A 228,837-nucleotide genomic window follows, 5' to 3' on the forward strand; every position below is an offset into this window, starting at 1 on the left:
TCGGCTGCTGAAGGATCATCTGCAGGACCGGACGTGCGAAATACTTTTCGAATTCCTTGTCGTTGACGGTGATCTTGCCGGAGCCCGGCTTGACCCAAACGCGTGCAACGGCGTCCTTACGCTTGCCGGTGGCATAAGCGCGGCCCTGTGCGTCCAGCTTCTGGACGTGAACCGGAGCGGCAGCTTCGGTCTTGGCAACAGTGCCGAGTTCTTCGAGCGAGTTGAGCTGCTCAGCCATGATTATGCATTCCCTTTGTTCTTGCGGTTCAGCGCTGCGACGTCGAGGACTTCCGGCTGCTGAGCTTCATGCTGATGGTTCGGACCTGCATAAACGCGCAGGTTCTTCATCTGGCGACGGCCGAGCGGACCGCGTGGGATCATACGCTCAATAGCCTTCTCGACAACGCGTTCCGGGAAACGGCCTTCGAGAATCTGGCGAGCAGTGCGCTCCTTGATGCCGCCCGGATGGCCGGTGTGCCAGTAATAAACCTTGTCAGTGTACTTCTTGCCGGTCAGAACAACCTTGTCGGCATTGATGATGATGACATTGTCGCCATCGTCAACATGCGGGGTGAAGGTTGCTTTGTGCTTGCCACGCAGGCGATTGGCGACGATAGTTGCGAGACGACCAACGACGAGACCTTCGGCGTCGATCAGTACCCACTTCTTCACCACTTCAGCCGGCTTCTGAGAAAAAGTTGCCATTGAAGTCTTCCTTAGACTAATCCCCGACATTGTATCAGGGCTTTTTTTGTTGCTTGTGTTGGAGCTATCCAACCCGAACGGGCGTGCAAAAGTTAAGTTTCGCTCGCTTCCGGCGGGTCGATACACAAACTCTGCCCCGTCGTCAAGCCCCGCCTTTGCGTGATGATTTTAAAATAACAACAAAATCAATGACTTGCATATTTGGTATTATAATACCTTATGTTTTTTAACGTGGTGGGATCGAATAGGTGGCCGTCGCATGCGCCACCAGCTCGCCGGTAACACCATCGGTCAGGCTGATATCGAGAACGGCGAGACGTTTTCCAAGCTTCAGAAGCCGCGCAACAGCTTCTACCGCGCCGGGCGAAGGCTTGCGCAGGAAATTGATGTTGAGATTTGTGGTCACCGCCAGCGCGACAGGCCCGATATGCGCCAGAATAGCGGCATAGGCTGCGACATCCGCCAGCGCAAAAAGTGCAGGACCTGAGACCGTGCCGCCGGGGCGCAAATGTTGCTCATCGGCGTGAAGGCGCATCGTGGCGGAACCTTCATCGATTGCAACAATCTCGAAACTGTCGCCAAGCTGCGGAAACTCGCGCTTCATGAAGGCGCGCAGGTCCTCGATATTCATCACCGGTGCCAAGGTTGTGTGCCGTGCCGTATTGATATTCATCCAATCCTCCCAATCTTTATAGGAATAGAAGCGTGGACCGTCGTGTTGCAAGCGGCATCCGCTCATGCGAACGATATAACAGTGACGCAATGGAAGCCGGTGAGGAAAAACATGCAAAATCCGTCTGACGACCAGATTCGCGATATTCTCCAATCCGTCAAAACAATTGCGCTTCTTGGCGCTTCGCCGAAGCCTGAACGCCCGAGCAATGGCGTGATGGAGTTTCTGCTTTCCAAGGGCTATCACGTTATTCCGGTCAATCCAGGGCAGGTCGGCAAGGAAATCCATGGTCAGCGCGTTGTGGCGCGGCTGGCCGATATTGAAGAGCCCGTGGATATGGTCGATGTGTTTCGTGAAGCTTCCTCACTGCCCGGCATTGTGGACGAAATTCTTTCCATGAAACAGCGTCCTTCGGTTTTATGGGCGCAGCTCGGCGTTGTTCACGAGGAAGCGGGCAAACGTGCCGAAGAGGCCGGGCTGAAAGTCGTCATGGATCGTTGTCCGGCTATCGAATATCCGCGTTTGATCGGATAACCGTTTGAAGTCGAAATAAATTTCTGCGTTTTGGTACGGGTCGAAAAATTCCTCCTTTGCTTTCTTTTGGGCAAAGCCTAACGTCCGCTCTCAAAGAGTGGCATTCGTTATCAGGAGGAATAAATGTCCAAACGCTCACCCGGCATAGAAACACTGGCCGTTCACGCAGGCGCAAAGCCGGATCCGACGACGGGCGCGCGTGCAACGCCGATCTATCAGACGACGTCTTTCGTGTTTGAGGATGCGGATCATGCTGCCGCCCTGTTCGGACTTCAGGCGTTCGGCAATATCTATACGCGCATCACCAATCCGACGACGGCAGTGCTGGAAGAGCGTATCGCAGCGCTTGAAGGCGGCACAGCCGCCGTTGCAACGGCATCGGGGCATGCCGCTCAGCTGCTCGTTTTCCACACGCTGTTGCAGCCCGGCGATAATTTCGTCGCTGCACGCCAGCTTTATGGTGGTTCGATCAACCAGTTCGGTCAGTCGTTCAAATCATTCGGCTGGCAGGTGCGCTGGGCCGATGCCTCCAACCCAACCGATTTTGCCAAGCAGATCGACGGCAAGACGCGCGCGATCTTCATTGAAAGCTTCGCCAATCCGGGCGGCATTGTCGTGGATATCGAAGCCATTGCCGAAATCGCCCATAAGCATGGTCTGCCTTTGATCGTAGACAACACGCTGGCTTCGCCTTACCTCGTGCGCCCGATTGAACATGGTGCGGATATTGTCGTGCATTCGCTGACAAAGTTTATTGGCGGTCACGGCAATTCCATGGGCGGCATTCTCATTGACGGCGGAACCTTCGACTGGGCGAAGTCGGGCAACTATCCGCTTCTGACCGAACCGCGTCCGGATTATGCAGGTCTGGAACTGCACAAGACCTTCGGCAATATCTCTTTTGCCATTGCGGCCCGCGTACTGGGGCTTCGCGACTTTGGCCCGGCAATTTCGCCGTTCAATGCGTTCCAGATCCTGACCGGCGTTGAAACCCTGCCGCTCCGCATGCAGCGCCACTGCGACAATGCACAAAAGGTTGCGACCTGGCTGCATGGCCATGAGAAGGTTTCCTGGGTGAATTATGCCGGTCTGCCGCATGACAAATATCATGCACTTCAGCAGAAATATGCGCCGAAGGGCGCGGGCTCGGTTTTCACCTTCGGTCTCAAGGGTGGCTACGATGCAGGCGTGAAATTCGTAGACAGCCTCGACCTGTTCTCGCTGCTGGCCAATATCGGCGATACCCGCTCGCTGGTTATCCATCCGGCTTCGACCACGCATCGCCAGCTAAGCGACGAGCAGAAGGTGGCAGCTGGTGCGGGACCGGATGTGGTGCGTCTGTCCATCGGTATCGAGGATGCCGACGATATCATCGCCGATATCGAACAGGCTCTGGCCAAGGTCTGACTGGATGAGCCGGTTTCTCGACTTCGACCTGACCGGCATTGAACCGGAAGAGGGCGCGCCCTCGCCGGAGCGCGTTCTTTCCGGCGATCCCAAATTCAGGACATGGAATTTGGAAGAAAATGCCGACGGCACGCTCTTTGCTGGCATCTGGGAAAGCACGCCGGGAAAATGGCGGATCGAATATGACGAATGGGAGTTCTGTCACATTCTGTCTGGCCGCTCGATCGTGAGCGAGGAGGGCGGAGCGAGCCGGGAAGTCAAGGCGGGCGACAGTTTTGTCATTCGCCCCGGCTTCAAAGGCAGTTGGGATGTGCTGGAAACCACCCGCAAGGAATATGTGATCAAGCTCTGACAAAAGAAAAGGCTGCGAAACTCGCAGCCTTTTTGATTCTTGCCTTACCGGGGCTCGTCGCCACGCGGTCTGATATAGGCGCGGGGCCCGCTGTTACCTGACGGTGGCCTTGCTTCGGGGCGTGGTCGCGATGGGCGTTCGGCTTGCGGGGGCCGAGGCCGTTTACCCTGCGGCGGGCGTGGACGGTCCGGTCTGTTATAATCCGGGCGACGGTCGCGATCACGATAACGGTAATCGCGGTAGCGTGAGTCCCGGTAATAGCGCGGGTAATTGCGATAATAACCGCCGCTGTCATAAACGACGCCCGTGCCGATATAGCTGCCCTGTACATAATAAGGGTCGTAATAGCCGCCGCCATAATAGCCTTCGGACACGCACCCGGTGAGGGTCAACCCCGATATGCCAATGCCAACGGCGATCAGAAGTGATTTTAATGACATGGCTGTCGCTCCTTGAAAGGCCGAAAACGGCGTGCATTGCCGCACCGTTTTTCAGCGAACTCTATTCACTTGGTATTATGCCGAAAGGGATTCAAGCGGCAAAATCAATAAAGATTGCAGAGTGATAGCTATATTCTTTTTCGCGGCTCTCTCACACCTTGGGATACCTATTAGCATTGGCCGGAAGCACATGTTCCGATAATTTCTGGCCGGAATAAATAAACAGCCGCCCACAGGGGGCGGCTGTTTAGTGTGAGCCTTGATTGTCTTAAAGCCGATTTTAAGAATTACTTGCCTGCATCTTCAACTTTGCCGGCAATTTCAGTGAACTTTTCACTGATGGTCGAGCCGAGGGTGGTTGCGCCACCGATGATGACAACTGCGATCAGAGCGGCGATCAGGCCGTATTCAATAGCGGTTGCACCGGATTCATTTTTGCGAAAACGCGAGAAAAGCTTGGACATGTGTTGCTCCTGAGACTCTGCTTTTATTAGCTGGTCGTCTTGACCTGGGAGCAAATTACACGGGCAATTCTTTTTGCGCTCTTAAGTTGCATGGTAAATAGAAGATAAGCGTCCTGTATGCTTAATAAATTGCTGAATTAGTGAGCTTAGTGAGCGCCATTAAATTTGTGGTGGAGGCATTGACCGCCGAGAGCCAGACAAACAAAAACCCCGCACTGGGCGGGGTTCGTTTTCGAAAGGTGGCGGATCTTACTTGGGGAGCTGCGCGCCAGCCTGCTTCACGGCATCGGCCATGGTCTGGCACAGCTTTTCTTCGGAAATGTTCTGCGCCTTTGCGCTGCCGGCGATATCCTGCTCCATGCCCATGACGGAAACCTTGCCCTGCTTGCCAGCTTCTTCTGCGGCTTCTGCCTTGGCGGTATCAGCCGGAGGAGGGATCATTCCGAGCATCTTGTTCTGGATTTCAATGGCCGCATCGTCAGTATAGCCCTTGTCTTTGCAATAGGTCAGCACGCCAAGCTGATTGCGAGCCGCGCTGTAGGCCATTTCCATCTGCTCAGGCGTCGCTTGCGCGAAAGCCGCGGTAAGATTTGCTCCGAGAAACAAGCCAGTCAAAGAAATGCGAATGACATTGCGCATCATAATTCCTCTCCATGATTCAAATGCACGGAGAGATAATGCGATTTTACCAATTGGGAAAATTCAAGAAAGATTAATTAGTGAAATGTAATATAATAGAATTAAATTCTTCTAAATTTTAAATCAGCGTCATATTTGCCTTTTAGGCTCATTGCGCTGCTCTGCTTTTGCCGAGATACACTATGTTTCGATGACTGGCATCGGGACAAGCCCGGTTTCCTTGAAGCATCAGGAACATTCGCTCAGCTGGCTAAATTATGGGGGCTGCTCGCTTGTCAAATTCTGTCGTTTTGAGAAAATAGTCGAAACTGTGAGAATTGACGAAATTTGCTCTTGCGCTTGGCGCGCGAATTGCCTAAACGGCTCTCACGCGACTGACAAATCAGTCGGGCGATTAGCTCAGTTGGTAGAGCGCTTCGTTTACACCGAAGATGTCGGGAGTTCGAGTCTCTCATCGCCCACCATTCCCCTTAAAATCAAAGTCTTATATCTTGAATGCGGTCATTGAACCATTCAAGGGGTACATTGAGTCGCCTATTCCAGCTCATCTGCTCAGGTCAAGGATGCTCGCCGGAGCAACTCCGGCGAGCATTGTGATTATCCACGAATGAAAGCAAGCAGATCAGCGTTGATCACATCTGCATTGACCGTAAGCATGCCGTGCGAAAAGCCAGGATAGATAATCAATTTGCTGTTTTGCAGCAGCTTGTCCTGCAGAACAGATGCGCATTTATAAGGAACGACCTGATCATCGTCGCCTTGCAAGACGAGTGTTGGAACCGTTATCGCCTTCAGATCTTCTGTCTGATCCGTTTCTGAAAACGCTTTGATCCCCTCATAATGTGCCTTGGCGCTTCCCATCATGCCCTGTCGCCACCAGTTATTGATAACGCCTTGCAATGGCTTCGCGCCCGGACGATTAAATCCATAAAAAGGACCAGAGGGCACATCTATGAAAAACTGCGCGCGATTGGCGGCGAGTGCCGAACGAAAACCATCGAATACTTCGATTGGTGTTCCATCAGGGTTGTTGGCCGTCTTAACCATCAGAGGAGGGACGGAGCTGACCAGAACCGCCTTGGCGACACGACCCTGCGGTTGACCAAATTTTGCTACATAACGCGCGACCTGTCCGCCGCCTGTGGAGTGACCAATATGAACGGCGTTGCGAAGATCGAGATGTTCCGCAACGGCTGACGCGTCAGCAGCGTAATGATCCATATCATGACCATCGCTGACCTGGCTCGAACGGCCATGTCCCCGCCGGTCGTGCGCGACAACACGAAAGCCTTCCTTGAGGAAGAACAGCATCTGATTGTCCCAGTCGTCCGCACTGAGCGGCCAGCCGTGATGGAAATGGATGGGCTGTGCGTCCTTCGGACCCCAATCCTTGTAATAGATTTCAGTGCCGTCTTGTGTCTGAACAAATGCCATCGCGGTTTCTCCTTGAGAGTACCAATGATTTGGGAGGCTAACCCGCATGGCAAATAGCGCTAGCGCCGGTCGTGACAAGGACCAGTGAGAAAAGGAACGCACCGTCCGGCCGCACATCTTCCAGAACATGGGCGTGAGGCCTGAATACAGCGCGTTGTCGGGGCGTCCGAACAAAGTCGATCGGTCGTTCCTTTGTATCGAAATGGCTAATGAAGCCCGCCGACGCCGAGGTGCTCTTCGACTGCATGTTGATCGTCGGATAGTTCCTTGGATGTCCCTGACCAGGCAATGCGGCCGCGCTCCAGAATGATGACGTGATCAGCAAAATCAAGCGCGCTCTGAATGCGTTGCTCGACAAGCAGGATCGTCATGTCGCCCTTCTGCGCCAAGGCTGAGAATGCAGCCATCAGTTCTTCGCAGATAACCGGTGCGAGGCCTTCGAGCGGTTCATCGAGCAGCAGTACCGTCGGCTTGCCGAGAATACTGCGCGCCGTTGAAAGCATCTGCTGCTCGCCACCGGAAAGCTGCGAACCGAGATTGCGGCGGCGTTCCTTGAGGCGCGGGAACATCGCATAGGCTTCTTCAAGTGCGTCTTTCGGGCGCTTCTTCAAGCCGACAAACAGATTTTCTTCCACCGTGAGGGTTGGGAAGACGTCACGGGTCTGCGGCACATAGCCAAGACCGGCAAGCGCGCGGGCTGCTGACGGCAGCGTCGCGATATTCTGGCCGCCGAGCAGGATTTCGCCGCCATAGCGGCGGGTTTGCCCTGCAATGGTCGCAAAGAGGCTAGTCTTGCCGACGCCATTGCGCCCCAATATGGCCAGTCTTGAGCCGGGTTCCACCTTGAGCGACACATCTTCGATAACCCGCGTCGGGCCGTAGCCAGAAGACAGGTTGCGGATTTCAAGCGAGGCTGCACTCATTGCGCATAGCTCCCCAGATAGGCTTCGCGAACGCGGGTATCCTGCACGACATCCTGCGGCAGTCCGTCGAAAATCACGGTTCCTGCGGCCAGAACGACCACGCGTTTGGCAAAGCGGAAAACCAGATCCATATCATGCTCGATCATGAGAACGGCTAGATCGGCGGGCAGGCGGTCGAGCGCTTCTTCGATGCGGCCTGTATCGCTTTGCGGCACGCCAGCAGCAGGTTCGTCCAGCAGGAGCACCTTCGGGCGCAGCGCCAATGCCAGTGCGATTTCCAGCAATCGTTGCTGGCCATAAGCAATCTGGCTGACACGCAGCTGGCTGAGCGGTAACAGGCCGAGTGTGTCGAGAATATCGCGCACCTCATCCATCACACCCGGCATTTTATGATAGTCACCGAGAATGCGGCCCGTCTTGCCCTCACGTTGCAGAATCGCAAGAGCGACATGCTCCTCTGGCGTCATGTCGAAGAAGAGGCGCGTGACCTGAAACGAACGCACCAGACCGCGCCGCACGCGCTGCATGGCGTTGAGCTTCGAGACATTCTCGCCACCGAGCGTCACTGTGCCGGAGGTGGCCGGAAGGTTACCTGTCACGAGATTGACGAAGGTAGTCTTGCCTGCGCCGTTCGGTCCGATGAGGGCGACGCGGTCGCCCTTGGCCATGCTGAGCGAAACGTCGTTAGTGACCGCCAGACCGCCGAAATTCTTTCGCAGTTTTGAAACTTCAAACACGGTGCTCATGCGTTGCGCGCCTTCCGCTTCTCGAAATAATGGACAGCGGTGCCGTAGAGGCCGCGCGGGGCGAACAGCACCACGAGGATCAGCAATGCGCCAACCATGGTAAGCCAGTGGAACGGATTGGCCGCAGAGACCAGATCTTCAAACCACATGAAGACGACAGTGCCGATCAGCCCGCCGAACAATGTGCCTGTACCGCCCAGAACCAGCATGACCAGCGCTTCCGCCGACATGGTGAAGCTGAGGCTATCCAGTCCCACAACCTGCGTGGAAATGGCGTTCAACGCGCCGCCGATGCCGGCAATAGCGCCGGAAATGACATACATGCGAAGCTGTGCGGAATGAACCGATGCGCCCATGGCATGGATGCGGATCGGATCTTCCTTCACGCCGCGGCACAGCATACCGAAAGGGGAACGCACGACATAACGCAGGAAAATGAAGGAGACGAGCAGCAGGATAACGCCATAAATATAGACGGTGTGCCCATAGAGATCGAATTCGAAGGTGCCGAAAATCGGATCGGGCGAAATGCCGCTCAAGCCGTCGCTGCCGCCTGTCCACTCAGACGCCTTGTTGGCGGCTTCATGGAAAAGATGCACTACGGCAATCGACAGAACGAGCTGCGCCAATCCATGTGCGCGCAAAATGACGACACCGGAAACAAGCCCCGTGACAGCGCCGGCGGCAAGGCCGACCAGCGTCATGAGGAGCGGATCGGTCACGCCGAAATGCGCTGCGGCTATACCTGCACCATAAGCGCCCGCGCCGAACAATGCGGCATGGCCAAGCGTTGCGATGCCGCAATAGCCGGTGACGAGATCGAGCGAGAGCACGAGAAGGGCGATGGCGATGATGCGGGTCAGCAGCGCCAGATTATCGGGAAACAGGAACCAGCCAATGATGCTGGCCACGATGATGGCGATGACGCCGATCAGGCCTGCATAGGATTTGCGGCTTTGGGGGAGAGTTTGCGACATGTCGGTCATTTCTTGGCCAACCTTCCGGCAAGGCCGCGTGGAAACAGGGTAACGATCACGATCACCGCTAGATAGAAGAAGAATTCGCCATATTCAGGCGCAAGATAGCGTCCCGTTGTGTCGATGGCTCCAAGCAGGAGACAGGCGATGAGGGCGCCAGGAATGGAACCAGCGCCGCCGACAGATACGACCACGAGGAACGTCACCATATAGCGCAGCGCGTAATAGGGCTCGACTGGCAGCAGTTCTGCGCCGACGACACCGCCAAATGCAGCGAGACCGATAGCGAGTGCAAAGCTGACTGCGTAGACGATTTCGGTTCGAACGCCGAGAGCTGCGGCCATATTGGCGTTATCGACGGCGGCGCGCAGTTTCACGCCGAAGGCGGTGCGCTCGACGATATACCAGAGGCCGATTGCAACGGCGAGACCGCAGCCAATGGCGAAAACGCGGTGCTTGGCGATAGAGCGGAAGCCGAGATCAATCGAGCCACGCAGCATTTCCGGCAGCGGAATGGTCTTCAGCGTCGGGCCGAAAATATAGTTGGTCAGGCCGATGATGCAGAATGTGATGCCGATGGTCATCAGAACCTGCGTCAGCTCCGGCGCGCCATAAATACGACGATAGAGCAGCCTTTCCACCGGAACCGCGATGATCATCGTGCCGATAACGGCGATGATGATAGCGAAACCGTAATTGAGGCCAAGCTGGTGCGCGGCATAAGAGGCGAAATAGCCGCCGATCATCGCAAAGGCGCCATGCGCCAGATTGACAACGCGCATCAGACCCATGGTGACAGAAAGGCCGATAGAGATGACGAAGAGCACCATGCCATAGGCAAGGGCATCGATGGCAATGCTGAGCACAGTCTGCATTGAGTAATCCTGTTAGATTGATTCTCTGGCCGGAGGCTGAGAAAAAGTCGCTCCCGGAAAGATCCGGGAGCGTAAGCGCCCCATATTCCATGGAATGTGGGGCGGGCTGAACCGTGAAGCAGGTGAATTACTTGGCCTTTAGGCCCGGATCACCCTGCTTTTCGAAGGTCTGGATTTCCTTGTTGTAGTAGCTGCCGTCTTCCGCCTTGGCGACTTCACGCAGATAGATATTCTGCGTCAGGTGACGGCTTTCCGGATCGATGGAAACCGGGCCGCGCGGGCTGACCCATTCCATGCCTTTGACGGCTTCCACTGCCTTTTCCGCATCCTTCTTGCCGCCGGTCGCTTCGATCATCTTGTAGATGACGTGCATGCCATCATAGGCGCCGACAGATGGGAAGGACAGTTCGGCAGGATTGCCGATTGCCTTTTGGGCTTCTTCGACGAACTTCTTGTTTTCAGGAGAGTCGTGCGAAATCGCATAGTGGAAGGTGGTCAATACGCCCAGCGCCGTTTCGCCGAGAGCGGGAAGGTCGGATTCCTGCGTCAGGTCGCCCGGCGCAAAAAGCTGTACGCCGCCATTTTTCAAGCCGTTATCGACATAGGCTTTCATGAAGCCGAGCGTGGTGGGACCAGACGGTAGAAAGGCGAAAACGCCCTGCGCACCGGAATCCTTGATGCGCTGCATGATCGGACTGAAATCATTGGTGGCAAGCGGCATGCGAATGGCTTCGACCACTTCGCCGCCAGCGTCAGTGAATGCGGCCTTGAATGCATTTTCAGCATCAACGCCCGGGCCGTAATCGCTCACCACGGTGATGACCTTCTTCACACCCTTGTCGATTGCCACCTTGGCAATAGGCGTGGAGGTCTGCCAGGTCGTGAACGACGTGCGAACCACATAAGGGCTCTTGGTCACGATTGCAGACGTGGCTGCATTCATCACCACCATCGGCACATTACCCTGCTTCAGGATGGGCGTGACAGCCATCGCGTCGGGCGTGAAATAGAAGCCTGCCAGATACTGCACGCCTTCCTTGACGACGAGTTCCTGCGCTAGCGCCTTCGACTGGGCCGGATCGGCCTGCGGGACGTCGCGGTAGACGACTTCCACCGTATCATCGCCGATCTTGTTACCGTGCTCTGCCATATAGGCATCGATACCGGCCTTGAAATTTTTGCCCTGAATGGCGAATGGTCCCGAAAACGGGCCGATAACGCCAACCTTAACCACATCGGCATAAGCCGCCGATGCGGTGAGCGACAAAACCGCCAATGCGGTGAGTGCTAATTTCTTCATATTCTCCTCCCAGTTGCCCACCATTCCCGCGCCTGACCGTCGCAGCGCCACAGGGAATGACCTTTCTCCAGAGCGCGTTCCGATCTGATGATATCAGCTCGGTGCGTCTCAGCTTTCGCTCTAACGCGCATCTTTTCCGAAAACCGTTTTACGCCTTTCGGGATGCGCAATAGAATGTCGATCTGATTGTTTATGTAAAATGATATTGTTGGTCGAAATCATAACTGATTGGTTATGGGAATGTCCAAATAAGAAATGAATCAACGCCGTTGCGCACAGACTTTCTTGGGAGGATTTAAGTCGGATATATCCTCACGTTCAAGCCTGATGCGCATTGATAAGCACGATGGCGCGTCAATTAAGAACAAAATAGCGCGCCGGATATTAGGTTGCTTATATTTAGAATGGTAATCCTACGTAGTTTTCAGCCAATGCAGTCGATGCCGCATGAGAATGGCTAATATAGTCCAGTTCCGCTTCCTGCACCTTCTGGTCGAAGGCTTCCATGTCGGGGAAGCGATGCAGCATCTTCGTCATGGACCACGAAAAGCGTTCTGCTTTCCAGATGCGCGCCAGCGCCTTGGCCGAATAGGTGTCAATGCCTGCCGCTGATTCATCGAGATAAAACTCGCGCAGGCCTTCAAACAGGTAGTGAACATCGCTCGCCGCCAGATTGAGACCCTTGGCGCCCGTCGGCGGCACAATATGCGCAGCGTCGCCTACGAGGAACAGCTTTCCGAAACGCATCGGTTCGGCAACAAAGGAACGGAGCGGCGCTATGGACTTCTCGAACGACGGGCCGGTCACCAGGGCTTCCGCGTGATTTTCGGGGAGGCGACGGCGCAGCTCGTCATAGAAACGGTCGTCGCTCCAGTCCTCGATCTTTTCGTCCAAGGAGCACTGGAGATAGTAGCGACTGCGGGTTTCCGACCGCATCGAACACAGGGCAAAGCCGCGTTCGTGATTGGCATAGATCAGTTCATGATCGACCGGCGGGATATCCGCCAGAATGCCAAGCCATCCGAACGGGTAGACTTTCTCGAAAGAGGTGATGGCCTTTTCCGGCACCGATTTGCGGCTGACGCCGTGATAACCGTCACATCCGGCAATGAAATCGCAGTCGATGCGGTGCGTGACGCCATCCTTCTCATAGGTAACGTAGGGCGAAGCGCCGTCAAAATCATGCGGCGTGACGTTTGACGCTTCATAAATACCGACAGTACCGGATTTGTGCCGTTCATCCATCAGATCGTGCGTCAGTTCCGTCTGGCCATAAACGGTCACGCGTTTGCCGGTCAGGGCATGAAGGTTGATGCGGTGATCTCGCCCGTCGAAGGCGAGCGAGAAACCGTCATGCGGCAGGCCTTCGCGATGCAGGCGTTCAGCAGCGCCTGCTTCTTCCATCAAACGAACGGTGCCTTCTTCCAGCACACCGGCGCGCACGCGACCAAGAATATAGCTTTCGCTGGCGCGGTCGAGAATGACATTGTCGATACCGGCGCGCGTCAGGAGTTGTCCGAGCAGAAGACCTGACGGACCGGAACCAATAATGGCGACTTTGGTGCGCATGATTTCCTCCCAATGCAACGAATGCCCTTTATTCTTTGAAACCACCGCAAACTGGCAATGGATTATTGCAGCAATAAATTGTATAAATCGAACACGATTGTGGAGGCAGAACGATGCGTGTTGAAGTTCCTACCTACGAACTCTATGGGGAGGGAACCGATAAAAAGCCGGATTTCTGGCTGCATTGCGAAACGCTTTACTCGCGATCCAGCCTGCATCAGTTTGAAATCGAGCTGCATCGTCACGAGAATTTCTTTCAATTCCTGTACATTCAGAGCGGCGCGGGCAATACCAGTTTCAATGGCGTGATCCATAGTTTTCGCACGCCGTGCGCTATTCTGGTTCCGCCCGGATTCAATCACGGGTTTTCATTCTCGCGCGATATTACCGGCCATATCATCACGATTCTGCGCCCGCAGATGCCCTTTGTCAGCGACCGTCCAGGCAGCGCCTTTGCTGCTTGGCTGAATGGGCCGCGCCTTGTCGCGATGGAGAACGCTTCAGCGGAAGATTGCGCGCTCGCAGCTTTGACGGTCAACCGGATCCAGACAGAATTCCATTCCAGAAAGCCATATAAAAACAGTATATTGGAATCCATGCTCAAGACGATGATCGTCCTGGTCTCGCGTCCGGCATTGAGCGAGCTACAGGCTAAAGACGGACGTCCGGCTTATGGTGATGTACGCGTTGAAAAATTTCTGGAATTGGTCGACCGGCATTTTCGTGAACATCGCCCGGTGGCTTTTTATGCCGATACGCTCGGCCTGTCGCCAACCCACCTCAACCGGCTGGTGCGAAGGCTGACGGGAGAAACGACACAACATATGATTGCACATAAGCTGATCGATACGGCCAGGCGCGACCTCATCGCGATGCCGTCCTCGGTTCAGCACATCGCTTATTCGCTCGGCTTTTCTGACCCGGCCTATTTCTCGCGCTTTTTCCAGAATTTCACCGGGGAGACACCCCGCAGCTTCCGTTTGCGCGAACGCGCGCGGCTTGCGGAAACAGTTCATGCCGACTGACTTGGACTTTTGAGACAGCTCTCGGTGTTGAGACCTTCGCAGCCTTCATATGCCCATCCGTTCGCGGAGCTGCTTTCTGTAGGACCGCGATACCGGCCATGAACTGTCAATCGACCGCATTTTGACCTGCCATTTATCGATCTTTCTGCGGTCCACGTCGATGACGTGCAGTGTATTCACGAAAGCCGTTCGGTGGATCTGAAGGAAAATCTTGGATGGCAACAGGGTCGACCACATGCCGAGCGAACGCGAATCGAGCAGCATAGACCCGTCTTCCAGCCAGATTTCGCTGTAGTTTCCAGCAGAGCGAACGCCGACGATGATGTCGGGCTGGACGCCGCGCACCACACCGCGATTGCTGAGATAAACCAAAGGTGTGGAGCTTACGGGCACGGTTGTCGGCTCAGCGCGTCGGCCTGTGCCATATTTCGCTTGTCCGATGAGATCAGCGCATTGGAACAGCGCGCTCACTTCGCTGGTCGACCAGATCTTGCTGGCGGCTGTCGTATCAAAGCCGATGATACCGCGCAGCCTGTCGTCATGAAACATCGGCACGCTGAGGACGCTTTTATTGCTCTGCCGTAGAAACTCCACCTGAATGGCCCGCGCGGTTCGGGGCAGGTCGGTGACGTCATGTACGGCGACTGCTTGACCCTTGACCATATATTTGTGCAGCCAGGCGATTAGGGTCGTCGGTGCTTCCTGAAGTTCCGAAACATAGGCTCTGGTCTGGCCGCGACACCACTCATGTGTGTTGCGGAAGCGAAGCAGGTCTGGGCGATATTCGATCAGCCAGGCCCGATCCGCGTGCGAAGCGTTGCCCATCATCGCGAGCTGGTCAGAAATAGCTTCATTGAGCGGATATTTGAGCAGGCCCATGCCGCATCGATAGGCCCAATCCAGCGATACGCTGTTTGCAATATCCGCCTTTGTGTGAATTCGGTAAGAGCCTGCACCGTCAGGCACGTCGGTTTTGAGCATGGCCTGTCCCCCGCCCAACCCGAAACCGTGTGAGATGCTCAAGGGAGCTGCGTTATACTTTGATATGCCCCGGCATCATATTCACCGCCGAAAGGGAATGAGCCTACTGCTTATGAATTAGCAAATGCAGTTTTGCTCCAACGAAGGTGGTAGTCAAATTTGATTTTTGAAATCAGGCACTACGCTGCCATTTATTATGAAATCCGGCAGCCTATTGGAGCGTGAGACGCAGATCAAAGGTCTTTGAGGCTTTGATCTGCGTCTTATCTTTTATTTAGACGAGGTCAGCGGGCAGCACATCCGCCGGGATGTTCTGATAGCTGACAGGGCGCAGGAAGCGGCGGATGGACATGGTTCCGACGCTGGTCGCGCCGAAATTCGTGCTGGCCGGGTAGGGGCCGCCGTGAACCATCGAATCGACAACTTCCACGCCGGTCGGGAAACCATTGGCCAAAACGCGTCCGGCCTTGCGCTCCAGAACTGGCAGAAGCTTGCGGGCGTCTGCGGCATCGTCCTTGTCCATATGCAAGGTCGCCGTCAGCTGGCCTTCAAAGCCCTTGGCCAGATGCACCATGTCATCGACCGACTTGACGCGAACGACAACGCCGAGCGGACCGAATACTTCCTCACCAATGGTGTGGTCGCCGAGGAAAGCTTCACCAGTCGTCTCATACAGATTGGGCGACGCTTCGCGGCCCTTGCTTTCGGTGGTCAGCACCGGCTTGACGGAATTGCGGCTGTCGAAATGCGCCTTGCCGTCCTGATAGGCCTTGGCAATGCCATCGGTCAGCATGACCTGCGGCGCAACCTTTTCCAGAGCGCTGCGGGTTGACTGCACAAAGCTGTCGGCTTCCGAACCGTCGATAACCACGGCAATGCCCGGATTGGTGCAGAACTGACCGGCACCCATCGTCAATGATCCAGCCCAGCCTTCGCCGAGCGACGAGGCGCGTGCCTTCATGGCTTCGGGCAGCAGGAACATCGGATTGACCGAGCCAAGCTCGCCGAAGAAAGGAATCGGTTCCGGGCGCTGTGCGCACAGGTTGAAAAGGGCGCGGCCACCGCCAAGCGAACCGGTAAAGCCGACTGCCTTGATGAGCGGATGCGTGACGAGTGCTTCGCCGACCTTGCGGTCACCGCCCTGAATGAGACTGAACACGCCCTTCGGCATGCCGGTCTTGGCAATGGCGGCCTGAATGGCGTCAGCGACGATTTCGCCGGTGCCGGGATGGGCGGAGTGGCCCTTCACAACCACCGGGCAGCCTGCGGCTAGGGCGGCTGCGGTGTCGCCACCAGCGGTCGAGAAAGCGAGCGGAAAGTTGGAAGCCCCGAAAACGGCAACCGGACCGATAGGACGCTGCATCAGGCGGATTTCCGGACGTGCAGCGGGCTTGCGGTCGGGCAGGGCCTCATCGACGCGACGGTCGAGATAATCGGCCTTGCGAATATGGTTGGCAAAAAGACGCAGCTGGCCGGTGGTGCGTCCGCGCTCGCCTTCAAGGCGGCCAGTCGGAAGGCCGGTTTCCTGCGTGCCGATTTCTGTGATGGCAGCAGCGCGGGCTTCGATTTCGTCGGCAATGGCTTCAAGGAAGAGAGCGCGTTCTTCACGGCTTGTATAACCATAGGTCCAGAAAGCGTCTTCCGCTGCCTCGCAGGCGCGCGCAACCAGAGCGGGCGTACCAACCGCGAATTCATGCGATGGGCCTGTCGCCGGTGTTGAAGCGAACGTCGTCTCCCCCGCAACCCACTCGCCAGCTATCAGGTGTTGTCCATGGGGTGTCCAGCTCATCTCAATTCCTTTCCGCTTGCTATTGTAGCAAGTCAGCCTATCGCGATGCGATCTTCATATTATCCTGATCCGTTTTTCTGCACGCACGAGCGGCTAAAAGGATCAGTGCAGCATGGATACATGGAATGGAGGGAATTGTCGCCTGAGTCCGTGCTTTTACTGGGATTTTGAATCGCAAGATACGGTGAACAGGCAAACAGGCCGATGCACCAGGTGATTCACTGGGCCCGACTGCCTATTCTCTGTTGCTGGAAGGACGATGTGGATAACAGGATGTCTTTGAAAAGGCCGGGAAAACCGGCGTTTTGAAAGAAAGGCGAAAATTCTTTTGCTTTCTTTCGAGCACTTGCTTGACACTTGTTCGCGAACCCCTTAAACGACCGCTCACACCGACGGAAACGCCGGTGGTGACTGAAGCCTACGGGCTGAAAAAATGCGCGGGTGTAGCTCAGTTGGTTAGAGTGCCGGCCTGTCACGCCGGAGGTCGCGGGTTCGAGCCCCGTCACTCGCGCCACTTTCCTTCAACACAATCAAATGTACTGTTGAACTGAAAGTGGCGCTCCACGCCTCTCCATTTATTTCCCTTTTCGTACTTCATATCGTGCAAGCATTTGCGTGCTGTCGCGCCATGGGCCTGTTCTCGCGACCTGTTCCATGGTGTTTTGCACAGCTTGTGTATGAATTACAGAATATCGCAATTCTTCTCCAAACATGCGCTTGACACTTGTTCGCGAACCCCTTAAACGACCGCTCACACCGGCGGAAACGCTGGTGGTGACTGAAGCCTACGGGCTGAAAAAAATGCGCGGGTGTAGCTCAGTTGGTTAGAGTGCCGGCCTGTCACGCCGGAGGTCGCGGGTTCGAGCCCCGTCACTCGCGCCACTTTCCTTCAACACAATCAAATGTACTGTTGAACTGAAAGTGGCGCTCCACGCCATTTTGCAAAACGTCTTTCCAGAGATAGCCAAGAGAAACTGCCAACCTTGCGCAGACAGATTTCATCCGCTGGCCGGTTTGCGTTTATGCGTGCGCAAGCATCTATTATCGGGAGAATTGTTTCCAGGAGAGATAGGCGACCGAAAGAACGATCGCACCGATCACGAGAAGGTCGCCGCCGGCGAGCAGAAAATGCTGCATATGTGACCTCCCTTCGATTCCGGTTCCAAACAATGTCTTTATGATAAAGTCTGCGGTGCCGATCTGAAGGCATGGCTTAGCGCACTGCGACGGTCCCGGACTATTTCCATTCTCCATATTGCTGCCTACGCGAAAGAAATTTTGCGCGTGCTGCGACGTGGCGTTTTGTGGAAAACGCATATGCGATGTCGGGGAGGAGGGAGATCGATTGTCGCAGCACGCTTATATTTATCGCTTGGGCTGCGGCTTGGAACACTGCAAGCAGACGTACTTTATTTATATAGGCGATGATTCTCTTTGCTGTTGTCAGCGAGAATGCATCGTGAGACATTGCCTCACAAAATTATGATCTTACTGTGCCATCATGGGGCTGAACGGGTTCAGCCGGGTTATTCGGGGGTAAGGCCACGCCTTATTAAGCATCTCGACCCGACTATGCCCACCTGAAGGCGCTGGAGGGGTTGCGCTTCAACGCGGGCTGCGCTAACCGTCCCCGCGAAAGCGCTTAGTTCGCACGGCATGCCTTTTGAAGCTGCTTGGGGCGACGAGGTTGCAACAGATGCAATGTGTCGCATGGTCGTGGGCTTCAAAAAGCTTATGACAGGCGGCGCAGCCTCGTATTCAAGCCGGATAAAGGATCATGAACGAGCTTTTAAGTTCCTACTTGCCGATTGTCATCTTTCTCGGCATCGCAATGGTAATCGGTGTAGCCCTTCTGGTTGCGCCGTTCCTCGTCGCATATAGACAGCCAGACCCGGAAAAGCTTTCAGCTTACGAGTGCGGCTTCAATGCCTTCGATGACGCCCGTATGAAATTCGACATTCGTTTCTATCTCGTGTCGATTCTCTTCATCATCTTCGATCTTGAAGTCGCCTTCCTGTTTCCGTGGGCTGTGTCCTTCGGTTCCATTGGCTGGTTCGGCTTTGCGTCGATGATGGTGTTCCTTGGCGTCCTCACCATCGGCTTCATCTATGAATGGAAGAAGGGAGCGCTGGAATGGGATTGACCACAGCCAACACCACACTCGTGGCTCCGCAGCCGAAGGGCATTCTTGACCCGCGTACGGGCAAGCCTGTCGGCTCCGACGATGCTTTCTTCAACGATCTGAACAGCGAACTGTCCGACAAGGGTTTCATCGTCACATCTGCTGACGCTTTGATCACCTGGGCGCGTACCGGTTCGCTGATGTGGATGACCTTCGGTCTCGCATGCTGCGCCGTGGAAATGATGCACATCTCCATGCCGCGCTACGACGCCGAACGCTTCGGTATCGCACCACGTGCGTCTCCGCGTCAGTCCGACGTGATGATCGTTGCAGGCACGCTGACCAACAAGATGGCGCCCGCTCTGCGCAAGGTCTACGACCAGATGCCCGAGCCGCGCTATGTGATCTCGATGGGCTCCTGCGCCAATGGCGGCGGCTACTACCACTATTCCTATTCGGTGGTTCGTGGCTGCGATCGCGTGGTTCCGGTCGATATCTACGTACCGGGCTGCCCGCCCACTGCGGAAGCGCTGCTTTACGGCATTCTCATGCTGCAGAAGAAGATCCGCCGCACGGGTACGATCGAGCGTTAATCCGGTCCCCGGACCGGTTTGCGCCATACAGGTTTTGTTAGGGTTCGACTGACACCGCCGCGTGGGATTTCTCCCAAAAGTCTCCCAAGGCAAGTGCAGTGTGAGTTCTAAATAAGGAAGTTAGGGAAATGAGCGAAGAAGCTCTCGGTGAACTTTCCGGCTACATCAAAGAACGCCTCGGCGATGCAATCGAAGAGGCGAAGCTGGCCTATGGCGAGCTGACGCTTTGCGTGCCGGTGACGAGCCTTATCAGCGTTCTGACCTTCCTGCGTGACGATGTGCAGTGCCAGTTCGTCAATCTGACGGACATTTCCGGCGTTGACTATCCGCAGCGCGCCAATCGCTTTGATGTGGTCTATCAGCTGATGTCTCCGCGTCAGAACCAGCGCATCCGCGTCAAAGTTCAGGCCGATGAAGACACGCTGGTTCCGTCGGCGGTCTCGGTTTTCGTGGGTGCCGAATGGTACGAACGCGAGGCCTACGATATGTATGGCATGCTATTCTCCGGCCATCCGGATCTGCGTCGCCTTCTGACCGACTACGGTTTCGAAGGCCATCCGCTGCGCAAGGATTTCCCGCTGACCGGCTTTGTGGAAGTGCGTTACAGCGACGAGCTGAAGCGCGTGATCTACGAACCTGTCGAACTGCGTCAGGAATTCCGCAATTTCGATTTTCTCTCGCCATGGGAAGGGACGGATTACGTCCTGCCGGGCGATGAGAAGGCAAAGACGAACTGAGCGACGGGAAGCTGAACATGGCTGAGACTCAGGTCCGCAATTTCAATATTAACTTTGGTCCGCAGCATCCTGCCGCGCACGGTGTGCTGCGTCTGGTGCTTGAGCTCGACGGCGAAGTCGTCGACCGCGTCGATCCGCATATCGGTCTGCTGCATCGCGGCACCGAGAAGCTGATGGAAGCCAAGACCTATCTTCAGGCTGTGCCTTATCTCGACCGCCTCGACTATGTGGCGCCGATGAATCAGGAGCACGCCTATGCGCTTGCCGTCGAACGCCTTATGGGCATCGATGTGCCGAAGCGCGGTCAGCTGATCCGTGTTCTCTATTCGGAAATCGGCCGCATTCTGAACCACCTTCTGAACGTGACCACGCAGGCCATGGACGTTGGCGCATTGACGCCGCCGCTCTGGGGCTTCGAAGAGCGCGAAAAGCTGATGGTGTTCTACGAACGCGCCTGTGGCGCACGTATGCACGCTGCTTATTTCCGTCCGGGCGGCGTCCATCAGGACCTGCCGGATCAGCTCGTTGAAGACATCGGCAACTGGATCGATCCGTTCTTCACGACGCTCAACAATCTCGATGACCTCATCACGCCAAACCGCATTTTCAAGCAGCGTAACGTCGATATCGGCGTTGTGAAGCTGGAAGATGCTTGGGCATGGGGCTTCTCGGGCGTCATGGTTCGCGGTTCGGGCGCTGCATGGGATCTGCGCAAGTCGCAGCCTTATGAGTGCTACAACGAGATGGAATTCGATATTCCAATCGGCAAGAACGGCGACTGCTACGACCGCTACCTGATCCGCATGGAAGAAATGCGCCAGTCGGCTCGTATCATGCGCCAGTGCGTTGACCTGCTTCTCGGCAAGGAACGCGTCGGTCCGGTTTCCAATACCGACAACAAGATTGTGCCGCCGAAGCGCGGCGAGATGAAGCGTTCGATGGAAGCGCTCATCCACCACTTCAAGCTTTACACGGAAGGCTACCATGTGCCTGCCGGTGAAGTTTACGCAGCAGTTGAAGCCCCGAAGGGCGAATTTGGCGTCTTCCTCGTTTCGGACGGCTCCAACAAGCCTTATCGCTGCAAGCTGCGCGCTCCGGGCTTTGCCCATCTTCAAGCCATGGATTTCCTGTGCCGCGGCCATATGCTGGCTGACGTGTCGGCAATTCTTGGCTCGCTCGATATCGTGTTTGGTGAGGTTGACCGCTGATGTCCGTTCGCCGTCTCGCAGATGATGCCGTCCAGCCAGCCGCTTTCGCGTTCAACGCGGAAAATCAGGTCTGGGCGCACAAGACGATCGCAAAATTCCCAGAAAGCCGTCAGCAGTCGGCTGTTATTCCGTTGCTCATGCGTGCGCAGGAGCAGGACGGCTGGGTCACGAAAGCTGCCATTGAACACGTAGCAGCCATGCTCGACATGCCGCTGATCCGTGTTCTGGAAGTAGCCACTTTCTATACGCAGTTTCAGCTGAAGCCGGTTGGCACGCGCGCTCACATTCAGGTTTGCGGTACGACCCCGTGCATGCTGCGCGGTTCGGAAGCGCTGATGGATGTTTGCCGTCACAAGATCAACCACGACCCGTTCGAGACCAATGCCGACGGTACGCTGTCGTGGGAAGAAGTCGAATGCCAGGGCGCCTGCGCCAATGCACCGATGGTCATGATCTTCAAGGACGCCTATGAAGATCTGACGCCGGAACGCCTGGCTGAAATCATCGACGCTTTCGAAACTGGCAAGGGCGATACCGTCAAGCCAGGTCCGCAGGAAGACCGCGTGACGTCTGAGCCGATCAACGGCCTGACTTCGCTGACTGAAGATCTGGACTATAAGAAAATCGGTCTCGAAACCCGCAAGGCATCGGATGCCGCGACTGCCAAGGCGAAGGCCGAAGCGGAAGCAAAGGCCAAGGCGGAAGCTGAAGCCAAGGCTGCCGAAGAAGCGAAGACTGTCGCACCATCGAACGCTGCCAAGCCGGTTACCAATGCGCCTGAAACCGATCCGGCTCTGAAGACGCCTTCGGACGTCAAGGTGTCGAAGGCTGCCGAGAAGGCCGCTTCGGTCGATACGAAGCAGTCCTTCAAGCTCGACGATAGCAATCGCCCGGTTGCCATGGAGCGCCCGGAAGCCGTTGACGATCTGAAGCTGATCTCCGGCGTAGGCCCGAAGATTGAAGAAACCCTGCATGAGCTGGGCATCTTCACCTTCAAGCAGGTTGCTGCCTGGAAGAAAGCCGAGCGTGAATGGGTTGACGGTTATCTCAGCTTCCACGGTCGCATCGAGCGTGAAGAATGGGTAAAGCAAGCCAAGGCTTTGGCCAAGGGCGGCGTCGAGGAATACATCAAGGTATTCGGAAAGAAGCCGGTATGATGACTTCGATATTCGCAAACACGAACGGAAACAGGTGAGACATGCTGGCTGATAAAGATCGCATCTTCACCAATATTTACGGCTTCAAGGATCGCTCTCTCAAGGGTGCCATGGCTCGCGGCCATTGGGACAACACCAAGGGCTTCATTGAAAAGGGCCGTGACTGGATCATCGACGAGATGAAAGCGTCGGGCCTGCGTGGCCGTGGCGGCGCTGGCTTCCCGACGGGTCTCAAGTGGTCGTTCATGCCCAAGCAGAGCGATGGTCGCCCGCATTATCTCGTCGTCAATGCTGACGAATCCGAGCCGGGCACCTGTAAGGACCGCGAAATTCTGCGCCACGATCCGCATACGCTGATCGAAGGCTGCGTGATCGCCGGTTGCGCCATGGGTGCACACACCGCCTATATCTATATCCGCGGCGAGTTCATGCGTGAGCGTGAAGCCCTGCAGGCAGCAATCGACGAGTGCTACGACGCCGGTCTGCTTGGCAAGGATAACAAGTGCGGCTGGGATATGGACATTTTTGTCTCCCACGGCGCTGGCGCTTATATCTGCGGTGAAGAAACCGCGCTGCTCGAAAGCCTTGAGGGCAAGAAGGGCCAGCCGCGGCTGAAGCCGCCATTCCCGGCCAATATGGGTCTGTACGGCTGCCCGACCACCGTGAACAACGTGGAATCGATTGCGGTAGCGCCGACGATCCTGCGTCGCGGCGGTGCATGGTTCTCGTCCATCGGTCGTCCGAACAATGTCGGTACCAAGCTGTTCCAGATTTCTGGTCATGTGAACACGCCTAGCGTGGTGGAAGAAGGCCTCGGCATTTCGTTCCGCGAACTGATTGAAAAGCACGCTGGCGGCATTCGCGGTGGCTGGGACAATCTGCTGGCGGTTATTCCCGGCGGCGCATCGTGCCCGGTCATCAAGGGCGAAGACATGATGGACGCCATCATGGATTTCGACGGCATGCGCGACAAGAAATCGTCGTTCGGCACCGGCGGCCTGATTGTCATGGACAAGTCCACTGACATCATCAAGGCGATTGCCCGTCTGTCGGCGTTCTTCAAGCATGAAAGCTGCGGCCAGTGCACGCCGTGCCGTGAAGGAACCGGCTGGATGTGGCGCGTCATGGAACGCATGGTCAAGGGCAACGCGCAGAAGCGTGAAATCGACATGCTGTTCGATGTGACCAAGCAGATTGAAGGTCATACGATTTGTGCGCTTGGCGATGCGGCTGCATGGCCAATTCAGGGTCTGATCCGCAATTTCCGTCCGGAAATTGAAAAGCGCATTGATGATTACACACGCAACGCCGTTCAGAGCCGCAATATCCGTCTGGAAGCAGCGGAATAAGGCTTAAACGAGTTGCGTTGAGCCTGCCCGGGTAGGGAAGGCGGAAAAGTTTGACGTCTAGATTGCGGCACGAGCCGCAGGTTTGGAAAAGCGATGGCAAAGATCAAGGTTGACGGCACAGAGATCGAAGTACCCGATCACTATACGCTCCTTCAGGCTGCCGAAGCCGCAGGCGCTGAAGTGCCGCGTTTTTGTTTCCACGAACGGCTTTCCATCGCTGGAAATTGCCGTATGTGCCTGGTTGAGGTGAAGGGTGGACCGCCGAAGCCGGCGGCATCCTGCGCTATGGGCGTGCGCGATCTGCGTCCCGGCCCGAATGGCGAAGCACCTGAAATCTTCACCAACACGCCGATGGTCAAGAAGGCCCGCGAAGGCGTGATGGAATTTCTGCTCATCAACCACCCGCTGGATTGCCCGATCTGCGATCAGGGTGGCGAGTGCGATCTGCAGGATCAGGCAATGGCTTTTGGCACCGACGGTTCGCGCTATCGCGAGAACAAGCGCGCTGTCGAAAACAAATATATCGGCCCGCTCGTCAAGACGGTGATGACGCGCTGCATTCACTGCACGCGCTGCGTCCGCTTCACGACCGAAGTTGCTGGCATTTCCGAACTCGGCCTCATTGGCCGTGGTGAGGACGCCGAGATCACCACTTATCTCGAGCGCGCCATGACGTCGGAACTGCAGGGCAATGTCATCGATCTTTGCCCGGTTGGCGCTTTGACCTCGCGTCCTTATGCATTCCAGGCCCGTCCGTGGGAACTGAACAAGACTGAAACCATCGATGTGATGGATGCAGTCGGTTCCAACATCCGCGTCGACACCCGTGGCCGTGAAGTGATGCGCGTCATGCCGCGCGTCAACGAAGCGGTGAACGAAGAGTGGATTTCGGACAAGACCCGCTTCATCTGGGACGGCCTGCGCACCCAGCGCCTCGACCGCCCTTATGTTCGCAAGGATGGCCGTCTGGTCGCCGCAAGCTGGCCGGAAGCTTTCTCCGCTATCGCTGCCAAGGTTTCCGCAACTTCTGCCGACAAGATTGGCGCTGTTGCAGGCGATCTGGCTTCGGTTGAAGAAATCTACGCACTGAAGAACCTGATGGGTTCGCTCGGCTCCGCCAATATCGATAGCCGTCAGGATGGCGCAGCCCTCGATCCAGCTCTGGGTCGTGCAAGCTATCTCTTTAACGCGACGATCGAAGGCATTGAAAACGCTGATGCTCTGCTCATCATCGGTTCCAATCCGCGCGTTGAAGCTGCCGTTCTGAACGCACGTATTCGCAAGCGTCAGCGCATGGGCCATTTCCCGGTCGCTCTGATCGGCGAACAGGCTGAACTGCGCTACGAATACGAATATCTCGGCGCCGGTGCAGATACGCTTGGCTCGCTCGCCGCTGGCAAGAACGCTTTCCGCGATGTGCTGGCCAAGGCTGAACGTCCGCTGATCATCATCGGTCAGGGCGCGCTCACCGGCGAGAATGGGGCTGCGGTTCTGTCAACCGCCGCCAAGCTCGCTCAGGATGTCGGCGCGATCAAGGATGAGTGGAACGGCTTCTCCGTTCTGCACACTGCCGCTTCGCGCGTTGGCGCTCTGGATCTCGGCTTTGTGCCGGGTGAGGGCGGTAAGGCGGCTGGCGACATGCTGGGCAATCTGGATGTGGTGTTCCTGCTCGGTGCAGACGAACTCGACATGACCAGAAAGGGTTCGAGCTTCGTCGTTTACATCGGTACGCACGGCGATGCCGGTGCGCATGCCGCCGACGTGATCCTGCCGGGCGCAGCCTATACGGAAAAGTCGGGCACCTGGCTCAACACCGAAGGTCGCGTGCAGCTTGGCAGCCGCGCCGGTTTCGCACCGGGCGAAGCGAAGGAAGACTGGGCAATCCTGCGCGCTCTTTCCGATACGCTGGGCAAGCGTCTGCCGTTTGACTCGCTCGCACAGCTTCGCGCCAAGCTCTATGCGGACTACCCGCACATGCTGGCCATCGACACCATCACGCCTGCTTCCGCCGACGATCTCGTCGCACTGGCAGCTAAGGCTTCCAACCTGGGCGGCGGCGCTGCGTTCGTTTCCCCGGTCAAGGACTTCTACCTGACGAACCCAATTGCGCGCGCTTCCGCCGTCATGGCCGAATGCTCGGCGCTCGCGGCTGGCGGCTTCCAGCAGGCTGCCGAGTAAGCGAGAGAGAGACGGAACAATGGAAGGAATTTTTGCAGCTTACGTCTTACCCGCGCTGATTATGGCGCTGAAGTCGGTCGTTCTGCTCGTCGTATTGCTGATCGTCGTCGCTTACCTGCTTTACGCGGATCGCAAGATCTGGGCAGCAGTACAGCTTCGTCGCGGCCCTAACGTTGTCGGTCCCTGGGGTTTGTTCCAGGCTTTCGCCGACTTGTTGAAGTTCGTCTTCAAGGAACCAATTATTCCGTCGGGCGCAAACAAGGGTGTCTTCCTCCTTGCGCCCTTCGTCTCCGCCGTTCTCGCAATGGCAACCTGGGCGGTTATCCCCGTCAATGAAGGCTGGGCCATCGCCAACATCAATGTCGGCATTCTCTATATCTTCGCCATTTCTTCGCTTGAAGTTTACGGCGTGATCATGGGCGGCTGGGCCTCCAACTCGAAGTACCCGTTCCTCGGCGCGCTTCGTTCGGCGGCGCAGATGGTTTCCTACGAAGTTTCCATCGGCTTCGTGATTGTTACGGTTCTGCTCACGGTTGGCTCGCTCAACCTGACCGATATCGTGCTTTCGCAGAATACCGGCCTCGGCACCATGCTTGGCCTGCCTGCATCGTTCCTCGACTGGAACTGGCTCTGCCTGTTCCCGATGTTCGTGATCTTCTTCATTTCGGCGCTTGCTGAAACGAACCGTCCGCCTTTCGATCTTGTCGAAGCTGAATCCGAACTCGTGGCCGGTCATATGATCGAATATTCGTCCACGCCGTTCCTTCTGTTCTTCCTCGGCGAGTATGTGGCGATCACGCTGATGTGCGCCCTGATGACCACGCTCTTCCTCGGCGGCTGGCTGCCTCCGGTTGACGTATGGTTCCTCAACTGGGTTCCGGGCGTCATCTGGTTCATGCTCAAGCTCTGCTTCTGCTTCTTCATGTTCGCCATGGTGAAGGCTTTCGTACCGCGTTACCGCTATGACCAGCTGATGCGTCTGGGTTGGAAGGTTTTCCTGCCGATCTCGCTCTTCATGGTTGTCGCAACCGCGACCTTCCTCAAAGTCTTCGGTCTGGCGTAAGGAGTAATAACAATGGCTTCAATCGCTCAAGCAGCCAAATCGCTCCTTCTCAAGGAATTCGTCGGCGCGTTCTTTCTTTCCATGCGCCAGTTCTTCGCGCCGAAGGCGACGTTGAACTACCCGCATGAAAAGGGCCCGGTTTCGCCGCGCTTCCGTGGCGAACACGCGCTGCGCCGTTATCCCAACGGTGAAGAACGCTGCATCGCCTGCAAGCTTTGCGAAGCAATCTGCCCGGCGCAGGCCATCACCATTGAGGCCGGTCCGCGCCGCAACGACGGCACCCGCCGCACGGTGCGTTACGACATCGACATGGTGAAGTGCATTTATTGCGGCTTCTGCCAGGAAGCATGTCCGGTGGATGCCATCGTCGAAGGTCCGAACTTCGAGTTCGCGACCGAGACGCGCGAAGAGCTGTACTACGACAAGGACAAGCTCCTCGCCAACGGTGACCGTTGGGAACGCGAAATCGCGCGCAATATCGCGATGGATGCGCCTTATCGCTGATCGGGTTCCCGATCAGTTCGAGTGTCAGATCGGGTTTTCGGTCAGTTCGACGCTCGAACAAGAGTTTATGAATAAAGCGGGCAAAGCAATAGGGCTTTGCTCACGGAAAGGTGTTGGGGGATCCCCATGCTGACAGGTATTGCGGCAGCGTTTTTCTATCTGTTCGCTTTCATCATGATCGCAAGCGCGTTCATGGTGATTGCGGCACGCAACCCCGTGCATTCGGTGCTGTTTCTGATCCTCACATTCTTCAATGCGGCAGCTCTGTTCCTGCTGACAGGGGCTGAGTTCCTCGCCATGATCCTGCTCGTCGTTTATGTCGGCGCTGTGGCGGTTCTCTTCCTCTTCGTCGTCATGATGTTGGATGTGGATTTCTCGGAACTGAAGCGCGGTGCGCTGCAATATGCGCCGGTTGGCGCTCTGGTCGGGTTGATCCTGCTGGGCGAACTGATCTTCGTATTCGCAAGCAACATGTTTGCACCGAAGCTGGGCCAGGGCTCTGTGCCGATCCCGAATATCGCCGAGCGGTCCAACACCGCTGCTCTGGGCGACATTCTCTACACCGACTTCGTCTTCTACTTCCAGGTTGCAGGTCTCGTCCTTCTGGTCGCGATGATCGGCGCCATCGTTCTGACGCTGCGGCACAAGCCGAATGTCAAGCGCCAGTCCATCTCGGCCCAGGTTGCTCGTACGCCAGAAACGGCGATCGAGGTCAAGCAGGTCGAAACGGGCAAAGGCATCTAAGGATAAGCATATGGAAATCGGTATCGCTCATTATCTGACCGTTTCGGCCATCCTGTTCACGCTTGGCGTCTTCGGCATCTTTTTGAACCGCAAGAATGTCATCGTTATCCTGATGTCGATCGAATTGATCCTGCTTTCGGTCAATCTCAACTTCGTGGCGTTCTCCAGCCAGCTCGGCGATATGGTCGGGCAGGTCTTCGCCCTTTTCGTTCTGACTGTTGCGGCTGCTGAAGCGGCCATCGGTCTGGCAATTCTCGTTGTTTTCTTCCGTAATCGCGGTTCCATCGCGGTGGAAGACGTCAATGTTATGAAAGGTTGACGGGCAAATGCTCTACTACGCGATCGTCTTCCTTCCGCTTATCGGCTTTCTTATTGCTGGCTTGTTCGGCAATAAGATCGGCGCAAAAGCGAGTGAATACATCACTTCCGGCCTCATGGTTATCGTCGCGATCTGCTCGTGGATCGTGTTCTTCCAGATTCCGATGGGCCATGGTGAAACTGTGCGCATTCCGGTGCTGCATTGGGTCACGTCCGGTTCGCTGTCTTTCGATTGGGCGCTGCGTGTCGACACGCTGACTGGCGTCATGCTCGTTGTCGTGAACTCGGTTTCGGCTCTCGTGCATATCTATTCGATTGGATATATGCACCACGATCCGCATCGTCCGCGCTTCTTCGCTTATTTGTCGCTGTTCACCTTCGCGATGCTCATGCTGGTTACGTCGGACAATCTGGTCCAGATGTTCTTCGGCTGGGAAGGCGTTGGTCTGGCGTCCTATCTTCTGATCGGTTTCTGGTTCAAGAAGCCTTCGGCCAATGCTGCCGCCATGAAGGCCTTCGTTGTCAACCGCGTTGGTGACTTCGGCTTCCTCCTCGGCATCTTCGGCCTGTTCGCTCTGTTCCAGTCGGTCGACTACAACACGATCTTCGCTGCTGCCGCCAATTATCTGCCGGCAGAAGGCGCTGCGGATGCAGGTCAGGTCGTGCTGAACTTCCTCGGCTATGAGCTGCACAAGGAAACGGCGCTGACTGTTGTCTGCCTGCTTCTGTTCATGGGCGCCATGGGTAAGTCGGCGCAGTTCCTGCTGCACACCTGGCTTCCGGACGCTATGGAAGGCCCGACGCCTGTTTCGGCTCTCATTCACGCTGCAACCATGGTGACCGCGGGCGTGTTCATGGTCGCGCGCATGTCGCCGATCTTTGAACTGTCGCATACGGCTCTTCTGGTCGTCACCATTATCGGCGCCACCACCGCATTCTTCGCGGCAACGGTTGCCCTGGTGCAGAACGATATCAAGCGCGTTATCGCTTATTCGACCTGTTCGCAGCTTGGCTACATGTTCGTGGCTCTCGGCGTCGGCGCTTACGGCGCTGCCGTGTTCCACCTCTTCACGCACGCCTTCTTCAAGGCTCTCCTGTTCCTTTGCGCCGGTTCGGTTATCCATTCCGTGTCGGAAGAGCAGGACATGCGTCGCATGGGCGGTCTGCGTAAGCTGATCCCGGTTACCTACTGGATGATGCTTATCGGTACGGTCGCTATTACGGGTCTCGGTATTCCGGGCACGATCATCGGTACGGCTGGCTTCTTCTCGAAGGATGCGATCATCGAATCGACGTTCGCTTCGCACAGCCCGGCTGCTGGTTACGCCTTCACGCTGCTCGTTGTCTCGGCTCTGTTCACGAGCTTCTATTCCTGGCGTCTGATTTTCATGACCTTCTTCGGCAAGCCGCGCGCTTCGGCGGAAGTCATGCATCACGTCCATGAATCGCCGCCCGTGATGCTGGTTCCGCTGCTCGTACTCGCTGTCGGCGCGATCCTCGCCGGTGTCGTGTTCAAGGAATTCTTCTTCGGCCATGAATATGCCGAGTTCTGGAAGGGTGCGCTGTTCACGTCGCCGACCAACGAGATCCTGGATCATTACCACCACGTTCCGACATGGGTTAAGCTGTCGCCTTTCACGGCTATGGTCATCGGCTTCATCGTCGCCTGGATCTTCTACATCCGGTCGCCCGAAACGCCGAAGGCATTGGCAGAACGCCATCGCGGTCTGTACCAGTTCCTGCTGAACAAGTGGTATTTCGACGAACTCTACGACTTCCTCTTCGTTCGTCCGGCCAAGTGGCTCGGTCGTCTGTTCTGGAAGGGTGGCGACGGCTGGCTCATTGATGGCTTCGGTCCGGATGGTATCTCGGCCCGTGTGCTCGATGTCACCAACCGCGTCGTCAAGATGCAGTCCGGATATCTTTATCATTACGCATTCGCGATGCTGATCGGCGTCGCCGCGCTCGTCACCTGGATGATGCTCGGGAGCTCTTTCTGATGACCGACTGGCCAATTCTCTCAACGGTCACGTTTCTGCCGCTCGTCGGCGCGTTACTGATCCTTCTGATCAAGGACGACAGCGAGGCTTCGCGTCGCAACATCCGCAACGTGGCTTTGCTGACGACGGTGTTCGTCTTTATCCTGTCGCTCGTTGTCTGGGCCGGGTTCGATAATTCGAACCCCGGTTTCCAGATGGTCGAGCAGGCTGGCTGGATGGGTGGTGGCATCAGCTACCACATGGGCGTGGACGGCATTTCCGTCCTGTTCGTGGTGCTGTCCGCTTTCCTGATGCCATTCTGCATTCTTGCAAGCTGGATATCGGTCGAAAAGCGCGTCAAGGAATACATGATCGCGTTCCTCATTCTGGAAACGCTCATGATCGGCGTGTTCTGCGCGCTCGACCTTTTCCTGTTCTACGTGTTCTTCGAAGCAAGCCTTATCCCGATGTTCATCATCATCGGCGTGTGGGGCGGCAAGCGCCGCGTCTATGCAAGCTTGAAGTTCTTCCTTTATACGCTGCTCGGCTCGGTGCTGATGCTCGTCGCCATCATGGCCATGTACTGGCAGGCTGGCACGATGAACATCGTCGAGTTGCAGAAGTTCAGCTTCCCGGCTGGCATGCAAACATGGCTATGGCTCGCATTCTTCGCGTCGTTCGCCGTCAAGATGCCGATGTGGCCGGTCCACACCTGGCTTCCGGATGCGCACGTTGAAGCGCCGACAGCAGGCTCGGTCATTCTGGCCGGTATCCTTCTGAAGCTCGGCGGCTACGGTTTCCTGCGCTTCTCGCTGCCGATGTTCCCGCTGGCTTCCGCCGATTTCGCGCCGCTTATCTTCACGCTGTCGGTGATCGCTATCATCTACACGTCTCTGGTGGCACTGGTTCAGGAAGACATCAAGAAGCTGATCGCTTACTCGTCCGTTGCACACATGGCCTATGTGACCATGGGTATCTTTGCGGCTAACGAGCAGGGCATTCAGGGCGCAATCTTCCAGATGTTGTCGCACGGTATCGTGTCGGGCGCTCTCTTCCTTTGCGTCGGCGTGATCTATGACCGTATGCATACCCGTGAGATAGCGGCGTTCGGCGGTCTGGTGAACAACATGCCGAAATATGCGGTGGCCTTCCTCATCTTCACGATGGCGAATGTGGGTCTGCCGGGTACTTCGGGCTTCATCGGTGAATTCCTGACGCTGTTCGGTGTGTTCCGGGTCAATACCTGGGTGGCGCTGTTCGCAACGACGGGTGTCATTCTCTCGGCGGCCTATGCGCTCTGGCTCTACCGCAAGGTGATCTTCGGCGCACTCGACAAGGAAAGCCTCAAGGCGCTCCTCGATCTGAGCCCGCGTGAGAAGATTATTCTCTATCCGCTCGTGGTACTCACCATCTTCTTCGGCGTGTATCCGGCACCGGTCTTCAATGCGACTGCAAGTGCTGTGACCGCTCTGGTTCAACATTACGACGCTGCAGTTGGCGGAGCCGCCAATGCAATGCTGGCACAGTAAGAAAATAAAGGCGTAAGGTCATGCAGACTGATCTGATAGCTCATCTGACCCTTGCAGCACCGGAGGTTCTCCTGGCTGTAGGCGCCTTGGCACTGCTTATGATCGGCGTGTTCTCTGGCGAGCGTGCAACCACGCTCGTCAACGGACTGTCCGTCGCAGTGCTGATTGCAGCGCTGGCACTGGTTGTTCTATTCCCGGCGAATGGTTCCGCTTTTGGCGGCGCCATCGTCAATGACGGCTTTGGCCGCTTCATGAAGGTGCTGACCCTGATCGGCTCCATCGTCACGCTCGTCATGTCGGTCGGTTTCGCCAAGGCGGAAAAATTCGACAAGTTCGAGTTCCCGGTCCTGATCGTCATCTCCACGCTCGGCATGCTGCTGATGGTGTCGGCATCCAACATGCTGTCGCTTTATCTCGGTCTCGAACTGCAGTCGCTGGCGCTTTACGTGCTGGCAGCGTTCAACCGTGACAGCGTTCGTTCGACGGAAGCCGGGCTGAAGTATTTCGTTCTCGGCTCACTGTCCTCGGGCATGCTGCTTTACGGCATCTCGCTTGTTTACGGTTATACCGGCCATATCGGCTTTACCGAAATCGCCCAGGCTGTTTCGGGCGGCCAGCGTGAGCTTGGTCTGGTGTTCGGTCTGGTCTTCATTCTGGCCGGTCTGGCATTCAAGATTTCCGCCGTTCCGTTCCATATGTGGACGCCGGACGTCTATGAAGGCGCGCCGACCCCGGTAACGGCCTTCTTTGCCGCCGCTCCGAAGATGGCCGCCATGGCGCTCATCATCCGCGTCGTCTCGGAAGCCTTTGCTCCGGTCACCCATGACTGGCAGCAGGTTGTGATCTTCATCGCAATCGCGTCGATGGTTCTGGGTGCCTTCGCCGCTATCGGCCAGCGCAACATCAAGCGTCTGATGGCTTATTCCTCCATCAGCCACATGGGCTATGCCCTTGTCGGTCTCGCTGCCGGTACGGCTGTTGGCGTGAAGGGCGTGGCGATCTACATGGCGATCTATCTTGCCATGACGCTCGGCACCTTTGCCTTCATTCTCGCCATGCGCACCAAGGACGGCAATGTCGAAAACATCGGTGATCTGGCCGGTCTGTCGCGCACCAATCCGGTGCTGGCAACGATCATGACGATCTTCCTGTTTTCGCTCGCCGGCATCCCGCCGATGGCTGGCTTCTTCGGCAAGTGGTACACCTTCCTCGCTGCTGTTCAGGCTGGTCTTTATCCGCTGGCGATCATCGGTATCGTGGCGTCGGTTGTGGGTGCGTTCTACTATCTGCGCATGATCAAGATCATGTGGTTCGATGAGCCGGTCGGCGGTTTCGTGCCGGTCGCGGGCGAGCTGCGTCTCGTTCTCGGCGTCACGGGTGCTTTCGTGCTCTTCTACGTCTTCCTTGCTGGCCCAATCGGCGGATTTGCCGAAGCCGCAGCAAAGACGTTCTTCTAAGTAAACGGCGGCAGGTGATTGAATGCATTTCGCGCTTTCGCCTGTCGCTGAAAATGCTGGCTACCGTCTCGAGGTTTTCGAGACGGTAGGCTCCACCAACGCGGTGGCTCTGGAACGGGCTACGGCAGGTGATCCGGGCAAGCTGTGGCTTGTCTCGAAAAGACAGGAAAGCGGGCGCGGAAGACGCGGGCGCGCCTGGTCTACACCGGAAGGCAATCTGGCCTCCACACTTCTTCTGATCGAATCCTACGAGTTGAAAACGGCGGCAACGCTCGGTTTTGTTGCAGGCCTGTCGCTCGCCGATGCGCTGGAAGCGGCTTTTGCTGCAACGGGACCAGCCGTGCCGCCGAAGATCGGTCTGAAATGGCCCAATGATGTTCTGCTGGACGGCGCAAAGCTGTCGGGCATTTTGCTGGAATCGTCGATTCTTGCGAAGGATCGCTTTGCAGTCGCCATCGGTATCGGCACCAATATAGTGGCTTTCCCCGATGATCTGCCCTATGCCGCGACCTCGCTGAATGCGCTTGGCAGCAAGTGCGATGCCGAGACATTGTTTGCAGCTCTTTCCGACGCATGGTCGGTCAATTACCGTATCTGGGACGAAGGGCGCGGGCTTGATGCCATTCGCAAACGCTGGCTGGAGCGTGCGCATGGTCTTGGCGGAAATGTCACCATGCAGGTTGAAGGCAACATCATCGAAGGCCGCTTCGAAACGATAGATGAAGCATGCCGTTTCGTGATCCGTGACAACGATGGCGGGCGCGTTACGGTCACAGCGGGTGATGTTTATTTTGGAACTGCTGCAACACTGCGGAAATAACAGCTTTCTTTTATCTTGCCGGGGTTGCAACTAAAGCCATTTAGGTCCAGTGGATGCGGCGAAAGCATGTCTCCCCGAAGTGGGATCAAGTTTTGACGCATCGGCCCGAAAATCGGAATCGATTTTTGGAAAGCTCGATGCGCAGATGGAAAGTCTTGGAGCGTTCTTTATGCCTCATTTCGGAGACCTAAAGAACGCTCCAAGCGCAAATTGATCCAGATACACTTTGCAAGCAGGTATAGTTACAAAGGAAATTTCATGGCCCGATCCAATACTCCGGAACTCGTCTTCCTGCCGCTCGGCGGCGTGGGCGAAATCGGCATGAATCTCGCTATGTACGGCTTCGGACCTGCTGATAATCGCGAATGGCTGGTCGTCGACATGGGCGTGAGCTTTGCCGGGCCGGAACAGCCGGGCGCCGACCTTATTCTGCCGGATATCCGCTATCTTGAAGCGGAAAAGAACAATGTGCGCGGTATCATCATTACCCACGCGCATGAAGACCATTTCGGCGCGCTGCTCGATCTGTGGCCACGTCTGAAGGTTCCGGTCTATGCGACGCCGTTTACCGCCGGTCTGCTTGAAGCCAAGCGTCAGGCGGAGTTTAGCGCGCCGGAAATTCCGATCACCATCTACAAGGCTGGTGAGAAGTTCGAGGTTGGCCCGTTCAAGGTTGAAGCGGTCGCCGTCACACACTCCATCCCGGAACCTGTATCGCTCGCGATTACAACTCCACTCGGTACGGTTGTGCATACGGGCGACTGGAAGATGGACCCGGAACCTTCGCTTGGTCCGGTCATCGACGAAGCACGTTTCCGCGCCATTGGTGACGCGGGCGTTTTGGCGCTGATCTGCGATTCCACCAATGCCATGCGCGAGGGTGAATCCCCGTCGGAACGTCAGGTCGGTGAAAGCCTGCGCGAACTGATCGAAAATGCACGTGGTCGTGTCGCGATCACCACCTTTTCTTCCAATGTGGGTCGTATTCGCTCCATCACTGAAGCGGCGCGCGATGCGGGTCGTCAGGTTCTGGTCGTCGGGCGTTCGATGAAGCGCGCGATCTCGGTTGCAACCGAGTTGGGCTATATGGAAGGCCTGCCGGAATATCTGAGCGAAGAGGATTACGGATATATTCCGCGTGAAAACGTGGTGATGATCCTGACCGGCAGTCAGGGCGAGCCCCGTGCAGCGCTTGCCAAACTGGCCCGCGATGAAATGCGCAGTCTGGCGCTGTCGCCGGGCGATACGGTCATTTACTCGTCGCGCGCCATTCCGGGCAATGAAAAGGCCATTCTTGATATCAAGAACCGCTTGATCGACCGTGGCGTCAAGATCATTGGCGACGACGATGCACTGGTGCATGTTTCCGGCCATCCGCGTCGCAGCGAATTGAAGCGCATGTATTCCTGGGTTCGCCCGCAGATTCTCGTTCCGGTGCATGGCGAAGCTGCGCATCTGGTGGCGCAGGGCTCGCTTGGCGCGATGGAAGGGATCGGTCAGGTTGCGCAGATCCGCAATGGCGACGTGCTGCGCCTGGCTCCCGGCAAGGCCGAAATCGTCGATGAAGCGCCGATTGGCCGTATCTACAAGGACGGCAAGCTGATCGGTGACGAAGAAGAGATCGGCATGGTCGAGCGTCGCAAGCTCGCCTATGTCGGCCATGTTGCCGTTTCGATCTTGCTCGACCGTGAGCACAAGTTGCTCGATGAGCCTGATCTTGTGACGTTCGGTCTGCCGGAAGAAGACGGTCAGGGCGAGCTGATGGAAGATATTCTCCTCGATGCGGTCGTTGAGGCAGTCGAGAGCATTCCGCGTGTCCGCCGCAAAGACGTCGAGCTGGTGCGTGAATCCGCGCGTCGCGCCGTGCGTGCTGCGGCAAATCAGACGTGGGGCAAAAAGCCGGTGGTGACCGTATTCGTGAATAGGATACGCTGACCCATCACTCGACAGGAATAGCAGCAAGGGAGGTGCTGATGCTCGAACGTTTGAACCATGTCGCGATTGCCGTTCCGGATATCGAGGCTGCGTCCGCGCTTTATCGTGGCAAACTGGCTGCAAATGTCGGTGCGCCGCAGGCCTTGCCGGAACACGGTGTGACCGTGGTTTTCATCGACGTCGGCAATACGAAGATCGAGCTGCTGGAACCTTTGGGCGAGGGATCGCCCATTGCGGCTTTCCTTGAAAAGAACCCTTCGGGCGGCGTGCATCATCTCTGCTATGAGGTGGAAGACATCATCGCCGCGCGGGATAAGCTCAAGGCGGAAGGTGCACGTATTCTCGGTGATGGAGAACCGAAGACCGGTGCGCACGGCAAACCGGTTCTTTTCCTGCACCCAAAGGACTTCAACGGCACACTGATCGAACTTGAGGAAGTGTAATCATGTCCATCATGTCCGGCATAGCGATCTATTTCATTATCTGGTGGACGGCGCTTTTCGCGCTGCTGCCCGTCGGTCTGCGGACGCAGGCTGAAGAAAACAATGTCACGCTCGGCACTGTGGCCAGCGCTCCGGCAACACCGCGCATCGGCCGTGCATTTCTGCGCACCACAGTTGTCGCTACGCTTATCTTCGCTGTCTATTATTATGTGACGCAGATCAGCGGTTTTGGTCTGGACGACATTCCGCATTTCTTCCCGGATCTGACATAAACGCATTCGCGAAATCCAATGAGAAAATCGAGGCTGCCTATAAATTAGGCAGCCTTTCTTTTATGCAGAGAAAGGGCTGTGTGCAGCCGAGACCTGAATCAAAAACTTACGATCTTAGCGTAACTCACTGAATTATATGGAGCTAAAGGAGTTCCGCGCACTGCGCTATATTCCGTTTGGGGGTGGTGGGGTGCCAAGAATAAAACTACTTTTACTTTGGCAACTTATTGAAAATATCCGCCTGCAAAAGCAGCTCGATAAATCCTACAAATTCAATGGGTTATTGCGCGGCTTTTTTTGAAAGTGGCGGTGAGGGCTGAGGTCCATGCAAATGCAAAAAAAAAGCAAGGCTTTCGCCTTGCTAATAAAATACGCGTTCGATCCGTTTCCATGTTACTGGCGGCTGCGTAGCTCGCGCCTGGATCCATCCTCCCAAGACTTTGACCGCGTGAAAACAACGGTTTTATTCCGTTGTTGCTCTTATGATGAAAAAAATAGCGAACTGCACAGCTTTTGTCACCAAAAATCTTCTTCAACGTCATAATTCTTTCGTGAAATTTTCCAAATGTTGATGATATATCTGTAATATATTGAAATTGAATGTGAATTCGGAAGCGGAGTTTTGCACCCTTGGGCCATTTACCTGCCTCTCATGCCTGTGGATGGTGAAAACCGCTCCGCGCAAAGCTTTTTCAAGCGGGTTTTCAACACAAGCATAACCCGATAAGAAACCTTCAAATATGCTTAATTTTTGCCTGATTCTTGAAGCAAGCAGGCATTCTCTCTGGATCGGTGGTTACGATGCGTTTGTCGCGGTATTTTTTGCCCATTCTGAAGGAAAATCCTAAAGAGGCGGAAATCGTCTCTCATAGGCTTATGCTGCGTTCGGGTATGATCCGCCAGCAGTCGGCAGGCATCTATTCGTGGCTCCCGATTGGCCTGAAGGTGCTGAACAAGGTCTGCGATATCATCCGTGAGGAGCAGAACCGCGCTGGCGCCAACGAAATCCTGATGCCGACGATCCAGTCCGCCGATCTTTGGCGTGAAAGCGGGCGTTATGACGCCTACGGCAAGGAAATGCTACGCATTCAGGACCGTCAGGAGCGCGAAATGCTCTTTGGTCCGACGAATGAAGAAATGGTCACGGATATTTTCCGTTCCTATGTGCGCTCCTACAAGGATCTGCCGCTCAATCTCTATCACATCCAGTGGAAGTTCCGCGACGAAGTCCGTCCGCGTTTCGGCGTGATGCGGTCGCGCGAGTTTCTGATGAAGGACGCCTATTCGTTTGACCTCGATTATGAGGGCGCGAAGATGGCCTATTACCGCATGTTCGTCTCTTACCTGCGCACGTTTGCTCGCGTCGGTCTGCAGGCAATCCCGATGCGTGCCGATACCGGCCCGATTGGCGGTGATCTGTCTCACGAATTCATTATTTTGGCTGAAACCGGCGAAAGCCAGGTCTATTGCGACAAGGCATATCTGGATCTGGCCGTGCCCGGCGCAGATACGGATTTCCGCAACGATGCCCAGCTCATTGATATCGTCAATCGCTGGACGACGCCTTATGCGGCAACCGACGAAATGCATGACGAGGCCGACTGGGCCAAGGTCAAGGCTGACGATCAGGTTTCGGCGCGTGGCATCGAAGTCGGTCACATCTTCCATTTCGGCACGAAATATTCCGAACCGATGGGCGCGAAGGTGCAGGGCCCGGATGGCAAGGAACATCTGGTGTCGATGGGCTCCTACGGCATCGGTCCTTCGCGTCTGGTGGCTGCCGCTATCGAAGCATTCCACGACGATGCGGGCATCATCTGGCCGAAGGCCATTGCACCGTTCGGCGCAGGCATCGTGAACATGAAGCCGGGCGATGAAGGTTGCGACGCTGTGAGCGAGAAGCTCTACGAAGCTCTGACCAATGCCGGTATCGATCCGCTTCTGGACGATACGGACGACCGTCCGGGCGCCAAGTTTGCTACCATGGACCTGATCGGCCTGCCGACGCAGGTCATCGTCGGTCCGCGCGGCGTTGCCGCTGGCGAGGTTGAAGTCAAGGATCGCAAGACCGGCGAACGACAGAACCTGACGGTGGAAGCCGCCATCAACATGCTGACGGCTGAAGCATGAGCGGCGCGGCGGCAGCAAAGTCCGAAGGGCAGGCCAAGGCAGCGGTAAAGCCGCCGAAGTCCGGCCCATTCTCGGCCTTCGAACGGATGATCGCGTGGCGATATCTGCGTGCGCGTCGCCGTGAGACATTCATTTCGGTTATTGCCGGGTTTTCTTTCACTGGCATCATGCTGGGCGTGGCGACACTCATCATCGTTATGGCGGTGATGAACGGTTTCCGCGCCGAGCTTCTGTCCCGTATTCTTGGCATTAACGGCCATCTGATCATGCAGCCGATTGATCGTCCGCTGGATGATTACGCCGATCTGATCAAGCGTATCGACGGCATTTCCGGCATCAAATTCGCTATTCCCGTTGTGGAGGGGCAAGCTCTGGTGCAGGGCACCATCGGCGCCGGCAATGGCGCGTTGGTTCGTGGTCTTCGTGAAGAAGACCTTGAAAAGCTGAAGCTCGTATCGGGCAATATTCGCCAGGGTACGCTGCAGGGCTTCGACCAGAGCGGTGGTGTCGCCATTGGCACGCGCATGGCCGAAAATCTCGGCCTGTCGATTGGGGATACGCTCCGGGTGATTTCGCCCGATGGCGATGTCACGCCATTTGGCGTTAATCCGCGAGTGAAAGCCTATCCGATTGTCGCGATCTTTGAGATCGGCATGTCGGAATACGATAATTCCATCGTGATGATGCCGCTTTCCGAAGCGCAGCTTTTCTTCAATCAGGAAGGAAAGGTGCAGTCGCTGGAAATCTTTGTCGATAATCCCGACAAGGTGGATGCGATGCGCGCACCGGTGGAAGAGGCGGCAGGTCGTCAGTTGACACTTGTTGACTGGCGTCAGCGCAATCAGACCTTCTTCTCGGCGCTGGAAGTCGAGCGCAACGTCATGTTCATGATCCTGACGCTGATCGTGCTTGTCGCCGCGCTTAATATCATTTCCGGTCTCATCATGCTGGTGAAGGACAAGGGGCATGATATTGCCATTCTACGCACCATGGGCGCGACACGCGGTGCGGTGATGCGCATATTCCTGATGACGGGCGCCGCCATCGGCGTGACCGGCACGGTCGCCGGTGTGGTGCTCGGCGTGGTCGTATGCCTGAATGTCGAGCGGCTGCGTGAGTTTTTCTCATGGCTGTCAGGCACCACGCTGTTTAATCCGGAACTCTATTTCCTGAGTCAGTTGCCAGCCAAGATGGACCCGGGCGAGACGATTTCTGTCATCGTCATGGCACTGGTTCTTTCCTTTATCGCCACCATTTTCCCGGCCTGGCGCGCTGCCAAGCTCGATCCGGTCGAAGCATTGAGGTACGAATAATGGCGGCTGAAATTATTCTGCGGCTGGAGAAGGTCAGTCGCGCCTATAAGGAAGTTGACCGGGAGCTGGTCATTCTGAAGGACGCCGATTTCACGCTGCGTCGCGGCGAGATGGTGGCGCTTGTTGCGCCATCCGGTGCAGGCAAGTCCACGCTGTTGCACACGGCGGGCCTTCTGGAACGTCCCGACCATGGCGATGTCTTTCTCGACGGCCGCTCCTGTAGCGCACTCTCCGATGACGACCGCACAGCGGTACGCCGCAACGATATCGGCTTCGTCTATCAGTTCCATCATCTGCTGCCAGAATTTTCCGCGTTGGAAAATGTGATGATGCCGCAGATGATCCGGGGTCTGACCAAGAAGTCCTCGGCGGAACGTGCGCAGCAATTGCTCGAATATATGAAGATCGGCAAGCGTGCTTCGCACCGTCCTGCCGAGCTGTCCGGTGGTGAACAGCAGCGTGTCGCCATTGCGCGCGCTGTTGCCAATGCGCCGCTTGTTCTGCTGGCCGACGAGCCGACGGGCAATCTCGATCCGACGACGTCGTCCTATGTGTTTGGCGCGCTGGAGGCCCTTGTGCGCCAGTCCGGCCTGGCGGCGCTGATCGCCACGCATAATCACGAGCTGGCCCGCCGCATGGACCGCCGTGTGACCTTGCAAGACGGCAAGGTCGTGGATCTGTAAGAGACGGCGACCACGCCCATCTATTTTCCCCAGCATTAAACCATTGAAACCGCAGGCGCGTGATACCGCCTGCGGTTGCGCGTTTATTATTCGTAAACCCTAAAGTAACTGGCGATACGAACAGGGTGTTGACTTTGGAACAAAAATAGAACAAAAATAGAACATACGTGAACACAGAGGAGTTTTCCACATGACCGATCTCGTCCACGACGTTTTGTCATTCGTCTCCGTCAGCCTGTTTATTGCAACCTTCGCCATCTGGGTCAGCGCGATCTGAAGTGACTGGCGCATATCTTCCAAAACCGAAAGCCGGTTATGGGCACTGATATGCGCAACAAAGCCCAGAGCGCGATGACTGAAGTTCGTCCTATCAAACGGGTCGAATGCAACGCGCTTTTGAGGGTTCTCTTGTGTACCCTTTCGATACCGGCGGCCGTCTCTCTGGACATCGCCGGGACATTCCCTGAAACTGAAAGCTCAAGGCGACAGAGTCGCCGGCGACCAGTCGCATTTCAGTAGGCGGTCCCATGAAACGGGTGTATGTCCACCCGCACGGTTCAGTTTGATCGGGGTAGATAGAATGAGTGATGCAGCAGCAGACAATGCAGCCGGTGGAAGCGTTTCCACGCCGCGTTTTGTGCATCTGCGCGTTCACTCGGCCTATTCCTTGCTCGAGGGCGCATTGCCGCTCGGCAAGGTCATCAAACAGGCGATTGCCGACCAGGCGCCGGCCATCGCGGTAACTGACACCAACAATCTGTTTGGTGCACTGGAATTTGCGCAGAAGGCATCGAAGGATGGTGTACAGCCGATCATTGGCTGTCAGGTCGATGTTGCCTTCGGCGATCACAATGACAACGGGCGCAGCGTCAATCGCAGGCTCGCGCTCGATCTGGCCCCTCTCGTCCTGCTTGCGTCGACGGAAGAGGGCTATGCGAATATCGTGCGGCTGGTCAGCCGCTCATTTCTGGATACGCCTGCAGGCGATCCGGTCCATATAGATGCAAGCTGGTTGCCAGCGCTGGCCAAGGACGTCATCGTCCTGTCGGGTGGGCCGCTTGGGCCGATCGGTCGCTCCTTTGCGGCAGACCGTCCAGACAGGGCGCAAGCGCGTCTGGCATTCCTGCACGAGACATTCGGCAATCGACTGTATGTCGAATTGCAGCGTTATGCAGGCTATGACCGCGCTCTGGAAGCCAAAACCGTTGCGCTTGCCTATGAGATGGAATTGCCTCTGGTTGCCACCAATGAGGCGTTCTTCCTCAAGGCGGAGGATTACGAAGCTCACGATGCGCTGCTGGCCATCGCGGAAGGCCAGATCCTTTCCAATGACGACCGCCGCCGCCTGACGCCGGATCATTATCTAAAGAGCCGTGCCGAGATGGCGGCGCTGTTTGCCGACTTGCCTGAGGCGCTGGAAAATACGATCGAGATTGCCGAGCGTTGCAGCTGGTACACACAAACCCGCGCTCCGATCCTGCCGCGCTTTACGGGGGAATCCGACGATCCGGAAGCCGCTGTGGCCGAAGAAGCGGGCGAACTGGCACGGCAGGCCCGCGAGGGCTTGCAGATGCGCATTGAAAGCGTAGGGCTCGCAGAAGGCTATACGGCGGAACAATATGCTGAACGTCTCGAATATGAGATCGGCATCATCACCCGAATGAAGTTCCCCGGCTACTTCCTGATCGTTGCCGACTTCATCAAATGGGCCAAGGCCCATGGCATTCCGGTCGGGCCGGGCCGTGGTTCGGGTGCGGGCTCGCTTGTCGCTTACGCGCTGACGATTACGGACGTCGATCCGCTGCGTTTCTCGCTGCTGTTTGAACGCTTCCTCAATCCCGACCGCGTTTCGATGCCCGACTTCGATATCGACTTCTGTCAGGATCGCCGTGAAGAGGTGATCCGCTACGTGCAGGAGAAGTACGGGCGCGATCAGGTAGCCCAGATCATCACTTTCGGTACGCTTCAGGCGCGCGCTGTGCTGCGCGACGTTGGCCGCGTTCTCGAAATGCCCTATGGCCAGGTGGATCGGCTCTGCAAGCTGGTACCGCAAAACCCGGCCAATCCGGTTTCTCTGGCGCAGGCTATCGAAACCGAGCCGAAGATTACCGAAGAGCGTGAGAAGGAACCGGTCGTCGGGCGGCTTCTCGATATGGCGCTCAAGCTTGAAGGCCTCTATCGCCACGCTTCGACCCACGCCGCCGGTATCGTGATTGGCGACCGTCCGTTGTCGGAATTGGTGCCGATGTATCGCGATCCGCGTTCCGATATGCCGGTCACTCAGTTCAATATGAAATGGGTGGAACAGGCCGGACTGGTCAAGTTCGACTTTCTCGGACTGAAGACGCTGACGGTTCTGGAAACGGCGGTCAAACTCGTCGCGCGCAAGGGGATCGAGATTGATCTGACTCGGCTCCCGTTTGACGACGAGCTGACCTATGAAATGCTGTCGCGCGGTGAGACCGTCGGCGTGTTCCAGGTTGAAAGTGCGGGCATGCGCAAGGCGCTGCTCGGCATGCGCCCGGACCGGATCGAGGACATTATTGCGCTCGTCGCGCTCTATCGCCCGGGTCCGATGGAGAACATCCCGACCTATAATGCGCGCAAGAATGGTGAAGAGGAAATCGCTTCCATTCACCCGAAGATCGACCATCTGATCAAGGAAACGCAAGGCGTTATCGTTTATCAGGAACAGGTGATGCAGATCGCGCAGGTGCTGTCGGGCTATTCGCTTGGTGAAGCTGACCTTTTGCGCCGCGCCATGGGTAAGAAAATCCGCGAGGAAATGGACAAGCAGCGCGTCCGTTTCGTCACCGGCGCTATCGATGGCGGTGTCGACAAGGCGCAGGCGAATATGATCTTCGATCTGCTCGCCAAGTTTGCCGATTACGGCTTCAACAAGTCGCACGCGGCGGCCTACGCCATTGTCTCCTACCAGACCGCCTATATGAAGGCGCATTACCCGGTCGAGTTTCTCGCCGCGTCGATGACCTACGATATGTCGAACACCGACAAGCTCAACGATTTCCGCCGTGAAGCGAATCGGCTGGGGATCGAGGTTGTGCCGCCATCGGTCATGAGCTCGTTCCGTCCGTTTGAAGTCGGTGAGAAGCAGATTTTTTATTCGCTGGCTGCCATCAAGGGCGTTGGTGAAGCCGCTGTCGATCATATCGTGGATGTGCGCGCTCAGAAGCCGTTTGAAAGCCTTGAGGATTTCTGCGAGCGGATCGATCCGAGGATCGTCAATCGCCGCGTGTTGGAAAGCCTGATCAATGCGGGTGCGATGGATTGTTTCAAGCGTGAGCGCCCGGCAATGAGCGCAGGCATGGACCGCATCATGGGCTTTGCCCAGCGCACGCAGGAAAACGCAGCCAGCGGCCAATCCGATATTTTCGGCTTGTCCGGCGCGCCGAAAGAGCAGCTCATCCTGCCGCAGGCAGCGCCGTGGCTGCCGTCGGAAATGCTGCATCGCGAGTTTCAGGCGGTCGGCTTCTATCTGTCGGCGCATCCGTTGGATGAATATCGTACCGTTCTCGATCGCATGCGCGTGCAAAGCTGGGCCGACTTCTCGGCTGCGGTGAAGCGCGGTGCCAATGCCGGGCGTCTGGCAGGCACGGTGACGGCGCGTCAGGAGCGCAAGACCCGCACCGGCAACAAGATGGGCATTGTGCAACTGTCGGATGCCAGCGGCCAGTTTGAAGCCGTGCTGTTTTCGGAAGGGCTCGCGCAATATCGCGATCTTCTGGAAAGCGGTAAATCGGTGGTGATCACGGTGCAGGCTGAAGACCGCCCGGAAGGGATTGGCTTGCGCATCCAGACTGTGCAGTCGCTGGAAGACGAGGCTTGCCGTATGCAAAAGGCCATGCGGCTTTACCTGCGCTCGGCGGAAGCCGTTCGCCATATCGCACCGCATTTCAACACGCGCGGTGATGGACAGGTCAGCCTTATCGTCATCAAGGATAATGGCCAGCGCGAAGTTGAAATCGAATTGCCGCATCGCTATCGCGTCAGTCCGCAGATCGCGAGCGCCATGAAAGCCATTCAGGGCGTCGTCGACGTGGAGCTGGTTTAAAGCAGTTCCAGCAAAGGTGTGAAGCGGTTTGCGCAGGAGAATGCGCTTTAAAAAGCCCGGTTGTGAGACCGGGCTTTTCTTTATACCACGGATGGTACGCCAAGCGCTTTGCGCACTTCTGGTGCAACCCTGGTGCCAAACAGCTCTATCGATTTCATCGTATATTTATGCGGCAGATTGCCGAGCGCCGTCTGGAGCAGAAAGCGGTCGTGCTTGAAGTAGCTGTGCTGGGTCAGGATCTTGTCGATGACCTGCTGCGGACTGCCCACCAGAAGCGAACCACGCGGTTCACGCATGGCATCGAATTGCTCTCGCGTGGTCGGCGGCCAGCCGCGTTCGCGGCCAAGTTTTGCCATGACATGCGAATAAGACGGATAAAACTCATCCGCCGCTTGTTGTGCATTTTCAGCGACATAGCCGTGCGAGTTGATTCCAACTTTGAGCTTCTCCGGCGCATGGCCGGCTTTTGCGCCGGCTTCACGATAGAAATCGGTCAGTTGTGCAAACCGCTCCGGATAACCGCCTATGATGGCGAGCCCCAATGGCAGCCCAAGCAGGGCGGCGCGACCAACCGAAGCTGGCGTGCCGCCGACAGCAAGCCATATGGGGAGTGTCTGCTGCACATCGCGAGGATAGACGCCACGCCCGTCGATGGCCGCACGCGTTGTCCCGGTCCAGCTCACGCGTTCATTGTCGCGAATGGTCAGAAGCAGATCGAGCTTCTCGGCAAAAAGCGTGTCGTAATCGTCGAGATTATACCCGAATAGCGGGAAGGATTCGATGAAGGACCCGCGTCCCGCCATGATTTCCGCGCGCCCGTTCGAAATCAGGTCGAGCGTGGCGAATTGCTGATAAACGCGCACGGGATCGTCGGACGAAAGAACGGTGACCGCACTCGTAAGCCGGATGTTTTTCGTTCGCGAGGCTGCGGCAGCCAGAACAACGGCGGGTGCGGATACGGAATAGTCGGGCCGATGGTGTTCGCCAAGGCCGAAAACATCGAGCCCCACCTGATCGGCCAGCTCGATCTCTTCGATGAGATTGCTGATGCGCTGTTGGGGGGAGATCGGCTTGCCGGTTTCCAGGTCTGGGCCAAGATCGCCAAAGGTGTAGATTCCCAGTTCCATGAGGTCTCCGCCTGTTGTTACTCAATCAATAAAGCCGGATGACATTTGCCACCCGGCTTTGATGCTAAAGCAGTTCTCGATCTACTTCGATAGGATCGAACGCGATCGCGAGGCTATAATCAATAGGCAGCGGTGAAGCGCTTGCCGATATGCTTGCCCTGTTCGGCTTCATCCACAATGGCGACAGCCAGATCGGCGACCGAAATGACGCTCTCGCCCTTGTCGTTGAAAACCGGTTCGTCGCCGCCAAGACGATACTTGCCTGTACGTTCGCCCGGCTGAAGCATGATTGCAGGGGATACGAAGGTCCAGTCGAGACCGCTTTCCGCGCGCAGTTCGTTCAGCGCTTCGCGAGCGCCCAGAGCGCCTTCTTTCCATTCTGCAGGAAACTCGGCAGAATCGACAAGCTGCTGACCATTGATCGACAGGCTGCCCGCGCCGCCGACGGCGATGAGGCGCTTGACGCCTGCCTTTTTTGCGGCTTCGTTGATTGAGCGGCTGCCCTTGATGTGGTTTTCACGAATATTCGTGTCGCCCCAGCCCGGATTGAAAGCGGAAATGATGATGTCCTGTCCGGAAAGCTGCTTGGCCAGCGCGTCCGTGTCGTACACGTCCGTCTTGACTGCGGTCACATTGGCAAGTTTTTCCACCTTTTCCGGGTGGCGAACCAGCGCTGTAACTTGATGACCGCGCGATGCTGCTTCCTTGAGGATTGCAGCGCCAACAAAACCCGTCGCGCCGATGAGTGCGATTTTAGCCATTCCAGTTCCTTCCTTACGCTTTCATAGCGTTGTGTTATAAGGTATGTTTAATAAGCAGGTTATTTCTGGTAACTACATATGTCAGGCTTGAGGGCTTGTGAAGAACGCACTTCTACATGGGCAGGAAACATGGAAGTAACCGTCCAAAAGGCAAGACGATCAGCGTTGGAACAATCCGGATCATGGCAGGAGTTCGCCAGCGCGAGGGCTGATCCAAGGTCTGAACCTTGAAACCGGGAGGCAAGATTGAAGCATCCGGTTTGATCCGACGAAGCGAGTATGTGATAAGAATGACTATGACGATACCGACACGACCAGACGCCAAGACGCCGCTCCTGTCTTCAACACCGGCCTTTGAGGCGGACGGCAAGGGTTCTTGCCCGATCCGTGATGTCCTCGACCGTGTGGGTGACACTTGGAGCATTCTTGTCGTCTTCAGCTTGCAGAGCGGCTCCATGCGTTTCAACGCCTTACGGCGGGAAATTGAAGGAATCTCGCAACGTATGCTGACCGTTACGCTGCGTTCGCTTGAACGCGACGGGCTGGTGTCGCGGCATGTGCGCCCGACGTCACCGCCGGAGGTGGAGTATTCGCTGACCGAACTGGGCCATTCGCTGGCGGGGCCTGTCGACAGTTTGGGACAATGGGCAGTCGCAAACCGGACGGCGCTGCGCAGCGCTCGCTCCCGTTTCGATCGTGAACAGGAATAGTTGGCTGGAACTGAATCCTGTCCGGCACGTTGGCCTTGGGGCGGCGTAACAGGAGGAGAATCCATGCCTGCAAAATCTCAAGCCCAGCAGAAAGCTGCCGGTGCTGCACTTGCGGCCAAGCGCGGCGAGATCAAGGTTGGCGAGCTTTTCGGCGCATCGAAGGAAATGTATGAATCGATGACCGAGAAGGAACTGGAAGAATTTGCCGAGACCAAGCGCAAAGGCCTGCCTGAGCACGTCGAAGACAAAAAGAGCACCTGACTTGTGATCAGGTGCACCGTTCGGTTTGGCAGTCGCCGTTGGGCTTATTCAGCGGCTTTGGTTTGAACCAGCTCGATGGCGGTCAGCTTGCCATTGGTGATGCCGCAACGCAGGTTGACGCCATCCCATTTATAGCCGGTGCTCTTAATGCGCGCTTCGCCCGGCACCGAAATGACGGCTGAGACCTTGCGTGGGTCCTTTGTACTGAATTTCGACGACGTATCATTGGTCGTTGCTGATGAAATATCGTCCTTGGTGAAGCCCAGACGGTCGTATTTTTTGTCTTTCTTCACCAGATCATAGCCGCTGGCCACGCAGTCGGCCACCTGTGGCGAGGCATGCTGGTCCTTGACCAATGTCTGGTAATTACCCGTAAAATCTTTCGAGCGCTTCGGAACGGCGTCTGCGTGGGCAGCGCTCGCGAAGCCGATTGCGCAAATGGTGGAAAGTATAATTTTGGTCAATTGCATGCCCCACATCCTTTTCGGAAACCGTGCAAAATAAGCAACAAGAGCGGTCCCAACGATTCTATCCTAATCAGAACCGTTCTGGAATCGATAATACGGCATCAGAGTAGAAACCGGATTTGGATTTTTTTATGAATTCCGGGCGGTTAGAGTAAAACTCTCGTGACTAGATCCTGAGCCTGGCTCACTGGCATATGCGTGCCGTGCAGCTTTTACCGTGACACCCCTGATCGAGATGCATGTTGGTGCGATGCGCCGCGTCGCCATCGGGGCCGATGACGGTCATGAATAGCTTGCAGCTTGCACCATGTACGGCATGCCAGAAGGCCTTTTCCTTGTCGGCTCCGTTCCAGCCGCTTTCTAGCTCCGTCTTGCTGCCGTCCGAGAATGTGAAGGACATGATGTCGAGTGCATTGCCAAAGGCATGTTCGGAGACGCGGCCCGTCGATGCGCCGTTCACCTTGCGGCATTGATAATCCGAGCCGGTGCCGATCTGCGTAATCTTGACGTCCTTGCCGTAGATATCTTGCGCTGCATTTTTCACGTCGTTGCTCCATTGGGCGAGTGTCACCGCCATGGCGCAGTTTGTCGTGACAGGGTTTGCGAGCTTGAGCGGTTCATCCTTGCCGATTGCCGTCAGTGATAGCGGCGAATGAACGCCGCATTGCGCGCCATCCTCGATGGGCGACAGGAGCTTGCCTTCCACTTCGCCGGAAATGAGCGCAGGGCAGGCCACCTGATAAACGCGCTCATCAGGCGCAGGCTTCGCGGGTTCAGGCTGCTTTGGCTTCGCCTGTTCCGGCGGGGTTGGTTTTTCAGGCGGAACGATGACGGCAGGCTGCGCCTCGTTTTTCGGTGCGGGTTTCTCATCCGGTTTCGGCTCAGGGGCTGGCGTCGGAGTGGGCACTGGCGCTGCCTCCGGGACCGGTTCTGGTCGGGGAGCAGGCGTCGGAACGGGAACAACCACAGGCAATGCCGACTGGGATGTCGGTTTTTCGGGCGCTTTCTGTTCCTGTCGGGGGGCAGGCTGCCTGCTTTGCCGCTTCTTTTGCGGCTTCGCTGACGGACGCTTGCGTTGCTGCTTTGCCTTTTGCGCATCGCGTTTCAGGATTTTTTCGATGAATGTCTGCGCCTGGGCGGGCTGAGGATAAAGGACCGCCGCTCCAGCGGGAGCGAACAAACTGAGGGTGAGAACTGCGGCAATCGAATCTTTGTGGGATAGGAAACGGGGCAGGACCAGCAACACCGATGAACACCTCATCTTTTACAGCCCCGACTGCATAATGCGGTAAACAGAGGCCGCGTTCCTTCACGCTTGATGGCAATATGTTGCAAAAGAGGGCGAAAAACGCTTTAAACGCCCGGTTATCAGGGCTTTGGCAAGCGTTCGAACTTGACAAGATGACATGCACATGACTAAAAGCCCGGCATCGCTGGCGCTTTAACGCGCTGGCGTTTCATTTGACGTGTCCCGTGGATGGAGATCGCTGCTGCGCGCTTCATCCTGTCAGTCCTCGAAAACGGAGGGCAGAGGAGGGCGCGTTTCCTGTCTGCGCCGTATGGCGCACTAACTTTTTGAAGGAAATGCGATGAGCAAGCGCGAATCCGCAAAGTATAAGATTGACCGCCGTCTTGGCGAAAACATCTGGGGCCGTCCTAAGTCCCCGGTTAACCGTCGTGAATATGGCCCGGGCCAGCACGGCCAGCGCCGCAAGGGCAAGCTCTCGGACTTCGGTGTGCAGCTGCGCGCCAAGCAGAAGCTCAAGGGCTTCTACGGCGATATCTCGGAAAAGCAGTTCCGCAAGACCTATGACGAAGCCGCTCGCCGTAAGGGCGACACGGGTGAAAACCTGATCGGTCTTCTCGAATCGCGTCTGGATGCTGTTGTGTACCGCGCAAAGTTCGTTCCGACGATCTTCGCTGCACGCCAGTTCATCAACCACGGTCACGTGAACGTGAACGGCCGTCGCGTCAACATCCAGTCCTTCCGCCTGAAGGCCGGTGACGTTGTTGAAGTTCGTGAAAAGTCGAAGCAGCTGGTTGTTGTTCTCGAAGCTGTTCAGCTCGCAGAACGCGATGTACCTGACTACATCGAAGCAGATCACAACAAGATGGTTGCGACCTACGCCCGCGTTCCGACCCTGACGGATGTGCCTTACGCCGTCCAGATGGAACCGAACCTCGTCGTCGAATTCTATTCGCGTTAATCTGGTCGCCTTCGGGCACCACTTATCGCAAAGAAATGGCCGCCCATGGTTTCCCCATGGGCGGCTTTTCTGTATGTAAAGCGCAGTAAGAGACAGCATCCGAGAAGAACCATGAACGCTTTCGATCTGAACATTGCGCCCGAGAATTCGCCCGGTATCTCGGAAGACACCAGCGGAGACGGTTGCCATGCGCTGTTTCGCGAAGTGCCCACTTCGGTTGAATTCAACAAGCTGCGCAAGCGCCTTCTGCGTCTGACGCGTCAGGCTATCGAAGACTTTGCTATGGTGAAGCCCGGCGAGCGCTGGATGATCTGTCTGTCCGGCGGCAAGGATTCCTACGGCCTGCTGGCGCTGCTTCTCGACCTCAAATGGCGCGGCCTGCTGCCGGTGGAACTGCTGGCCGTCAATCTGGATCAGGGACAGCCGAATTTTCCAAAGCACATCCTGCCCGACTTCCTGAATCGCTATGGTATTGAGCACCGCATCGAATATCAGGACACTTATTCGATCGTGACGGAAAAGCTGCCAGAGACCAGCACCTATTGCTCGCTCTGTTCGCGTCTGCGTCGCGGCAACCTTTATCGCATCGCGCGCGAGGAAGGCTGCTCGGCCATTGTTCTCGGGCATCATCGCGAGGATATCCTCGAAACCTTCTTCATGAACCTGTTCCATGGCGGGCGTCTTGCCGCCATGCCGCCCAAGCTTCTGAACGACGAAGGCGACCTGATGGTTTTCCGCCCGCTGGCCTATGCCGCGGAAGACGACCTTGAGAAGTTTGCAACGGCCATGCAGTTTCCGATCATTCCCTGCGATCTGTGCGGCAGCCAGGAAGGGCTCCAGCGCAACGCCATGAAGGCCATGCTGACGGATATCGAAAAGCGCATGCCGGGCCGTAAGGACACGATGATCCGCGCCATGACCAATGTGCGCCCGAGCCACCTTCTGGACCGTAAGCTGTTCGATTTCGCAGGCCTGATGGCTGGCCCGCATGAGGAGAAGAATGAGGGGAATGACAGTGCGCTTTGATGAAGGCCAGATTGACTGGCTTGCCGATCTTTTGGCAGAGGCTGCCCAACAGGAAATCATGCCGCGTTTCCGCACGCTTGATGCGGACGATATCCGGCAGAAAACGTCACCAGCCGATCTGGTAACGGAAGCCGACGTCAATGCAGAGCGCTTTATCACCGCGAAGCTGAAAGAGCGTTATCCCGATGCGATGATCGTGGGTGAGGAAGCCTGTTCCGACAATCCAGCTTTGCTCGACGGGCTTGGCGATGCCGATTTTGCTTTCACCATCGATCCGGTGGACGGCACGTTCAACTTTGCGTCCGGCGTGCCGCTGTTCGGTGTGATGCTGGCCGTTGTGTCGAAGGGCGAGACTGTGGCGGGTATCATTCATGATCCGGTCGGTAATGATTGGATCATGGCAACAAAGGGTAGCGGCAGCTATATCCGTCATGCCAATGGCAGCACGCGCAAAGTGTGTGTTGCTGAACCCGCCGCTATCAACCAGATGACAGGCTCGATCTCGTGGCAATATACGGCGGAGCCGACACGCTCACGTCTCGCGCGCAATCACACGAAATTTCTGTCGCAGATCGGTTATCGCTGCGCGGCGCATGAATATCGCATTCTCGCGACTGGCGGCGCGCATTTCGCGGTCTATAACAAGCTCATGCCGTGGGATCATCTACCGGGCGCGTTGATCCATCAGGAAGCGGGCGGCCATCTCGCACGCTGGGACGGCAGCGAATATCACCCGTCGCATATCGGTGGCGGCATCTTGGCTGCGCCGAGCAAGGAAAGCTGGCAGGCCATTCAGGCTGCGCTCTGGGAAGAGTAAAAATAAAACCCGCCGGAATGGCGGGTTTTTTATTATCGTTGAAAATCAACCGACCACATGTTCGGCAGGCGGGTTTTGCACCCGAAACAGTTTGCCGCGTTCGGCGATCAGCACGCAGATGAGCGCGACGAAGCCAAGTACGCCATAGCCCATGGCGACAGGTGTGGTGGTGCCATCAAAGGCCTGACCGATGATCGCGCCAAGCGCGGCACCAATGACCGTTTGGGCAAAGCCCAGCACAGACGAGGCCGTGCCTGCCACTTCGCCAAGCGGCTCCATGGCGAGTGCATTGAAATTGGCGGTCACGAGGCTGAACGAGAACATGATGGTCATGTAGATCGCCATCAGCAGCGGGAACGGCACAGGATCGACAAGCACAATCGACAGCACCATCCAGAGCAGGCTGAAACTGGTAAAAACCAGCAGCATCGTCTGGGAAATGCGGCGCATACCGTAACGCCCGACCAGTCGGGAGTTGAGGAATGAAGCGAGTGCCAGCGTCATGGCAACCGCTGCAAAGGCCAGCGGAAACAAAGACCCAAGCTTGTAGATTTCCACGAAGATCTGCTGGGCCGAGTTGATATAGCCGAACAGCGCGCCAAGGATGAACGACGTGCCGAGCATGTAGAACAGCGCGACGCGGTTGGAAAGCACGATGCCGAAACCGCCGATCACGCTACTGACGGTCAGCGGACGGCGCTGGTCGGTCGGAAGCGTTTCCGGCAGCCGGATGAAGGCCCAGATGCCGATAATGATCGCCATGATGGCCATGGAGAGGAAGATGAGGTGCCATTCGCCGAACAGCATGATCAGCTGTCCGGTGGCTGGGGCGACGACCGGCAGGATCATGAAGATCATCATCACCAGTGACATGACCTCCGCCATCTGGCGTCCGGCAAAGCGGTCACGAACCACCGAAACCGCAATGACACGCGTTCCGGCTGCACCGAGCCCCTGAAGCACGCGCAGAATGATGAGCGTGGTGAAATCCGTGACCATGGCCGCGCCGAGCGCTGCCAGTACGTAGATCACCAGTCCGCCGAACAGTGGCGCGCGACGGCCAAAACGGTCGCTGAGCGGTCCGTAGAAGAGCTGCGAGACACCAAAGCCGAGCAGATAGGCGGTGATCACGAATTGCACGTGGTTTTCCGACTGCACACCGAGGCTCGCGCCAATCTGCGGCAGGCCGGGCAGCATGATATCAACTGCCAGCGCATTGATGGCCATAACAGCTGCGATCAGTGCAATGAATTCGCCGCGCCCGTGTATGGAGGTCTTTTGATCTGGCGAGGCGTTCTTTATGTCGATCGGCATGACTGACATTCCTTGGCATAATGACGCGCCGCGGCCTGAAAAGGGCGGTGCGAACGTCGAAATTTCGAAAATGGGGCACCCGGCAGAAGCTGCCGTCGGATAAAAACGAAAAGGCGCCGATGAACGGCGCCTTTATAAAAAGCTAAGACTAAAGCCGTATGACCGGCTATTAATCCTCAAGCAGCCTTGGTGGCAATACCTTTATCGGTAAAAAGTGCTTGTAGCTCGTTGGACTGGAACATTTCGCGCACGATGTCGCAGCCGCCAACGAATTCACCCTTCACATAAAGCTGCGGGATGGTCGGCCAGCTGGAATATTCCTTGATGCCCTGACGAATCTCGTCTGAGGCGAGCACGTTCACGCCCTTATAGTCGACGCCAAGATAGTCGAGGATCTGAACGACCTGACCGGAAAAGCCGCACTGCGGAAAGCCGGGCGTGCCCTTCATGAAAAGCACGACGTCGTTTGTCTTCACTTCATTGTCGATGAAATCGTTAATGCCGGTCATCTCGTTTCCTTTCAGAGCGTGCGCCCAATGTCGTCAGAACATATGGGGCGTCATCACGCGTCAAACAAACTTGCCGGGTCGTTTTCCGGCACAATTGGGAGGTCCCTCCCAATATAATCATTTACATGCTCGTAACCACCCCGTTTGGGCGAAAGCAAGTCAAATACGCGCGAAGCGCCGGATTTAAGGGGGCAACATCTTGCCGCAGCAGACACCGCCCACTCAATAAAGCGCTTGCCTTATTCCGGCACGCTGGTCTGCAGGGCGAGCGCGTGAAGCACGCCGCCCATATTGCCCTTCAACGCGTCATAGACCATCTGATGCTGCTGCACGCGCGACTTGCCGCGGAAACTCTCCGCGATCACTTCGGCTGCATAATGATCCCCGTCTCCGGCAAGGTCGCGGATCGTCACCTTTGCGCCGGGAATCCCTTCGCGTATCAGTTTTTCGATCTCATGAGCGTCCATAGCCATGCAAAAACTCCCGCCGTTTCCAGCTTCTTATCGTTGTTAGTCATCGAATCGTACCGCACCATCGTGGTACGTCAATGAGTATCTGTCTAATGTTTAAATGCCACACAAGCGATCCATACAAGCAAAACGCCCGGACGAGATATTCATCCGGGCGTTGAAGTCGTGTTCGCTTTGCTACGATCAGTTATCGCTGACCGGCTCGCCGCTCATAAAGCCCGGGAACCAGCCTTCAAAAGCCTGCGTCAGTTCTGCGACGCTGACATCAACTGTATCGCCAAAAGTTAGACGGTCGCCGCCGACCTGTCCCAGAATGCGGAACGGAACGCCTGCACCCTCGGCATTGAGCGCGATGAGCTTGGCCATTTCCGACGTAGCGGCAATCACATAACGCGCCTGATCTTCACCGAACAGAACCGCATGCGGCTGGCCGTCACCTGCATTGAGGGTCGCGCCCTTGCCGGACTTGATCGCCATTTCGGAGACAGCAATTGCCAGGCCTCCGTCGGAAAGATCGTGGCAGGCCGTGACCTGACCATTACGGATCGCCGAACGGACGAACTCACCGTTACGCTTTTCCATCGAAAGATCGACGGTCGGGGCAGGGCCGTCTGCACGGTCGAACAGATCGCGCAGATAGATCGACTGGCCGAGATGCGTGCCGTCGCCGCCAAGCAGAACCAGCGTGTCGCCATCCTGCATGCCGCCGATCTTAGCCGTCTGCGACCAATCCGGGATAAGGCCGACACCGGCAATCGTCGGGGTCGGCAGAATGGCCTGACCGTTGGTTTCGTTATAAAGCGAAACATTGCCCGAAACGATCGGGAAATCGAGGGCGCGGCAGGCTTCGCCAATACCTTCGATGGCCTTGACGAGCTGGCCCATGATTTCCGGCTTTTCAGGATTGCCGAAGTTCAGATTGTCGGTCGAAGCCAGCGGCTCTGCGCCGGTCGCCGTGATGTTGCGCCAGCATTCGGCAACAGCCTGCTTACCGCCTTCGAACGGGTCAGCTTCGCAATAGCGCGGTGTCACGTCCGACGAGAAGGCAAGCGCCTTGGTGTCATGGCCTTCAACGCGGATCACACCGGCATCGCCGCCGGGAACCTGCAGCGAATTGCCCTGAATGAGCGTGTCATACTGTTCGTAGACCCAACGGCGCGACGAAAGATCCGGCGAGCCGATGAGCTTGAGAAGTGCTGCCGAATAGTCTTCCACCTGCGGCACATTGCTGGCCGGGAGTGGTGCATGCTTGCCCGGCTCCATCCACGGACGATCATATTCCGGTGCCTGGTCGCCCAGATCCTTGATCGGCAGATTGGCGACTTCCACACCCTGATGAATGATGCGGAAGCGCAGATCGTCGGTGGTCTTGCCGACAATGGCGAAGTCGAGACCCCATTTGCGGAAGATCGCCTGCGCTTCGGCCTCCTTTTCCGGCTTCAGAACCATGAGCATGCGCTCCTGGCTTTCCGAAAGCATCATTTCATAGGCCGTCATGTTCTCTTCGCGAACCGGAACATGGTCGAGAATGAGTTCAATGCCGAGGTCGCCCTTGGCGCCCATTTCGACAGCCGAGCAGGTGAGGCCAGCCGCACCCATGTCCTGAATGGCGATAACCGCGCCAGACGCCATCAGCTCAAGGCAGGCTTCGAGCAGGCATTTTTCGGTGAACGGATCGCCGACCTGAACGGTGGGGCGCTTTTCTTCAATCGATTCGTCGAACTCAGCAGACGCCATGGTCGCGCCGCCGACACCGTCGCGACCTGTTTTTGCGCCCAGATAGACGACTGGCAGGCCGACGCCCTTGGCTTCCGATAGGAAGATGCCGTCATGCTTGGCAAGACCGGCAGCAAATGCATTGACGAGGATATTGCCATTATAGCGTTTGTCGAAGTTCACTTCGCCGCCAACGGTCGGCACGCCGAAGGCATTGCCATAGCCGCCGACGCCGGACACGACGCCCGATACCAGATGACGGGTTTTCGGATGGTCAGGCTCGCCGAAGCGCAGCGCGTTCATAGCCGCAACAGGACGCGCACCCATGGTGAATACGTCGCGCAGAATGCCGCCAACGCCGGTCGCTGCACCCTGATAGGGCTCGATGTAGGACGGGTGGTTGTGGCTTTCCATTTTGAAGACGACGCAATCGCCGTCACCGATGTCCACAACGCCCGCATTTTCGCCGGGACCCTGAATAACGCGCGGACCGGTAGTCGGCAGCGTGCGCAGCCATTTCTTCGAGGACTTGTAGGAGCAATGCTCGTTCCACATGGCCGAGAAGATACCGAGTTCGGTAAAGCTCGGCTCACGTCCGATCAATTCGAGAATACGCTGATACTCGTCCGGCTTGAGGCCGTGGGATTCGATGAGTTCCGGCGTTATTTCGCGATTATTGGAATTGGAGATAGTCATGGGAATGGGCAACCCCGTCGCAGGCTGTGGCACCCGAAAACCTTCCGCCGAAGGCTGGGCATCTAAGGTTTCAAGGGGTCTCTTTAACCTAACTCTGTTGGAAGCGCGACAGGAAAATGCCGCTTTCCCGGCCTGATTCAGCATATGGCCGCATCAAGGCTTCAACAGTCCTGTGACAGGCAGCGTTTACACGCTGCCCTCATAGCCTGCCTGCTCGTTTTCGAGCAGTTGGCGCAATGTGAGGAAACTGCTCTCGACAATGCTTCGGTCGATCGGCGACGAGAAGGCGATGCGCACCCGGTGGTAAATCTGATCGACGCGGCCGGCTTTAAATTCGTCCTCATCGTCGATCAGGATGCCACTTTCATAGGCTGCGGCCTTGAATGTGCCGGATAGCCACGGTTCGGGCAGGCCCATCCAGAGGAAAGGAATGTTGGGGCGGGATACGAAATCGAAGCCGGAGAAAACGCGACGCGCGATTTCCTCACGCGCTTTTGTTTCTATGCGGCTTTTCTCGCGGATGGCGTCGGCTGCGCCGGAAAGCACAAGCTGCGCGCCGGTTTCGGCGAGAAGAAAAGCCACGCCGCCTGTCATCATCTTGTGTGTGACTTTCACACGCTGCGCGCAATGCGGCGGGCAGGAAACCCATCCGCTGCGTATACCAGCGGCCACGGCTTTGGACAGGCTCGACACGACGAATGTGCGCTCTGGTGCGAAACTCGCCAGCAGCGGAATGTCGCTTTCGCACATGCTGCCGTAAATATCGTCTTCGATGAGCCAGACATTATAGCGCCGCGCAATATCGGCTATGGCACGCCGCCGCTCTTCCGTCATGGTAGCAAGCGTCGGGTTGTGCAAGGTCGGCATGAGAAATGCCAGGGTAGGGTGCTGCTGGCGGCAGGCGCGCTCGAATTCCTCCGGGATAAGGCCATATTCGTCATGCGCAGCCTGAATGGTGCGGCGACCTAGAAGCCGCACGGAGCGGCTGATCTGCGCATAGGTCAGGTTTTCGAACAGAATTCGGTCGCCCGGATTGGTGAAAGCCGTGATGATGGCAATGCTTGCAGCCTGGGCGCCATTGGTGATGACGATATTGTCGAGATCCGGCTGCCAGTCGGCCCTGCCGAGCCACTTCTGACCAGCTTCCAGCCAGTGCTGCGGAAACTGACGCGAATAGTTGGCGATCTCCTGCGGAAAATCGCGGTGAATGTCGGCGCTGATCTTGGCGAGCACTTCATGTTGGCCGACCTCTGGTGCAGAAGTGGAATCAAGCCGAATTTTACCCGTCGGTACATCAGCGGGCTTCGTGCCGATTAGTGTCGTTGGAACAAGCCCTAATTCTGATGGCTCTTCGCTCAACACATAGGTGCCGCGCCCAACCTCGCCGGTCACAAGGCCGCGCTCATGGGCAAGCGCATAGGCGCGACCGATTGTACCTATTGTCACCTTCAGGTCGAAGGCCAGATTGCGTTGCGGTGGCAGTTTTACGCCTGCAGGCAGTCCGCCATTGCCAATCGCTTCTTCAATAGCATCCGCCAATTGCAGGTAAAGCGGACCAGTTTTGCTCGATAGGTCGGGAATCCAATTTGTCATGGTGACAACTTATAAATTGTATCGATTGTGGAGTCAATTATAGAGTCATTCCAACGCCGATTGATGTGCTGTTATCCAGATTTGCTGTTAGGGAACTTCGAATCTGGTCCGTTGAACATCCAAAGAGCAGAAGAATGGACCGAACAATGTTTTACTTCAGACCGCAGACCGAGACAATAGATACAATTCTTCCGATGCCCGATGCTGATCATATTGATGATCTGCCGCGCGGGTTGCGCGCCCAACTTGTCGCAGCGTCGGAAGAAGAGACGGGTACAAGCCTGTTGCGTCGACTTCTGAACTGGCTTTCTTATGTAAGCATGGTGCGTCGCAGCCGGTTGTCGCTGTATGAAATGACGGATGAACAATTGCGCGACATCGGCCTCAAGAGAAGCGAGGCGGAACGCGAAGCGCGTAAGGTTCGCTTTCACCTTCGTTAGAAATATCGGCCCTAACGACATGATTTCGTGCATCGCGGGCGCTAGTTAGTAAATCTGCGCCTGCAACAATTGAGACTTGAATAAGTAACATCGTGGCAAGGAATGTAACAAAATAGCGAGGCAGAATTTCGGCTCAACTAGTTGTAATTGTTAAAATCTTAGAGTTTGATAGCATACTAATTATTGAAGCATTTGCATAAAGCTAATGTTATAATAAGGAGGCTGCTGTAATGAACTACATCAGGCCAACTAATGATGTGATTGACACAATTACTATTCTTCCGGAAGTTGATATTGCGAGTGAATTAAGCAAAGGCTTGCGCGCTCGACCGTCTTTAGCGGTGCCGCATCGGATACGTAAGGTTTGGACTGGTCTTGTCGATAGGGTCCGGGCATCTTCGTCAAGACGTCAGACAAGGCGGATGCTGATGGAGCTGGATGATAGGCAGCTTCGGGATATCGGCATCAAGCGGGACGATATTTGAAGCTTGGCATCCCGAAGCTAGAGCTGACTTTGCGAAAGCCAAACGCGAGTTGAATGCATAAATTTCAAGTAGATAAAGCAGACCGGCGTTTTAGACGGTCAATATGCATCGTCTTATGGATAGCGATGTATTCGAATGCCCCCTCCCGTGAGATCGCGGGAGGGGTTCTTGATTTCAGCAGCCTTTCTGGCCGGACGCCCAGCGGTTGACGTCGCTGAGAATACGGTTGCCATGGCTTTCCTGGAGCATAGGACCGAAGGTTTCGACGCGGGCTGGATTGCCTTCTGCCTGCACGACCAGCAGCGGGCGCGCGGCGGGATTATGGCCCGGCACAACCAGAATACGCGGACGACCGCTATAGGAGTTCAATTCCGGCGCAAGTGTATAGCTGCGGAAATCCTTATCCTTGGATTTGAACCAGCAGCTATTGGCGGCCAGCGCGATGCGTTCCATTGTCGGCAGTGCAGCTTTGCTGACATTCTGCGTGACTGGTCCGGATGCCGGGCGCGGGGTGCAGGCCGCAAGAAGCGCAATCGCAGGCAAGGCGATAAGAGCGATGGTCTTTTTCGTCAAGAAACGAACTCCAAAAGGGCGCGCCGCCGGGGAGGGCTGAGAGGCGCGCAGACAAGAATAATCACAGGAATCGGAAGATGCTGCTGGCTCTCAAGCCAGATGCGGCATGAAGGCCTTCAGCCCGTCGCTCATCTCGTTCCAGATGCGTTCAAAGGCTGGGTGCTGCTTTGCCTTCGCAGCATATGCATCGAATTTCGGAAACGCGTCCAGCAAATCCGGCTTGCCCGACAGCTTCTTCAACGGTTCCATGAGAAACCGCACGGGCAGCAGCCAGGCATCGGCCAGTGTCGGTTCCTCGCTGACAGCATAAAACGTATCAGGGAGGCGATCTTCGATCACCGAAAGGCCGGTGTTCAGCTTTTCAAACAGCCGATCAATGGTCGCGCTGTCGCGCTCCGGCTTGCTCTGTAGGATGAACAATTTCATCGCCGGTCCGAGCACTTCCAGCTCGATGACCCGGGCCAGAAGCCGGATCAGCGCGCGCTGGCGCGGCGTGCCGGGCAGAAGCGGCTTTTCAGGAAAATGATCTTCGAGATATTCAGCGATTACAACGGCTTCAAAAAGCGTTTCGCCAGAACTGGTAATCAGCACCGGAACGCGGCGCAGAGGCGTGATCTCACCAAAATCAGCCGGGAAGGGATAGGGCAGAGTGATCGGCTTGAAGGACAGGTCCTTCAGATAGAGAACACTGCGCACGAAAGCCGAGTACGGGGAAAGTGGTCTTGAATAGAGTTGCATTGCGCGGTCCCCCCGATTCGGTTGCCAAGGAATTCTCCCAAGGCAAAACTGCCATGAAAACAGGCTTCAAGCTAGACTGGTTTTCATTGGCTGGAAAGCGGGCTGCGGGAACGTTATTTTACCGAAGATGCAATTCGGTGAAGGAAATGAAAAAGGGCGGTCTCATCAAGAGCCGCCCTTCTTGGGTAAACCTATCAGGCTGCGATGCCCAGAGCGCCTGCAAATAGCGCCCGCCCATCGTCACCGCCATGGGCGCTTTCGATCAGGTTTTCCGGATGCGGCATCATGCCAAGCACGTTGCCGCGCGCATTGACGATACCGGCAATATCATTGACAGAACCGTTCGGGTTGGTGCCTTCCGCATAACGGAACACGACCTGACCTTCGCCTTCGACGCGCTTCAGCGTTTCGGCATCGGCAAAATAATTGCCGTCATGATGCGCGACCGGGCAACGGATGATCTGGTTCTGCTGGTAACCGCGGGTGAAGGCAGTGTTGGCATTGCTGACTTCGAGCTTCACTTCGCGGCAGACGAACTTCAGCGAGGCGTTACGCATCAGCGCGCCTGGCAACAGTCCGGCTTCAACGAGAATCTGGAAACCGTTGCAAACACCCATGACCATCACGCCCTTGTCGGCCTTCTCGCGCACGGCCTGAAGAACCGGCATACGTGCCGCAATCGCGCCGCAGCGCAGATAGTCGCCGTAAGAGAAGCCGCCGGGGATGAGGATCAGGTCGACATCGTCCGGGATACTTGTATCGGTCTGCCAGACCGTGACAGGAGCCTGACCGGTGATCTTGGTGAGCGCTGCGATCATGTCGCGGTCACGATTGAGGCCGGGAAGGAGAATGACAGCGGATTTCATGAGCGTCTGCTTCCTTTGTTTGGCTCAGCCGATGGCGATGGAATAATCTTCGATCACCGTATTGGCGAGGAGCTTGTCGCACATGGCCTTTAGGTCTGCTTCGGCCTTGGCCTTGTCGGCGCCTTCGAGTTCGAGGTCGAACACCTTGCCCTGACGTGCCGAGTTGACGCCAGCGAAGCCGAGGCTGCCGAGTGCGCCGACGATTGCTTTGCCCTGCGGGTCCAGAACGCCGTTTTTCAGTGTAACGGTGACGCGTGCCTTGATCACTCTGTGGTTCCTGTAGCTCTAGATTTAGTTCTCACAGCTTCAGACGGAAAATCTGTAACTGCTGGTCGGGAATGAAACGGCCCGGAAGGTTTTGTTTTGGCGGCTCCCGGGCCGATCAGATTACTTCACAAGCACGGGGCCCGAAGGACGGGGCGAGTCATTCTCGTTCATGATGCCGAGACGGCGTGCCACTTCCTGATAGGCCTCGACCAGTCCGCCCATATCGCGGCGGAAGCGGTCCTTGTCGAGCTTGTCATTGGTGTTGATATCCCAAAGACGAGCCGAGTCCGGGGAGATTTCGTCGGCGACGACGATACGCATCATGTCGCCTTCCCACAGACGGCCGCATTCGATCTTGAAGTCGACAAGCTGAATGCCAACGCCAAGGAACAGGCCGGAGAGGAAGTCGTTGACGCGGATGGCAAGCGCCATGATGTCATCGATTTCCTGCGGGCTGGCCCAGCCGAATGCGGTGATGTGTTCTTCCGTGACCAACGGGTCTTCGAGCGCATCGGCCTTGTAATAAAACTCGATGATCGAGCGCGGCAAAACAGTGCCTTCTTCGATCCCGAGGCGCTTGGACAGCGAACCGGCTGCAACATTGCGGATCACGACTTCCAGCGGAATGATTTCCACTTCCTTGATCAACTGCTCACGCATGTTGAGACGGCGGATGAAGTGGGTTGGAATTCCGATGCGGTTCAGCTGGGTAAAAATATATTCGGAAATGCGGTTGTTGATGACACCCTTTCCGTCCACGACTTCGTGCTTTTTCTTGTTGAACGCGGTTGCATCGTCCTTGAAGAACTGGACCAGCGTTCCTGGCTCGGGGCCTTCGTAAAGAATCTTGGCCTTGCCCTCGTAAATACGGCGGCGACGGTTCATGGCTTTTCTCGGATTTCCATATCTATGGTGATCGGCTCTAAGCCGCTATTCTCGCGGGCTACCTATAGCAAATAAGGGGTTTTAACAATCCTGCTTCGTGCCCGTTCCCCCGTTTTCGGTGTTTCCAGAGCGCCTTTCGATCTGATTGCATAAGATAGGCGCTCAATCCTTGGTTTTGGCGCGCATCCTTTCCGAAAACTGTTTCCCACTTTTCGGGATGCGTTTTAGTGCAAGATTATAGACGAGCTGCAAGAAATTGATTTGCCGCTCTTGTATAATCTTGCGCCCCTTGCCAGCTTTAGGCAAGGGATCGGTAACGATCTCTTCCTACTGGGAATTTTTGGGAGTTTTGTGAATGACGACAGGTATGGATGATCGCCGCGATGCTTTCGAAAAGAAATTCGCACATGATGCTGATTTACGCTTCAAGGCCGAAGCGCGCCGCAACAAGCTTCTCGGATTGTGGGCTGCCGAACGTCTTGGCAAGAAGGATAGCGAGGCTGAAGCCTATGCCCGCGATGTCGTAGCAGCCGATTTTATCGAGGCCGGTGACGATGATGTGTTTCGCAAGATCCGCGCCGATTTCGATGAGGCAGGCCTCACCGAAAGTGATGAAACGATCCGCGGGAAGATGCTGCTATTCCTGGAGGAAGCGCTCCGCCAGATACAGCAGGATTAAGATCATGGGGTGGAAGTGCTGATGACACTTCCACCCCTTCTTTTTGTTTGCCTGCCACGACGAAATGTCATTTATGAAATATCAGATGTGAAATGCCCGTTCTGAAATAAAGGAAATCCCTATGTCGTTGTCTTCGCGTTTGCGTGCCGGTGAAACCGTTCTCTCGGCGTGGTCGTCGCTTCCTGAGCCGCTGACGGTTGAAATCCTTGCCCATACGGCCTTCGACGCTGTCACGCTGGACATGCAACATGGCGGTCATGACGAGGCAAGTGTGCTGCGCAGCGTGGGTCTTGTTCTGAATGCGGGAAAGCCGCCGGTGGTGCGTATTCCCGTCGGTCGCTTCGATATGGCGAGCCGCGCACTGGATTTCGGCGCACAGGCTGTGATTGCTCCGATGATCAATTCGGCCGAAGATGCGCGCAAGTTTGCAGCCTCCATGAAATATCCGCCGGTGGGCGAACGTTCATGGGGCGTTTTCCGCGCCAATGCCGATTATGGCACGCCCGGCTCCAATGATTATCTGACCACGGCAAATCAGGATACGCTGGCTTTCGCGATGATTGAAACACGCGACGCCTATGATGCGCTGGACGCCATTCTCGATGTGCGCGGCATTGACGGCGTATTTGTGGGCCCGGCGGATTTCTCGATTGCCTGGAGCAACGGACGCGAAGCCAATCCGAATTCTGACGCTATCATCGAGCCGATCAGCAATATTGCGCGCAAGGCTGCTGCTGCGGGCAAGATCGCGGGCATCTACTCGCCGTCGCCAGAATTTGCACGACGCTATATCCCGCTTGGTTTCCGCTTTGTGACCGTCAGCAATGAAGGCGGCTATCTGCGCCTTGCCGCGCAGAAGCTGGTGGAAACTGTTCGCGCCTGACTCCGGTCCAGATCGTTGAATAGAGAAAAGGCGGGTTTGAAACCCGCCTTTTTCTCAGTGTTGTTTTGGTGCCTGGAGTTGCGTCATGAACTCCGCAAACACCATCGAGCCTTCCGGCCAAGGGCCGTGGCCTGAATCCGAGTTGATATGACCGGACTCGCCTGCATCGATCAGCATCGCGCCCCAATCCTTCACGACCTCTTCGGCAGCTTCGAAGCTCGAGAAAGGATCATTGCGGCTTACGACCGTGATCGTCGGGAAGGGCAGTCGCTCGCGCGGATAGGGACCAAAGGTCATCAGATGCTTCGGCCGAATGCTCTCATTCGAGACATCCGGCGGCGCGACGAAAAACGCGCCTGCGATCTTGTGCTGGATGAGCGGCATAGCGTGCAAGGCTGCGGCTACACCCAGAGAATGCGCAACCAGCACGATGGGCTTTGTTGCGGCATTCGCAGCCTTGACCACTTCGCCGACCCAGTCGTCGCGCACTGGCTTTGACCATTCGGCCTGCTGAACACGGCGCGCGGTCGAGAGTTTGCTCTCCCAGCGGGTCTGCCAGTGGTCCGGGCCGGAATTGGTATAGCCGGGAATAATGAGGATATCTGCGTCTTTGACTTTCATAGCCCCCATTTAGATCGCCTTCATCAGTTCTTCAAGCTCCTCGACGTGCCGCAAAGCGAATGCGAATGATGAACAGCCTGTTCGCAGATCGCGATCTTGTGAACGATGCAGCAAACAGCGATGTTTAGGGCAACAGAACGCGAAGGAGAGCATAGGCCATGACAATCAGCAGACGTTCGGTGCTTGGCGCTACGGGAGCTGCTGTGATGGCCGGTATATTGCCCGCGCGTGCAGACATGCCGTCGAAGGAGAATGATATGACACAGCAATTGAAGACGCCGGTCACCGAAACGACCCGTCCTGTTGCACCGCTTCCATTTGCGATGACCGCACCGATGCGCGTGGCGCGCATTGGTCTCAAGGCGCGCGACGCGGAAACGCTGGCTGAATATTACCGTGATGTCGTTGGCCTGCGCGAAATGAGCCGCCGTGGCGCATCCATCGTGCTTGGGGCCGGTGATCGCGAACTGATGGAAATCGAACAGTTCTCTGCTGCTCGTCCTGATGATCCGCGCAGCGCCGGTCTTTATCACACCGCATTCTTGCTGCCGACCCGTGGCGATCTGGCGCGCTGGTCGCGCCGGGCTATCGACAAGCAATTGCCGGTTGTCGGCGCCTCGGACCACGATGTCAGCGAAGCCATTTACCTGACTGACCCGGAAGGGAACGGCATCGAGATTTATTCCGACCGCCCGCATGAAAAGTGGCAGTGGAACGGTGACCGCGTGAACATGGGCACGGAAGCGCTCGATGTGCGCGGCTTGCTGGATGTCATCAAGACGGAAGGCGGCGAATGGACCGGCGCGCCGCAAAACACGGTCGTTGGCCACGTGCACCTGCGCGTCGGTAACGCCCATGAGGCCGAAACCTTCTGGCACAATGAACTTGGGCTGGAAACGGTGCAGACCTATGGCGACCGGGCTGTGTTCATGTCCACCGGGCGATACCACCACCATATCGCGGCCAATGCCTGGCAGAGCGCCGGTGCCGGAAAGCGTGATACGGATCGGACAGGCCTTGCCTGGGTCGAGCTGGAGGATACGCGCGGCGGCGACAACAGTTCCTTCGTCGATCCCTGGGGCAATGTGGTCAACACCATCAAGACCAAGGCTTGAAAGTTAAGCTAGTCTAAAAATAAAAAGCCCCATGTTTACAAAAGCATGGGGCTTTTTTTAATGTGAAAAAATGACTTGAAGGGTGATCGTTTCAGATCAGTCGAACACTTGTTGTCCCCCTCATCCTGAGCAGGTGCGAAGCACCGTGTCGAAGGGCGAGGGCAGACGCTTTGCTTGTTTCCCTCTCCTTCGATCCTTCGGAATCTCAGGATGATGCGCCGTTTTCAACGGCTCCTCAGGATGAGGGAAACGGCAGCGCCAGAACCTAAATCTTCCTTAGCCGAAGACGCGCTTGAAAATCGTGTCCACATGCTTGGTGTGATAGCCGAGATCGAACTTCTCGCGGATTTGCTCTTCGGAGAGGGCTGCGCGCACTTCCGCGTCGCCGAGCAGTTCTTCGAGGAAGTCTGCACCCTGTTCCCAGACCTTCATGGCGTTGCGCTGCACCAGACGATAAGCGTCTTCGCGCGACACGCCAGCCTGCGTCAGTGCCAGCAGAACGCGCTGCGAATGCACCAGACCGCGGAACTTATTCATGTTTTTCAGCATGTTGTCCGGATAGATCACCAGCTTTTCGACAACGCCAGCCAGACGGTTGAGCGCGAAGTCGAGCGTGATGGTTGTGTCCGGGCCAATAGCACGCTCGACACTCGAATGCGAAATATCGCGTTCGTGCCAGAGCGCAACGTTTTCCATGGCAGGCGTGACCGACATGCGCACGAGACGGGCGAGGCCGGTCAGGTTTTCTGTCAAAACCGGGTTGCGCTTATGCGGCATGGCCGATGAACCCTTCTGGCCCGGAGAGAAGAACTCTTCGGCTTCCAGAACTTCAGTGCGCTGCATGTGGCGGATTTCGATAGCGACATTTTCGATGGACGAGGCGATGACGCCGAGTGTCGCGAAGAACATCGCATGGCGGTCGCGCGGGATAACCTGCGTGGAAACCGGTTCGGCTTCGAGGCCAAGCTTGGCGCAGACATATTCCTCAACGCGCGGATCGATATTTGCAAAAGTGCCGACCGCGCCGGAAATTGCGCCGGTTGCGATTTCTGCACGGGCTGCGACGAGACGAGTGCGGTTGCGCTGCATTTCTGCATAGAAACGCGCGAAGGTGAGGCCCATCGTGGTCGGTTCGGCGTGAATACCGTGGCTGCGACCGATGCGTACCGTGTCCTTATGTTCGAAAGCGCGGGTCTTCAGCGCGGTCAGAACGCGGTCCATGTCGGCGAGCAGCAAATCGGCAGCGCGCACCAGCTGGACGTTGAGCGTGGTGTCGAGCACATCCGACGAGGTCATGCCCTGATGCACGAAGCGGCTGTCCGGGCCAATGAATTCAGCAAGATGGGTCAGGAAGGCGATGACGTCATGCTTGGTGACAGCTTCGATTTCGTCGATGCGAGCGACGTCAAATTTCGCCACGCTACCCTTTTCCCAGATGGTCTTGGCGGCTTCCTTCGGGATGACGCCCAGTTCGGCCAGCGCTTCGCAAGCATAGGCTTCGATCTCGAACCAGATACGGAATTTCGTCTCTGGGGACCAGATAGCGACCATTTCAGGCCGGGAATAGCGCGGGATCATTGGCAAATCCTGTTTTGGCGGCCCGGTTGCGGGCCGCAGGTCTTGGGAAATTGGGATAGGCGCGGTTTAGCAGAGGTGAGGCCTCTGCTCAACGCCTTAACAGCGCGCAGCTTCGGCGGCAGCGCGGATTGCCTGAATGTTGGCACGGTAGGATTCGACCGAATTGCCTTTGTAGACAGCCGATCCGGCGACGAGAATATTCGCGCCTGCTGCGACAACCAAACCTGCGGTTTCCGGCGTCACGCCACCGTCGACTTCAATGTCGATCGGCCGGTCGCCGACCATGTCACGGACGCGCTTGATCTTGTCGAGCATCGGGTGGATGAACTTCTGGCCACCGAAACCCGGATTGACGGTCATGACGAGGATCAGATCGACATCATCCAGAATATTGGTGATGGCTTCAACTGGAGTCGCCGGGTTGAGCGCGATACCGGCTTTCTTGCCGAGCGCGCGGATCGATTGCAGCGAACGATGCGTATGCGGACCGGCTTCGGCGTGAACCGTGATCAGGTCACAGCCTGCTTCGGCAAAGGGTTCCAGATAAGGATCGCACGGCGCGATCATCAGATGCGCGTCGAAGAATGCCTTGGTGCGCGGGCGGATCGCCTTTACCACCTGCGGGCCAAACGTGATGTTTGGCACGAAATGTCCATCCATGACATCGATGTGGACCCAGTCGGCACCGGCTTCCAGCACGGCATCAACTTCTTCGCCAAGACGGGCGAAGTCGGCAGAAAGAATGGACGGGGCAATGGCGATGGGGCGCATGGCGATAGTCTCCTTGGCAGCGTGGCTTGCCCGTATCATATGAACAGCAAAAATCCTATCCCCAGCGCTTGTGGAACCACATCCACTGGCCCGGATATTCGCGGACCCATTGCTCGACCGTGTCGTTGAGCAATTGCGCCGTGGCGTCAATATCGATCTGGCCCTTGTCGTCGCGGGGTAGTTCCATGCGCTCATAGAGTTCAAGCCGGTAGCGTCCGCCGGGCAGGCGGATGCAGCGCGCCGGATAGACATCGCAATCATACTGGCGGGCAAGCTTTGCCAGCAGCGGATTGGTTTTTACCGGCCGGTTGAAGAATGTCGACGGCACACCGCGTGAAAACTTCTGGTCGACGAGCATTCCGACATTGCCGCCATCACCCAGAATACCCGCCAGCGCCCAGGCAGCACCTGCCTTGGAAGGCACGAGATGGCCCATATTGGTATGGCGGGCTTTCAGAACCTTGTTGGCGATATAGGGATTGTTCGGCGGGCGAAACAGCGCGGTGACATTCAGGCCGAATGTGGCGGCACAGATCGGCAGCAGTTCGAAATTGCCGGTATGCGCCGTGAAGAAGATATGCGGCTTCTTTTCATCGCGCAGGCGTTCGAAAATCGGAATGCCATCGACTTCGATCAGGCCCGGCTTGGCAGCATGGGGATCGAAATCGAAGATCGCGTCGAGGAAAATATACTCTGCCAGAAGGCGCGCCATGGAATCCCACATGTCGCGCGCAATCACTTCGATCTCCGCGTCGCTCTTTTCAGGATAAGCCTTGCGCAGATTGTTGGTTGCGATCTTGTGGCGCGGCGTCAGCGGCCCGACGAGACGGGCCACCTTGGCCGAAAAGCTGATGGCAGCCCTCGCTGGAAACAGGCGCAACAGGCCAAGCAGTACAAAAACGGCCTGAGCCCAGAGCCAGTAATTGAACTGCTTCAGCTTGCGCGACCAGCGAAAGAGCAGGAGCTTCAGTTTGAACATCATGACAGGGACAGGCTTCAGTCGATCTGGAGAATGATCTTGCCGAAGACGTCGCGGCCTTCCATGCGCTTCAGGGCGGTGTCGATATCGTTGAAGCCGACCACCGTGTCGATGACCGGATGCACGATACCACGCGCCATTTTCTGCATGGCATCGGCCATGTTTTCCATGCGGCAGCCGAAGGAACCCAGAATCTTGAGCTGCTGCTGGAACAGCTGCATCAGGTTCATGTTGGTCGAAACGCCCGAGGTTGAACCGCAGGTGACAAGACGCGCGCCGCGCTTCATGCAGAGCATTGAGCCGGCCCATGTGTCTGCGCCGACATGTTCGAAGACGACATCGACGCCCTTCTTCTTGGTCAGCTTGCGCACGACGCCTTCGAAGCGGTCCTCGCGATAGTTGATGACGTGATCTGCGCCGAGAGCCTTGGCCTTCTCGATCTTGTCGTCAGAACCGACTGTGGTGATGACCGTGCAGCCCATCTTCTTGGCAAGCTGGATCGCTGCCGAGCCGATGCCCGAGCCGCCAGCCTGGACGAGAACGGTTTCGCCCGGTTCCAGCTTGGCATTGTCGAACAGCATATGCTCGACCGTGCCAAAGGTCACGGGAGCAACGGCAGCACCGATGGCATCAACGCCGGGAGGTGCTGCCACGAGCAGGCGCGCCGGAAGGTTCACGGCTTCGCAGGCAAAACCGTCGAGATGGAAACCATGCACGCCGCCGACATGTTCGCACAGATTGTCACGGCCTTCGCGGCAGGCGCGGCAAAGGCCGCAGGTACGCGCACCATAGATCGAAACGAGCTGGCCGGGCAGCAGATTGGAAACACCAGGGCCAACAGCATCGACAACGCCTGATGCTTCCGCGCCAATGACCAGCGGCATTTTGCGCTTGGCGAAAGCCATGCCGCGCCAGCCCCATACGTCAATATGGTTCAGCGCGACCGCCTTGATCTTGACCGTTACTTCGCCAAGGCCGGGAGGCGGAGGCGGTGCAATATCGGTGATTTCTAGGCGACGGTCGTCGAGAAGCTGCAAAGCGCGCATGGGCTATTCCTTTCATGGCATGATCCCGGAGAGCTTCCGCCTTCCGGGATCATCAGGAAATTTTAAATTCATATTCCGGACGGATTAATTCGGATTTGCCGCCAAAACAAGGCTCGTATTCTGTCCGCCGAAGCCGAATGAGTTCGAAAGCACTGCAGAAACCTCCGCCTGACGCTTCACATTCGGCACAACGTCCAGCGGAATGGCCGGGTCCGGATTGTCGTAATTGATGGTTGGCGGCAGCGTTCCGGTCTGGATCGTAAGCAGCGAGAACACAGCTTCAATCGCACCGGCTGCGGTCAGCGTATGGCCGATCATCGACTTGTTGGACGAAACCGGGATGGATTCGATGCGATCGCCGAATACGGTCGAAAGCGCCAGATATTCCATCTTGTCGTTTTCCGGTGTCGAAGTGCCGTGTGCGTTGACATAGGAAATCTGGTCTTCGGTCAGGCCTGCATCGGCGAGTGCGGCGCGCACCGTGCCAATGGCAGGCGAAGCATCAGGCTTCGAACGGGTGCGGTGGAAGTCGTCGGCCTTTTCGCCGCAACCGGCCAGAATGCCGAGAACCTTTGCACCGCGGGCAACAGCACTTTCAAGCGATTCCATAACCAGTGCACCAGAACCTTCGGCCATAGCAAAGCCGTCGCGATCCTTGGAGAAAGGCTTCGACGCTTTTTCCGGCTTTTCATTCTGGGTGGACAGTGCGGAAAGCAGCGAGAAGCGGATGAGTGCTTCCGCCGAGACGGAACCGTCGGTGCCTATCGCCAAAACATGGTCGCTTTCGCCACGACGGATGGCTTCGACGCCAAGCTGGATCGCAGTTGCGCCCGAAGCGCAGGCGGTGGAAAGCGTGATCGGCAGGCCGCGCGTTCCGAAGGCTTCCGAGAGACGCTCGGCGATATAACCGAACTGCGTCGTGTTGAAGAGCGCTTCATGGCGCATGCGACGGCAGGCTTCGAGCAGAAGCTGATAGCTGGCCGGGCCTTCGTTCTTCACGCTGGCATCGAGTGCAAAGCGGCTTTTCCAGTCGAGTTCGACCGGCGGGGCAGCCAGAAAGAGCGGTCCGCCGAAATTGGTCGTCGAAAGGCCGGACTGTGCAAGGGCTTCCTCACCGGCAAGACGTGCCAGCTTTTCCGACAGGGCGGAGGCTCCGGTTTCGCTTTCGGGCAGGAAATCCACAGTACCCGCAAAACGAGTGTTCAGATTTTCCAGCGGAAAACGGGTAATGCTGTGAATGCCCGAAACGCCGCCGGTCAGCGCGGCCCAGTTATCTTTTTTGCCCTGTCCGAGCGAGGAAACAACGCCTGCGCCCGTGATGGCAACGATGGGGCGGCCCAGATGGTCTGTATATTTGGTCATCTTATGCTCTCACCAGCTTTGCGGCACCTTCGGCGCGCGTTGCTCCGACAGTGGTGACGACGGCTTCGCTGATTTTGCCATCAGCTGCCTTTTCCGATGCGTTCAATGGCGCAAAAGCCTCGCCCTTCCAGACGGAAATGGCGGCCAGAGCCAGCGCCAGCGGGAACTGTGCTTCGCGCAAATGTCCGGTCAGGCCGGATATGCCGCGATAGGCGGCAGAAAAGCCGTCCAATACGGATTTTTCGGCTTTAGTCGCTTCATGAGCGCCGGATGCGCCGGAAACCACATAGGCCGGGTCCTTGCCGTCATTGGCCGCAAGAACAAGATCACGAACGGTCTTGGCAAGATCGTCGCTTTCGCGGCGGATCTGCGTGGCTGCGATTCCCGCAACTTCCGCATAGGCGCGTGCGCCGCGCTTTGCGGCATGTTCGGCGTTTTCGAGAACGAGGAACACACCGCCGGAGCCGGAGATCATGCCACCGCCAGCCGAACCGTCACGCTCCCAGAGCGGAGCCCAGCCGTCATGCTTGAGCAGTCCGCCCAGCTCGTGACCGAGAATCATGTCGAAATGTTCGGCATTGTAGGAGCCGCCCACCAGAGCATGCGTGCTTTGTCCGGTGCGGATGCGGGCTGCCGCTGTTTCGATGGCCGAAATGCCTGAGCCTTCTTCACCCATGAAGGTGCGCGAAGAACCAGTAACTTTGTGTACGATGGAAATATTGCCAGCGAGCAGGTTGGAAAGTTGGGCCAGAAACAGGGTCGGACGCAGTTCAGTCGAGAGCTTCTCGTTCAGCATCACACCGCGATTATTGCTGGTGCGGCCTTCTTCGAGAATCTGCATGTCGACGGTAATGTCGCGTTCACCACCACCTGCGCCCACAACCATATCCATGGTCGCACACAGCGCTTCATCGTCCTTCATGCCTGCATCCTGCAGTGCGAGACCCGCGGCATAGGTGCCGAGCCGCTGCCAGGTTTCCATCTGGCGCTGGTCGCCGCGCTTTGGAATCTGCAGGCTCCAATCGACTTCGCCGAGTGGATGAACGGTGTAAGGAGCAAAGGCTTCTTTTTCGAGGCGTGGTTCGCTACCCGCTGTCGAAAACGCTTTCCAATGCACTTCGGCACCTTCGCCGAGTGATGAAATAATGCCAATGCCGGTGATGACGACTTTATTGTTCTGCATGGGTCCGGTTCTGCCGTGATGAGGCCAAGGTCTATCCGAGAACTATCTTGCGCTCCAGAAACGGAATCAGGGCGAACATTGCTGTCCACCCTTCAATACCGTCAATTTTTCAGCGAGCTCAGGCCTTCTTGGCCGCAACCAGCTCGTCGATCTTGGCGCAGAGATTCTTCAGGACGAAGTATTCTTCGGTCGGAACCTTGCCTTCGTTTACTTCCTGCGTCCACTGCTCAAGCGGAATCTTGATGCCGAAAGCCTTGTCGATAGCGAAGACGATGTCGAGGAAGTCGAGGCTGTCGATGCCCAGATCGTCGATTGTGTGGCTTTCCGGCGTGATGGTGTCACGATCGATTTCACTGGTTTCGGCGATGATGTCGGCGACTTTGTCAAAAGTAGAGGACAAGTTTCGATTCCTTTATTCCTGATGATGCCGCGAATTATAGGCATCTGATTTTCTCGTCGCATTTCGCGGCCAGCAAAAGTGTTGGGCACATGTGCTGGAAATGCTCTGTATGCGCGTGTCTAGCGTTTTTCCGGTCACGAGGAAAGTCATATTACTTTCAAGATCACCGGGAGTTCGATGCGCATATAAGATGCCAGACGAGCGAAGCGCAACATAAAGGCAATCTCAATTTTTTGAAATCGCTTCATGCGGCGCTGTTGTGACCTCTTTTTCAGCGCTTGACGAAATAGATGACACCGATGAGCGATAGCGCGATCATCGCACAGGCCAGCCCCGTTTCCAGCGGGCCATCCTGCACAATAATGGCAACCAATCCGGATACGATACTCGCCAATGTGCCAAGCACTCCAGGCTGTTGCAATGCATTCACGACGGGGTTGCCAGGCTGAGCTGCTTCGGGTCCGGTGTTGCAGGCCGGTTCGTAGGAGTGCGGGAACGAAATTCCAGCGGAATGAGCCGCGTCAATATCGCTGACAGGCCTCTCGGCAAGCGCCAGCGCACGAGAACGCACGCGTTCCACACGAGCCTGCCAGCCTTTACCGAAGCTTGCGGCGGCGGCCAGTCCCCGGAGCCATGCGGACCGCTCATCGCATAGGCGATCGATAATATCTTGCGGTGGGCGGGCTGACAGCGCCGCGAAGGTTGCGGGCCCGAGAAATCCGTCCTGTAGAATACCAAGTATTTGCTGCAACATCTTTATCGCATGACTTGGACCTGAATTGACCGCGAAGTCCAACATTGCATAGTCAACGCCGGAGGGAAGACTGTCACCGTCTATCTTGTCCCAATACTGCTTTCGGTAAATTTCCGTTGCAGTATCTTTCGCAAGATTTTTCACATCCTGTGCAGTTTCGGAATGACCTGCCCATGCTGCTAGATTACCGATAGTAATACCCATATTGGTTGCGCCGCCAGGATCGGCGGGATTATCGACATATCCGCCTTCTTCCTGAAATATATAGGGCATAACTGCCGCAAAATTGGATCGCATATCTATACCTTTTTCAATTTATATTTGAAAAATATATTAAATACGGTGTCAGTAATACTGAATGCTCTAACATATAGACATGTAAAAAATATCGGAGGAATCGATTGTGATCAAGCGGCAACCCTCTTGCTTAAGAGCTTGCAATGCGGCTTGATGCGGTTTCCTTAAATCATACTTTTACAGGCGGCAGACGTGACATCGGAAGTTTTCGGACATGCGCCAGACGGGCAGGCGGTTCATCGGCTGACCATCTCCAACGGGCCTCTGACGGCCAAGATCATCACCTGGGGCGCGGCAATTCAGGATCTGCGCATGGCGGGTCATGATGCGCCGCTGGTGATCGGCTATCAGAATTTTGATGATTATCCTGCCCATTCGCCGCATCTGGGTGCAATTGCAGGCCGCTCGGCCAATCGCATTCGCGACGCGCATTTTGTGTTGGATGGCAAGACCTATGAGATCGAGGCGAACTATCTGGGCCGCCATAATCTTCATGGCGGCAGCAAGGGGCTTGGCAATCGCGTCTGGAAAGTCACCGGCAGCGGGGCGGATTATGTCACGCTCAGCACGGTGGCCGAAGATGGCGAAATGGGCTTTCCGGGCAATCTGAAAGTCAGCTGCACCTATATGCTCAATGGCAACGGCGCGTTGATCGTGCGGTTGGAAGCTGTGACTGATAAGCCAACGGTCTGCAATCTGCTGCATCACAGCTATTTCAATCTCGACGATGGCGGTGAGGGCGATATTCTGGACCATCAGCTCAAGATTCTAGCCGACGCCTATATGCCGGTTGATGAGGCGCTGATTGCAGATGGGCGCGTTCTGCCGGTCAAGGACACGGTGTTCGACTTCCGCGATTATCGCCCGATCCGCCATGTCGAAAACGGCAAGCAGGTCGAATATGACAGCAATTTCTGCCTGTCGGCTGCGCGTGTGCCGTTGCGTCTTTGCGCTTCCGTCAAGGGCGCGAAGTCGGGTGTTCGCATGGATGTGCTGACAACAGAGCCGGGCGTTCAGTTCTATGCGGGCAATACGATGGCCAATGATTGTATCGGCTTGACCGGCAAGCCCTATGGCAAACATGCGGGCTTCTGTCTGGAACCGCAAATCTGGCCGGGCTCGCTTGAATATCCTTATTTCCCGCAGGCCATTCTGCGCCCGGGCGAAATCTACGCCCAGGAAAGCCGTTTCGCCTTTACGCGGGACTAGAGCGGCATCACCCGGTATAAGCGGCGCGCGCCGTCTCCATGGGCGTGAGCGCGCCGCGTGTTTCGACCACACGGGCTGCAACGGCATGGGCCTTGTGCGCGGCTTCGACCGGCGAAAGTCCATCCATGCGCGCAACAAGATAAGCGCCGTTGAAGCTGTCACCGGCACCTGTGGTATCCACCGCATTAGCGAAAACGGAGGGAACCAGCGTCTGTTCGCCGTTGGCCGCGACCAGGGCCGGTTCCGTGCCGTCCTTGACGACAACTTCCTTCACGCCAAGGCCGATAAGGCGTCCAGCACAGGCCTCGGCATTGGTGTCGCCGAAAAGCGCCTGTTCATCCGGGAAAGTCGGCAGGGCGATATCGGCAAGGCGCATTGCTTCGCTGATGATGTCCTGCGCCGCCTTGCGGTCCGGCCAGAGCTGGTAACGGAAATTGGGATCGAACGCGATCCGCGATCCTGCAGCGCGGCATTGCCGCAGCACGTCGAAGAATGTTTCGCGATGTTCCGGCAGGACGATTGCGATGGAAATCCCTGAAAAATAGATGATGTCGCGCCCGGAAAGGCTCTGTTCAAGCGCAGCCCGGTCGCTGGCAAGGCGGCGCGCAGCGGCATCGCTGCGCCAATAGGTGAAGGAGCGTTCCGCACCGTTCAGCGTGATAGCGTAAAGGCCAGGATGCACTCCGGGGATCACAGGGCTATGCGCAATGCCTATGCCATTGGATGAGAAGAAAACGCGCTGTTTCTGCGAGAAATTGTCTTCGCCGAAAGCGCTCACATAATCGACCGGAAACGATCTGTCGGTCAGCGCACGAACATACCAGGCGGTGTTCAGCGTATCGCCGGCAAAACCCATGCGCCACTGGTCGCCTTCGCCGCCCGAAAGCTCAATCATGCACTCGCCGATAGACGCGAAACCGCTCATCTTTTTCTCCTCAAATCGATTACAGACGCCTATACCAATTTTCTGTGATGTAAAATCGCTTTGTCAGTTGTCTTCCATCATTGTCATACAGGCTTTATCGACTTGCCACATTCGTTGTGTAACGATCCCGCGCCACGCCGCGGCGAGACACGGTTCCAGACCAAGGATTTGAAATGCGTTATGCGATCTACTTCACGCCGCCTTCCAGCGATGCGCTTCTGAAGGTTGCGGCCAACTGGCTGGGACGTAATGCCTTTAGCGGCGAGCCAGTCAAGCTGCCAGCGATTCGCTCGCTTGGCACGGAAGAGATTGCATCGCTGACCGAAGAGCCGCGTCGCTACGGGTTCCACGCCACGATGAAAGCGCCGTTTCGGCTGAATGACAATCAGACTGAAAGCGAACTCCTGTCGGCATTGATGCATTTCGCATCATCGGTTGAACCCGTCGTCATTCCACGTCTGAAGCTTCGCGCTATTGGGCCGTTCTTTGCGCTGGTGCCGCATGAACCGGTCACGGCCTTGAACCAGCTCGCCAATGATGTGGTCGTCGCGCTGGATCGTTTCCGCGCGCCGCTCAATGAAGCTGAAATTGCCAAACGACGCCCTGAGCGTCTGAGCGATGCGCAGCGCCACAATCTGGAACGCTGGGGTTATCCTTACGTTTTTGAAGAGTTCCGTTTCCACATGACCCTGACTGGTCCGGTCGCGGAAGGTGACCGCGCGCGGATCGAGCGCAGGCTGGAAGAATTCTTTGCGCCATTGCTGAACGACCCGGTCGAGGTTGCGAATCTCGCTCTGTTTGTGGAACCTGAAAAGGGCGCGCCCTTCGAGATTCATTCGCTGCATCCGCTGACGGGTGGAGTCACGAAGACGCGGAACCAGCGGGCAGTGGGGAGGCCTTGAGCGATGACCAGTGAAACTATCCTGCGTAACGCGCGTATCGTTCGCGCAGACGATGTCATCGAAGGTTCGATCAAGCTCGTTAACGGACAGATTACCGATATTGCCAGCGGGCCGTCATCGGTTGGCGAAGACATGGAAGGCGACTTCCTGACGCCAGGTCTGATCGAACTGCACACCGACCACCTGGAAGGGCATTATGCCCCGCGCCCCAAAGTGCGCTGGAACCCGATTGCCGCCGTACAGGCGCATGATGCGCAGATTGCCGCTTCTGGTATCACCACCGTCTTCGATGCTTTGCGCATCGGTTTGGATGATGATGCGCAAACCGGCATCGATGATATGCTGAAGCTTTCCACGGCCATTGCAGAAGGCCGTGCGGCGGGGCGGCTGCGCGCTGACCATTTCCTGCATATGCGTTGCGAAGTGTCTGCGCCCGATTGTCTTCCGGCCTTTGAACGTTTCGGCAGCCACCCGCTGGTCAGGCTGGTTTCCTTGATGGACCATGCGCCGGGACAGCGACAATTCACCAATCTGGATGCCTACAAGGCCTACTTCCTGGGCAAGAACAAGCTGTCGGAAGAAGAGTTCCGGATTTATTGCGAGCGCCGCATAGGCCAGTCGCAGATCTATTCCGCCAAGACGCGCAAGGCGATTGCCGATCTGTGCCACGAACGCGGCGTGATCCTCGCAAGCCATGACGATGCAACGCTCGATCACGTTGCAGAAGCACGAGAACAGGGCATTCGCGTGGCCGAGTTCCCGACCACGCACACGGCGGCCAAAGCCTCGAAGGAATCCGGCATGTCGGTGCTGATGGGCGCGCCGAATGTGGTGCGCGGTGGCTCACATTCGGGCAATGTTTCGGCGCGAGAGCTGGTCGAGGCTGGGCATCTCGACATTATCTCATCGGATTATATCCCGGCGAGCATGATGCAGTCGGCATTTTTTCTGGCCGATGTGCTGGCCCATGCTCCAAATGCGGTTTCATTGCCACAGGCTATTCGTCTGGTTTCGAAGAACCCTGCGCAGGCTGTGGGCTTTGATGATCGTGGCGAAATAGCCGAAGGCAAGCGCGCCGATCTGGTGCGTGTTCAGGTGGCCGAACATGTGCCGATCATCAAGACAGTTTGGCGCGAGGGGCGGCGGGTCATCTGATTCCGCCGCACACAGCCGTCGTTTGACGAAAAATTTGGTTATCCGACCGAAACGGTCTCACCGACGGCAAGGCTAAGCTTGCCGTCGTCGGCCACGCTCAGCGCCAGCTCGCGATAGCTGTCGATGCTTCGATGCGAGGTTTCCGGGGAATGTGGGTGCGTTGCCGTAACGACAACCACACAAGCGCCAGCCGATTCGCCTGCAACGATGCCAGCCGGCGCGTCTTCGAACACCAGACAACGGTGTGGATCAAAGCCGAGCTTCTTCGCGCCAAGCTGGAAGCATTCCGGGCTCGGCTTGCCGCGTTCAACATCTTCCGCCGAAACGATGGTCTTCGGCAGCGGCAATCCTGCTGCCTTGATGCGGCGACGGGCCAGTTCGAGCGGAGCAGACGTCACAATCGCCCAGCGGTCTTCAGGCAGCGTGTTCAGGAAATCGCAGACACCGTCGATTGGGACGATGCCATCCAGATCGGCCATTTCTGCTTCCAGCAGGATTGCAGCCTCCTGATCAGGATCGAGGCCGATATCGAGCCGACGAACCGTGTCGACCGCGCGCACACCGTGAATGGTCGGTAAAAATGTGACCGGATCGATCCCGTGACGTTTGGCCCACTCTCCCCAGACGCGCTCGGTTGCCGCAATGGAGCTGAGGATCGTGCCGTCCATGTCGAAGAGGAAGGCATCGAAGGTTTTGCCGAAAGGGGAAAGGGAGGTCACGCCGGATTTCCTTGAATGAATGAGAAAAGAATCGGAGGGAATGCTTCAGGGGCGATCATAATGCGCAAATGCGTCCAAAGTCACAGCCTCTCGACATATAACGGCGCTGGTTGGCGCTGAGCACGATAAAGTCCTATATAGGAGCATCGAGAAACCCAAGCCGCAAAACTTGAACATTTTGCGCAAGTGTGGCTTTTTGCGCCGTTCCGATGCCCGATTGCTTGCAATCGCGCCGATTAGTCCGAAACGCTCCATGAATCGCTTTCTCAGGATTTATGTCTAAATGACTGATGTAACATCGAAAAATCGCAACTACCCGGACTATCGCTTCGCCGTTGCGCCGATGATCGACTGGAGTGACAGACATTGCCGGTATCTTCACCGGCTCTTTTCGAAGCGTGCTTTGCTTTATACGGAAATGGTCGTGGCGGATGCGGCGATCCATGGTCCGCGCGAACGTTTGCTTGGTTTCGACGCTGCGGAACACCCAATCGCCTTGCAGTTGGGCGGGTCTGATCCAGCCAAATTGGCGGAGGCGGCAAAAATCGGGATTGGCTTCGGTTATGACGAGATCAACCTGAATGTCGGCTGTCCGTCAGACCGCGTCCAGTCGGGCACATTCGGGGCTTGCCTGATGCAGACGCCCGAAGTCGTGGCACGCTGCGTCGAGGCGATGAAAAGCGTTGTTACTGTCCCGGTCACGGTCAAGTGCCGGATCGGCGTCGATGATCAGGACCCGGAAGTGGCGCTCGATGCGCTGGCCGATCTGGCGCTTGCCGCCGGAGCCGACGCCTTGTGGGTGCATGCGCGCAAGGCATGGCTGAAAGGTCTGTCGCCGAAGGAAAACCGCGAAATCCCGCCGCTCGATTATGATCGCGCCTATCGGTTGAAGGCGCGTCTCGGTGATGTTTTCGTCGGCATTAATGGCGGTATTACCACGCTTGATGAAGCAAAAACCCATCTGGAACATATGGACGGGGTGATGCTCGGGCGCGCTGCCTATCACAATCCAGCCTTGCTGGCGGACGTGGATGCCCGTCTGTTTGGCGATGAACCCGTTTCGGTTGAAATGGCGGATATTATTGAGGCCATGTGCGAATATACCGACCGGCATATTTCATCGGGCGGCAGGCTTTCGCATGTCAGCCGCCATATGGTGGGTCTGTTCAGCGGCCTGCCGGGCGCTCGCCGCTGGCGTCAGATGCTGTCCACCGACGCGACAAAGCCGGGTGCTACCAGCGACGTGCTGCGTGAAGCCTATGCCACTGTAACCGAAGCTAGCGCCGAAGCAGCTTAATCGATCAGGATCAACTGGTCGCCGCGCACCGTAAAGCCGCCCAGCGTTTGCAGGAAATTCATGCCGAGCAGACTACCGGTCATCAGGCCTTCCTTGGTGACCATGGCGCGAACATCGTGGCGCTCAATGTCGCCGATTTGCAGGTTGGCAATCGTTATGCTCGCCGCAGAAGCCGTGCCATTGGCAGTCATCACCGGCACGTTATAGTTTAGCGACGCCGTATCGAGGCCAGCGCGTTCGGCGTCTTCCTGTGAGAGGACAACTGAAGAAGCGCCTGTATCGACCAGAAAATGCACGCGTGCGCCGTTGACGCGGCCATTCACTTCGAAATGACCGTTGGACGATTTGGCAAGCGTGACGGTCACAGCGCCTTCGGCGTTTCGTCCAGAAATCGGACTGCCGGGAATAAGGCCCGCAGTGATGCGGCTTGCAGCGTCCTGAAGTTCGTAGCGATACTGATAGCCCGCGACGAGGCCGAGAATAATCACTGCCCATACGGCCATATTGCGCGCGAAATCCGAAAGCTTGATGCCGGAGCCGAGCAAACCTGCGGCGAGCACGACGCCCCATATGCCGAGATAGGCTGCGCGAGCGAAGACATCATTGTCGAGCCCCATCGTGATGCCGCTGTCATTGTTGGACATCAGCAACAAGGCGACGATTGCGACGGCGGCAATAATAAGCCAGAAAAAACGCCCCATCAGCCTACTTTCTTTTCAATGAGAATTTCATGACGGTCAGGCAGAAGCGATAGTACCGTAATCCGCTCTTCGGCGGTCATGCGCGACCAGCGTGTAATTTCATCAAGCGTGCGCGCGCAACCAAGGCAAAAGCCGGTTTCAGCGTCCATCGTGCATATCAATATGCAGGGTGATTTGATTGTCGCCGTGTTCATGAGTGAAATGTGGTTGCATTACAGGGTCATGACAAGCCCGATTAACACCGCAAGGGAAGCGATTTGTTGGGCCGCGCCCAAGGTGTCGCCCGTCTGGCCGCCGATTTTCGACATGCAAAGCCGGGCAAAGCCGACGAGCAGCAGCGTCACAAGAACAAGCGCGTTGATGACGGGCAGAACGCCGCCTGAGGGGATCAGTCCGACCGCCATGATCACGAAGCCGAGTGCCGCGCCGCAAACCACGGTTTCCCAGCTTGGCGCGCCAACGCTGTCGGCAAGTCCGCCGGGACGGGCGGATGGCAGGCTATGCCAGAAGGCGAGCATGGCAGAACGGCTTGCGGCTTCGCTGGCGATCAGCGCAAGCAGCGCATAGCCGGGGCCAGCGCGCTCCATAATGGCTGCCAGAAGCGAAGCCTTGATACCGACCCACGTGACGAGCGTGAGCGCTGCAAAGGTGCCGATGCGGGAATCTTTCATGATGTCGAGGCGACGGCTTGGCGTTGCTCCGCCGAAGAAGCCGTCAGCCGTGTCGCCAAGCCCGTCTTCATGCAATGCGCCGGTCATGGCTGCCAGCGCGCCGACTGCGATAAATCCGCAGGCGAGGGCAGGCAGATGCAGGGAGTTGGCGATCATCAGCGCGATGCCTGCGAGCAGGCCCAGCACTGCACCGGCAAGCGGGAAAGCGCGTGCATTGCGCAGCAGCGAATCGGCCGTGTTCTCGAACCAGCTTTGCGGAAGCGGAAGGCGGCTCAGAAAGCCGAGCGACCGGATTGTATCGCCTATGAAACCATTTCGCTGCAAATGACTGCTCCGCAACACTTTATCGCCCACAGGAATGTTTTAGGGCTCGCGATATTTCGCCTCAAGGGCCATCGGCTCGAAGAGGTGATTTGAAAAATTGTGTGAGTGCTTATAGGACGTGCCAAACAGATTTGCATCTCCCATGATCGATTGGACTGAACGATATGAGCGCCAGTGGCCTTCCCTTTGACGATTTTCGTGAACTGATCCGCAATCTGCCTGGTCCCGATCTGGGTGCGGAAAGGGCAGTGCGCGAGCGCGAGGTAACTTTGACCAAGCCTGCCGGTTCGCTGGGACGCCTTGAAGACATCGCCGCCTGGCTTGCCGCCTGGACGGGCAAGCGCACGCCGCAGATCAATCGCCCGCTGGTCGCAGTCTTTGCAGGCAATCACGGCGTCACGGCAAAGAACATCACGCCGTTCCCGTCCAGCGTCACAGCGCAGATGGTTGAGAACTTTGCGGCAGGCGGTGCGGCGATCAACCAGATCTGCATTGCCAATGATCTGGGACTGAAAGTTTTCGATCTGGCGCTGGAACATCCGACAGCCGATATCACCGAAGAACCGGCCATGGATGAGCGCACCTGTGCGGCGACCATGGCTTTCGGTATGGAAGCGATTGCTGGCGGCACCGATCTTCTCTGCATCGGTGAAATGGGTATCGGCAACACGACCATTGCGGCGGCGATTGCACTCGCATTGTTTGGCGGTACGGCGGAAGACTGGGTTGGACCGGGCACGGGCTCGACGGGCGAACTCTTGCAGCGCAAGCTTGCAGCGGTTCGTCAGGCGGTTGCCTTGCATCAGGCGCATCTGAAAGACCCGCTCGAAGTGCTGCGCCGCCTCGGCGGACGTGAGATTGCAGCCATGGCTGGCGCCATTCTTGCCGCTCGCATGGAAAAAATCCCGGTGATCATTGATGGTTTCGTGGCGTCTTCGGCTGCTGCCATACTTTATGCCGCAAATCCGGAAGCAATCGACCATTGCCTATTCGGCCATGTATCTGCTGAGCCGGGCCATCGCCTGCTGCTGGCCAAGCTTGGCAAGGAGCCGCTTCTCGATCTCGGCATGCGTCTGGGCGAAGGAACGGGCGCTGCTCTTGCCGCCAGCATCGTCAGGGCAGCCGCGCAGTGCCACAGCGGTATGGCCACATTTGAACAGGCTGGCGTCGCTTCAGCCAAGCACTGATAAAAAACCAAGCACAAAAAAGCCCGCCAGATGGCGGGCTTTTTCATTCCAAGGTCTGGGAGGTCAGTTATTTTCCTTGTCCAGCACCATGTAGTCGAGCGGTAGTTCAGTCGTGTACTTGATCTGCTCCATCGCGAAGGATGACGACACGTCGCGGATTTCGATCTTGCTGATCAGCCGCTTGTAGAAAGCGTCATAGGCTGCAATATCCGGCACTGCGACGCGCAGCAGATAATCGACATCGCCGCTCATGCGGTAGAATTCGATAACCTCGGGGAATTCCTGCACCACTTCCGAGAAGCGCTTGAGCCATTCATGGCTGTGCGAGCTGGTGCGCACCGATACGAACACCGTCACACGCGCATTGACGCGGATCGGGTCGAGGATCGCCACACGGCGCTTGATGACACCATCTTCTTCAAGCTTCTGGATACGACGCCAGCAAGGCGTTGTGGAAAGGCCAACCTTCTTGGCAACGTCTGCCACTGCCAATGTTGCGTCTTCCTGCAATAAGCGCAGTATTTTTCTGTCGAGCCTGTCCATGCGTTTCCGTTCCCGGTTTTAGAAATCGTTTCCCGAACTTTGCGAGTGTGCGAAACGTCATACCTTATGATGTGCTATCGGCAGAAGTTACAGGAAAAATATTCTTATGAGAACCGATCTTGTAAAATTTATTTATCGTCGTTGATGAGGCTTCGGACTTTTGCCTGAACAATAGGCACAACCTCTTCGTCAAACCATGGATTGCGTTTCAGCCAACCACTGTTGCGCCATGAAGGATGAGGCAGCGGAAGAACGATACGTCCGGCCTTGTTGGGCGTTTCAATAAAGTGTCGCCAGTTCTTCACCGTTTCGGTCAGATTACGTCCGCGATAGTCGGGAAGATGGTAAGCCAGAGCATATTGCCCCACCACCAGAACGAACTCCAGTTGCGGCATCGCCGCAAAGACGCGGTCATGCCATGTCAGGCGGCATTCGCGGCGCGGGGGCAGGTCGCCGCCATGTTTGTCATAACCGGGAAAGCAGAAGCCCATGGGAACGATGGCAAACCGGGCAGGATCGTAGAACTCCTCGCGGGTCGTTCCAAGCCATTGCCGCAGGCGGTCACCCGAAGGATCGTTGAACGGCAGAGACGTATTATGCACGCGGATGCCGGGGGCCTGTCCGCATATGGCGATGCGCGCTGTATTGGAGACAATACAGACGGGATTGGGCTCATGCGGCAGCGGCGGCTGAAACAGCGGCTCATCGCGGCAGATGCGACACGCTTTGATCGACTGACTGAGCGTGTTCAGGTCTTCCATGAAGCTTCGCTCCGGATTTTGGGATGTCGTCATCGGAAGTAATTGATGAAGGCGGCGATACGCTCTTTAATATAGTGAGTGAACGCGCTGAAGCTATTGTGCCCGATCGTCTGAGCGCTCCCTTGGTTCGTTTGCGCGTTCTCGCCCTCGCGCGGATTTTCCTTTCGCCATGAGGAGGGCTTTTCAAAGCGGCCAGCCCAGATGCCACGGCCATTTTTGCGGGCGTCCGCTTCCTCGCGCTCATAATCGCCATAGGCAATCGCCCAACCCTGTTGGACCATCCAGCTATTCAGATCGGTTTCGCCGAGGTAACAACGCGCCAGATCGCGGCCATAGCGGTCAAAACCTTCAATCTCGCACCGAATCGGTGTTCTTCCGATTCTTGCCCGCAAGAAATTGCGAGCCTCCGTGCCGCAATCGTAATGAATACCGTTTCGCTCGCAGGTCTGCGCCATCTCCGGCGCATCGATGCCCTTCAGGCGGATATGCACCTTGTTTATGATCACCGTATCCCCATCTATCACGTAGACGGGGCCGTCGCGCGTTTCGGTCGGACGCTTTTCATCCGGCAGGTATGAAATACCGACCACAATCGCGGAAAAGAACAATAAAGTCAGTATGATGCTACGAATTCCTCCAATTCCGCTTCGGCGGGAGTCGGAGGTATATCGCCTCTGCGGGCGCCTATAGGGGCGTCTGTAATTACGCATGTGATCCGGCTGGTTCCAATCGTCAGTGTCATAGGCGTTCTATTCTATGTGTCCGCCAGACAGAAACAATCACCATCGCTTTGTTCGATGGGGGAACACGTTTCGACGAGCAACAACAGTGAGTTTGTTGTCAAACGGCAACAGTCTTTACCGTTACTTTAGGCTACAAAGAACTACGGTCATTTTTGCCTATTTCCCGCCACAAAGGGACATCATCCGTCAAGGAAAGGCAAAAGCCGTCAAACAATCAGGAGCGAATGGCTCCCGCAGGATTAGGCAGGAATGAGCAAGAGCGCGTTGTTGCAGAGCAAACAGATTGCAAGCAGGGGAAACCTTGCCGACGCTGCTCCGATTCCTTCCAATGGTGGCAAGGCTTTTTTCGGCCAAGATCGGGTCTCAGTCTTGACGAAAAGCGTGGCTATTCTGCCTTCAATGAATTCTTTCTCCACGATTTGTGCCAACTATTGTGAAAGACCGGCGTTGTGATGCGTAGTCGCAGTTTTTCATATCCTGTTATTGCCATGGCTGTTGGTTTGGCCATCGCCTGCAACAGTGCCTTTGCTTTTGATCTGAACGACGATTCTGAAAAGTCGCGCAGCCCGTTCGAACTCTTCAAATTCGGCTTCTCCGCTTACAAGAATGGTCACAAGGACGAAGCGATCAAGGCGCTGCGTTATGCCGCCGAGCGCGGTCATCAGGGTGCAAAGTGGAAACTGGCCCGTATGTATGCCGATGGCGACGGCGTGGCCGAAAATGACTACGAAGCCTACAAGATTTTCGAAAAGATCGTGCGTGAAGGCTCCGAACCCGGTTCAGAGAACGATTCCTATGTCGCTGATGCGCTGGTTGCGCTCGCTGGATATGTGAAGCGCGGTATTCCAGGTACGCCGGTGCGCGCCGATCTGGGGGTCGCCCGCGATCTTTATGTGCAGGCCGCATCGAATTTCGGTGATTCTGCGGCTCAGTTCGAACTGGGCAAGATGCTTCTGTCCGGTGAGGGCGGTGAGCGCAATTCGGTTCAGGCCGCACGCTGGTTCCAGTTGGCTGCCAACAAGGGCAATGTCAGCGCTCAGGCCATGCTTGGAAACATGCTGTTTCAGGCTGGCAAGACCGTGCGCGGGCTGGCCTTCATGACGGCCGCCTCTGAACGTTGCGCAGCCGAGGATTGCACTTGGATACGCGAAATGCAGGAACAGGCTTTCTCGATTGTCGGTGAGGCGGATCGCCGTAACGCTGTGGCTCTCGCGAGCGATATGACCACCAAGGGCTCGTTTTAAGCTTCCAGTGTCTTAAACCGACAGCGTGACCGTTACCGGTACGTGATCCGACGGCTTTTCCCAGGCACGAACGTGCTTTTCAATATCGGTCGATACGAAACGATTGGCCGCTTCTGGCGACAGCATCAGATGATCGATGCGAATGCCATTGTTTTTCTGCCAGGCGCCTGCCTGATAATCCCAGAATGAATAAATACCGTCATCGTCGGTCGCCGCGCGAATAGCGTCGGTGAAACCGAGATTTTCGAGCTTGCGGAAAGCCTGCCGCGATTGCGGCTGGAACAATGCATCGCCAAGCCATGCCTGCGGGTTCTTCGCGTCCTGCGGCTCTGGAATGACGTTATAGTCGCCAGCCAGCACAAGCGGCTCCTCAAGCGCCAGACGATCTTTCGCCCAGGCTTCCAGACGCTGCATCCAGGAAAGCTTATAAGGAAATTTCTCTGTATCGATCGGGTTGCCGTTCGGCAGATAGAGCGACACGACGCGGATAACGCCTTTATCGGTCGAATAGACGCCCTCAATGAAGCGCGCCTGTTCGTCGCTGTTATCGCCGGGCAGGCCACGATTGATCTCGTCGGGTGACTTCTTGGAAAGAAGCGCGACGCCGTTGAAGCCTTTCTGGCCATGGGTCTCGACGTGATAGCCAAGCGCCTCGATTTCAAGCCGAGGGAACAGTTCGTCCACCGACTTGATTTCCTGCAGGCAGGCGATATCGGGCGAAGACTCCTTCAACCAATGCTGAAGGTTCTCGATGCGTGCCTTGACGCCGTTAATATTCCACGTAGCGATCTTCATGGTTCAATGATTAGGCGCTTGGGCCGATGAGGGCAAGCACGGCGCAGGCCTCATCACAGAAATTGCTGCTCGGCGCATTTTTCAATGCCGGATGCATTTGTATTGTCACCATTGCGTTCCTATCTCGGACTTATTGGAGCCAGACAGGAGATAACAATGTTCGACGCCAAGAAACTTCTCGATCAGTTTTTAGGTTCGCAGATACCGGGCATGTCGGGGAGTGTGAAGGATAAAGCCGGACAGGTCGGTGATCTCGCCAAGAAAAATCCGCTTGCCAGCGGCGCTATCGCCGCCGCAGTTCTTGGCACCAAGACAGGCCGCAAACTGGCGGGTAACGTCGCCACCGTTGGCGGCATCGCAGCTATCGCCGGTCTCGGCTATCTGGCCTACAAGAATTACAAGTCCGGCCAGTCGCCGCAAACGGCGGAACAGCCGGTTGCCAAGGAGCAGGAGCTTCTTCCGCCTCCGCCCGCCGATTCGCCATTTCACCCGCAGTCGCCGGCCATGAGCAACAGTTTCGCCCTGACGCTGATCCAGGCCATGATCGCCGCAGCCAAGGCGGACGGCCATATCGACGATGCGGAACGGGCGCGCATCATGGAGAAGCTTCAGATTTCTGGCCTTGATGACGAGGCAGAAGCTTTCTTCCAGAAAGAACTGGCAGATCCGGTCGATCTCGACGCGCTGGTCGCTGCCGCGCAGACGGAAGAGCAGAAGGTTGAGCTTTATACCGCCTCGCGTCTGGCCATTGATCCTGACACCCGGGCGGAGCGCGGTTATCTCGATATGCTGGCCGGGCGTCTCGGCCTGCCGGATGCGTTGGTGGACCATATCGATACGACGGTTGCTTCGGTCAAAGTCTGACAAAACAAAACCGGCTGCCATGAGGCAGCCGGTTTAATTCCTCGTCGCGCATTTCGGTGCGCTTAAATCGCGAAACTCGTGCCGCAGCCGCAAGACGCAGTCGCATTCGGGTTGCGGATCTGGAACGATTGCCCCATCAGATCGTCGACGAAATCGATTTCCGAACCATCCATATAGGGAACCGAAATCGAATCGATCAGAACTTTCGCCCCGAGCTTTTCGATGACGATGTCGTCCTCGGTCTGTTCATCGACCAGATCGTACTTGTAGGAAAAACCGGAGCAGCCGCCACCTTCGACAGAAACGCGCAGCGCGGTCTTGTCCGGTTCGGAATTGAGAATTTTAGCGATCCGCTTTGCGGCGGAATCGGAAACGGTAATGCCTGTCATCGGTCTCGTCCGTTTGCAGTTGCTGGGCCAGAGCGGGATTTTCCCCGATTGCCCGTTATCGCAGACTTGCCTTCATATTCCTCTGATAGCTATGAACGCTACCGATAGAAGTCAATGTCGGCATGAACATAGTGTAATCATATTACAGTGAAGGATGCATCGCAATGTCGCTGGAAGGAATAGGCTTTGGTTATCGTGAGCGCGCGCCCTATGCCTGCGATCCGATCTCAAGCCGAGGGCGGCTGGTGCCGGAACCGGAAAGCCCGACACGCACCCCGTTTCAGCGCGACCGCGACCGCATCATCCATTCCACCGCATTTCGCCGCCTGAAGCACAAGACGCAGGTTTTCATTGCGCATGAAGGCGACCATTACCGCACGCGGCTGACGCACACGATTGAAGTGGCGCAGATTGCGCGCGCGCTGGCCCGCGCACTGCGGCTGGATGAAGATCTCGCCGAAGCTGTCGCACTGGTGCATGATTTTGGTCACACGCCTTTTGGCCATACCGGCGAAGATGCACTCAACGAGCGCATGAAGGATTACGGCGGTTTCGATCACAACGCCCAGTCGCTGCGGATTGTCACCAAGCTTGAGCATCGTTATGCGGATTTCGACGGTCTCAACCTGGCCTGGGAAACGCTGGAAGGGCTGGTGAAGCACAATGGCCCGCTGGTCGGTCCATATGCCGTGCATTCGGATGAGCCGGTGCCGCAGCCCATTCTGGACTTCAACGAGCGCTACGATCTGGAACTGGGACGCTTTGCCAGTCTGGAGGCGCAATGCGCCGCAATTGCAGACGACATCGCCTATAACGCCCACGATATCGATGACGGCCTGCGTGCAGGCCTGCTGACGCTTGAGGCGCTGGATGAAGTGCCCCTGACAAAGCGGCTGCTTGATGTGGTGCGAGGACGCTATCCCAATCTCGATGCCGTGCGCACTGGCCATGAACTGGTTCGCAGGCAGATCACCATCATGGTCGAGGATGTGATTGCCGAAGCCCAGCGCCGTCTGGCCGAGGCGCAGCCACAGAACATTACCGATATCCATAACCAGTCGCAGTCGCTGGTGGCGTTTTCACCAACGATGCGTGACGAGGAAAAGGTGCTGAAGCGGTTTCTGTTCAAGAACCTCTATTTTCATAACAGCGTCGTGGTGCGCCGGCAGGCGGCAGACAAAATTGTGCAGGACCTGTTCGACGCCTGTTTTGCCGACCCAATGATCATGCCGCCCGAGTGGCAATCGGGTTGCGAAACGCTCGATATCCCGTCGCGCGCGCGCCGTGTTGCCGACTATCTGGCGGGTATGACTGACAATTTTGCCGTGCGCGAACACCGACGATTGTTTGACCATACCCCCGATTTAGCTTAATCGGGGCCAACGAAGTGATTGCGAGGTCGAAAGGCCGTCTGCATCACAACTATCTAATAGAACGAGCCGACTCTGGAATACGCAGTCATAATTCCAGATGACAGCCTGACAGGACGGACCATGAATATCTTCGCAGATTTCGACGCACGTATCAAAAAGACGTTGCAAGATATTGATCTGAAACCGAAAGATGGTGGTGAACTCGATCTTTCGCGCGTTGGTGTCGAACCGCCGCGCGACGCGACCCATGGCGATATCGCGACCAATGCGGCCATGGTTCTTTCCAAGGCTGTTGGCCAGAACCCGCGCGAACTTGCGGTGCGTATCGCCGAAGCCTTGAAGAATGACGACGATGTCGAAACGGTCGATGTTGCCGGTCCGGGCTTCATCAATCTGCGTCTGAAGGCAACTTACTGGCAGCGCGAGCTTGCCGCGATGCTCAATGAAGGCACGGATTTCGGTCGCTCCAAGCTGGGCGCGGGCAACAAGGTCAATGTCGAATATGTTTCGGCCAACCCGACCGGCCCGATGCATGTCGGCCACTGCCGCGGCGCCGTTGTCGGCGACGTGCTGGCCAACCTGCTGAAGTTTGCGGGCTATGACGTCGTCAAGGAATATTACATCAACGATGCGGGCTCGCAGATCGATGTGCTCGCAAGCTCTGTGATGCTGCGTTATCGCGAAGCACTGGGCGAAATCATTGGCGAAATTCCGGCTGGTCTCTATCCGGGCGACTATCTCGTGCCGGTGGGGCAGGTGCTTGCCAAGGAATATGGCACAAAGCTTCTGGAAATGCCGGAAGCTGAAGCGATGGCTATCGTCAAGGAAACGACCATCAATGCCATGATGGCGATGATCCGCGCCGATCTGGAAGCGCTGAACGTCCACCACGATGTGTTCTATTCCGAACGTCAGCTGCATGCCGACCATGCCCGTGCGATTCGCAATGCAATCAACGATCTGACGCTGAAGGGCCATGTCTATAAGGGAAAAATTCCTCCGCCCAAGGGCCAAGTGCCGGAAGATTGGGAAGATCGCGAGCAGACCCTGTTCCGCTCGACGGAAGTGGGTGACGATATCGATCGTCCGCTGATGAAGTCTGACGGTACATTCACCTATTTTGCGGCCGACGTTGCCTATTTCAAGGACAAGTACGACCGCGGCTTCAACGAGATGATTTACGTGCTGGGCGCCGATCATGGCGGCTATGTGAAGCGTCTTGAAGCGGTTGCACGCGGTGTTTCCGATGGTAAGGCCAAGCTCACAGTGCTGCTCTGCCAGTTGGTAAAGCTCTTCCGCGACGGTGAACCGGTGCGCATGTCGAAGCGTTCGGGTGAATTCATCACCTTGCGCGATGTAGTGGACGAAGTGGGCCGTGATCCGGTGCGTTTCATGATGCTTTACCGGAAAAACGACGCGCCGCTCGATTTCGATTTCGCGAAAGTAACCGAGCAGTCCAAGGACAATCCGGTGTTCTACGTGCAGTATGCATCGGCGCGTTCGCACTCGGTTTTCCGTCAGGCTGCCGACCAGCTGGGTCTCGCTGATCTGGATCGTGTCGCCATGGCGGCGCAGTTCGACAAGCTGACCGACGAGAGCGAAATTGCACTGGTTCGCAAGCTCGCAGAATATCCGCGTTTGATCGAAGCGGCGGCGATCCATCAGGAGCCGCATCGTCTTGCATTTTACCTGTTTGACCTTGCCAGCGCGTTCCATTCGCAATGGAATAAGGGCACAGAGAACCCGGACTTACGTTTTATTAAGGTTAACGATCCAGACTTGTCATTAGCCAGGCTAGGGCTGGTACAGGTTGTTTCCGATGTTCTGACGTCCGGATTGACGATCATCGGGGCTGACGCTCCGACGGAAATGCGCTAAGATTGATCGACTGACCGGGAGCTCGTTAAGTCAAACGAAGCTCTTGAATGCGGTAGATCAAGTCTAAAAAGAGAAGACCGGGATGAACTGAAGGTGTTGGTTTATCCCGTTCTGGTCTTTAGGCGTAGGAAACTACCGTCAACTTTTGCCCACATTGCCTCGCTAATAAGCAATGTAAAGTGACGTCTTGCGGCGTCCAGGGTTTGAGTTAGGAACACACCATGACGGACAGCAGTGCAAATCCCCGTAATTACGGCGAGCGTCCGCTGCACGAAGACGATCCGCTGATGGAACTGTCGCGAATCGTGGACTTTGGCACGCCTCAAGGTGATCATTCCGCTTGGAACGAGCGCCAATCGCATGACCGGCCCGAGCCTGACTTCGATCCGGCGCTTGACCTTGAACGCGAACTTCTCGGCGATTTCGACGATTACGCGCAGCCGACAAGTCACAGCCAGCCCGTGGAGCCCGAGCCAGAAGTCGCTCAGGACCAGCGCTACAGCGAACAGTATTATCGTGGCGCGGAACCGCTGGTGCATGAAGAAGATCTTGCTTCCGCGCTGGAAGAAGAACTCGATCTGCATCTGGACAATGGAACATCCGTTCCGGCGCCCGAGCTGGGCGACTTCGAAGATGTCGAGCGCACCGAGCCTGTTCAGCAGTTCGATTATGCAGATTATTCGAGCGCTCGCGATTCGTTTGGCGATCCTTATGCGGCAGCGCAAAGCTCGGCCTATGATAATCGCGAATCGCTGGATGATGCGCAGGGAGGTCATGCAGCCGACCATCGCGCATATGATCCGACGATCTATCAGCCGGCTATTGAACCCCACGAAGAATCCTATCTGACGCAGACCGCGCAAAGCCGTGACTGGGATGTACAGGCCGTTGAGCCTGCCACGCCGTCTTATGGCGCTGAGCCTGCACACCAGTCCATGTCGCTTGAGGACGAGCTGGAAAATCTGTTGTTCGGTGACGAGCCGCAGCCAGCAGCCGAAAACGATAGTGCCTATGGCTACCAGCCGGAGCCGGTATCCTATGCTCCGCAGGCTGCTGCATATGAACCCGAACAGGCTGTGTCCTACGCGGCTGCATCGGACCATGCCCATGCGGCAGAGGAAGAGGTTGAGCCTGCATTTGACGATTTCCAGCTGGATGAACTGCATCTGGATGAGCAGGCTTTTGAACAGCCGCATCAGCCGGTAGCAGCCGCACCTGCGGAGGAAGCGGTCGCCCGCACGGAGCCGTCTGGTTATCCCTATTACACCCGTGGCAATTTTGCTTCGGGCATTGTCGCGCAGATGCCGACGGCAGCAGCCCTGCCGGTTGGTGAAGCCGAAACGCCTTACGCTGCCTTCGCCACTCCGGAGCAGGCTTCGAACGAAGTCGCAGCGCAGGACGATGACTTTTCGTTCGACAATGATTTCTCCTTCGATGCAGCAGCACTCTCCGCAACGACTGCAGCGGAAGGCACCGACGACGATCTGTCTGATCTTGATGAACTGAGCCTGAGCGATGACGACTTCGGTTTCGAGCCTTCCGGTGATTACTCCGAATCGGAAGTGCTCAAGGCGACCGACGAAGAATTGCTTGGCGGCGATGATTTCTTCAACGAAGACGATCTTGACCTGCATGATGATAACGGCGCAACCGCAGCCGCGCCTGCCTATGCCCATGCGGTGCTTTCGGATGAGGATTATCGTCCGACGACATCGATGCCGCATTTTGCCAGCGCACAGCAGGCCGCCAGTGCACCCGCACCGGACGTGGAAACGCTGAGCGTTGCCGAAAACAAGGTTGAGCAGACCCATTCCCTCGATCTGCCGGAAGTCAATTACGGTGAAGAGGAAACCGCTGCTGGTCTTGGCGATCTCGAAGCTGAATTTGCCGAGGTCTTCAACACTGTTGGCGTTGATGAGCTGAACACACCTACCGAAGCGCAGAGCGAAGCCGACAAGGCCTTTGAGGATATTTTCCGCGAAAGCGCATCCAGCTATCTGCCGAATGCCGGTGTTGCTGCAGGTGCCACGGCCGCAGGCCTTGGTGCCGCCGTTGCCGCCGCTGCAAGCTCCTATGGCCGCTCGCAGCCGCGCCAGACTGGCGATTATAACGCAGGCGAGCAGGCTGGCAGCGAAGACGACTTCTACAATCATTGGGCAGCCCAGGGCGCTCAGACCGTCGAAGGCGGCGACTATGGCGCGCGTGCGGCCATGCAGCCCGAAGACGATCTCGGCAAAGCATCGGAAGCCTATCGCAATCGCCCGGTTCGCGGTCGTCGCGGCCTGATTCTGGCCAGCGTTGCCGGTGCTGTCGTATTGCTCGGCGGTATCGGATATCACTTCATGGGCGGTGGTTCGCAGGAGCCGGTCGTCATCCATGCCGACAACCAGCCAATCAAGATGCAGCCGGAAAACCCCGGCGGCGCAACGGTGCCGAATCAGGACAAGGCGGTCTATGATCGCGTTGCCGGCACATTGCCGAACAATCCGGAACAAAAGTCGCTGATTAACTCGGGTGAAGAGCCAGTCGATATTTCCGGCACCGACGATAATGAAGCCATGACCGATACGCCGGATTCGTCGGCTGAAAACGGTCAGGCCAATGCTGGTGCTCCAAATGGAAACGCGCAGGAAAATGCGCCTTTGATCCAGCCGCGCGAAGTTGAAACCATGATCGTTCGCCCGGATGGCACGATCATGCAGCCGGAACGCGCTCCGGAACCGGCAGCACAGCAGACGGCCAACAACGGTGCGCAGCCTTCGGCACAGCCATCCGCTCCGGCTGGTGGCGATGAAATCGCGGCAATCGCATCGGGCAGTGCCTTGCCGGAACCTTCCGCAAACGCACCGCAGGCCCAGCAGCCAGCCGCACAGGCGCCTGTCGCTCAGGCACCAGCTGCCGAAGCACCACGCCTCCCGGCGCGTGCTCCGGTTGTCCCGTCGCGTCCAGCTGAACAGCCGGTCAACATCGTTGGCAATGTTCCGCAGCGCACCCAGACGCAAGCGCCCGCTGCTGCCGCTCCGGTCGCCAATCAGCAGGTTGCATCGGCTGCCGGTGGCGCTGCAGGTGCTGGCGGATACTTCATCCAGATCGCATCGCAGCCTTCTGCCGAGCTGGCTCAGAAGTCCTATGCCAACATGGCGCAGAAATACGCCAATGTGATCGGCGGTCGCGGCGTGGATATCAAGCCCGCCGACATTCCGGGTAGAGGTACTTACTATCGTGTCCGAGTTCAGGCTGGTTCGCGTGACGATGCCAACGCACTGTGCGGTCGCTTGAAGTCGGCTGGCGGCAGCTGTCTCGTGACGCGCTAAGCCACGGTAACCAATGAGAACAGGGCGGCATGAGCCGCCCTTTTCATATGCACTATCGAGTGCATGGAATTTTAGTTAGAACAACTATCTAAGTTGCGGAAAAGACGAGGGATATTCGCATGAAACAGTGCAAGGCATGGATTGCCGGTGTGTCGGGTACGAAGCTTACGCCGGATGAGGTTGCCTTTTTCCGCGATGAGAGGCCTTGGGGCTTCATTCTGTTCGCCCGCAATGTCGAAAGTCTTGAACAGGTTGCCGAGTTGACCGCGCATATGCGCGATGTGACGGGACGCGATCAGACGCCGGTTTTCATTGATCAGGAAGGCGGGCGCGTGCAGCGCCTGCGTCCGCCGCTAGTGCCGAATTACCCATCCGCTGGAGAGATTGGCGCGATCTTTGCACGCGACCGTGAGGCGGGCCTGCGCGCCGCATGGCTGCATGCACGTCTGCATGCCTTCGATCTTCTGAAGGTTGGCGTCACCTCCGACTGCCTGCCGGTTCTCGACGTGCCCGTCGAGGGCGCGCATGATGTGATCGGCGCGCGCGCTTATTCCAAAAATCCGCACGCGGTGGCCGAAATGGGCCGCGCCGCTGCCGAGGGCCTGCTGGCTGGCGGCGTCTTGCCAGTGATGAAACACATGCCGGGCCATGGCCGTGCCTTCGCAGATACGCACAAGGAACTGGCCCGTGTGAGCGCGCCGCTTAGCGAATTGCTGGCGCATGATTTCGTGCCGTTCAAGGCGCTGAATGACCTGCCCATGGCGATGACAGCGCATGTCGTGTTTGACGCGCTTGATCCCAAGCGTCCGTCCACTCTGTCGCCAACCGTGATCAACACGATCATTCGCGAGGTGATCGGGTTCGACGGCCTCATCATGAGCGACGACATTTCGATGAAGGCGCTTTCCGGTGAGCTGGGCGATATTGCCGATGGCATCATCGGTGCTGGCTGCGATATTGTTCTTTATTGCGCGGGCGTGATGGAAGAGCTGGTGCAGGTTGCCGCTCGCGTGCCAGTGCTCGAAGGCAAATCGAAGCGTCGCGCTGATCTGGCCGAAGTTTATGCCGGTGATCCAGACCTTTCGGATGAGGACGAACTGCGCGCCGAATTCAATGGCATGTTCGAAGCGATAGCGTAATCGTTAAAACTTGGTAAACTAGAGTTATGCGTTGCCCGGCATGGCCGGGCCGCGTGAGTGACGACTGCGCATCGAGAGGCTAAGCGGCTTGGCGGCATCAGGAACCAACACAGACGGAAAAGACGGTACGCTTGTGCCGATGGATTCGCTGTGGCAAAGCGATGCCGAACGGGCTTTAAGCGAACCATCATTGCTGATTGACGTGCAGGGCTTTGAAGGCCCGCTCGATCTTCTTCTGCACCTGGCGCGCAACCAGCGTGTCGATCTGGCGCGTATTTCCGTTCTGGCGCTGGCCGAGCAATATCTCGAATTTGTCGAGCGAGCCCGGGCAGTCCGGCTTGAGCTTGCCGCTGATTATCTGGTTATGGCGGCGTGGCTCGCTTATCTCAAATCCAAGCTGCTTATTCCCAAGCAGCAGGGTGACGATGGCGAGACCGGCGAGGAGCTTGTCGCATCCCTGCAATTCCGCCTGAAAAGACTGGAAGCGATGCGTGATGCCGCTGCCGCTCTGGTCAACCGCAATCGGCTGGGGCGGGATGTCTTTGCACGCGGTATGCCGGAAGTGGTGATGGTGGACCGCGCCAGCCAGTTCTCCGCGACACTATACGATCTGCTGACGGCCTATGCTTCGCAGCGCCAGCGGCAGGCAGTGTCGCATGTCCAGATTACCAGACGTGCTGTTTGGTCTTTGAAGGAGGCGCGAGTCGCATTGGTGCGTCTGATGGGTGGCGATATCGAAGACTGGTTTTCGCTTGATCGCTTTCTGATCGACTATGCGCTGTCGCCGCAGGAGAGGGCGTCGGCACTGGCCAGCTCCTTTGCCGCCAGTCTGGAACTGGTGCGTGAGGGCAAGCTGGAAGTCCGCCAGAATGCGCCCTTCGAACCAATTTATATGCGGGCCAAGCCCGGTTTAAGCGAATTTGACGAGGACGAGGATGTCTGAGGCGGAACGCCAGCTGGCGGAATTCGAAATGGATGATGAATTTGAGGAAGCACAGCTTCCGGCAAGTGGGCTGGCTGATCTGGCCCGCATTGTCGAAGCGATCATTTTTGCTTCCGCCGAACCGGTGTCGGAGCGGGCGCTTCAGGAGCGCTTGCCGCCAAATGCCGAGCTTGCTCCGATTTTGCAGCATCTCCAGAAGGTCTATGAGTCGCGCGGCGTGCATCTCGTGCAGGTTGGTGCGGCCTGGGCGTTCCGCACCGCGCCGGATCTGGCCTTCCTGATGAGCCGCGAGGCGGTGCAGCAGCGCAAGCTGTCGCGCGCTGCGATGGAAGTGCTGGCGATTATTGCATACCATCAGCCGGTCACCCGCGCCGAACTGGAAGATATTCGTGGCGTCGAAACGTCGAAAGGCACACTGGACGTGCTGATGGAAACGGGCTGGATCAAACTGCGCGGACGTCGCCGCACACCGGGCCGTCCGGTGACATATGGCACGACAGAATCGTTTCTCGACAATTTCGGACTGCCGGAAATCCGCGATCTTCCAGGGCTGGAGGAGTTGCGCGGGGCAGGGCTTCTGTCTGCCCGTATGCCTTCAAGCTTTGCTGTTCCGGTGCCGAATATCGACCCGGATGAACTGACGGATGAGGAAGAGCCGCTCGAGGATATAGATCTCGAAGATCTTGGTTTGCTTGCCCCAAAGGGGTAGGTCAGTGTCTGACTTCCTTATGATCCACAAGCGCTGCACATAAAGAGGACACATGCGACGAATAAAATCGTCACATCTGCCTTCACAGCTATACTTCCGTTTGAAAGATTGCTTGAAAGCGCTTAAATCACTATCGACATTGCAGGAACAGGCTGCGTTTAAGCGGCGATGAGAGGAATAAAATGGGTAGCTTTTCCATCTGGCACTGGCTGATCGTTCTAGCGGTTGTGCTGCTTCTTTTTGGCCGCGGCAAGATTCCCGAGCTGATGGGTGACGTTGCCAAGGGCATCAAGAACTTCAAGCAGGGCATGAACGACGAAGACGGCGCCAAGGATGCCCGGGACGATGGTCGCACGATCGACGCCAAGGCGGACGAAACCGTCAACGACGTCAAGAAAACCACCAAGTCCTGATCTATCGGATCAAGAATGCTGCGTGTCGGAATAGATACGCAGCATATTTGCCATCTGTAAAAGTGCGGTTTTCCGCCGAAAGACGGGACACGCGCGCAGTGCGCGGGGTATAAAATGCTTGATGTCGGTTGGTCTGAAATACTGGTCATTGCGATCGTGATGATCGTTGTTGTCGGCCCCAAAGATTTGCCGAAGATGCTTAGAGCCTTCGGTAAGGCGACCGCACGTATGCGCGCGACAGCCAATGAGTTTCGCAACCAGTTCAACGAAGCCTTGAAAGAGGCTGAGCTGGAAGACGTCAAGAACATCATCGACGAAACGCGCAAGCTCGATCCGCGCTCCAAGCTGACGCAGGTTTTCGATCCGATTCGCAGTGCAGGCGAAGACCTGAAATCGAGCATCAAATCCTCGACCTCCATGTCTCCGGCGACACCGGATACAGTCGCGGAAGTGACTACGCCGGTCGATGCGAGCGGAGCACCCGTTCCTGTGGTGGCGTCTGCGAAGGCAGAAGCTGTCGCGGAAAAGCCTGCAAAGGCACCGCGCGCTCCACGCAAGACGGCTGCAAAAGCAGCGCCAGAAGCCGCTGTGGCAAAAGCTGAACCGGCCGCGCCGAAGGCTGCAAAGGCCAAGGCCGCGACAGCAAAGCCTGCTGCCGCAAAAACGGCTGCTCCGAAAACGGTTGCGGCAAAACCCGCACCGAAGAAAGTTGCTCCGGTTAAAACAGCGGACGCATCCAAGCCAGCTGCCGAAAAGGCGGTTGCTCCTGCCAAAAAGACCACCAAGAAGACAGGAACCAAAGCGTGACCCGTGACGAGGATGAAATCGAGCAGAGCGCAGCGCCTTTGCTTGAACACCTGATCGAACTGCGCCGCCGCCTTATTTGGGCAATCCTGGCATTTTTCGTGGCATTTGCAGTTTGCTTCGCATTCGCAAAGCACCTCTTTAATTTGCTTGTCGTGCCCTACCAATGGGCCATCGACTGGGCAGGCATGGATCGTTCCAAGGCGGAGCTGATCTATACCGCGCCGCAGGAGTTCTTCTTCACGCAGGTGAAGGTGGCGATGTTCGGCGGTATTGTGCTCGCTTTCCCCATCATTGCGGCGCAGATCTACAAGTTTGTTGCGCCGGGGCTCTATAAGCATGAGCGCATGGCTTTCCTGCCATTCCTCATTGCATCGCCGATTTTGTTCCTGCTCGGCGGCGCGCTCGTCTATTTCTTCTTTACCCCGATGGTGATGTGGTTCTTCCTGGCCATGCAGCAGACAGGCGGCGCTGGCGAAGTGCAGATTTCGCTTTTGCCGAAGGTTTCGGAATATCTGAGCCTCATCATGACGCTCATTTTCGCTTTCGGTCTGGTGTTCCAGTTGCCGGTCGTCACAAGCCTCATGGCGCGTGTTGGCCTCGTGACTTCGGCTGGCCTGAAGGACAAGCGTAAATATGCGATTGTGATCGCCTTCATCGTGGCCGCTGTTCTGACGCCGCCCGATCCGGCGAGCCAGATCGGTCTTGCCTTGCCGACGATCCTTCTCTACGAGATTTCCATTATCGTGGCTCGTATGATCGAGAAGAAGCGCGACGAAGCAGAGAACACAAAAGAAGCTGAAAACGACGCTTCTTCCTCCTGATCGTAGTCTACGATTTCCGCTGGCCGCAGTCTTTGCGGCCCGCTTCTGTTCAATTTCACGAAACGGCTTTTCCCATGCTCGACATCAAATGGATTCGCGAAAACCCTGAAGACCTCGACAAGGCGCTTGCAAAGCGCGGGGCAGGGCCGCTCTCGTCCGAATTGATCGCGCTCGACGAAAAGCGCCGCGAAAATGTCGGCAAGGTTCAGGCCGCACAGGAGCGCCGCAATGCCGCTTCGAAGGAAATCGGTAAGGCGATGGCTGAAAAAGATGCCGCCACTGCCGACAAGCTGAAAGCGGAAGTCAGCGAACTCAAGAATTTCCTTGCTGAGGCTGAGGAAGAAGAGCGCCGTCTGGTCAAGGAATTGAACGACGCGTTGTCGACGATCCCGAATGTTCCGCTTGGCGATGTGCCGCTTGGCAAGGACGAGGCCGACAATGTCGAGGTTCGCCGCATCGGCAATCAGCGTAATTTCTCTTTCCAGCCGAAAGAACATTTTGAGCTTGGCGAAGCGCTCGGCCTGATGGATTTCGAACGTGCGGCGAAAATCGCCGGTGCGCGCTTCACTATCCTGAAGGGTGGTCTGGCGCGTCTGGAACGTGCGCTCGGCCAGTTCATGCTTGATCTGCATACGACCCAGCACGGCTATACCGAAACCATGCCGCCGCTGATGGTGCGTGACGAGGCTGTTTACGGCACGGGCCAGCTGCCCAAATTCTCGGAAGACCTGTTCCGTACCACCGATGGCCGCTGGCTGATTCCGACGGCGGAAGTGCCGTTGACCAATCTTGTTGCGGACGAAATCGTTGATGTGAAGACCCTGCCGCAGCGCTACACTGCGTTGACGCCTTGCTTCCGTTCGGAAGCTGGTTCTGCCGGTCGCGATACGCGTGGCATGCTGCGCCAACACCAGTTCCTGAAAGTGGAAATGGTGTCGATCACCGATGCAGAAAGCTCGGTTGCCGAACATGAACGCATGACGGCTTGCGCCGAAGAAGTGCTGAAGCGTCTTGAGCTGCCGTTCCGCACCGTCGTGCTGTGCACCGGCGATATGGGCTTCGGAGCACAGAAGACCTATGACATCGAAGTCTGGCTGCCGGGCCAGAACACCTATCGCGAAATCTCCAGCTGCTCGGTCTGCGGTGATTTCCAGGGTCGCCGCATGAACTCGCGCTATCGTCCGGAAGGCGAAAAGTCGACGCGCTTTGTCCACACCCTCAATGGGTCTGGCGTTGCAGTCGGTCGCGCGCTCATCGCCGTCATGGAAAATTACCAGCAGGAAGATGGCAGCATTCATATTCCTGAAGCACTCCAGCCATACATGGGCGGCCTCACGCGCATTGAAAAAGCTGCGTGATTCAGGGTTTCAATAATTAGGACAGGAGTGAAGACGTGCGAATTTTGCTGACGAACGATGATGGTATCCACGCTGAAGGCCTCGCAGTTCTGGAGCGAATCGCACGACAGCTCTCGGACGATGTTTGGGTTGTTGCGCCGGAAACCGACCAAAGTGGTCTTGCGCATTCGCTGACGCTGTCGGAGCCGCTGCGTCTGCGCCAGATCGACGACACCCATTTCGCGCTGCGCGGCACGCCGACGGATTGCGTTATCATGGGTGTCCGTCATGTGCTGCCGGGCGCGCCTGATCTCATCCTGTCCGGCGTCAATTCGGGTGCGAACATCGCAGACGATGTGACCTATTCCGGCACTGTGGCCGGTGCAATGGAAGGCACGCTGCTCGGTATCCGCTCCATCGCTTTGTCGCAGGAATATGATTACGAAGGCGACCGCCGGATCGTTCCGTGGGAAACGGCTGAAACCCATGCACCGGACCTTATCCGTAAACTGGTCGATGCCGGTTGGCCGGAAGGCGTTTTGCTGAACCTCAATTTCCCGAATTGTGGCGCTGATGAAGTGCAGGGCACCCGCGTGACGGCACAGGGCAAGCTTAGCCATGATGCGCGTCTCGATGAGCGCCGCGACGGTCGCGGCTTCCCGTATTTCTGGCTGCGTTTCGGTCGCGGCAAGGCTCCGGTCGCCGATGACAGTGATCTGGCAGCCATTCGTTCGGATTGCATTTCGGTGACACCGTTGCACCTCGATCTGACCGCGCATAAGGTTCGTGCAGAACTGAGCACCGCGCTTGGTCTTGAAGCTTGAAGCGGGGGGAAGCATGAGGCAGGCAACGTCTGAGCGGCCAAGGCTTTCGGACCGGGAAGGATTTGCATCCTTCGTCTTGCGCATGCGCGCGCGCGGCATTGATGATCCGCGCCTCTTTGCAGCCATTGAAGCCACGCCACGCCAGAGCTTTCTTGCTTCGGCGTGGTCGCATCTTGCCTATAGCACCCGCACGGCTCCGCTCGATTGCGGCGAATATATCGAAGGCATTGACGATCAGGCGCGCGTGCTGGCTGCACTCAAGCTGGAACCGGGCCATCGCGTGCTGGAAATCGGCACGGGGTCGGGCTTTACCGCCGCTGTCATGTCGTCGCTGTCCGGTCGTGTTACGACGGTGGAACGATATCGCAAACTTTGTGACCACGCCTTGCAGCAGTTCGTCTCGCTCAAGCGCGAGAACATCATGGTCAAGCATGCCGACGGTCGTCATGGCATGCCGGGCGGGCCGTTCGACCGAATCATTCTCTGGCTGGCTTGCGAAGAAGTGCCGCGCCATTTTGTGGAGCTGCTCGCAACGCACGGTGTTCTCATTACGCCGATCGGCCCCGGTGACGGCGAACAGATCATGACGCGTATCTCGAAGGTCGGTAGCCGCTTCGAGCAGGAAAACCTCATGGTTGTCCGCTATCAGCCCTTCATTGAAGGCGTTTCTTCGGTTCTTTAGAGCACATCCCGAAAAGTGTGAAACGGTTTTCGGATGAGATGTGCGTTAGAATAGATATTTAGAGCGCCGATCTGATTGAATCAGATCGGCGCTCTAAATCGCCATTTTCTGGTTTTACCTTGCATTGGTTCCCGTCTTCACCGGAGGGGTAGCTGCGCGTCAATGTGCGCTTATGGTGTTTAATTGGTGAATCTTTTTTCAAAGTTGGGCCGTTCTTAACCAGCGAGTAACATTAACGCGCTTTAATCGTCGTACTGAGTTTCGAGTATGGACGAGTTGAACATGCGTTTCCCAATTTTGCAGCATACGTCCGAACGTCTCCTGCGGAATGTCGCAATCGTTCTGATTGCCGGCTTTGGAGCCGGGTGCAGTTCCGATACGATGCGTTTTACCGACGGCATCTTTACCGGTTCGACGTCCAATCAGCGCGTTGCGCAACAGCCCACAGGCGATGTTTATGCGTCCGCCCCAATAGCGCCGGCTCCGCGGGTTTCCAGCGGAACGGTACAGCGTAATTCGCTGCCAGCACCATCTGCCGTTTCTTCCGCCCCGATGGCGGCACCGGTCGCAGCAGCACGTCAGTCGGTTCAGGCTCCTGTCGCAGCAGCCTCGACGCAGATGCAGAATCAGGTTGGTCAGGCCCACACTATGGCAGCCAACCAGGTCAATGGCGCAGAGACCCGCGTGGCAAGCGCGGCAACCACGACCCACAACACCGTCAACGGTGCCAAGGAAAAGGTTCTGGGTCAGCTTCCGGCAACGCCGGGGCAGGGTGCGCCCCGTCCGATGGATAACAACATCGCTGTTGTCCCGGCAGCCCCTTCGGTCAACGGCAAGAAGTCTTCTGCCACGACCGATATGGCTTCGGCAGGCGCGAACACCGCAACACCTCCTGCGCCGAAGGGCGGCTATACGGTTCAGAGCGGCGATTCGCTGTTCTCGATCGCACAGAAGCACAACGTCCCGGTTGAAGATCTGAAGCGGGCTAACGGCCTCTCCAACGGCGCAATCCGCGTCGGTCAGACACTGGTGATCCCCGCCGCAGGCGCTGCTGCTGTAACGCAAGTTGCCGCTGTCACGCCGCAGCCAGCAAGCCCGGCCAAGGCCGCAGCCGCTGCAAACGATGCGGACGCCGGAAGTGTGAAGCCTTATACGCCGCCGCAGGCAAGCAACAAGGTGATTGAAGACGCCGAGAAGGATCAGGCCGCAGCGCCTTCCTCCACCGGCATCTCCCAGATGCGCTGGCCGGTTCGCGGTCGCATTCTGGCCAGCTTCGGTCAGCGTGATGGCACTGCAGTCAGCGACGGCATCGACATCATGGTTCCGGAAGGAACGTCGGTTAAGGCCGCTGAAAACGGCGTCGTCATCTATGCTGGTGATGGCCTGAAGGAATTCGGCCAGACGGTTCTGATCCGCCACGACAACGGGCTGGTCACGGTCTACGGCCATAACAGCCAGATACTGGTGCAGCGCGGCCAGAAGGTTCGCCGTGGCGAGGATATCGCCAAGTCGGGCATGAGCGGCAACGCGAAGTCGCCGAAGCTGCACTTCGAAGTGCGCAAGAACTCCTCGCCGGTCAATCCTTCCAAATATCTGGAAAGCTGATCCGGACAGGACAAGGCAAACAAAAAGGCGGGCTGAAAAGCCCGCCTTTTTGCTTATGCGCGTTTTTTACATGGCCACGCCAAGGCGTCCTGCGAGATCCTGAACATACTGCCACGCCACACGGCCGGAGCGGTTGCCGCGCGTGGTTGACCATTCCAGAGCTTCTGCGTGAAGCTTGGCATTGTCGTAGCTCAGTTTGAAATGGGCCGCATAGCCGTCGACCATGGCGAGATAATCGTCCTGGCTGCATTTGTGGAAACCGAGCCACAGACCGAAACGATCCGACAACGAGACTTTTTCTTCAATGGCTTCCGACGGGTTGATCGCCGTGGAGCGCTCATTGTCAATCATGTCGCGCGGCATGAGATGACGGCGATTCGACGTTGCATAGAAAATCACATTGCCGGGGCGGCCTTCGACGCCGCCTTCAAGCGCTGCCTTCAGCGATTTATATGATGTGTCGTCATGGTCGAAGGAAAGATCGTCGCAAAACAGGATGAAGCGGTAATCCGTATCCTTGATCATGTTCATCAGCGTCGGCAGGCTGTCGATATCCTCGCGGTGGATTTCGATCAGTTTGAGCGGCTTCTGGGAGGCGAGTTCGGCGTTGACGCTGGCCTGTGCGGCCTTCACCAGCGAGGATTTGCCCATGCCGCGAGCGCCCCACAGCAGAACATTGTTTGCCGGATAGCCATTTGCGAAGCGACGGGTATTGTCTACGAGCTGGTCACGCACCAAATCTACGCCACGGATCAGGGAGATATCCACGCGGTTCACCCGCTTCACCGGATCAAGCGTCAGTCGTTCCGGCGCCCAGACAAAACAGTCTGCGGCGTTGAGGTCTGGCGTTTTGGCTTCTGGTGGCGCGATACGTTCGAGCGCGGCGATCAAACGGTCCAGTTTCTGGCTGAGTATGTTTTCGGTCGTCATTTCATGCCCCTAGTGGTCTTATTCCGACATTTGCTTCCCGGTGTTACAATCGGTCCCAGCAAATGTCAGAATCGAAAAGATCACCAGATGCTGTAAGACACGAGTGGATTTTTCCAGTTTGACGTTTGAACAAGCGTTTGTGACAAACGGAATTCAAAGGTCAGATTCAATCCACTCGTCGTCGGCGAACGGCTTAACATGCCACAGCGGAGGCGAAAAGTGTGCGACCTTGGCGCAGGCGGGGTGATCGTCGGTTGCAATTGGCGCGCCAACCATTGTAATGCCCTTAACAAATTGTCTTTGAGACTTCAGAGGAGTTCCTAATGTTCGTAACACCGGCTTTCGCTCAAGCACCTGGCGGCGGCGCTTTTGGCCCAGACATGCTGATGAGCATTCTGCCGTTCATCCTGATCTTCGTCATCATGTACTTCCTCATCATCCGCCCACAGCGGACCCAGATGAAGAAACGTCAGGAAATGCTGACCGCAGTTCGCCGTGGCGATACGGTTGTGACCGGCGGCGGCATCGTCGGCAAGGTGCAGAAAGTCGTCGACGACAATGAAGTCGAAGTCGAAATCGCCGAAGGCGTTCGCATCAAGGTTCTGCGCAGCACGCTGATGGATGTGCGCGTAAAGGGCGAACCTGTCGCCGATAATAAGAACAAATAATCTCTTTTTGAGATGAAACGGGCTCCGGTAAGCTTTCACTAACCGGAGCCCGTGCAATATTCGGTCGGCGCGACCTGTCATAAGCGCGCTTACCTCAAGGCCGGAGAGCGGTGCGCATTCGTACCCCGGCATGCCCTATCCAAGCTGAAACGGAATTGCTGCTCTATGCTCTATTTTTCACGCTGGAAATCGGCCCTGATCTGGTTGGCAGTACTCGTCAGCTTCGTCATCGCTTCCCCAAATTTTTTCTCGCGTGAAACGCTGGCAAATCTGCCCGGTTTCCTGCCGAAGAAACAGGTCGCACTCGGCCTTGATCTTTCCGGCGGCTCCCGGCTTGTTCTGCAAGTTCAAAATGCGGGCAAGAATGATGTGGAACGCTCTGCCGAAATCATGCGGCAGCGTCTGGAAGAGCTGGGTTACGGTCATCCCGTTGTGGAAACCGAAGCGCGCAACCAGATTCGCGTTGAAGTACCGGGCCTTTACGACGCGCAGCTTCTGAAAGACATTCTGAGTATTCGCGGCGATCTTTCGTTCCACGCTGTGGACGATTCCGTTTCGCCGGACGATGCCATTCGCGGCACGCCGCCAGCGGATAGCGAAATCGTCTATTCCTATGACGATCCGCCAGTCGGCTATCTCGTCAAAAAACAACCAGTTCTCACCGGCGCCAATATCACCGACGCGAAGGCCACGCTTTCTTCCGATGATAATGAGCCGGTTATCACCCTGACTCTCGACGATGCAGGCCGCAAAGGTCTGGCTGCCTTGACCGCCAATGCGACGGGCAAGAGCTTTGCCATCGTGGTCGATAATCAGGTCGTGTCTGCGCCGGTCATCAGCGAACCGCTCGACACTGACGAATTACAGATTTCCGGCGCCTTCGATTTGCAGGCTGCCAACAACATGGCCGTTGTTCTGCGCTCCGGCACACTGCCGCAAGCCGTAACCGTGCTTGAAGAGCGCACCATCGCATCGGCGCTTGGCGAGGATTATGCGAGTGCCGCTGTGACGGCTGCACTTCTGGCCGCACTTCTCGTCGGCCTGTTCATGGTGCTGTCCTACGGCATTCTCGGCGTCATCGCGATGGTGGCGCTTGTGGTCAACATCATCATCCTGACTGCGGTCATGTCGCTGATCGGCGCTTCGATCAGTCTTGCGAGCGTTGCAGGTCTTGTGCTGATCATCGGCATGGCTGTTGACGCGAATATTCTGATTTACGAACGCGTGCGCGAAGATCGCCGTAAGGGTTATTCCGTCGTGCAGGCGATGGAATCCGGTTTCTACCGCGCTCTGTCGACCATCGTTGACGCCAATCTCACGACATTGATTGCCGCACTGGTTCTCTTCCTGCTCGGCTCCGGCACGGTGCATGGCTTTGCCCTGACCGTTGCGGTCGGTATCGGCACGACGCTGTTCACCACGCTCACCTTCACGCGTCTGCTCATCGCGCAATGGGTGCGGACGGCGAAGCCGAAGGAAGTGCCGAAGCGTCGCCTCAAGCTTGTGCCAACGGTGACGCATATTCCGTTCATGCGCCTGCAATTCATCACGCTTGGCATTTCGGTACTGGCCTGTGCGATCGTGGTGGCACTGTTTGTGAATATCGGATTCAATTACGGCATCGACTTCCGTGGCGGTTCGATGGTCGAGCTTCAGGCACGCAGCGGTGACGCCAATCTTGAAGACATTCAGGACCGTCTCTCCGAATTGAATATCGACAGCGCCCGTGTTCTGCCTGCCAAATCGCCGCGTTCGGCGCTTGTGATCATCGGCAGTCAGGAAGTGGGCGACGATGCCGAACAAACGGTCGCCGTGAAACTGCGTGGCGAGTTCGAACAGGATTATTCGTTCCAGCGCGTCGAGGTGGTCGGCCCAACCGTTTCCGAACAGCTGTCACGCGCCGGAATTCTGGCCGTTGTCCTGTCGCTGATCGGCATTTTCATCTATGTCTGGGTGCGGTTCCGCTGGCAGCTGGCGCTTGGCGCGGTGCTTTCGACATTGCATGACGTGGTTATTCTTGCGGGCATGTTCATCGTCTTCCGCATGGAATTCAATCTCTGGAGCGTTGCGGCAATCCTGACGATCATCGGCTATTCGCTGAACGACACAGTGGTGATCTATGACCGCGTTCGCGAGAATCTGCGCCGCTACAGCAGCGCGCCGCTGCCTGCGATCATCGATGCCTCGATCAACCAGACCTTGTCCCGTACCTTGCTGACATCATTTGTCACGTTCCTTGCGCATATTCCGCTTTACGCCTTCGGCGGCGCCGATATCCGCATGTTTGCACTGGCGCTGAGTGTGGGCATTATCGTGGCGAGCTATTCGTCGATCTTCATCGCCGCACCGCTGCTGGTTCAGTTCGGACTGAAACCGCGTGGTCCCGAGCAGGATGAGGAAATGGGCGACGAACTGGCGCAGTCGCTGAATCTGGAAAGCTGAGAATGGCCAAGGGAATAGAAATACGCGAGGCGCATTTTCCGGGGCGCGCTCCGATTGATGCTTACGGCGATGGCGGTTTTCGCTTTGCCGAAATGTCGCATCGCGGTTCGATCCTGTGTCTGCCGTCCGGCATTCACGGCTGGAAGCCTGCAACGCCGCCCGTGCTGTCGCGCGCCGATCTGGAGCTTATTCTGGAGCAGGCTTCAGATATCGAGATTCTGCTGGTTGGAACCGGTATGGATCTTCGGCGTATTCCGGAGGATGTGCGCGCCGTATTGCGGGAACACCGCATTTCGTCCGATCCGATGAGCACAGGTGCTGCCGTGCGGACCTATAATGTGCTCCTCGCGGAAGATCGCGCGGTAGCAGCGGCGCTTATTGCAGTAGAATAACGATCATGAACCAGAATGAGGCACATTGCCTGGCCCTTCTTCGTGAGGCTGATCGGGACCGTTACCTGTCGGTGCTCTATGCGCCGGAGGATAAACGCGGCGGTCTGGCCGCACTTTATGCCTTCAATGCGGAAGTGGCGCGCATTCGCGATCTCGTTCACGAGCCGTTGCCGGGCGAAGTGCGTCTGCAATGGTGGCGCGATCTGATCAATGGTGAGGCGAGGGGCAGCGCCGAGGCGCATCCGGTTGCCGCTGCTTTGGTCGAAACGATCAACAAATATGAGCTTCCGCGCACTGCTTTCGACAATTATTGCGAAGCACGCATTTTCGATCTTTATGACGATCCGATGCCGAGCCGTAACGATCTCGAGGGTTATTGCGGTGAGACCGCATCGGCAATCATTCAGTTAGCCGGTTTCATACTGGATCAGGATGCCGCGCAGGCGCATAGCGAAACCGCCGGTCATGCAGGCGTTGCGCAGGCAATAACCGGCCTGCTGCGTCTTCTGCCGACCCATCGCCGTCGCAGCCAGCTTTATGTTCCGGCTGATATGCTGGCTTCGGTTGGTGTGACGCGGGAGGCATTTTTAGGCAGCGACGATCCGTCGGCCTGCGAGCGCGTGGTCAGCGTCATGCTCGCGCTGGCGCGTGAACATCTGGCGATTTTCGATAAGGCGAAGGCGACATTGCCAAAAAGCCTTGCACTGGCCTTTTTGCCGATGGCCATCGTGCCCGCTTATCTGAAAGCGATTGAACGCCTTGGCGGCAAGGCGGCAGAACGGACAGCCGATATCTCGGCTATCCGCAAGCAGTGGCTGATGTTTCGCGCCAATTTCTGACCGTCAGGCCAGTTGTTCCAGCCATTGGCGGAAATCTGCAAGAGCGCGGGCGGAAAGCGCACGTTTTTTCGCGATGGTCTTTTCCTTGCCGCGCAGACGCTTGCCTTCTTCCTTCGGAACCTCGACCGGCGGAAACAGACCGAAATTGACATTCATCGGCTGGAACGAGCGTTTGCCGGGTTCGGCATCGTCAGCGACGATGTGGCCACCGGTAATGTGGCCGAGCAAAGCGCCAAAGGCAGTTGTCGGCGGCGGAGGCACAGCAGCATTGCCCAGTTGCTCAGCGGCGGTGAACCGACCGGCAAGAAGGCCGATGGCCGACGATTCGACATAGCCCTCGCAGCCAGTCACCTGACCGGCAAAGCGCAGCGTCGGACGCGACTTCAGGCGCAATACGCTATCGAGCAGCACAGGCGAATTGAGGTAAGTGTTGCGGTGCAAACCGCCGAGCCGGGCGAATTCGGCATTTTCCAGTCCGGGAATCATCTTGAAGATGCCCGTCTGCGAGCCGTATTTCAGCTTCGTCTGGAAACCGACCATGTTGTAGAGCGTGCCAAGCGCATTGTCCTGACGCAGTTGCACGACTGCATAGGCTTTCACTGTCGGGTTATGCGCATTGGTCAGACCCATCGGCTTCATCGGGCCGTGGCGCAGCGTTTCAGGCCCGCGTTCCGCCATGACTTCGATCGGCAGGCAGCCGTCGAAATAGGGCGTGCCTTCCCATTCCTTGAATTCCGTCTTGTCGCCTTCGACAAGCGCCGCCACGAACGCCTCATACTGCTCCTTGTCCATCGGGCAGTTGATGTAGTCCTTGCCGGTGCCGCCCGGACCGACCTTGTCATAGCGCGACTGGAACCAGCAGACGTCCATATTGATCGAATCGAAATGCACGATGGGTGCAATCGCGTCGAAGAAGGCGAGCGCATCGGCATCCGTTTCCGCAGCAATGGCTTCGGCTAGCGACGGCGCCGTCAGCGGACCGGTGGCAACGATTGTCGTGCCCCATTCTGCTGGCGGCAGGCCAGTAATTTCCTCACGCTGGATGGTGATCAGCGGATGAGCTTCGAGCTTTTTGGTGACGGCTTGCGCAAATCCCTCGCGGTCCACGGCAAGCGCGCCGCCGGCCGGAACCTGATGCGCGTCGGCGCAGGCCATTATGAGTGAACCCGCAAGGCGCATTTCGGCGTGGAGGACACCAACTGCGTTGGTTTCGGCATCGTCGGAGCGGAACGAATTGGAGCAGACGAGTTCTGCCAGCTGCTCGGTCTTGTGCGCATCGGTGCCGCGCACGGGGCGCATTTCATGCAGCACGACAGGAATGCCTGCCTGCGCAATCTGCCAGGCGGCTTCAGAGCCAGCGAGACCGCCGCCAACGACGTGAATGGGGGTGAGATCGGATGTATTTGTCATGGCCTTTCCCATATCGCCTTTGTGGGCGGCCATCAATGGGGCAGCAAGGCCCCCAAAAACAAATGGCATCCGTCGCGGGAGGAGGTGCGACGGATGCCATATGGAAAGACCGGATTGGGAGGAAACCGGTCTCGTTGTCGCTAAGCCTGGGAGGAGGATGGCTTGGCGACAAGCCAGGGCTGGTGGGAGGAGGATCCAGTCCTGGTGGTATTCACAACTCGAAACTTCAATCTGAAATTTTCATCGAAAGGCGTTCAGCGTAATGCAATCGTCGCGAACAGCTTCTCGGTCTTCAGCTTGATGCTTAGCGAGCCTTGCTCTGACGAGCGACGTAAGGAATGTCGGCGCGGGAGATGCCGAGATCATTCAGTTCGCGAGTCGAAAGCTGGTTCAGTTCGCTGACGGTTTCACGGTAACGGCGCCAGTTGTTGTAAGAGCGAAACAGGTTCATGGTCTTAATCCTTCAGTGTGCGATGGTATCGCTTGGGTTCAATTCATCTCTTTTGTTGCCCATGATATAAGCTATTGTTTTTGCAAGTTGCAGAGCCGACTTTGCATAGCTGCTCTGCGGATGCTGCAAGACGGTTTAAATCGATTGGACTGTTCCGGCACAAAATTGCCGCAATGCGATTTGATCGCATGGTTTGCTGGTTGCGAAGTTTCTTATATGTTCTCAACCGGTTGCGGTTGTGACCGTCATCTCAGTTCGTTGACCCGGGAGTCATTTTGTCTTTTTCAATCTCAGTGGAGCGCCTGATTGAGCGCTGGCAGCAGGAAGGGCTGATCGATGCGGTTACCGCTTCGCGCCTGAATGCGGATCTTGAAAAACGAGCCACGGGTTTCAGCCTCGGTGCAGTGCTCGCCACGCTTGGCGGCCTGCTTCTGGGGGCCGCCATCATCATGCTGGTTGCCGCCAATTGGCAGGATATGCCGCGCCTGATGCGGATCGGGCTCGTGCTTGCACTCATCTGGATTGGCTATCTTGGCGGTGCATGGCGACAGGCAAAGGGCGACAAAGTGTTCTCGTCCGCTCTTTATGTTGTCGGTGCTGCATCGTTCGGTGCGGGCATCGCGCTTGTTGGGCAGATGTATCACGTGTCCGGCGATGTTCATTCAGCCGCCGTCTACTGGACCCTCGGTGTGCTTGCATCAGCCTTCCTGCTGCGCGCGCCGGTTCTGGCTGCTTTTGGCGCGGGTGTTGCGTGTTTCTATCTTTCGACATTCGTGTTCGACGGCACATCGGCGGACAACGCCGATCTGGCCTATCACTGGATTGGTCCGCTGTTGCTGCTGGTTGGCGTCGGTGCTGCGCTCTTCACGCGTTCGCGTCATGCAGCTCATCTCTGGGCATTGTTCGCGATTGGCTGGGCCCTGCTGGTTTATGCCAAGAATGAAAGCGATGTGGTCCTGTGCCTGATGATCGCAGTCGGCATCGCGTTCATGCTGGCGGACGCTTTTGCGCATGACACGATGGAACGCCTCACACGCTTCGCGCAGCCGCTGGCTTCCTATGGTCTGATGCTGGCACTGCTATCGCTCGGCATTCTGCAACTCAATCATATGTTCTCGTCTTCGGGCGGCTCTGCCTCCCTCGATCAGGACGTGCTTTATAGTATGCTGATCCTCGGCCTATCGATTGGCGCTATCGCATTGTGCGGTCGCGACAATGGCGGATTGCGCTCCATTGCCTATGCGGCGTTTTCATTTCAGGTGCTTTATCTGGCATTCACGACCGTGGGCACGATGATCGGCACGTCCGGCTTCTTCCTGACGGCAGGTGTTCTTGTGCTGCTTCTGGCGGCCTTCGTTCGCCGGATGGAACGACGGTTCGGTAAAAAACGCGAAGTGGGGAGCCAGTCATGAGCAGGAAGTGGCTTTATATAGGTGCTGCCGTTTCCGCTTTGCTGCAAAGCGGCATTCTTTATGCGGGTATAGAGCAGCGCGCATCCATATTGCGCTCGGGCCATGAAATCGTATTGCAGACCGAGCCTGTCGATCCGCGCGATCTGATGCGCGGCGATTACGTCATCCTCGGCTACGGGATTTCCAGTGTCATGGGCAAGGACCTGCAGGGCAAACCTTCGGGCGAGGCGCGAACCGTCTATGTCGCCGTGAAGCCGGATGCGGAAAAGCTGTGGCATTTCTCGCGAGCGGCGCTCAGCCCGTTCACCGACCTCGCGCCGGATGAGGTGCAGATTCGCGGCCAGTCCACCTATCGGGTCACAGACGATCCGGATCAGACCATCCGCCTCAATTTCGGCATTGAACGCTATTATGTTCCTGAAGGGCAGGGGCGCGATATCGAAATCGGGCAACGTGAAAGCCGGATTTCTGTTGTCGTTGCTGTTGATGATAGTGGCACCGCAGTCATCAAGGCTTTGCGGGACGAGGGGCGGCAACTCTATGAAGAACCGCTCTATTGATCCGGTTTTCCGACGGTTTCGGCAATCTCATACTGCCGCATCAAGCTGAAGTTTTTCTCAGGCTTGGCATGTGCGGAATGATCGCTATATAGAGGGGCAGAGTGCCGGAAGTGTTTCGTCGTGCCAAACCGGAAAATCTATACCGGGAAGGCGGCTTTTTTCCTTTGAACCGGGAAAATTGGATGATATAGAGACGCGCGCTTTCGAGGGCAGTTCAAGATCTGAGACGAATTTGGTGCGTTCTAAAGAATGCGCTTCGGTTCAGAAGCGGATATGGCGAAATTGGTAGACGCACCAGATTTAGGTTCTGGCGGGAGACCGTGGGGGTTCGAGTCCCTCTATCCGCACCAACTGCCTATAAGGCCAAAGAATTTCTCTCCCGCGTCTAGAGGCCCAGCGTCTAGAGCAAGGTGCCGGAAACGGCGGGATAATGACAAGAAGTGAAGGTTTGAACATGCAGGTTACCGAAACGCTCAATGAAGGGCTGAAGCGCGAGATTAAAGTCGTGGTTCCGGCCGGAGATCTCGAAGCCAAGCTCGCTGAGCGGCTCGATACCGCGCGCGGCCGCGCCAAGATCAATGGTTTCCGTCCGGGCAAGGTGCCTGCCGGTCACCTGCGCAAGATGTATGGCCGTTCGTTCATGGCCGAGATTGTCAATGAAATCCTGAGCGATTCGTCGCGTTCGGTTCTCGCAGACCGTAACGAAAAGTCGGCTACCCAGCCTGAAGTCATCATGTCGGAAGACGAAAAAGAGGCCGAAAAGGTTCTCGACGGCAAGGCCGATTTCGTTTTCTCGCTGAACTACGAAGTTCTGCCGGCTATCGACGTCAAGGATTTCTCCAAGATCGCCGTGACCCGTGAAGTCGTCGAAATCTCGGAAGAAGAAGTTGACGAGCAGGTCAAGCGCATCGCTTCCTCGACCCGCACCTTCGAAACAAAGAAGGGCAAGGCCGAAAACGAAGATCGCGTCACGATCGACTATCTCGGCAAGCTCGACGGCGAGCCGTTCGACGGCGGTGCAGACAACGACGCACAGCTCGTTCTCGGTTCGGGCCAGTTCATTCCGGGCTTTGAAGAGCAGCTCGTTGGCGTCAAGGCTGGCGACGAAAAGGTCATCAATGTGACCTTCCCGGCCGAATATGGCGCAGCGCACCTTGCAGGCAAGGAAGCTACCTTCGACATCAAGGTCAAGGAAGTTGCCAAGCCGAACGAACTGGAACTCAACGACGAAACCGCTACAAAGCTCGGCATTGAGTCGCTTGAGCGTCTGCGTCAGGTTGTTCGCGAACAGATCGAAAGCCAGTACGGCCAGATCACCCGTCAGAAGGTAAAGCGTCAGATTCTCGACGCTCTGGATGGCGATTATCAGTTCGAAACCCCGCAGAAGCTGGTTGACGCTGAATTCAACAACATCTGGCAGCAGATCAATTTCGACCTGCAGCAGGCTGGCCGTACCTTCGAAGACGAAGAAACCACGGAAGAAGCTGCTCGCGAAGAATATCGCAAGCTCGCAGAACGCCGCGTGCGTCTCGGCCTCGTTCTCTCCGAAATCGGTGAGAAGGCTGGCGTTGAAGTTTCTGAAGAAGAACTGCAGCGCGCTGTTTACGATCAGGTTCGCCGTTATCCGGGCCAGGAAAAGGAAATCTACGACTTCCTGCGCAAGACGCCGGATGCCGTTGCTAACCTTCGCGCTCCGATCTTCGAAGAAAAGGTCGTTGACCATCTGCTCGCCAACATCAACGTGACCGACAAGAAGGTCTCGAAGGAAGAGCTGACGGCTGAAGACGAAGACGGTTTGGAAGCAAAGCCTGCAAAGAAGGCTGCGCCGAAGAAGAAGGCCGCTCCGAAGAAGAAGGCCGACGAAGACAAGTCCGAAGAGGCTTAATCTTCTCTTGTCTGACGAATTTGGAACTGGCCGCGCATTGCGCGGCCTTTTCCGTTTCAACCCACGGATAAACGGCTGAAAAGCTTGCATCCATGGGGGCTTTGCTCTAGCCAGTAATCAATCCGTTTTTAGCTCAATCAGAATATTTGCGAGCCAGCATGTCCCTTATTGATACGCGCATACCGGAACCGAAACGCTTCATCTCCGGCGCCACTGGCGACTGGGAAGTTGTCATCGGCATGGAAGTCCATGCGCAGGTCACGTCCGAGTCGAAGCTGTTCTCGGGCGCTTCCACTTCGTTCGGCGCCGATCCGAACGCCAATGTGTCTCTGGTGGATGCCGCCATGCCGGGCATGCTGCCGGTCATCAATCTGGAATGCGTCAAGCAGGCTGTCCGCACAGGCATTGGCCTCAATGCCCAGATCAATCTGAAGTCGGTCTTTGATCGCAAGAACTACTTCTATCCCGATCTGCCGCAGGGCTATCAGATTTCGCAGTTCAAGCAGCCGATTGTCGGCGAGGGCAAGATCATGATTTCGGTCGGCCCCGACAATAAGGGCCAGTTCGAAGATGTGGAGATCGGCATCGAGCGTCTGCATCTGGAACAGGACGCGGGCAAGTCGATGCATGATCAGCATCCGACCATGTCCTATGTCGACCTGAACCGTTCTGGCGTGGCGCTGATGGAAATCGTCTCCAAGCCGGATCTGCGCTCGTCGGATGAGGCGCGCGCCTATCTGACAAAGCTGCGCACGATTGTCCGCTATCTCGGCACCTGCGACGGCAATATGGACGAAGGTTCCATGCGTGCCGACGTCAATGTTTCCGTGCGTCGTCCGGGTGGCGAATTCGGCACGCGTTGCGAAATCAAGAACGTCAATTCGATCCGCTTCGTCGGTCAGTCCATCGAATATGAAGCACGCCGCCAGATTGCCATTCTGGAAGATGGCGGTTCCATCGATCAGGAAACGCGCCTGTTCGATCCTGTGAAGGGCGAAACGCGTTCGATGCGCTCCAAGGAAGAAGCGCATGATTACCGCTATTTCCCGGATCCTGATCTGCTGCCGCTCGAATTCGATCAGGCATTTGTGGATGCATTGGCTGCTGACCTACCGGAACTGCCGGATGAGAAGAAGCAGCGTCTGGTCGAAAAGCAGGGCATTTCGATCTACGACGCCTCTATCCTGGTCACGGAAAAGGCGATCGCCGACTATTACGAATCTGTCGCTGCTGGCCGCGATGGCAAGGCTGCGGCCAACTGGGTCATCAATGATCTGCTCGGCGCGCTCAACAAGGCGGGCAAGAGCATCGAGGATTCGCCGGTCAGCCCTGAACAGCTTGGCGCGGTCATCGATCTCATCAAGGACGGCACGATTTCCGGCAAGATCGCCAAGGATCTGTTCGAAATCGTCTGGAACGAAGGCGGAAACCCGAAGACGCTCGTTGAAGAACGCGGCATGAAGCAGGTCACCGATACCGGTGCGATTGAAAAGGCTGTCGATGACATCATCGCCGCCAATCCGGAAAAGGTCGAACAGGCCAAGGCCAAGCCGACGCTGGCTGGCTGGTTCGTCGGTCAGGTCATGAGGGCCACGGGCGGCAAGGCCAACCCGCAGGCCGTGAACGATCTGGTCAAGGCCAAGCTCGGGATTGAAGAGTAATGTGGGTTCGAAGCGCCACCGAGGCTGATCTGAAGGCGGTTCACGAACTGCTCGTATCGACCTGGCACGCGACTTTCGACGACATTCTGGGCCGGGAGATGGTCAACGCCGTCACCGGCCAGTGGCATAGCATTGCCGCGCTGAAAGCCAATCTGCGCAAGCCATATTCGGAATTCATCGTCGCTGATAACGGCGAGGGCGGTATCGATGGTATGGCCTTCGCCAGCCAGTCCGAGGAAGGCAAGGCATCGCTGCACCAGCTCTATGTGCGCCCAGACGTGCAGGTTCAGGGTGTGGGTACGATGCTGCTCGCGGAAATCGAAATGGCTTTCCCCGATGTGCGCGCAATCAAGCTTGAAGTTATCGAGAAGAATGCCAAGGCGGTGAAGTTCTACGAACGCAAGGGCTATGCCACGGTCGGGCGTAACGAGGACTGGGGTGATCCGAATTGCAGGGAACCGGTTCTCGTGATGGAAAAGTCGCTCGACGGCTGGAGCATGTGAAGCGAGTCTTGCTCAATCGAACCGCCGAAAGCTGACGTGTTTTAGCCTCTTCATACTCTTGTGACAGCGGCAACTTGACCCTTGCCTTGACCGGGCGATAGGGCCATAAGCAAGGACAAAGCGACAGTTTCGTCTGTCCGCGATGATGATGGATCTGGAAAAGGCCATGATGAAATTTCTTACGCAAGTCTTCACCTGGTGGAATGGTCAGACGCTCGGTACGCGTTTGCACACATGGCGCAAAGGCGAGCGCGTCGGTGAAGACGAGTTCGGCAACATCTACTATCAGGGTGGCAAGGACTCCGAGGGTCGCACGCGTCGCTGGGTCATTTTCAATGGCTATGCCGAGGCAAGTGCAATTCCTCCAGGCTGGCATGGCTGGATGCATCATCGCGTCGATACGCCGCCGAGCAAGGAAGACTACAAGCCGCGCGACTGGCAGAAGCCGCATTTGCAGAACCTGACCGGTTCGCCGCTTGCTTATCGTCCGAAGGGCTCGATTGCCCTTCCGGGTACGGAACAAGCCGAGCGTCCGCGTGTAACGGGCGAATACGACGCCTGGACACCGGGCAACTGAGATTGAAAAAGTTCAAGATCCGGCGTGATTTTCACGCCGGATTTTCTTATTTCCTGTCCCATTACAGCCTTTTTCACTTAAAAGGTCGGGATAGAGGGGTGGCGAAGGTCTGTTCCGGCCATTGCAACTTGCAGCAGGGCAACGAATCGTCACATTTCGAGCCTAGGAACGATTCCAGTTTATTTGATCAATCTTTGATGCGGGTTTCCGTTTTGACGAAGCATTCCCCCGGCACGGCTGGCAACGGAAGAGACAAAATCAAGAAGGCTGCACATGTGGCCCTGATTTCGCTTTTTGCGGCGGTAGGCAGCTTGCACGCTGCTCAGGCAGAACGTGTTTCCAATCCGGTCGCGGAGTTTTCGGGACTGGACAAGATCACAGGCCGCATCACGACTTTTGACGTCTATATCAACGAGACGGTTCAGTTCGGCGCGCTTCAGGTGACGCCGAAGGTTTGCTATTCCCGCACCGAGAACGAAGCGCCGCGCACCGACAGTTTTGTCGAGGTTGAGGAAATCACGCTGGATCGCAAAATTCGCCGCATCTTCACCGGCTGGATGTTTGCCGACAGCCCGGGCCTCAATGCCGTCGAGCATCCGATCTACGACGTGTGGCTGAAGGATTGCAAGCAGAAGTCCGACGTTCCTGCACCGGCAGTACAGCAGAACTAATCCAGACATTTTCCGGCTAAGTTAGAAACGGGCAATGCTCTCGAGGGCTCGCTCGAGAATTTTTTCGTATTTTTTGCGGGGAACTTCCATTGCGCCGAAGCGCTCAAGGTGCGGCGTGGTGAACTGGGTATCGAGCAGCAGAAAGCCTTGCTTGACGAGATGTTGCACCAGAAAAGCGAGACAGACTTTTGAAGCATCGCGTTTGCGCGTGAACATGCTCTCGCCGAAAAATGCCCTGCCGAGCGTTACGCCGTAAAGACCGCCGACAAGCTTGCCCTCGTGCCATGCCTCGACCGTGTGGCAATGTCCGATTTCAAACAATTTGCCATAGGCCTCGCGGATTGGACCGTTGATCCATGTGCGCGCACGTTCACCTGCGCCACTGGCGCATCCGTCGATGACGCCATTGAAATCGCTGTCGAGCCTGATATCGAAAATGCCCTGCCGGATGGTCTTTTGCAGGCTGCGGGGGATGTGAAATCCATCAAGCGGTATGACGCCGCGTTTTTCAGGGCGTACCCAGAAGACCTCTGGATCATCCGCCTCTTCGGCCATCGGGAAAACCCCGGTGGCGTAAGCGCGCAGGAGCAATTCCGGTTCGATTGTATAGTCGTCCGGTTTTGCTCCTGCTGTCACTTATTTAAGCGCCTTCGCTCTCAGACTGGCTGGCCAGATATTTTTCCAGCCAGTGGATATCATAGGCACCGTTGGCGATGTCCTGATTTCCGATCAGCTCCTGGAACAGGGGTAGGGTCGTCTTGACGCCGTCCACCACGAATTCGTCCAGCGCACGACGCAGACGCATCATGCATTCGACGCGGTTGCGTCCGTGCACGATGAGCTTGCCGATGAGGCTGTCGTAATAAGGCGGAATGCGGTAGCCGGAATAAACGCCGGAATCCACACGGATGCCGAGGCCGCCAGGCGTATGGTAGTGGGTGATGAGACCCGGCGATGGCGTGAAGTTACGCGGGTCCTCCGCATTGATGCGGCATTCAATGGCGTGGCCAGAGAAACGCACGTCCTTCTGCGTCACTGAAAGGCCGAGACCCGCGGCAACGCGAATCTGCTCATGCACGAGATCGATGCCGGTGATGGCTTCCGTGACCGGATGTTCCACCTGCAGACGGGTGTTCATTTCGATGAAATAGAACTCGCCGTTTTCATAGAGGAACTCGATCGTGCCTGCACCGCGATAGCCAAGTTCGGCAACGGCGTTGGCGCAGATCATCCCGATCTTGTCGCGCGCTTCCGAGTTGAGAGCCGGGGAGTTGGCTTCTTCCCAGACCTTCTGGTGACGGCGCTGCAAGGAGCAGTCGCGTTCGCCCAGATGGATCGCGTTGCCCGCACCGTCGCCCATGACCTGAACTTCGATGTGACGCGGTTTTTCGAGATACTTCTCGATGTAAACGGCATCGTCACCGAACGCTGCAGCAGCTTCAGAACGTGCAGTTGCGAGAGCAATCGACAGATCGTCCTCGGTGCGCGCCACTTTCATGCCGCGGCCGCCGCCACCGGCCGAAGCCTTGATGATGACCGGGAAACCGATTTCCTTGGCTACGCGAGCGGCTTCAACATCGTCGGTGATGCCGCCGTCCGAACCGGGAACGACCGGAATACCGAGGCGCTTGGCTGTGCGCTTGGCTTCGATCTTGTCGCCCATGATGCGGATATGCGAGGCGGTGGGGCCGATGAAGGTGATGTTGTGTGCTTCGAGAATTTCCGCGAACTTGGCGTTCTCGGACAGGAAGCCGTAGCCCGGATGGATCGCGTCGGCGCCGGTGATCTCGCAGGCAGCAACGATCTGATGAATGTTCAGATAGCTGTCGCGCGATGGCGGTGGGCCGATACAAACACTTTCATCTGCCAGACGGACATGCATCGCGTCGGCATCTGCCGTGGAGTGAACGGCGACCGTCTTGATGCCCAGTTCCTTACAGGCTCTGAGCACGCGAAGAGCGATTTCGCCACGATTGGCTATGAGGATCTTTTGAAACATGCGCTTGCTGCCAGTTCCCGTTTCGTGAATTGAAGACGCGTCAAACAAGGGTTGAACGACGCTTATTCGATCACGACGAGAGGTTCGTTGAATTCGACCGGCTGGGCGTCTTCGATCAGAATGGCCTTGACCGTACCGGAGCGCGGGGCGGGGATCTGGTTCATGGTCTTCATGGCTTCGATGATGAGGAGGGTCTGGCCTTCCTTCACCTGCGTGCCGACTTCGATGAAGTTACGTGCGCCCGGTGCCGGAGCAAGATAGGCAGTGCCAACCATCGGCGACAGAACGGCGTTCTTGGCCAGTTCAGCCTTGGTCGGCTCGGCTGCTGTCGGAGCGGCGGCCGGTGCTGCAACGGCAACCGGTGCTGCGGCCGGATAAACGGTCGCTGCGGCCTGAACCGTTACATTGCGCGAAACGCGGATGCGCAGATCGCCATGTTCGATTTCGATATCGGTGAGGTCGGTATCGTTGAGGATATCCGCCAGGTCGCGGATGGTTTCTTTGTCGATGACAGTGTTTTTGCTGGACATATCAGGCCCCTTTTACGCTTTGCCCGTTGTGTTCTTGTTCTTTGGCAATTGCCGCAAGCGCGCGTAGGCCGAGCAGATACCCTTCCGCGCCAAAGCCGCAAATGACGCCTTTGGCGACTGCGGATACATAAGAGTGATGCCGGAAAGCCTCACGCGTATGAATGTTCGAAAGATGCACTTCCACAACCGTGACTTTCGCAGAGCGGATCGCGTCATGGATGGCAATTGAAGTGTGGCTGTAGGCCGCCGGATTGATCAGGACATAGGCATCTTTTTCGCCCGCTTCCTGAATCCAGGTAACCAGATCGCCTTCATAGTTGGACTGGCGGAAATCAACTTCCAGATCGAGAGAACCGGCCTCGCGCTTGCAAGCCGCTTCAATGTCGGCGAGCGTCGCAACGCCATAAATTCCCGGTTCACGCTTTCCCAGAAGATTGAGATTGGGACCGTTTAGAACAAAAACCGTCTTTGTCATTTGTGTCCGCGCCAAATCCTTTGCAACCGATATCGTGTTACCACGAAAATTTAGTAACACTTCGCTTTCCATATAGAGAGCTTGGATGCAAGCCGAAACCCTATAATTCAGTGCAGATGTTCTGCCTGACCGGTTTTTCCCGCTATTCTTTGCGAGATGCACCGGCATTACGGCATTTTTTCTTCAAGCGCGGATCATCACCGGCTTTTGATAAGTCTGTGCCCGATACGCCTTCCGCCAAGAAAGCCTATCGGGTACAGGGTGTCATTTTCACATCTTGGCGGCAGTGCGTGCGGCAGCGATTCTCTCGATAAGGCCGTCGGCGCCGATGGCGCCCGGCACCAGCTCGTTGCCGATGATATAGGACGGGGTGCCGGTGATGTTGAGCTGCGTTGCCAGCTGATAGGTGTCCTGGAAAGCGCCGGTGATCGCCGGGTCCTTCATCTTTTCACGCAATGCAGATTCGTCAGCGCCAAGCTTAACGGCATCTGCGATGGCCGATGCTTCGGTGGCGCGCTCCTGCGCTCCCAGCAGTATGCCGTGATATTCAGCATATTTTTCCGGCATCAGTGCTTTGAAGGCCTGTGCAACAATATGCGCCTTCACCGAATCCGGACCGAGGATCGGGAATTCCTTCATGACGAAGCGAACATTCGGATCGTTTTTGAGAATGGCCTGCATGTCGGGCAGCGCGCGTTTGCAATAGCCGCAATTGTAATCGAAGAACTCGTAAACGGTCACATCGCCGTTCGGATTGCCGAAAACCGCGTCATGCTGTTCGTTATAAAGTGCGCTCTGATTGGCAGTCAGAACCTTCTTCACCTGTTCCTGCGCCTCATGTGCCTGCTTGGTTTCCAGCGCGCTCTGCACTTCCAGCATCAGTTCCGGATTCTGGAGAAGATAGTTGCGCACCACATTTTCAATGGCCTGCTGGTTAAGCGGTGCTTCAGCCGTCGTTGCGGCTGTTGCGGCTGTTGCGGCTGCGACTGGTGCAGCCGGATGGCGCGACAGACCTGCCCCATAGCCGAGAGCCAGCGCTGCCAGACCGACAACGCCGCTCGCCAGCGTGATGGAAACTGCATTCTTCATCGTGAAATTCCAATCCGTTTAAAAATACGCCGTGATCAATATAGACCGAAACATGGCGTTATTTGCTTTTCTTCGTATTGATAATGTCCTGCGCACGCAACCAGTCGGGTGTTCCGGATTTCAGCTGCTTTTGCGCGCGGATCGCGAATATTTGGGCATCCTGAAGTTTGCCCGAATAGAAGTTCATGTCGGCGGTCGCGAGGTCTGCGAGACCCATGCTGCCCTGCTGGCCATAGGCTTGGGCGAGATATCCATAGCCGCCGGGAAATTCGGGATCGGAAGCGATGCCCGCCTTGATCTCCTTGATTGCCGTTGGCATGTTTGCCTTTGTGCCGGTCAGCATGAGCGCACGCCCATAGCTCATACGCAGCAGCGGAGACTTGCGCGGATCGAGCGATACAGCGGTCTGGAAGGCCTTGGCGGCTCCAGCGGCATCATTGGCCTTGATGAGAACCTCACCACGCATTTCATAGAAGTAAGGGTTCTTCGGCTGTTCCTTGATCAGCGCATCGAATTTGGGCTGGGCGGAGCGCGCGGCACCGTTCAGATAGGTGGTAATGGCGCTGCCATAACGGGCGGCAAGGCCACCCGGATTGCCCCGGAACATGCGTTGCAGCTCACCCATATTACCGGAATAAGCGGCGATCTTGGCGCGCGCCATGTCATGCCGCAATTGCAGAGCGGGCGAATCCGTCTTGTTGAAGTAAGGGCTCTTTCTGGCCAGTTCTTCCAGATTGGCGATACGTTCGCGCGGAAGCGGATGGCTGATGCGATATTGATCGATCTGGGTGCCCGATAGAGAAAGTGCGGAAGCAAAGCGCTGGAAAGTGTCCAGCATGCCCTTGGTCGACTGTCCGGTTGCGTTCAGATAATTCACTGCCATGCGGTCGGCGGTCATTTCTTCGGTGCGCTGATAGCTGAGCAGGGTGCGCATTGCCGCTTCGGCGCTGCCGAGCGCAATGCCGCCGCCAGCGCCGGCTGCAGAGCCGCTGCCAGCTGCCGCACCAGCAACGCCTGCACCCACGCCGAGTAACATGCCAATCACCGCCATGGTCCGCGCCCGGCTCAACTGTTCACGCAGGCGATCCTGATGCCCGCCCGCCAGATGGCCCGCCTCATGGGCAATCACGCCAATGATTTCATTGGGCGTATCGGCCTGCATGATCGCGCCGGTATTGATGAAAATGCGTCGTCCATCGACGAAGGCGTTGAAGCTCTGCGAATTGACGAGAATGACGCGCACGCCACGGCTGGAAAGACCGGCGGCCTTCAGGATCGGCGCGGCATAATCTGCAACCAGCGCCTCGATTTCCGCGTCGCGCACGATCGGTACGCCGCGCGACTGGGCGGAGGCAGGGACAACGCCCGTGACCGCCACGGCAAGGGCCGAAAGCGCTGCCACGGAACGGCGAACGAATCTTCCAAAGGATAAGGTCCCGGTCGGGAACGGCGCGATCAATGCTGCCATAATGCTCGTCGTCCTCCTCTTAATTTCCGCGAATCTCGCAGTGGTTCGCTCATCGTATCGGCAAAAGGGTTTCGGTTCAGGACCTTATAACCGTCTGGTTGCATTTTAAACGGCATATGGACAAGGCAGCATGATCTTAAAAAGCCGGATATTGGCCGTGCAATCTCTGCTGACTTTCCTATCTGGTCAATTCCGATATTGTTGCCATCAATTCTTCGACCCCAAAACAGCACGAAAGACCGCCAGCGAGCGCGTGTCGTCGGTATCCATCCGGGACATTGCGCCCAATTTCCTAAAAGCGCTGTTGCTTTACCAATCCGGCGTTTATACGGCGGTGATAATATGTTCTGTCCATGCAGCGCTCCGGCGGGGCGCTTGCAGTGTTCTGGAGGTAAAGTTGATCAGTCTTTCTAGTCGCAGTGCGGTTGAGCCATTCCACGCCATGGATGTTCTGGCCGAGGCAAACCGCCGCCGCGCCGCAGGTCATCCGATCATTTCCATGGCGGTGGGCCAGCCTGCAGATCCGGCGCCGCAGATCGTGCGGCAGGCAGCCGAGCAGGCGTTGAAAGACGGGCGCATCGGCTATACCGACGCTCTGGGGCTGATTGAACTGCGTGAAGCGATTGCTGCGCATTACGCCGATCATTACGGCGTTTCCGTTTCGGCGGATCGCATCGCGGTGACGACTGGTTCTTCGGCGGCCTTCAATCTGGCTTTCGTGGTGTATTTCGATCCGGGCGACCGCGTGGCGATCACGCGTCCCGGCTATCCCGCCTATCGCAATATTCTGACGGCGCTTGGACTGGAAGTGGTAGAAATACCGACCGGCAACGGCACGTCGGCGGCTCTGACTGCCGAGGCACTAGCCGCGGCCCACTCCGAAAAGCCATTGAAGGGTGTGCTGTTTGCAAGTCCGGCCAATCCGACCGGCGCAGTGATTGCCAAGCCTGAACTGAAGGCGATCATCGATACAGCCCGTTCACTGGGTATTCGCGTGATTTCGGACGAAATCTATCATCGGCTTTCCTATGAAACTGACGATGTGACGGCGCTCGAAATTGCTGATGATGTAACGATCATCAATTCGTTTTCGAAATATTATTGCATGACCGGCTGGCGCATCGGCTGGATGGTCTTGCCGGAAGGCGATGTGCGCGCCATCGAACGGCTGAGCCAGAGCCTTTATATTTCCGCACCCGAACTCTCGCAGCGTGCCGCCATCGAGGCTTTCCACGCCACAGCCGAGTTGGAGCGCATCAAGGACCGCTATCGTCAGAACCGCGCAATCCTGCTGGAGCGTCTGCCGCGTATGGGTCTGAAACTGGCGGCACCGATGGATGGCGCGTTTTACGCCTATTGCGATGTGTCGCGCTTCACCAATGACAGCATGGAATTTGCCCGCAAAATGATTGCAGAGATCAATATTGCTGCAACGCCGGGCCGAGATTTCGACCCGCTGGATGGCCACCGCACCATGCGTTTCTCCTATGCAGGAAAAGTCGAAGAGATGCAGGAAGCTGTGCGACGTCTGGAAGACTGGCTGCCACAACAGTCAGCCTGAACCCAAAGATGCAAAAAAACCGGCGTTTCCGCCGGTTTTTTATTTCTCATGTCAAGCAGGGCTTAGAAGAAACCCTTCTTCTGCCACCAGCCTCCGCGCTTCGGCTTCTGCTCGTCGGTATCGCTCGAGGTGACGACAGGCTCGGTCTGCTTGGCCGGTTCTTCGATGACAGCCACTTCGGCTTCCGCCTCGACAGCCAAAGCTTCTTCGACTTCGGCAACCTGCTGGGCCGCTGCTTTACGCGTGCGGCGCTTCGGCTTCTCGGCTTCGACTGCTTCCGGCGTTTCTACAGCTTCCGGCGCGGTGTCGTCAGCCTTCTTACGAGACCGAGTGGTCTTGCGGGCTGGCTTGGCAGGTGCTTCCTCAACCTCTGCTGCAACGACTTCTTCTGCGGCTTCCTCAGTCTTTGCAGACTTACGGGCGCGCGGCTTGCGGGCAGTTTTCGCTGGCTTTCCTGCTTCAACCGGGGTTTCGGCAGCTTCCGATGCCACGGCAACAGCTTCCACAACCTCAACGATTTCAGCCTTGGCAGCCACGACTTCGGCAGTGGCAGCTTCAATCGCGGCCTCGACCTTCACCGGTAGAACCGGCGTGTAACCGACGAATTCCGGATCCGGAACCTTGCGACCGCGCACTTCGTCTTCACGACGGTTCTTACGTCCGCCGCGACGGCCACGACGACGCTTCTTGCGGCGATCATCGTCGCTCAATGCAGCATCCGAACGGGCGTCCGAAGCTTCGTCGCCTTCATCTGTATCGTCTTCAGCATCGTCAGAAGCTGTATCGTCCTGAGCGGTCTGTTCGCGGCCATCGCGATCTTTTCCCCCACGACGGCGACGACGACGGCGACGCTTACGATCGCCTTCTTCGCTGCGCTCTTCACGCGCCGGTGCTTCGGCCTTGACGTCTTCTTCTTCCTCGTCTTCCTCGACCGGAATTTCAGGATCTTCGATGTCGTCTTCAAGATAGGCCATCGGCTGGACAGGCGGCTGCGTCACCGGACGGGTGGACGGCGCGCCCTTGTCGATAGCGAAATGCTGGTGACCAACGGTTTCGTCGGCATCGATGCTGATGGCAACGCCGAAACGGCCTTCGAGATCGGCCAGCAACTGGCGCTTGTGGTTCAGCACATAAAGGGCCGAAGCCGCTGGCGTGCGAACATTGATGTCAAAGCCCGAATGGCGCAGCAGATAATCTTCAATGCCGCGAATGATATGCAGCGCCATCGACGAATCTGAGCGGACATGGCCGGTGCCGCCGCAATGCTGGCAGACCTGCATCGTGCTTTCGAGCACGGATGCACGGATGCGCTGGCGCGACATTTCAAGAAGGCCGAAATGCGAGATGCGGCCAACCTGAATGCGAGCGCGGTCGTCCTTCAGGCAGTCCTTCATCTTCTTTTCGACAGCGCGATTGTTGCGCTTTTCTTCCATGTCGATGAAGTCGACGACGATCAGACCGGCAAGGTCGCGCAGACGCAGCTGGCGCGCGACTTCCTCGGCGGCTTCCAGATTGGTCTGAAGCGCGGTGTCTTCGATGGAATGCTCGCGCGTCGAACGGCCGGAGTTGACGTCGATGGCAACCAGCGCTTCGGTCTGGTTGATGATCAGATAACCGCCCGATTTCAGCGTGACCTGCGGTAGCAGCATGCGGTCGAGCTGCGCTTCGACGCCGTTGCGCGTGAAGATCGGCACCTGTTCGCGGTATGGCTGGACCACCTTGGCATGGCTCGGCATGAGCATGCGCATGAAATCCTTGGCCTCGCGATAGCCATTCTCGCCGGAAACGAGGATTTCCGTGATGTCCTTGTTATAAAGGTCGCGGATCGAGCGCTTGATCAGGCTGCCTTCTTCATAGACGAGGGAAGGCGCTGTCGACTGCAAGGTCAGCGTGCGGACATTTTCCCAAAGGCGCATCAGATATTCGTAGTCGCGCTTGACTTCCGCCTTGGTGCGATTGGCGCCAGCGGTACGCAGGATCACGCCCATGCCTTGCGGCACTTCGAGTTCCTTGACGATTTCCTTCAGGCGCTTGCGATCCTGCGGCTGGGTGATCTTGCGGGAAATGCCGCCGCCACGCGCAGTGTTCGGCATCAGAACCGAATAACGACCGGCCAGCGACAGATAGGTGGTGAGAGCTGCGCCCTTGTTACCGCGCTCTTCCTTGACCACCTGCACCAGCAGAATCTGGCGGCGCTTGATCACTTCCTGAATGTTGTACTGACGGCGATGGGTGCGGGTATGCGTCGGCAGTTCTTCCAGCGCATCTTCCGAACCAACCGATTCGACCATGTCTTCTTCATGCTCGATATCGTCTTCATCGCCATTGTCGATGGCTTCGGAAATCACGTCGCCCTTATGCGACAGGGCGCTTGCAGGCGTTCCCGGTACATAGTTTGCGAAACCAGGACCGACGGGCTCTGCTGCGGGCAGGCCGTTATCGGAGGTGCTGGTCTGCGCCTTGTTCTGGTTGTCGCGGCCGCCGCGGCGGCGATTACGGCGCGAGCGGTCGTTCGACCGTTCACCCGAGCGCTCGCCAGACCGTTCGCTCTTGGCGCGCGGCTCGTCTTCATCGTCGTCTTCGGCGCGCTGCGCCTTGGCTTCCGCTTCAAGCAGAGCCAGACGGTCGGCGACCGGAATCTGGTAATAATCGGGATGGATTTCCGAAAAGGCGAGGAAACCGTGACGGTTGCCGCCATATTCCACAAATGCAGCCTGAAGCGAAGGTTCGACGCGCGTGACCCGCGCGAGATAGATATTGCCTTTCAGCTGCTTCTTGTGTTCCGACTCGAAGTCGAATTCTTCAATCTTGTTGCCACGCGTGACGATGACGCGGGTTTCCTCCGGGTGGGAGGCATCGATGAGCATTTTGTTGGACATTATTGTCTTTCCTGCCGGCGCGAAGACGCAATACACGTGCGCCGGACGAAGCCCTGAAGGCTGCCGACCTAACCGTGTTGCATCTGCCGGATGGTTCTGGGTTCGCCGGAAAATAAGCTGCTGCCTTTACGCGCGACGGCCTCATGGCGATCACGGTCTTCAGGCTTGCAATGGTCAGTCTTACTAGACCCATAGCTGTTCCGAACGAAACGACCTCAATATATGACCCGGAGACCGGGCCGATTTCGTTGCTCTTCTCGAGCGTTAAAGTGCCGTGCGTCCATCTGGGCGCACAAGGACACCTTAAATTCTCAAATCCACGCACCGTTCTATCCTGAAGCCAGACCCGGCTTTAAGTTCGATGCGGTGGCGACAGCGCGTAACAATGCGCAATCGACCAATCAAAAGTGGAGGGCGGGGGAGCCACATCTCCACTGAATTCTGTTCCGGCTACCGGGACTGTGAGCGTATAAACCACTGTTCTCGCTCTCTCCGGTCATATTTAAAAACCGGCAAACGATTCTGACAGCTAACCCGTAACCTGCATTAGCTTTTATGGCGTCGGATGCATGATGACAAGTACGAATATCAGTTGACATCCGCATCGCAATTTCGTCGTAACCCGAGTGTAGGTGATATTCGCGGCTCAATTACGGCTGGAAATCCTTCGTTAACCGTAGTTCTGTACGACAGTTTGAAGAGTTGCGTGCAGCGGGTCGGATGGACAATCGCGCATTGAGGCGCACATAGAACGCGCTGGCATCGCTATTTGGTGTCACCAATTCAATTTTAGTCGATCGTGTGGCGAATGCATTTTCGAAACGGTGAAAAAGCAACGACAATCTCTTCCGGCGTGCGGCAATGGCTCGCGCTCGCTGTCTTTTTCTTTGTTGGTCTCTTTCAGATTGGCACCGCTTTAGCTGCCGAGCAGAACGACAAGCCACTGACGGCTCTCACGTTCCGCATGGCTGGCGACGATCTGCGCACCCGCATCGTCGTGATGTTCGACCACGAGCCGACATTGACGACACGTCTCTTCGATAATCCGCATCGTCTGGTGATCGAGCTGCCCGAGACTCGCTTTGGCTTTGATGAAAAGAGCGTCGAAGCAAGAGGCCTTGTTTCCCATGTCCGCTACGGTCTTGCGGGGAAGGGGCGTTCACGTCTCATTCTGACTTTGCGCGGCCCGTTCAAGGTTGAAGACCTGCGCGTTCTGAAAAATGAAAGCGCGTCCGGTTATCGTCTCGTCGCGGATATTGTTGCAAGCTCGGACCGGGAATTCGCGGCGCAGCTGCAAGGGCATTCCGAAATCACCAGTTCTACCGAGCGCAAAACTGCCGCAGCCACGGACACGGGCAAAAGCGAGGCTCGTCCCTTCACGGTCATGATCGATCCGGGTCATGGCGGCATCGACAGTGGAGCCGAGAGCCTGAGCGGCATCAAGGAAAAAGACCTGACGCTGGCCTTCGGTGTCGAGTTGCGTGACCGTCTGGCGCAGGAAAAGGGCGTTCAGGTCCTGATGACACGTGACGACGATACTTATCTTCGTCTTTCCGAGCGCGTTCGCATTGCGCGCCAGCATGAGGCTGATCTGTTCATCTCGATCCATGCGGATACGATCAACCAGAACGATATTCGTGGTGCGACGGTTTATACGATTTCGGACAAGGCGTCTGATGCCGTGGCGCGTGCAATGGCAGAGCGTGAAAACAAATCTGACAATCTTGGCGGTGCTGCGCCCGACGAAATGCCGGAAGTTGCCGATATTCTGCTCGACCTGACGCGCCGCGAGACACACACTTTCTCGCTGAGCTTTGCGGAAAAGGTGATCTCGCACTTGCAGGGGCAGGTGAATCTCATCAACAATCCGCATCGTTTCGCAGGGTTTCAGGTCCTGCGCGCGCCGGATGTGCCGTCAGTGCTGATCGAGATTGGCTATCTGTCCAATGCGGAAGACGAAAAACTGATAAGCAACCCGGAATGGCGTAAAAAACTTGCTGACCGGCTTGCGCTGGCAATTAAGTCGTTCGAAACATTACGGCGGCCAGCTGTTGTAACAAAAGGTTGATCGCAGGTTGTGGGTCTGCACAACGATGCATGCGTGCAACAGTTTGTCGTATTTTTGTACGGGGATCGAGCGTAAAGGCGTTAATTCTGTTAAAACCGACAAACGATCTTGCGTTTGACGCATTTGGTGGTCACTAAGCCCTGATATCATGAGACCTTGAGAGGCTCGTGGGTTGGCGGTTGGCGCTTAGACGCTTATCATGGGACTAATCTGACGGCAGGATTCTGCGAATATGGTAAGGCTTATCGGATATTTCTTCGGAATCGGAACGGTGCTGATGCTTCTGGTGGCAGGCGGCGTTGCCCTTTACGTGGGAAACCTTTCCAAAGATTTGCCCGATTATGAAGTGCTCGCCAAGTACGAGCCCCCCGTGATGACCCGCGTTCATGCATCAGACGGTAGCCTTATGGCCGAGTTTGCGCGTGAACGCCGCATGTATCTGCCAATCCAGGCTGTGCCAAACCGGGTCAAGGCTGCGTTTATCTCCGCTGAAGACAAGACCTTCTACGAACATCACGGTCTCGATTTCGGCGGTCTGGCACGCGCTGTTCTGACCAACGTCAAGAATATTGGCTCGGGTCGTCGTCCGATGGGCGCATCGACCATCACGCAGCAGGTGGCGAAGAACTTCCTCCTGTCTTCGACCCAGACCTATGACCGCAAGATTCGTGAAGCGATTCTGGCCATGCGCATCGAGCAGGCCTATTCCAAGGATCGCATTCTCGAGCTTTACCTGAACGAAATTTTCTTCGGCCTTGGCTCTTACGGTATCGCCAGCGCGGCTCTGACCTATTTTGACAAGTCGGTCGGTGAGCTGAACATCGCGGAGAGCGCTTATCTTGCCGCGTTGCCGAAAGGTCCGAACAATTATCATCCCTTCCGTCAGCCCGCTCGCGCTATGGAGCGCCGAAACTGGGTAATCGATCGTATGGCCGAAAACGGCTACATCACGACGGCGGAAGCGGAAGACGCCAAGAAGCAGCCGCTCGGCGTCACCTCGCGTAGCGATACGCATTACGTCTTTGCCTCGGAATATTTCACCGAGGAAGTGCGTCGCCAGATCATCCAGAAATACGGCGTCGATGCCCTTTATGAAGGCGGCCTGTCCGTCCGCACCACGCTGAACCCGACTTTGCAGGTTGAAGCGCGCAAGTCGCTGCAATCGGCGCTGCTTCGCTATGATGAAGCGCGCGGCTGGCGCGGCCCGCTGAAAAACGTCGAACTCGGCAATGACTGGGGCACGGCGTTTGGCGACATGCAGTCCTATGCGGACGTTCCGGAATGGCAGCTTGCCATCGTGCTCAATGTTTCCGCTGCGGGTGCCGATATCGGCCTTCAGCCGCAAATTGAAGCGTCGGGATCGCGCAGCAAGGAACGCAAGCGCGCCTTTATCTCGGCCGACGACATGAAGTGGGCGATGCGCGTCACCAATATTGGCGGCAAGCGCAGCAGTGCGAAGTCGCCGGAAGGCGTGCTCAACACCGGCGACATCATTTATGTCGCGAAGGAAGGCAACGGCTTCAGGCTTCAGCAGCCGCCGAAGCTTGAAGGCGCACTCGTCGCGATGGACCCGCATACGGGTCGTGTTCTGTCGATGGTCGGCGGCTTCTCTTATGCGGAGTCCGAGTTCAACCGTGCCACGCAGGCCTATCGCCAGCCGGGTTCGTCGTTCAAGCCGTTCGTCTATTCGGCAGCGCTCGACAATGGTTACACACCGGCATCCGTGGTTCTCGACGGTCCGCTGGAAGTGAACCAGGGTGGTTCGCTCGGTGTATGGGCTCCGAAGAACTATTCCGGCAAGTTTGCCGGTCCGTCCACGCTCCGCTACGGTATCGAGCAGTCGCGTAACGTCATGACCGTGCGCCTGGCGCAGGACATGGGCATGAAGCTCGTCGCCGAATATGCCGAACGTTTCGGTGTTTACGACAAGATGCTGCCGGTTCTGTCGATGTCGCTCGGTGCGGGTGAAACCACGGTGCTGCGCATGGTGACGGCCTATTCCGTCATCGCCAATGGCGGCCAGAGCATCACGCCGTCGATGATCGACCGTATTCAGGACCGCTACGGCAAGACCGTGTTCAAGCACGATGGACGCCAGTGCGAAGGCTGCAACGCGCAGGATTGGGCCAATCAGGAAGAACCGACCCTGATCGACAATCGCGACCAGGTTCTGGATCCCATGACCGCCTATCAGATCACATCGATGATGGAAGGTGTTGTTCAGCGCGGTACGGCACAGATTTTGAAGAGCCTCGACCGTCCACTGGCTGGCAAGACCGGTACGTCCAATGACGAAAAGGACGCATGGTTTGTCGGCTTTACGCCTGACCTCGTGGTTGGCGTCTTCATGGGTTACGACACGCCGGCATCGCTCGGACGCGGCGGCACCGGTGGTGGTCTTGCTGCCCCTGTTTTCAAGTCGTTCATGGAACAGGCACTGGTCGGTACGCCCAAGGTGGACTTCCGCGTGCCGGAAGGCATGACGCTGATTGCAATCAACCGTAAGACCGGCATGCGCACCAATGAAGGCGATCCGAACCTCATCATGGAAGCCTTTAAGCCGGGTACCGGTCCGTCGGACAGCTATTCGGTTATCGGTATGGATTCGTTCCGCGAAGGCTCGCCTGTCGCGCCGCAATCGCCGCAGGCGACGCGCGCGATCAGCTCCGGTTCCGGCGGACTTTACTGATTGGAATAAAGGGCTTTTCCCTTTACACGGCAGGGCGTCGTCACTATGGTCCGCGGCGCTTGGACAGACTGTCCGATGCTGGAAATGACAAGCCGGACTTTGTGTTCGGCTTGGTTTCCCACTCAAATACGAATTATTGAAGGAACGATTTGCCCATGCGCGCGGAAATCGAGACGCTGGTTGACGAAATCAAGCAGGCCATAAGCCTGCTGAGGAGGCATCTTTGACTGGGATCAGGCGATAAAACGTCTCGGCTATCTCAACCAGAGAGCCGAAGATCCCACACTTTGGAATGATGCCCAGGAAGCCCAGAAGCTGATGCGTGAGCGCCAGCAGCTGGAAGACAGCATTAACGGCATCAATCAGCTTACCCAGACATTGAACGACAGCATCGAGCTCATCGCCATGGGTGAAGAGGAAGGCGACAAGTCGATCATCGAAGACGCGGAAAAGACTATCCGCGAACTCAAGGTCGAGATCGATCGCCGCCAGATCGACATGCTTCTGTCGGGCGAAGCTGATGCGAACGACACCTATGTCGAAGTGCATGCCGGCGCCGGCGGTACGGAAAGCCAGGACTGGGCGTCCATGCTGCTGCGTATGTATACGCGCTGGGCGGAACGCAACGGCCGCAAGGTCGAGGTGATGGAAGTGCACGATGGCGATGAAGCGGGCATCAAGTCCGCGACCATTCTCGTCAAGGGGCACAACTCATACGGCATGATGAAAACCGAATCAGGCGTTCATCGTCTGGTCCGCATCTCGCCCTATGACTCCAACGCCCGCCGCCACACGTCTTTCGCCAGCATCTGGGTCTACCCCGTGATCGATGACAACATCGATGTGCAGGTGACGGAAGCAGATGTTCGCATCGATACCTATCGTGCATCAGGTGCCGGTGGTCAGCACGTTAACACGACCGACTCCGCTGTGCGTATCACGCATATCGCGACCGGTATTGTGGTGCAGTGTCAGGCGGAACGTTCGCAGCACAAGAACCGTGAAAAAGCATGGTCCATGTTGCGTGCGCGTTTGTACGAGGAAGAGCTGAAGAAGCGCGAAGAAGCGACCGACGCAGCCAATGCCACCAAGACCGATATCGGCTGGGGTCACCAGATTCGTTCTTACGTTCTGCAACCATACCAGTTGGTGAAAGATCTGCGCACCGGCGTGGAAAGCACCAATCCGCAGGAAGTACTGGACGGCGCGGTTACGCCTTTCATGGAAGCAGCACTTGCCCATCGCATTCAGGGCGGTGGCGAGATGATCGACGATATCGACTGATATCGCTTCCAAATCTGCGAATAATGAAAAACCCGGCCTCAGCGCCGGGTTTTTATTTCTGCAGTTACAGCAACGGCTCTATCTGTTTGCCAGCCTTGAGAAAATTGACTGGGTTTACCGGGCGACCATTTTCGCGCACTTCATAATGAAGGTGACTGCCGGTCGAGCGCCCGGTGCTGCCCGCCTGTCCGACGACCGCGCCACGAGCAATTTTCTGGCCGTCATGGACCAGAACCTGTGAGAGATGCGCGAAGCGGGTGGCAAAGCCATTGCCGTGGTCGATCTCGACCATATTGCCATAGCCGCCGAAGCGTCCGGCTTTCGTGATCGTTCCTGCCGCCGTGGCTCTCACCGTTTGGCCGTAGGCCGCACGGAAATCGATGCCCGAATGAAAGGCTGCGCTTCCGAAAAACGGATCGCTGCGATATCCGAACAGGCTCGTTACCGGCATGCCGGGGGCAGGGTTTGCCAGCGGCATCGCCCTGATCTGTTTGCGAACACTGTCGAGCCGCTCGAGCGCGCTGTCGAGATTGCGGATCTGCATGTCGAAATCATTGATGACTGTGCCCGGCGCTGAAATGGGGATCAGCGGACCACCCATAGCGGAACGCGCGCTGTCTGACGTTTCAATGCGCAGACCGGCGGAATTCAACGTATCGACGATAGAGTCTGCTTTTTCAGAAGCTGCATCGGCCAGATTGCGCACCTTGCCGTTCTGTTCGCTTTCGATGCGATGCAGGGTCTGGTTGATGGTAGCGAGCAGCTTGTCAGAAGTTTCGATTGTAGATTCACCCGACATGCCACCTGCCAGACGCAAGCCCAGCGGTCCTGCATCTGCACGACGCTCCGGCTTTACGTTCTTGGGAACAGGGCCGGTGATGATCGGATCGATTCCGGGGAAATCCCGTCCGCCAATCGCTTCATCCGGGATCAGCTGGCTGTGTTCTTCAACGAAGGGTGCGGCCTGTGTCGGCATATCCGGCATTGGCTGCAACTTCGATGCTCGTTCCAGCAAAGGCGCAAGTTTGCCGTCGCGCGCACTCAGTGTCTGTTGGCGCTGCATCAGTTCGGCAAGCTTGTTTTCCATGACCTGCTGATCGAGCATCTGGCGGCTGGTGATACGGTCGACTTCCGTGCGCAGCAAGGAAATGCGGTCTTCATAAAGCTGCTGATTGCGAGCCTGCCGCGCAATGCCCGAACTGATCAGATCGTCGCGCAGCACAAGATAGGCGGTTGAACCGAGATAGGCGGCCGAAAGCGCCAGAAACGCCGCTCCGCCTGCGATGGCCATCCATGGGCGAAAGGTAAAATGGCTGATTTTCTCGCCGCGAGCGATAATGACGACAGGCGGCTCCTTGCGTTCGCCGAAGACCGTCTTTCCCGTTGTTTTCGCCCGCTTATTTGTCATGGCACCCGCATGCCCCTCAGTAGCGCGGTCCGGAACCTGAATTCAGCTGGTGAATGAAGGTAAGGACCGCAGAAGTTTGGCGGAACGTTTCAGAAAACGCACCGATTCCCTAAGTTTGATTACAACTTATTAGGGTTAACAAAGCTTTGCATTTGTGGCTTGCGCCAGCCATGCGGGCCAGAAATGGCCTCAGATCGAAACTGGAGACAAAGTGCGATAGAAGGACGGCGTCAGACCGGCTTCGGCACGCGCCAGATCGTTGAATGGCGGCTTGAGATCGCCTCGGAAATTCGTGCGCACCAGTTCCTGAAAGCGGGCGACAGGGTCGATGCGATTGCGAGCGCAGAAAAAGCGAAACCATTTTGCTCCCACAGCCACATGGGTCTTCTCATCATTGTAGATGACATCCAATATCGCTGCCGTTTTGTGGTCGCCGGTTTCGATCATCTTTTCCAGAAGTGAAGGCGTTAAATCGAGACCGCGCGCTTCCAGTATGAGCGGCACCACGGCAAGCCGTGCCTCCAGATCGTTACGCGTCTGGTGTGCCGACTGCCACAACCCGTCATGGGCGGGCATGTCACCATAATCCGCGCCAAGGTCGTTCAGGCGATTGCGCAACAGGGTGAAATGGCGAGCCTCGTCATCGGCGACCTTCATCCAGCCATCGAAAAAGCTGCGCGGAATGGGTTTGGCCGCAAAGCGCGCCACGATATCGAGCGCCAGATCAATAGCATTCAGCTCAATATGGGCGAGCGCGTGCATGAGCGCGATACGGCCGTGTTCTGAGTGCAACGAGCGCTTCTTCATCATACGCGGCGGCACAAGTTTGGGCTTGGCTGGTCGCCCCGGGCGATCCGGCAAGGGCGGGTCAAGCGGGCTACGCACTGAAAGGGTACGCCCGAACCAGCGTGCAGCTGTCTCGCGCGTGAGGCGTACTTTTTCGTTCAGATCCGCCGAGGCAATGGCACGAATGGCATTGCCTCGCAGTGTTTGTTCGGGTGATTTTGTCTCGCACATCTGAAACAGAAACCGCTTTAAAGCGCACGCGCCGCTTCGAGCACCTCTTCAGCGTGACCGGCAACTTTCACCTTGTTCCAGACACGCGCGATACGACCGGCAGCATCGATCAGAAAGGTCGTGCGTTCGACGCCCATATATTTGCGGCCATACATGCTTTTCTCGACCCATACGCCGTAGGCTTCAAGCGCGGTACGCTCTTCGTCTGCAACGAGATCGACGGTCAGCTCATGCTTTTTGCGAAACTTGGCATGTTTCGCGGCGCTGTCAGGCGACAGGCCGATTACCCGCGCACCGATTTTATCGAATTCAGGCTTCAATTGCGAAAAGGCAATCGCTTCCTTGGTGCAGCCGGACGTGTCATCCTTGGGGTAGAAATAGAGGACAACAGGCTTGCCTTTCAGCGATGACAGGGTGAGTTGGTCGCCGCCCGAAAGTCCATCTGACGGCAAGCTGAAATCCGGTGCCGTTTCGCCAACTTGGGGATGAGCCATATCTGTGCCTTTCTTTTATGGATTAGCATGGAAATCACCTGTTACAGTCCGAGCTATCGCATTCGAGTGACGCTTGTGCAACCATGGAAACCGCATCGTTTTGCAGATTGGCAAAATGTCGGAGAATGGACGCAAGCTTGAACCGCAAGCACCGCATCAGATGGAAAGGGTGAGTAAAATCAATTCCATACGATTGTTTCATGATTCACTTTATGAAACAATCGTCGATTGCAGCACTTGATATCTGGCTGGGTTATTGACAGAGAAACCGAAACGAATCCGCTTCAGCAAGCGGGAAATGGACAGAATCGAGCGTCTGGCCGCTGACGGCACGGATGGTCTCGCAGACAGCCCGTTGCGTCCGCGGCGGTCTTTTATTTCGCGTTGTTCCCATGCTTTCGTTTCGATCTGCATTCTGCTTGTTCTCATCGGCGGTGCTGGTTTTCTCGTTCTTCGCGGCGGCGTGGATAGTGAGCTTTTGCGCAATGAGGCGCAGAAAGCCCTGATCGGCGTTCTGGGCGATGGCGCTACAGCATCGATTGGCAGCGCCGCACTATCGCTTGATCAGGACAGCCATGTTGCCATGGAAGCGCGCGACGTTTCCGTGACTGACCCCAGGCAAGGCGTTGAAATAAAAGGCATTCGATCTGTGCGCCTTGGGCTGTCGCCTCTGCCGCTGCTGACTGGCTCGGTTCGCGTGGCGCAGCTTGAAGTCGAGGGTGTGACCTTTGATATGCCGGAGGCGAAGGGCGACGGTTTCTGGAAATCCCTGCCTTATGATGAGCGCGGCATCGTCGATTTCGACGCGGTGTCCGAACAGATTTTTGCGGCCATGCGCAGGAGTGTGGAGCTTTTGCACCAGCAGGACACGCGCGCCATCGGCATTTTCAACAGCACGATCCGCTTTAAGGCGGGCGATGCGCAACAGTCTATCGATATTCAAAGCGCGCGACTGGTCGAAGATCAGGGAAAGATCGCCATCAAGGGCGACCTGACCTGGCAGGGCGAGAGGATAGCGATCGACGGCAAGATTGATCGCAATGTGGCGGATAACAGCCTTCAAGGCTTCACGCTCAATATCAACGATATTCCGGTGAAACTGGGCTCGCCGCCTGAAGTAACGCCTGTCATGGCGAATAACCGGATCAATCCGGCCCATTTTGAGCTGGACGGGCAGGCCAAAGTCACGCTTTCCGGCACAGCGGCTACAGCCGATCAGCCGGAGCGTCTCGGCGTTGATCTGGGCGTTGATGGCATCGACATGCAGATGGGGCGGGTTGACGATATTCGCGGTCTCGCACTCTTGAGCCTTGAACATAAGGTTGGCAGTCGCAAGATCGAGATCAAGCGATCGCAACTGCAACTGGGCGGTCTGCAGGCGCAGTTCAATGGCGCGTTCGGACCGGAGCCGGAGGATGCGGGTAATCAGGACGGCCCAGCCTATCGTTTCGAGGTGCTGACCAGTTCTGCTACCAGCATGCCAGCGGAATCGACCGATCCGCCGCTGTCCTTTGCGACGCGCATATCCGGTCGTTTTCTGGCGGACCAGTTGCGTGTTCAGTTTGCCAATCTCGATGTGAAGACCGAAAAGGGTCAGCTTTACGGGCAGGGCAGCATGGCGTTCGGCAAGGGCTCGCCTGAAATGATTTTTATGCTGCGCATCCCGACAATGCCAGCGGCCGATGCCAAGCATCTCTGGCCAATTGATGTGGCCGATGGTGCACGCGAATGGGTATTGAAGAACCTCTACGGTGGTACGCTGAAGGACAGCCAGATTGACATTTCGCTCGCTGCCGGGCGTTTCAACGGTCCGGGTCTGCCGCCACCGCTCACAGGCGATGAAATCAAAGGCGATTTCAAAGTATTCGACACGCGTCTGGACGTTGTTGGTGAATTGCCGCCGGTCCGTGAAGCGGATGGTGTGATTACGGTTCGTGGCGCGCATACAACGATCAAACTCCCCAAAGGCGTCGTCTATACAGCGGACAACAGACGAGCGGATGTTTCCAACGGGACACTGATCATTCCGTGGGGCCCGCAGCGCCCGGTCATTTCCGATCTCGATATCACCGTTTCGGGCGATGCATCAGCCATTGCCGAGATAGCTGGTAAAAAACCGATCGACGTGTTGAAAAACGTGCCGTTCCTGCCGGAAGATGTCTCAGGCGATGTCAAGGCGCAGGTTAAGGTGAGCTTCGCCGTGTCGAAAGACCCGCCGCCCGGTACCTTGAAATGGAATGCCGATATTGGCTTCACTAATCTGGATATTGCAAAGCCGGTGGGCGGCTCGAATGTCACCAATGCCACGGGCACGATCAAAGTCGACCAGACAGCCGCCGTTATCACCGCCGATGCAAAACTTGACGGCGTACCCGGCAAGGTGACCATGACCGAGCCGGTTAATCTGTCCGGCCCGGCCAAACGGGATCAGAAGATCAGGCTGGAAATCGACGACAAAACCCGCAATGCGGTGTTTCCGGGGTTGAACACCGTCTTTTCAGGGCCGATGTCGGTTGATCTAGGCATGGCGGACGGCGGAAAACGCCACGTCACTGCCGACCTTGGCAAGACACAGGTGGACCTGTCGTGGCTCGGATGGCGCAAGGGGGCTGGCGTCCCCGCCAAGGCCACCTTCGATTTCGCGCAGAGCCCGGACGACAAGAGCAAGATCGATATCACCAATCTGGTCTTTAATGGTGATGCATTCGGGGTGAAGGGCAATCTGTCGATTGCCAAGGGTGACTTCCAGTCAGCAGATTTCAGCGAATTGCGTCTTAACCGGAATGATGATCTGTCCGTCAAGGCCACAAAGGGCGCCAATGGCTACCGCGTTACTGTGCGCGGATCGCAATTCGATGCGCGCGCCTTGATCAAGCAGGCGTCGGATCTGGGCGGCAAAGGGAGCAGCGGCAAAAGCAAGGGCCCCCGTGTTGTCGTGAGCGCGCAGGTTGATGAAGTCAGCGGCTTTAACGGCGAATCCTTGCGCAATGTCGCCATTTCCTATGAGAGCTCCGGCAATCGCATTGCCGGTGTGTCCGTCAATGCCCAGACCGTATCCGGCCAGTCATTCGTCGCCACCAACAATGATCAGGGCGATGCCCGTTCGATCTCGCTCCAGTCCAACGACGCAGGCGCGGTGCTGCGCTTCTTCGACTTCTACGACAAGATGCGCGGTGGCAAGATCACGGTCGGTCTTGCAGCGCAGGGCGACGGCCCGTTGCGCGGGCAGATCGATGCTCGTAACTTCGCGATCATCAATGAGCCGCGTCTGGCCAAGCTCGTTTCGAGCCCGCCAGCAACCGGCGGTGCGAGCCTCAATCAGGCAGTAAAGCGTGATATCGATGTGTCGCGCGTTGATATCGAGCGGGGCTTCTCGCTGATTGAGAAGGGCGATGGCTATCTCAATCTGTCGAAGGGTGTGGTACGCGGCCCATCGGTCGGGACCACCTTTCAGGGAACGCTTTACGACAAGCAAGGCAATATGGCGATCACAGGCACCTTCATGCCAGCCTATGGCGTCAACCGCCTATTCGGTGAAGTGCCCATCGTGGGCATGCTGCTGGGCAATGGTCGTGACCGGGGCCTGATCGGCATCACATACAAGCTCTCGGGAAGCGCCAAGCAACCGCAGGTGATCGTCAATCCGATCTCCATCATTGCGCCGGGCATCTTCCGCTCGATCTTCGAGTTCTAGATCGAGCCTCATCAATTACGCCCATATAAAAAGCCGGGCATTAAGCCCGGCTTTCTTCATTTCAGTTCATACCGACTGGCTAGATCAAGCCGGGCGGATAAGCACGTGACGCTTCTTGCCGAGCGACAGCTTGATGACGCCCTGTTCGTTCAACGCACCGGCATCGATCATCATGCGCGGATCGGTGACCGGTTCGTCATTGATGCGCACAGCGCCACCTTCAACGTGACGCCGGGCTTCACCATTGGTTGTGCAGAGTTCTGCCAGAACCATCAGCGCCAGAATGCCGATGCCGCTATTGAGCGTAGCCTTGTGGACGCCGACCGTTGGAAGATTTTCGGACAGTTCGCCGTCTTCAAAGGTCTTGCGGGCAGTTTCGGCGGATTCCTCGGCTGCGTCGCGGCCATGCAGTATCGCTGTTATCTCAGTCGCGAGGATCTTCTTCGCTTCGTTGATCTCTGAACCTTCGAGTGCTGCCAGCTTGGCGATCTCATCCATCGGAAGCGTCGTGTAGAGCTTCAGGAAGCGCTCCACGTCGGCATCTTCGGTGTTGCGCCAGTATTGCCAGAAATCATAGGCGCTCAGCATGTCCGCATTGAGCCAGATGGCGCCGCCCAGCGACTTGCCCATCTTCTGGCCAGAAGCGGTGGTCAGCAGCGGGGAGGTTAGGGCGTAGAGCTGCGGCGTTCCCATGCGATGGCCGAGGTCGATACCATTGATGATATTGCCCCACTGGTCGGAACCACCCATCTGCAGACGGATGTCGTGGCGCTTGCTCAGTTCCACGAAGTCGTAAGCCTGCAGGATCATGTAGTTGAATTCGAGGAAGGACAGCGACTGCTCACGGTCGAGGCGTGTCTTCACCGAATCGAAGGACAGCATACGGTTGACCGAGAAGTGGCGGCCGACGTCGCGCAGGAATTCGAGGTAATTGATGTTGCGCAGCCAGTCGGCATTGTTGACCATCAGCGCGTCGGTGGCGCCGTCACCGAAGGTAAGGTAGTTCGCGAAGACGCGCTTGATGCCGGCAATGTTCTCGGCAATCGTATCTTCGGTCATCAGCTTGCGTGCTTCGTCCTTGAAGGACGGATCGCCAACCATGCCCGTGCCGCCGCCCATCAGGGCTACAGGCCTGTGGCCGGTCTGCTGGAACCAATGCAGCATCATGATCTGGATAAGGCCGCCCGCGTGCAGACTTGGTGCCGTCGGGTCGAAGCCGATATAAGCCGTCACGGTTTCCTTGGCCAACAATTCGTCGAGGCCGCTTTCATCAGAGATTTGATGAATGAAGCCACGCTCGGAAAGCGTGCGAAGAAAATCGGATTTGAAACCGGACATTCCTTTTTCCTGACTGATAAGGCGAAGTTGAAACTGGAGTAAGCGGCTGCTTACAACAAAGTGATAAGTTGGCCTTTAGCACCAATCAACCGCCAAAAACAAGGAAACTCCCCAAGGACTGGGGAAACACGTAATTTGCGCAGGTTTCGTCAACAGCTTCGACTGTTCAATGCTGTGCGGTGCCTGAAAACAGATTGAGCACGATTACACCGGCGATGATCAGTCCCATGCCAGCCACGGCGGCAAAGTCGAGCTTTTGGCCGAATACAAGCCAGCCGATCAGCGCGACCAGCGTGACGCCAATCCCCGACCAGACGGCATAGGCAATGCCGACGGGGATTGTCTTCAATGTCAGAGACAGGAAATAAAAGGCAAGCCCATAGGCGATGATCACCACGACAGATGGGCCAAGTCGAGTAAAGCCGTCGGAGGCTTTCAAGCTCAATGTGCCGATAACTTCAGAGCAGATGGCAATGGCGAGAAGGGCATAGACCGGCATGGCGCACCTGCTGAGAAACGAATCGACCTGACGAGAAACACTATGCATAAAAAATCCGGCGGAGCGATCCGCCGGATAAGACCAGGTCAATCTGGTTTGCGACCGACTTGCTTGCCTAGCGCAGACGTTTTGGACGCGCTTCGACCAGTTCACCCATCAAGCGGCGGTCGAGATATTCCGAGCATTCTTCGATTAGCTGGTCGCCATGGCCCGCAAAGAAGTGGTTGGCGCCTTCAATCGTGTTCTGCGTGATGGTGATGCCCTTCTGGGTCTTGAGCTTGTCCACCAGCGCCTGCACGTCCTTGGGCGGTGCAACCTTGTCCTGATCACCATGGATGATGAGACCGGACGAAGGGCAAGGCGCGAGGAACGAGAAGTCATAGGTGTTCGGCTGCGGTGCGACCGAGATGAAGCCTTCGATTTCCGGACGGCGCATTAGAAGCTGCATACCAATCCAGGAACCGAAGGAATAACCGGCAACCCAGCAATTCTTGGAATCCGGATGCAGGGCCTGCACCCAGTCGAGCGCGCTCGCCGCATCAGACAATTCGCCTGCGCCATGATCGAATTCACCCTGGCTACGACCGATGCCGCGGAAGTTGAAGCGCAGTGTCGTAAAACCGCGCTGCTGGAACATGTAGAACAGATCGTAGACGATCTTGTTGTTCATCGTGCCGCCGAACTGCGGATGCGGGTGCAGGATGAGCGCGATGGGCGCATTCTTTTCCTTGGAAGGCTGATAGCGGCCTTCGAGGCGTCCGGCAGGTCCGTTAAAAATGACTTCTGGCATGTGTACTCCGCTTGTAACGGGAAGACCGGACCGGAAGCTGCGAACTTGACGTTGGGGGACGCCGCTTCTAGAACCGATTTGAAATTTTGACAGGCTGAACCTGAAGTTCAGCACGTAGAATGGCTTAATAGGCTTTTCCAGATTGAAAATTCAAGGAAATTGCGCTCGAAGCCCATTCTTGACGTTATTTAGGAGATAGGGACGGTGAACGTGAGCGGCAAGAGGCTGTATCTGGACTATAATGCCAGTGCGCCTTTGCTCGATGAAGCGCGGGATGCGGTTATCGAGGCTTTGGGTGTTACGGGCAATCCGTCCTCTGTGCATCGTGAGGGCCGCGCCGCGCGTGCGCTGGTTGAAGCGGCGCGCCGCAATGTTGCATCGCTGGTCAATGCCAAGCCCGAACATGTCTTCTTCACCTCCGGTGCCACCGAGGCTGCATCGACGCTTTTGACGCCCAATTACATGATGGGCCGTTCGCCAGTCCGTCTTTCGCATCTCTATGTCAGTGCGACCGAACACCCATGCATGACCGCTGGCGGCCAGTTTACGGCGGAGAACATCACCACGTTGCCGGTCGATGAGAACGGCATTCTGCGGCTCGATGTTTTGACGGAAGCGCTTGCCGCCCATGACAAGAGCAAAGGCTTGCCGCTGGTCGCAGTGCAGGCCGCGAATAACGAAACCGGCGTCATTCAACCCGTGGCGGAAATTGCTGCCATCGTGAAGGCCTCTGGTGGCATCTATGTCGTGGATGCTGTTCAGGCAGCGGGGCGCATTCCACTCGATATTTCAGACAATTGCGGCGATTACCTCATCGTTTCGTCCCACAAGATCGGCGGGCCGAAAGGCGTCGGCGCAGTGATCGCCATTTCCGACCTTATGATGCCGCGCGCGCTGGTGCGTGGCGGCGGGCAGGAAAAGGGCCACCGTGCAGGCACAGAGGCTTTGCCGTTGATTGCAGGCTTTGGCGCGGCTGCCGCCGTTGCAAAAAAGCGGCTCGAGGCAGGCGGCTGGTCCTCCGATATGCGCGACAGGCTGGAAGCGGGGATTGCAGATATTGCACCGGGCGCCGTCATTCACGGCAAGTCGGTCAACCGTCTGCCGAATACGACATTCTTCTCGCTCGACGGTCAGAAGGCCGAGACAGTCCAGATCGCCTTCGATCTTGGCGGAATAGCGCTTTCTGCGGGATCGGCTTGTTCGTCGGGCAAGGTCGGTCCTAGCCACGTGCTGGCCGCCATGGGCCATGAGGACGGTCCTGGCGCGATCCGTGTTTCGCTGGAGCCGGATGTCCGTGCGGATTCGGTCGACGCGTTTCTCGCGGCGCTGCGCACAATCGTCGAACGCCACACCAGAAAAGCCTCGATCTAAAAATCGAGGCCGAGTTTCTTCTTTGCGGCCGCGATATAGCCCTCATAGCGGGTTTTGAACTCTTCCCGCCTGGCAATATCGTCGGCAATGTCGGAGGAAGCGCTGGCATCTGAAATATTGAACTTGTCGTGGGCGCTCTGAAAGAACTTCAGCTGTTCGATGGTTTTGCCCTCGTCATTCACCTGCTGCTCGAGGAATTTTATATAGTCCTGCAGATCACTGGTGCTCATCATGGTTTTCCTTCCATGCTGAACTACATATGAGCGAGCCCGCAGACGGCAAGAGCGCACATGATTCCGTTGCTCGGTCGAAAAACCTGAGTTTTTTAAGGAAAATCAACGCTTAAAAGCCGGTATTGGATTTCCCTGCGATATGTTTCATCTATCTGTTTCAATAAGTTGATCATTTTAATCGGCATTTTTAGGGGCAAATTTGAAACCGGCGCTTGAAATTCAGTTTAGAGAGGTTTTAAAGAAGGGCCACGCACACTATATTGAGGCGGTATTGTTCAAGACATATCACCTTGACGTTTGCAACTGTCGGGCCTTGACCCCGACGAGGATGGAGAACGCCAATGCCTGCAGTGCAGGAGACCATTGATCAGGTCCGCGGCCTTGACGTGGATCAGTACAAGTACGGCTTCGAAACGACGATCGAAGCAGAGAAGGCTCCCAAGGGCCTGAACGAAGACATCATTCGCTTCATCTCCGCCAAGAAGAACGAGCCGGAATGGATGCTGGAATGGCGTCTGAAGGCCTATGAACGCTGGCTCACCATGGAAGAGCCAAGCTGGGCACGTGTCGACTATCCGAAGATCGATTTCCAGGACGCCTATTATTACGCGGCCCCGAAGAACCAGAGCGGCCCGAAGTCGCTGGATGAAGTCGATCCGGAACTTCTCAAGACCTACGAAAAGCTTGGCATTCCGCTGCGCGAGCAGGAAATTCTTGCTGGCGTCCGCAAGCAGGGCGATCCGAGCGAGATCGACGGCAATCCTTCCGACAATGTCTATGCATCCGGCCGCGTCGCCGTCGATGCCGTGTTCGACAGCGTGTCGGTTGTGACCACCTTCAAGGAAGAACTGTCCAAGGCGGGCGTGATCTTCTGCTCGATTTCGGAAGCGATCCGCGAACATCCTGAACTGGTCCAGAAATATCTGGCGTCGGTCGTTCCGGTGTCGGACAACTATTATGCCACGCTGAATTCGGCTGTTTTCACGGATGGATCGTTCGTCTATGTTCCGAAGGGCGTTCGCTGCCCGATGGAGCTGTCGACCTATTTCCGTATCAACGAGAAGAACACCGGCCAGTTCGAGCGCACCCTCATCATCGCTGAGGAAGGCGCCTATGTTTCCTATCTGGAAGGTTGCACCGCGCCGCAGCGCGATGAAAATCAGCTGCACGCCGCCGTGGTTGAACTGGTTGCGATGGAAAACGCCGAAATCAAATATTCGACGGTCCAGAACTGGTATCCGGGCGATAGCAGCGGCAAGGGCGGCATCTACAACTTCGTCACCAAGCGTGGCGATTGCCGTGGCGACAATTCCAAGATCTCCTGGACACAGGTTGAGACCGGTTCCGCCATTACCTGGAAATACCCGTCCTGCATTCTGCGCGGCGACAATTCGCGCGGCGAGTTCTACTCGATTGCCGTGTCGAACGGCTATCAGCAGATCGACTCGGGCACCAAGATGATCCATCTCGGCAAGAACACGTCGAGCCGCATCATTTCCAAGGGTATTTCGGCTGGCAAGTCGAACAACACCTATCGCGGACAGGTTTCGGCCCATCGTAAGGCTGAGAATGCCCGCAACTTCACCCAGTGCGACTCGCTTCTGATCGGCAACGATTGCGGCGCGCATACGGTGCCGTATATCGAAGCAAAGAACGCTACGGCGCAGTTCGAGCACGAGGCAACCACCTCCAAGATTTCCGAAGACCAGCTGTTCTACGTGATGCAGCGCGGCATTCCGGAAGAGGAGGCAATCGCTCTCATCGTCAATGGCTTCGTGAAGGAAGTCATTCAGGAACTGCCGATGGAGTTCGCCGTCGAAGCTCAGAAGCTTATCGGCATCTCGCTTGAGGGCAGCGTCGGTTAACCGACGCACTCCTCCCTTCTCGCATCAGATTTTCTGGCCAGCCTTTTCCTGGCATTAGAACAAGGTTTACATTCATGCTTGAGATCAAGAACCTCCATGCAAAGATCGCCGACACGGATACCGAGATCATCCGTGGCCTGAACCTCACCGTGAACAAGGGTGAAGTGGCTGCGATCATGGGTCCGAACGGTTCGGGCAAGTCCACGCTGTCCTACATCCTCGCTGGTCGCGACGATTACGAAGTGACCGAAGGCGACATTCTTTATAACGGTGAGTCGATCCTTGAACTCGACCCGGCAGAACGCGCAGCCAAGGGCATTTTCCTTGCTTTCCAATATCCAATGGAAATACCGGGCGTCGCCACGATGGAATTCCTGAAGGTTGCGATGAACAGCCAGCGCAAGGCGCGCGGCGAGCCGGAACTGAAGATTCCGGAATTCATCAAGCGTGTGAAGGACGTTGCAGGCGGCCTCAACATCGACATGAATATGCTCAAGCGCCCGCTCAATGTCGGCTTCTCGGGCGGCGAAAAAAAGCGCGCTGAAATTCTTCAGATGCAGCTTCTGGAGCCAAGCCTCTGCGTGCTCGACGAAACCGACTCCGGCCTCGACATCGATGCGCTGAAGATCGTTTCGGAAGGCGTCAATGCGCTGCGTTCGCCAGATCGCGCCGTGATCGTCATCACCCACTATCAGCGTCTGCTCGAATACATCGTTCCCGATAGCGTGCACGTGCTTTACAAGGGCCAGGTCATCAAGTCTGGCGACAAGAGCCTCGCATTGCATCTGGAAGAAAACGGTTATGCCGAAGTAATCGGCGAAGCAGCCTGAGGAGGATTGGATTATGAATATCCAGACCACTCAGACCGCAAAGCCGAGGACGCCTGCTGAAAGCGCGCTGATCGACAGCTTTGGCGATCTTATCGGCACTTTGTCCGGTAATGGCGATGTCGTTGTTGCACGCGATACGGCGCTTGAATTGCTCAAGACCAACGGGCTTCCATCCCGTCGCGTTGAAAGCTGGCATTACACGGATTTCCGCACGCTTTTGAAGGGCGTTGCGGCATTCGACAGTTCTGCGGGTACGCAGCCGCTTTCGGCGTTGCTTGTCGGTTCCACCATTCTGGCTGCCAGCAACGGCGTTGCACTTGACGCCAGGGCGCCTGAAGGCGTGTCGGTGACGCCAGTGCGTGAAGCGCTGGCCGACGGCTCGCTGGCTCTTCAGCTCAAGACGCGCGGCACAGACGATACAATCGGCCAGATCAATGCTGCCTATGTCAGCGATGGCTGGATGATTTCGATTGCCGACGGCACCGAGCTGGAAGCGCCTCTCGAAATCCAGAACATCCAGAAGACCGGGCAGGGCCACACGCGCTTTCCGGTTCGCATCGGTTCGGACGTCAAGGCAACGATCATCGAACGCCAGAACGGCGGCGAAGGCGATGCTTTCTCGACGTCGGTGAGCCATGTTTCGGTTGGTGACGGTGCAGAAGTCCTGTGGGTTATCCTGCGCGATTTCGGCCAGGCGACGCAGCTTTCGCAGTTCAATGCGACGATTGGCAAGGGCTCCAAGCTCACGCTCTATATCGTCAATGCGGGCGGCAAGCTGGTTCGTCAGGAGGTGCACGTCAATGTGACGGGTGAAGATTCCGACTTCGAGCTTCGTGGCCTCAATCTTCTGGCCGACGACACCCACACCGACATCACCATGACGGTCGGTCATCTGGTGGAAAACACGCGTTCGACCCAGATTATTCGCAATGTGGTCAAGGACCGCGCGCGCGGCGTTTTCCAGGGCATGATCCGCGTTGCGCAGATCGCCCAGAAGACCGATGCACGTATGGCCTGCAACACGCTCTTGCTTTCGGATGAAGGCGAGTTCGATGCCAAGCCGGAACTCGAAATCTTTGCGGATGACGTGGCCTGCGGTCACGGCGCAACGGTTGCCGAACTTTCCAAGGACTATCTGTTCTATCTGATGGCCCGCGGTGTTCCGGAAAATGAAGCACGTGGGCTGCTGATCAAGGCGTTTATCGCCGAGATCATCGAAGAGCTGGAAGACGAAACGCTGGTTGAAGCACTGGAATCTGTGCTGTCCGACTGGCTCGCCGTTCATGCCTGATTGACAGTGACAGCGCGCTGATATGCGCGCTGTCCTTTCCTGCCGAACGGCGAAAGGTACGATCATGGACCAGAAGAATCCGCTTGTTGCGGCCTATGACGTGGAAGCCATCCGCCGGGATTTTCCGATCCTGTCGCGCGAAGTACACGGCAAACCGCTTGTCTATCTCGACAATGGCGCTTCGGCGCAGAAGCCGCAGAGCGTCATCGACGCAGTGACGCATGCTTATTCCAATGAATATGCCAATGTGCATCGCGGCCTGCATTTTCTTTCGAATGCCGCAACTGATGCCTATGAAAAGTCGCGCGAAAGCGTTCGACGTTTTCTGAATGCCGGCTCGGTAGACGAGATCGTCTTCACCAAGAATGCCACTGAAGCGATCAATACGGTCGCCTATGGCTATGGCATGCCGCATATCGGCGAGGGCGACGAGGTTCTGGTCTCGATCATGGAGCACCACTCCAATATCGTGCCATGGCATTTCATTCGTGAACGTCAGGGCGCGAAACTGGTTTTCGCTCCGGTGGACGATGAAGGCATTTTCCACATCGAGGAATTCGAGAAGCGCCTGACGGATCGCACCAAGCTGGTCGCCATTACGCATATGTCCAATGCGCTTGGCACTGTGACGCCGATCAAGAAGATCGTTGAACTTGCCCATGCACGCGGCATTCCGGTGCTGGTCGATGGCAGTCAGGGCGCAGTGCATCTGCCGGTCGACGTGCAGGATCTGGGCTGTGACTGGTATGTTTTCACTGGCCACAAGGTTTATGGTCCATCCGGCATCGGCGTTCTTTACGGACGCGCCGAAATGCTGGAAAAGATGCGTCCCTTCCAGGGCGGCGGCGAAATGATCGAGGAAGTCACAGAAGATTACGTGACCTATAATCATCCGCCGCACCGGTTTGAAGCTGGCACGCCGCCTATCGTTCAGGCGATCGGTCTCGGCGCAGCACTTGAATATATGGAAAAGATCGGCCGTCACGCCATTCTCGCCCATGAAGAAGATTTGCGCGATTACGCCCACGAACAACTGGGCAAGATCAATTCGCTCCGCATTTTCGGCAACGCGCCGGATAAGGGAGCTATCATTTCGTTTGCGCTGGAAGGCATCCATGCGCATGACGTGTCGATGGTGATCGACAGGGCCGGGGTCGCTGTGCGTGCGGGCACGCATTGCGCGCAACCCCTCTTGAAACGCTTTGGCGTCACCTCTACATGCCGTGCATCCTTTGCCATGTACAATACCCGCGCTGAAGTGGATGCATTGGCAGAAGCCTTGGAAAAGGCGAGAAAGTTTTTCGGATGACCGAGATGGAACAAAAAGTTCAGGATCAGGCTGAAACCAAGCCTGCCGATGAAACGGCGAAAGCCGAAGGTAGCGCCGTGTTCTCCGCCTCTGCCATTCCGCAGGAGGAACTCCTGCGGATGACGGATGACATCATCGCAGCGCTGAAGACGGTGTATGACCCGGAAATCCCCGCGGATATCTACGAACTCGGTCTCGTCTACAAGATCGATATCGAAGACGACCGTACTGTAAAGATCGAAATGACCCTGACGGCCCCCGGCTGCCCAGTTGCTGGCGAGATGCCGGGCTGGGTGGAAAACGCCGTTAGTGCGGTTGAAGGTGTTTCCATGGTCGAGGTTTCAATGACCTTCGATCCGCCGTGGACCGCTGACCGCATGTCCGAAGAAGCGCAGGTCGCTGTCGGCTGGTACTGATTATCTCTGCAAATCCATAAACGAAAAAAGCCCCGTTATGCGGGGCTTTTCTGTTTGCGGTGCGCAGTCGTTCAATGCCCGGTCGTCTTGGCATAATGCAGGGATTGCTTGCCCCGACAGCCACGCAGCAATCCGACAAGACCGCCCAGAGCCGTTGCGGAAGCAAGCACGGCCGGTGCGCCTTTCAACGGAATAGACATGGTGGAGATCAGCAATTTCCAGCTGCGACTTGCCAGCAGTGAAGGCAGTTTGCCGAGTGCTCGTGATGGGTTCCTCTTGTAGGACGACATGAACTCCGTAGTGTTGTGGTCGCGATTGCGCCGGAAGTGATAGGAGAGCGTCAGCCGGCAAAGCGGTACAGTCTCATAGACGATGGCATCTGGTGCCCAACCCGTTCTGGCTCCGAGTGTTTTGGCTTTGGCCCACAGGTGCCAATCCTCGCCGCCGGTCAGGCCGAAATAGGAGTCGAATTTGAGGCTGGTCTCGCGAAAGAAGTCGAGCCTGCCCATCCAGCTGCCTGTTGCCACTTTGATGCCGCCAGCCAGACCATTTTCCCACTTCACGCGTGATTTTTTCTCAGAGCGGCTGGCAAGTCGCTCCAGCCCGGACCAGACGAATTTCTGCCAGCTGTTCAACTTGCCTTCGATCGGCATTGGGCGCACGGGCGAGCCGACAATATCAAGGCTCTCCCGCTGTTGTTCGGCGAACAATTCCACCAGCCAGTCTGGTTCGGGGTTTTCGTCATCATCGATGAAGACCAGAAAGTCATGTTCGCTCTTGGTCGCATAATCCAGCGCGCAGTTGCGGGAGTGCGAGATGCCGATCCGCTGCTCCAGTCGATACTGCACAACATGATCCGGCATACAGGCAGCAAAGTCTGCGATTCGCTCATTCAGTGTTTTGCGGAAATCGTTCTCCACAATAAGAAAATGAAGCGTTGCGTGTTCCGGCACAATCACGCGTTCCAATGACTTTAAAAGTGTGCCGAGCATTGCCGGACGGTTTCTGGTTACCACCGCAATCAAAATGGAATATTTCTGCATGAACTATCTCGTTCTTAAATAAGATCGAGTTCTACATTGATTTTAAAATCATTTGCATCGCTAATAATTGCGATTAATTTTATATTATTATAAATTATGAATATAAACTATAAATGTACTGAGAAAGAAATCGGGAGCTTTGGCACTGCGCGACGGGATGAACGCGGAGCAATAGTCAATAGTGAGGATTTATGGTGGTTGGAGCGGGTAGCGGGAATCGAACCCGCGCGTTCAGCTTGGGAAGCTGACAGGCTACCATTACATCATACCCGCAATCTGCAAGACATTTCAGTATCTTGAAGCCGTTCAGGCTTGACAAGACTGGAGAGTTTCGCACTCTCGCCCCAGAAGCTATGTGCTCTTTTCAAGCCCGTCAATCTGTAAGATTAGGGTGGCGCAGTCTGTCCGGAATAAAGTTGCTTATCAGTCGCAAAGCTGTGATTGGCCGTGATCCGTATTGATCGAAAATGCCATGAAATAGAGAAGATTTAGTCTTACTTGATAAGTGAGGCCCGGCCCGGCAGGTATTGGTGTTCTTCGGAGATAAGATCATCGAAGAAATCTGCGAGTTGACGGACCCGACGGAGGAGCGCAACCCGTTTTGCGCTGTCTGGAGGAAGATTAAGATGCGTTATCATCTTATGGCTGCTGTCGCAGCAGGTGTTTCACTGTTCTCGTTTGCTGCACATGCAGAAGATTTCACAATCGGCACCTTGAAGGCCTATGACCATACAAGCCAGGTTGTGACACTGGATAATGGTCAAAGCTGGGAGCTTTTTCCGAACACACATCCCAATGTCAGGGTTGGACAGAAGGTCATCGTGGACTGGCAGAGCAATCTGAACGGCGATGACCATGCCGATTATGTCGGCCCGATGCCGATGCATTGAAACGGCAAGCAACAAACAAGAACAGCTTTATGACGGAGGCGGCATTTTTGCCGCCTCTTTGTTTTGATCACGCGCTGTTACTGTCATCAACTCTACTGTCAGGATGTGAGAATTAACGGTACTGCATATTGATATCCGTCGATCCATCGCCATTTGCAGAAAACGGCGTCCGGAACCCGATCGTACGTGAGCGCTTCATGACGATCTTCTCTATTTCCGGATTGAGAGTGAAACCGACAGACGGATACTATATGGCGAAGACAACCAAACGTCGCGCATTGTTGATCGTGAACCCCAATGCCCGCAACGGGAAGGGGTTTGGTGGCCAAATGAGAACGGAACTCGAGCGTGGCGGAATGGAGTTGTTCGAGCATCAGCCCCGTGAAGGCGAGACGATTTCCGATATCATCCTGCGTGAGCGGGATCATGATCTGGTCGTCATCGGCGGTGGTGACGGGTCACTCAATGCAGCGGCAGAAGGGCTGATGGAGACAGGGATGCCGCTCGCCATTCTGCCGCTTGGAACAGCCAATGATTTTGCCCGCACTGTAGGTATTCCAGCCGATCCGGTTGAGGCGGCACGTCAGCTCGTGGCTTATGACACCCATCCTATCGATCTGGGCGAGGTGAATGGTCATCTCTATTTCAATGTGGCGAGCATCGGTTTCAGCGCCGAGCTTGCACAGCAACTGAGCGCGGACGCGAAAAAGAAATGGGGTAAGCTCGGCTATGGTCTTGTCGCAGCGCGTATTCTGATGCGCTCAGAGCTGTTTACAGCCTATCTTGAACATGACGGCATGACCGAAAAGATCACGACCTTGCAGGTGTCGGTCGGCAATGGCAAATTTTACGGTGGCGGCATGGCTGTTGAGAAAGACGCTGCTATCGACGATGGCAAGCTGGATTTCTACAGTCTTGAAGTCGATCATTGGTGGCATTTGCTGCGGCTGTTGCCGAGTTTGCGGCGCGGCACGCAGTCGAAATGGCGTGATGTGCGGGCCTTTCCTACCACGGAAGTGATTATCCGCACCAAGAAGCCGCGCGCGGTGAATACGGATGGTGAGCTTTCCACCTGGACACCGGCGCATTTCAAGTTGCATCGGCAGGCAATCAACGCACTTATTCCCCCGCCATCGGCGCGTAGCCGTTGAACTTCAGCCGAAAAAAGGGCCCGCAGCTATGAAGCGCGGGCCTAATCATGACGTTAGGTGACTGGCTCAGAGGTCAAGAGAGCCACTTCTAAAACGGGATACTTCTCTGAATGTTCCCTCTTTAGAAGAAAAAATACCAGATAATCAGCACGAGGATGAATGGTACGCCCAGAAGCCACAGAATGAGTGCTCGAAACATGATGTTCTCCTTGTTGTATGTTTCCAACTCTGTGGGAGGCAGGTTGGTTCCACAATTCAAGGCGGCGACCGGCAGTGCTGTTAATCATCTTGTGCGTGTAGCGACTCAAATTACAGCTTTTCTGAAAGTTTTAATGATCCGTCAATAAATCGGTGACATCACTGGATTTATGTAAAGTGCAGCCAGCGTTTTTGGCTGCCTGTCGAGTAACGGGCGTGTGGCGTATGAGTTCGAAGCGTGGGCTGAAAATTTCGGTCAGCGAGAAGGCGGCGATGTTGCGTGACAAGCGCGGCTCGGTCGCCATGATGACCTTCATGGCTCTGGCCGTTGCATTGGCCGGTTGCGCCACGCCCCCACAGGGCAAACCTAAGCAAAAGCGCTCCAAGGAATATTTCGCCGAGTCCAAATATGGCGTGAAGGCCAGCCCGCGTGTTGCCTATGGCACCGGCAAGCCTCTGCCGCGTGGCGGCGGACGTGATCAGACCGGCCAGCCTTACAAGGTCAAGGGCCGCTGGTACTATCCGAAAGAAGACAAGAATTATACGGCTGTCGGGCGTGCGTCCTGGTATGGCGAGGCTTTCCATGGTCGTCTGACCGCCAATGGCGAAGTCTATGATATGGCCCATCTGACCGCGGCGCATCCGACCATGCCGCTGCCGAGCTATGCCCGTGTGACCAATATGGACACCGGCAGTTCCGTCATTGTGCGCGTCAATGATCGCGGCCCCTACGAATATAACCGCGTGATCGATCTGTCGCAGAAGGCGGCGGAAATGCTCGATTACCAGCATCATGGCACCGCCAATGTGAAGGTGGAATATGTCGGGCGCGCACCGCTGGAAGGCAATGACGACGCCTATCTGATCGCATCCTACCGTCCGTCTGGCGGCGACATGATCGGTCAGCCGGCATCAGGCGTTATGATGGCCATGAACGGCCCGACGCCCACATCGCCGAAATCCCGCATTCCGATGCCAGCCATGGCGCCGCAGAGTGCGCCTATGCCGGGCTATGCGCCTGTTCCGCAGGAATCGCCGTTCTCGGTTAATCCGGCTTATGGTGATGCTTCCGGCCCAGCACCGATTTTACCGCCGAATGTGCCGACGCCGTCGCGCAAGCCGAATTCCAGCTTTGGCATGGCCAATGCCGGTCATATCAGCGGACTGGCAGGTTATGCGTCTGACCGGATCGCCGCGAGCGCTTATACGGAAGAGCGCACCTATGGCAGCATCCTGACACCGAGCGCAATTTCCAGCGCATGGAAGCGCCGCAATGCCGAAGAGCATGGCGAATATGTAGAGCTGGGTCTGTTTGATACGCTTGAATCGGCTGAAAAGATGCAGCGCGCACTTCCGAAAACAGCTAAAATCAGCCGCACCAAGGTGCCGACTGAAAAGGGCGAGTTCTATGAACTGACCGCCGTTGCGGAAAAGGGCGGTAACGATGCCCTGCTGCGCGCCGCCTGGAAGGCTGGAGCAGCGAACGCATTCGTCGTGCGCATGGACTAAGTGTCTGATCTAAAGTCGTAGGCTTGCCGCTTTCCACTTCAGACACAAAGAGCAGCTCAACCGTATCATATTTGAGTGATGCGGTTTGATGGATTGATTTTGGTCGAATTCGTTGCGTAAGCTTGCGTTCACTGCGGTCGTGACAGGATTTCCATGGGGCTTCATTCGAGAATTGCTGGGGTTTTAGCAGCAGGCACGGTGGGAATCGCTACCGTTCTGACGTCTTTTGCCGTTGTCGCTGCACCGGTAGAGAGTTCGCTCGTGATCAAGGCTCCGCAAGCCCTGCTGGTCGACGATCGCAGCGGCACTGTGCTTCTCTCGAAAGGTGCAGAAACGCCGATCCCGCCCGCATCGCTTGCCAAGCTGATGACGGCGGAAGTGGTGTTTGAAGCGCTCGAGAAGGGCCAGACGACACTTGAAACACCCTACACGGTCAGTGAAAATGCCTGGCGCACCGGCGGCGCGCCATCGGGCACTTCGACCATGTTCGCCCGCATCAAGTCCGCGCCGACCGTTGCGGATCTTCTTCAGGGGCTGATTGTTCAGTCGGCTAACGATGGCGCAATCATTCTGGCCGAAGGACTGGCTGGAAGCGAACAGAGCTTCGCGGAGCGCATGAACCAGCGGGCCAAGCAACTCGGTCTTACCAATTCCGTGTTCGTGAATTCGACCGGTTTGCCAGCAAGCGGTCAGTCGGTCACGCTGGATGATCTGGCCAAGCTGGCACGTCATATTCACTCGGCGCACCCGGATTTCTACAAATATTATTCGCAGGAAGCTTTTACCTGGAACAACATCACGCAGCGCAACCGCAATCCGCTGTTGCGGCTGGACGTCGGCGCGGATGGTATGGGCACCGGTTATACGGAAGCATCGGGCTACGCTCTGGTCGCATCGGCGCAGCAGAATGGGCGGCGTCTGTTCCTTGCATTGAGCGGTCTTGCCAGCTTCAAGGAACGCGAAGAGGAAGCCAGAAAGCTTATTCAGTGGGGCATGACTTCGTTTGATGATATACGTCTTTATTCGGCAAACGATATTGTCGGTGAAGCGCAGGTTTTCGGCGGTACGCAAGCCAGCGTTTCGCTGAAAGTCAAAGATGATGTCGAATTGCTGCTGCCAAAAGAGGGTCGCGAGAAGCTGAAAGCGCGGTTCATTTATGAGGGACCGCTGCATGCGCCGATTAAAACGGACAGCAAGGTCGGACTTCTTGAATTCGACCTCAACGGCAATATGGTCCAGCAAGTGCCGCTGTTTGCGGCACAGTCTGTCGAAGAAGGCTCTCTCGCTCAGAGAGCATGGAGCAGCGCGGTCGAGCTTTCGACCGGCTGGCTGCGGAAATATCTTTAGACAGTTTTGAGGATATGCTCAAAATTCTCGACCTGACCGCCAAAGGCCAGTATGAACTTGAATCAAGCCCCAGTGATGTCCTTGTGGCTATTGAATCTTTTCAGAACCTAATGCGGAAGCCAGAGTGTCAGGATTATTCATTACATTCGAAGGCGGCGAAGGTGCAGGCAAGTCGACGCAGATCGCCTTGCTGGCCAAATATTTGCGCGCAAACGGATTTGATCCCGTCATTACGCGTGAGCCCGGCGGTTCGCCGGGTGCCGAGGCTGTGCGGCACGTCATCCTGAGCGGCAATGCCGAAAGCTATGGTCCGGCCATGGAGGCAATGTTGTTTGCAGCTGCCCGCGCCGATCATGTCGATCAGCTGATCCGCCCGGCACTGGCCGAGGGGCGTGTTGTGCTGTGTGATCGTTTCATCGATTCCAGTCGCGCCTATCAGGGTGTGACGGGCAATCTCGATGCGACCTATATGGCGGCGATTGAACGCATAGCAATCGATGGGGCCGTTCCCGATATGACGATCATTCTCGATATTCCGGCTGAAAAAGGGCTTTCCCGTGCCGGGAAACGCCGCGGAAACGAGACTGCGGATCGTTTTGAAAAGGAAGATATTGCCGTGCATGAGGCGCGCCGTCAGGCATTTCTGGCCATTGCGGAAGCGGAGCCTGAGCGCTGCAAGGTTGTTGCGGCCGATCGACCGCAGGAAGAAATCGCCGAGGATATCGGCGCACTGGCCAGTGTACTCCTGAAGAAGAAGGGGCTGTTGTGATCGACGAACTCGACGTCCCCAAGGCGCATGATTCCATTGAAGGCATTCCGGAGCCGTCCGCGAGCGATTACCTGACCGGCCACGGAGAGGTGACGCGCTTTCTGGCGCAGGCCTATCGCGAAGGCCGGATGCATCATGCATTGCTGCTTGAGGGCGAGCAGGGCATTGGCAAGGCGACGCTGGCCTTCCATCTGGCAGGGCACATGCTGAGCCATGGCGATCAGGCCAATGCGCCGGAAGATATCGGCACGCCGGACTTTGCGCGGCCGCTTTGGCGACAGATCGCGGGTGGAATGCACCCGGCGGTGTTGCACATCAACCGCCCATTCGATCAGAAGACCGGTAAATTTCGCACCGGCATCACGGTGGAAGAAATCCGCCGCGTCACGCATTTTCTGACACGCACCGCTTCGGACCATGCATGGCGCATCGTTATCGTCGATCCTGCTGATGACATGAACCGCAATGCGGCTAATGCGCTTTTGAAAACGCTGGAAGAACCGCCAGCGCGCGCGCTGTTCGTGCTGGTGTCGCATTCATCCGGTCGCCTTTTGCCGACCATCCGCTCGCGCTGCCAGAGTATCCAGCTGCGCCCGCTGGACGAAGCGGCAATGAAGGATGCGCTGTCCCATATGGGTGCGCATATCGGACTGGATGCGGCAAGTGTCACGCCGACGCTGCTGGAACGCGCCGAAGGCAGCGTGCGCAAGGCGCTTCTGCTTCTCGCGCATGGCGGCATTGAGATTTCAGACACGGTCGATGGCATACTGGAAAGGCCCGCTTTCGATCTGCCCAAGGCGCAGGCGCTCGCCAGCGTTCTGACGGGGCGTGAGGCGGAAATACAGTATCAACTGTTCCGCGACCATCTGATGGAGCGCATCGCCGCCGAAGCGCACAGGCGCGCCGAGGCCGGACAATTGCGCGAGGCCGATCAGTGGTCGCGATTCTGGAGCGATCTCGGTCGCGAGATCATCGATGCCGAAACCTATAATCTTGATCGGAAGCAGGCTGTTGTGATCTTGCTGGAGAAGACGCATCGCGCTTTTCACACCGGCGCCGGGTCGTAGCTCCAGATCAGCCAAACTTGCTGCACTGCGGCGTGACATGACCGCTCACATGGTTTATGTCACAGCCGACGATTTTCTCTTGTGTGTGTCTGGTGATCGTTCCCGCAAACGGTCAGGCGCGCTTTCAAACATCGAAAGACCGGGTCCATAATGAGCCGCGAAAAATACTATATCACCACCGCGATTGCTTACCCTAACGGCAAGCCGCATATCGGTCACGCTTATGAACTGATTGCGACCGACGCGATGGCGCGTTTTCAGCGCCTGAACGGCAAGGATGTGCATTTCCTGACCGGTACGGACGAGCATGGTATCAAGATGCTGCAAAGCGCGCGCAAGGAAGGCATCACGCCTCGCGAGCTTGCAGACCGCAATACCGAAGCTTTCCGTCGCATGGCCGAGGTGCTGAACAGCTCGAACGACGACTATATCCGTACCTCCGAAGAGCGCCATTACAAGGCCAGCCAGGCCATCTGGCAGGCAATGGCCGCCAATGGCGACATCTATAAGGGCGGCTATGCGGGCTGGTACTCGGTTCGCGACGAAGCCTATTACGGCGAGGAAGAAACCGAAGTCCGTGCGGATAATGTTCGCTACGGTCCACAAGGCACGCCTGTTGAGTGGGTTGAAGAGGAAAGTTATTTCTTCCGTCTCTCGCAATATCAGGACAAGCTGCTCGAGCTTTATGAGAAGAATCCGGGCTTCATCATGCCTGCCGAGCGCCGCAATGAAATTGTGAGCTTCGTGAAGTCCGGTCTGAAGGATCTGTCGATTTCGCGCACCACTTTCGATTGGGGCATTCCGGTGCCGGGCGACGAAAAGCACGTGATGTATGTCTGGGTCGATGCGCTGACAAACTATATCACAGCGCTCGGCTATCCCGATACGACCAGCGACAAGTGGGCCTATTGGCCAGCCGATGCGCATATTATCGGCAAGGATATTTCGCGCTTCCACGCCGTCTATTGGCCTGCATTCCTGATGTCGGCAGGGATTCCGCTGCCGAAGCGTGTGTTTGCGCACGGCTTCCTGTTCAACCGCGGAGAGAAAATGTCGAAGTCGCTCGGCAACGTGATCGATCCGTTCGGTTTGGTCGAGCGTTACGGTCTGGATCAGCTGCGTTACTTCCTGATGCGTGAAGTGCCGTTCGGTCAGGATGGCAGCTACAGCCATGACGCCATCGTCAACCGCACCAATGCCGATCTCGCCAACGACCTTGGCAATCTGGCGCAGCGTTCACTGTCGATGATTGCGAAGAATTGCGAAGGCAAGGTTCCGCAGCCGGGCGAATTCTCGGATGCCGACAAGGCCATTCTCGATCAGGCTGACGCGGCGCTGGAAACGGCGCGTAAAGCTATGGACGATCAGGCGCTGCATCTGGCGCTCGGCGCAATCTTCGCCGTTGTCGCGGAAGCCAACCGTTATTTCGCGGGGCAGGAGCCTTGGGCGCTGCGCAAGACCGATCCGGCGCGCATGGGCACCGTGCTCTATGTGACGGCGGAAGTCATTCGCCGTGTCGGCATCATGGTGCAGCCTTTCATTCCGCAGTCGGCAGAAAAGCTGCTCGACATTCTGGCGGTCCCTGCCGATAAGCGTCAGTTCACTGACGTGGCAGCAAGCCAGCTGGTTGGCGGTGCCGATCTGCCAGCCCCGCAGCCGGTTTTCCCGCGCTATGTGGAAACAGAAGAGCAGAACTGAGTGCGATGATGCTTGTCGATAGCCATTGTCACCTCGACTTTGCCGATTTCGAGCCGGAGCGCGATGCTGTTGTGCAGCGCGCGCTCGACGCCGGGATCAAGCGCATGGTGACGATCTCCACGCGGGTTCGCAAATTCGATACGATCCGCGCCATCGCGGAAGCCTATGAGTCCGTCTATTGCTCGGTCGGTACCCATCCGAACAACGCGCATGAAGAACTGGATATCACGGCTGATGATCTCGTGCGCCTTGCGGAACATCCGAAAGTTGTCGCCATAGGCGAGGCGGGTCTTGATTATCATTACGACTACGCTCCGCCGGAAGCGCAGCGTCAGGGTTTCCTCGTTCACATCGAAGCCGCGCGCCGGACACAGCTGCCGCTTGTCATCCATGCGCGCAGTGCGGACGACGACATGGCCGAAATTCTGGAACAGGAAACGGCCAAGGGTGCTTTCCCTTTCATTCTCCATTGCTTTTCTTCCGGACGAGCACTGGCGGAAAAAGGCATTGAACTGGGCGGCTATGTTTCCTTCTCGGGCATTCTGACTTTCAAGAACTCGCCGGAAATCCGCGAAATAGCGACCATTGTTCCGCGTGACCGCCTGCTGGTGGAAACGGATGCGCCGTTCCTTGCACCGCTGCCGCATCGCGGTAAGCGCAACGAACCGTCTTTCGTGCAGCACACCGCTGCCATGCTGGCCGAGACGATTGGCGTGAGCAATGACGAAGTCGCGCGTATCACGAGCGACAACGTGTTCAGGCTGTTCTCCAAAATGCCTCGGCCGGCAGAGGAAGTTTGAGCGTGGCTTCTCCTCGAAATTGCTTGCGTTTCACGGTTCTGGGCTGCGGTTCGTCGCCCGGCGTACCGCGTATCAATGGCGATTGGGGCAATTGTGATCCGCAGAACCCGAAAAACCGTCGCACCCGCACATCCTTGCTGGTGGAGCGTTTTAATGAGCGCGGCAATCACACCACGGTGGTGATTGATACGGGACCGGATTTCCGCACGCAGATGATCGATGCCAGCGTGCATTCCCTGGATGCGGCGGTCTATACCCATCCGCATGCCGACCATATTCACGGGATTGACGATCTGCGCACCTATGTGGTGGATAATCGTCGCCTGATGGATGTCTATGCCAACCGCTTCACGCGCAACCGGCTGTACGACGCTTTCGGCTATTGTTTCGAGACACCGGCAGGGTCAAGCTATCCGCCAATCCTGAGCATGCATGATATTGCAGCCGAGACACCCTTCACCATCGAGGGTGCAGGCGGCGAAATCCGGTTTGAGCCGTTCCGGCAGATCCACGGCGATATCGAGTCACTCGGCTTCCGCATTGGCAAAGTCGTCTATTGCACGGATGTCAGCGCATTCCCGGATGAGAGCCTGCGTTATGTCCGTCATGCCGATGTGCTGATCCTCGGGGCTTTGCAATATCGCCCGCATCCGAGCCATTTCTCGCTAGAGCAGGCGCTGGAATGGATCGAGCTGTTCGCGCCAAAGCGTGCAATTCTCACGCATATGCATGTGCCGCTCGACTACGAGACGGTGCTGCGTGAAACGCCTGATAATGTTGAGCCCGGTTATGACGGGCTCCGGTTTGAAATTCCTGCCTAAAATTAAAAGCCCGGCATCTCTGCCGGGCTTTTTTTGTTGTTTGCTGTCTCAGCAATCAGGCGCGCGCCGGGAAGGGCATCACATTGCTGCCTTCTGCATTATCTTCTGCGCTGCTCTCAGCAGGCTTTTTGGTCTGCTTGTCTTCGAGAGCCAGACCACCGGCGCGGAGCAGGTCGGAGAAACGACCGCCACGGGCTGCAAGCTCATCGAAGCTGCCGCGTTCGACCAGATGGCCCTTGTCCATGAACAGAACCTGATCCGCTGAGCGGACCGTCGACAGACGGTGCGCGATGATAAAGGTGGTGCGGTTATGACTGAGATCATCCACAGCCTGCTTCACCTTTTCTTCGGTCTCGACGTCGAGCGCGCTAGTCGCTTCGTCGAGCACGAGGATCGGAGAATCCTTCAGGATCGCGCGGGCAATTGCCAGACGCTGGCGTTCGCCACCCGAAAGCTGCGAACCGCGTTCGCCGACGACCGTGTCGTAACCATTGGCCTTGGCAAGAACGAAGTCGTGGGCTGCGGCAGCCTTGGCGGCGGCGTGGACTTCTTCATGCGAGGCATTTTCACGACCGACGCGGATATTTTCCTCGACGGTACGGTTGAAGAGGCCAGCATCCTGAAACACGGTGGCAATCGCATGACGCAGGGAGCGACGGCTGACAGTGCGCGTATCGACACCGTCGATCAGCACGCGACCAGCAGCCGGGTCGAACACACGCTGGAGAATATTGATCAGCGTGGTCTTACCCGCACCGGTCGGACCGACGATGGCGACCGTCTGGCCGGGCTTTACCTCGAACGACACGTCATAAACGCCCTGACCCGAATTCGGGAACTCGAACGTAACATTGTCGAAAACGATGTCGCCCTTGACGTTCTCCAGATCGGCCACATTCTGCGGTTCCTGACGATCGGCGGTTGCGTCTTCCATTTCGAAGAATTCTTCGAGCTTGGCGCGTGCCGTCACCGTCTGGTTGATAAAGGCGCTGATCTGGTCGAGACGGCCAATCATCAGCTGTGCAAAGCCGATAAAGGCAATCACATCACCAACGCGCATTTGACCCTTGGTCACGAAGTAAGCGCCGAGAACCAGCACGACCACCATGGAGAAGGTCGAAGCCATGCGGTTCAGACCGCTGGCAAGCGCCCACCAGTTGAGAACTGGAAACTGTACCTTTTCCAGATTGCGCGCATAGTCGCGCAGCGCCTGTGTTTCAGAGGCAATGCGGTTATAGCTCTGCACGACCGAGACATTGCTGATCGTATCGCTGACATGCTCGAACAGCTTGTGATGGTGCTTTTCGACAGCCATCTGGCCGTCCTTGGTCTTGCGCATGACCAGCTGGCCAATCATGACATAGATCACGCCGAGCACGATCAGGACGAGCGACATGCGCATGTCCATGTTCATGGCGACCGGAATGAGCGTTGCCAGAGCCACAACGGTGGTCAGGTGCTGACGCATGAATTCAAGCCAGAGCGTGAAGAGCGAGTCCGTTGCGCGGATCAGCGTGTGCAGGGCATTGGACGTGCCGCGCTTCTGATGCCAGCCGAGCGGCATGGTGATCAGGCGCTCATAGGAGTCGATCATTACGCCGAGACGGCGGCGATGCGCAAGGCGATCCGCACCACGCGCCACGAAAACGGCTGCGATGATGTTGAAGACGCCAAGTGCGGCCCACATGGACAAAGGCGAGACAATGTCTCCCTTATCCGAGATAGCCTGAATGACCTGACCGAACAGGATTGGTTCGGCCAGCGTAACAAGGGCAACGAGGACACTCGCAACACACATCGATATCGTTGCGGCTTTCTCGACCGCAAGATATTCCATGGCTCGCCAGTATATTTTGAGCAATGACACTTTCGCACTCCCGCTCGTTCTATTTACGGGGCTAAATGGTACGACCCCACTGTTCTATCAATATCTAATGTCGGGAAGAAGTGGCTATTGGGTGTCAGAACCAACCATAAATTAAAAACGTGTGTAACTGAGTGTGAAGATTCAGGCCTTTATCGCCAAATATCGGCTGGAAGCGGCGTGAAAGGCTTCAAATCGCAGTTTTCCGGAATTGCACTAGCAATCGGGGAAACTCACGTCTATTGACAGGATTAACGAGTTGGCGCGCACGGTCGCGCCCCAAAAGATATTGATCGGGTTTCTCCATGGCAGGCGTTGAACAGAAGATTGTGGATACGAGCGAGGCGGGCATGCGTCTCGACCGCTGGTTCAAGGTTCACTTTCCTGGGCTGGGCTTTGGTCATCTGCAAAAACTGCTGCGTTCCGGTCAGGTTCGCGTCGATGGTGGTCGTGCCAAGGCCGATACGCGCCTTCAGGCCAACCAGATGGTTCGTATCCCGCCGCTGGGCGTCGATGAAAAGGCGACAGGTCCGGTTACGGCGCGCACCATCCGCAGCCAGCAGGACGGCGACGTTCTCTCGCAGATGCTGATCTATGAAGACCCGAAGGTGTTCGTCTTTAACAAGCCTGCAGGTCTGGCGGTGCAGGGCGGCTCGGGATTGACGCGTCATGTCGACGGCATGCTGGAAGCCTGGCGCAATAAAAGAGGCGAGAAGCCCCGTCTGGTTCACCGCATCGACCGCGATACGTCTGGAGTTCTGGTCGTTGCCCGTACACGTGGCGCTGCGCAGGCTTTGACCGCCGCATTTCGCGAGCGGGACACGAAAAAGACCTACTGGGCATTGGTGAAGGGCGTTCCACGCAAGCGCGAAGACAAGATTTCGACCTGGCTGGTCAAGGACCAGACGCCGGATGGCGACAAGATGCGCGTTTGCCAGCACGGTGAGCCGGATTCCGATCATGCGGTTTCCTATTACCGCATCATCGAAAAGGTGGGCAACAATCTCACCTGGCTGGAAATGGAGCCTTATACGGGCCGCACGCACCAGCTGCGTGTCCACGCCGCCTATATCGGCCATCCGATCATTGGTGACCCGAAATATTTCGAAGCCGACCAGAACTGGGAGTTCCCCGGCGGCATCCAGAAGCGCCTGCACCTGCATGCGCGTCGCATCCGCATCCCAAACCCATCGGGCGGGATCATCGACGTGACTGCGCCGTTGCCGCCGCATATGGTGCAATCGTGGAACCTGCTTGGCTTCGACGAGGACAGTGCGGAAGACTGACAACATAAAGAAGAAGTGAAATGGCAGGGGAAAATGGGGGGACGGCGCAAGGCCGGGCTTCTTTCGATGGGCTGGCCATTGCTCTGGTCATCTTCATCATGTTCAGCTGGGGGCTCAATCAGGTTGCCGTGAAGATCGGCAATCAGGGTTTCAACCCGATGCTGATGGCATCCGCCCGTTCGGTTCTGGGCGGCATATGCGTGTTTCTCTGGTGCTTCTGGCGGCGCATTCCGCTGTTCAGGAAAGATGGAACCTTGCTGCCCGGCATCCTTGCCGGATTGCTTTTCGGCACTGAGTTTGTGCTGATTTTCATCTCGATGGACCTGACAAATGTCAGCCGCGTGACTCTGATGATGAATGTCATGCCGTTCTGGGTGGCGATCGGCAGTCATTTTCTGCTGGGCGAGCGCATGTCTGTCCGTGCCTTTGTCGGCATGTGTGTGGCCTTTCTGGGCGTGTTTGTCGTCTTCTCCGACCATGTCAGTCGACCCGGGCCTTACGCGTTCTACGGTGACGTACTGGCGCTCGTTTCCGGTATTCTGTGGGGATTGACCACGCTCGTCATCAAGCGCAGCAAGCTTGCTTATGCCGTTCCTGAGAAAATTCTGCTCTACCAGCTTGTCATTGCGACTTTGGTTCCGTTGCCGTTCATCGGCCTTGCCGGTCCGCTCGTTCGCGATCCGAATGTGCTGTCGGTGATTTCGCTGCTGTTTCAGTCCTTCTTCGTGGTCGCGTTCACCTATCCGCTCTGGTTCTGGATGGTGAACCGCTATCCGGCGTCGAAGCTTTCCAACTTTGCCTTTCTCACGCCCGCCTTCGGCGTGTTGTTGAGCGGCATTGTTCTGGGCGAAGCGTTGAGCTGGAAGATATTCGCAGCCTTGATCCTGATCGGCCTTGGCTTGATAATCATCAATCGACCGGCAAAGGTGGCAACAGCACGATGAAACTTGTTCTTTTCGATTGTGACGGCACTCTGGTCGATAGTGGTGATTTTATTCATCGCTGCATGGCGGAAAGCTTTGCCGATGCGGGGCTGACGCCGCCAGAACAAGCCCAGACGCATTCGATCATCGGTCTGTCGCTTCCTTTAGCTATAGCACGATTGCTCGGTCGCGAGCCAGACGAGCAGGTCGATTGGCTGACGCAGCGCTATAAGGAAAATTTCATCCGCTTGCGTCAGGCGCCGGATTTCGCGGAACCGCTCTATGATGGCATTCTGCCGCTTCTGACCGAACTTGGAGAACGGGACGATCTTCTCCTGGGCATTGTCACCGGCAAGTCGCGACGTGGCGTCCATGCGGTGTTCGAACGCCATGGCATCGGCAAGCATTTTCTTGTTATTCGCACCGCAGACGACTGCCCATCCAAGCCACATCCGGCAATGGTGCTTGAATCCTGCGCTGAAATGGGGATAGAACCCGACCGAACCATTGTTATCGGCGATGCGATCTACGATATGCAGATGGCCCGCTCAGCGGGCGCTCTGGCGGCAGGCGTGTCATGGGGCTATCATGACCGACAGGCGCTCGTCGAAGCCGGTGCACAGCACATATTGAGCACGCCGCACGACCTTCATCCGCTGCTGAAAGCAATGGATACGCTTTAAAAATTGGAAAGACCCATGCGTGATACTTTGAGCGATCTTGAAGCCGGAAAGCAGCTTTCCGACGAGAACCCCGTCATTCGGGCCCAGAAGCTGATGCAGGCACAGCTGCCGAAGCGCTTCTATGACCAGGTGGACATCGCCGAAGTGGATGGTGGGTTTGCGGTTCATCTCGATGGTCGCCCGGTGAAGACGCCAGCGCGCAGTCTGCTGCTGCTGCCGACAGCTGCTGCGGCAGAAATCATCGCGGAAGAGTTCCGCGCGCAGGAAAAGGTTATCGATCCGGGTAAAATGCCTGCCACCCGGCTTGTGAACACTGCCATTGACGGCATCGCACAGGATCCGCAGGCCGTGCTTGAAGATGTGTTGCGTTTCGCAGGCACGGATTTGCTGTGCTATCGCGCCGACGCGCCGCAGGAACTCGTTTCCCGCCAGACGGCGCGCTGGGATCCGCTGATCGACTGGGCAGAAACGCTTGGCGCGCGGTTCGCCCTTGCCGAAGGTGTCATGCATGTCGAGCAGCCGCGTGAGGCGATCACGGCATTTGGCATTCATCTGTCGGCGTTCAACGATCCGATTGCGCTCGCCTCGCTTCACACGATGACGACCCTGACCGGTTCGGCCATCATCGCGCTGGCTATCGCCAAGGACGAAGTCTCCGCCGAAGATGGCTGGTCGCTGGCGCATATCGATGAAGACTGGACGACTGAGCAGTGGGGCGAAGACGCCGAAGCTGCGGCGCGGCGTAAGGCGCGCGAAGTCGAAATGATGATCGCGGCGCGCATTCTCAAGGCGCTCTGATCCCATTTCTCAGATAGCTTCTTCAAAGCATTGATTACTAAAAGAAAACCCGGCCATAAAGCCGGGTTTTCTTTCGCGCGTTTTTAAAAACGCGTCGTTCCCCTCGGTAACTCTTGGAGCTGCGGGAGCGCAAGCGCCCCCGCTTGCCCATGGATTAGACCGAGTAGTACATGTCGAATTCGACCGGATGCGGGGTCATTTCGAAACGCATCACTTCGGCCATCTTCAGTTCGATGAACGAGTCGATCTGGTCGTCGGTGAACACGCCGCCGGCCTTCAGGAATTCGCGATCCTTGTCGAGCGACTGGAGCGCTTCACGAAGCGAGCCGCAAACGGTCGGGATCTTCTTGAGTTCCTTTGCAGGCAGGTCGTACAGATCCTTGTCCATGGCCTGGCCAGGATGGATCTTGTTCTTGATGCCGTCGAGGCCAGCCATCAGCAGGGATGCGAAGGCGAGGTACGGGTTGGCAGCCGGATCCGGGAAGCGAACTTCAAGGCGCTTCGACTTCGGCGAGGAGCCGAATGGAATACGGCAGGAAGCCGAACGGTTGCGTGCCGAGTAGGCCAGCAGAACCGGAGCTTCATAGCCCGGAACCAGACGCTTGTACGAGTTGGTCGACGGGTTGGTGAATGCGTTCACAGCCTTGGCGTGCTTGATGACGCCGCCGATGAAGAACAGGCAGTTTTCCGACAGACCGGCATATTCATTGCCAGCAAAGGTCGGCTTGCCGTCTTTCCAGATCGAGAAGTGAACGTGCATGCCCGAGCCGTTATCGCCGAAAATCGGCTTCGGCATGAAGGTTGCGGTCTTGCCATAGGCATTGGCAACCTGATGCACGACATACTTGTAGATCTGCATCTTGTCGGCGTTGCGAACGAGCGAGTCGAACTTGACGCCGAGTTCGTGCTGAGCCGATGCCACTTCGTGGTGATGCTTTTCAACCGTTACGCCCATTTCCGTCAGAACGGTGAGCATTTCGGAACGCATGTCCTGGCAGCTGTCGATCGGCGGAACCGGGAAATAGCCGCCCTTGACGCGCGGACGGTGGCCGAGATTGCCGGTTTCATAGTCCGTATCGTCGTTGGACGGCAGTTCGGTCGAGTCGAGCTTGAAGCCGGTATTGTACGGGTCAGCCTTGTACTTCACGTCGTCGAAGACGAAGAATTCGGCTTCCGGGCCGACATAGACCGTGTCGCCGATACCGAGCGACTTCATGTAGGCTTCCGCCTTCTTTGCGGTCGTGCGCGGATCGCGGCTGTAAGCTTCGCCCGAGATCGGCTCGAGAATGTCGCAAAGAATGACCAGTGTGGACTGCGCAAAGAACGGATCGATATGAGCCGTCGTCGGATCTGGCATCAGAACCATGTCGGATTCGTTGATGGCCTTCCAGCCGGCGATCGACGAGCCGTCGAACATGACACCGTCAACGAACATTTCTTCGTCAACAAGGCCGATATCCATCGTGACGTGCTGGAGCTTGCCCTTCGGGTCGGTGAAGCGAAGGTCCACAAACTTGATGTCGTTGTCTTTGATCTGTTTCAGAATATCGTTGGCGGTCGTCATTTTAATTCCCTGTTTGCACGACGAAGGATAGGTAGGCTTATGTCAATCAGATGGCGTCCACGCCGGATTCACCGGTGCGGATACGAATGACTTCTTCAATGTTGGAGACGAAAATCTTGCCGTCGCCGATGCGGCCCGTCTGGGCTGCCTTGCGGATGGCTTCAATCGCGTTGTCGACGGTTTCATCCGCTACAATGACTTCAACTTTCACCTTGGGAAGAAAGTCGACGACATATTCGGCGCCGCGGTAAAGCTCGGTATGACCTTTCTGTCGTCCAAAGCCCTTGGCTTCGATGACAGTAATACCCTGCAAGCCGACTTCCTGAAGGGCTTCCTTCACTTCATCGAGTTTGAAGGGCTTAATAATGGCTTCGATCTTTTTCATCAGAGAATGGTCTCCGCTTTTCTTCAGAAATGAGCGTTGTGCCCGTTTCACTGTAGGAGAAGCATGAAGCGTGCCAGTTTGGAAAACTTAGGCAAAATTTTCTCTTCTCTTCCATTTCCTTAGCAGAGTGGCACTAAAGGCGGCACCTTTGCAAGGCGGTGCCTATCGCCGGGGTGTGGAAGAGTGATCCCGATAATGAATGTATGATTAAAAAGTAATCAATTTGCGACAAATATAGGCTCTCTTGCACAAAGCCCAGTGGCGCGTGTTTAATCACCGCAAAATCCGTCTTACGAAACAGGTGCGTTATGTTGGAATTGCTTTCGCCCGATGAAATGGCTGCAGCGGACCGCTGGACCATGGATAATGGCGTGCGAGACGGCTTTTCCCTGATGTTGGCGGCTGGACGGGCCGTTGCGGATGTCGCACGGCGCATGTTCACCAACAAGGGACCTGTCGCGGTTTTGTGCGGGTCGGGCAATAATGGCGGTGACGGTTATGTCGCAGCACAATATCTTCTGGAAGCGGGTTTTGAAGTTGTGTGCTTCAGTGTCGCGCCGCCACGAAAGGGCTCTGATGCGCTTCGGGCCTCGCTGTTTCACAAAGGCGAGGTGCGCAGCATCAACGAATTTTCGCCCGCGAGTTTTTCCGGCGTCATCGACGCCATTTACGGTGCGGGACTGACCCGCGGCGTTCACGGTGCGGAAGGCGTGGCCATCGACGCCATCAACGCTTCTGACATTCCGGTTGTCGCCGTCGATTTGCCAAGCGGTGTGTCGGGCGCCAGCGGGCAGACACTGGGCGTGGCCGTCAAGGCGCGTGCGACGGTCACATTCTTTCGCAAGAAGCCCGGCCATTTATTGCAGCCGGGCAGGGCCTTATGCGGTGTTCTTCATGTTGCGGATATTGGAATTCCGGATCGCGTTCTGGACACTATTCACCCGCAGGCGCATGAAAATGCCCCCGGATTGTGGCTTGAAAACCTGCCAGTCCTGAACGTCAACGCGCATAAATACAGCCGTGGCCATGTCGCGGTCTTTTCCGGCGGGATGCACGCCACAGGGGCAGCGCGGCTGTCGGCGCTGGCTGCGGCCAGAAGCGGTGCGGGAGCCGTAACGCTGTTGTCGCCGCCAGACGCCGTGTCCATCAATGCGGCCCATGTCACCAGCATTATGGTGCGTGAAACCCGCAGCGCCAAAGATGTGCGGGATTTCGTCGCTGATCGAAAAGTCGCATCAGTTGTGCTCGGCCCCGGCTATGGAAATGCGGTTCTCGCACGCGAGCATGCGCTCATGCTGGCCGCAGGTTCGGCATCGGCGTTTCCCGCGCTTAAAGGGCTTGTGCTGGATGCGGATGGCATAACTGCATTTGAAAAGAACCCGCGTGAACTGTTCGAGGTCAGAAAAGATGCAAAGACTGCGCTTGTTCTGACGCCTCATGAAGGGGAGTTCCGTCGGCTCTTCCCAGATGTCGCGAGTGAAGATGCGTCAAAGCTGGACAAGACGCGCAAAGCTGCTGCCCTTGCCAATGCGGTGGTGATCTATAAGGGACCGGATACGGTCATCGCCTCACAGGATGGTCGCGCCGCGATCAATGCGAATGGAACACCGCTTCTGGCGACCGCCGGGTCTGGCGATGTTCTGGCAGGCATTGTGGGCGGATTGCTGGCGCAGGGAATGCCGCCCTTTGAAGCTGCCTGCGCTGCTGTCTGGGCGCATGCCGATGCCGGTCGGCGCTTCGGTCACGGATTGATTGCAGAAGACTTGCCCGACCTGCTGCCAGCCGTCTGGTCGGCATTGGCGGTTGCAGCGAGAAGCTAAGGATTATCGGTGACGGGAACCGCCTCTGCCAGTGCCGACATCGATGATGATGTCGCCCGAGACAGAGACATCCGTGTTGCCGACCCGAAAATTCTTCCAGCTGCCTGCTGGCGTTCCATCCGGCTCCGGGGCGGGCGGCGGAGCCGAGACGAGCGGCTTTTGCGGTTCAACGCCCGGAAGACCGGGCGCAGATTTTTCCTGAGCGAAAGCGCCTGATACCAGAACAGTTGAAAAAGCCAGCGTAACAAACTGAAAAACTGTATTTTTCACCGTTCTTTATCCTTTCAGACGGGGTCTGCGACCGCGTCGATCAGCTGTTCAGCCATTTCGAGGGTGAACTCGTCATAATGCGAAATCACGCGGCTCGGTTCGTAATGCTGGACCGGAAGGTCGGTATAGCCGAAATCGACGGCCACCACGGGAATACCTGCAGCTTTGGCTGTGTCGATATCTGTGCGGCTGTCGCCAACCATAAGCGCGCGATCCCGATTGCCACCTGCGCGGGCAATAGTGTCGGTGAGATGGCGTGGATCCGGCTTGCGCCAGGCGAAGGTGTCTGCGCCGCAAATGGCAGCAAAGCGCGCGGCTTCGCCCATCGAGGTCAGCAGCTTGACCGAAAGAGATTCGAACTTGTTCGTGCAGACGGCCAGTTCGAAGCCATGTGCCTGAAACCGGTCAAGCGCTTCCAGCACGCCGGGGAAAAAGGTGGAATGTCCCGGCATATTGTCTGCATAATGCTCGCGAAACTCTTCCACCAGCTGGTCGAGACGCGTTTCATCAATCTGCGTCTGCTGGGCGGCAAAGGCGCGCTCGATCATGGTGCGTCCGCCCTGACCGACAAAGCGGCGCAAAGCTGCGCGATCTGCCGCCTTGAGGCCTGAAATGGACAGGCAATGATTGAGACTGTCGAGAAGGTCCGGCGCGGTATCGACGAGCGTGCCGTCGAGATCGAAAACGATGATGGGCTTGGCACTGGCAACGGACATACTGTCTCTCTCGTATAAAATGATGTCAGGCATTCGTAGCCGATAGCGCTCGGCGGCTCAAGGCCGGGCTCTTCAGTCGCGCAGATGTGAAATTCTGCGTCATATTTAAATAGATGCTTTGTTGTGATGCCTACGCGTGCTAGAGGCGAACCGAATTGGGACGAGAATCCGCCGGGTCAACCCGGAGGATATGCTAGGATTTCTTTCATGGACGAAGCACGCAAGCTGAAGATCGCCGCCGCAGCCGAGGCACTGACGCATGTCAGGGACGGTATGCGTCTCGGCATCGGCACCGGCTCCACGGCAGAAGAATTCGTGCGCTTGCTGGCTGAGAAAGTGCAGGGCGGCTTCAGGATCATCGGCGTGCCGACATCTGAACGCACTGCAAGCCTGTGTCAGGAACTGGGCGTTCCGCTCACTACACTGGAAGAAACTCCGCATCTCGATCTGACGATTGACGGCGCTGATGAAGTCAATGGCGAGCTTTCGCTCATCAAGGGCGGCGGCGGTGCGTTGTTGCGCGAAAAGATCGTGGCCGCGGCTTCCGACGCTATGATCGTCATTGCAGACCAGTCGAAAGTTGTGGAAACGCTGGGTCGTTTTCCGCTTCCCATCGAGGTCAACCGTTTCGGTCTTGGCGCAACGATGCGCGCAATCGAGGCGGCAGCCACGAAATGCGGCCTTGCAGGCCCGCTGAACCTGCGTTTAAAAGATGGTTCGCCTTTTGTAACAGATGGTGGACACTACATCGTCGATGCATCTTTTGGCCGCATTCCGGAGCCAAAGACACTATCTGACGCTCTCTTCGCCATTCCCGGCGTTGTCGAGCACGGACTTTTCATCGGGCTGGCGCGTGCGGCAGTAATTGCCGGAACCGACGGCATTCGAACCCTGAACCGGTCTTGAACTGCCAGTGCTACAACTGGTGTTGAACTGATTGAACGGAGTATTGACCATATGATCCCGGCAACTGGCTTTCGTCGTCTGATTGCACCGCTTTCCGTATTCGCCCTGATGGCCGGCGTTCATGCGGCTTCGGCGCAGGAAATCACTGATGCCCATCTGCAGGCTGCCCGCGAAGCGATCTCCGCGATCCACGCAACAGAACAGTTCGACGAGATTCTGCCGAACGCAGCCCGTGCGCTCAAGGGCGAGCTGATCCAGAAGGACCCGAACCTCGAAGGTCTGATCACCAAGACCGTCGATGAAAAGGCTCTGGCTCTGGCTTCCCGCCGTTCGGACCTCGAAACCGAATCCGCTCGCGCTTATGCAAAGGCATTTTCGGAAGAGGAACTGAAGGCAATCTCGACCTTCTACACCTCGCCAGCTGGCAAGAAGCTGCTGTCGGAAGGCCCGATCGTGACCCGCGAAGTCGTGAAGGCCGCCAATGTCTGGCAGAATGGCGTTGCTCGTGACCTCGCCCGCGACGTTGCAGAAGTTCTGGCCGCTCAGGCTGGTTCCACTGCCGCTCAGCCGGCGGAACAGCCCGCTCAGCAGTAATTTGCAATCAGCATGAAAAAAAATTGAAAGCCCGGCGACTTGGCCGGGCTTTTTCTTTTGCTTACATATCAGCCGAATCTGTTGTTGACGCAGAATCCTGCCGGAAAGGCCTCGGGCATTCCGGCACCGCGATTCATAAGGAGAATTCCCATGGCCAGCTACGACTACGACCTCTTTGTTATCGGCGGCGGTTCCGGCGGTGTGCGTGCAGGCCGTCTTGCAGGCGCCATGGGCAAAAAGGTCGGTCTGGCGGAAGAATATCGCATGGGCGGCACTTGCGTCATTCGCGGCTGCGTGCCGAAAAAGCTGTTTGTCTATGCCTCGCAATTTCCCGAGCATTTCGAGGATGCGGTCGGTTACGGCTGGACCGTGGGCGAGAGCAGCTTCGACTGGAAGAAGCTCATTGCCGCCAAGGACAAGGAAATTGACCGTCTGGAAGGTCTTTATCGGAAGGGGTTGGAGAATTCGAAAGTCGAAATTTTCGCAAGCCGCGCGGTGCTCGTCGATGAGCATACGGTCGAACTGAAGGCCGATGGGCGTCGGGTTACGGCCGAGCATATTCTGGTTGCCACAGGCGGTCGTCCGAACCCGCATGAGGCTCTGCCCGGCCATGAGCTATGCATCAGTTCCAACGAAGCCTTCCATCTGGAAGAATTGCCCAAGGCGATTGTCATCGCGGGCGGCGGCTACATCGCCGTGGAGTTTGCCAATATCTTCCATGGTCTTGGCGTGGAAACCACACTTGTCTATCGCGGCAAGGAAATTCTGAACGGTTTCGACGGCGATGTGCGCCATCTGTTGCATGAAACCATGGCAGCCAAGGGCATTCGCATCATTTGTGAGGCGGTGTTCGAAAACGTTGCGAAGCAGGCAAACGGTCTGTTGTCGATCACGCTGTCGAATGGCGAAACGCTTGAAGCCGGGCAGGCAATGCTGGCGCTTGGCCGCATGCCCAACACCGACGGCCTCGGTCTCGAAGCTGCTGGCGTGAAGCTCGACAAGCTGGGTGCTATCGAAGTGGATGACTATTCGCGCACCAGCACCGCCAATATCTGGGCGGTCGGTGATGTCACCAACCGTGTGCAGCTGACGCCTGTGGCCATTCATGAGGCGATGTGCTTCCTCGAAACGGTGTTCAAGGACAATCCGACCAAGCCGGACCATGAACTGATCGCAACCGCTGTCTTTTCCCAGCCGGAAATTGGCACTGTCGGTCTGACGGAAGAGCAGGCTGCGAAAAAATATCCGGAAGTCGAAATCTATCGCGCGCAGTTCCGTCCGATGAAGAACACGCTTTCAGGCCGCAATGAAAAGATGCTGATGAAAATCGTCGTCGATGCGAAGAGCCGCAGGGTTCTGGGCACCCATATTATGGGGCCGGACGCCGGTGAAATGGCGCAGCTTCTGGGCATCTCGCTGAAGGCTGGAGCGACCAAGGACGACTTCGACCGCACCATGGCAGTGCATCCGACAGCAGCCGAAGAACTGGTCACCATGTACAAGCCAAGTTATCGCGTCGTAAACGGCGAAAAGGTCGATGGCTGATCCTTTCGCCGCAGGTGAATATCATTAACGAATACTACTGGCATAAAACCCGCGCGTGCATTATATCAGCGCGACCCACGCACGCCGGGGTTTAGACATATGCTGGCATCTTCTTCAGGTGTTTGCTGCATGTTCGGGAATTCCGGCTTTCGTGTAAGGAGGATATAATCCGAGGATTATCGAGCGGATAACGCAAAACAGGTGCTCTAATGACGAAGAACTGGACCCCGCATTCCTGGAGAAACAAACCGATCAAGCAAGTGCCGTTTTATCCAGACGCACAGGCTTTGAACGACGTTGAGGCCCGTCTTCGCACCTATCCGCCATTGGTTTTTGCAGGCGAGGCGCGCAAGCTCAAGCAGCAGCTCGCAGCTGTAGCGGAAGGCAAGGCATTCCTGCTTCAGGGCGGCGACTGCGCCGAAAGCTTCGCTGAACATGGCGCGGACAATATCCGCGACTTCTTCCGCGTGTTCCTGCAAATGGCTGTCGTTCTCACCTTTGGTGCTTCCAAGCCGGTGGTGAAGGTTGGTCGTATTGCCGGTCAGTTCGCCAAGCCGCGTTCGTCGGATATGGAAACGAAGGATGGCATCGAGCTGCCGTCCTACCGTGGCGATATCATCAACGGCATCGATTTCGATGAATCCTCGCGCACGCCCGATCCGCAGCGTCAGGACATGGCGTACCGCCAGTCGGCAGCGACGCTCAACCTGCTGCGTGCATTCGCGCAGGGTGGCTATGCCAATCTGGAAAACGTGCACCAGTGGATGCTCGGCTTCGTTGGCAAGAGCCCACAGGCAGAACGTTACACTGCTCTGGCGCAGCGCATCTCCGAAACGATGCACTTCATGCGCGCTATCGGCATCACTTCCGATAGCAACCATTCGCTGCGCGAGACGGATTTCTACACCAGCCATGAAGCACTGCTTCTCGGCTATGAGGAAGCGCTGACCCGCGTCGACTCCACGTCGGGTGATTGGTACGGCACGTCCGGTCACATGATCTGGATCGGTGATCGCACGCGTCAGGCTGACCATGCGCATATCGAATATTGCCGTGGTATCAAGAACCCGCTCGGTCTCAAGTGCGGCCCGTCGTTGCAGCCGGATGATCTCATCCGCCTGATCGACCTGCTCAACCCGGAAAACGAAGCTGGCCGTCTGACGCTCATCGCGCGTTTCGGCTACGATAAGGTGGGCGATCACCTGCCGCAGCTCATCCGCGCTGTCGAAAAGGAAGGCCGCAAGGTTGTCTGGTCCTGCGATCCGATGCATGGCAACACGATCACTGCTGGCGGTTACAAGACGCGTCCGTTCGACCGTATCCTCAAGGAAGTGGAATCCTTCTTCGCGATCCATCGCGCCGAAGGCACGCATCCGGGTGGCATCCATGTCGAAATGACCGGCAAGAACGTCACGGAATGCACGGGCGGCGCCCGCGCCATTTCGGCAGACGATCTTCAGGACCGCTACCACACGCATTGCGATCCGCGCCTCAACGCCGATCAGGCATTGGAACTGGCATTCCTGCTGGCCGAACTCCTCAAGAAGGAGCGTGATGCGGGCGCTGACAAGCAGGTCGCAAGCGCCTGATCAGTTCTTAAATAGCTATCGTTACGCAGGGCGGAGGTTTCGATCTCCGCCCTGTTGCTTTTGAAGCAAAGTTCTCTAAAGCATTCTCGGACAACAGCGCGAAATCGTGACCAGTGTCTTTTGGGGGTATTTATGCAGCGCATTTTTCTGGCTTTCCTAAACTCCATGCGGGCGCTGAAATATCTCGCGGGCAATGAAAAGGCTGTGCAGCAGGAACTTGTACTATTCCTGATCTCTTTGCCGGTTGCATTCTTCCTAGCGCCAACGTGGCTGGCCTTCCTGTTGATGACCGGCTCGATCCTGTTTCTGATGATGGTTGAAATTCTGAATACCGGTATCGAGGCGACATGCGATGCCGTTTCACTCGATTTTCATAAGGAAATCCAGATTGCGAAGGATTGCGGCTCGTTAGCTGTGCTGATTGCTATTATATTTGTCGTCGCAACATGGGGATATGTACTGATATCGGCTTTCTACGCTTAAAAAGAGTATATATTAATTGTAATAATTGGCATTCGAATAGTTTCTTCGTTATTGGTATTTCGTAATTTGTACTGACTGGTAACTTCTCTTGGAAATGAATCCAGGAGAAGGTAATGACCAGAATAATTTATCTGTTCTTGTTGCTGATATTCGTAGTTTCGGCTGGGCTTTATTTTATCGATGCTCACGCGGCCGATGCTGCGCCTTCGAAAACGAATGCGCATCATTGTGATAGTTATGAAAAACTGGCGGATTACATTCGTTGTCTTCCTACAACACCGAACACGGACGGGAAGTGATTTACGACGAACAACAGAGTTTGAGAGTTGCACTCTCCGGGTGACGTGAACAATTTAAGTCGGTTTTGTCAGCAATCGGGACCAATCTTCCAAGGGGAGGCAGTGCCGATCATTGCATCCCTTCCACTCCCACGCTAAATCTCTGACAGAAATAGTGTTGGTGAGAATCTCATTATGCTTCGTATTGCAGTCGCGCAGCTCAATCCCGTCATGGGCGATATCGCCGGAAATCTTGTTAAGGCTCGCGCGGCTCGCGCGCAGGCTGCCGAGATGAAGGCCGATCTCATCCTGTTCACAGAGCTGTTCATTGCCGGTTATCCGCCTGAAGATCTGGTGCTGAAGCCATCCTTCGTTGCATCCTGCGAGAATGCGGTGCGCGAACTCGCCGCCGATACGGCGGATGGCGGGCCGGGGGTTATCATCGGAACCCCTTTGCGGCGCGAAAGCGGTTTGCACAATTCGGTCATGGTGCTGGATGGCGGCGAAGTAATCGCCGAGCGGTTCAAGGTCGATCTGCCGAATTACGGCGAGTTTGACGAAAAGCGCGTTTTCGAGGCTGGCCCGCTGCTCGGCCCGGTCAATTTCCGTGGCGTGCGCATTGGTATTCCGATCTGCGAGGATATCTGGGGTGAACTTGGCGTTTCGGAAACACTTGCCGAAAGTGGTGCTGAATTCCTGCTCGTGCCCAATGGCTCTCCCTATCATCGCGGCAAGCTGGACTTCCGCTATCAGGTGGTTCTGAAGCAGGTGCTGCTGGCAGAATTACCGATGCTCTATGTCAATCAGGTTGGCGGACAGGATGAGCTTGTCTTCGACGGCGCGTCATTCGCTTTCAATCCGGGCAATAATTTCCCGTGCCTGCAAATGCCGCAATTTGCCGAGCAGATCGCCTTGACGATCTGGCGGCGTGACGGTGACACATGGCGTTGTGAAGAGGGCGAGAAGGCCACGCTTCCGGAAGGACTGGAAACGGACTATTCCGCTTGCGTGCTGGGCCTGCGCGACTATGTGAACAAGAATGGTTTCAAGGATGTCGTTCTCGGTCTTTCCGGCGGCATCGACTCGGCAATTTGCGCTGCCATGGGCGTCGATGCATTGGGGCCGGAGCGTGTGCGCTGCATCATGTTGCCATATCGCTATACATCGGATGAATCCCTGAAAGACGCAGCCGATTGCGCCAAGGCGCTTGGTGTGCGTTACAATATCGTGCCAATCGCTGAACCGGTCGAAGGCTTCATGAGCGCGCTTCAGCCGCTCTTTGCTGGAACAAACAGCGGTGTGACCGAAGAAAACCTGCAAAGCCGTGCGCGTGGCACGATCCTGATGGCCGTGTCGAACAAATTCGGCTCCATGGTCGTCACGACCGGCAACAAGTCGGAAATGTCGGTCGGCTATGCTACGCTTTATGGTGACATGAATGGCGGCTTCAATCCGATCAAGGACGTGTACAAGATGCAGGTCTATGCGATGTCGGAATGGCGCAACAGCCATGTTCCGCAAGGTTCGCTCGGACCGGCAGGCGAGGTGATCCCATACAATATCATCTCCAAGGCACCGTCCGCCGAATTGCGTGAGAACCAGACCGATCAGGACAGCTTGCCGCCTTATCCTGTGCTCGACGATATTCTGGAATGTCTAGTCGAAAACGAAATGAGCAATGCTGATATTGTTGCCCGTGGTCATCCGGTTGAGACCGTGCAACGGATCGAACATCTGCTCTATCTGGCTGAATACAAGCGCAGGCAATCTGCGCCCGGTGTAAAGATTACCAGGAAGAATTTTGGACGCGATCGCCGTTATCCCATAACGAACCGCTTCCGCGACCGCTGAACATACTGACTGAAAGCCTTTGAAATGACTGTAACTGTGCGTTTCGCTCCGTCGCCGACGGGCTATATTCATATCGGCAACACGCGCACTGCGCTGTCTAACTGGCTTTTCGCCAAGAAAAACGGCGGCAGATTCATCCTGCGCTATGACGATACGGATGTTGAACGGTCGCGTGTGGAATATGCCGAGGCTATTGCCGTTGATCTGGACTGGCTGGGCGTTAAACCGGACCGCGTCGAATATCAGTCGAAGCGTTTTGATGTTTATGCCCGCGCAGTGGAAAAGCTGAAGGCCGCAGGGCTGCTTTATGCCTGCTATGAAACCGCTGACGAGCTGGAGCGCCGCCGCAAGCTGCGCTTGGCGCGCCGCCTGCCGCCGGTTTACGGTCGCGAGGCGTTGAAAATCACCGATGCGGAAAAGGCAGCTTTCGAAGCCGAAGGCCGCAAGCCGCATTGGCGTTTCCTGCTGCCGAATTTCGAGAGCGATCCGTTTGCAACGCAGCGCACCGAAGTTCATTGGGACGATCTGGTACGAGGTCCTCAGGTAGTCGATCTGGCATCCATGTCGGACCCGGTGCTGGTGCGTGAAGACGGCACCTATCTCTATACGCTGCCTTCGGTCGTGGATGATATCGATCTCGGCGTCAGCCATATTATCCGTGGCGACGACCATGTGACAAACACGGGCGTGCAGATTGCGATCTTCCGTGCACTTGGCGCTGAGCCGCCGGTTTTCGGACACCACAATCTGCTGACGACCACGACAGGCGAAGGGCTTTCAAAGCGCACGGGTGCGCTTTCGGTCGGCTCGCTGCGTGAAAACGGCTACGAGCCGATGGCGGTTGCTTCGCTGGCTATCCTCATCGGCACGTCGGAAAACGTCGCCGCCGCGCCAACCATGGATGCCCTGGCAGAACGTTTCGATCTGGCGTCGATTTCAAAATCGTCGGCCAAATTCGACCCGGCAGAACTGGACACGCTCAATCGCGCATTGCTGCACGAAATGTCTTTTGCAGACGCCAAGCCGCGTCTCACTGCGCTTGGTATTGATAGCGAGAAGGCCGAGCCATTCTGGCTCGCCGTGCGCGGCAATCTGGATCGCTTCGGCGATGTGCAGCATTGGTGGCAGATCGTGACCGGCGATTTGCCGGAAGCGCCGGAACTGTCGGATGAAGATCGCGAATTTGCACGCGCCGCGTTTACGCTTTTGCCGGCAGGCCCATGGGATCAGCAGACGTGGAAGATTTGGACGGATGCAGTCAAGTCGGAAACGGGACGCAAGGGCAAGGGGCTCTTCATGCCGTTGCGTCTGGCGCTGACTGGACAGGCTCACGGGCCAGAACTGGCCGACCTTCTGGTACTGATGGGCCCGGAAAAGGTGCAAAGCCGACAGCCCTGATCGGATCATTTCCGATAGGAAATAAAAAAGCCGGCACAGTGGATACTGTGCCGGCTTTCTTGTTTTGGAAGATGCTTACTTGCGAATCTTTGCCTTGCGGGCAGGCGCTTCGCCTGCGCGCTGCAGCGCTTCCACAACCGACAGAGCGGTCATGTTGACGACACCGCGCGAGGTGACCGAAGGCGTCAGAATATGCGCCGGGCGGGCTGCTCCGAGCAGGATCGGGCCGACATGCAGCGCATCGGTGACGGTCTTGACGACATTGAGCGTGATATTCGCTGCATCGAGGTTCGGGAAAACCAGAAGATTGGCTTCACCCTTGAGGCGCGAATCCGGGAACACGCGGTCGCGCAGCGCCTGAGACAGGGCCGAGTCACCGTGCATTTCACCATCGGATTCGAGGTCTGGAGCCTTTTCCGCGAGAATGGCCGCAGCCTGACGCATCTTTTCCGCGCTGGCACTTTCCTTCGAACCGAAGTTCGAATGCGAAACGAGAGCAGCCTTCGGGACGATACCGAACCGGTCGATTTCCTTGGCGGCGAGAATTGCCATTTCGGCAAGCTCACTCGCATTCGGATCGACATTCACGTAGGTGTCGGTCAGGAACAGCGCACCGCGTTGCGAAATCAGCAGGCTAAGTGCGGAGTAATCGCGGATACCCGGGACAATGCCGATGATCTGGCGCACAACGCGCAGATGGCGCTCGAACCGGCCTTCGAGACCGCAGATCATCGCATCCGCTTCGTCGCGCATCACGGCGAGTGCCGCAATCGCGGTTGAATTGGTGCGCACGATGGTGCGGGCAGCTTCCGGCGTGACGCCCTGACGACCCGTATAAGACAGGTACAGGTCGACATAGTCGCGGTAGCGTGGATCGTCTTCCGGGTTGATCAGTTCAAAATCAACGCCCTGACGGATTTTCAAACCATAGCGGCGCAGGCGTGTTTCGACAACTTGCGGACGGCCGACGAGGATTGGCGCTGCGATACGTTCTTCGATCACCACCTGCGCGGCGCGCAGCACGCGCTCATCTTCACCATCGGCATAGATAACGCGCTTCGGCTTGTCCTGCGAACGGGCCGCAGCGAAAACAGGCTTCATGATGAGGCCCGAGCGGAACACGAAGCGGTTCAGCCTGTCGAGATAGGCTTCCATGTCTTCGATCGGGCGCGTGGCGACACCGGTTTCCATCGCAGCCTTGGCGACAGCCGGAGCAATACGCAGGATCAGGCGCTGATCGAAGGGCGAGGGAATGATGTAATCCGGGCCGAAGGTCGGTGTATCGCCAGAATAGGCCTTGGCGGCCACATCGGAAGGTTCTTCGCGCGCAAGCGATGCAATAGCACGCACGGCGGCAAGCTTCATCTCTTCATTGATCGCGGTTGCGCCGACATCGAGCGCGCCGCGGAAGATGTATGGGAAGCAAAGAACGTTGTTGACCTGGTTTGGATAGTCGGAGCGTCCGGTGCAGATCATGGCGTCGGCGCGCGCAGCGCGTGCTTCCTCTGGCATGATTTCCGGCTTTGGATTGGCAAGCGCCATGATCAGCGGTTTTTCGGCCATCTGATTGAGCAATTCCGGCTTCAAAACGCCCGCGGCTGAAAGGCCGAGGAAAACATCCGCACCGCCAATGACATCGGCCAGCGTGCGTGCGTCGGTCTTCTGCGCATAGATTTCTTTCCACCGGTCCATCAGCGTGTTGCGGCCTTCATAGACCACACCTTCCAGATCGCAGACCCAGATGTTTTCACGCTTGGCGCCGAGATTGACGAGAAGATTGAGGCAGGCGAGAGCCGCCGCACCGGCACCCGAGGTGACGATCTTGGCGTCTGCAATCTGCTTGCCCGCAAGTTCCAGACCGTTCAGCACGGCGGCGGCCACGATGATCGCCGTACCATGCTGGTCGTCATGGAAAACCGGAATATTCATCTTGGCGCGAAGCTGTTCTTCAACTTCGAAACATTCCGGTGCCTTGATGTCTTCCAGATTAATGCCGCCGAAGGTCGGTTCAAGAGCGGAAACCACATCGACAACGCGGTTGATTTCAAGCGCATCGATTTCGATATCAAAAACATCGATATCGGCGAATTTCTTGAACAGGACGGCCTTGCCTTCCATGACCGGCTTCGATGCAAGCGCGCCGATATTGCCGAGGCCGAGAACAGCCGTACCGTTCGAAACGACCGCCACGAGGTTGCCGCGCGCCGTATACTCGGCAGCGGTTGCCGGGTCTTCCTGAATAGCGAGGCAGGGCGCGGCCACGCCCGGCGAATAAGCGAGCGCAAGGTCACGCTGGTTTCCGAGCGGCTTGGTTGCCTGGATTTCCAGCTTTCCGGGCTTCGGATATCGATGGAAAAACAGAGCTGCTTCATCGAAGTCCGAACGCGTCGGCGTGGAAGGAGTTTTCTTGGTCATAGTCGCATCGCTTTCCATTTTTCCGCACCGCCGGGATGATGAGCGGCGCGTGGAGGGTGCAATCACATGCACACCGAGCCTTTAAACACGTGGGTCGGGCGCTTTGGGTTTTAGCTTAAACTCTCACGTCCCATTAGGCCCGTTTTGGAGAATGAGTTTATCTGTAATGTTGTGGCCGCATCAGAAGGCACTTTGATAAGCGCCGCCGTCAATAACGAGATTCTGGCCCGTTATATAGCCTGCATGCTGCGAGCAGAGAAAGGCGCAAGCCTTTCCGAACTCTTCCGGCTGGCCAATCCGTCCGGCCGGGATACGCGCCGCGCGCTTTGCGGCTTCCGCTTCTGCGGTGGTGCCGGTCTTCTGCGCGGAGAAGGCAAAGCCCTTGCGCAGACGGTCCGTATCGAAGGCGCCGGGCAGAATATTGTTGATGGTGACATTGGCCCCCGCAACGGTTCGCGCAACGCCAGCCAGGAAGGCCGTCAGCCCGGCACGAGCGCCGGACGACAGGTCTAGCCCCGGAATGGGCGCATAGACCGAAGTGGAGGTGATGTTGACGATACGACCAAAGCCGCGTTCGACCATGCCGTCGATGACGGCCTTGATCAACTCAAGCGGGGTGACCATGTTCTGTGTCACACCATCGAGAATGGCTTCGCGGTCGAGCAGGCGGAAGTCGCGGAACGGCGGCCCGCCATTATTGTTGACGAGAATATCGGGGTTGGGGCAGGCGGCAAGCAAAGCCTGCTGGCCTTCCGGGGTCGAAACATCAGCAGCCACAGTAACCACATTGACGCCATAGGCTGAGCGGATGGCTTCAGCTGCTTCAAGCAGCGTTTCTTCACTTCGACCGTTCAGCACGATATCGCATCCTGCTTCAGCCAGTGCTTCGGCGCAGGCGCGGCCCAGACCTTTGCTGGAAGCGCATACGATTGCCTTGCGACCTTTCAAGCCCAAATCCACGGCTCGATCCTCTTTGCTTTTTTAAAGGTCATGGAGACATGCCACCAAGCACCAAGTGCAATCAACCGGATTCTGGTTGACGCGGTGATGTGTCCACTTTTCTCATGCTCGAATGGGGCGTTTTTCGGTGTTTTTCACGCTCAATATTCGGTGATCATAGCTTTCAGATGGCTGTCAGCTCGTTCGCCGCTGTCATATGCGCGTTACAGTCCCGTCATGCCTCTGTGACATGAATCAGGTTCTCTGCATGCAGTTTCAGGTTGCCATTGAGAGGGACAACCAAAATGAGCACTGACGCAGCACAGGCGAAGAAATTCCGGACGATTTTCATCTCGGATGTGCATTTGGGTTCCAAGGCCGCACAGGCCGACCTGCTTCTCGATTTCCTGCGTTACCATGATGCGGATACGATGTATCTGGTCGGCGACATCGTCGACGGCTGGCGGTTGCGGCGCAACTGGCACTGGCCGCAGGAACATAACGACGTTGTGCAGAAGCTGCTGCGTAAAAGCCGCAAGGGCACCAACATCATCTATATTGCCGGCAATCACGATGAGTTCCTGCGTAATTTTCAGGGAACACATTTTGGCGGCATCGAAGTCATGAACCGCTCCATTCACGAGACGGCGGATGGCCGCAAGTTTCTTGTGATCCACGGCGATCAGTTCGACGTGGTGGTGCGCAATGCGCGCTTTATCGCTTATCTCGGCGACTGGGCCTACGATACCGCGATCTGGATCAACACATTGATGAACCGTGTGCGGTCCCTGTTCGGTCTGCGCTACTGGTCATTTTCGGCCTGGGCGAAGTTCCGGGTGAAAAAAGCGGTCAATTTCATCGGTGAGTTTGAAACGGTGGTGTCTGAAGAGGCGAAGCGTATCGGTGTTGATGGCGTCATTTGCGGCCATATTCACCACGCCACCATCGAAAAGATGAATGATGTTGAATATATCAACACCGGTGACTGGGTGGAAAGCTGTACAGCAGTGCTGGAGCATTTCGACGGGCGTATGGAACTGGTCAGCTGGACCCAGATGCGCGACGAAAAATCGTCCGGCGGCAAGGCCATTGCTCACGATACTTCCGCTGATGATAACAGAATAGTCCGGCTTCCCCGCGCGGCCCGTAATGCGGCGAAAATTGCCGGATGAACAAGCTCGTCATCGTCACCGACGCCTGGCATCCACAAGTCAACGGTGTTGTTCGGACACTGACCAAATGCCAGGAAATGATGCGTGCACGGGGTTACGAAGTGGTCGTCGTTTCGCCACTCGATTATAAGTCGTTTCCGTGCCCGACCTATCCCGAGATCAGGCTTGCTCTCACAACGCCCGGTGCATTTCGGCGGCGGCTCGTCCGGATGAAGCCGGATTATATCCATATCGCCACCGAAGGCCCGCTGGGCTACATGGCGCGGCAGGCGTGCATGAAAATGGGCTGGAGCTTTACCACCAGTTTTCACACGCGCTTTCCTGAATATGTGGCGGAGCGTTTTCCGGTTCCGTTGAGCTGGAGCTACGCATTTCTGCGGCACTTCCACAATGCCGCTTCGCATACCCTCGTTCCAACACAGTCTATTCTGGATGATCTGAAAGAGCGCGGCTTTACTGGTCTCAATCTGTGGACACGTGGCGTGGACCGGGGTGTCTTCCACGCTCGCGCCAATGTGAACCGCGATCTGCCGGGGCCAGTCTTCATCTGCGTTGGGCGCGTAGCGACGGAAAAGAATCTTCCAGCGTTTCTCAGTCTCGATCTTCCCGGCACCAAATTGATCGTCGGTGATGGCCCGGCGCTTGATGATCTGAAATCACGCTTCCCGGGTGCGGTATTTGTCGGCAAGCGAGAAGGCGAGGCACTTGCGGAAACCTATGCTTCGGCAGACGTCTTCGTTTTCCCCAGCCGGACAGACACTTTCGGTCTCGTACTACTAGAAGCAATTGCGTCAGGCTTGCCTGTCGCGGCATTTCCCGTACCGGGATCAAAAGACGTCATCGGCGCGACGGGTGCAGGTGTTCTTTCCGAGGATTTGCGCGCGGCCTGCATGGCCGCGCTGGAGCTTGAACCCTTCGATCCCGAGCAGGTTCTAAAGCCTTTTACGTGGGAAACCTGTGCCGACATTTTTGAAGAGGCTTTGACCTCGATTGCTGGTGATCGCCCTTCGCGAACCTATCAGGAGGCCGCTCAGCCCCAGACTGTCGCTTCCGGCGGATAAACAAGCGCACCATCATAGCGAAGGCCCGGATCGCGATCATGCGCAAGGAGCAGCGGTCCGTCCAGATCCACAACCGTTGCCTTCTGGGCGAGCAGCACGGCAGGCGCCATGCCGAGCGATGTGCCCACCATGCAGCCGACCATGATTTTCAGGCCGAGACCCATGGCCTTTTCGCGCATGACCAGCCCTTCGGTCAGTCCGCCAGCCTTGTCGAGCTTGATGTTCACGGCGTCGTAGCGCTTGGCGAGTTCTTCCAGACCTTCTGACGTATGAACGCTTTCATCGGCGCAGATCATGACTGGACGCTCGATCTGGCTCAGGATTGCATCCTTGCCAGCGGGTAGGGGTTGCTCGATCAGGATCACGCCCGCATCGGCAGCAGCTCGCATGTTTTCGGCAATATTGGCGTCGGTCCAACCTTCATTCGCATCGATGATGATGCGGCTGTTCGGTGCCGCAGCGGCAACGGCGCGAATGCGCTCAATGTCGTTGTCGCCGCCCATCTTCACCTTGATCAGCGGATAATGTGCAACCTTGACTGTCGATTCCGCCATTTCCTCGGGCGTGCCCAGCGAAACGGTAATCGCGGTTTCCAGCGGCTTGAACTCACCGCCCAGCGTATCGGCAACGCGTTTGCCAGTGATCTTGGCTTCCAGATCCCACAAGGCGCAGTCAACGGCGTTGCGAGCAGCGCCGGCAGGCATCAGCTTCTGGATGTCCTGGCGCGTTACGCCGCTTTCGATTTGTGCCCGGACGGCTTCGATCGCGGCAGTGACGCTTTCAATGCTCTCACCATAGCGCGCATAAGGAACGCATTCGCCGCGCCCCAGATGCTCACCGTTGCCGATTGCACACACAACAACAGCAGCTTCGGTCTTTGACCCGCGAGAAATTGTGAATTTTCCAGCGATAGGGTAGCGTTCAACGAGGATGTTCAAGGTATTCTGCATGGAGAGCCTTCCGAATCTCAATCCCGAAAAGTTGATGGGCTTTTGGGATGAGATAGTGCGTGAGAGCGCGAAATTGGGGTATTCGTCTGATTCATCGGGCGGATGCTCCAATACGCTGTATTTCGGTCGTGTTACGACTCGTATATGAGGTTTGCCATGTTGACCGACACTGCTGACAAAGCAAGAGCTGCTGCGAATGTCGCGCCAAAGATCGATGTGACGGATCAGGATGGCGTGCGCCTTGTTCGCCTGAGTGGTCGCTGGGTTTCGCAAAGCGTCCATCTCGTCGATGACAAAATGCGTAGCCTCGAAAAAGTCGCGAATGGTCAATCCATACAAATCGATGCTTCCGGTATCTCCGGCCTCGACACGGCAGGCGCTTGGCTTGTCGAGCGGTTGAGGCAGCGTCTGGTCACCAATAAGGCTGATGTGAAGCTTGAAGGTGTCCGTGAAGCCTGGTCTCCACTGATGGATGAGGTTGGCGGAGCGGTAGAGCGGGCACTGGATGTTCCTCGTGTCAAGAAGCCGTTCTTTCTGATAGCGTTTCTGGCCGCTTTGGGGGGCGGTGTCGTATCGATTTTCGACGACTTCAAAATGTCGATGCATATTCTGGGCGCGACTATTCGTGGCGCGCAGCTCAAATATGGTCGCGGAAGCGGCATTCCGATTGCAGCCATCGTAACGCAGATGGACCGCATGGGCGTCGGCGCCATTCCCATTATCATCCTGATGTCGACCATCGTCGGCGCGATCATCGCGCAGCAGGGCGCGTTTCAGCTTCGTTACTTCGGTGCTGAAATTTTCGTCGTCGATCTGGTTGGCATTCTGGTCTTGCGTGAATTGGGTGTGCTTTTGACCGCGATCATGATCGCCGGTCGTTCCGGCAGCGCGATAACGGCGGAAATCGGCTCCATGAAAATGCGCGAGGAGACCGATGCGCTGACTGTTATCGGGCTCAATCCCGTTGGTGTTCTGGTTTTTCCGCGCCTTGTTGCGCTTGTGATCGTGTTGCCGCTGCTGACCATTATATCCAATCTGGCCGCATTGGTCGGCGCAGGCGGAGTCGCATGGTTCTATTCCAATATCTCGCCAGAGGCCTTTATCAGCCGTCTGCATGATGCGGTGGCGCTGAACACCTATTTTGCCGGTTTGATCAAAGCGCCATTCATGGCGATGATTATTGGTATTCTTGCTTCGGTCGAAGGTATGAAGGTCGGCGGAAGTGCGGAATCACTTGGACGCCGGGTCACCGCATCGGTGGTGAAGGCTATTTTCGTGGTCATTGTCGTGGATGGCATGTTCGCGATGTTCTACGCCGCGATTAATTTCTAGAGATTTATATGACCGTTGTTTTGTTTGGGTTCTTTGAGACACAGTTACACAGAAAACTGAACCTGCGGTCGCTTTCGGCTGTTCAGTTGGAAGCTTGGCTCGGTTAAAGAATAGATATGGAGAACGGTATCGACGTAGAGTCGCAGCCACAGCAGGATGAAAGCCATCGCACGACGAAACCGATCATATCGGTACGCGACGTGACGGTTTCGTTTGGCCGTTCGCCGGTGCTGGATAAGCTTTCGCTCGATATCTACAAGGGTGAGGTTCTGGGTTTCATTGGTCCTTCAGGGGCCGGCAAGTCCGTGCTGATGCGCACCATTCTGGGGCTGAACAAGAAGCAGTCTGGCGAAATCGAAATTCTCGGTCGCAACATTGATCGCCTCAATGAGATGGAGAAGATGGCCATCGACATGCGGATGGGCGTTCTCTTCCAGCATGGTGCACTGTTTTCCGCGCTCAATGTGCTTGAGAATATTCAGGTGCCGATGCGCGAATATCTCGATCTGTCGCCAAAGCTGATGGATGAGCTGGCCCGACTGAAGATCGATCTGGTGGGACTGAAGCCGGATACGGCAGAGAAATTTCCGTCGGAGCTTTCCGGCGGCATGATCAAGCGCGCCGCTTTGGCGCGCGCGCTGGCGCTCGATCCGGACATCGTCTTTCTCGACGAGCCGACATCAGGGCTTGATCCTATCGGTGCTGCGGAGTTCGACGAACTGATCGCGAACCTGCGCGATACGATGGGCCTGACCGTCTATATGGTCACGCACGATCTCGACAGTCTATTCGCTATCTGCGACCGGATAGCTGTTCTGGGCAACAAGAAAGTGCTGGTCAGTGGCACAATCGAAGACATGCTGCATGTAGACGATCCTTGGGTTAAATCCTATTTTCGGGGCAAGCGTGCGCGCCAGATTGATCCTTCGGCGCCAACTAGACGGCGGCCCGGCAGCCGCTTGCAGACGGGATAAAATATGGAAACAAAAGCCAATTACGTTCTGGTCGGGGTTTTCACGCTGCTTGTCAGCCTGCTGGCTTTCGGATTCGTGTACTGGATCGCTCGTTTCGGTGAGGCTCGCGATTCCATTCCTATGGATGTGCGCATTCCAGGCTCTGTGACGGGCTTGTCTGTCGGCAGCCAGGTGCTCTTCAACGGTATCAAGGTTGGTGATGTTCGTGGTTTGCATCTCGATGAGAGCAACCCGGAAATGGTGATCGTGCAGACCCGCGTAAACGGCAGTACGCCCATCACGCGTTCGACTGCTGCAACGCTTGGTTTTCAGGGCCTGACCGGTCAAGCCTATATTGAACTCAAAGGCGGACGTCTGGATGAACCGAACCTGCTGACGGAAGCAGCCAAGGAAGATACCGTCGCACGTATCGATGCCGACCCTTCTGCGGTCAACAATCTCCTTGCTACGGCGCAGGACATTTTTGGACGCGCCAACACCGTTCTCGGCGAGCTGGAAGGTTTCGTCAAAGAGGCCCGTGGTCCTCTGACCGACACGATCAACAACACCAAGACATTCACCGATGCATTGGCCAAGAATGCCGATGTCATCGACGAACTCGGCTCCAATGCCGGTAATATCAGGCAGATCGTCGAAGACGCGAAGGAAACGATGGCGCGTCTCAATGCTGCTTCGGTTCGTGTTGACGGTATTCTGGCCAAGACCGACAAGCTCTTGTCCACGGACGACAAGGACGGTGTTGTGGCGCAGGCCAAGGCAACGCTTGAATCCATTCGTCAGACTTCGGACAATCTCGACAAGCGTTTGGGACCCATTGCAGATAACTTGCAGCGTTTCTCCGGCCAGGGTCTTCGGGACGTGCAGTCGGTGGTTGTTGATAGCCGCCGCTCCATACAGCGCATCGAGCAGGCCATCACAGAGCTCGAACGCAACCCGCAACGTTTGATTTTCGGCGGGCAAGGCAGTGTACCTCAGTATAATGGAAGGGCGCGTCATTGATATTCTCGGCTGAAAATTCGAAAAGCGGGTTTATGGGCGTGAAATCGCGTCGCAACCTTCCTCTTGCGGGTTCTGTCTCTCTGGTTCTGGCAGCGGTTCTTGCCGGTTGTGGAACGACACCTCTCGATACGTTTAATCTCTCGACGCCGAAGCCAGCGGTTTCGTCGCCGAGCCGCAAGAGCTTGCAGTTGCTGATCCCAACGCCGACGGCGTTGAAGGCACTCGACAGCGAAAACATCGTGATCAGTTCCGCGCCGGGTTCCATCGAGTATCTCAAGGGAGCGCAGTGGGGCGACAGGCTGACGAATATCGTCCAATCCCGCCTCGTCCAGGCCTATGAAAATACCGGTGTGTTTAGCGGCGTTGGCCGTCCGGGTGACGGTCTGGCGATCAATTACCAGATCCTGACCGATCTTCGCATGTTCGGCGTTCAGGTTAGCGGCGGCTCCAGAACGGCTGTTGTAGAGCTGGCCATCAAGCTCATGAATGATAAAACCGGTGAAGTACGCGCAACGCGCGTGTTTCGCAGTACCGCGCCTGTTAGCGGAACCGGCAATGCGGCTTACGTGAAGGCGCTGGATGCAGCATTTGACCGTGCTGCAAATGAAATTGTCAGCTGGACGGTTTCGGCTATTTAGAGCGCATCCCGAAAAGTGTGAAACGGTTTTCGGAAAAGATGCGCGTTAAAACAAAGGCTTAGAGCGCCGATCTGATACAATCAGATCGAAACGCGCTCTAAGTCGCGTAGACGGTCGAGCCATTCAACAGAAATGAATAAGGCGGGGTACAAACCCCGCCTTTCTTTTATCAGGTATCGGAAAGCCACTTATGGCGAACCGCTGCCGTGTCATAAAGACGGGCAGTTTCCCGGAATTTCCTTCAGTCGGGGCAATAAAAAACGCGGCCCGAAGGCCGCGTTCTGAATGGTTTTGACTCTGGCGCTTGTTAGCGAAGGCGACCGCTGGCATGGGCCAGCATGGTGTAAACCTTGCCGGTATCGGACGTCAGATAGGTCTGCGTCACCATGTTGTCGCGGTCGTTACGGGCGACATCTTCAAGCAGGCGCTGGAAGTCGTCCATGTAACGGTCCACGGCGCGGCGGAATTCGCCATCCGTCTGATACTTGCGCTTGATGTCGTCAAACGTCTGCTGGCCCTTGAGCGTGTAGAGGCGACGGGTGAACACGTTGCGCTCGCCACGGCGGTAGCGGTCCCAAAGTTCAACCGATGCTTCGTGATCGATAGCGCGGGCGATATCGACCGAAAGCGAGTTTAGCGATTCAACCACATGGCTCGGCGAACGCGGAGCGGCGGTTGGCTGTGCCTTTGGCTGAACGGCTTCTTCTTCCTCACGCGATGCGCGGGCAAGGAGATCGGAAACCCAGCCACGAGGTTTTTCAGCGGTAGCAGCAGGTGCCGTTGCAGCCGGAGCCTTTGGCATTTCAACCGGACGCTGGCGAACGGCGACATCAGCCTGTGCGACCGGGGCAGCGGGCGCCTGAACCGGGGCCGGGCGCTGTGCAGCGGGTGCAGGACGCGAAACCGGGCGGTCTGCGCGGCTTTCGCCAACATCGACCAGACGGCCAGACTTGTTGACGATCTCAGCCAGCTCCTTGAGCGCGCTGATCTGCTCACTCACGGCCTTGCGCATGGCAGTCGTGGTTTCCTTGGCTTCGGCAGGCATATCGAGAACGCCGCGCTTCAGCTCGCCACGCGTGGTGTTCAGCTCGGTGCGGATTTCGCCAGCGGTGCGACGGATATCGTCGGTTGCTGCCGAGAACTTCTGCGCTGCCTGCTCGACGATCTCCGAAACGCTTTCGCGCATCTTTTCCGCCGATGCTCGGGTTTGGCCTTCTGCGCGCTGGAATGCCGAAGCAACCAGAGTTTCGAAGGACTGCATGAGCTTTTCGATGCCTTCCGACTTTTCGACGAGGCCGGATGCCAGCTTGTCGAGCGCCTGCTGGCGGTCGGACAGTGTGGTAACCAGACCGTTCTGAGCCGAATTGATCATGTCGGAGGCCGAGGAAAGAACCTTTCCATGGTCTTCGAAACGGTCGGCAATGTCGGCAATCTGCGACAGGGTGCTATCGGAAAGCGCACGCAGCGTACCGATATTGGTGTCGATCAGACCGGTCGATGCCTGGAACATCTGCGCGGCGCGGTTGGTGTTCTCGACAAAGCTCGACGTGGTGTCGACGAGACGTCCGTCGATGTCAGTCAGGTTGCGCGTTGCAGCGTCGATCAGCTTGCCAAGCTCGCCATTCGACGTGGAGAGGCGGTCGATCAGCTCGCTGACATTGTCGGAGAGACCAGCCTTTGCCTGCTGAACAGCGGCGATGGTTTCTGCCGTGCGGTTTGCCAGGGCATTGACCAGAGCGGCATTTTCCGAACGCAGGCGGTCGGTTGCGGCATGGGTTGCTTCTTCAAGCTGCTGTGCCAGACCGCGTCCGCTATCGGCAAGGCGCTGTACCAGCGGCTCTGCCGTATCGTTGAGGATCTTGGTGATTTCCTGCGAGCGGGCAGAGAGAACTGCATTGAGTTCACGCGTGCGCTCTTCAAGCGTAACAGCCGTCGTATCCGTGACCTGCGCGATGCGGGCTTCCACAGAACCGAGTTCCATTGTGATGCGCGAGCCAATGTCACCGAGACGGGTGGCAATTGCGTCGGCGCGTTCAGCAAGACGGGCTTCGGTGCCTGCCAGATTGTCGGCAACGCTGACCGAGAAGGTTTCGCTATGACCGGCAAGGGTCTCGCTCGTCTTCGATGCGGTATCGGCGATGCGAGCCTCGATAGCGCTGAGTTCGCCGGTGAGGCGGTTCTCGATGGCTTCCAGGCCGCTCGCAATAGCGCCAGCGCGTTCATTGAGGCGGATTTCGGTGCCTGCCAGATTATCGACAACGCTGGCTGCAAAAGCTTCGCTGTGACCGGCAAGGGTCTCGCTCGTCTTGGTTGCCGTATCGGCAATGCGTGCTTCGATGGAACCGAGTTCGCCGGTAAGGCGGGTTTCAATGTCGCCAAGGCGTCCGGCAATCACGTCGGCGCGGTCACCGAGACGTGCTTCCGTACCCGACAGATTGTCGATCAGGCGCGCGCTGAAGGCTTCGCCGAAGCCATCCAGAGCCTGACCGGCCTTGGCAGCTTCTGCGGAAAGTGTGCTTGCAGCTTCGCCGATCTTCTCACGCAGCGAGGTGGCAACAACACCGGCGCTCTGTTCCAGCGCACGGCGAACATTGTCGACGCCGATAGATAGCGCCTTTTCCATGGTCTGCGTGCGTTCTTCGATAATGCCGGTCTGGCCTGCGAAAGCATCGTTGATGACGGCGCTGCTATCCGCAATGACGTTACGCAGGTTGGCAGTATGCTCTTCAATGGCGCCGTTCTGACCCGCGAATGCCTGATTGATGACGGCTCCGCTTTCAGCGATGACACTGCGCAGATTGGCGGTGTGTCCTTCGATAATGCCGGTCTGACCTTCGAAAGCCTGACCGATTGCCGAAGCACTGTCGGCAATTGCGCCGCGCAGATTGGCGGTACGCTGATCCAGAACATCGCTGTGGTCTTGCAGGGACTGGTTGAGCGAAGAGGTGCTGTCGCTGAGCGTTGCGCGGATGGCCGCTGCACGCGTTTCAATCGTCTGCTCATGGCCGTTCAGAATGTCGACCAGCGAGTCGTTATGGTTGCTCAGAACAGCGCGCAGGCCGCTTGTGCGTTCTTCAACATGACGAACATGTTCGCCAAGCGTTGCTTCGAAAGCATCGCGTCCGGCTGCGATGGATTGGCCGAGCGTCGCGGCGCGTTCGTCCAGAATGCGTGCCAGCGAAGACTGGTTGTCGGCAATGAGCGCCTGAAGCGAGTTGACGCGTTCATCAAAGGCGCGCGCCATGACTTCGCGATTTTCATTGAAATTATCGCGCATTGCAGCCGTGCGTTCATCCATCAGCTGAGCAAGCATGGCCTGATTGCCGGTGATGACGGTATGCAGCGCGGTAGCGCGTTCTTCGAGCGAGCGGGCATGATCGGCAAAGCTCGCATCCAGCAGGGCCGAATGGCTCGCCATGGCCTGCCGCAGCGCATTGGTACGCTCTGCCAGAATGGCGGCATGATTGTCGGCGACAGAGTTGAGCGCCGACGCGCTGCCGTCAATCGCATTGCGAATGTCATCGGTGCGGGCCGCCAGCGTATCGGCGTGTCCGCGGATAACTTCCGAAACACGGTCGGTTTCGCCTTCCAGCGAAGCGGCCAGCACATCGCGGCTTTCGGCCAGCTTGCCTGCAAAGGCCGCTGCCTTTTCACCGAGAAGATTGCCGACGCTTTCACCGATCGAGGTCAGATCGTCGCTGATCTTCGTCTTGGTTTCATCGATCATCGAGCTCAGCGAAGCGCGACCGCCGGAGAAGGTCTCGGCGATTTCACGCGTGCGGGCGATAAGGTTTTCGTTGATCTGACGCGAACGGGTTTCGAGAGCGGCGTTGAGCTTTTCTGTGCTGCTGTCGAGTGCATGGGCGCGAGCCTCGAACTCGGAAAGCAGGGCATGACCGCGTTCGGACAAGGTGCCTTCCAGATTGGCAAGGCGCGTGTCGAATTCGCTGACCATCGATTCCGTGGAGCTGCCAAGCAGATTGGCAATGCCAGCGGCACGTTCGTCGAGAGCTGTCGTGAAGCGTTCGGAAATCGTGCGGGACTGTTCGTCCAGCGTCGCGATACGCGTATCGAGCAGATTGGCAAAAGCCTCGCCCGAAGTCGTGATGCGCGAGCCGATGTCGCCGGTCCGGGTTTCAATGGCTTCAGCAATAGAGCTGCCGCTTTCATTGATGCTGCCGATCAGGCGTTCGCCGGATTCGCTCAACAGCGAGCTGAGTTGCTGGGAAGCAGACAGAACATTGTCGCGAATGATGTTGGATGCGCTCGACAGTTCTTCCTTGAGCTGTTCATGCGCGCCGGAAATCGAGGAGCGGACGCGTTCAGCATGACTGACAACGGCTTCACGCTCATTACCCAGATCACCGACCAACGAACGAATACGAACTTCATTGTCGCTATAGGCGCGTTCAAGCTGATTGACTTCAGACTGAACGAGGGTTTCCAGCTCGACCGCACGGGCAAGCGTGCGCTCGATGCCTTCATTCATTGCAGCCACTTCGCGGCGCACGGCCTGGCTCAGCGTCGAAACGCGGTCAGCCGATACGGCTTCCGGCTGAAGCAGCTTCATGGCGGCTTCAGACATGCTGCGCGCAGCGTTGTGCATTTCCTGCGCACGCTTCACAAGCTGCGCAAAGCCCCAGAACATGGCGACGGGCAGGGCAACGCCTGCAACCACACCAATGCCTGCAGGTGAGGTGAAGAAGTTTTGGGTGGCTTCAAGACTGGAGAAGACAGTCGGATCGATAGCCTTGCTAATCGCGACGCCACCGGCGGCCCAAAGCACGCTGATCGCCGTCGTGGTCCAGTAAAGCTTGGATGTACGCTCGGTTACACGGCGCGGTGCGGTCGCGATAGCGCGGTCGTTGCGGGAATCGTCATTGGCGGGCGTGCGCGCAGCAGGTGTTGCAACGCTGACGGTTGCTGCCGGAGCGACAGGACGCAGGATGGCTTCCGGAGCTTCCGGCACGTCTGCAAGCTGAGGCGAAGGAGCGGCTTGCGTCGTGTCGGGCTTAACCGGGGCAGGTTTGTGCGGCGTATTGGCGACGATTTGCTGTATTGGCTGCTGCACGGAAGGCGCGGCTTTGACCACCGGCGGCACGGGCGGCGCGGCAGGCGTGGCGATGACGGATGCAGAAACGATGGGCGCGACCCTGGTTTCGATTGCCGCTGCTGCGACCTTCGCCGGCTCTGCTGCCTTCGTGTTCTGTTCCGCGACCAGCTCTTCAGCAGCGCGCGAAATCTGCTCTTCCAGATCGTCGACCGAGAAGCTCTCGTCGAACGCACTTAAGTCCATATCGATATCGAGATCATCACCGAAGTCGATGTCGAGTGCCTGTTCTAGTGCCTTTTCAACCTCAAGGTCGAGCTTCTGTGCCTTGGATTTGGAAGCCATTGTTCGCCTACCTCGTACTCAATTACCGTGACGGCCGGATCGTCAAAGAGCCGTTACTAAACTTTATCCGCCATTTTGCATCGTACCGGCTCGGTCCTGTTAAGGAAATAGGCGACGCCCGCTGATGCCTAAAACTTTAAATACAAGGTTAACAGAAAACGTTTGGGTTCACTAAAATGCGATGTTTCCGGGCTTTTTGCAATTATCAGCAAGTTGTGGAAATCAGCAGGGGTCGCTTTTTGCCATTCGAAAGGCGGTGCGAATTCGTTAACAAGATTGCCCGTATTTCGAATTCATGTTCCGGTATTGCAATCTTAAGGTGCATTGCTTTGGTGCAGGATTCGTTGATCAAATGGTCTGCATACCCATTTTTTTCATCATATGCCCCAATCTTGCACAACGGCAAGGCAGAGTTTTGCAGAAAACCTATTATATCGTCGCTGGCGCAGCCGCTTATACATTATATAACACGGCATATTGGCGCAGTTGGGCTTAACGGGGCACTCACAGTTGAAACTAGGGCCGGAACGCCGTATCTGCCTTTGCAAGATTATGCGTGCAGATCCCAATTTAGGGTGATCCGCCGCGAAGGATAAAAGATCGCGTGGCTTCACGCGTTTCAAGGAATGAAAATGACCAAGATCGTATTCGTATCCGCAGACGGCGCGGCACGTACCGAAGTTGAGGCCGATAACGGTTCCAGCGTGATGGAAGCGGCCATTCGCAATGGCATTCCGGGCATCGATGCGGAATGCGGCGGTGCTTGCGCCTGCGCAACCTGCCACGTCTATGTGGATGAAGAATGGACCGAGACGGTTGGCGGACCCGATCCGATGGAAGAGGACATGCTGGATTTTGCCTATGAGGTGCGTCCGACTTCGCGTCTGTCCTGCCAGATCCGCGTGACCGACGCTATCGACGGTCTCGTCGTGCAGGTGCCGGAACGCCAGAACTAAGAGGATGGCAGCGGCTCCGGGGATCGGTATAAAAAACGATATAGCGATCATCGGGGCAGGGCCGGTAGCACTCTTCGCCGTTTTCCAGCTCGGCGTGTTCGGATTTAAATGCCAGCTGATTGATGCGCTGGATCGGCCGGGCGGACAATGCACGGTCTTTTATCCCGACAAGCCGATTTTCGATATTCCGGGCTTCCCGACGATTATGGGCGACGAACTGGTGTCGCGGCTCCTGGAGCAGATCACGCCTTACAGTCCTGCATTCCATTACGGTCAAACGCTCACTGCGCTGAAACGTGCAGGAGAGCGCTTTGTCCTGATCACAGACAAGGCTGGCTCATTGCAGGCTGATGCCGTGGTGATCGCTTCGGGTTTGGGGGCGTTCGGGCGGGATGGTCAGATCATGCGTCCTGATCCATTGACCGAACTTGGCTTGGAGAGGAATGGCAATGCGATTGCTGTTTCGCCCGAAAGCTTCGCAACATCACAGCCCGATATTTATGCGATTGGCGATGCCTGTCACTATCCGGGCAAATTGAAGCTGATCCTGTCCGGCTTTCATGAAGCCGCTCTCATGACGCAGGCCGTGCGCAAGCGATTACAGAAAGCCGGTTCTTTATAATCAGCGTGGCAGCTGGTTCATCTTTTCAAGGCGATAAGTCAAAAGGCGCTCGAAGCGCTTTTCAAAATTGATTGTCTCGACGCGGTCGAAGCGTTGCTGGGCCTCGTCATGTTCTTCCATCAGACGCGCGGTGATCTTGTCGATATCCTTGCGCAAAACGGCGCAATCCGAACGCGACCGAAGTGCACGTATCTGCCGTTCCATCTCGCTGGCATGGCTGCGTGCGATGACGATGTGGCTTTCCTCGTGACGGCGAATATCCTGATAAAGCGTGTCCCAGATCAGCGCCAGTTCCGGCGTCGCCTTGCGGCGTTGCGCCCAGCGCGGCAACGAGACTTTTGCGTGAACATTGACGTAGACGTCCTGCACTTTGCACGCCTTACCCGTTGCGCGGCCATAACGGACCTTGGCATCAAAGCGGATTTCCGCTGCGCCCGGATGATGCTGTCCGGTTTTCTTCAGAAAGGGGCCGCTACGGGACAGTGCCTTATCCAGTTCGGCGGCTGTCTTGCCATTAATGGTGTAATATTTGAATTCACGGAAGATAGAGGCGGCGTCGGCCTGAGATGCAACGATTGCCAGAGCTGCGCCAAAAGCCAGAATCCGCTTTTTAAAAATCATATCCTGGCACCTTTTTTCTGAACTCTGAATAAACTCAAATTTTGCCGTCGCAGCTTGGCATGCAAACGTCAAGAGAACTATAACGCATCTCGTTAAATGACATTCGACCAGCTTGGTTGCATCGCGGGTCATAATTAGCATCTATACAGGAATAACCGGAAATGGCGAAAATCTGGCATCTGGCTCACGGGCGTAGCTTGGAGTTCGGGGAAAAGTCCGTGATCATGGGCATTCTTAATGTCACGCCGGATTCCTTTTCTGATGGCGGGCATCACAGCGAATTCGAAACGGCGCTCGCTGCTGCCGGAAAGATGATTGAGGACGGCGCCACCATCATCGATGTCGGCGGGGAATCGACCCGTCCGGGCGCGGAAAGCGTCGATGCGATAACCGAACAGGGCCGTGTCGTGCCGGTCATCAAGGCGCTGACGGAACGTTTCGGCTGCATCATTTCCGTCGATACCTATCGGGCATCGACCGCCAGAGCAGCGGTGGAGGCTGGTGCGCATATCGTCAACGATGTTTGGGGCTTGCAACGCGAACCGGCTATTGCCGATGTTGCTCGCGAAACCGGGGCGGGCCTTGTTATCATGCATACGACCCGTGAGCGGGAAATTGATCCCGATGTCATCGAGGATCGCGCTGTTTTTCTGAATAAGTCACTGGAGATTGCAGCCGCAGCAGGTATCGATCGATCCCGCATTGTTCTCGATCCAGGTTTTGGCTTCGGCAAGACTGTTGAAGACGACGTGGTTTTGATGGCGCGGATGGAGGAATTGCAGCGTTTTGGTTATCCGTGGCTGGTCGGCACCTCCCGCAAACGCTTTGTGGGCACGATCACAGGTGAGACCGACCCGTTGAAGCGTGATATAGCTACATCTGCGACTTCGGTGGCGTTGCGACTGGCAGGAGCCGACATCTTTCGCGTTCACAATGTCGCTTTTAATAGAGACGCTCTTGCAGTTGCGGATGCTATCCTGCAAGTGAAGCGCAGCCAAAACAGAAAGTGAAGCCGTGTACACGATCCGGATTATGAATTGCGCATTCTTTGCGCACCACGGCGTGTTCGATGAAGAACACAAACTCGGTCAGCGTTTTTATGTCGACGCCATTCTGGATGTCGATCCGGGCAACGCGCTGGAAAGCGACGATATTGAAGGAACCGTCCATTACGGGACGGCTTTCACGGTGATCGAGGAAATCATCACCGGCCGTCAGCGTTATCTGATTGAAACGCTGGCGCTTGATGTCGCCAAGGCTCTGAGCAAGCGGTTTCCGCAGGTCAAACGCGCGGAAATCACCGTTCGCAAGCCCAATGCGCCGGTGCCGGGTGTTCTGGATCATGTCGAGGTTACGGTGGTCTATCCGCAGTGAGCATAGCCGGAGGACCTTATCGCGCCTGGCTTGGCCTTGGCGGGAATATTGACGACCCCGTTATTTCGATGGCCAGTGCGTTGCGGATGCTGGATGCGCGTGCCGATACAAACGTCATGGCCGTTTCGTCCGTCTATCGCACCCCGCCATGGGGCAAGACAGATCAGGCTTGGTTTCACAATGCCTGCGCAGAGTTGGAAACCACACTCGAACCGCTTGAACTCATTGCAACATGTCTCGATGTCGAGCGCTCACTGAAACGTGTGCGGCTCGAGCGTTGGGGACCGCGTATTATCGATATCGACATTCTGGCGATGAAAGACGCTGCCGGGCAGCCGATAACGATGGCTCTACCGGAACTCCAGCTACCCCATCCGCGCATGCAGGAACGGGCCTTCGTTCTTGTGCCCCTCAACGATATCGCACCGTCACTGGTGGTTGCCGGACGTGCGATTGCTGAGTGGAAAGCTGATATTCCATCATCTGAAATAGAAAAAGCCCGCACGGATGCGGGCTGGTGGAACCAATAAAACTGTAAAAAATCAGTTCTTGGCGATGCTGCCGACGGCGACATTATCAATGCGCTTGAGGCTCATGCCTATGACCGGAACGAGTTCCTTTTCGACGCGCACGGACACGGTGACATTCATCGTGTTCTGATCGGAAACGCGGGCCAGCATGGCGCCGTTCAGCTGTTTGCGATTGAGGCCGAAAACCATCTTGTTACCGCTGACAGAACCCGACGTCACGTCGAGGCCTTTACCTTCCGAACCGTCGTTGAACTTGCCGGAATAACCGGAGCCGACGCGGGTGACGGTTGCCTTCATGGGTTGCGAAAAGACGCCGACGCGGCAGCTGCCATCCAGCGTCATGCCAACCGCATCATCCGGCGTGGAGCCAGCAAGATTGCAGACGAATTTGGTGCCCTTATACTTGCCGGCCACGATTTCACCGGGGCCGGACCACTGGCCTTCGATCGTCTGGAAAAACTGCTTGTCCTTGTCTGCGGCCAGAACCGGCGCAGCGGAAAGCGAGACGGGCAGCAGCGTCAGGCAGGCAGCGATGCAATTCTTCATAGTCGGCTCTGTCCCGGAATTTGCGACCTCAACTGGACGCCATTCCTAATCGTTGTTGGTCAGCATGTCACGACCGAATGTCGTGTCATACGCTGCAAAAAGCCGGAATGACCGGCAATATCAGAAACAATCGGACTGAATGGGCACGTCGAAACAGGATTGTGCCAAACGACCAGATCACTCGATTCTGACGCAGGATTTCTATGGGCTAATAATCGTCTTGAATGGTTAACGCTTAGTTTTCATCGGGCGGAAAGTCGGTCTGTTTTCCCCGAAAACTCACGGCTGTGTTTTACCCGTGGGCGTCTTGCCGGACTTCGGAGTGGCGGTTCTGTCGGCACTGAGGCGGGCCAGATCGCCGATGAAATCGCTGACGCCGGGACGTCTTTCGGCATTGAACGGGAAGGGGCGTACAACATCCATCGCTGCTATGCCGATCCGCGCAGTCATGAGGCCGTTGACCACGCCCTCGCCGAGTTTTGCCGACAGCCGCGATGCCAGACCCTGACCGACCAGCTGCTGGATAACACTGTCACCCATGGCGAGTGTGCCGGTGACGGCCAGATGGGCGAGAACACGGCGCGCGAGCTTGATGAAGCCCAATGTGCCCGGCCTGCCGCCATAAAGCTGCGACAGCCTGCGAATGAGCCGCGCCGACTCGAAGATCACATAACCGATATCAACAAGCGCTCGCGGGCTGATCGCCGTGACGATCGATACGCGCTTCGATGCATTGAGAATGAGCGCGCGCGCTTCGCGGTCGAGCGGGCGCAGAATTTCTGTTTCCGCAAGCCGGATCAAATCGCGTCCGTCGATAATATCGTCGGTCAAGCCATCGAGAAGCTGACGTCCGCGCGCCGTTTCCGGCAGATTGGCCGCAATGGCGCGCAAGTCATCGACAGCTTTGCGGGCGGCTGCCATGTCGTCACGCTCGGCGGCGTCTGCTGCATCCTTGCGCAGATGCTGCACGGAGGCGAGCCGTCGCAGGGCCAGCAATTCCCGGGTGATAATGGCGATGAATGCGGCGAGGGCTACGAGCGCTACCGCCAGCGCGGTCCAGCCAAGCCAGTCGGCGCGGGCGAAAAGCGCCTGAATAAGGTCTTCGGTCCAGATGCCGACGGCGAATGAAACCAGAATGCCCAGGGCACCGGTCAGGATTTTTCCGAGCGACCATCCGCCGAACCAGCCTTTGCGTTTAGGCGCTTCAAAGGCTGGATCAAGGATTTCGAGTTCGGCGGCTTCTTCATCGCTGAGTTCAAAAATATCCGGCTCAACGACGATCTGCTCCAGATCTTTGACAGCACGAGGGCGGCGTGGCGTCTCATCGGGAGATTCCGGGAGAGGCTTTGCGCGTGTCGGAGTATCAACCTTGAAGGAGGTCGGTTTGCGCGGTGTGTCATCGCTCATGCCAGACGATCTCCGATCAGGAACTGAAGGGCGCGGTCCAACCTTATGTGCGGGAGCGATAGCGTCACCCCCTCGGCAGTGCGTTCAAGTCGTGGAGGACGGAACCGCACGAAGCGAATGGCCGGGGCTTCAGGCGTTGAAACTTGTTCAAAGATAGCATTAGGGCTCTTTGGCAAGTCACCGGGAAATATAGCTGTTTCTGTTTCACCATCGAATATCTCGCCATCGATACGCTCGCCCTTGAGCGGTGTGCCGACGATGACGGGAAGAACCTCTTTTCCTTGCGTGACGGTCGCTTCGCGGGTTGCCCGCACTGCCGCCATAGCCAGAACATCAATGTCTGCGCCCGAAAAATTGGCGCGCTCGATGGCACGCTCAACGAGACGGCGCACAATAGCCTGCAACCGATCATGGCTCTCATGATGCAGATGGTCAGCCTTGGTCGCCGCCACGAGAATGCGCCCGATGCGGCGTTGAATAAGGCCGGTCAGCAGATTGGCACGTCCGGGCCGGAAGCAGGACAGAATATCGGTCAGCGCGCGTTCAAGGTCCGCCACCACTGCGCCACCGGCGTTCATGGCCTGCATGGCGTCAATCAGCACGATCTGGCGATCGAGCCGTGCAATATGTTCGCGAAAGAACGGCTTCACGACATAGGTTTTGTAGGCTTCGTAGCGCCGTTCCATCATGGCGGCGAGCGATCCGGCCTTTATGTCCTCCGGTGCAAGATTGGGCAGTGGTGCAAAGGTCAGCGCGGGCGAGCCATCGAGATCGCCGGGCATCAGGAAGCGACCGGGTGGCAAGGTGGAAAGCGCACGCTCATCGGCTTTTCCCGCCCGTAAATAGGCAGTGAAACTTTTTGCCAACCGCTGCGCCGTCAATTCGTCGGCCTTTTCGGTCGGATCGACCGAGGCAGCTTCCACCAGCCAAGGCTGCGCCAGATCGATATGGGTCGGTTCGTTGGCCAAAGCGAAGGAATCTGCACTAAATTCGGCATAGCTCTTGCCGAGCAACGGCAGATCAAGCAGCCATTCACCGGGATAATCGACAATATCGACCGAAAGCCGTCCGGGAGACAGCCAGCGTCCCCATGCAGAGGCTGTTTCATATTCAATGGTCAGACGGAGTTGCGAAATGGCGCGCGTGGAATCCGGCCAGATACGCTCATCGATAAGTGCCGAGAGATGTTCCTCATATTGAAACCGCGGAACGGCGTCGTCCGGCTGCGGCTCCAGAAGCGCGCGGGAAATCCGGCCTGACTTATAAGCTTCGAACATCGGCAGCCTGCCGCCGTGAACCAGATTATGCACCAGTGCGGTAATGAAAACCGTTTTACCGGCGCGGGACAGACCTGTCACACCAAGGCGCAGCGAAGGAGAAAGAAGCCCGGTCGCACGTTCCGTCAATGTGTCCAGTGCAATCTTGGCTTCATCGCCGATACTGGTTAGCTTTGCCAATGATGTCCTCGCAGGGTGAATTCCCGTTCAAGCTATAAATAAGATGACGAGCCCATTTCGCAAGAAGAAGGCCGCTCAGCTTCATCTTTCAAGCTCATGGCTGCGGAAAACTCTCAAGAAATCCGTGTTCGCGACTGAGATCGCTCAGCTTTTCTGAAAAGGATATGGTGGCGAGGGCGGCGGTGGGAAAACCGGCATGCAGCCGTTCGAGGCTATCCGGATCGCCTTTTGCACAAAGCGCAAGCGCCAGATCTTCCATGCTGGGATTGTGCCCGACCAGCATGAGCGTCTCAACATCCCCATGCGCGCGGATGGATCGCAGATACTCTGCCGCGCCGCCGCTATAGATTTCGTCGTCGATAACTGTTTCCACTTCGACGCCCAGTCTTTCCAACAGGCCGAAGGCGGTTTCACGCGTGCGGCAGGAACCGGACAGGACCACACGGTCGGGCAGGAGGCCTGTTGCGCGCATCGCTTCGGCGAGCCGATCAAGTGCAGCATGGCCCTCTACATCCAGCGGTCTGTCGAAATCTTTCATTCCGGGCTTAGCCCAAACGGCTTTGGCATGTCGTAGGAGAAGCAATCGACTCATCTGCACCGTCCCGAAGCTGGTTACACAGATGTTTTGACATGAATTTCGCTAAAATGCGCGGTGGTTGCGTTGTGTGATGTGATTTTCCACCGTTGCCTGACGTTGTTCACAGCGGATTTATGCCGATTTATTGGGCATAATAGAGCAACGAAATCTGAAATAGTGAATTCATGTTTCCCATTGCAATCTAAATTTAATCGCCGCTGTCATCCTCCAGACATAATGGGCGGCGTATCTGTGGCGCGCGTCATTTGCACAATTTTTTTGCAAATACACACAAAATTGATGCACTAAAAAGTAGTGGGATACGTTTCTTTGATGTTGTGTCGACTGGACGATGGACTTATATAACCGCACGCGTCTCCTAGATGTGGGGTGATTCAGAATGAGTGAATTAATCGACCTTGACTATAGGCCCACTGAAGACGAACCGTTCATGAATGAACGGCAGAAGTCTTATTTCCGCGCGAAACTAATCGCGTGGAGAAATGATATTCTGCGCGAAGCGCGTGAAACGCTTGATGCGCTACAGCAGGAAAATGCAAACCATCCCGATCTGGCGGATAGGGCATCCTCCGAAACGGACCGGGCAATTGAGCTTAGGGCTCGCGACAGACAGCGGAAGCTGATTTCCAAAATTGATGCGGCTCTGAGCCGGATTGACGAAGGCACATATGGTTTCTGTGAAGAAACCGGCGAGCCGATCAGCCTGAAGCGTCTGGATGCACGCCCAATCGCGACGTTGTCCATTGAGGCGCAGGAACGTCATGAGCGTCGTGAAAAAGTTTATCGCGACGATTAAAAACATAACGTTGGTTTGAGAAATTTCGAAGGCTGCGGGCAACCGCAGCCTTTTGTTTTTGCGTATTCTTCAAATGAAAACGCCAGCGGCATGACCGCTGGCGTTTCAATGTCGAAAAGAGAGCTGTCCTCTTACGGACGGGTTTCGTTCTTCGTCAGTTCGCCGAGCAGCTTTTCCATCTCGTCTTCAATATCATCGGATGGCGTGTCGTCAGTCGCCGAGATATCGAGCGAGCTCAACAATTCATCCTCAAAGAAATCAGCCGTCAAATCAGCTTCCGGTTCAGGAGCTTCTTTTTTTACAGGCGTAACTTCTGTTTCAAGATCGGCCATTATGGCATCGTGCAACGCGCCGCCTAGTCCTTCCAGACCGTCATCTTCCGTTGCCTCTGTCGGCTGGGTCGGTGTGGCGACGGCAACTTCCTGCTCGACACGCTTTGGTTCTGCTACGCTCGTGAACTCCGGAGTTACGGTAGACGAAACCGATGGACTGGTTACATCAAGCGGCGGCGTTGGCGTGTTTGCTGGAGCGGCAGCTGTTTCGCGCTCCGGCACGATGCTGCCGAGGTTCGCTGAAGCGACGGTGGCTGCAGCAGCGCCAGCGGCGACAGTAGCGGCGGTTCCCAAGTTTGATGTGGAGCTGACCACACCGCGCGATACCTGGCTGAGCGGATAGGCAGGATGGGCGCGTGCAGGCGGCTGCGAAGGCTGCGGCGGTTGGGCCGGAAGCACAGTGCGCGGCTGCGGCGGATAATTCGGTGCGGGTCGTGGTTGCGGGCGGTTTTGCGGCGCTGCCTGTACGGATGGCGCGACCGGTGGCCGGATAGGCGCCTGCGGAGCTGCTGGAGCAACGGCTGGTGTGACCGGCGGGCGTGGCGGCACACGCGGTGCAACAACCTGTGGGGCTTCCTGGCGAACCGGCACTTCCTTCGGCGGTTCCGGCTTTCGATAGACCGGCGTTTCAATGGCCGAGCTTAGCTGGATCGCTTCATCCTTTTCAGGTGCTGTTTCCGGTGCGGAGTTTTGTGATGACAGCGCCGGGCGCTCGCTCACATCACTGGTGATCGTCGCTTCGTGCTGGCGAAAGCGCTCGATATGTTCCGGCTCGATACGCGAGGTCTGCACACGGGCATGCGCCCGTGATTCCATGACGATGTTCTGTTCGACCACCACATCGGTCGGGCCGCCGATAAGCAACAGATGCTCGACATCGTCGCGACGGATGAGTACCAGCTTGCGGCGGCTGTCGACAGCTGCCGCATCCATGACGGAAAGACGTGGCTGGCGCGACCGGCCGTTCGATGTGAAGCTACCCCCGCTGAAACGGCGGATAATACTCAAGACAACGAAAATTCCGCCGAGAATGATCGCAAATATAAGCACAAAGCCGACAATATTAGCCGTGCTTTCTCCAACGATGCCGCTGAGCCATTCCTTCATGCGGATACCCTCTTAAATTCAATATTCGAAAAACGCTGATGAAGCGGAGATTGCGCATCCCCCGACATTCCGCATCATCGCGTAACTTGCATTTTCAGGACAGTAGTTGAATTTGCAAGCGTTGGGAATGTTCTATCAAATTGTGGGCGAAATGCGGGAAATCTATGATCTCCCATCAAAACAGTGAAAAACGACCCGGTTTACACCGTTTCCGTGCAGCAACGCTTGTGCTGCTCGCCGATTAACGCATTCTGCGAATCGGATATACCCAGATGCATGGCATTTCGCCTCGTTGCGTGATCGTTTATGGAGAACGCGCAAGGAAATGGCTGGCGACAGGATCGGGTTGCTTAATGAGTGAAAAGACATCTTGGCTGATCGAAATGATGCGCGGCACAATCGCTGCCTGCGGAGAACAGTCATGCAGCATGGAAGGTCGGTGGGCTTGATGTCTCGACAGACGGACAACGCATATCCGAAACCGCTCGTCACACCGAAGCGCAATTCAAGTGGCGCGCTGCGTCTGCTGATTGTCGGCCTTCTGCTGACCGGGCTGGCGGTTGTCTATTTCCTGTTCCGCGACCGGATTGGTGATGGCTTCGCACTCATCCTGATGGGGCTTCTGTCGATGGTCGGCGTCTTCTATCTTCTGGGTGCGGCCACAGGCCTCATTCAGTTCAGCCAGCGTAAAGGCGGGCAGGATCTGGCGCATTCCTTCATGGATTCGCAGCCGGAAGGCACGGTTATTTCCGATTCTCGCGGCCAGATTGTTTATGCCAATCAGGCCTATGCCAATATGACCGGCGTCGCCAATGCCGATGGCATCCGCTCGCTCGACAATGTGCTGACGGCTGAACCTGCGGCATCCGACGCGATTTATCGTCTGACCAATGCAGTGCGCGATGGTCTCTCCGGGCAGGAAGAAGTGCGGTTGTCTGGCGGACTGTCCCGCGAGGCGCACGGTTCTTTGGCACCCGTCTGGTATCGGATCAAGTCTCGCCCCATTGAAGCCGGGCAGGACTACAAAGGCCCGCTCGTCGCATGGCAGATTGCCGATATTTCCGAGGAACGCGCCGAGCAGGAGCGTTTCTTTCAGGAACTGCAGGAAGCGATCAATCATCTCGATCATGCACCGGCTGGTTTCTTTTCTGCCGATCCGTCGGGACGCATCATCTATCTCAACGCCACTTTGGCGGAATGGCTGGGCGTCGATCTGACAGCCTTCACACCGGGTTCGCTGACGCTCAATGAGATCGTCGCGGGCAGCGGCATGGCGCTCATCAAGGCCGTCAAGGCGGAGCCCGGCACCAGCCGCAACACGGTGATCGATCTCGATCTTATCAAGCGCAATGGTCAAAGCCTGGCCGTGCGCTTTTATCATCGTGTGCAGGCGGCCCGTGATGGCACGCGCGGAACGAGCCGTACTATCGTTCTGGATCGCGCAGAGGGCGATGATTCCTCGGCAGCACTGCGTTCGGCAGAAGTGCGGTTCACGCGCTTCTTCAATTCCGCTCCAATGGCAATTGCTGCCGTCGATGCGCAGGGCCACACTCTGCGTACCAATGCGCGCTTCCTCGACATTTTCTCGTCCGTCGTGGATCGCGATTCCGTTGATCGCCGCGTGAAGCTGGAAAATGTCGTGCATGAGCGTGACCGCGAAGTGTTCACCAAGGCGCTTGCGGCGGCATTTGCCGGGCAGGCGAGTATCTCGCCGGTCGACACCGTTCTTCCGGGTAACGAGGAACGGCATATCCGTTTCTATATGAGCCCGGTCAGCGATATGGGTGGGGAGTCGTCGGAAGAGGCGGCAATCATTTCCGCCGTTGAAACGACGGAACAGAAAGCGCTCGAAAACCAGATGGCGCAGAGCCAGAAGATGCAGGCTGTTGGTCAGCTTGCCGGTGGCATTGCCCACGACTTCAACAACGTTCTGACGGCGATCATTATGTCGTCGGACCTGTTGTTGACCAATCATCGCGCATCCGATCCGTCTTTCCCGGACATCATGAACATCAAGCAGAACGCAAACCGCGCAGCTTCGCTTGTGCGCCAGCTGCTTGCGTTCTCGCGTCGCCAGACGCTGCGTCCGGAAGTGCTGGATTTGACCGATGTTCTGGCCGATCTGCGCATGCTGCTTGCACGCCTCGTCGGCAAGGATATCGAACTGAAAATCGATCATGGCCGCGATCTTTGGCCGGTTAAAGCCGATCTTGGCCAGTTCGAACAGGTTGCCGTCAATCTTGCAGTCAATGCGCGTGATGCAATGCCTGAGGGCGGTGCAATCACGCTGCGGACCCGCAACGTGCCTGTCCACGAAGCGGCAAAACTCACCTATCGTGATCTTCCGGAAGCCGATTATGTTGTCTTCGAGGTCGAAGACACCGGCACCGGTATTCCAGCCGATGTGCTTGAGAAGATTTTTGAGCCGTTCTTCACCACGAAGGAAGTCGGCAAGGGCACCGGGCTCGGCCTGTCGATGGTCTATGGCATCATCAAACAGACCGGAGGCTTCATCTATTGCGATTCCGAAGTCGGCAAGGGAACGACGTTCAAGATATTCCTGCCGCGCCTGATCGTGGAGAAGAGCGCTGAGGATGTGCCTGTCGCCGTCAAGGAAAAGAAGGTCGAAAAGGCGACCGACCTTTCCGGTTCCGCTACGGTTCTGCTCGTGGAAGACGAAGACGCTGTGCGTATGGGCGGGGTGCGCGCACTCCAGTCGCGCGGCTATACGGTGCATGAAGCGGCTTCCGGCGTAGAGGCTCTGGAAATCATGGAAGAACTTGGCGGCGAGGTGGATATCGTCGTGTCCGACGTGGTCATGCCCGAAATGGACGGCCCGACGCTGTTGCGCGAGTTGCGCAAGACCTATCCGGATATCAAATTCGTGTTCGTATCCGGTTATGCTGAAGACGCTTTTGCACGCAACCTGCCTGCGGACGCCAAGTTCGGATTCCTGCCAAAGCCGTTCTCGCTCAAGCAGTTGGCGACCACTGTGAAGGAAATGCTGGAGAAGCAGGACTGATGAATTTCACGTGCACTTCCCGGCAAGACAGTCATGTGTAGCGGCCGCATTGCGGTTTTCGGCGGCGGTCCATCTGGCCTGATTGCAGCCGAAAGACTGTCGACGCTTGGATATGCTGTAACCGTCTATGAGCAGATGCCGACTGTTGGACGGAAATTTCTACTGGCTGGAAAGTCAGGTCTTAACATCACCCATGCGGAAGATTTTTCGACCTTCGTGAACCGCTTTGGCGCAGCCAACGCCCGACTTCTGCCAATGCTGCAAAAGTTCGGGCCGCAGGATCTGCGTAATTGGGCAGACGCGCTTGGCGCTGAAACCTTCGTCGGGTCGTCGGATCGCGTCTTTCCCAAGGCGATGAAGGCTTCCCCGCTGTTGCGCGCGTGGGGACATCGGCTGGAAGCGCAAGGCGTGCGCGTTCTGACACGGCATCGCTGGGTCGGTTTTGATGGCGACATGCCGATCGTAGAGACTGCCACTGGCCGCGAAACCGTTGAGTGCGATGCAGCGCTTTTCGCTTTCGGCGGCGCGAGCTGGCCGAAACTCGGTTCGAACGGTGCCTGGGTGCCGCATTTTACCGAAAAAGGCATTACAATTGCGCCGTTGCGCTCCGCAAATTGCGGCTTCGATGTCGCATGGAGTGAGCATCTGGCAAGCCGTTTTGCAGGCGAACCAGTCAAATCCGTCACCATCACGAGCGCCGCCGGAACGACGCAGGGCGAATTCGTGATCACCAAGACGGGTGTTGAGGGTAGTCTTGTTTATGCCCACGCGGCGGCGTTACGCGATGCACTGACGGCAGAGGGGCAAGCCAATCTGGTGCTTGATCTTGCGCCGGGGCGCAGCTTCGAGCGTCTCAAAGCTGATCTGGAACGGCAGGACAGCAAGCTCAGTTTCGGGAATCTATTGCGTAAGGGCGCTGGCCTGACGGGTGTGAAGGCTGCACTTGTCACGGAATTTCTGCGCGATAAAAATCCTGACAAGCTGGCACATGCCATCAAGGCACTACACGTTCCTCTATTGCGCACTCGTCCGATAGAGGAAGTTATCTCTTCTGCTGGTGGTATTGTCTGGGATGAGATTGATCAGAATCAGATGCTGCGGAAATTGCCCGGCATCTTTGTTGCGGGTGAAATGGTCGATTGGGAAGCGCCGACTGGTGGCTATCTTCTGACGGCGTGTTTCGCAATGGGTGTTGCCGCTGCCGAGGGTATCGACGGCTGGCTACAATAACCCTGAGATATTGGAAAATGGCGCACCCGACAGGATTCGAACCTGTGACCTCTGCCTTCGGAGGGCAGCACTCTATCCAGCTGAGCTACGGGTGCAAACTGGATGGCTGAAAGCCTGATCTGCCGCGTTTCTAGCTGAACCACGCAATTGCATCAATGACTTATTTTCATAAACCAGACTAAATCTGACGCGGGCTGCGTGAATGAGTAACGCGGCGTAAGACTCCTGGCCGAAAGGTCAGCCAGGAGCTTGGTTTTTGAAATACCTATGCGGAATGCTTGGCCAGTTCGCCTCTGCCATTTCGCGCCCGTAGTCCGATCAAAACAACGATGGCAAGGGCGCATAGAAGAGCCAGAACGTAGAACCCGGCATCGTGATTGCCGACGGCAACATCGGCCCAATTCTTGATCTGCGGCGCGAAGAATGCACCGAGATTGCCGATGGAAACGATGAAGGCGATACCGCTTGCCGCGCCAACGCCACCGAGATAGCGCGTAGGGAGGCTCCAGAAAACCGGCTGCGACGCCGTTAGCCCCGGCACCGCAATACATGCCGCAATCAGCATGATCCATGCGTTTCCAGTCAGGCCGATCATCCCCAAGGCGATGGTACCAGCGGTCACCATCAGCGCGCAGATCAGCCGATGTTTGCCGGTATTATCCGCAAGCACGGTGAAATAGCGCGTTGCGATCACCGAACATAGCCACGGAAGGCTCAAAAGCGTGCCGATGAAGAGGTTCATCTCGCCGCCAGATGCCGCATCGGCGAATCGTGACGGGAAGTAGAACGTCAGCGGTGCGGTGCCAATCTGCAGGAAGAAATAGATCGCGATGAACGCCCACACTCTGGCGTCTTTCAGAACAGAAAGCGCTGAATGTTTGTGGGTGTTTTCCTTGGCAGCTTCTTCCGCTCTCACGACAGTGGTCAGCGCGTCTCTTTCTTCAGGCGTGAGCCAGCTTGCCTTTTCAGGCCGGTCGGTCAGATAGAAGAGTGCGATGATGCCCATGAGCGAGGCGCCTAGACCTTCGACAAGGAACATCCATTGCCAGTTTGTCAGCCCGAAAACACCGTGATGGGTGAGAAGCCAACCGGATAAGGGGCTGCCCAACACCAGTGCCAAAGGCACGCCGAGATAAAACAGACCCGTCGCCTTCGCGCGTTCCTTCGCCGGAAACCAGTAGGTCAGATAAAGCAGAACGCCGGGATAGAAACCGGCTTCGCAAACACCCAGCAGAAAACGCAGCGAATAGAACACGGTTTCCGTATGGGCGAACATCATCGCCGCCGATACAAGACCCCAGCTGATCATGATACGGCTAAGCCAGAGCCGCGCCCCGACTTTGTGCAGGATAATGTTGCTCGGCACTTCAAACAGAGCGTAACCGATGAAGAATATGCCCGCGCCAAAGGCGTAGGCGGCGTCGCTTAAGCCAGTATCGAGCTGGAATTCCTTTTTGGCAAAGCCGATATTTGCGCGATCCAGAAAGGCCATGATCAGCATCAGCGCCAGAAATGGCAGCAGTCGCCGCGTGGCTTTCCGAACAGCAGTATCAATATGTGCAGCACTCATCCCGATGTGTCTCCTCCTCATCACCTCAAGAATGCGCGCAAGCTAATGGAAACCCGTATATGGATAAAGACTGCAAATATAAATACATGGAGACGTAGGTGGGGTTTTGAGGGGTATAATTTCGGTTATGGACCGCTGCAGAAGCATCGCAACATGAGATAATTTATATACAAATATATGGTAGCCCTAATGAATTTATTGATATTATAAACAAATATTACCGATTGTATTAAAGCGTTGATTTGATGATCCGCGATTCGCGGAAATCGCCTGTTTCGGCCATCGTTTGACCTTCCTCGGCCTTCGGAATTACCAACGGAGAAGTCATCACGTTAAACAATTATCCGCCTGATCGGGCGGATTTAAAGTTAGTAAAACGCCAGTTTTCGCTCAAAAAAGTACAAAATAGGGGTTTTCTAGAAAAATTGGACGCGGAGACAAGTTTCAGGATTCTACGCTAACGACAGAACCAACCCGCACGGCTATCGTCAATCATCCAATAAAGAACATCCAAAACCAATGATTATGGTGTCCACATCTCTGTGGCTGCTGGGGTGTCTCTTTGCGTTTGAAGAATTGACATAAACCGGATGAGTATCGCGGGAGGTTTTTGTGAGCATCATCTTCAAATCTTCGAGTATATCCGCAGAGCGCATGTCAACGCGTCGTATCCTTGTTGCTGGCGGAGCAGGGTTCCTCGGTTCGCATCTTTGTGAGCGGCTCCTGCGCGAAGGCAATTTCGTTATCTGCGTCGATAATTTTTCCACGGGTCGTATTGAGAACCTGCGCAATCTCCTGCGCTATGACACATTCAGCTTCGTTCGCCACGATATTGTCCATCCGCTCGATCTGCCGGTTGATGAAATCTACAATTTGGCTTGCCCGGCTTCGCCGCCGCATTATCAGGCTGATCCGGTTCACACCATGAAGACGAGCGTAATCGGCTCGCTCAATCTGCTGGAACTTGCCGCCCATTATCAGGCACGGATTTTCCAGGCTTCGACATCCGAAGTCTATGGCGATCCCCAGGTGCATCCGCAGCCTGAATCCTATTGGGGCAACGTAAATTCCTTCGGCCCGCGCTCCTGCTACGACGAAGGCAAGCGGTCGGCTGAAACGCTGTTTTATGATTTCCATAAGCAATACGGCGTCGATATTCGCATTGTGCGCATCTTCAACACCTACGGTCCGCGCATGCGCCCAGATGACGGCCGCGTCGTATCCAACTTCATCGTACAAGCCCTTAAGGGCGACGATATCACCATCTATGGCGATGGCTCCCAGACGCGCTCCTTCTGCTATGTCGATGATCTTATTGAAGGTTTCTGCCGCCTGATGGGCAGCCAGCCAGCCATCCACACGCCAGTCAATCTCGGTAATCCAGGTGAGTTCACAGTGCGTGAACTGGCTGAACAGATCATCGCTCTGACCGGTTCGTCATCGCGAATTGTGCAACGCCCGTTGCCAACCGATGACCCGCGCCAGCGTCGCCCGGACATCACGGTTGCCAAGCGCGAGCTTGGCTGGGAACCAGCGATTGCCCTGACAGAAGGTCTGAAGTCGACGATCTCCTATTTTGAGCGCCAGTTGGTCCGACCTTCGGGAGAGCTTGTTGAGGTGGCATGATGACCCAGCAAAACGTACTCGTTGCCGGCGGTGCTGGCTTTATCGGCAGCCATACGGCCAAGCTTTTGGCCGGGCACGGTTTTTCGCCGGTCGTCTATGACAATCTGTCGACCGGTCATAAGGCTTCGGTACGTTGGGGCGAATTCGTCGAAGGCGATATTCTCTCGCAGGACAAGCTCATCGCAGCGATTGAGACCTACGATCCTGTTGCAGTCATCCACTTTGCGGCTTCGGCCTATGTCGGGGAGTCCGTCACGGACCCAGCCAAGTATTACCGGAACAATGTCTGCGGCACGCAATCGCTTCTGGAAGCGTGCCGTTTGACGGGCGGTCGTCCGGTCATCTTCTCGTCTAGCTGCGCCACCTATGGCATTCCCGATCGCTTGCCGATCCGCGAAGGCGAGGTGCAGCGCCCAATCAATCCTTATGGGCGCACCAAGCTGATCGCAGAACATATGCTTGCCGATTATTCGGCAGCCTATGGCATGCGTTATGCGGCGCTGCGTTATTTCAACGCTTGCGGCGCCGATATCGACGGGGAACTGGGCGAAAAGCACGACCCTGAAACCCATCTTATCCCGCGCGCCATGCTGGCTGCCGCTGGAAACGCCGATGTTCTTGAAGTCTTCGGCGATGATTACGACACGCCGGACGGCACCTGCATTCGCGATTATATCCATGTTGTCGATCTGGCGCGGGCTCACGTGCTGGCCGTCGAACATCTGGTGAATGGCGGTGGTAATCTGGTTCTCAATCTTGGAACCGGGCGCGGCACGTCGATCAAGGAAATCGTCGATGCCATCGGTCGTGTTACAGGACGTCAGGTGCCGGTTGCGATGCGCGCGCGTCGAGCAGGCGATCCGCCAGCACTTTATGCCGATCCGGCGGAAGCTGCAGCAAAGCTTGGCTTCACAACGCTCCATTCTGATCTCGATACGATTATTCGTACTGCTGCTCCATTTTTTGGTCTGGAGGCGCGGTCATGAAGACGCCCCGGATTCCTCTGGTTGCAGACAATAAGGAACCATTGCTGACGCCCATTTTCACTGGCCGCAAACGGGTGGAATATATTGTCGGCATCATTCTCTGGGCTATGGCCATCGCCTATTTCTGGCAGTGGTGGCTGATCAGCGCCGAACATATCCATCCGGTTGGTTCTGTTCTGGTTACTGCGCTTTTGGCCTGGATAACCATCCTGCCTCTCTATTTCATCCTGATTTTCTTCCATGCTGCGCGCCCGACCGGTCCGTTGCGACTGCCGGAAGGAAGCCGCGTGGCCATGGTGGTCACCAAGGCACCGTCTGAGCCGTTTGAAGTTGTATCGGAAACACTGCTGGCCATGCTGGCCCAGAATGTCCCGCATGACACATGGCTTGCCGACGAAGATCCGTCACCATCAACGCTGGCATGGTGTCGTGAGCATGGCGTGTTCGTTTCGACGCGCAAGGGACGTGCGGATTATCACCGGCAAACCTGGCCACGCCGTACACGGTGCAAGGAAGGCAATCTGGCGTTCTTTTACGATCATTACGGCTATGAGCGCTATGACTTCGTATCGCAGCTCGATGCGGATCATGTGCCGGAACCGGACTATCTTTACAACATTCTGCGTCCATTCGCAGACCCGGCAATCGGCTATGTTTCAGCGCCAAGCATCTGTGATCGCAATGCACATGAAAGCTGGTCGGCACGCGGACGTCTCTATGTCGAGGCGAGTATGCATGGCTCGTTGCAGGCGGGTTACAATGGCGGCTTTGCGCCTGTGTGCATCGGTTCGCATTATGCGGTGCGAACGGCTGCGCTGAAGGAAATCGGCGGCCTTGGTCCCGAACTTGCCGAGGATCATTCGACGACCCTGTTCATGAATGCGCATGGCTGGCGCGGCGTTCACGCACTAGATGCGATTGCCCATGGCGATGGTCCGCGAACCTTTGGCGATCTCGTGACGCAGGAATTTCAGTGGTCACGCAGTCTGGTCATGATCCTTTTGCAGTACACGCCGAAGCTGATCAGCCGTTTGCCGCTGCGCCTGAAGTTCCAGTTTCTGTTTTCACAGATCTGGTATCCGCTCTATGCCTTCTTCCTGGCTATGACCTTCCTGCTGCCGATAATTATCCTTGCCTATGGCGATAATTTTGTCAGCGTCACATATCCGGATTTCCTGCTTCACTTCATGCCGCAGTCGCTGATGATTTTGTTCCTCGCGTTCTGGTGGCGGTCGAGCAAGACGTTCCGTCCTGTCGATGGCAAGATTTTCAGCTGGGAAGCGATGCTGTTTCTGCTGGCGCGTTGGCCCTGGGTATTGGCCGGAACCTTTGCAGCATTTCGTGACTGGGCAACAGGTTCATTCGTCGACTTCCGCGTTACGCCGAAGGGTTCTTCTGAAGTCGATCCGGTGCCGTTTCGAGTGCTTGCACCCTATGCCTTCATCTCCATGCTGTCGCTTGTTCCGGTTCTGTTGGTCGACGACGCTGATCAAACACGCGGCTTCTACGTCTTCGCCATCATCAATGCGGGCTTCTACCTGTTTCTGATCGGCATGATCATTGTGCAACATGCACGCGAGAATAAGGTGCGGATGCAAAGCCGCTTCTATCAGCCGGTCCTCGCGAGCAGCTTTATGGCGCTTGTCATGGTCACAGGTTTTACGACCGCTGAACGGGGCCGCGACGGCATTGAAGCACTGACCTGGGGTACGTTGAGCTTTTCAGTATTCGACGACCAATTCTCGGTAGCCGGAGCAGGCGTCGGCGGACGCGACACTCACAAGACAATATTCAACCCTCGTTGGCGCGAGAACCCGTTCAACGGGTCGAGCAACGAAAGCAAATAGCGGAGAGGCGGGACTTGTTATGAAGATCGCTGTCATTGGAACGGGTTATGTCGGTTTGGTCAGCGGCACCTGCTTCGCCGCCTGGGGGCATGAGGTTGTCTGCGTGGATAAGGACGCGCAGAAGATTTCCGGACTGGAACGCGGCGTCGTGCCCATTTACGAACCGGGGCTCGATGAACTGGTCGAGCGCAATTTTGCCTTTGGCCGTCTCAGCTTCACCTGCAATCTGGCGGACGCCGTCAACGGCGCGCAGCTCGTGCTCATCGCTGTCGGTACGCCGGCACGCGCCGGACATGGCGATGCCGACCTGTCATTCGTCTATATGGCGGCGCGTGAACTGGCTCCGCTGATCGATGACAATACGGTTGTCGTCGTGAAGTCCACCGTTCCGGTCGGCACCGGCGATGTGGTGCAGAAGATTATCGGTTCGGTGCGCAAGCCCGGCACATTTTCCGTCGCATCCAACCCTGAATTCCTGCGCGAAGGCGTTGCCATTCGCGATTTTCTGGAACCGGACCGCGTGGTGATCGGCGTTGAAGACGAGCGGGCGCGCAAGCTTCTCGTCGAGCTTTACAGCGCGGCGCTTGAGGCAAACCAGACGCCCATCGTGGTGACGCAACGCCGCACATCCGAGCTGATCAAATATGCGGCGAATGCCTTCCTCGCTACCAAAATCACCTTCATCAACGAACTCGCCGATCTCTGCGAGGAAGTGGGCAGCGACGTTACCGATCTGGCTCTGGGCATGGGGCTGGACAAGCGGATCGGCACCAGCTTTCTGAATGCAGGTCCGGGCTATGGCGGCTCCTGCTTCCCGAAGGATACGATTGCCCTGCTGCGCACTGCGCAGGACCATGGTGTGGCCCTGCGTCTGGTTGAGGAAACCGTGACCGCGAATGAAGCGCGCAAGCGTCGCATGGCACTGAAGGTCATGGATGCGCTCGGCGGAGATATTGAGGGCCGGACGATTGCTGTTCTTGGACTGACCTTTAAGCCGGATACAGACGATATGCGCGATGCGCCGTCCATTCCACTGATCGAAACCTTACAGCGTTTTGGTGCCCGTATACGGGCGCACGACCCGGTTGGGATCGAAAATGCGCGCCGCATCCTGACCGATGTGGAGTTTTTCGAGAACCCCTATGACTGCGTCGCCGATGCAGACGCTGCTGTGATCGTGACCGAATGGGACAGCATTCGCAAACTCGACCTCGCTCGCATGAAGCGCCTGATGCGCCGGGCGGTTCTCGTTGATCTCAGAAATGTTTTTTCCCGAACCGCGGCCGAAAGACTTGGATTTCGTGTTTCGACCATCGGTCGCCCCGTTCATCTGCGGCAGGAAATAAAACAAATAAACCCGCTGCCGCAGGCGCGCGTCCGCCCACCACAAGAACCCCAGGCGGGCGCGCGCAATCTCAAAGTTGTGGGAGGATCAAATGAAACTATCGATGTTTGATACCGGCCGCTCTTTCAGCCGCCGAGGTACGATGGCTCTGGCATCTCTTGCTCTGATGGCTGGCCTGACGGGGCTTGCCGCAGGCACTGCCGACGCCGCCACCATGCCCGGTGACAACACACCTGCCGGCACGCGTGTGATGACGCCGTTTGAAATCTACACGCTTTACCGTGACAAGAACTGGCAATGGGCCGACGGCTCAGGTCAGATGCAGATCACGGATCGTCGTTTCACCGCGCGCGTCGATGGCGAAAAGGGCAAAGCCTGGGCCGAAGGTCGCTGGATGATCACCAAGACCGGGCTGATGTGCCTGAAGGCTGATTGGCATACCGATCAGGGCAAGTTTCCGGTCAAGACATGCTTTTCGCACCGTATTGGTGATGGCGTTGTCTATCAAAAGCGCGAGCCCAATGGCGTTTGGTACGTCTTCCGTCATGCCGACGGTCGGGCGGACGACGAAGCGCGCAAGCTCGTATCCATCAGTCTTTCAACGGAACAAAAGAATGGCGCGCTGAAAGCGGAAGCAACAACTCCGCAATCGCCAAAACAATAGAAGGGAGGGGGCCATGAAAACCCCTTATAAGCTAGCCTCTATTTTGCTCTGCGGAGCGCTTGTCTCCACTGCCGTTTATGCCGCGAGCGGCGTTTCCGGTGCGACAGTGGATACGCGCAATCTGTTCCACGACAAGCGCCCGGTCATCACGCCGAATTCGATCAAGCCCGGCGCTTACGATCCACACGGGGATTATACAAACGATCCCAATTCCAAGATCGAACATCTGTTCTTGCCTTGGGAAGATGTGGATCTGACGAGCCTCGCCCAGGCGGATTCCTATGCGCAGGAACGCGGTCGCGAACTGCTGATCACTATCGAACCCTGGTCTTGGGCACGTGACTGGCGCGTCGCGCCCGATGCGCTTTTGAGCGGGATCGAAAACGGTCGCTACGACTCCAACATGGGCGCCGTCTGTTCGGCAGCGTCTAAACTGAAAAGCCCAGTGACCATTCGCTGGGCACAGGAAATGGACGACAAGTCGGGGCAGTTCACCTGGTCCTACTGGTCGCCGCAGGGATACATCGCCGCTTACCAGCATGTGGTCAAGGTTTGCAAAAAGACTTTGCCAAACGCCAAATATATGTGGTCCCCAAAGGGAGAAGAGGGGCTTCAGGCCTACTATCCCGGTGACGCTTTCGTGGATGTGATCGGCCTTTCGGTGTTCGGCTACGAGCCTTACGACAAGCTGGAGGTTGGTCGCCCCACGAGTTTCGTCGAACGCGCAAAGCCGGGTTATGACCGGGTCGTGGCCTTCAACAAGCCGATCGTGATTGCGGAACTCGGTTATGAAGGCAGCGACGATTATGTCCGAGCATGGGCTGCAGAGGCCAACAAGCCTCAACCGGAATTCCCGGCGCTGACAGCCGTCGTCTATTTCAACGACCGCGAAGTTTATCCTTGGCCAAGGGGTGTCGGACGGCCTGACTGGCGCGTTGCAAACCATCCTTTGGATTAAAACTGAACGTCTAACCCCGACCGTTAAACGATTGGACAGGAAAGCAAAATGTTTTCGATCCGTTTCACAGCCGTGAGTGCGGCGCTGTCCGTACTCCTCGTGGCAGGTGTAGCCGAAGCTGCACCAAAGCCAAAAACCGACGATGCAACGGCCAAGCTGGCCGCTGCAGCATCACCAATGTCCGCACAGGCGCTAGAGGCGATCTATGCGGGCAAGACATGGAAATGGAAGGATGGCGGCGGCTTCTTTTCAGCCGACGGTCACAAATTCACCGCGTGGTCTCAAAAAGGTAAAGCCTGGTCCTATGGTGAAGGGCGCTGGTACGCGACTGACGGCGGAAAGCTCTGCATGCAGGCTTACTGGCGCAACAAGGCGAGCGGCGGTGGCGGCGATATAACCTGCTTCCAGCACCGCGAGAAGGCAGGCGTGATCTACCAGAAGCGCTCTATTGGCGGTGACTGGTACGTATTCCGGAATAACCCTCCGAAACCGACCGATGAAGCGCAAAAGATTGTGCGGGGCGATCTGGTCGGCAAGGGATTGGACCGCATGAAAGCGATGGCCAAAAAATAAAAGGCGGGGAAACCGGCTCGCCAACTTCGTGCGTTAGGAGTGCATGAGCGGAGTTGGCGGGCTGGTCTTTGGAAGCCGACATTTGCATCCTCAATCAAGAGCAATGCAAATGCCGGATTCGGACCACGAACATGATTAGTCTCGCATGAAGCAGCGCGACTTTTGACCAAAGCCGCTCGGCGTGCAGACATAGGAATTGCCGCCGAAATATTGCGAAGCCGAGACTTTAATCACCTTACCCATGGGGTTTTTATTGTAACGGACTTCGTTATTGACGCGATACTTGACGAGATAAACGGAACGCGTGTCATTCTTGGGCTTGTGGTTGTCTTTTGCCTGAGCGTTTGCGGACAGGCACAAAGAAGCTGCTATACCGATTGCCGCCGTTGCTACCCATTTTACGCTTTCACGGCGTACAGCATTGAAAAATACATTGTTCATGTGACTGCCTCCTGTTGGTTATTTTGGAGGTGTTTTAGCAAGCGCGTTTTAATATTCCTGCCGGAAATTCGAGACAATTTTCATCAAATGGGATGCGCAGCATATATCCCATGAAAGGCGCGCGCCTGTCTACTGTTAGCTATTGCTAATATAGCCTGCGAAGGTAGACAGATAGCAACAAAGCCTCTTAGCGATTGGATTTGCTTAAGAATTTGATTTACGAATGGGCGTTGAATGATTTTTTCTAAAATGGAGAAATAAAGACAAGTTTTTACTTTTATACATGAAACTAATTTAATCTTTCGTCGGCGAATTCGATTTATTTAATTTTACCGAATGCTATTATCTTAGCATAAAGTCTAATACCGAAATGCATCGCCCGAACTGAGCGGTGAAATTAGGGATTTTCCGTGACGTCCGACAATGACAAGACCGGGCAAGATTTGAATTCGAAATTTGTCGAACGTCGACAGTCGGTGCGCGTGCCGGTTTCGCCATTGGGCGAAACTACTGGCAGCGTTGAGCTGTTGGAGCCTCTGGTTTTCACCACAGAGAGATTTGAGCCATCCGATCAGTTTTCCGCCTGGCAACAGCACATGGCGCCGTTGCTGGACTTGCGTTTACCAGATGGAACTCGCCCCAGTGAGGGCTTTATAGCCTGTCAAACCGTGTGGGACCTGGGTGGCATGCTCCTCATCCAGCAGACCGCACCAGCTTTCAGCTATGAACGCCCGAAGGAAAAGGTTCGTTTCAGCTCGATCGATCATTGGCAGATCAGCTTCTTGCGCAGCGGTCATAGCTGGACAGGCGTTGACGGTCGTGTTGCAGAAAACGAGCCGGGCATGATCGATGTACGCTCGCTCGGCTATCCGTTCCGGGGGCGAGCGATTGCTTCGGAATCTGTGTCCCTGATCATTCCCGTTGATCAGTTTGCCGGTCGCGGCGGCATGCCCGAAGCCAGCAACAATGTCACTCTGGGCGGTTACCGCGCCAAGTTGTTGATCGATTTCGTTACAAGCCTTGAGGATGGTCTCGGTCGCGCTACCAATGAAGACTTGCCGGGTTTGCGAGACAGCCTGCGGCAGATCATATTCGATACGATTGCGCCGCTCGTAAAGAAAATCGATGTCAGCGAGCAGATTTCCCAATTGGGATTGATGACCAAGGCGCGGCGTTTCATTCAGAAAAATCTCATGTCGCGGGATTTGACGCCGGAAGCTTTAAGCCGTGAGCTGGCCGTTTCACGCACGCACTTGTACCAGCTTTTTGAAGGATCAGGCGGCGTCCTGAATTACATTCGGCAAAGGCGTTTGTTTGGAGCCCATGCAATACTGGCAGACGCTAGCGAGAATCGAAGGGTGTCGGATGTTGCAACGGCTTTCGGTTTTGATTCCGCCGCCAATTTTACCCGGGCGTTCACGCAGCAGTTTGGCTACAGCCCAAGCAGCGTGCGCAAGGCATCTTCAAGAACAGATGCGGTCGCGGATACGCAGCAGGATCAGAACCAGCCAGCGACGTTCGAAACATTGTTACGAACGCTCGCGATGTTCGACGCATGAGGAACTTTTAGGGAAAGGGTAGGCCGGGAAGCATAAAAAAGGCGCCACTGGCGCCTTGTTTCATGAGCTGATCATTCGTCCAATCCATATGAGGATACAGGCTCCGACAAAGCCGGAAATCAGATAGCCAAGCCAACCGCCGAAAGAGACACCGAGAAAACCGAATATGAAGCTCGCCACTGCGGCACCGATGATGCCGAGTATGATATTCATGAATATGCCTGTGTTGCTATTCATGAAATTGGAAGCAATCCAGCCAGCGAGACCACCAATGATGATGGCAGCAATCCAGCCTACACCTGCACCGCTCATTTGATCCACTCCTTTAATCCCGGCTCAGCAAGCACCATGTTTGGTCAAGCCAAGCCTTGAAACACGTCTTCCAAAGTTGGGGCCGAAAAGCGGACCCGCTTAGGAAACGAACATGTGTGACAACAGGTTCCCGAAGTTGCTGCGCTTTACGCCAGGCCTCGAGAAATCGGATCGATCGTTCGAACAGTCGACAAATGCTTGGAACAACGGCTTATCAATCGGGATAAACTCTTCGCTCCAAGCATCTGTTAATAAACGCGTTATGCGGCCGGAAGTTCCCAACCGGCCACAAAAATATCAGAGCCCGGCAGGCACAATGCCGCCATTGTCCTTCAGCTTTTGAATGACCTGCTTGTGCAGCCAGACATTCATCGTCGCGGAATCGCTGGTGTCACCCGTATAGCCGAGCTCCTTGGCAAGTTCCTTGCGATGTTCGAGGCTGCTGTCGAGGCCAAGCGCCTTCATCAGATCGACGATAGACGTTTTCCAGTTGAGCTTCTGACCACTTTTCGCCACTGCCGCATCAAGGACAGCGCTAACATCAACTGCGCCCGTGGCTGCAGGTGCTGACGAAGAGGGAGCTGCCGTCGCGGAAGGTGCTGCTGCCGTCGTCTGGCTTGGTTCGGCGGTTGCGGTCGTTTCCGGGGCAGGTGTCGCTGCTTGTGCCTGACCCCAGATTGCGCCCTTGATCTTGTCGAAAATGCCCATGTCGAACTCCGTTTGTAAAACAGGTGGCCCGACCGGTGAATTGTCTGAAGAGACATGGTCGGACACGTCAATCACCCAAAGACAATGGATGACTGTGCCGAACAGAATGCATTATTTTGCAGTTGGTTCCAGACAATATTGCATGTCAGCAATCGATTACTGAATTTATGTCTGTATATATCTTTTTAAATGAATGGTCTTCAGCTCGAAATATAGGGTGTTCGTTCGGTCTGGTGAATATAATAATGCTCGATAGCAACATCTGGAAGTTCGGACAGATAAAACGATTGCCCATCTGCCGTTTTGGATGTTCCTTCACCTGTCCCGCTTGTGCTAGCATCGCTCTTTAGTGGCACCGCAACAGACAGGCCGTAAAGAACGACGCCCCAGATCACGAAGGGCGAGGCGGCGATAAGTACGAAGATGTACTGAGCTGTTTCCATATTCTGAATTTTGAAGTCATCATCTCTAAACGTCAAAGAACAGACGACCTGCGTTGGGATGGTTGTGCGCTTTGATTTCCCAATCATAGCCGCAAACTGGGGAATAAAAATTCTGGCTATTCCGCGCAAAGCGTTCCACGAACCAACACTCGTTATGCGTGTGCTGTTGATTATCAACAATCTCCGAAAACAAACGTTGCATTTTCGCCACAATGCGTTGCATAGATGCAACGCTATTGGGTATCATGGTTAATATGAACGCAACGAATCTGACCACAGATATGGATAAGACGGAACAATCGTCGCGCAAGGGCGAGGGGCGCAGGCTTCTGGCATTGCCCGGCATTATTACCGTCGTTTCGGCGCTTGTTACAGCGTCGATTTCGTTTGCGATTCTGATTGGCATTACCCCGATCACGCCTGATCGCACTGTCACGCTGGCCCTGGTCATTATCAATGTCGCGTTGATTTTGTTTCTGATTTTGCTGATTTGTCGCGAGGTCTATCGCATCGTAACAGCACGCCGTTCTGGCAAGGCGGCATCGCGACTGCATGTTCGTATCGTCGCCTTGTTCTCCCTGATCGCCGCAGTTCCGGCGATTGTGGTGGCGATCGTTGCGTCGGTAACACTCAATCTCGGTCTGGATCGCTGGTTCGATACCAATACGCGCGATATCGTGAATTCCTCGCAGAGCCTGACGACGGCCTATATTCGCGAGACGGCGCTTAATCTCCAAAGCACGTCCTATTCGATGTTGCAGGATCTGGATGCACAGCGCACGCTTTACAGTCTGGATCGGGGCGGTTTCATTGAATTGCTGACATTGCAGACGCGCGGACGCGGGCTGCTTGGTGCATTTCTGGTGCGTGAAAACGGCTCCATCGTGGTGAAAAGTGACACCGGTATGGAGACACGGTTGCCGCCGCCGACGGAAGACGCCCTGAAAACCGCGACCGATGGCAAGCCCGTCATCATCCCGCCGGGCAACCTCAATTTCGTTGGCGCTATCATCAAGATGCGCGAAATTCCGGACGTGTTTCTTTACACGGTGCGTGCTGTGGATCCGCAGATTCTCGACGCAATGCGCTTGATGGAAGCCAACACGCAGCGCTATCAGGAAATGGATGCGAACCGCATTCCAACGCAAATTGCGTTTGCGCTTTTGTATTTCGGTCTGACGCTGATCGTCCTTCTGTCTGCAATCTGGACTGGTATCGCGGTCGCGGATCGTCTGGTGCGCCCGATCCGCCTGCTGATTGGTGCAGCCGATGACGTAACCGCCGGTGATCTCGACGTATCCGTTCCCGTTCGCTCTTCAGATGGCGACGTGGGCGCCTTGTCGGGCACCTTCAACAACATGGTTGCGGAGCTGAAGAGCCAGCGCAACGAACTGATTTCTGCCAAAGATCAGATCGACGAACGTCGCCGCTTCTCGGAAGCCGTGCTTTCGGGCGTCACGGCGGGCGTGATCGGTATCGAAACCGATGGATCGATCTCGATTCTCAACCGCTCGGCGGAACACATGTTCGGCGTTACATCGCAGGACGCTGTTGGCAAGAGCCTGAGCAGTATTGCGCCGGAAGTCGGTCAGGCTTTCGAAGTCGCGCGGACTGCCGACAAGACGGTTCACCGCGAACAGGTGAGCATGACGCGCAACGGTGTGGCGCGTACATTCAACGTGCAGGTCACCGTCGAAGACATTGAATCTGAAGATCATTCTTACGTCGTGACAGTGGATGACATCACGGATCTCGTGCAAGCGCAGCGCACCTCCGCTTGGGCTGATGTTGCGCGCCGCATCGCGCATGAAATCAAGAACCCGCTGACCCCGATCCAGCTTTCGGCTGAACGCATTCGCCGTCGTTATGGCAAGGTCATTACCGAGGACCGTGAAGTCTTCGATCAATGCACCGACACTATTATCCGGCAGGTTGGTGATATTGGCCGCATGGTTGACGAGTTCTCCGCTTTTGCGCGCATGCCGAAGCCGGAAATGCGGCAGATGGATATGCGCGAAGCCTTGCGCGAAGCATCGTTCCTGATCGAAGTCAGCCGCAGCGACATCAAATTCGAAAATGATTTCGGACCGGAGAAACTGACTGGTTCTTTTGACAGCCGTCTGATCGGTCAGGCTTTCGGTAATGTCATCAAGAATGCGAGCGAAGCGATTGATGCCGTTGCCAAGGAAGAACGCGGTGAAGGGCACATTCTCATTCGATCTTACAAGGCGGATGGCCAGTTGTTTGTCGACGTGATCGACAATGGCAAGGGGCTGCCCGGCGATGACCGTCAGAAGCTGCTTGAGCCTTATATGACCACGCGTGAAAAGGGTACGGGGCTAGGCCTCGCCATCGTTCGCAAGATCGTTGAGGATCACGGCGGACATCTCGAATTGCATGACGCGCCAGCGGATTTCCACGGAGGTCGTGGCGCAATGATACGGATGGTCTTTCCAGATACGCAGGCCGGTATGACCGAGGCTGCCAATGGAAATGACACGACAAAGATAGTTGGACAGGTGAATTGATATGGCAGCCGATATTCTTGTAGTTGATGACGAAGCGGATATCCGGGAGCTCGTAGCTGGTATTCTCAGCGATGAGGGTCATGAAACCCGTACCGCCTTCGATGCGGATAGTGCACTGGCGGCCATTGGTGACCGCGTGCCGCGACTGGTGTTTCTGGACATCTGGCTTCAGGGCAGCCGTCTTGACGGTCTGGCTTTGCTGGATGAAATCAAGAAATTGCATCCTGATCTGCCGGTGGTCATGATATCCG

Annotated in this window: 212 protein-coding genes, 6 tRNA genes and 1 pseudogene (2 of these 219 running past the window's edge); 130 read left to right on the top strand and 89 right to left on the bottom strand. The window is 56.6% G+C overall.

What is annotated here, in order from left to right; genetic code table 11:
* From rpsI to FHW03_RS08595, 3 genes are all read right to left on the bottom strand, one after another.
* A protein-coding gene (gene rpsI, locus FHW03_RS08585) for a 30S ribosomal protein S9 (RefSeq protein WP_182520258.1) crosses the window boundary here: on the bottom strand, positions 1-238 show its 5' end (the start). It extends 239 nt beyond the left edge of the window; 238 of the gene's 477 nt are visible here — the first part of the coding sequence; the start codon lies at positions 236-238; its stop codon lies beyond the left edge, outside the window.
* A 2-nt stretch (positions 239-240) separates the two neighbouring features.
* Positions 241-705, bottom strand: coding sequence for a 50S ribosomal protein L13 (gene rplM / locus FHW03_RS08590; protein WP_182520259.1), 465 nt, complete (start codon positions 703-705; stop codon positions 241-243).
* Positions 706-931: 226 nt separating this feature from the next.
* On the bottom strand, positions 932-1,378 hold the full coding sequence (locus tag FHW03_RS08595; protein WP_182520260.1) for a PaaI family thioesterase: 447 nt from the start codon (positions 1,376-1,378) through the stop codon (positions 932-934).
* Between the two features lie 111 nt (positions 1,379-1,489).
* Between FHW03_RS08595 and FHW03_RS08600 the strand changes: the two genes are divergently transcribed.
* The 3 genes from FHW03_RS08600 (at position 1,490) to FHW03_RS08610 (ending at position 3,671) form a co-directional block, all read left to right on the top strand.
* The gene (locus tag FHW03_RS08600; RefSeq protein WP_182520261.1) at positions 1,490-1,912 is read left to right on the top strand and encodes a CoA-binding protein; all 423 of its coding nucleotides are present in this window, start codon (positions 1,490-1,492) and stop codon (positions 1,910-1,912) included.
* Positions 1,913-2,035: 123 nt separating this feature from the next.
* On the top strand, positions 2,036-3,319 hold the full coding sequence (locus FHW03_RS08605; protein ID WP_182520262.1) for an O-acetylhomoserine aminocarboxypropyltransferase: 1,284 nt from the start codon (positions 2,036-2,038) through the stop codon (positions 3,317-3,319).
* A gap of 4 nt (positions 3,320-3,323) precedes the next feature.
* Entirely contained in the window at positions 3,324-3,671 is a 348-nt protein-coding gene (locus FHW03_RS08610; RefSeq protein WP_182520263.1) for a cupin domain-containing protein, read from the top strand.
* 44 nt (positions 3,672-3,715) lie between these two features.
* On the opposite strand, the gene FHW03_RS08615 is transcribed toward FHW03_RS08610, so the two are convergent.
* From FHW03_RS08615 to FHW03_RS08625, 3 genes are all read right to left on the bottom strand, one after another.
* Complete coding sequence (locus FHW03_RS08615; RefSeq protein WP_182520264.1) at positions 3,716-4,111, bottom strand: hypothetical protein; 396 nt, start codon at positions 4,109-4,111, stop codon at positions 3,716-3,718.
* 287 nt (positions 4,112-4,398) lie between these two features.
* The gene (locus FHW03_RS08620) at positions 4,399-4,575 is read right to left on the bottom strand and encodes a Flp family type IVb pilin (RefSeq protein WP_078340533.1); all 177 of its coding nucleotides are present in this window, start codon (positions 4,573-4,575) and stop codon (positions 4,399-4,401) included.
* A 249-nt stretch (positions 4,576-4,824) separates the two neighbouring features.
* Positions 4,825-5,217: a pore-forming ESAT-6 family protein gene (locus tag FHW03_RS08625; protein WP_377514445.1), complete on the bottom strand. Its 393-nt coding sequence runs from the start codon at positions 5,215-5,217 to the stop codon at positions 4,825-4,827.
* 385 nt (positions 5,218-5,602) lie between these two features.
* Here FHW03_RS08625 and FHW03_RS08630 point away from each other — a divergent pair.
* Positions 5,603-5,678, top strand: a tRNA-Val gene (locus FHW03_RS08630).
* Between the two features lie 133 nt (positions 5,679-5,811).
* Here the strand turns inward: FHW03_RS08630 and FHW03_RS08635 are convergent.
* The 7 genes from FHW03_RS08635 to pobA all read right to left on the bottom strand — a co-directional run bounded on the left by FHW03_RS08635 (position 5,812) and on the right by pobA (position 13,038).
* Positions 5,812-6,696: an alpha/beta fold hydrolase gene (locus FHW03_RS08635; protein WP_377514533.1), complete on the bottom strand. Its 885-nt coding sequence runs from the start codon at positions 6,694-6,696 to the stop codon at positions 5,812-5,814.
* Positions 6,697-6,854: 158 nt separating this feature from the next.
* Entirely contained in the window at positions 6,855-7,571 is a 717-nt protein-coding gene (locus FHW03_RS08640; protein WP_182520265.1) for an ABC transporter ATP-binding protein, read from the bottom strand.
* Positions 7,568-8,317 carry an ABC transporter ATP-binding protein gene (locus tag FHW03_RS08645; RefSeq protein WP_078340536.1) on the bottom strand — a complete coding sequence of 250 codons (750 nt, stop codon included), beginning with the start codon at positions 8,315-8,317 and terminating at the stop codon, positions 7,568-7,570. Before FHW03_RS08645 ends, FHW03_RS08640 begins: the two co-directional genes overlap by 4 nt.
* Positions 8,314-9,303, bottom strand: coding sequence for a branched-chain amino acid ABC transporter permease (locus FHW03_RS08650; protein WP_182520266.1), 990 nt, complete (start codon positions 9,301-9,303; stop codon positions 8,314-8,316). The genes FHW03_RS08645 and FHW03_RS08650 overlap by 4 nt, the downstream gene beginning before the upstream one ends.
* Positions 9,300-10,169 carry a branched-chain amino acid ABC transporter permease gene (locus FHW03_RS08655; RefSeq protein WP_182520267.1) on the bottom strand — a complete coding sequence of 290 codons (870 nt, stop codon included), beginning with the start codon at positions 10,167-10,169 and terminating at the stop codon, positions 9,300-9,302. Before FHW03_RS08655 ends, FHW03_RS08650 begins: the two co-directional genes overlap by 4 nt.
* A 127-nt stretch (positions 10,170-10,296) precedes the next feature.
* Complete coding sequence (locus tag FHW03_RS08660) at positions 10,297-11,469, bottom strand: ABC transporter substrate-binding protein (RefSeq protein ID WP_182520268.1); 1,173 nt, start codon at positions 11,467-11,469, stop codon at positions 10,297-10,299.
* Positions 11,470-11,868: 399 nt separating this feature from the next.
* Complete coding sequence (gene pobA, locus FHW03_RS08665) at positions 11,869-13,038, bottom strand: 4-hydroxybenzoate 3-monooxygenase (RefSeq protein WP_182520269.1); 1,170 nt, start codon at positions 13,036-13,038, stop codon at positions 11,869-11,871.
* Between the two features lie 113 nt (positions 13,039-13,151).
* On the opposite strand from pobA, the gene FHW03_RS08670 reads away from it, so the two are divergent.
* Positions 13,152-14,063, top strand: a complete 912-nt coding sequence (locus tag FHW03_RS08670; protein WP_182520270.1) for a helix-turn-helix domain-containing protein — start codon at positions 13,152-13,154, stop codon at positions 14,061-14,063.
* A gap of 45 nt (positions 14,064-14,108) precedes the next feature.
* On the opposite strand, the gene FHW03_RS08675 is transcribed toward FHW03_RS08670, so the two are convergent.
* Positions 14,109-15,044, bottom strand: coding sequence for a LytTR family transcriptional regulator DNA-binding domain-containing protein (locus FHW03_RS08675; RefSeq protein ID WP_182520271.1), 936 nt, complete (start codon positions 15,042-15,044; stop codon positions 14,109-14,111).
* Between the two features lie 274 nt (positions 15,045-15,318).
* Positions 15,319-16,833, bottom strand: coding sequence for an aldehyde dehydrogenase (NADP(+)) (locus tag FHW03_RS08680; protein WP_182520272.1), 1,515 nt, complete (start codon positions 16,831-16,833; stop codon positions 15,319-15,321).
* Between the two features lie 437 nt (positions 16,834-17,270).
* On the opposite strand from FHW03_RS08680, the gene FHW03_RS08685 reads away from it, so the two are divergent.
* The 20 genes from FHW03_RS08685 (at position 17,271) to FHW03_RS08780 (ending at position 37,241) form a co-directional block, all read left to right on the top strand.
* Positions 17,271-17,347 (top strand) — tRNA-Asp (locus FHW03_RS08685).
* A gap of 291 nt (positions 17,348-17,638) precedes the next feature.
* Positions 17,639-17,715, top strand: a tRNA-Asp gene (locus tag FHW03_RS08690).
* A gap of 895 nt (positions 17,716-18,610) precedes the next feature.
* Positions 18,611-18,976 (top strand): NADH-quinone oxidoreductase subunit A, encoded by a 366-nt coding sequence (locus FHW03_RS08695; RefSeq protein WP_182520273.1) that lies wholly within the window; start codon positions 18,611-18,613, stop codon positions 18,974-18,976.
* Positions 18,967-19,548, top strand: coding sequence for an NADH-quinone oxidoreductase subunit B family protein (locus FHW03_RS08700; protein WP_010661172.1), 582 nt, complete (start codon positions 18,967-18,969; stop codon positions 19,546-19,548). The genes FHW03_RS08695 and FHW03_RS08700 overlap by 10 nt, the downstream gene beginning before the upstream one ends.
* A gap of 128 nt (positions 19,549-19,676) precedes the next feature.
* Positions 19,677-20,285: an NADH-quinone oxidoreductase subunit C gene (locus tag FHW03_RS08705; protein WP_182520274.1), complete on the top strand. Its 609-nt coding sequence runs from the start codon at positions 19,677-19,679 to the stop codon at positions 20,283-20,285.
* 17 nt (positions 20,286-20,302) lie between these two features.
* A complete protein-coding gene (locus FHW03_RS08710; RefSeq protein WP_182520275.1) occupies positions 20,303-21,493 on the top strand; it encodes an NADH-quinone oxidoreductase subunit D in 1,191 nt (396 codons plus the stop codon).
* Positions 21,493-22,650 carry an NADH-quinone oxidoreductase subunit E gene (locus tag FHW03_RS08715; RefSeq protein WP_182520276.1) on the top strand — a complete coding sequence of 386 codons (1,158 nt, stop codon included), beginning with the start codon at positions 21,493-21,495 and terminating at the stop codon, positions 22,648-22,650. The genes FHW03_RS08710 and FHW03_RS08715 overlap by 1 nt, the downstream gene beginning before the upstream one ends.
* Positions 22,651-22,691: 41 nt before the next feature.
* Positions 22,692-23,999 carry an NADH-quinone oxidoreductase subunit NuoF gene (nuoF, locus tag FHW03_RS08720; RefSeq protein WP_182520277.1) on the top strand — a complete coding sequence of 436 codons (1,308 nt, stop codon included), beginning with the start codon at positions 22,692-22,694 and terminating at the stop codon, positions 23,997-23,999.
* 93 nt (positions 24,000-24,092) lie between these two features.
* Complete coding sequence (gene nuoG / locus FHW03_RS08725) at positions 24,093-26,177, top strand: NADH-quinone oxidoreductase subunit NuoG (RefSeq protein WP_182520278.1); 2,085 nt, start codon at positions 24,093-24,095, stop codon at positions 26,175-26,177.
* A gap of 19 nt (positions 26,178-26,196) precedes the next feature.
* A complete protein-coding gene (nuoH, locus tag FHW03_RS08730; protein WP_078338428.1) occupies positions 26,197-27,240 on the top strand; it encodes an NADH-quinone oxidoreductase subunit NuoH in 1,044 nt (347 codons plus the stop codon).
* Positions 27,241-27,252: 12 nt separating this feature from the next.
* Positions 27,253-27,744: an NADH-quinone oxidoreductase subunit NuoI gene (gene nuoI, locus FHW03_RS08735; protein WP_078338429.1), complete on the top strand. Its 492-nt coding sequence runs from the start codon at positions 27,253-27,255 to the stop codon at positions 27,742-27,744.
* A gap of 126 nt (positions 27,745-27,870) precedes the next feature.
* On the top strand, positions 27,871-28,488 hold the full coding sequence (locus FHW03_RS08740; protein ID WP_182520279.1) for an NADH-quinone oxidoreductase subunit J: 618 nt from the start codon (positions 27,871-27,873) through the stop codon (positions 28,486-28,488).
* 10 nt (positions 28,489-28,498) lie between these two features.
* The gene (gene nuoK, locus FHW03_RS08745) at positions 28,499-28,807 is read left to right on the top strand and encodes an NADH-quinone oxidoreductase subunit NuoK (RefSeq protein ID WP_006466598.1); all 309 of its coding nucleotides are present in this window, start codon (positions 28,499-28,501) and stop codon (positions 28,805-28,807) included.
* Positions 28,808-28,814: 7 nt separating this feature from the next.
* Entirely contained in the window at positions 28,815-30,806 is a 1,992-nt protein-coding gene (nuoL, locus tag FHW03_RS08750; RefSeq protein ID WP_182520280.1) for an NADH-quinone oxidoreductase subunit L, read from the top strand.
* Positions 30,806-32,314 (top strand): NADH-quinone oxidoreductase subunit M, encoded by a 1,509-nt coding sequence (locus tag FHW03_RS08755; protein WP_182520281.1) that lies wholly within the window; start codon positions 30,806-30,808, stop codon positions 32,312-32,314. Before nuoL ends, FHW03_RS08755 begins: the two co-directional genes overlap by 1 nt.
* A gap of 20 nt (positions 32,315-32,334) precedes the next feature.
* Entirely contained in the window at positions 32,335-33,771 is a 1,437-nt protein-coding gene (nuoN, locus tag FHW03_RS08760; RefSeq protein ID WP_182520282.1) for an NADH-quinone oxidoreductase subunit NuoN, read from the top strand.
* A gap of 22 nt (positions 33,772-33,793) precedes the next feature.
* Positions 33,794-34,591, top strand: coding sequence for a biotin--[acetyl-CoA-carboxylase] ligase (locus FHW03_RS08765; protein WP_182520283.1), 798 nt, complete (start codon positions 33,794-33,796; stop codon positions 34,589-34,591).
* A gap of 258 nt (positions 34,592-34,849) precedes the next feature.
* Positions 34,850-36,526, top strand: coding sequence for a ribonuclease J (locus FHW03_RS08770; protein WP_078338435.1), 1,677 nt, complete (start codon positions 34,850-34,852; stop codon positions 36,524-36,526).
* A 38-nt stretch (positions 36,527-36,564) separates the two neighbouring features.
* Positions 36,565-36,969: a methylmalonyl-CoA epimerase gene (gene mce, locus FHW03_RS08775; RefSeq protein WP_121535839.1), complete on the top strand. Its 405-nt coding sequence runs from the start codon at positions 36,565-36,567 to the stop codon at positions 36,967-36,969.
* 2 nt (positions 36,970-36,971) lie between these two features.
* Entirely contained in the window at positions 36,972-37,241 is a 270-nt protein-coding gene (locus tag FHW03_RS08780) for a DUF1467 family protein (RefSeq protein ID WP_182520284.1), read from the top strand.
* Between the two features lie 272 nt (positions 37,242-37,513).
* Here the strand turns inward: FHW03_RS08780 and FHW03_RS08785 are convergent, their stop codons facing one another.
* A complete protein-coding gene (locus FHW03_RS08785) occupies positions 37,514-37,783 on the bottom strand; it encodes a hypothetical protein (protein ID WP_182520285.1) in 270 nt (89 codons plus the stop codon).
* Between the two features lie 259 nt (positions 37,784-38,042).
* On the opposite strand from FHW03_RS08785, the gene proS reads away from it, so the two are divergent.
* The 4 genes from proS (at position 38,043) to dnaE (ending at position 45,439) form a co-directional block, all read left to right on the top strand.
* Positions 38,043-39,371: a proline--tRNA ligase gene (gene proS, locus FHW03_RS08790; RefSeq protein ID WP_182520286.1), complete on the top strand. Its 1,329-nt coding sequence runs from the start codon at positions 38,043-38,045 to the stop codon at positions 39,369-39,371.
* Entirely contained in the window at positions 39,368-40,684 is a 1,317-nt protein-coding gene (locus FHW03_RS08795; RefSeq protein ID WP_182520287.1) for a lipoprotein-releasing ABC transporter permease subunit, read from the top strand. The genes proS and FHW03_RS08795 overlap by 4 nt, the downstream gene beginning before the upstream one ends.
* Complete coding sequence (locus tag FHW03_RS08800) at positions 40,684-41,367, top strand: ABC transporter ATP-binding protein (protein WP_078338440.1); 684 nt, start codon at positions 40,684-40,686, stop codon at positions 41,365-41,367. The genes FHW03_RS08795 and FHW03_RS08800 overlap by 1 nt, the downstream gene beginning before the upstream one ends.
* Positions 41,368-41,947: 580 nt before the next feature.
* Positions 41,948-45,439 carry a DNA polymerase III subunit alpha gene (dnaE, locus tag FHW03_RS08805; protein ID WP_182520288.1) on the top strand — a complete coding sequence of 1,164 codons (3,492 nt, stop codon included), beginning with the start codon at positions 41,948-41,950 and terminating at the stop codon, positions 45,437-45,439.
* A gap of 80 nt (positions 45,440-45,519) precedes the next feature.
* On the opposite strand, the gene FHW03_RS08810 is transcribed toward dnaE, so the two are convergent.
* Together FHW03_RS08810 and FHW03_RS08815 are read right to left on the bottom strand one after the other, a co-directional pair.
* On the bottom strand, positions 45,520-46,566 hold the full coding sequence (locus tag FHW03_RS08810) for an LLM class flavin-dependent oxidoreductase (RefSeq protein WP_182520289.1): 1,047 nt from the start codon (positions 46,564-46,566) through the stop codon (positions 45,520-45,522).
* Positions 46,567-46,685: 119 nt separating this feature from the next.
* The gene (locus FHW03_RS08815; RefSeq protein WP_182520290.1) at positions 46,686-47,327 is read right to left on the bottom strand and encodes an NAD(P)-dependent oxidoreductase; all 642 of its coding nucleotides are present in this window, start codon (positions 47,325-47,327) and stop codon (positions 46,686-46,688) included.
* Between the two features lie 296 nt (positions 47,328-47,623).
* On the opposite strand from FHW03_RS08815, the gene FHW03_RS08820 reads away from it, so the two are divergent.
* The gene (locus tag FHW03_RS08820) at positions 47,624-48,037 is read left to right on the top strand and encodes a helix-turn-helix domain-containing protein (RefSeq protein ID WP_182520475.1); all 414 of its coding nucleotides are present in this window, start codon (positions 47,624-47,626) and stop codon (positions 48,035-48,037) included.
* A gap of 63 nt (positions 48,038-48,100) precedes the next feature.
* The gene (locus tag FHW03_RS08825) at positions 48,101-48,298 is read left to right on the top strand and encodes a DUF3008 family protein (protein ID WP_182520291.1); all 198 of its coding nucleotides are present in this window, start codon (positions 48,101-48,103) and stop codon (positions 48,296-48,298) included.
* A gap of 44 nt (positions 48,299-48,342) precedes the next feature.
* On the opposite strand, the gene bspC is transcribed toward FHW03_RS08825, so the two are convergent.
* Positions 48,343-48,768, bottom strand: coding sequence for a type IV secretion system effector BspC (gene bspC, locus FHW03_RS08830; RefSeq protein ID WP_078338645.1), 426 nt, complete (start codon positions 48,766-48,768; stop codon positions 48,343-48,345).
* A 181-nt stretch (positions 48,769-48,949) separates the two neighbouring features.
* Positions 48,950-50,026, bottom strand: a complete 1,077-nt coding sequence (locus tag FHW03_RS08835) for an extensin family protein (RefSeq protein ID WP_182520292.1) — start codon at positions 50,024-50,026, stop codon at positions 48,950-48,952.
* A gap of 328 nt (positions 50,027-50,354) precedes the next feature.
* Between FHW03_RS08835 and rpsD the strand changes: the two genes are divergently transcribed.
* The 3 genes from rpsD to FHW03_RS08850 all read left to right on the top strand — a co-directional run bounded on the left by rpsD (position 50,355) and on the right by FHW03_RS08850 (position 52,815).
* The gene (rpsD, locus tag FHW03_RS08840) at positions 50,355-50,972 is read left to right on the top strand and encodes a 30S ribosomal protein S4 (protein ID WP_078338446.1); all 618 of its coding nucleotides are present in this window, start codon (positions 50,355-50,357) and stop codon (positions 50,970-50,972) included.
* Positions 50,973-51,083: 111 nt separating this feature from the next.
* The gene (gene ttcA / locus FHW03_RS08845) at positions 51,084-51,998 is read left to right on the top strand and encodes a tRNA 2-thiocytidine(32) synthetase TtcA (RefSeq protein ID WP_377514457.1); all 915 of its coding nucleotides are present in this window, start codon (positions 51,084-51,086) and stop codon (positions 51,996-51,998) included.
* Positions 51,988-52,815: an inositol monophosphatase family protein gene (locus tag FHW03_RS08850; RefSeq protein ID WP_182520477.1), complete on the top strand. Its 828-nt coding sequence runs from the start codon at positions 51,988-51,990 to the stop codon at positions 52,813-52,815. Before ttcA ends, FHW03_RS08850 begins: the two co-directional genes overlap by 11 nt.
* A 45-nt stretch (positions 52,816-52,860) precedes the next feature.
* On the opposite strand, the gene FHW03_RS08855 is transcribed toward FHW03_RS08850, so the two are convergent.
* The 5 genes from FHW03_RS08855 to FHW03_RS08875 all read right to left on the bottom strand — a co-directional run bounded on the left by FHW03_RS08855 (position 52,861) and on the right by FHW03_RS08875 (position 59,113).
* Positions 52,861-54,129: a multidrug effflux MFS transporter gene (locus FHW03_RS08855; protein ID WP_182520293.1), complete on the bottom strand. Its 1,269-nt coding sequence runs from the start codon at positions 54,127-54,129 to the stop codon at positions 52,861-52,863.
* 176 nt (positions 54,130-54,305) lie between these two features.
* Positions 54,306-54,638: a Grx4 family monothiol glutaredoxin gene (gene grxD / locus FHW03_RS08860; RefSeq protein WP_078338449.1), complete on the bottom strand. Its 333-nt coding sequence runs from the start codon at positions 54,636-54,638 to the stop codon at positions 54,306-54,308.
* 239 nt (positions 54,639-54,877) lie between these two features.
* Complete coding sequence (locus tag FHW03_RS08865) at positions 54,878-55,111, bottom strand: BolA/IbaG family iron-sulfur metabolism protein (RefSeq protein WP_105541658.1); 234 nt, start codon at positions 55,109-55,111, stop codon at positions 54,878-54,880.
* Between the two features lie 180 nt (positions 55,112-55,291).
* Complete coding sequence (gene purL, locus FHW03_RS08870) at positions 55,292-57,520, bottom strand: phosphoribosylformylglycinamidine synthase subunit PurL (protein ID WP_182520294.1); 2,229 nt, start codon at positions 57,518-57,520, stop codon at positions 55,292-55,294.
* Positions 57,521-57,706: 186 nt separating this feature from the next.
* Positions 57,707-59,113, bottom strand: coding sequence for a PLP-dependent aminotransferase family protein (locus FHW03_RS08875; protein ID WP_182520295.1), 1,407 nt, complete (start codon positions 59,111-59,113; stop codon positions 57,707-57,709).
* 146 nt (positions 59,114-59,259) lie between these two features.
* Here FHW03_RS08875 and FHW03_RS08880 point away from each other — a divergent pair, with 146 nt between their 5' ends.
* Both FHW03_RS08880 and FHW03_RS08885 read left to right on the top strand, forming a co-directional pair.
* A complete protein-coding gene (locus FHW03_RS08880) occupies positions 59,260-59,553 on the top strand; it encodes a DUF1127 domain-containing protein (RefSeq protein ID WP_182520296.1) in 294 nt (97 codons plus the stop codon).
* A 230-nt stretch (positions 59,554-59,783) separates the two neighbouring features.
* Complete coding sequence (locus FHW03_RS08885; protein WP_182520297.1) at positions 59,784-60,038, top strand: DUF1127 domain-containing protein; 255 nt, start codon at positions 59,784-59,786, stop codon at positions 60,036-60,038.
* Positions 60,039-60,212: 174 nt separating this feature from the next.
* Here the strand turns inward: FHW03_RS08885 and FHW03_RS08890 are convergent, their stop codons facing one another.
* The 5 genes from FHW03_RS08890 to purC form a co-directional block, all read right to left on the bottom strand.
* Positions 60,213-60,611: a hypothetical protein gene (locus FHW03_RS08890; protein WP_113533537.1), complete on the bottom strand. Its 399-nt coding sequence runs from the start codon at positions 60,609-60,611 to the stop codon at positions 60,213-60,215.
* A 90-nt stretch (positions 60,612-60,701) separates the two neighbouring features.
* The gene (locus tag FHW03_RS08895) at positions 60,702-61,349 is read right to left on the bottom strand and encodes a glutathione S-transferase family protein (RefSeq protein ID WP_182520298.1); all 648 of its coding nucleotides are present in this window, start codon (positions 61,347-61,349) and stop codon (positions 60,702-60,704) included.
* A 194-nt stretch (positions 61,350-61,543) separates the two neighbouring features.
* Positions 61,544-62,215, bottom strand: coding sequence for a phosphoribosylformylglycinamidine synthase subunit PurQ (gene purQ, locus FHW03_RS08900; RefSeq protein ID WP_182520299.1), 672 nt, complete (start codon positions 62,213-62,215; stop codon positions 61,544-61,546).
* Between the two features lie 24 nt (positions 62,216-62,239).
* On the bottom strand, positions 62,240-62,482 hold the full coding sequence (gene purS / locus FHW03_RS08905) for a phosphoribosylformylglycinamidine synthase subunit PurS (protein ID WP_182520300.1): 243 nt from the start codon (positions 62,480-62,482) through the stop codon (positions 62,240-62,242).
* 120 nt (positions 62,483-62,602) lie between these two features.
* The gene (gene purC, locus FHW03_RS08910; RefSeq protein WP_113533538.1) at positions 62,603-63,367 is read right to left on the bottom strand and encodes a phosphoribosylaminoimidazolesuccinocarboxamide synthase; all 765 of its coding nucleotides are present in this window, start codon (positions 63,365-63,367) and stop codon (positions 62,603-62,605) included.
* Positions 63,368-63,722: 355 nt separating this feature from the next.
* Here purC and FHW03_RS08915 point away from each other — a divergent pair, with 355 nt between their 5' ends.
* Together FHW03_RS08915 and FHW03_RS08920 are read left to right on the top strand one after the other, a co-directional pair.
* Positions 63,723-64,046, top strand: coding sequence for a DUF1476 domain-containing protein (locus FHW03_RS08915; RefSeq protein ID WP_182520301.1), 324 nt, complete (start codon positions 63,723-63,725; stop codon positions 64,044-64,046).
* A 115-nt stretch (positions 64,047-64,161) separates the two neighbouring features.
* Positions 64,162-64,929 carry an HpcH/HpaI aldolase/citrate lyase family protein gene (locus FHW03_RS08920; protein ID WP_182520478.1) on the top strand — a complete coding sequence of 256 codons (768 nt, stop codon included), beginning with the start codon at positions 64,162-64,164 and terminating at the stop codon, positions 64,927-64,929.
* A gap of 54 nt (positions 64,930-64,983) precedes the next feature.
* Here FHW03_RS08920 and FHW03_RS08925 read toward each other — a convergent pair whose 3' ends face one another.
* Positions 64,984-65,550 carry an alpha/beta hydrolase gene (locus tag FHW03_RS08925; RefSeq protein WP_182520479.1) on the bottom strand — a complete coding sequence of 189 codons (567 nt, stop codon included), beginning with the start codon at positions 65,548-65,550 and terminating at the stop codon, positions 64,984-64,986.
* 158 nt (positions 65,551-65,708) lie between these two features.
* On the opposite strand from FHW03_RS08925, the gene FHW03_RS08930 reads away from it, so the two are divergent.
* Positions 65,709-66,665 (top strand): VOC family protein, encoded by a 957-nt coding sequence (locus FHW03_RS08930; protein ID WP_377514463.1) that lies wholly within the window; start codon positions 65,709-65,711, stop codon positions 66,663-66,665.
* 276 nt (positions 66,666-66,941) lie between these two features.
* On the opposite strand, the gene purB is transcribed toward FHW03_RS08930, so the two are convergent.
* The 8 genes from purB to FHW03_RS08970 all read right to left on the bottom strand — a co-directional run bounded on the left by purB (position 66,942) and on the right by FHW03_RS08970 (position 75,035).
* A complete protein-coding gene (gene purB / locus FHW03_RS08935; protein ID WP_078338463.1) occupies positions 66,942-68,243 on the bottom strand; it encodes an adenylosuccinate lyase in 1,302 nt (433 codons plus the stop codon).
* Positions 68,244-68,339: 96 nt separating this feature from the next.
* Complete coding sequence (rpe, locus tag FHW03_RS08940; protein ID WP_182520481.1) at positions 68,340-69,014, bottom strand: ribulose-phosphate 3-epimerase; 675 nt, start codon at positions 69,012-69,014, stop codon at positions 68,340-68,342.
* Between the two features lie 55 nt (positions 69,015-69,069).
* Positions 69,070-69,996: a lipid A biosynthesis lauroyl acyltransferase gene (locus FHW03_RS08945; protein ID WP_182520302.1), complete on the bottom strand. Its 927-nt coding sequence runs from the start codon at positions 69,994-69,996 to the stop codon at positions 69,070-69,072.
* 14 nt (positions 69,997-70,010) lie between these two features.
* Positions 70,011-71,039, bottom strand: coding sequence for a zinc-binding dehydrogenase (locus tag FHW03_RS08950; RefSeq protein ID WP_078338466.1), 1,029 nt, complete (start codon positions 71,037-71,039; stop codon positions 70,011-70,013).
* A gap of 84 nt (positions 71,040-71,123) precedes the next feature.
* Positions 71,124-72,401, bottom strand: coding sequence for a beta-ketoacyl-ACP synthase (locus tag FHW03_RS08955; protein ID WP_182520303.1), 1,278 nt, complete (start codon positions 72,399-72,401; stop codon positions 71,124-71,126).
* Between the two features lies 1 nt (position 72,402).
* Positions 72,403-73,584, bottom strand: a complete 1,182-nt coding sequence (locus FHW03_RS08960; protein ID WP_182520304.1) for a beta-ketoacyl-ACP synthase — start codon at positions 73,582-73,584, stop codon at positions 72,403-72,405.
* 118 nt (positions 73,585-73,702) lie between these two features.
* On the bottom strand, positions 73,703-73,984 hold the full coding sequence (locus tag FHW03_RS08965; RefSeq protein WP_078338469.1) for an acyl carrier protein: 282 nt from the start codon (positions 73,982-73,984) through the stop codon (positions 73,703-73,705).
* Between the two features lie 271 nt (positions 73,985-74,255).
* Entirely contained in the window at positions 74,256-75,035 is a 780-nt protein-coding gene (locus tag FHW03_RS08970; RefSeq protein ID WP_182520305.1) for a glycoside hydrolase family 108 protein, read from the bottom strand.
* A 192-nt stretch (positions 75,036-75,227) separates the two neighbouring features.
* Between FHW03_RS08970 and FHW03_RS08975 the strand changes: the two genes are divergently transcribed.
* Positions 75,228-76,244 carry an aldose epimerase family protein gene (locus FHW03_RS08975; protein ID WP_182520306.1) on the top strand — a complete coding sequence of 339 codons (1,017 nt, stop codon included), beginning with the start codon at positions 75,228-75,230 and terminating at the stop codon, positions 76,242-76,244.
* Positions 76,245-76,251: 7 nt separating this feature from the next.
* Here the strand turns inward: FHW03_RS08975 and FHW03_RS08980 are convergent, their stop codons facing one another.
* Entirely contained in the window at positions 76,252-77,169 is a 918-nt protein-coding gene (locus tag FHW03_RS08980; protein ID WP_182520307.1) for a sugar kinase, read from the bottom strand.
* Positions 77,170-77,342: 173 nt separating this feature from the next.
* Between FHW03_RS08980 and FHW03_RS08985 the strand changes: the two genes are divergently transcribed.
* Together FHW03_RS08985 and FHW03_RS08990 are read left to right on the top strand one after the other, a co-directional pair.
* A complete protein-coding gene (locus tag FHW03_RS08985) occupies positions 77,343-78,071 on the top strand; it encodes a DUF1045 domain-containing protein (RefSeq protein ID WP_182520308.1) in 729 nt (242 codons plus the stop codon).
* 3 nt (positions 78,072-78,074) lie between these two features.
* On the top strand, positions 78,075-79,226 hold the full coding sequence (locus tag FHW03_RS08990) for an alpha-D-ribose 1-methylphosphonate 5-triphosphate diphosphatase (protein WP_182520309.1): 1,152 nt from the start codon (positions 78,075-78,077) through the stop codon (positions 79,224-79,226).
* A gap of 38 nt (positions 79,227-79,264) precedes the next feature.
* On the opposite strand, the gene FHW03_RS08995 is transcribed toward FHW03_RS08990, so the two are convergent.
* The gene (locus tag FHW03_RS08995; protein ID WP_182520310.1) at positions 79,265-79,945 is read right to left on the bottom strand and encodes an HAD family hydrolase; all 681 of its coding nucleotides are present in this window, start codon (positions 79,943-79,945) and stop codon (positions 79,265-79,267) included.
* Between the two features lie 283 nt (positions 79,946-80,228).
* On the opposite strand from FHW03_RS08995, the gene dusA reads away from it, so the two are divergent.
* Entirely contained in the window at positions 80,229-81,242 is a 1,014-nt protein-coding gene (dusA, locus tag FHW03_RS09000) for a tRNA dihydrouridine(20/20a) synthase DusA (RefSeq protein ID WP_182520311.1), read from the top strand.
* On the opposite strand, the gene FHW03_RS09005 is transcribed toward dusA, so the two are convergent.
* The 3 genes from FHW03_RS09005 to FHW03_RS09015 are packed head-to-tail and all read right to left on the bottom strand — an operon-like array spanning position 81,239 to position 82,938.
* Positions 81,239-81,943 carry a TIGR02281 family clan AA aspartic protease gene (locus tag FHW03_RS09005; RefSeq protein ID WP_182520312.1) on the bottom strand — a complete coding sequence of 235 codons (705 nt, stop codon included), beginning with the start codon at positions 81,941-81,943 and terminating at the stop codon, positions 81,239-81,241. The genes dusA and FHW03_RS09005 overlap by 4 nt on opposite strands.
* Positions 81,943-82,137, bottom strand: a complete 195-nt coding sequence (locus tag FHW03_RS09010) for a DUF1289 domain-containing protein (RefSeq protein ID WP_182520313.1) — start codon at positions 82,135-82,137, stop codon at positions 81,943-81,945. Before FHW03_RS09010 ends, FHW03_RS09005 begins: the two co-directional genes overlap by 1 nt.
* Before the next feature lie 18 nt (positions 82,138-82,155).
* Positions 82,156-82,938: an adenosylcobinamide-GDP ribazoletransferase gene (locus FHW03_RS09015; protein WP_182520314.1), complete on the bottom strand. Its 783-nt coding sequence runs from the start codon at positions 82,936-82,938 to the stop codon at positions 82,156-82,158.
* 164 nt (positions 82,939-83,102) lie between these two features.
* Here FHW03_RS09015 and cobT point away from each other — a divergent pair, with 164 nt between their 5' ends.
* A complete protein-coding gene (gene cobT / locus FHW03_RS09020) occupies positions 83,103-84,125 on the top strand; it encodes a nicotinate-nucleotide--dimethylbenzimidazole phosphoribosyltransferase (RefSeq protein WP_182520315.1) in 1,023 nt (340 codons plus the stop codon).
* 63 nt (positions 84,126-84,188) lie between these two features.
* Here the strand turns inward: cobT and FHW03_RS09025 are convergent, their stop codons facing one another.
* The 3 genes from FHW03_RS09025 to FHW03_RS09035 form a co-directional block, all read right to left on the bottom strand.
* On the bottom strand, positions 84,189-84,668 hold the full coding sequence (locus tag FHW03_RS09025) for an Lrp/AsnC family transcriptional regulator (protein ID WP_078338480.1): 480 nt from the start codon (positions 84,666-84,668) through the stop codon (positions 84,189-84,191).
* Between the two features lie 128 nt (positions 84,669-84,796).
* Positions 84,797-85,429, bottom strand: a complete 633-nt coding sequence (locus FHW03_RS09030) for a uracil-DNA glycosylase family protein (RefSeq protein WP_182520316.1) — start codon at positions 85,427-85,429, stop codon at positions 84,797-84,799.
* A 29-nt stretch (positions 85,430-85,458) separates the two neighbouring features.
* On the bottom strand, positions 85,459-86,037 hold the full coding sequence (locus FHW03_RS09035) for a thermonuclease family protein (RefSeq protein ID WP_377514470.1): 579 nt from the start codon (positions 86,035-86,037) through the stop codon (positions 85,459-85,461).
* A 384-nt stretch (positions 86,038-86,421) separates the two neighbouring features.
* Between FHW03_RS09035 and FHW03_RS09040 the strand changes: the two genes are divergently transcribed.
* Positions 86,422-86,625 (top strand): hypothetical protein, encoded by a 204-nt coding sequence (locus FHW03_RS09040; protein ID WP_182520318.1) that lies wholly within the window; start codon positions 86,422-86,424, stop codon positions 86,623-86,625.
* The gene (locus FHW03_RS09045) at positions 86,625-87,416 is read left to right on the top strand and encodes a tetratricopeptide repeat protein (protein WP_078338484.1); all 792 of its coding nucleotides are present in this window, start codon (positions 86,625-86,627) and stop codon (positions 87,414-87,416) included. Before FHW03_RS09040 ends, FHW03_RS09045 begins: the two co-directional genes overlap by 1 nt.
* 12 nt (positions 87,417-87,428) lie before the next feature.
* Here the strand turns inward: FHW03_RS09045 and xth are convergent, their stop codons facing one another.
* Entirely contained in the window at positions 87,429-88,211 is a 783-nt protein-coding gene (gene xth, locus FHW03_RS09050) for an exodeoxyribonuclease III (protein ID WP_182520319.1), read from the bottom strand.
* A 156-nt stretch (positions 88,212-88,367) separates the two neighbouring features.
* On the opposite strand from xth, the gene FHW03_RS09055 reads away from it, so the two are divergent.
* Entirely contained in the window at positions 88,368-89,075 is a 708-nt protein-coding gene (locus FHW03_RS09055) for a tellurite resistance TerB family protein (RefSeq protein ID WP_182520320.1), read from the top strand.
* A 62-nt stretch (positions 89,076-89,137) separates the two neighbouring features.
* Here FHW03_RS09055 and erpA read toward each other — a convergent pair whose 3' ends face one another.
* On the bottom strand, positions 89,138-89,464 hold the full coding sequence (gene erpA, locus FHW03_RS09060) for an iron-sulfur cluster insertion protein ErpA (protein WP_182520321.1): 327 nt from the start codon (positions 89,462-89,464) through the stop codon (positions 89,138-89,140).
* Between the two features lie 164 nt (positions 89,465-89,628).
* On the opposite strand from erpA, the gene FHW03_RS09065 reads away from it, so the two are divergent.
* The 13 genes from FHW03_RS09065 (at position 89,629) to dipM (ending at position 105,309) form a co-directional block, all read left to right on the top strand.
* Positions 89,629-90,837 carry a deoxyguanosinetriphosphate triphosphohydrolase gene (locus FHW03_RS09065; RefSeq protein ID WP_182520322.1) on the top strand — a complete coding sequence of 403 codons (1,209 nt, stop codon included), beginning with the start codon at positions 89,629-89,631 and terminating at the stop codon, positions 90,835-90,837.
* Positions 90,838-90,957: 120 nt separating this feature from the next.
* Positions 90,958-92,715: an arginine--tRNA ligase gene (argS, locus tag FHW03_RS09070; protein WP_182520323.1), complete on the top strand. Its 1,758-nt coding sequence runs from the start codon at positions 90,958-90,960 to the stop codon at positions 92,713-92,715.
* A gap of 221 nt (positions 92,716-92,936) precedes the next feature.
* On the top strand, positions 92,937-96,029 hold the full coding sequence (locus FHW03_RS09075; RefSeq protein ID WP_182520324.1) for an SPOR domain-containing protein: 3,093 nt from the start codon (positions 92,937-92,939) through the stop codon (positions 96,027-96,029).
* A 119-nt stretch (positions 96,030-96,148) separates the two neighbouring features.
* Positions 96,149-97,168 carry a beta-N-acetylhexosaminidase gene (gene nagZ / locus FHW03_RS09080; protein ID WP_182520325.1) on the top strand — a complete coding sequence of 340 codons (1,020 nt, stop codon included), beginning with the start codon at positions 96,149-96,151 and terminating at the stop codon, positions 97,166-97,168.
* An 88-nt stretch (positions 97,169-97,256) separates the two neighbouring features.
* The gene (locus tag FHW03_RS09085) at positions 97,257-98,111 is read left to right on the top strand and encodes a ScpA family protein (RefSeq protein WP_182520326.1); all 855 of its coding nucleotides are present in this window, start codon (positions 97,257-97,259) and stop codon (positions 98,109-98,111) included.
* Entirely contained in the window at positions 98,104-98,820 is a 717-nt protein-coding gene (scpB, locus tag FHW03_RS09090) for an SMC-Scp complex subunit ScpB (protein ID WP_182520327.1), read from the top strand. Before FHW03_RS09085 ends, scpB begins: the two co-directional genes overlap by 8 nt.
* Positions 98,821-99,002: 182 nt before the next feature.
* Positions 99,003-99,233 (top strand): twin-arginine translocase TatA/TatE family subunit, encoded by a 231-nt coding sequence (locus FHW03_RS09095; RefSeq protein WP_182520328.1) that lies wholly within the window; start codon positions 99,003-99,005, stop codon positions 99,231-99,233.
* A 114-nt stretch (positions 99,234-99,347) separates the two neighbouring features.
* The gene (gene tatB / locus FHW03_RS09100; protein ID WP_182520329.1) at positions 99,348-100,040 is read left to right on the top strand and encodes a Sec-independent protein translocase protein TatB; all 693 of its coding nucleotides are present in this window, start codon (positions 99,348-99,350) and stop codon (positions 100,038-100,040) included.
* Entirely contained in the window at positions 100,037-100,861 is an 825-nt protein-coding gene (gene tatC / locus FHW03_RS09105; RefSeq protein WP_182520330.1) for a twin-arginine translocase subunit TatC, read from the top strand. The genes tatB and tatC overlap by 4 nt, the downstream gene beginning before the upstream one ends.
* Positions 100,862-100,935: 74 nt before the next feature.
* Entirely contained in the window at positions 100,936-102,219 is a 1,284-nt protein-coding gene (gene serS / locus FHW03_RS09110) for a serine--tRNA ligase (protein ID WP_182520331.1), read from the top strand.
* 35 nt (positions 102,220-102,254) lie between these two features.
* Entirely contained in the window at positions 102,255-103,022 is a 768-nt protein-coding gene (gene surE / locus FHW03_RS09115; protein WP_182520332.1) for a 5'/3'-nucleotidase SurE, read from the top strand.
* A gap of 13 nt (positions 103,023-103,035) precedes the next feature.
* Positions 103,036-103,704, top strand: a complete 669-nt coding sequence (locus FHW03_RS09120; protein WP_182520333.1) for a protein-L-isoaspartate(D-aspartate) O-methyltransferase — start codon at positions 103,036-103,038, stop codon at positions 103,702-103,704.
* 267 nt (positions 103,705-103,971) lie between these two features.
* On the top strand, positions 103,972-105,309 hold the full coding sequence (gene dipM / locus FHW03_RS09125) for a cell division endopeptidase DipM (protein ID WP_182520334.1): 1,338 nt from the start codon (positions 103,972-103,974) through the stop codon (positions 105,307-105,309).
* Positions 105,310-105,375: 66 nt separating this feature from the next.
* Here the strand turns inward: dipM and FHW03_RS09130 are convergent, their stop codons facing one another.
* Positions 105,376-106,239, bottom strand: a complete 864-nt coding sequence (locus FHW03_RS09130) for an ATP-binding protein (RefSeq protein ID WP_182520335.1) — start codon at positions 106,237-106,239, stop codon at positions 105,376-105,378.
* A gap of 323 nt (positions 106,240-106,562) precedes the next feature.
* Here FHW03_RS09130 and yajC point away from each other — a divergent pair, with 323 nt between their 5' ends.
* The 4 genes from yajC (at position 106,563) to FHW03_RS09150 (ending at position 110,580) form a co-directional block, all read left to right on the top strand.
* Positions 106,563-106,907 carry a preprotein translocase subunit YajC gene (yajC, locus tag FHW03_RS09135; protein ID WP_078338501.1) on the top strand — a complete coding sequence of 115 codons (345 nt, stop codon included), beginning with the start codon at positions 106,563-106,565 and terminating at the stop codon, positions 106,905-106,907.
* A gap of 165 nt (positions 106,908-107,072) precedes the next feature.
* Positions 107,073-109,349 (top strand): protein translocase subunit SecDF, encoded by a 2,277-nt coding sequence (gene secDF / locus FHW03_RS09140; protein ID WP_182520336.1) that lies wholly within the window; start codon positions 107,073-107,075, stop codon positions 109,347-109,349.
* Positions 109,350-109,351: 2 nt separating this feature from the next.
* The gene (locus FHW03_RS09145) at positions 109,352-109,741 is read left to right on the top strand and encodes an Mth938-like domain-containing protein (RefSeq protein WP_151589570.1); all 390 of its coding nucleotides are present in this window, start codon (positions 109,352-109,354) and stop codon (positions 109,739-109,741) included.
* Positions 109,742-109,746: 5 nt separating this feature from the next.
* Entirely contained in the window at positions 109,747-110,580 is an 834-nt protein-coding gene (locus FHW03_RS09150) for a phytoene/squalene synthase family protein (protein ID WP_182520337.1), read from the top strand.
* Positions 110,581-110,583: 3 nt separating this feature from the next.
* Here the strand turns inward: FHW03_RS09150 and trmFO are convergent, their stop codons facing one another.
* Complete coding sequence (gene trmFO, locus FHW03_RS09155; protein WP_182520338.1) at positions 110,584-111,990, bottom strand: methylenetetrahydrofolate--tRNA-(uracil(54)-C(5))-methyltransferase (FADH(2)-oxidizing) TrmFO; 1,407 nt, start codon at positions 111,988-111,990, stop codon at positions 110,584-110,586.
* Between the two features lie 304 nt (positions 111,991-112,294).
* Positions 112,295-112,441, bottom strand: coding sequence for a DUF1127 domain-containing protein (locus tag FHW03_RS09160; RefSeq protein WP_078338506.1), 147 nt, complete (start codon positions 112,439-112,441; stop codon positions 112,295-112,297).
* A gap of 275 nt (positions 112,442-112,716) precedes the next feature.
* Here FHW03_RS09160 and FHW03_RS09165 point away from each other — a divergent pair, with 275 nt between their 5' ends.
* The 8 genes from FHW03_RS09165 (at position 112,717) to FHW03_RS09200 (ending at position 119,710) form a co-directional block, all read left to right on the top strand.
* On the top strand, positions 112,717-113,853 hold the full coding sequence (locus FHW03_RS09165) for a DUF2157 domain-containing protein (RefSeq protein WP_182520339.1): 1,137 nt from the start codon (positions 112,717-112,719) through the stop codon (positions 113,851-113,853).
* Positions 113,850-114,413: a GDYXXLXY domain-containing protein gene (locus FHW03_RS09170; protein WP_182520340.1), complete on the top strand. Its 564-nt coding sequence runs from the start codon at positions 113,850-113,852 to the stop codon at positions 114,411-114,413. Before FHW03_RS09165 ends, FHW03_RS09170 begins: the two co-directional genes overlap by 4 nt.
* Before the next feature lie 267 nt (positions 114,414-114,680).
* A tRNA-Leu gene (locus FHW03_RS09175) sits at positions 114,681-114,763 on the top strand.
* 104 nt (positions 114,764-114,867) lie between these two features.
* Positions 114,868-116,298, top strand: coding sequence for a trigger factor (gene tig, locus FHW03_RS09180; protein WP_280992126.1), 1,431 nt, complete (start codon positions 114,868-114,870; stop codon positions 116,296-116,298).
* 158 nt (positions 116,299-116,456) lie between these two features.
* Positions 116,457-117,959 (top strand): Asp-tRNA(Asn)/Glu-tRNA(Gln) amidotransferase subunit GatB, encoded by a 1,503-nt coding sequence (gene gatB, locus FHW03_RS09185; RefSeq protein WP_182520342.1) that lies wholly within the window; start codon positions 116,457-116,459, stop codon positions 117,957-117,959.
* Entirely contained in the window at positions 117,959-118,462 is a 504-nt protein-coding gene (locus tag FHW03_RS09190) for a GNAT family N-acetyltransferase (RefSeq protein WP_182520343.1), read from the top strand. The genes gatB and FHW03_RS09190 overlap by 1 nt, the downstream gene beginning before the upstream one ends.
* A gap of 166 nt (positions 118,463-118,628) precedes the next feature.
* Positions 118,629-119,039 carry an NADH:ubiquinone oxidoreductase subunit NDUFA12 gene (locus FHW03_RS09195; protein WP_182520344.1) on the top strand — a complete coding sequence of 137 codons (411 nt, stop codon included), beginning with the start codon at positions 118,629-118,631 and terminating at the stop codon, positions 119,037-119,039.
* Positions 119,040-119,236: 197 nt separating this feature from the next.
* A complete protein-coding gene (locus tag FHW03_RS09200; protein WP_182520345.1) occupies positions 119,237-119,710 on the top strand; it encodes a DUF2155 domain-containing protein in 474 nt (157 codons plus the stop codon).
* Between the two features lie 21 nt (positions 119,711-119,731).
* On the opposite strand, the gene aat is transcribed toward FHW03_RS09200, so the two are convergent.
* The 6 genes from aat to FHW03_RS09230 form a co-directional block, all read right to left on the bottom strand.
* Complete coding sequence (gene aat / locus FHW03_RS09205; RefSeq protein ID WP_182520482.1) at positions 119,732-120,301, bottom strand: leucyl/phenylalanyl-tRNA--protein transferase; 570 nt, start codon at positions 120,299-120,301, stop codon at positions 119,732-119,734.
* Between the two features lie 49 nt (positions 120,302-120,350).
* Positions 120,351-121,709: an acetyl-CoA carboxylase biotin carboxylase subunit gene (gene accC / locus FHW03_RS09210; RefSeq protein ID WP_182520346.1), complete on the bottom strand. Its 1,359-nt coding sequence runs from the start codon at positions 121,707-121,709 to the stop codon at positions 120,351-120,353.
* 62 nt (positions 121,710-121,771) lie between these two features.
* Positions 121,772-122,239 carry an acetyl-CoA carboxylase biotin carboxyl carrier protein gene (gene accB / locus FHW03_RS09215; RefSeq protein ID WP_182520347.1) on the bottom strand — a complete coding sequence of 156 codons (468 nt, stop codon included), beginning with the start codon at positions 122,237-122,239 and terminating at the stop codon, positions 121,772-121,774.
* 1 nt (position 122,240) lies between these two features.
* Positions 122,241-122,714 (bottom strand): type II 3-dehydroquinate dehydratase, encoded by a 474-nt coding sequence (gene aroQ, locus FHW03_RS09220; protein ID WP_138785006.1) that lies wholly within the window; start codon positions 122,712-122,714, stop codon positions 122,241-122,243.
* A gap of 270 nt (positions 122,715-122,984) precedes the next feature.
* Positions 122,985-123,803, bottom strand: coding sequence for a DsbA family protein (locus FHW03_RS09225; protein ID WP_182520348.1), 819 nt, complete (start codon positions 123,801-123,803; stop codon positions 122,985-122,987).
* 58 nt (positions 123,804-123,861) lie between these two features.
* Positions 123,862-125,271, bottom strand: coding sequence for a M48 family metalloprotease (locus FHW03_RS09230; RefSeq protein ID WP_182520349.1), 1,410 nt, complete (start codon positions 125,269-125,271; stop codon positions 123,862-123,864).
* 397 nt (positions 125,272-125,668) lie between these two features.
* Here FHW03_RS09230 and FHW03_RS09235 point away from each other — a divergent pair, with 397 nt between their 5' ends.
* The gene (locus FHW03_RS09235; RefSeq protein WP_182520350.1) at positions 125,669-126,832 is read left to right on the top strand and encodes an aminotransferase class I/II-fold pyridoxal phosphate-dependent enzyme; all 1,164 of its coding nucleotides are present in this window, start codon (positions 125,669-125,671) and stop codon (positions 126,830-126,832) included.
* Between the two features lie 62 nt (positions 126,833-126,894).
* On the opposite strand, the gene FHW03_RS09240 is transcribed toward FHW03_RS09235, so the two are convergent.
* The gene (locus tag FHW03_RS09240; protein ID WP_182520351.1) at positions 126,895-129,711 is read right to left on the bottom strand and encodes a ribonuclease E/G; all 2,817 of its coding nucleotides are present in this window, start codon (positions 129,709-129,711) and stop codon (positions 126,895-126,897) included.
* 2 nt (positions 129,712-129,713) lie between these two features.
* Here FHW03_RS09240 and FHW03_RS09245 point away from each other — a divergent pair.
* The 4 genes and pseudogenes from FHW03_RS09245 to prfB all read left to right on the top strand — a co-directional run.
* Positions 129,714-129,893 (top strand): annotated as a pseudogene (locus FHW03_RS09245) (hypothetical protein); the annotation flags it as partial.
* Positions 129,894-130,519: 626 nt separating this feature from the next.
* Complete coding sequence (locus tag FHW03_RS09250) at positions 130,520-131,779, top strand: N-acetylmuramoyl-L-alanine amidase (protein ID WP_182520352.1); 1,260 nt, start codon at positions 130,520-130,522, stop codon at positions 131,777-131,779.
* A gap of 232 nt (positions 131,780-132,011) precedes the next feature.
* Positions 132,012-134,468: a penicillin-binding protein 1A gene (locus FHW03_RS09255; protein WP_182520353.1), complete on the top strand. Its 2,457-nt coding sequence runs from the start codon at positions 132,012-132,014 to the stop codon at positions 134,466-134,468.
* A gap of 155 nt (positions 134,469-134,623) precedes the next feature.
* A protein-coding gene (gene prfB, locus FHW03_RS09260; protein ID WP_182520354.1) for a peptide chain release factor 2 occupies positions 134,624-135,752 on the top strand; the annotation gives its coding sequence in 2 pieces (ribosomal slippage) (positions 134,624-134,692 and positions 134,694-135,752; 1,128 coding nt in all).
* A gap of 64 nt (positions 135,753-135,816) precedes the next feature.
* Here prfB and FHW03_RS09265 read toward each other — a convergent pair.
* The 3 genes from FHW03_RS09265 to FHW03_RS09275 form a co-directional block, all read right to left on the bottom strand.
* Positions 135,817-137,160: a M23 family metallopeptidase gene (locus tag FHW03_RS09265; RefSeq protein WP_182520355.1), complete on the bottom strand. Its 1,344-nt coding sequence runs from the start codon at positions 137,158-137,160 to the stop codon at positions 135,817-135,819.
* A 189-nt stretch (positions 137,161-137,349) separates the two neighbouring features.
* A complete protein-coding gene (locus FHW03_RS09270; RefSeq protein ID WP_182520356.1) occupies positions 137,350-138,177 on the bottom strand; it encodes a ferritin-like domain-containing protein in 828 nt (275 codons plus the stop codon).
* Between the two features lie 17 nt (positions 138,178-138,194).
* Positions 138,195-138,671 (bottom strand): peroxiredoxin, encoded by a 477-nt coding sequence (locus FHW03_RS09275; RefSeq protein ID WP_182520357.1) that lies wholly within the window; start codon positions 138,669-138,671, stop codon positions 138,195-138,197.
* Between the two features lie 298 nt (positions 138,672-138,969).
* On the opposite strand from FHW03_RS09275, the gene FHW03_RS09280 reads away from it, so the two are divergent.
* Positions 138,970-142,365, top strand: coding sequence for a DUF3971 domain-containing protein (locus FHW03_RS09280; protein WP_182520358.1), 3,396 nt, complete (start codon positions 138,970-138,972; stop codon positions 142,363-142,365).
* 84 nt (positions 142,366-142,449) lie between these two features.
* Here FHW03_RS09280 and tyrS read toward each other — a convergent pair whose 3' ends face one another.
* From tyrS to FHW03_RS09295, 3 genes are all read right to left on the bottom strand, one after another.
* Positions 142,450-143,703, bottom strand: coding sequence for a tyrosine--tRNA ligase (gene tyrS, locus FHW03_RS09285; protein ID WP_182520359.1), 1,254 nt, complete (start codon positions 143,701-143,703; stop codon positions 142,450-142,452).
* Positions 143,704-143,869: 166 nt separating this feature from the next.
* The gene (locus tag FHW03_RS09290; RefSeq protein WP_182520483.1) at positions 143,870-144,202 is read right to left on the bottom strand and encodes a multidrug efflux SMR transporter; all 333 of its coding nucleotides are present in this window, start codon (positions 144,200-144,202) and stop codon (positions 143,870-143,872) included.
* A 115-nt stretch (positions 144,203-144,317) separates the two neighbouring features.
* Complete coding sequence (locus FHW03_RS09295; protein WP_078338528.1) at positions 144,318-144,992, bottom strand: alpha/beta hydrolase; 675 nt, start codon at positions 144,990-144,992, stop codon at positions 144,318-144,320.
* Between the two features lie 204 nt (positions 144,993-145,196).
* On the opposite strand from FHW03_RS09295, the gene FHW03_RS09300 reads away from it, so the two are divergent.
* Complete coding sequence (locus FHW03_RS09300; RefSeq protein ID WP_182520360.1) at positions 145,197-146,363, top strand: cysteine desulfurase family protein; 1,167 nt, start codon at positions 145,197-145,199, stop codon at positions 146,361-146,363.
* Here FHW03_RS09300 and FHW03_RS09305 read toward each other — a convergent pair.
* Positions 146,360-146,596, bottom strand: coding sequence for a hypothetical protein (locus FHW03_RS09305; RefSeq protein ID WP_377514485.1), 237 nt, complete (start codon positions 146,594-146,596; stop codon positions 146,360-146,362). The genes FHW03_RS09300 and FHW03_RS09305 overlap by 4 nt on opposite strands.
* Before the next feature lie 341 nt (positions 146,597-146,937).
* Between FHW03_RS09305 and sufB the strand changes: the two genes are divergently transcribed.
* From sufB to FHW03_RS09330, 5 genes are all read left to right on the top strand, one after another.
* The gene (sufB, locus tag FHW03_RS09310; protein ID WP_182520361.1) at positions 146,938-148,461 is read left to right on the top strand and encodes a Fe-S cluster assembly protein SufB; all 1,524 of its coding nucleotides are present in this window, start codon (positions 146,938-146,940) and stop codon (positions 148,459-148,461) included.
* 74 nt (positions 148,462-148,535) lie between these two features.
* Positions 148,536-149,291, top strand: a complete 756-nt coding sequence (gene sufC, locus FHW03_RS09315) for a Fe-S cluster assembly ATPase SufC (protein WP_078338532.1) — start codon at positions 148,536-148,538, stop codon at positions 149,289-149,291.
* 13 nt (positions 149,292-149,304) lie between these two features.
* Positions 149,305-150,582, top strand: coding sequence for a Fe-S cluster assembly protein SufD (gene sufD / locus FHW03_RS09320; protein WP_182520362.1), 1,278 nt, complete (start codon positions 149,305-149,307; stop codon positions 150,580-150,582).
* A gap of 64 nt (positions 150,583-150,646) precedes the next feature.
* Positions 150,647-151,891, top strand: coding sequence for a cysteine desulfurase (locus tag FHW03_RS09325; RefSeq protein ID WP_182520363.1), 1,245 nt, complete (start codon positions 150,647-150,649; stop codon positions 151,889-151,891).
* Entirely contained in the window at positions 151,888-152,307 is a 420-nt protein-coding gene (locus FHW03_RS09330) for an SUF system Fe-S cluster assembly protein (protein WP_182520364.1), read from the top strand. Before FHW03_RS09325 ends, FHW03_RS09330 begins: the two co-directional genes overlap by 4 nt.
* A 71-nt stretch (positions 152,308-152,378) precedes the next feature.
* Here the strand turns inward: FHW03_RS09330 and FHW03_RS09335 are convergent, their stop codons facing one another.
* Positions 152,379-153,350, bottom strand: a complete 972-nt coding sequence (locus FHW03_RS09335) for a glycosyltransferase family 2 protein (protein WP_182520365.1) — start codon at positions 153,348-153,350, stop codon at positions 152,379-152,381.
* Positions 153,351-153,549: 199 nt separating this feature from the next.
* Positions 153,550-153,623 (bottom strand) — tRNA-Gly (locus FHW03_RS09340).
* A 353-nt stretch (positions 153,624-153,976) separates the two neighbouring features.
* Between FHW03_RS09340 and FHW03_RS09345 the strand changes: the two genes are divergently transcribed.
* The 9 genes from FHW03_RS09345 to FHW03_RS09385 all read left to right on the top strand — a co-directional run bounded on the left by FHW03_RS09345 (position 153,977) and on the right by FHW03_RS09385 (position 163,600).
* Complete coding sequence (locus FHW03_RS09345; RefSeq protein WP_182520366.1) at positions 153,977-154,240, top strand: hypothetical protein; 264 nt, start codon at positions 153,977-153,979, stop codon at positions 154,238-154,240.
* A 251-nt stretch (positions 154,241-154,491) separates the two neighbouring features.
* Positions 154,492-155,391: a lipid kinase gene (locus tag FHW03_RS09350; protein WP_182520367.1), complete on the top strand. Its 900-nt coding sequence runs from the start codon at positions 154,492-154,494 to the stop codon at positions 155,389-155,391.
* 423 nt (positions 155,392-155,814) lie between these two features.
* Positions 155,815-157,098 (top strand): septal ring lytic transglycosylase RlpA family protein, encoded by a 1,284-nt coding sequence (locus FHW03_RS09355; RefSeq protein WP_182520368.1) that lies wholly within the window; start codon positions 155,815-155,817, stop codon positions 157,096-157,098.
* 153 nt (positions 157,099-157,251) lie between these two features.
* Positions 157,252-158,445 (top strand): D-alanyl-D-alanine carboxypeptidase family protein, encoded by a 1,194-nt coding sequence (locus tag FHW03_RS09360; protein WP_182520369.1) that lies wholly within the window; start codon positions 157,252-157,254, stop codon positions 158,443-158,445.
* A 124-nt stretch (positions 158,446-158,569) separates the two neighbouring features.
* Positions 158,570-159,214, top strand: coding sequence for a dTMP kinase (tmk, locus tag FHW03_RS09365; RefSeq protein ID WP_182520370.1), 645 nt, complete (start codon positions 158,570-158,572; stop codon positions 159,212-159,214).
* Positions 159,211-160,281 carry a DNA polymerase III subunit delta' gene (locus FHW03_RS09370; RefSeq protein WP_182520371.1) on the top strand — a complete coding sequence of 357 codons (1,071 nt, stop codon included), beginning with the start codon at positions 159,211-159,213 and terminating at the stop codon, positions 160,279-160,281. Before tmk ends, FHW03_RS09370 begins: the two co-directional genes overlap by 4 nt.
* 150 nt (positions 160,282-160,431) lie before the next feature.
* Positions 160,432-161,979, top strand: coding sequence for a methionine--tRNA ligase (gene metG / locus FHW03_RS09375; RefSeq protein WP_078338541.1), 1,548 nt, complete (start codon positions 160,432-160,434; stop codon positions 161,977-161,979).
* An 8-nt stretch (positions 161,980-161,987) separates the two neighbouring features.
* Positions 161,988-162,779 (top strand): TatD family hydrolase, encoded by a 792-nt coding sequence (locus FHW03_RS09380; protein ID WP_182520485.1) that lies wholly within the window; start codon positions 161,988-161,990, stop codon positions 162,777-162,779.
* A gap of 2 nt (positions 162,780-162,781) precedes the next feature.
* Entirely contained in the window at positions 162,782-163,600 is an 819-nt protein-coding gene (locus FHW03_RS09385) for an MBL fold metallo-hydrolase (RefSeq protein ID WP_182520372.1), read from the top strand.
* 55 nt (positions 163,601-163,655) lie between these two features.
* Here the strand turns inward: FHW03_RS09385 and FHW03_RS09390 are convergent, their stop codons facing one another.
* On the bottom strand, positions 163,656-165,467 hold the full coding sequence (locus FHW03_RS09390) for a glucan ABC transporter ATP-binding protein/ permease (RefSeq protein WP_182520373.1): 1,812 nt from the start codon (positions 165,465-165,467) through the stop codon (positions 163,656-163,658).
* Positions 165,468-165,769: 302 nt separating this feature from the next.
* Between FHW03_RS09390 and FHW03_RS09395 the strand changes: the two genes are divergently transcribed.
* Genes FHW03_RS09395 through FHW03_RS09410 form a run of 4 tightly spaced genes read left to right on the top strand, consistent with a single transcriptional unit; the run spans position 165,770 to position 169,154 of the window.
* Positions 165,770-166,750, top strand: coding sequence for an RluA family pseudouridine synthase (locus FHW03_RS09395; RefSeq protein ID WP_182520374.1), 981 nt, complete (start codon positions 165,770-165,772; stop codon positions 166,748-166,750).
* A 20-nt stretch (positions 166,751-166,770) separates the two neighbouring features.
* Positions 166,771-167,694, top strand: coding sequence for a DMT family transporter (locus FHW03_RS09400; RefSeq protein WP_182520375.1), 924 nt, complete (start codon positions 166,771-166,773; stop codon positions 167,692-167,694).
* Positions 167,691-168,356 carry an HAD-IA family hydrolase gene (locus FHW03_RS09405; RefSeq protein WP_182520376.1) on the top strand — a complete coding sequence of 222 codons (666 nt, stop codon included), beginning with the start codon at positions 167,691-167,693 and terminating at the stop codon, positions 168,354-168,356. Before FHW03_RS09400 ends, FHW03_RS09405 begins: the two co-directional genes overlap by 4 nt.
* A gap of 15 nt (positions 168,357-168,371) precedes the next feature.
* Positions 168,372-169,154 (top strand): ATP12 family chaperone protein, encoded by a 783-nt coding sequence (locus FHW03_RS09410; protein ID WP_182520377.1) that lies wholly within the window; start codon positions 168,372-168,374, stop codon positions 169,152-169,154.
* Positions 169,155-169,308: 154 nt separating this feature from the next.
* On the opposite strand, the gene glnA is transcribed toward FHW03_RS09410, so the two are convergent.
* Together glnA and FHW03_RS09420 are read right to left on the bottom strand one after the other, a co-directional pair.
* The gene (gene glnA, locus FHW03_RS09415; RefSeq protein ID WP_078338548.1) at positions 169,309-170,718 is read right to left on the bottom strand and encodes a type I glutamate--ammonia ligase; all 1,410 of its coding nucleotides are present in this window, start codon (positions 170,716-170,718) and stop codon (positions 169,309-169,311) included.
* A gap of 46 nt (positions 170,719-170,764) precedes the next feature.
* Positions 170,765-171,103, bottom strand: coding sequence for a P-II family nitrogen regulator (locus FHW03_RS09420; protein ID WP_078338549.1), 339 nt, complete (start codon positions 171,101-171,103; stop codon positions 170,765-170,767).
* Positions 171,104-171,411: 308 nt separating this feature from the next.
* On the opposite strand from FHW03_RS09420, the gene FHW03_RS09425 reads away from it, so the two are divergent.
* Positions 171,412-172,923: an NAD(P)H-hydrate dehydratase gene (locus FHW03_RS09425; RefSeq protein WP_182520378.1), complete on the top strand. Its 1,512-nt coding sequence runs from the start codon at positions 171,412-171,414 to the stop codon at positions 172,921-172,923.
* 3 nt (positions 172,924-172,926) lie between these two features.
* Here FHW03_RS09425 and FHW03_RS09430 read toward each other — a convergent pair whose 3' ends face one another.
* Both FHW03_RS09430 and FHW03_RS09435 read right to left on the bottom strand, forming a co-directional pair.
* Complete coding sequence (locus FHW03_RS09430) at positions 172,927-173,145, bottom strand: hypothetical protein (protein WP_182520486.1); 219 nt, start codon at positions 173,143-173,145, stop codon at positions 172,927-172,929.
* A gap of 62 nt (positions 173,146-173,207) precedes the next feature.
* Positions 173,208-173,909: an HAD family hydrolase gene (locus tag FHW03_RS09435; protein WP_182520379.1), complete on the bottom strand. Its 702-nt coding sequence runs from the start codon at positions 173,907-173,909 to the stop codon at positions 173,208-173,210.
* Positions 173,910-174,116: 207 nt separating this feature from the next.
* Here FHW03_RS09435 and rpiA point away from each other — a divergent pair, with 207 nt between their 5' ends.
* The 8 genes from rpiA to gltX all read left to right on the top strand — a co-directional run bounded on the left by rpiA (position 174,117) and on the right by gltX (position 182,553).
* Entirely contained in the window at positions 174,117-174,815 is a 699-nt protein-coding gene (gene rpiA, locus FHW03_RS09440; RefSeq protein ID WP_182520380.1) for a ribose-5-phosphate isomerase RpiA, read from the top strand.
* Positions 174,816-174,866: 51 nt separating this feature from the next.
* Complete coding sequence (locus tag FHW03_RS09445; RefSeq protein ID WP_182520381.1) at positions 174,867-175,409, top strand: DUF2059 domain-containing protein; 543 nt, start codon at positions 174,867-174,869, stop codon at positions 175,407-175,409.
* A gap of 150 nt (positions 175,410-175,559) precedes the next feature.
* Positions 175,560-176,954, top strand: a complete 1,395-nt coding sequence (gene gor / locus FHW03_RS09450) for a glutathione-disulfide reductase (protein WP_182520382.1) — start codon at positions 175,560-175,562, stop codon at positions 176,952-176,954.
* A gap of 209 nt (positions 176,955-177,163) precedes the next feature.
* Complete coding sequence (locus FHW03_RS09455; protein WP_078338555.1) at positions 177,164-178,543, top strand: class II 3-deoxy-7-phosphoheptulonate synthase; 1,380 nt, start codon at positions 177,164-177,166, stop codon at positions 178,541-178,543.
* Positions 178,544-178,675: 132 nt separating this feature from the next.
* Positions 178,676-179,026: a diacylglycerol kinase gene (locus FHW03_RS09460; RefSeq protein ID WP_182520383.1), complete on the top strand. Its 351-nt coding sequence runs from the start codon at positions 178,676-178,678 to the stop codon at positions 179,024-179,026.
* A 113-nt stretch (positions 179,027-179,139) separates the two neighbouring features.
* Positions 179,140-179,325, top strand: coding sequence for a hypothetical protein (locus FHW03_RS09465; protein WP_182520384.1), 186 nt, complete (start codon positions 179,140-179,142; stop codon positions 179,323-179,325).
* A 174-nt stretch (positions 179,326-179,499) separates the two neighbouring features.
* A complete protein-coding gene (locus FHW03_RS09470) occupies positions 179,500-181,155 on the top strand; it encodes an NAD+ synthase (RefSeq protein WP_182520385.1) in 1,656 nt (551 codons plus the stop codon).
* A gap of 24 nt (positions 181,156-181,179) precedes the next feature.
* Positions 181,180-182,553: a glutamate--tRNA ligase gene (gene gltX / locus FHW03_RS09475; protein WP_182520386.1), complete on the top strand. Its 1,374-nt coding sequence runs from the start codon at positions 181,180-181,182 to the stop codon at positions 182,551-182,553.
* A gap of 75 nt (positions 182,554-182,628) precedes the next feature.
* Here gltX and FHW03_RS09480 read toward each other — a convergent pair whose 3' ends face one another.
* Positions 182,629-184,968, bottom strand: a complete 2,340-nt coding sequence (locus FHW03_RS09480; protein WP_182520387.1) for an NADP-dependent malic enzyme — start codon at positions 184,966-184,968, stop codon at positions 182,629-182,631.
* 180 nt (positions 184,969-185,148) lie between these two features.
* Positions 185,149-185,928: an SDR family oxidoreductase gene (locus FHW03_RS09485; protein ID WP_182520388.1), complete on the bottom strand. Its 780-nt coding sequence runs from the start codon at positions 185,926-185,928 to the stop codon at positions 185,149-185,151.
* A gap of 284 nt (positions 185,929-186,212) precedes the next feature.
* Between FHW03_RS09485 and FHW03_RS09490 the strand changes: the two genes are divergently transcribed.
* Positions 186,213-187,079 (top strand): UDP-2,3-diacylglucosamine diphosphatase, encoded by an 867-nt coding sequence (locus tag FHW03_RS09490; protein ID WP_182520389.1) that lies wholly within the window; start codon positions 186,213-186,215, stop codon positions 187,077-187,079.
* Positions 187,076-188,140: a glycosyltransferase family 1 protein gene (locus FHW03_RS09495; RefSeq protein WP_182520390.1), complete on the top strand. Its 1,065-nt coding sequence runs from the start codon at positions 187,076-187,078 to the stop codon at positions 188,138-188,140. The genes FHW03_RS09490 and FHW03_RS09495 overlap by 4 nt, the downstream gene beginning before the upstream one ends.
* Here FHW03_RS09495 and dgcA read toward each other — a convergent pair.
* Positions 188,110-189,090 (bottom strand): N-acetyl-D-Glu racemase DgcA, encoded by a 981-nt coding sequence (gene dgcA, locus FHW03_RS09500; protein WP_182520391.1) that lies wholly within the window; start codon positions 189,088-189,090, stop codon positions 188,110-188,112. The genes FHW03_RS09495 and dgcA overlap by 31 nt on opposite strands.
* 156 nt (positions 189,091-189,246) lie before the next feature.
* Here dgcA and FHW03_RS09505 point away from each other — a divergent pair, with 156 nt between their 5' ends.
* The 4 genes from FHW03_RS09505 (at position 189,247) to FHW03_RS09520 (ending at position 193,033) form a co-directional block, all read left to right on the top strand.
* Positions 189,247-190,422 carry an ABC transporter permease gene (locus FHW03_RS09505; RefSeq protein ID WP_182520392.1) on the top strand — a complete coding sequence of 392 codons (1,176 nt, stop codon included), beginning with the start codon at positions 189,247-189,249 and terminating at the stop codon, positions 190,420-190,422.
* A 116-nt stretch (positions 190,423-190,538) separates the two neighbouring features.
* Positions 190,539-191,396 (top strand): ABC transporter ATP-binding protein, encoded by an 858-nt coding sequence (locus tag FHW03_RS09510; RefSeq protein WP_182520393.1) that lies wholly within the window; start codon positions 190,539-190,541, stop codon positions 191,394-191,396.
* Positions 191,397-191,399: 3 nt separating this feature from the next.
* Complete coding sequence (locus FHW03_RS09515; protein ID WP_182520394.1) at positions 191,400-192,395, top strand: MlaD family protein; 996 nt, start codon at positions 191,400-191,402, stop codon at positions 192,393-192,395.
* A gap of 32 nt (positions 192,396-192,427) precedes the next feature.
* Positions 192,428-193,033, top strand: coding sequence for an ABC-type transport auxiliary lipoprotein family protein (locus FHW03_RS09520; RefSeq protein WP_182520395.1), 606 nt, complete (start codon positions 192,428-192,430; stop codon positions 193,031-193,033).
* Positions 193,034-193,340: 307 nt separating this feature from the next.
* On the opposite strand, the gene FHW03_RS09525 is transcribed toward FHW03_RS09520, so the two are convergent.
* A complete protein-coding gene (locus FHW03_RS09525) occupies positions 193,341-198,428 on the bottom strand; it encodes a kinesin (protein ID WP_182520396.1) in 5,088 nt (1,695 codons plus the stop codon).
* 632 nt (positions 198,429-199,060) lie between these two features.
* Here FHW03_RS09525 and FHW03_RS09530 point away from each other — a divergent pair.
* Positions 199,061-199,384: a 2Fe-2S iron-sulfur cluster-binding protein gene (locus FHW03_RS09530; protein ID WP_182520397.1), complete on the top strand. Its 324-nt coding sequence runs from the start codon at positions 199,061-199,063 to the stop codon at positions 199,382-199,384.
* A gap of 4 nt (positions 199,385-199,388) precedes the next feature.
* A complete protein-coding gene (locus tag FHW03_RS09535; protein WP_182520398.1) occupies positions 199,389-200,006 on the top strand; it encodes an NAD(P)-binding protein in 618 nt (205 codons plus the stop codon).
* Here FHW03_RS09535 and FHW03_RS09540 read toward each other — a convergent pair whose 3' ends face one another.
* Positions 200,007-200,627: a DUF922 domain-containing Zn-dependent protease gene (locus tag FHW03_RS09540; RefSeq protein ID WP_182520399.1), complete on the bottom strand. Its 621-nt coding sequence runs from the start codon at positions 200,625-200,627 to the stop codon at positions 200,007-200,009.
* A gap of 161 nt (positions 200,628-200,788) precedes the next feature.
* Here FHW03_RS09540 and folP point away from each other — a divergent pair, with 161 nt between their 5' ends.
* The 3 genes from folP (at position 200,789) to folK (ending at position 202,531) form a co-directional block, all read left to right on the top strand.
* The gene (folP, locus tag FHW03_RS09545; RefSeq protein ID WP_182520400.1) at positions 200,789-201,637 is read left to right on the top strand and encodes a dihydropteroate synthase; all 849 of its coding nucleotides are present in this window, start codon (positions 200,789-200,791) and stop codon (positions 201,635-201,637) included.
* Positions 201,638-201,641: 4 nt separating this feature from the next.
* A complete protein-coding gene (gene folB / locus FHW03_RS09550) occupies positions 201,642-202,001 on the top strand; it encodes a dihydroneopterin aldolase (protein WP_078338572.1) in 360 nt (119 codons plus the stop codon).
* 68 nt (positions 202,002-202,069) lie between these two features.
* Positions 202,070-202,531 (top strand): 2-amino-4-hydroxy-6-hydroxymethyldihydropteridine diphosphokinase, encoded by a 462-nt coding sequence (gene folK / locus FHW03_RS09555; RefSeq protein WP_210277233.1) that lies wholly within the window; start codon positions 202,070-202,072, stop codon positions 202,529-202,531.
* 12 nt (positions 202,532-202,543) lie between these two features.
* Here folK and FHW03_RS09560 read toward each other — a convergent pair whose 3' ends face one another.
* From FHW03_RS09560 to FHW03_RS09575, 4 genes are all read right to left on the bottom strand, one after another.
* Positions 202,544-203,077, bottom strand: coding sequence for a hypothetical protein (locus tag FHW03_RS09560; protein ID WP_078338574.1), 534 nt, complete (start codon positions 203,075-203,077; stop codon positions 202,544-202,546).
* A gap of 279 nt (positions 203,078-203,356) precedes the next feature.
* Positions 203,357-204,484 (bottom strand): TIGR01620 family protein, encoded by a 1,128-nt coding sequence (locus FHW03_RS09565; protein ID WP_182520402.1) that lies wholly within the window; start codon positions 204,482-204,484, stop codon positions 203,357-203,359.
* Positions 204,481-205,941 carry a YcjX family protein gene (locus FHW03_RS09570; RefSeq protein WP_182520403.1) on the bottom strand — a complete coding sequence of 487 codons (1,461 nt, stop codon included), beginning with the start codon at positions 205,939-205,941 and terminating at the stop codon, positions 204,481-204,483. Before FHW03_RS09570 ends, FHW03_RS09565 begins: the two co-directional genes overlap by 4 nt.
* 94 nt (positions 205,942-206,035) lie before the next feature.
* Complete coding sequence (locus FHW03_RS09575; protein WP_182520404.1) at positions 206,036-206,533, bottom strand: histidine phosphatase family protein; 498 nt, start codon at positions 206,531-206,533, stop codon at positions 206,036-206,038.
* Positions 206,534-206,918: 385 nt separating this feature from the next.
* Between FHW03_RS09575 and dksA the strand changes: the two genes are divergently transcribed.
* A complete protein-coding gene (gene dksA, locus FHW03_RS09580) occupies positions 206,919-207,335 on the top strand; it encodes an RNA polymerase-binding protein DksA (RefSeq protein WP_109368939.1) in 417 nt (138 codons plus the stop codon).
* 131 nt (positions 207,336-207,466) lie between these two features.
* Here the strand turns inward: dksA and FHW03_RS09585 are convergent, their stop codons facing one another.
* Complete coding sequence (locus FHW03_RS09585) at positions 207,467-208,774, bottom strand: flagellar biosynthetic protein FliO (RefSeq protein WP_182520405.1); 1,308 nt, start codon at positions 208,772-208,774, stop codon at positions 207,467-207,469.
* 448 nt (positions 208,775-209,222) lie between these two features.
* Between FHW03_RS09585 and cckA the strand changes: the two genes are divergently transcribed.
* Entirely contained in the window at positions 209,223-211,796 is a 2,574-nt protein-coding gene (gene cckA, locus FHW03_RS09590; RefSeq protein ID WP_182520406.1) for a cell cycle histidine kinase CckA, read from the top strand.
* 33 nt (positions 211,797-211,829) lie between these two features.
* On the top strand, positions 211,830-213,026 hold the full coding sequence (locus tag FHW03_RS09595; protein ID WP_182520407.1) for a TIGR03862 family flavoprotein: 1,197 nt from the start codon (positions 211,830-211,832) through the stop codon (positions 213,024-213,026).
* 18 nt (positions 213,027-213,044) lie between these two features.
* Here FHW03_RS09595 and FHW03_RS09600 read toward each other — a convergent pair.
* A tRNA-Arg gene (locus FHW03_RS09600) sits at positions 213,045-213,121 on the bottom strand.
* Positions 213,122-213,291: 170 nt separating this feature from the next.
* Positions 213,292-214,596 carry an MFS transporter gene (locus FHW03_RS09605; protein WP_182520408.1) on the bottom strand — a complete coding sequence of 435 codons (1,305 nt, stop codon included), beginning with the start codon at positions 214,594-214,596 and terminating at the stop codon, positions 213,292-213,294.
* A 612-nt stretch (positions 214,597-215,208) separates the two neighbouring features.
* Between FHW03_RS09605 and FHW03_RS09610 the strand changes: the two genes are divergently transcribed.
* The 7 genes from FHW03_RS09610 to FHW03_RS09640 are packed head-to-tail and all read left to right on the top strand — an operon-like array spanning position 215,209 to position 222,595.
* Entirely contained in the window at positions 215,209-216,222 is a 1,014-nt protein-coding gene (locus tag FHW03_RS09610) for a UDP-glucuronic acid decarboxylase family protein (RefSeq protein WP_078338582.1), read from the top strand.
* The gene (galE, locus tag FHW03_RS09615; protein WP_182520487.1) at positions 216,222-217,208 is read left to right on the top strand and encodes a UDP-glucose 4-epimerase GalE; all 987 of its coding nucleotides are present in this window, start codon (positions 216,222-216,224) and stop codon (positions 217,206-217,208) included. Before FHW03_RS09610 ends, galE begins: the two co-directional genes overlap by 1 nt.
* Positions 217,205-219,055: a glycosyltransferase family 2 protein gene (locus FHW03_RS09620; protein WP_182520409.1), complete on the top strand. Its 1,851-nt coding sequence runs from the start codon at positions 217,205-217,207 to the stop codon at positions 219,053-219,055. Before galE ends, FHW03_RS09620 begins: the two co-directional genes overlap by 4 nt.
* Positions 219,056-219,074: 19 nt before the next feature.
* Entirely contained in the window at positions 219,075-220,511 is a 1,437-nt protein-coding gene (locus FHW03_RS09625) for a UDP-glucose/GDP-mannose dehydrogenase family protein (protein ID WP_182520410.1), read from the top strand.
* Positions 220,492-221,064: a DUF995 domain-containing protein gene (locus FHW03_RS09630; protein WP_377514503.1), complete on the top strand. Its 573-nt coding sequence runs from the start codon at positions 220,492-220,494 to the stop codon at positions 221,062-221,064. Before FHW03_RS09625 ends, FHW03_RS09630 begins: the two co-directional genes overlap by 20 nt.
* A 13-nt stretch (positions 221,065-221,077) precedes the next feature.
* The gene (locus FHW03_RS09635) at positions 221,078-222,022 is read left to right on the top strand and encodes a glycoside hydrolase family 26 protein (RefSeq protein WP_182520411.1); all 945 of its coding nucleotides are present in this window, start codon (positions 221,078-221,080) and stop codon (positions 222,020-222,022) included.
* Between the two features lie 48 nt (positions 222,023-222,070).
* On the top strand, positions 222,071-222,595 hold the full coding sequence (locus FHW03_RS09640; RefSeq protein ID WP_182520412.1) for a DUF995 domain-containing protein: 525 nt from the start codon (positions 222,071-222,073) through the stop codon (positions 222,593-222,595).
* A 135-nt stretch (positions 222,596-222,730) separates the two neighbouring features.
* Here FHW03_RS09640 and FHW03_RS09645 read toward each other — a convergent pair whose 3' ends face one another.
* Positions 222,731-223,036 carry a hypothetical protein gene (locus FHW03_RS09645; protein WP_182520413.1) on the bottom strand — a complete coding sequence of 102 codons (306 nt, stop codon included), beginning with the start codon at positions 223,034-223,036 and terminating at the stop codon, positions 222,731-222,733.
* A 410-nt stretch (positions 223,037-223,446) separates the two neighbouring features.
* Between FHW03_RS09645 and FHW03_RS09650 the strand changes: the two genes are divergently transcribed.
* Positions 223,447-224,595 (top strand): AraC family transcriptional regulator, encoded by a 1,149-nt coding sequence (locus tag FHW03_RS09650; protein ID WP_182520414.1) that lies wholly within the window; start codon positions 223,447-223,449, stop codon positions 224,593-224,595.
* Between the two features lie 60 nt (positions 224,596-224,655).
* On the opposite strand, the gene FHW03_RS09655 is transcribed toward FHW03_RS09650, so the two are convergent.
* The 3 genes from FHW03_RS09655 to FHW03_RS09665 form a co-directional block, all read right to left on the bottom strand.
* Positions 224,656-224,907: a GlsB/YeaQ/YmgE family stress response membrane protein gene (locus FHW03_RS09655; protein ID WP_182520415.1), complete on the bottom strand. Its 252-nt coding sequence runs from the start codon at positions 224,905-224,907 to the stop codon at positions 224,656-224,658.
* Positions 224,908-225,204: 297 nt separating this feature from the next.
* Complete coding sequence (locus FHW03_RS09660; protein WP_182520416.1) at positions 225,205-225,615, bottom strand: DUF3597 domain-containing protein; 411 nt, start codon at positions 225,613-225,615, stop codon at positions 225,205-225,207.
* A 200-nt stretch (positions 225,616-225,815) separates the two neighbouring features.
* Positions 225,816-226,235, bottom strand: a complete 420-nt coding sequence (locus FHW03_RS09665) for a hypothetical protein (protein WP_182520417.1) — start codon at positions 226,233-226,235, stop codon at positions 225,816-225,818.
* A 35-nt stretch (positions 226,236-226,270) separates the two neighbouring features.
* On the opposite strand from FHW03_RS09665, the gene FHW03_RS09670 reads away from it, so the two are divergent.
* Together FHW03_RS09670 and FHW03_RS09675 are read left to right on the top strand one after the other, a co-directional pair.
* Positions 226,271-228,586, top strand: coding sequence for a PAS domain-containing sensor histidine kinase (locus FHW03_RS09670; RefSeq protein ID WP_182520418.1), 2,316 nt, complete (start codon positions 226,271-226,273; stop codon positions 228,584-228,586).
* A 1-nt stretch (position 228,587) separates the two neighbouring features.
* Positions 228,588-228,837: the start of a sigma-54 dependent transcriptional regulator gene (locus FHW03_RS09675; protein ID WP_182520419.1), read on the top strand. The gene runs 1,112 nt beyond the window's last position; the window shows 250 of its 1,362 coding nt (coding positions 1-250); the start codon lies at positions 228,588-228,590; the stop codon falls past the right edge of the window.

This window comes from Ochrobactrum sp. RH2CCR150 (assembly GCA_014138095.1).
GTDB lineage: Bacteria > Pseudomonadota > Alphaproteobacteria > Rhizobiales > Rhizobiaceae > Brucella > Brucella gambitense.

Excerpts from the sequence above, each read along its gene's own strand:
- FHW03_RS09460 (WP_182520383.1), top strand. The coding sequence starts at position 178,676 with ATGCAGCGCATTTTTCTGGCTTTCCTAAACTCCATGCGGGCGCTGAAA.
- FHW03_RS08620 (WP_078340533.1), bottom strand. The coding sequence starts at position 4,575 with ATGTCCAAGCTTTTCTCGCGTTTTCGCAAAAATGAATCCGGTGCAACC.
- FHW03_RS09635 (WP_182520411.1), top strand. The coding sequence starts at position 221,078 with ATGAAAACCCCTTATAAGCTAGCCTCTATTTTGCTCTGCGGAGCGCTT.
- FHW03_RS08780 (WP_182520284.1), top strand. The coding sequence starts at position 36,972 with ATGTCCATCATGTCCGGCATAGCGATCTATTTCATTATCTGGTGGACG.
- FHW03_RS09540 (WP_182520399.1), bottom strand. The coding sequence starts at position 200,627 with ATGATTTTTAAAAAGCGGATTCTGGCTTTTGGCGCAGCTCTGGCAATC.
- FHW03_RS09270 (WP_182520356.1), bottom strand. The coding sequence starts at position 138,177 with ATGTGCGAGACAAAATCACCCGAACAAACACTGCGAGGCAATGCCATT.
- accC (WP_182520346.1), bottom strand. The coding sequence starts at position 121,709 with ATGTTTCAAAAGATCCTCATAGCCAATCGTGGCGAAATCGCTCTTCGC.
- FHW03_RS08700 (WP_010661172.1), top strand. The coding sequence starts at position 18,967 with ATGGGATTGACCACAGCCAACACCACACTCGTGGCTCCGCAGCCGAAG.
- FHW03_RS09330 (WP_182520364.1), top strand. The coding sequence starts at position 151,888 with ATGACCGAGATGGAACAAAAAGTTCAGGATCAGGCTGAAACCAAGCCT.
- FHW03_RS09130 (WP_182520335.1), bottom strand. The coding sequence starts at position 106,239 with ATGACGACCGAAAACATACTCAGCCAGAAACTGGACCGTTTGATCGCC.
- FHW03_RS08740 (WP_182520279.1), top strand. The coding sequence starts at position 27,871 with ATGCTGACAGGTATTGCGGCAGCGTTTTTCTATCTGTTCGCTTTCATC.
- FHW03_RS08970 (WP_182520305.1), bottom strand. The coding sequence starts at position 75,035 with ATGCGATCCAATTTTGCGGCAGTTATGCCCTATATATTTCAGGAAGAA.
- trmFO (WP_182520338.1), bottom strand. The coding sequence starts at position 111,990 with ATGACAAATACATCCGATCTCACCCCCATTCACGTCGTTGGCGGCGGT.
- folP (WP_182520400.1), top strand. The coding sequence starts at position 200,789 with ATGGCGAAAATCTGGCATCTGGCTCACGGGCGTAGCTTGGAGTTCGGG.
- bspC (WP_078338645.1), bottom strand. The coding sequence starts at position 48,768 with ATGCAATTGACCAAAATTATACTTTCCACCATTTGCGCAATCGGCTTC.
- FHW03_RS08945 (WP_182520302.1), bottom strand. The coding sequence starts at position 69,996 with ATGATGTTCAAACTGAAGCTCCTGCTCTTTCGCTGGTCGCGCAAGCTG.
- gatB (WP_182520342.1), top strand. The coding sequence starts at position 116,457 with ATGTCCCTTATTGATACGCGCATACCGGAACCGAAACGCTTCATCTCC.
- FHW03_RS08915 (WP_182520301.1), top strand. The coding sequence starts at position 63,723 with ATGACGACAGGTATGGATGATCGCCGCGATGCTTTCGAAAAGAAATTC.
- FHW03_RS09005 (WP_182520312.1), bottom strand. The coding sequence starts at position 81,943 with ATGGGGCGTTTTTTCTGGCTTATTATTGCCGCCGTCGCAATCGTCGCC.
- FHW03_RS09230 (WP_182520349.1), bottom strand. The coding sequence starts at position 125,271 with ATGGCAGCATTGATCGCGCCGTTCCCGACCGGGACCTTATCCTTTGGA.
- FHW03_RS09275 (WP_182520357.1), bottom strand. The coding sequence starts at position 138,671 with ATGGCTCATCCCCAAGTTGGCGAAACGGCACCGGATTTCAGCTTGCCG.
- FHW03_RS08645 (WP_078340536.1), bottom strand. The coding sequence starts at position 8,317 with ATGAGCACCGTGTTTGAAGTTTCAAAACTGCGAAAGAATTTCGGCGGT.
- aroQ (WP_138785006.1), bottom strand. The coding sequence starts at position 122,714 with ATGACAAAGACGGTTTTTGTTCTAAACGGTCCCAATCTCAATCTTCTG.
- FHW03_RS08980 (WP_182520307.1), bottom strand. The coding sequence starts at position 77,169 with ATGAGCGGTTTCGCGTCTATCGGCGAGTGCATGATTGAGCTTTCGGGC.
- FHW03_RS09530 (WP_182520397.1), top strand. The coding sequence starts at position 199,061 with ATGACCAAGATCGTATTCGTATCCGCAGACGGCGCGGCACGTACCGAA.
- nuoI (WP_078338429.1), top strand. The coding sequence starts at position 27,253 with ATGGCTTCAATCGCTCAAGCAGCCAAATCGCTCCTTCTCAAGGAATTC.
- argS (WP_182520323.1), top strand. The coding sequence starts at position 90,958 with ATGAATATCTTCGCAGATTTCGACGCACGTATCAAAAAGACGTTGCAA.
- FHW03_RS08715 (WP_182520276.1), top strand. The coding sequence starts at position 21,493 with ATGTCCGTTCGCCGTCTCGCAGATGATGCCGTCCAGCCAGCCGCTTTC.
- secDF (WP_182520336.1), top strand. The coding sequence starts at position 107,073 with ATGCTCTATTTTTCACGCTGGAAATCGGCCCTGATCTGGTTGGCAGTA.
- FHW03_RS09565 (WP_182520402.1), bottom strand. The coding sequence starts at position 204,484 with ATGAGCGATGACACACCGCGCAAACCGACCTCCTTCAAGGTTGATACT.
- sufD (WP_182520362.1), top strand. The coding sequence starts at position 149,305 with ATGAATATCCAGACCACTCAGACCGCAAAGCCGAGGACGCCTGCTGAA.
- dipM (WP_182520334.1), top strand. The coding sequence starts at position 103,972 with ATGGACGAGTTGAACATGCGTTTCCCAATTTTGCAGCATACGTCCGAA.
- FHW03_RS09520 (WP_182520395.1), top strand. The coding sequence starts at position 192,428 with ATGGGCGTGAAATCGCGTCGCAACCTTCCTCTTGCGGGTTCTGTCTCT.
- FHW03_RS09410 (WP_182520377.1), top strand. The coding sequence starts at position 168,372 with ATGCGTGATACTTTGAGCGATCTTGAAGCCGGAAAGCAGCTTTCCGAC.
- FHW03_RS09620 (WP_182520409.1), top strand. The coding sequence starts at position 217,205 with ATGAAGACGCCCCGGATTCCTCTGGTTGCAGACAATAAGGAACCATTG.
- FHW03_RS09030 (WP_182520316.1), bottom strand. The coding sequence starts at position 85,429 with ATGGAAGACCTGAACACGCTCAGTCAGTCGATCAAAGCGTGTCGCATC.
- FHW03_RS09380 (WP_182520485.1), top strand. The coding sequence starts at position 161,988 with ATGCTTGTCGATAGCCATTGTCACCTCGACTTTGCCGATTTCGAGCCG.
- FHW03_RS09075 (WP_182520324.1), top strand. The coding sequence starts at position 92,937 with ATGACGGACAGCAGTGCAAATCCCCGTAATTACGGCGAGCGTCCGCTG.
- FHW03_RS09495 (WP_182520390.1), top strand. The coding sequence starts at position 187,076 with ATGAACAAGCTCGTCATCGTCACCGACGCCTGGCATCCACAAGTCAAC.
- FHW03_RS09335 (WP_182520365.1), bottom strand. The coding sequence starts at position 153,350 with ATGCAGAAATATTCCATTTTGATTGCGGTGGTAACCAGAAACCGTCCG.
- FHW03_RS09195 (WP_182520344.1), top strand. The coding sequence starts at position 118,629 with ATGATGAAATTTCTTACGCAAGTCTTCACCTGGTGGAATGGTCAGACG.
- FHW03_RS08815 (WP_182520290.1), bottom strand. The coding sequence starts at position 47,327 with ATGGCTAAAATCGCACTCATCGGCGCGACGGGTTTTGTTGGCGCTGCA.
- serS (WP_182520331.1), top strand. The coding sequence starts at position 100,936 with ATGCTCGACATCAAATGGATTCGCGAAAACCCTGAAGACCTCGACAAG.
- purQ (WP_182520299.1), bottom strand. The coding sequence starts at position 62,215 with ATGAAATCCGCTGTCATTCTCCTTCCCGGCCTCAATCGTGACCGCGAC.
- gor (WP_182520382.1), top strand. The coding sequence starts at position 175,560 with ATGGCCAGCTACGACTACGACCTCTTTGTTATCGGCGGCGGTTCCGGC.
- FHW03_RS09445 (WP_182520381.1), top strand. The coding sequence starts at position 174,867 with ATGATCCCGGCAACTGGCTTTCGTCGTCTGATTGCACCGCTTTCCGTA.
- pobA (WP_182520269.1), bottom strand. The coding sequence starts at position 13,038 with ATGCGCACCAAAGTCGCCATTATTGGTTCCGGTCCGTCAGGTCTTCTG.
- FHW03_RS09455 (WP_078338555.1), top strand. The coding sequence starts at position 177,164 with ATGACGAAGAACTGGACCCCGCATTCCTGGAGAAACAAACCGATCAAG.
- FHW03_RS08625 (WP_377514445.1), bottom strand. The coding sequence starts at position 5,217 with ATGATGCGCAATGTCATTCGCATTTCTTTGACTGGCTTGTTTCTCGGA.
- FHW03_RS09280 (WP_182520358.1), top strand. The coding sequence starts at position 138,970 with ATGGACAGAATCGAGCGTCTGGCCGCTGACGGCACGGATGGTCTCGCA.
- FHW03_RS09575 (WP_182520404.1), bottom strand. The coding sequence starts at position 206,533 with ATGAGTCGATTGCTTCTCCTACGACATGCCAAAGCCGTTTGGGCTAAG.
- FHW03_RS09640 (WP_182520412.1), top strand. The coding sequence starts at position 222,071 with ATGTTTTCGATCCGTTTCACAGCCGTGAGTGCGGCGCTGTCCGTACTC.
- FHW03_RS08855 (WP_182520293.1), bottom strand. The coding sequence starts at position 54,129 with ATGCCGATCGACATAAAGAACGCCTCGCCAGATCAAAAGACCTCCATA.
- FHW03_RS09150 (WP_182520337.1), top strand. The coding sequence starts at position 109,747 with ATGAACCAGAATGAGGCACATTGCCTGGCCCTTCTTCGTGAGGCTGAT.
- nuoN (WP_182520282.1), top strand. The coding sequence starts at position 32,335 with ATGCAGACTGATCTGATAGCTCATCTGACCCTTGCAGCACCGGAGGTT.
- cckA (WP_182520406.1), top strand. The coding sequence starts at position 209,223 with ATGTCTCGACAGACGGACAACGCATATCCGAAACCGCTCGTCACACCG.
- FHW03_RS09325 (WP_182520363.1), top strand. The coding sequence starts at position 150,647 with ATGGACCAGAAGAATCCGCTTGTTGCGGCCTATGACGTGGAAGCCATC.
- FHW03_RS09120 (WP_182520333.1), top strand. The coding sequence starts at position 103,036 with ATGAGGCAGGCAACGTCTGAGCGGCCAAGGCTTTCGGACCGGGAAGGA.
- gltX (WP_182520386.1), top strand. The coding sequence starts at position 181,180 with ATGACTGTAACTGTGCGTTTCGCTCCGTCGCCGACGGGCTATATTCAT.
- FHW03_RS08635 (WP_377514533.1), bottom strand. The coding sequence starts at position 6,696 with ATGCGGGTTAGCCTCCCAAATCATTGGTACTCTCAAGGAGAAACCGCG.
- rpe (WP_182520481.1), bottom strand. The coding sequence starts at position 69,014 with ATGCGCCCCATCGCCATTGCCCCGTCCATTCTTTCTGCCGACTTCGCC.
- FHW03_RS09480 (WP_182520387.1), bottom strand. The coding sequence starts at position 184,968 with ATGACCAAGAAAACTCCTTCCACGCCGACGCGTTCGGACTTCGATGAA.
- FHW03_RS08670 (WP_182520270.1), top strand. The coding sequence starts at position 13,152 with ATGCGTGTTGAAGTTCCTACCTACGAACTCTATGGGGAGGGAACCGAT.
- FHW03_RS09255 (WP_182520353.1), top strand. The coding sequence starts at position 132,012 with ATGGTAAGGCTTATCGGATATTTCTTCGGAATCGGAACGGTGCTGATG.
- FHW03_RS09525 (WP_182520396.1), bottom strand. The coding sequence starts at position 198,428 with ATGGCTTCCAAATCCAAGGCACAGAAGCTCGACCTTGAGGTTGAAAAG.
- FHW03_RS09170 (WP_182520340.1), top strand. The coding sequence starts at position 113,850 with ATGAGCAGGAAGTGGCTTTATATAGGTGCTGCCGTTTCCGCTTTGCTG.
- FHW03_RS09625 (WP_182520410.1), top strand. The coding sequence starts at position 219,075 with ATGAAGATCGCTGTCATTGGAACGGGTTATGTCGGTTTGGTCAGCGGC.
- xth (WP_182520319.1), bottom strand. The coding sequence starts at position 88,211 with ATGAAGATCGCTACGTGGAATATTAACGGCGTCAAGGCACGCATCGAG.
- FHW03_RS09065 (WP_182520322.1), top strand. The coding sequence starts at position 89,629 with ATGTCGCTGGAAGGAATAGGCTTTGGTTATCGTGAGCGCGCGCCCTAT.
- FHW03_RS08810 (WP_182520289.1), bottom strand. The coding sequence starts at position 46,566 with ATGGAACTGGGAATCTACACCTTTGGCGATCTTGGCCCAGACCTGGAA.
- FHW03_RS08705 (WP_182520274.1), top strand. The coding sequence starts at position 19,677 with ATGAGCGAAGAAGCTCTCGGTGAACTTTCCGGCTACATCAAAGAACGC.
- tatB (WP_182520329.1), top strand. The coding sequence starts at position 99,348 with ATGCTTGATGTCGGTTGGTCTGAAATACTGGTCATTGCGATCGTGATG.
- FHW03_RS09425 (WP_182520378.1), top strand. The coding sequence starts at position 171,412 with ATGTTGGAATTGCTTTCGCCCGATGAAATGGCTGCAGCGGACCGCTGG.
- FHW03_RS08930 (WP_377514463.1), top strand. The coding sequence starts at position 65,709 with ATGACAATCAGCAGACGTTCGGTGCTTGGCGCTACGGGAGCTGCTGTG.
- rpiA (WP_182520380.1), top strand. The coding sequence starts at position 174,117 with ATGGACGAAGCACGCAAGCTGAAGATCGCCGCCGCAGCCGAGGCACTG.
- scpB (WP_182520327.1), top strand. The coding sequence starts at position 98,104 with ATGTCTGAGGCGGAACGCCAGCTGGCGGAATTCGAAATGGATGATGAA.
- FHW03_RS09355 (WP_182520368.1), top strand. The coding sequence starts at position 155,815 with ATGAGTTCGAAGCGTGGGCTGAAAATTTCGGTCAGCGAGAAGGCGGCG.
- FHW03_RS09360 (WP_182520369.1), top strand. The coding sequence starts at position 157,252 with ATGGGGCTTCATTCGAGAATTGCTGGGGTTTTAGCAGCAGGCACGGTG.
- FHW03_RS09560 (WP_078338574.1), bottom strand. The coding sequence starts at position 203,077 with ATGAAGAATTGCATCGCTGCCTGCCTGACGCTGCTGCCCGTCTCGCTT.
- FHW03_RS08660 (WP_182520268.1), bottom strand. The coding sequence starts at position 11,469 with ATGAAGAAATTAGCACTCACCGCATTGGCGGTTTTGTCGCTCACCGCA.
- FHW03_RS09290 (WP_182520483.1), bottom strand. The coding sequence starts at position 144,202 with ATGCCGGTCTATGCCCTTCTCGCCATTGCCATCTGCTCTGAAGTTATC.
- accB (WP_182520347.1), bottom strand. The coding sequence starts at position 122,239 with ATGTCCAGCAAAAACACTGTCATCGACAAAGAAACCATCCGCGACCTG.
- FHW03_RS08925 (WP_182520479.1), bottom strand. The coding sequence starts at position 65,550 with ATGAAAGTCAAAGACGCAGATATCCTCATTATTCCCGGCTATACCAAT.
- FHW03_RS08785 (WP_182520285.1), bottom strand. The coding sequence starts at position 37,783 with ATGACGTTGAAGAAGATTTTTGGTGACAAAAGCTGTGCAGTTCGCTAT.
- dksA (WP_109368939.1), top strand. The coding sequence starts at position 206,919 with ATGAGTGAATTAATCGACCTTGACTATAGGCCCACTGAAGACGAACCG.
- nuoL (WP_182520280.1), top strand. The coding sequence starts at position 28,815 with ATGCTCTACTACGCGATCGTCTTCCTTCCGCTTATCGGCTTTCTTATT.
- erpA (WP_182520321.1), bottom strand. The coding sequence starts at position 89,464 with ATGACAGGCATTACCGTTTCCGATTCCGCCGCAAAGCGGATCGCTAAA.
- FHW03_RS08695 (WP_182520273.1), top strand. The coding sequence starts at position 18,611 with ATGAACGAGCTTTTAAGTTCCTACTTGCCGATTGTCATCTTTCTCGGC.
- FHW03_RS09025 (WP_078338480.1), bottom strand. The coding sequence starts at position 84,668 with ATGGACAGGCTCGACAGAAAAATACTGCGCTTATTGCAGGAAGACGCA.
- yajC (WP_078338501.1), top strand. The coding sequence starts at position 106,563 with ATGTTCGTAACACCGGCTTTCGCTCAAGCACCTGGCGGCGGCGCTTTT.
- FHW03_RS09145 (WP_151589570.1), top strand. The coding sequence starts at position 109,352 with ATGGCCAAGGGAATAGAAATACGCGAGGCGCATTTTCCGGGGCGCGCT.
- purC (WP_113533538.1), bottom strand. The coding sequence starts at position 63,367 with ATGAACCGTCGCCGCCGTATTTACGAGGGCAAGGCCAAGATTCTTTAC.
- galE (WP_182520487.1), top strand. The coding sequence starts at position 216,222 with ATGACCCAGCAAAACGTACTCGTTGCCGGCGGTGCTGGCTTTATCGGC.
- FHW03_RS09350 (WP_182520367.1), top strand. The coding sequence starts at position 154,492 with ATGGCGAAGACAACCAAACGTCGCGCATTGTTGATCGTGAACCCCAAT.
- grxD (WP_078338449.1), bottom strand. The coding sequence starts at position 54,638 with ATGACCGGCATTAACGATTTCATCGACAATGAAGTGAAGACAAACGAC.
- tig (WP_280992126.1), top strand. The coding sequence starts at position 114,868 with ATGCAGGTTACCGAAACGCTCAATGAAGGGCTGAAGCGCGAGATTAAA.
- FHW03_RS08865 (WP_105541658.1), bottom strand. The coding sequence starts at position 55,111 with ATGGCTATGGACGCTCATGAGATCGAAAAACTGATACGCGAAGGGATT.
- FHW03_RS08985 (WP_182520308.1), top strand. The coding sequence starts at position 77,343 with ATGCGTTATGCGATCTACTTCACGCCGCCTTCCAGCGATGCGCTTCTG.
- FHW03_RS09345 (WP_182520366.1), top strand. The coding sequence starts at position 153,977 with ATGCGTTATCATCTTATGGCTGCTGTCGCAGCAGGTGTTTCACTGTTC.
- FHW03_RS09630 (WP_377514503.1), top strand. The coding sequence starts at position 220,492 with ATGAAACTATCGATGTTTGATACCGGCCGCTCTTTCAGCCGCCGAGGT.
- FHW03_RS09095 (WP_182520328.1), top strand. The coding sequence starts at position 99,003 with ATGGGTAGCTTTTCCATCTGGCACTGGCTGATCGTTCTAGCGGTTGTG.
- FHW03_RS08610 (WP_182520263.1), top strand. The coding sequence starts at position 3,324 with ATGAGCCGGTTTCTCGACTTCGACCTGACCGGCATTGAACCGGAAGAG.
- FHW03_RS09045 (WP_078338484.1), top strand. The coding sequence starts at position 86,625 with ATGCGTAGTCGCAGTTTTTCATATCCTGTTATTGCCATGGCTGTTGGT.
- FHW03_RS08950 (WP_078338466.1), bottom strand. The coding sequence starts at position 71,039 with ATGCGCGCTTTGCAGCTTCTCGACGACCGTCGCCTAGAAATCACCGAT.
- glnA (WP_078338548.1), bottom strand. The coding sequence starts at position 170,718 with ATGACGACCGCCAACGATATTCTGAAACAGATCAAAGACAACGACATC.
- FHW03_RS08640 (WP_182520265.1), bottom strand. The coding sequence starts at position 7,571 with ATGAGTGCAGCCTCGCTTGAAATCCGCAACCTGTCTTCTGGCTACGGC.
- FHW03_RS08710 (WP_182520275.1), top strand. The coding sequence starts at position 20,303 with ATGGCTGAGACTCAGGTCCGCAATTTCAATATTAACTTTGGTCCGCAG.
- FHW03_RS09160 (WP_078338506.1), bottom strand. The coding sequence starts at position 112,441 with ATGAACCTGTTTCGCTCTTACAACAACTGGCGCCGTTACCGTGAAACC.
- FHW03_RS08600 (WP_182520261.1), top strand. The coding sequence starts at position 1,490 with ATGCAAAATCCGTCTGACGACCAGATTCGCGATATTCTCCAATCCGTC.
- FHW03_RS08960 (WP_182520304.1), bottom strand. The coding sequence starts at position 73,584 with ATGCAGAACAATAAAGTCGTCATCACCGGCATTGGCATTATTTCATCA.
- FHW03_RS09490 (WP_182520389.1), top strand. The coding sequence starts at position 186,213 with ATGAGCACTGACGCAGCACAGGCGAAGAAATTCCGGACGATTTTCATC.
- rplM (WP_182520259.1), bottom strand. The coding sequence starts at position 705 with ATGGCAACTTTTTCTCAGAAGCCGGCTGAAGTGGTGAAGAAGTGGGTA.
- ttcA (WP_377514457.1), top strand. The coding sequence starts at position 51,084 with ATGAACGCTTTCGATCTGAACATTGCGCCCGAGAATTCGCCCGGTATC.
- FHW03_RS08875 (WP_182520295.1), bottom strand. The coding sequence starts at position 59,113 with ATGACAAATTGGATTCCCGACCTATCGAGCAAAACTGGTCCGCTTTAC.
- FHW03_RS09040 (WP_182520318.1), top strand. The coding sequence starts at position 86,422 with ATGAGCAAGAGCGCGTTGTTGCAGAGCAAACAGATTGCAAGCAGGGGA.
- FHW03_RS08605 (WP_182520262.1), top strand. The coding sequence starts at position 2,036 with ATGTCCAAACGCTCACCCGGCATAGAAACACTGGCCGTTCACGCAGGC.
- cobT (WP_182520315.1), top strand. The coding sequence starts at position 83,103 with ATGAGCGCCAGTGGCCTTCCCTTTGACGATTTTCGTGAACTGATCCGC.
- proS (WP_182520286.1), top strand. The coding sequence starts at position 38,043 with ATGCGTTTGTCGCGGTATTTTTTGCCCATTCTGAAGGAAAATCCTAAA.
- FHW03_RS09535 (WP_182520398.1), top strand. The coding sequence starts at position 199,389 with ATGGCAGCGGCTCCGGGGATCGGTATAAAAAACGATATAGCGATCATC.
- dnaE (WP_182520288.1), top strand. The coding sequence starts at position 41,948 with ATGAGTGATGCAGCAGCAGACAATGCAGCCGGTGGAAGCGTTTCCACG.
- FHW03_RS08675 (WP_182520271.1), bottom strand. The coding sequence starts at position 15,044 with ATGCTCAAAACCGACGTGCCTGACGGTGCAGGCTCTTACCGAATTCAC.
- mce (WP_121535839.1), top strand. The coding sequence starts at position 36,565 with ATGCTCGAACGTTTGAACCATGTCGCGATTGCCGTTCCGGATATCGAG.
- FHW03_RS09605 (WP_182520408.1), bottom strand. The coding sequence starts at position 214,596 with ATGAGTGCTGCACATATTGATACTGCTGTTCGGAAAGCCACGCGGCGA.
- FHW03_RS09505 (WP_182520392.1), top strand. The coding sequence starts at position 189,247 with ATGTTGACCGACACTGCTGACAAAGCAAGAGCTGCTGCGAATGTCGCG.
- FHW03_RS09585 (WP_182520405.1), bottom strand. The coding sequence starts at position 208,774 with ATGAAGGAATGGCTCAGCGGCATCGTTGGAGAAAGCACGGCTAATATT.
- FHW03_RS09250 (WP_182520352.1), top strand. The coding sequence starts at position 130,520 with ATGCATTTTCGAAACGGTGAAAAAGCAACGACAATCTCTTCCGGCGTG.
- FHW03_RS08650 (WP_182520266.1), bottom strand. The coding sequence starts at position 9,303 with ATGACCGACATGTCGCAAACTCTCCCCCAAAGCCGCAAATCCTATGCA.
- FHW03_RS09670 (WP_182520418.1), top strand. The coding sequence starts at position 226,271 with ATGCGTTGCATAGATGCAACGCTATTGGGTATCATGGTTAATATGAAC.
- FHW03_RS09510 (WP_182520393.1), top strand. The coding sequence starts at position 190,539 with ATGGAGAACGGTATCGACGTAGAGTCGCAGCCACAGCAGGATGAAAGC.
- FHW03_RS08795 (WP_182520287.1), top strand. The coding sequence starts at position 39,368 with ATGAGCGGCGCGGCGGCAGCAAAGTCCGAAGGGCAGGCCAAGGCAGCG.
- FHW03_RS08680 (WP_182520272.1), bottom strand. The coding sequence starts at position 16,833 with ATGAGCTGGACACCCCATGGACAACACCTGATAGCTGGCGAGTGGGTT.
- sufB (WP_182520361.1), top strand. The coding sequence starts at position 146,938 with ATGCCTGCAGTGCAGGAGACCATTGATCAGGTCCGCGGCCTTGACGTG.
- FHW03_RS09660 (WP_182520416.1), bottom strand. The coding sequence starts at position 225,615 with ATGGGCATTTTCGACAAGATCAAGGGCGCAATCTGGGGTCAGGCACAA.
- nagZ (WP_182520325.1), top strand. The coding sequence starts at position 96,149 with ATGAAACAGTGCAAGGCATGGATTGCCGGTGTGTCGGGTACGAAGCTT.
- FHW03_RS08835 (WP_182520292.1), bottom strand. The coding sequence starts at position 50,026 with ATGAGGTGTTCATCGGTGTTGCTGGTCCTGCCCCGTTTCCTATCCCAC.
- nuoK (WP_006466598.1), top strand. The coding sequence starts at position 28,499 with ATGGAAATCGGTATCGCTCATTATCTGACCGTTTCGGCCATCCTGTTC.
- FHW03_RS09295 (WP_078338528.1), bottom strand. The coding sequence starts at position 144,992 with ATGCCAGAAGTCATTTTTAACGGACCTGCCGGACGCCTCGAAGGCCGC.
- purL (WP_182520294.1), bottom strand. The coding sequence starts at position 57,520 with ATGACTATCTCCAATTCCAATAATCGCGAAATAACGCCGGAACTCATC.
- FHW03_RS08895 (WP_182520298.1), bottom strand. The coding sequence starts at position 61,349 with ATGCAACTCTATTCAAGACCACTTTCCCCGTACTCGGCTTTCGTGCGC.
- FHW03_RS09595 (WP_182520407.1), top strand. The coding sequence starts at position 211,830 with ATGTGTAGCGGCCGCATTGCGGTTTTCGGCGGCGGTCCATCTGGCCTG.
- FHW03_RS09055 (WP_182520320.1), top strand. The coding sequence starts at position 88,368 with ATGTTCGACGCCAAGAAACTTCTCGATCAGTTTTTAGGTTCGCAGATA.
- nuoG (WP_182520278.1), top strand. The coding sequence starts at position 24,093 with ATGGCAAAGATCAAGGTTGACGGCACAGAGATCGAAGTACCCGATCAC.
- FHW03_RS08655 (WP_182520267.1), bottom strand. The coding sequence starts at position 10,169 with ATGCAGACTGTGCTCAGCATTGCCATCGATGCCCTTGCCTATGGCATG.
- FHW03_RS09515 (WP_182520394.1), top strand. The coding sequence starts at position 191,400 with ATGGAAACAAAAGCCAATTACGTTCTGGTCGGGGTTTTCACGCTGCTT.
- rpsD (WP_078338446.1), top strand. The coding sequence starts at position 50,355 with ATGAGCAAGCGCGAATCCGCAAAGTATAAGATTGACCGCCGTCTTGGC.
- purB (WP_078338463.1), bottom strand. The coding sequence starts at position 68,243 with ATGATCCCGCGCTATTCCCGGCCTGAAATGGTCGCTATCTGGTCCCCA.
- FHW03_RS08595 (WP_182520260.1), bottom strand. The coding sequence starts at position 1,378 with ATGAATATCAATACGGCACGGCACACAACCTTGGCACCGGTGATGAAT.
- FHW03_RS09645 (WP_182520413.1), bottom strand. The coding sequence starts at position 223,036 with ATGAACAATGTATTTTTCAATGCTGTACGCCGTGAAAGCGTAAAATGG.
- nuoF (WP_182520277.1), top strand. The coding sequence starts at position 22,692 with ATGCTGGCTGATAAAGATCGCATCTTCACCAATATTTACGGCTTCAAG.
- sufC (WP_078338532.1), top strand. The coding sequence starts at position 148,536 with ATGCTTGAGATCAAGAACCTCCATGCAAAGATCGCCGACACGGATACC.
- dgcA (WP_182520391.1), bottom strand. The coding sequence starts at position 189,090 with ATGCAGAATACCTTGAACATCCTCGTTGAACGCTACCCTATCGCTGGA.
- metG (WP_078338541.1), top strand. The coding sequence starts at position 160,432 with ATGAGCCGCGAAAAATACTATATCACCACCGCGATTGCTTACCCTAAC.
- FHW03_RS08885 (WP_182520297.1), top strand. The coding sequence starts at position 59,784 with ATGAACTACATCAGGCCAACTAATGATGTGATTGACACAATTACTATT.
- FHW03_RS08990 (WP_182520309.1), top strand. The coding sequence starts at position 78,075 with ATGACCAGTGAAACTATCCTGCGTAACGCGCGTATCGTTCGCGCAGAC.
- nuoH (WP_078338428.1), top strand. The coding sequence starts at position 26,197 with ATGGAAGGAATTTTTGCAGCTTACGTCTTACCCGCGCTGATTATGGCG.
- FHW03_RS09190 (WP_182520343.1), top strand. The coding sequence starts at position 117,959 with ATGTGGGTTCGAAGCGCCACCGAGGCTGATCTGAAGGCGGTTCACGAA.
- FHW03_RS09225 (WP_182520348.1), bottom strand. The coding sequence starts at position 123,803 with ATGAAGAATGCAGTTTCCATCACGCTGGCGAGCGGCGTTGTCGGTCTG.
- FHW03_RS09200 (WP_182520345.1), top strand. The coding sequence starts at position 119,237 with ATGCGGGTTTCCGTTTTGACGAAGCATTCCCCCGGCACGGCTGGCAAC.
- FHW03_RS08825 (WP_182520291.1), top strand. The coding sequence starts at position 48,101 with ATGCCTGCAAAATCTCAAGCCCAGCAGAAAGCTGCCGGTGCTGCACTT.
- FHW03_RS08800 (WP_078338440.1), top strand. The coding sequence starts at position 40,684 with ATGGCGGCTGAAATTATTCTGCGGCTGGAGAAGGTCAGTCGCGCCTAT.
- FHW03_RS09265 (WP_182520355.1), bottom strand. The coding sequence starts at position 137,160 with ATGACAAATAAGCGGGCGAAAACAACGGGAAAGACGGTCTTCGGCGAA.
- FHW03_RS09240 (WP_182520351.1), bottom strand. The coding sequence starts at position 129,711 with ATGTCCAACAAAATGCTCATCGATGCCTCCCACCCGGAGGAAACCCGC.
- dusA (WP_182520311.1), top strand. The coding sequence starts at position 80,229 with ATGACTGATGTAACATCGAAAAATCGCAACTACCCGGACTATCGCTTC.
- FHW03_RS09420 (WP_078338549.1), bottom strand. The coding sequence starts at position 171,103 with ATGAAAAAGATCGAAGCCATTATTAAGCCCTTCAAACTCGATGAAGTG.
- FHW03_RS09400 (WP_182520375.1), top strand. The coding sequence starts at position 166,771 with ATGGCAGGGGAAAATGGGGGGACGGCGCAAGGCCGGGCTTCTTTCGAT.
- FHW03_RS09470 (WP_182520385.1), top strand. The coding sequence starts at position 179,500 with ATGCTTCGTATTGCAGTCGCGCAGCTCAATCCCGTCATGGGCGATATC.
- FHW03_RS08880 (WP_182520296.1), top strand. The coding sequence starts at position 59,260 with ATGTTTTACTTCAGACCGCAGACCGAGACAATAGATACAATTCTTCCG.
- folK (WP_210277233.1), top strand. The coding sequence starts at position 202,070 with ATGGCCAGTGCGTTGCGGATGCTGGATGCGCGTGCCGATACAAACGTC.
- tyrS (WP_182520359.1), bottom strand. The coding sequence starts at position 143,703 with ATGTCCGGTTTCAAATCCGATTTTCTTCGCACGCTTTCCGAGCGTGGC.
- FHW03_RS08820 (WP_182520475.1), top strand. The coding sequence starts at position 47,624 with ATGACGATACCGACACGACCAGACGCCAAGACGCCGCTCCTGTCTTCA.
- FHW03_RS09305 (WP_377514485.1), bottom strand. The coding sequence starts at position 146,596 with ATGATGAGCACCAGTGATCTGCAGGACTATATAAAATTCCTCGAGCAG.
- FHW03_RS09010 (WP_182520313.1), bottom strand. The coding sequence starts at position 82,137 with ATGAACACGGCGACAATCAAATCACCCTGCATATTGATATGCACGATG.
- FHW03_RS09405 (WP_182520376.1), top strand. The coding sequence starts at position 167,691 with ATGAAACTTGTTCTTTTCGATTGTGACGGCACTCTGGTCGATAGTGGT.
- FHW03_RS08765 (WP_182520283.1), top strand. The coding sequence starts at position 33,794 with ATGCATTTCGCGCTTTCGCCTGTCGCTGAAAATGCTGGCTACCGTCTC.
- FHW03_RS09395 (WP_182520374.1), top strand. The coding sequence starts at position 165,770 with ATGGCAGGCGTTGAACAGAAGATTGTGGATACGAGCGAGGCGGGCATG.
- FHW03_RS08615 (WP_182520264.1), bottom strand. The coding sequence starts at position 4,111 with ATGTCATTAAAATCACTTCTGATCGCCGTTGGCATTGGCATATCGGGG.
- FHW03_RS08770 (WP_078338435.1), top strand. The coding sequence starts at position 34,850 with ATGGCCCGATCCAATACTCCGGAACTCGTCTTCCTGCCGCTCGGCGGC.
- FHW03_RS09465 (WP_182520384.1), top strand. The coding sequence starts at position 179,140 with ATGACCAGAATAATTTATCTGTTCTTGTTGCTGATATTCGTAGTTTCG.
- FHW03_RS08955 (WP_182520303.1), bottom strand. The coding sequence starts at position 72,401 with ATGACCAAATATACAGACCATCTGGGCCGCCCCATCGTTGCCATCACG.
- FHW03_RS09655 (WP_182520415.1), bottom strand. The coding sequence starts at position 224,907 with ATGAGCGGTGCAGGTGTAGGCTGGATTGCTGCCATCATCATTGGTGGT.
- FHW03_RS08755 (WP_182520281.1), top strand. The coding sequence starts at position 30,806 with ATGACCGACTGGCCAATTCTCTCAACGGTCACGTTTCTGCCGCTCGTC.
- FHW03_RS09435 (WP_182520379.1), bottom strand. The coding sequence starts at position 173,909 with ATGTCCGTTGCCAGTGCCAAGCCCATCATCGTTTTCGATCTCGACGGC.